Source organism: Enterobacter sp. E1, assembly GCF_016809815.1.
Classification (GTDB): Bacteria; Pseudomonadota; Gammaproteobacteria; order Enterobacterales; family Enterobacteriaceae; genus Enterobacter; species Enterobacter adelaidei.
On sequence record NZ_JAFBJM010000001.1, the window covers coordinates 1,033,425 to 1,261,924 of the forward strand.

General features: G+C 54.1%; 224 protein-coding genes, 3 tRNA genes, 1 other RNA gene, 3 pseudogenes and 1 other annotated feature (2 of these 232 cut by a window edge). Of the genes and pseudogenes, 98 read left to right on the forward strand and 133 right to left on the reverse strand.

Translation table 11 applies throughout. The features are described from left to right. From JGF26_RS05085 to JGF26_RS05120, 8 genes and pseudogenes are all read right to left on the reverse strand, one after another. Positions 1–827, reverse strand: the 5' portion of a protein-coding gene (locus JGF26_RS05085) for a hypothetical protein (protein ID WP_134707233.1). 568 nt of this gene lie to the left of the window's left edge; the window shows 827 of its 1,395 coding nt (coding positions 1–827); its start codon is at positions 825–827; its stop codon lies off the left edge, out of view. Positions 828–831: 4 nt separating this feature from the next. Beyond that, entirely contained in the window at positions 832–1,773 is a 942-nt protein-coding gene (locus tag JGF26_RS05090; protein ID WP_134707232.1) for a hypothetical protein, read from the reverse strand. Beyond that, the gene (locus tag JGF26_RS05095) at positions 1,757–2,191 is read right to left on the reverse strand and encodes a hypothetical protein (RefSeq protein WP_134707231.1); all 435 of its coding nucleotides are present in this window, start codon (positions 2,189–2,191) and stop codon (positions 1,757–1,759) included. Before JGF26_RS05095 ends, JGF26_RS05090 begins: the two co-directional genes overlap by 17 nt. Next, positions 2,188–2,616, reverse strand: a complete 429-nt coding sequence (locus tag JGF26_RS05100) for a hypothetical protein (RefSeq protein ID WP_134707230.1) — start codon at positions 2,614–2,616, stop codon at positions 2,188–2,190. The genes JGF26_RS05095 and JGF26_RS05100 overlap by 4 nt, the downstream gene beginning before the upstream one ends. Further along, positions 2,613–3,095 (reverse strand): hypothetical protein, encoded by a 483-nt coding sequence (locus JGF26_RS05105; protein ID WP_134707229.1) that lies wholly within the window; start codon positions 3,093–3,095, stop codon positions 2,613–2,615. Before JGF26_RS05105 ends, JGF26_RS05100 begins: the two co-directional genes overlap by 4 nt. Positions 3,096–3,163: 68 nt before the next feature. Next, positions 3,164–4,195, reverse strand: a complete 1,032-nt coding sequence (locus JGF26_RS05110) for a hypothetical protein (RefSeq protein ID WP_045407450.1) — start codon at positions 4,193–4,195, stop codon at positions 3,164–3,166. A gap of 16 nt (positions 4,196–4,211) precedes the next feature. Then, positions 4,212–5,072, reverse strand: a complete 861-nt coding sequence (locus tag JGF26_RS05115; RefSeq protein ID WP_134707228.1) for a hypothetical protein — start codon at positions 5,070–5,072, stop codon at positions 4,212–4,214. 15 nt (positions 5,073–5,087) lie between these two features. Next, positions 5,088–6,272 (reverse strand): annotated as a pseudogene (locus tag JGF26_RS05120) (DUF2213 domain-containing protein); the annotation flags it as partial. On the opposite strand from JGF26_RS05120, the pseudogene JGF26_RS05125 reads away from it, so the two are divergent. The 12 genes and pseudogenes from JGF26_RS05125 to JGF26_RS22340 form a co-directional block, all read left to right on the forward strand. After that, positions 6,264–6,533 (forward strand): annotated as a pseudogene (locus JGF26_RS05125) (hypothetical protein); the annotation flags it as partial. The pseudogenes JGF26_RS05120 and JGF26_RS05125 sit on opposite strands and share 9 nt — an antisense overlap. 7 nt (positions 6,534–6,540) lie before the next feature. Beyond that, positions 6,541–7,197, forward strand: coding sequence for an MT-A70 family methyltransferase (locus tag JGF26_RS05130; protein WP_134707628.1), 657 nt, complete (start codon positions 6,541–6,543; stop codon positions 7,195–7,197). Further along, a complete protein-coding gene (locus tag JGF26_RS05135; RefSeq protein ID WP_063623493.1) occupies positions 7,194–7,412 on the forward strand; it encodes a hypothetical protein in 219 nt (72 codons plus the stop codon). Before JGF26_RS05130 ends, JGF26_RS05135 begins: the two co-directional genes overlap by 4 nt. Continuing rightward, positions 7,409–7,717 carry a hypothetical protein gene (locus tag JGF26_RS05140; protein ID WP_134707226.1) on the forward strand — a complete coding sequence of 103 codons (309 nt, stop codon included), beginning with the start codon at positions 7,409–7,411 and terminating at the stop codon, positions 7,715–7,717. The genes JGF26_RS05135 and JGF26_RS05140 overlap by 4 nt, the downstream gene beginning before the upstream one ends. A gap of 269 nt (positions 7,718–7,986) precedes the next feature. After that, a complete protein-coding gene (locus tag JGF26_RS05145; protein WP_134707225.1) occupies positions 7,987–8,208 on the forward strand; it encodes a TraR/DksA family transcriptional regulator in 222 nt (73 codons plus the stop codon). Continuing rightward, positions 8,205–8,777 (forward strand): hypothetical protein, encoded by a 573-nt coding sequence (locus JGF26_RS05150; protein WP_238141944.1) that lies wholly within the window; start codon positions 8,205–8,207, stop codon positions 8,775–8,777. Before JGF26_RS05145 ends, JGF26_RS05150 begins: the two co-directional genes overlap by 4 nt. Beyond that, complete coding sequence (locus JGF26_RS05155) at positions 8,755–8,994, forward strand: DUF4222 domain-containing protein (RefSeq protein ID WP_134707224.1); 240 nt, start codon at positions 8,755–8,757, stop codon at positions 8,992–8,994. Before JGF26_RS05150 ends, JGF26_RS05155 begins: the two co-directional genes overlap by 23 nt. A 9-nt stretch (positions 8,995–9,003) precedes the next feature. Further along, a complete protein-coding gene (locus JGF26_RS05160) occupies positions 9,004–9,189 on the forward strand; it encodes a hypothetical protein (protein WP_134707223.1) in 186 nt (61 codons plus the stop codon). Positions 9,190–9,292: 103 nt separating this feature from the next. Next, positions 9,293–9,670 carry a hypothetical protein gene (locus JGF26_RS05165; RefSeq protein ID WP_134707222.1) on the forward strand — a complete coding sequence of 126 codons (378 nt, stop codon included), beginning with the start codon at positions 9,293–9,295 and terminating at the stop codon, positions 9,668–9,670. Positions 9,671–9,782: 112 nt separating this feature from the next. Then, on the forward strand, positions 9,783–9,983 hold the full coding sequence (locus JGF26_RS05170) for a hypothetical protein (protein ID WP_134707221.1): 201 nt from the start codon (positions 9,783–9,785) through the stop codon (positions 9,981–9,983). Between the two features lie 8 nt (positions 9,984–9,991). Then, a complete protein-coding gene (locus tag JGF26_RS22550; RefSeq protein WP_134707220.1) occupies positions 9,992–10,327 on the forward strand; it encodes a helix-turn-helix domain-containing protein in 336 nt (111 codons plus the stop codon). Next, the gene (locus JGF26_RS22340; protein ID WP_240739504.1) at positions 10,210–11,367 is read left to right on the forward strand and encodes a site-specific integrase; all 1,158 of its coding nucleotides are present in this window, start codon (positions 10,210–10,212) and stop codon (positions 11,365–11,367) included. The genes JGF26_RS22550 and JGF26_RS22340 overlap by 118 nt, the downstream gene beginning before the upstream one ends. Positions 11,368–11,382: 15 nt before the next feature. On the opposite strand, the gene JGF26_RS05180 is transcribed toward JGF26_RS22340, so the two are convergent. Then, positions 11,383–11,459: transfer RNA gene (locus tag JGF26_RS05180), tRNA-Arg, on the reverse strand. Between the two features lie 278 nt (positions 11,460–11,737). Between JGF26_RS05180 and JGF26_RS05185 the strand changes: the two genes are divergently transcribed. The 3 genes from JGF26_RS05185 to fimZ all read left to right on the forward strand — a co-directional run bounded on the left by JGF26_RS05185 (position 11,738) and on the right by fimZ (position 14,622). Further along, the gene (locus tag JGF26_RS05185; protein WP_134707219.1) at positions 11,738–12,436 is read left to right on the forward strand and encodes an EAL domain-containing protein; all 699 of its coding nucleotides are present in this window, start codon (positions 11,738–11,740) and stop codon (positions 12,434–12,436) included. 24 nt (positions 12,437–12,460) lie between these two features. Further along, positions 12,461–13,189 (forward strand): response regulator transcription factor, encoded by a 729-nt coding sequence (locus tag JGF26_RS05190; RefSeq protein ID WP_129323868.1) that lies wholly within the window; start codon positions 12,461–12,463, stop codon positions 13,187–13,189. 800 nt (positions 13,190–13,989) lie between these two features. Beyond that, the gene (gene fimZ, locus JGF26_RS05195) at positions 13,990–14,622 is read left to right on the forward strand and encodes a fimbria biosynthesis transcriptional regulator FimZ (RefSeq protein WP_049007446.1); all 633 of its coding nucleotides are present in this window, start codon (positions 13,990–13,992) and stop codon (positions 14,620–14,622) included. A 51-nt stretch (positions 14,623–14,673) separates the two neighbouring features. Here fimZ and sfmF read toward each other — a convergent pair whose 3' ends face one another. The 6 genes from sfmF to fimA form a co-directional block, all read right to left on the reverse strand. Next, positions 14,674–15,195: a fimbria assembly protein gene (gene sfmF / locus JGF26_RS22345; RefSeq protein ID WP_134707218.1), complete on the reverse strand. Its 522-nt coding sequence runs from the start codon at positions 15,193–15,195 to the stop codon at positions 14,674–14,676. A 9-nt stretch (positions 15,196–15,204) separates the two neighbouring features. Next, entirely contained in the window at positions 15,205–16,212 is a 1,008-nt protein-coding gene (fimH, locus tag JGF26_RS22350; RefSeq protein ID WP_128348569.1) for a type 1 fimbria D-mannose specific adhesin FimH, read from the reverse strand. Beyond that, positions 16,205–18,766 (reverse strand): fimbrial biogenesis usher protein, encoded by a 2,562-nt coding sequence (locus JGF26_RS05205; protein WP_128348570.1) that lies wholly within the window; start codon positions 18,764–18,766, stop codon positions 16,205–16,207. Before JGF26_RS05205 ends, fimH begins: the two co-directional genes overlap by 8 nt. A 14-nt stretch (positions 18,767–18,780) precedes the next feature. Next, positions 18,781–19,473 carry a type 1 fimbria chaperone FimC gene (gene fimC, locus JGF26_RS05210; protein ID WP_128348571.1) on the reverse strand — a complete coding sequence of 231 codons (693 nt, stop codon included), beginning with the start codon at positions 19,471–19,473 and terminating at the stop codon, positions 18,781–18,783. Positions 19,474–19,507: 34 nt separating this feature from the next. Next, positions 19,508–20,053 carry a type 1 fimbrial protein subunit FimI gene (fimI, locus tag JGF26_RS05215; protein ID WP_049007451.1) on the reverse strand — a complete coding sequence of 182 codons (546 nt, stop codon included), beginning with the start codon at positions 20,051–20,053 and terminating at the stop codon, positions 19,508–19,510. A 63-nt stretch (positions 20,054–20,116) separates the two neighbouring features. Continuing rightward, positions 20,117–20,668, reverse strand: a complete 552-nt coding sequence (fimA, locus tag JGF26_RS05220) for a type 1 fimbrial major subunit FimA (protein ID WP_028018406.1) — start codon at positions 20,666–20,668, stop codon at positions 20,117–20,119. Between the two features lie 310 nt (positions 20,669–20,978). On the opposite strand from fimA, the gene folD reads away from it, so the two are divergent. The 5 genes from folD (at position 20,979) to JGF26_RS05245 (ending at position 25,487) form a co-directional block, all read left to right on the forward strand. Further along, on the forward strand, positions 20,979–21,845 hold the full coding sequence (gene folD / locus JGF26_RS05225; protein WP_008499332.1) for a bifunctional methylenetetrahydrofolate dehydrogenase/methenyltetrahydrofolate cyclohydrolase FolD: 867 nt from the start codon (positions 20,979–20,981) through the stop codon (positions 21,843–21,845). A 1-nt stretch (position 21,846) separates the two neighbouring features. Next, entirely contained in the window at positions 21,847–22,059 is a 213-nt protein-coding gene (ybcJ, locus tag JGF26_RS05230; RefSeq protein WP_023310640.1) for a ribosome-associated protein YbcJ, read from the forward strand. Between the two features lie 233 nt (positions 22,060–22,292). Next, the gene (locus JGF26_RS05235; protein WP_028018405.1) at positions 22,293–23,792 is read left to right on the forward strand and encodes a PTS transporter subunit EIIC; all 1,500 of its coding nucleotides are present in this window, start codon (positions 22,293–22,295) and stop codon (positions 23,790–23,792) included. A gap of 83 nt (positions 23,793–23,875) precedes the next feature. Beyond that, positions 23,876–24,892 (forward strand): Mal regulon transcriptional regulator MalI, encoded by a 1,017-nt coding sequence (malI, locus tag JGF26_RS05240; protein WP_049007453.1) that lies wholly within the window; start codon positions 23,876–23,878, stop codon positions 24,890–24,892. 73 nt (positions 24,893–24,965) lie between these two features. Next, entirely contained in the window at positions 24,966–25,487 is a 522-nt protein-coding gene (locus JGF26_RS05245; protein ID WP_134707217.1) for a metal-dependent hydrolase, read from the forward strand. A 90-nt stretch (positions 25,488–25,577) separates the two neighbouring features. Here JGF26_RS05245 and cysS read toward each other — a convergent pair whose 3' ends face one another. Next, positions 25,578–26,963 (reverse strand): cysteine--tRNA ligase, encoded by a 1,386-nt coding sequence (cysS, locus tag JGF26_RS05250; protein ID WP_129323860.1) that lies wholly within the window; start codon positions 26,961–26,963, stop codon positions 25,578–25,580. 175 nt (positions 26,964–27,138) lie between these two features. On the opposite strand from cysS, the gene ppiB reads away from it, so the two are divergent. The 6 genes from ppiB (at position 27,139) to mnmH (ending at position 31,605) form a co-directional block, all read left to right on the forward strand. Beyond that, complete coding sequence (gene ppiB, locus JGF26_RS05255; protein WP_028017583.1) at positions 27,139–27,633, forward strand: peptidylprolyl isomerase B; 495 nt, start codon at positions 27,139–27,141, stop codon at positions 27,631–27,633. 3 nt (positions 27,634–27,636) lie between these two features. Continuing rightward, positions 27,637–28,359: a UDP-2,3-diacylglucosamine diphosphatase gene (gene lpxH, locus JGF26_RS05260; protein ID WP_134707216.1), complete on the forward strand. Its 723-nt coding sequence runs from the start codon at positions 27,637–27,639 to the stop codon at positions 28,357–28,359. A 136-nt stretch (positions 28,360–28,495) separates the two neighbouring features. Next, positions 28,496–28,705 carry a YdgH/BhsA/McbA-like domain containing protein gene (locus JGF26_RS05265; RefSeq protein WP_028017585.1) on the forward strand — a complete coding sequence of 70 codons (210 nt, stop codon included), beginning with the start codon at positions 28,496–28,498 and terminating at the stop codon, positions 28,703–28,705. 171 nt (positions 28,706–28,876) lie between these two features. After that, positions 28,877–29,386 (forward strand): 5-(carboxyamino)imidazole ribonucleotide mutase, encoded by a 510-nt coding sequence (gene purE, locus JGF26_RS05270; RefSeq protein WP_028017586.1) that lies wholly within the window; start codon positions 28,877–28,879, stop codon positions 29,384–29,386. Beyond that, on the forward strand, positions 29,383–30,450 hold the full coding sequence (gene purK / locus JGF26_RS05275; RefSeq protein WP_134707215.1) for a 5-(carboxyamino)imidazole ribonucleotide synthase: 1,068 nt from the start codon (positions 29,383–29,385) through the stop codon (positions 30,448–30,450). Before purE ends, purK begins: the two co-directional genes overlap by 4 nt. 84 nt (positions 30,451–30,534) lie before the next feature. Beyond that, complete coding sequence (mnmH, locus tag JGF26_RS05280) at positions 30,535–31,605, forward strand: tRNA 2-selenouridine(34) synthase MnmH (RefSeq protein WP_049007456.1); 1,071 nt, start codon at positions 30,535–30,537, stop codon at positions 31,603–31,605. 125 nt (positions 31,606–31,730) lie between these two features. Here mnmH and JGF26_RS05285 read toward each other — a convergent pair whose 3' ends face one another. From JGF26_RS05285 to ybbA, 3 genes are all read right to left on the reverse strand, one after another. Continuing rightward, positions 31,731–32,876, reverse strand: a complete 1,146-nt coding sequence (locus tag JGF26_RS05285) for a porin (protein WP_049007457.1) — start codon at positions 32,874–32,876, stop codon at positions 31,731–31,733. 182 nt (positions 32,877–33,058) lie between these two features. Continuing rightward, entirely contained in the window at positions 33,059–35,473 is a 2,415-nt protein-coding gene (gene ybbP / locus JGF26_RS05290; RefSeq protein WP_134707214.1) for a putative ABC transporter permease subunit YbbP, read from the reverse strand. Beyond that, positions 35,470–36,156 carry a putative ABC transporter ATP-binding protein YbbA gene (gene ybbA / locus JGF26_RS05295; protein ID WP_028017748.1) on the reverse strand — a complete coding sequence of 229 codons (687 nt, stop codon included), beginning with the start codon at positions 36,154–36,156 and terminating at the stop codon, positions 35,470–35,472. The genes ybbP and ybbA overlap by 4 nt, the downstream gene beginning before the upstream one ends. On the opposite strand from ybbA, the gene tesA reads away from it, so the two are divergent. Genes tesA through JGF26_RS05310 form a run of 3 tightly spaced genes read left to right on the forward strand, consistent with a single transcriptional unit; the run spans position 36,127 to position 38,462 of the window. Next, positions 36,127–36,750: a multifunctional acyl-CoA thioesterase I/protease I/lysophospholipase L1 gene (tesA, locus tag JGF26_RS05300; RefSeq protein ID WP_028017590.1), complete on the forward strand. Its 624-nt coding sequence runs from the start codon at positions 36,127–36,129 to the stop codon at positions 36,748–36,750. The genes ybbA and tesA overlap by 30 nt on opposite strands. Positions 36,751–36,778: 28 nt before the next feature. After that, on the forward strand, positions 36,779–37,549 hold the full coding sequence (locus JGF26_RS05305) for an SDR family oxidoreductase (RefSeq protein WP_134707213.1): 771 nt from the start codon (positions 36,779–36,781) through the stop codon (positions 37,547–37,549). Between the two features lie 58 nt (positions 37,550–37,607). Continuing rightward, on the forward strand, positions 37,608–38,462 hold the full coding sequence (locus JGF26_RS05310; protein ID WP_023293125.1) for a co-chaperone YbbN: 855 nt from the start codon (positions 37,608–37,610) through the stop codon (positions 38,460–38,462). A 51-nt stretch (positions 38,463–38,513) separates the two neighbouring features. Here the strand turns inward: JGF26_RS05310 and fetB are convergent, their stop codons facing one another. Both fetB and fetA read right to left on the reverse strand, forming a co-directional pair. After that, positions 38,514–39,296, reverse strand: a complete 783-nt coding sequence (gene fetB / locus JGF26_RS05315; protein WP_128348581.1) for an iron export ABC transporter permease subunit FetB — start codon at positions 39,294–39,296, stop codon at positions 38,514–38,516. Then, positions 39,289–39,960, reverse strand: a complete 672-nt coding sequence (gene fetA / locus JGF26_RS05320; RefSeq protein WP_049007461.1) for an iron ABC transporter ATP-binding protein FetA — start codon at positions 39,958–39,960, stop codon at positions 39,289–39,291. The genes fetB and fetA overlap by 8 nt, the downstream gene beginning before the upstream one ends. Before the next feature lie 136 nt (positions 39,961–40,096). On the opposite strand from fetA, the gene JGF26_RS05325 reads away from it, so the two are divergent. Together JGF26_RS05325 and JGF26_RS05330 are read left to right on the forward strand one after the other, a co-directional pair. Next, positions 40,097–41,011 carry an SPFH domain-containing protein gene (locus JGF26_RS05325; protein ID WP_024906863.1) on the forward strand — a complete coding sequence of 305 codons (915 nt, stop codon included), beginning with the start codon at positions 40,097–40,099 and terminating at the stop codon, positions 41,009–41,011. Continuing rightward, on the forward strand, positions 41,008–41,460 hold the full coding sequence (locus tag JGF26_RS05330; RefSeq protein ID WP_028017594.1) for an NfeD family protein: 453 nt from the start codon (positions 41,008–41,010) through the stop codon (positions 41,458–41,460). The genes JGF26_RS05325 and JGF26_RS05330 overlap by 4 nt, the downstream gene beginning before the upstream one ends. Here the strand turns inward: JGF26_RS05330 and cueR are convergent. After that, positions 41,457–41,867, reverse strand: coding sequence for a Cu(I)-responsive transcriptional regulator (gene cueR / locus JGF26_RS05335; RefSeq protein WP_028017595.1), 411 nt, complete (start codon positions 41,865–41,867; stop codon positions 41,457–41,459). The two genes, JGF26_RS05330 and cueR, sit on opposite strands and share 4 nt — an antisense overlap. Positions 41,868–41,975: 108 nt before the next feature. Between cueR and copA the strand changes: the two genes are divergently transcribed. The 3 genes from copA to ybaK all read left to right on the forward strand — a co-directional run bounded on the left by copA (position 41,976) and on the right by ybaK (position 45,998). After that, positions 41,976–44,474, forward strand: a complete 2,499-nt coding sequence (copA, locus tag JGF26_RS05340) for a copper-exporting P-type ATPase CopA (protein WP_134707212.1) — start codon at positions 41,976–41,978, stop codon at positions 44,472–44,474. Positions 44,475–44,524: 50 nt separating this feature from the next. After that, positions 44,525–45,319 (forward strand): TraB/GumN family protein, encoded by a 795-nt coding sequence (locus JGF26_RS05345; RefSeq protein WP_028017597.1) that lies wholly within the window; start codon positions 44,525–44,527, stop codon positions 45,317–45,319. 199 nt (positions 45,320–45,518) lie between these two features. Beyond that, positions 45,519–45,998 (forward strand): Cys-tRNA(Pro)/Cys-tRNA(Cys) deacylase YbaK, encoded by a 480-nt coding sequence (gene ybaK, locus JGF26_RS05350; RefSeq protein ID WP_028017598.1) that lies wholly within the window; start codon positions 45,519–45,521, stop codon positions 45,996–45,998. Between the two features lie 47 nt (positions 45,999–46,045). Here ybaK and ushA read toward each other — a convergent pair whose 3' ends face one another. Next, a complete protein-coding gene (ushA, locus tag JGF26_RS05355) occupies positions 46,046–47,698 on the reverse strand; it encodes a bifunctional UDP-sugar hydrolase/5'-nucleotidase UshA (protein ID WP_134707211.1) in 1,653 nt (550 codons plus the stop codon). Positions 47,699–47,867: 169 nt separating this feature from the next. On the opposite strand from ushA, the gene JGF26_RS05360 reads away from it, so the two are divergent. Together JGF26_RS05360 and ybaL are read left to right on the forward strand one after the other, a co-directional pair. Further along, positions 47,868–49,088, forward strand: a complete 1,221-nt coding sequence (locus tag JGF26_RS05360) for an MFS transporter (RefSeq protein WP_028017600.1) — start codon at positions 47,868–47,870, stop codon at positions 49,086–49,088. 229 nt (positions 49,089–49,317) lie between these two features. Continuing rightward, on the forward strand, positions 49,318–50,994 hold the full coding sequence (gene ybaL, locus JGF26_RS05365; RefSeq protein ID WP_134707210.1) for a YbaL family putative K(+) efflux transporter: 1,677 nt from the start codon (positions 49,318–49,320) through the stop codon (positions 50,992–50,994). 80 nt (positions 50,995–51,074) lie between these two features. Here ybaL and JGF26_RS05370 read toward each other — a convergent pair whose 3' ends face one another. From JGF26_RS05370 to JGF26_RS05410, 9 genes are all read right to left on the reverse strand, one after another. Continuing rightward, the gene (locus tag JGF26_RS05370) at positions 51,075–52,379 is read right to left on the reverse strand and encodes an inosine/guanosine kinase (protein WP_134707209.1); all 1,305 of its coding nucleotides are present in this window, start codon (positions 52,377–52,379) and stop codon (positions 51,075–51,077) included. Between the two features lie 62 nt (positions 52,380–52,441). Continuing rightward, complete coding sequence (hemH, locus tag JGF26_RS05375) at positions 52,442–53,404, reverse strand: ferrochelatase (RefSeq protein ID WP_028017603.1); 963 nt, start codon at positions 53,402–53,404, stop codon at positions 52,442–52,444. A gap of 124 nt (positions 53,405–53,528) precedes the next feature. Continuing rightward, positions 53,529–54,173, reverse strand: coding sequence for an adenylate kinase (adk, locus tag JGF26_RS05380; protein ID WP_006809841.1), 645 nt, complete (start codon positions 54,171–54,173; stop codon positions 53,529–53,531). A 194-nt stretch (positions 54,174–54,367) separates the two neighbouring features. Beyond that, positions 54,368–56,242, reverse strand: coding sequence for a molecular chaperone HtpG (htpG, locus tag JGF26_RS05385; RefSeq protein WP_134707208.1), 1,875 nt, complete (start codon positions 56,240–56,242; stop codon positions 54,368–54,370). A 110-nt stretch (positions 56,243–56,352) separates the two neighbouring features. Further along, positions 56,353–56,958, reverse strand: coding sequence for a recombination mediator RecR (gene recR / locus JGF26_RS05390; RefSeq protein ID WP_028017605.1), 606 nt, complete (start codon positions 56,956–56,958; stop codon positions 56,353–56,355). After that, positions 56,958–57,290, reverse strand: coding sequence for a YbaB/EbfC family nucleoid-associated protein (locus JGF26_RS05395; RefSeq protein ID WP_003858972.1), 333 nt, complete (start codon positions 57,288–57,290; stop codon positions 56,958–56,960). Before JGF26_RS05395 ends, recR begins: the two co-directional genes overlap by 1 nt. A 54-nt stretch (positions 57,291–57,344) precedes the next feature. Further along, a complete protein-coding gene (dnaX, locus tag JGF26_RS05400) occupies positions 57,345–59,273 on the reverse strand; it encodes a DNA polymerase III subunit gamma/tau (RefSeq protein ID WP_134707207.1) in 1,929 nt (642 codons plus the stop codon). After that, positions 57,951–58,015, reverse strand: a sequence feature (DnaX frameshifting element). (Overlaps the previous gene by 65 nt.) A gap of 88 nt (positions 59,274–59,361) precedes the next feature. Further along, positions 59,362–59,913 (reverse strand): adenine phosphoribosyltransferase, encoded by a 552-nt coding sequence (apt, locus tag JGF26_RS05405; protein ID WP_108090679.1) that lies wholly within the window; start codon positions 59,911–59,913, stop codon positions 59,362–59,364. A gap of 152 nt (positions 59,914–60,065) precedes the next feature. Further along, positions 60,066–60,443, reverse strand: a complete 378-nt coding sequence (locus tag JGF26_RS05410; protein ID WP_028017608.1) for a DUF454 family protein — start codon at positions 60,441–60,443, stop codon at positions 60,066–60,068. A 50-nt stretch (positions 60,444–60,493) separates the two neighbouring features. On the opposite strand from JGF26_RS05410, the gene priC reads away from it, so the two are divergent. Next, positions 60,494–61,021, forward strand: coding sequence for a primosomal replication protein N'' (gene priC, locus JGF26_RS05415; protein WP_129323843.1), 528 nt, complete (start codon positions 60,494–60,496; stop codon positions 61,019–61,021). 14 nt (positions 61,022–61,035) lie between these two features. Then, positions 61,036–61,194 carry a pleiotropic regulatory protein RsmS gene (gene rsmS, locus JGF26_RS05420; RefSeq protein WP_032666839.1) on the forward strand — a complete coding sequence of 53 codons (159 nt, stop codon included), beginning with the start codon at positions 61,036–61,038 and terminating at the stop codon, positions 61,192–61,194. Between the two features lie 29 nt (positions 61,195–61,223). Here rsmS and mscK read toward each other — a convergent pair whose 3' ends face one another. Both mscK and acrR read right to left on the reverse strand, forming a co-directional pair. After that, positions 61,224–64,571: a mechanosensitive channel MscK gene (gene mscK / locus JGF26_RS05425; RefSeq protein ID WP_028017610.1), complete on the reverse strand. Its 3,348-nt coding sequence runs from the start codon at positions 64,569–64,571 to the stop codon at positions 61,224–61,226. Between the two features lie 113 nt (positions 64,572–64,684). Beyond that, on the reverse strand, positions 64,685–65,338 hold the full coding sequence (gene acrR / locus JGF26_RS05430) for a multidrug efflux transporter transcriptional repressor AcrR (RefSeq protein WP_028017611.1): 654 nt from the start codon (positions 65,336–65,338) through the stop codon (positions 64,685–64,687). A gap of 141 nt (positions 65,339–65,479) precedes the next feature. Between acrR and acrA the strand changes: the two genes are divergently transcribed. The 6 genes from acrA (at position 65,480) to JGF26_RS05460 (ending at position 72,323) form a co-directional block, all read left to right on the forward strand. Beyond that, entirely contained in the window at positions 65,480–66,673 is a 1,194-nt protein-coding gene (gene acrA, locus JGF26_RS05435; protein WP_028017612.1) for a multidrug efflux RND transporter periplasmic adaptor subunit AcrA, read from the forward strand. 22 nt (positions 66,674–66,695) lie between these two features. After that, a complete protein-coding gene (gene acrB / locus JGF26_RS05440; protein ID WP_028017613.1) occupies positions 66,696–69,842 on the forward strand; it encodes a multidrug efflux RND transporter permease subunit AcrB in 3,147 nt (1,048 codons plus the stop codon). Between the two features lie 513 nt (positions 69,843–70,355). After that, a complete protein-coding gene (gene tomB, locus JGF26_RS05445; RefSeq protein ID WP_008499288.1) occupies positions 70,356–70,730 on the forward strand; it encodes an Hha toxicity modulator TomB in 375 nt (124 codons plus the stop codon). Positions 70,731–70,757: 27 nt separating this feature from the next. Further along, entirely contained in the window at positions 70,758–70,976 is a 219-nt protein-coding gene (locus JGF26_RS05450) for an HHA domain-containing protein (RefSeq protein WP_008499287.1), read from the forward strand. Between the two features lie 210 nt (positions 70,977–71,186). Then, complete coding sequence (gene maa, locus JGF26_RS05455; protein WP_028017614.1) at positions 71,187–71,738, forward strand: maltose O-acetyltransferase; 552 nt, start codon at positions 71,187–71,189, stop codon at positions 71,736–71,738. A 117-nt stretch (positions 71,739–71,855) separates the two neighbouring features. After that, positions 71,856–72,323: a YlaC family protein gene (locus tag JGF26_RS05460; protein ID WP_028017615.1), complete on the forward strand. Its 468-nt coding sequence runs from the start codon at positions 71,856–71,858 to the stop codon at positions 72,321–72,323. Here the strand turns inward: JGF26_RS05460 and JGF26_RS05465 are convergent. After that, complete coding sequence (locus JGF26_RS05465; protein ID WP_134707206.1) at positions 72,295–73,755, reverse strand: PLP-dependent aminotransferase family protein; 1,461 nt, start codon at positions 73,753–73,755, stop codon at positions 72,295–72,297. The two genes, JGF26_RS05460 and JGF26_RS05465, sit on opposite strands and share 29 nt — an antisense overlap. 101 nt (positions 73,756–73,856) lie before the next feature. On the opposite strand from JGF26_RS05465, the gene JGF26_RS05470 reads away from it, so the two are divergent. Next, positions 73,857–74,567 (forward strand): GNAT family protein, encoded by a 711-nt coding sequence (locus tag JGF26_RS05470; protein ID WP_128348591.1) that lies wholly within the window; start codon positions 73,857–73,859, stop codon positions 74,565–74,567. Here JGF26_RS05470 and ykgO read toward each other — a convergent pair. Then, positions 74,564–74,704, reverse strand: coding sequence for a type B 50S ribosomal protein L36 (gene ykgO, locus JGF26_RS05475; RefSeq protein ID WP_003859006.1), 141 nt, complete (start codon positions 74,702–74,704; stop codon positions 74,564–74,566). The two genes, JGF26_RS05470 and ykgO, sit on opposite strands and share 4 nt — an antisense overlap. 2 nt (positions 74,705–74,706) lie before the next feature. Then, positions 74,707–74,967, reverse strand: coding sequence for a type B 50S ribosomal protein L31 (locus JGF26_RS05480; RefSeq protein WP_010428154.1), 261 nt, complete (start codon positions 74,965–74,967; stop codon positions 74,707–74,709). Between the two features lie 221 nt (positions 74,968–75,188). Between JGF26_RS05480 and JGF26_RS05485 the strand changes: the two genes are divergently transcribed. Then, the gene (locus JGF26_RS05485) at positions 75,189–76,754 is read left to right on the forward strand and encodes an EAL domain-containing protein (protein ID WP_134707205.1); all 1,566 of its coding nucleotides are present in this window, start codon (positions 75,189–75,191) and stop codon (positions 76,752–76,754) included. Here the strand turns inward: JGF26_RS05485 and JGF26_RS05490 are convergent. Continuing rightward, complete coding sequence (locus tag JGF26_RS05490; RefSeq protein ID WP_028017619.1) at positions 76,747–77,019, reverse strand: metal-sensing transcriptional repressor; 273 nt, start codon at positions 77,017–77,019, stop codon at positions 76,747–76,749. The two genes, JGF26_RS05485 and JGF26_RS05490, sit on opposite strands and share 8 nt — an antisense overlap. A gap of 136 nt (positions 77,020–77,155) precedes the next feature. On the opposite strand from JGF26_RS05490, the gene JGF26_RS05495 reads away from it, so the two are divergent. Then, positions 77,156–77,971: a nickel/cobalt efflux protein RcnA gene (locus tag JGF26_RS05495; protein ID WP_134707204.1), complete on the forward strand. Its 816-nt coding sequence runs from the start codon at positions 77,156–77,158 to the stop codon at positions 77,969–77,971. A 39-nt stretch (positions 77,972–78,010) separates the two neighbouring features. Here JGF26_RS05495 and JGF26_RS05500 read toward each other — a convergent pair whose 3' ends face one another. The 3 genes from JGF26_RS05500 to JGF26_RS05510 form a co-directional block, all read right to left on the reverse strand. Next, on the reverse strand, positions 78,011–81,100 hold the full coding sequence (locus JGF26_RS05500) for a beta-galactosidase (RefSeq protein WP_134707203.1): 3,090 nt from the start codon (positions 81,098–81,100) through the stop codon (positions 78,011–78,013). A gap of 104 nt (positions 81,101–81,204) precedes the next feature. Beyond that, positions 81,205–82,275: a LacI family DNA-binding transcriptional regulator gene (locus JGF26_RS05505; protein WP_134707202.1), complete on the reverse strand. Its 1,071-nt coding sequence runs from the start codon at positions 82,273–82,275 to the stop codon at positions 81,205–81,207. Positions 82,276–82,352: 77 nt separating this feature from the next. Continuing rightward, the gene (locus JGF26_RS05510; protein ID WP_134707201.1) at positions 82,353–82,964 is read right to left on the reverse strand and encodes a hypothetical protein; all 612 of its coding nucleotides are present in this window, start codon (positions 82,962–82,964) and stop codon (positions 82,353–82,355) included. A gap of 87 nt (positions 82,965–83,051) precedes the next feature. Here JGF26_RS05510 and JGF26_RS05515 point away from each other — a divergent pair, with 87 nt between their 5' ends. Then, positions 83,052–84,473 (forward strand): PLP-dependent aminotransferase family protein, encoded by a 1,422-nt coding sequence (locus JGF26_RS05515; protein WP_134707200.1) that lies wholly within the window; start codon positions 83,052–83,054, stop codon positions 84,471–84,473. A 79-nt stretch (positions 84,474–84,552) separates the two neighbouring features. On the opposite strand, the gene JGF26_RS05520 is transcribed toward JGF26_RS05515, so the two are convergent. From JGF26_RS05520 to ffs, 3 genes are all read right to left on the reverse strand, one after another. Next, positions 84,553–84,768, reverse strand: a complete 216-nt coding sequence (locus tag JGF26_RS05520) for a hypothetical protein (protein ID WP_028017625.1) — start codon at positions 84,766–84,768, stop codon at positions 84,553–84,555. Beyond that, a complete protein-coding gene (locus JGF26_RS05525) occupies positions 84,765–85,016 on the reverse strand; it encodes a hypothetical protein (protein WP_028017626.1) in 252 nt (83 codons plus the stop codon). Before JGF26_RS05525 ends, JGF26_RS05520 begins: the two co-directional genes overlap by 4 nt. Positions 85,017–85,277: 261 nt before the next feature. Further along, an RNA gene (ffs, locus tag JGF26_RS05530) (signal recognition particle sRNA small type) lies at positions 85,278–85,374 on the reverse strand. Between the two features lie 169 nt (positions 85,375–85,543). On the opposite strand from ffs, the gene JGF26_RS05535 reads away from it, so the two are divergent. Continuing rightward, complete coding sequence (locus JGF26_RS05535; RefSeq protein WP_028017627.1) at positions 85,544–85,855, forward strand: MGMT family protein; 312 nt, start codon at positions 85,544–85,546, stop codon at positions 85,853–85,855. A 33-nt stretch (positions 85,856–85,888) separates the two neighbouring features. On the opposite strand, the gene JGF26_RS05540 is transcribed toward JGF26_RS05535, so the two are convergent. Continuing rightward, positions 85,889–86,416: a YbaY family lipoprotein gene (locus JGF26_RS05540; protein ID WP_028017628.1), complete on the reverse strand. Its 528-nt coding sequence runs from the start codon at positions 86,414–86,416 to the stop codon at positions 85,889–85,891. Positions 86,417–86,619: 203 nt separating this feature from the next. Between JGF26_RS05540 and tesB the strand changes: the two genes are divergently transcribed. Continuing rightward, a complete protein-coding gene (gene tesB, locus JGF26_RS05545; RefSeq protein ID WP_028017629.1) occupies positions 86,620–87,480 on the forward strand; it encodes an acyl-CoA thioesterase II in 861 nt (286 codons plus the stop codon). Between the two features lie 48 nt (positions 87,481–87,528). On the opposite strand, the gene amtB is transcribed toward tesB, so the two are convergent. From amtB to JGF26_RS05570, 5 genes are all read right to left on the reverse strand, one after another. Continuing rightward, a complete protein-coding gene (amtB, locus tag JGF26_RS05550) occupies positions 87,529–88,818 on the reverse strand; it encodes an ammonium transporter AmtB (RefSeq protein WP_028017630.1) in 1,290 nt (429 codons plus the stop codon). 35 nt (positions 88,819–88,853) lie between these two features. After that, complete coding sequence (gene glnK, locus JGF26_RS05555) at positions 88,854–89,192, reverse strand: P-II family nitrogen regulator (RefSeq protein WP_008503304.1); 339 nt, start codon at positions 89,190–89,192, stop codon at positions 88,854–88,856. Between the two features lie 220 nt (positions 89,193–89,412). Next, complete coding sequence (locus JGF26_RS05560) at positions 89,413–91,194, reverse strand: SmdB family multidrug efflux ABC transporter permease/ATP-binding protein (protein ID WP_134707199.1); 1,782 nt, start codon at positions 91,192–91,194, stop codon at positions 89,413–89,415. Further along, entirely contained in the window at positions 91,187–92,959 is a 1,773-nt protein-coding gene (locus JGF26_RS05565) for a SmdA family multidrug ABC transporter permease/ATP-binding protein (protein WP_028017632.1), read from the reverse strand. Before JGF26_RS05565 ends, JGF26_RS05560 begins: the two co-directional genes overlap by 8 nt. A 30-nt stretch (positions 92,960–92,989) precedes the next feature. Next, complete coding sequence (locus tag JGF26_RS05570) at positions 92,990–93,448, reverse strand: Lrp/AsnC family transcriptional regulator (protein WP_015571267.1); 459 nt, start codon at positions 93,446–93,448, stop codon at positions 92,990–92,992. A gap of 115 nt (positions 93,449–93,563) precedes the next feature. On the opposite strand from JGF26_RS05570, the gene JGF26_RS05575 reads away from it, so the two are divergent. Beyond that, on the forward strand, positions 93,564–94,610 hold the full coding sequence (locus JGF26_RS05575) for a PLP-dependent cysteine synthase family protein (protein WP_049007488.1): 1,047 nt from the start codon (positions 93,564–93,566) through the stop codon (positions 94,608–94,610). A 40-nt stretch (positions 94,611–94,650) separates the two neighbouring features. On the opposite strand, the gene cof is transcribed toward JGF26_RS05575, so the two are convergent. Continuing rightward, positions 94,651–95,469: an HMP-PP phosphatase gene (gene cof, locus JGF26_RS05580; RefSeq protein WP_114977941.1), complete on the reverse strand. Its 819-nt coding sequence runs from the start codon at positions 95,467–95,469 to the stop codon at positions 94,651–94,653. Positions 95,470–95,570: 101 nt separating this feature from the next. Between cof and JGF26_RS05585 the strand changes: the two genes are divergently transcribed. Continuing rightward, positions 95,571–97,271, forward strand: coding sequence for an SgrR family transcriptional regulator (locus JGF26_RS05585; protein WP_134707198.1), 1,701 nt, complete (start codon positions 95,571–95,573; stop codon positions 97,269–97,271). 65 nt (positions 97,272–97,336) lie between these two features. Next, the gene (gene queC, locus JGF26_RS05590; RefSeq protein WP_134707197.1) at positions 97,337–98,032 is read left to right on the forward strand and encodes a 7-cyano-7-deazaguanine synthase QueC; all 696 of its coding nucleotides are present in this window, start codon (positions 97,337–97,339) and stop codon (positions 98,030–98,032) included. Positions 98,033–98,094: 62 nt separating this feature from the next. On the opposite strand, the gene JGF26_RS05595 is transcribed toward queC, so the two are convergent. The 9 genes from JGF26_RS05595 to bolA all read right to left on the reverse strand — a co-directional run bounded on the left by JGF26_RS05595 (position 98,095) and on the right by bolA (position 108,447). Further along, complete coding sequence (locus JGF26_RS05595) at positions 98,095–98,493, reverse strand: YbgC/FadM family acyl-CoA thioesterase (protein WP_028017637.1); 399 nt, start codon at positions 98,491–98,493, stop codon at positions 98,095–98,097. Positions 98,494–98,592: 99 nt separating this feature from the next. Continuing rightward, the gene (locus tag JGF26_RS05600) at positions 98,593–98,961 is read right to left on the reverse strand and encodes a helix-hairpin-helix domain-containing protein (protein ID WP_028017638.1); all 369 of its coding nucleotides are present in this window, start codon (positions 98,959–98,961) and stop codon (positions 98,593–98,595) included. A gap of 148 nt (positions 98,962–99,109) precedes the next feature. After that, positions 99,110–100,981, reverse strand: coding sequence for a peptidylprolyl isomerase (ppiD, locus tag JGF26_RS05605; RefSeq protein WP_128348512.1), 1,872 nt, complete (start codon positions 100,979–100,981; stop codon positions 99,110–99,112). A 212-nt stretch (positions 100,982–101,193) separates the two neighbouring features. Beyond that, positions 101,194–101,466 (reverse strand): nucleoid-associated protein HU-beta, encoded by a 273-nt coding sequence (hupB, locus tag JGF26_RS05610; RefSeq protein WP_002444653.1) that lies wholly within the window; start codon positions 101,464–101,466, stop codon positions 101,194–101,196. A gap of 210 nt (positions 101,467–101,676) precedes the next feature. After that, the gene (gene lon, locus JGF26_RS05615; RefSeq protein ID WP_028017640.1) at positions 101,677–104,031 is read right to left on the reverse strand and encodes an endopeptidase La; all 2,355 of its coding nucleotides are present in this window, start codon (positions 104,029–104,031) and stop codon (positions 101,677–101,679) included. Positions 104,032–104,214: 183 nt separating this feature from the next. Beyond that, positions 104,215–105,489, reverse strand: a complete 1,275-nt coding sequence (gene clpX / locus JGF26_RS05620) for an ATP-dependent protease ATP-binding subunit ClpX (protein WP_028017641.1) — start codon at positions 105,487–105,489, stop codon at positions 104,215–104,217. Positions 105,490–105,616: 127 nt separating this feature from the next. Then, positions 105,617–106,240 (reverse strand): ATP-dependent Clp endopeptidase proteolytic subunit ClpP, encoded by a 624-nt coding sequence (gene clpP, locus JGF26_RS05625; RefSeq protein WP_020885210.1) that lies wholly within the window; start codon positions 106,238–106,240, stop codon positions 105,617–105,619. Positions 106,241–106,500: 260 nt separating this feature from the next. Further along, positions 106,501–107,799: a trigger factor gene (tig, locus tag JGF26_RS05630; protein ID WP_028017642.1), complete on the reverse strand. Its 1,299-nt coding sequence runs from the start codon at positions 107,797–107,799 to the stop codon at positions 106,501–106,503. Between the two features lie 330 nt (positions 107,800–108,129). Then, positions 108,130–108,447 carry a transcriptional regulator BolA gene (gene bolA / locus JGF26_RS05635; protein ID WP_013095855.1) on the reverse strand — a complete coding sequence of 106 codons (318 nt, stop codon included), beginning with the start codon at positions 108,445–108,447 and terminating at the stop codon, positions 108,130–108,132. A gap of 305 nt (positions 108,448–108,752) precedes the next feature. On the opposite strand from bolA, the gene JGF26_RS05640 reads away from it, so the two are divergent. The 8 genes from JGF26_RS05640 to JGF26_RS05675 all read left to right on the forward strand — a co-directional run bounded on the left by JGF26_RS05640 (position 108,753) and on the right by JGF26_RS05675 (position 117,627). Then, positions 108,753–109,331 carry a lipoprotein gene (locus JGF26_RS05640; RefSeq protein ID WP_028017643.1) on the forward strand — a complete coding sequence of 193 codons (579 nt, stop codon included), beginning with the start codon at positions 108,753–108,755 and terminating at the stop codon, positions 109,329–109,331. Positions 109,332–109,376: 45 nt separating this feature from the next. Next, positions 109,377–110,852, forward strand: a complete 1,476-nt coding sequence (gene ampG, locus JGF26_RS05645; RefSeq protein WP_028017644.1) for a muropeptide MFS transporter AmpG — start codon at positions 109,377–109,379, stop codon at positions 110,850–110,852. A 478-nt stretch (positions 110,853–111,330) separates the two neighbouring features. After that, positions 111,331–112,278, forward strand: a complete 948-nt coding sequence (gene cyoA, locus JGF26_RS05650; RefSeq protein WP_049007496.1) for a cytochrome o ubiquinol oxidase subunit II — start codon at positions 111,331–111,333, stop codon at positions 112,276–112,278. A 16-nt stretch (positions 112,279–112,294) separates the two neighbouring features. After that, positions 112,295–114,286 (forward strand): cytochrome o ubiquinol oxidase subunit I, encoded by a 1,992-nt coding sequence (gene cyoB / locus JGF26_RS05655; RefSeq protein WP_028017646.1) that lies wholly within the window; start codon positions 112,295–112,297, stop codon positions 114,284–114,286. Beyond that, entirely contained in the window at positions 114,276–114,890 is a 615-nt protein-coding gene (locus JGF26_RS05660; RefSeq protein WP_028017647.1) for a cytochrome o ubiquinol oxidase subunit III, read from the forward strand. Before cyoB ends, JGF26_RS05660 begins: the two co-directional genes overlap by 11 nt. Next, positions 114,890–115,216, forward strand: coding sequence for a cytochrome o ubiquinol oxidase subunit IV (locus JGF26_RS05665; RefSeq protein ID WP_028017648.1), 327 nt, complete (start codon positions 114,890–114,892; stop codon positions 115,214–115,216). The genes JGF26_RS05660 and JGF26_RS05665 overlap by 1 nt, the downstream gene beginning before the upstream one ends. A gap of 11 nt (positions 115,217–115,227) precedes the next feature. Then, positions 115,228–116,115 (forward strand): heme o synthase, encoded by an 888-nt coding sequence (gene cyoE, locus JGF26_RS05670; RefSeq protein WP_028017649.1) that lies wholly within the window; start codon positions 115,228–115,230, stop codon positions 116,113–116,115. Positions 116,116–116,265: 150 nt separating this feature from the next. Next, entirely contained in the window at positions 116,266–117,627 is a 1,362-nt protein-coding gene (locus JGF26_RS05675; protein WP_108090700.1) for an MFS transporter, read from the forward strand. Between the two features lie 32 nt (positions 117,628–117,659). On the opposite strand, the gene JGF26_RS05680 is transcribed toward JGF26_RS05675, so the two are convergent. Beyond that, positions 117,660–118,151 (reverse strand): YajQ family cyclic di-GMP-binding protein, encoded by a 492-nt coding sequence (locus JGF26_RS05680; RefSeq protein WP_028017651.1) that lies wholly within the window; start codon positions 118,149–118,151, stop codon positions 117,660–117,662. Between the two features lie 121 nt (positions 118,152–118,272). Here JGF26_RS05680 and panE point away from each other — a divergent pair, with 121 nt between their 5' ends. Both panE and yajL read left to right on the forward strand, forming a co-directional pair. Next, positions 118,273–119,184, forward strand: a complete 912-nt coding sequence (gene panE / locus JGF26_RS05685) for a 2-dehydropantoate 2-reductase (RefSeq protein WP_129323818.1) — start codon at positions 118,273–118,275, stop codon at positions 119,182–119,184. Further along, positions 119,147–119,740 (forward strand): protein deglycase YajL, encoded by a 594-nt coding sequence (yajL, locus tag JGF26_RS05690; protein ID WP_108090702.1) that lies wholly within the window; start codon positions 119,147–119,149, stop codon positions 119,738–119,740. The genes panE and yajL overlap by 38 nt, the downstream gene beginning before the upstream one ends. Before the next feature lie 93 nt (positions 119,741–119,833). On the opposite strand, the gene thiI is transcribed toward yajL, so the two are convergent. Further along, positions 119,834–121,282 carry a tRNA uracil 4-sulfurtransferase ThiI gene (gene thiI, locus JGF26_RS05695; protein ID WP_134707196.1) on the reverse strand — a complete coding sequence of 483 codons (1,449 nt, stop codon included), beginning with the start codon at positions 121,280–121,282 and terminating at the stop codon, positions 119,834–119,836. Positions 121,283–121,473: 191 nt separating this feature from the next. Here thiI and xseB point away from each other — a divergent pair, with 191 nt between their 5' ends. The 4 genes from xseB (at position 121,474) to JGF26_RS05715 (ending at position 125,542) form a co-directional block, all read left to right on the forward strand. Beyond that, positions 121,474–121,716 carry an exodeoxyribonuclease VII small subunit gene (gene xseB / locus JGF26_RS05700; protein WP_008503331.1) on the forward strand — a complete coding sequence of 81 codons (243 nt, stop codon included), beginning with the start codon at positions 121,474–121,476 and terminating at the stop codon, positions 121,714–121,716. Then, complete coding sequence (ispA, locus tag JGF26_RS05705; RefSeq protein ID WP_028017656.1) at positions 121,717–122,616, forward strand: (2E,6E)-farnesyl diphosphate synthase; 900 nt, start codon at positions 121,717–121,719, stop codon at positions 122,614–122,616. 24 nt (positions 122,617–122,640) lie between these two features. Further along, positions 122,641–124,503, forward strand: coding sequence for a 1-deoxy-D-xylulose-5-phosphate synthase (gene dxs, locus JGF26_RS05710; RefSeq protein WP_134707195.1), 1,863 nt, complete (start codon positions 122,641–122,643; stop codon positions 124,501–124,503). Between the two features lie 64 nt (positions 124,504–124,567). Beyond that, a complete protein-coding gene (locus JGF26_RS05715) occupies positions 124,568–125,542 on the forward strand; it encodes an aldo/keto reductase (protein WP_134707194.1) in 975 nt (324 codons plus the stop codon). A gap of 46 nt (positions 125,543–125,588) precedes the next feature. Here JGF26_RS05715 and thiL read toward each other — a convergent pair whose 3' ends face one another. The 5 genes from thiL to nrdR all read right to left on the reverse strand — a co-directional run bounded on the left by thiL (position 125,589) and on the right by nrdR (position 129,194). Then, positions 125,589–126,560, reverse strand: coding sequence for a thiamine-phosphate kinase (thiL, locus tag JGF26_RS05720; RefSeq protein ID WP_134707193.1), 972 nt, complete (start codon positions 126,558–126,560; stop codon positions 125,589–125,591). Between the two features lie 77 nt (positions 126,561–126,637). Then, positions 126,638–127,057 carry a transcription antitermination factor NusB gene (gene nusB, locus JGF26_RS05725; protein WP_006809908.1) on the reverse strand — a complete coding sequence of 140 codons (420 nt, stop codon included), beginning with the start codon at positions 127,055–127,057 and terminating at the stop codon, positions 126,638–126,640. A 21-nt stretch (positions 127,058–127,078) separates the two neighbouring features. Then, positions 127,079–127,549: a 6,7-dimethyl-8-ribityllumazine synthase gene (gene ribE, locus JGF26_RS05730; RefSeq protein ID WP_006176874.1), complete on the reverse strand. Its 471-nt coding sequence runs from the start codon at positions 127,547–127,549 to the stop codon at positions 127,079–127,081. An 87-nt stretch (positions 127,550–127,636) separates the two neighbouring features. Then, entirely contained in the window at positions 127,637–128,740 is a 1,104-nt protein-coding gene (gene ribD, locus JGF26_RS05735; RefSeq protein ID WP_134707192.1) for a bifunctional diaminohydroxyphosphoribosylaminopyrimidine deaminase/5-amino-6-(5-phosphoribosylamino)uracil reductase RibD, read from the reverse strand. Positions 128,741–128,744: 4 nt separating this feature from the next. Next, positions 128,745–129,194: a transcriptional regulator NrdR gene (gene nrdR / locus JGF26_RS05740; RefSeq protein WP_008503337.1), complete on the reverse strand. Its 450-nt coding sequence runs from the start codon at positions 129,192–129,194 to the stop codon at positions 128,745–128,747. Between the two features lie 152 nt (positions 129,195–129,346). On the opposite strand from nrdR, the gene JGF26_RS05745 reads away from it, so the two are divergent. After that, positions 129,347–129,886 (forward strand): DUF3251 domain-containing protein, encoded by a 540-nt coding sequence (locus tag JGF26_RS05745; RefSeq protein WP_028017661.1) that lies wholly within the window; start codon positions 129,347–129,349, stop codon positions 129,884–129,886. Positions 129,887–130,153: 267 nt separating this feature from the next. Beyond that, positions 130,154–131,038 (forward strand): nucleoside-specific channel-forming protein Tsx, encoded by an 885-nt coding sequence (locus tag JGF26_RS05750; RefSeq protein ID WP_028017662.1) that lies wholly within the window; start codon positions 130,154–130,156, stop codon positions 131,036–131,038. A gap of 46 nt (positions 131,039–131,084) precedes the next feature. Here JGF26_RS05750 and JGF26_RS05755 read toward each other — a convergent pair whose 3' ends face one another. From JGF26_RS05755 to queA, 7 genes are all read right to left on the reverse strand, one after another. Then, complete coding sequence (locus tag JGF26_RS05755) at positions 131,085–131,765, reverse strand: YafY family protein (RefSeq protein WP_049007503.1); 681 nt, start codon at positions 131,763–131,765, stop codon at positions 131,085–131,087. A gap of 14 nt (positions 131,766–131,779) precedes the next feature. After that, positions 131,780–132,145, reverse strand: a complete 366-nt coding sequence (locus JGF26_RS05760) for a VOC family protein (protein WP_108090709.1) — start codon at positions 132,143–132,145, stop codon at positions 131,780–131,782. Positions 132,146–132,285: 140 nt separating this feature from the next. Beyond that, entirely contained in the window at positions 132,286–133,257 is a 972-nt protein-coding gene (gene secF, locus JGF26_RS05765; RefSeq protein WP_028017665.1) for a protein translocase subunit SecF, read from the reverse strand. A gap of 10 nt (positions 133,258–133,267) precedes the next feature. Continuing rightward, complete coding sequence (secD, locus tag JGF26_RS05770) at positions 133,268–135,115, reverse strand: protein translocase subunit SecD (protein ID WP_072032696.1); 1,848 nt, start codon at positions 135,113–135,115, stop codon at positions 133,268–133,270. A gap of 27 nt (positions 135,116–135,142) precedes the next feature. Then, the gene (yajC, locus tag JGF26_RS05775; RefSeq protein ID WP_000007630.1) at positions 135,143–135,475 is read right to left on the reverse strand and encodes a preprotein translocase subunit YajC; all 333 of its coding nucleotides are present in this window, start codon (positions 135,473–135,475) and stop codon (positions 135,143–135,145) included. A 22-nt stretch (positions 135,476–135,497) separates the two neighbouring features. Next, positions 135,498–136,625 (reverse strand): tRNA guanosine(34) transglycosylase Tgt, encoded by a 1,128-nt coding sequence (gene tgt / locus JGF26_RS05780; protein WP_028017667.1) that lies wholly within the window; start codon positions 136,623–136,625, stop codon positions 135,498–135,500. A 53-nt stretch (positions 136,626–136,678) separates the two neighbouring features. Continuing rightward, positions 136,679–137,749, reverse strand: coding sequence for a tRNA preQ1(34) S-adenosylmethionine ribosyltransferase-isomerase QueA (gene queA / locus JGF26_RS05785; RefSeq protein WP_028017668.1), 1,071 nt, complete (start codon positions 137,747–137,749; stop codon positions 136,679–136,681). 92 nt (positions 137,750–137,841) lie between these two features. Here queA and acpH point away from each other — a divergent pair, with 92 nt between their 5' ends. Together acpH and JGF26_RS05795 are read left to right on the forward strand one after the other, a co-directional pair. Then, on the forward strand, positions 137,842–138,423 hold the full coding sequence (gene acpH / locus JGF26_RS05790) for an ACP phosphodiesterase (RefSeq protein WP_049007504.1): 582 nt from the start codon (positions 137,842–137,844) through the stop codon (positions 138,421–138,423). A 127-nt stretch (positions 138,424–138,550) separates the two neighbouring features. Continuing rightward, positions 138,551–139,153, forward strand: coding sequence for a peroxiredoxin (locus JGF26_RS05795; RefSeq protein WP_008503347.1), 603 nt, complete (start codon positions 138,551–138,553; stop codon positions 139,151–139,153). A gap of 45 nt (positions 139,154–139,198) precedes the next feature. On the opposite strand, the gene JGF26_RS05800 is transcribed toward JGF26_RS05795, so the two are convergent. The 8 genes from JGF26_RS05800 to phoB form a co-directional block, all read right to left on the reverse strand. Then, complete coding sequence (locus JGF26_RS05800) at positions 139,199–141,067, reverse strand: amidohydrolase (protein ID WP_134707191.1); 1,869 nt, start codon at positions 141,065–141,067, stop codon at positions 139,199–139,201. A gap of 21 nt (positions 141,068–141,088) precedes the next feature. Next, positions 141,089–141,634, reverse strand: a complete 546-nt coding sequence (locus JGF26_RS05805) for an antibiotic biosynthesis monooxygenase (protein ID WP_028017671.1) — start codon at positions 141,632–141,634, stop codon at positions 141,089–141,091. Positions 141,635–141,682: 48 nt separating this feature from the next. Next, positions 141,683–142,324 (reverse strand): hydrolase, encoded by a 642-nt coding sequence (locus JGF26_RS05810; RefSeq protein ID WP_014069092.1) that lies wholly within the window; start codon positions 142,322–142,324, stop codon positions 141,683–141,685. 200 nt (positions 142,325–142,524) lie between these two features. Further along, the gene (gene malZ / locus JGF26_RS05815; RefSeq protein ID WP_134707190.1) at positions 142,525–144,342 is read right to left on the reverse strand and encodes a maltodextrin glucosidase; all 1,818 of its coding nucleotides are present in this window, start codon (positions 144,340–144,342) and stop codon (positions 142,525–142,527) included. 131 nt (positions 144,343–144,473) lie between these two features. Beyond that, entirely contained in the window at positions 144,474–145,847 is a 1,374-nt protein-coding gene (gene proY / locus JGF26_RS05820) for a proline-specific permease ProY (RefSeq protein ID WP_028017673.1), read from the reverse strand. Between the two features lie 81 nt (positions 145,848–145,928). Beyond that, a complete protein-coding gene (brnQ, locus tag JGF26_RS05825) occupies positions 145,929–147,248 on the reverse strand; it encodes a branched-chain amino acid transporter carrier protein BrnQ (RefSeq protein ID WP_008503262.1) in 1,320 nt (439 codons plus the stop codon). Between the two features lie 409 nt (positions 147,249–147,657). Then, positions 147,658–148,953, reverse strand: coding sequence for a phosphate regulon sensor histidine kinase PhoR (gene phoR / locus JGF26_RS05830; protein WP_134707189.1), 1,296 nt, complete (start codon positions 148,951–148,953; stop codon positions 147,658–147,660). A 21-nt stretch (positions 148,954–148,974) separates the two neighbouring features. After that, on the reverse strand, positions 148,975–149,664 hold the full coding sequence (gene phoB / locus JGF26_RS05835) for a phosphate response regulator transcription factor PhoB (protein ID WP_003859122.1): 690 nt from the start codon (positions 149,662–149,664) through the stop codon (positions 148,975–148,977). Positions 149,665–149,850: 186 nt separating this feature from the next. Between phoB and sbcD the strand changes: the two genes are divergently transcribed. Continuing rightward, the gene (sbcD, locus tag JGF26_RS05840) at positions 149,851–151,056 is read left to right on the forward strand and encodes an exonuclease subunit SbcD (RefSeq protein WP_128348500.1); all 1,206 of its coding nucleotides are present in this window, start codon (positions 149,851–149,853) and stop codon (positions 151,054–151,056) included. Further along, positions 151,053–154,184 carry an exonuclease subunit SbcC gene (gene sbcC, locus JGF26_RS05845; RefSeq protein WP_134707187.1) on the forward strand — a complete coding sequence of 1,044 codons (3,132 nt, stop codon included), beginning with the start codon at positions 151,053–151,055 and terminating at the stop codon, positions 154,182–154,184. The genes sbcD and sbcC overlap by 4 nt, the downstream gene beginning before the upstream one ends. A 74-nt stretch (positions 154,185–154,258) precedes the next feature. Here sbcC and mak read toward each other — a convergent pair whose 3' ends face one another. After that, a complete protein-coding gene (gene mak, locus JGF26_RS05850) occupies positions 154,259–155,164 on the reverse strand; it encodes a fructokinase (RefSeq protein WP_108090716.1) in 906 nt (301 codons plus the stop codon). A gap of 123 nt (positions 155,165–155,287) precedes the next feature. Here mak and rdgC point away from each other — a divergent pair, with 123 nt between their 5' ends. After that, positions 155,288–156,202 (forward strand): recombination-associated protein RdgC, encoded by a 915-nt coding sequence (rdgC, locus tag JGF26_RS05855; RefSeq protein WP_028017678.1) that lies wholly within the window; start codon positions 155,288–155,290, stop codon positions 156,200–156,202. A gap of 48 nt (positions 156,203–156,250) precedes the next feature. On the opposite strand, the gene ppnP is transcribed toward rdgC, so the two are convergent. The 5 genes from ppnP to JGF26_RS05880 form a co-directional block, all read right to left on the reverse strand. After that, positions 156,251–156,538, reverse strand: coding sequence for a pyrimidine/purine nucleoside phosphorylase (gene ppnP / locus JGF26_RS05860; protein WP_008503270.1), 288 nt, complete (start codon positions 156,536–156,538; stop codon positions 156,251–156,253). Between the two features lie 71 nt (positions 156,539–156,609). Continuing rightward, the gene (locus tag JGF26_RS05865; RefSeq protein WP_028017679.1) at positions 156,610–157,287 is read right to left on the reverse strand and encodes an AroM family protein; all 678 of its coding nucleotides are present in this window, start codon (positions 157,285–157,287) and stop codon (positions 156,610–156,612) included. A 237-nt stretch (positions 157,288–157,524) separates the two neighbouring features. Then, positions 157,525–157,716 carry a protein YaiA gene (gene yaiA / locus JGF26_RS05870; protein WP_028017680.1) on the reverse strand — a complete coding sequence of 64 codons (192 nt, stop codon included), beginning with the start codon at positions 157,714–157,716 and terminating at the stop codon, positions 157,525–157,527. Positions 157,717–157,761: 45 nt separating this feature from the next. After that, on the reverse strand, positions 157,762–158,286 hold the full coding sequence (gene aroL / locus JGF26_RS05875) for a shikimate kinase AroL (RefSeq protein WP_028017681.1): 525 nt from the start codon (positions 158,284–158,286) through the stop codon (positions 157,762–157,764). A gap of 144 nt (positions 158,287–158,430) precedes the next feature. Next, a complete protein-coding gene (locus JGF26_RS05880) occupies positions 158,431–158,889 on the reverse strand; it encodes a YaiI/YqxD family protein (RefSeq protein WP_014830847.1) in 459 nt (152 codons plus the stop codon). Between the two features lie 97 nt (positions 158,890–158,986). On the opposite strand from JGF26_RS05880, the gene proC reads away from it, so the two are divergent. Further along, positions 158,987–159,796, forward strand: a complete 810-nt coding sequence (gene proC, locus JGF26_RS05885) for a pyrroline-5-carboxylate reductase (protein ID WP_028017682.1) — start codon at positions 158,987–158,989, stop codon at positions 159,794–159,796. A 16-nt stretch (positions 159,797–159,812) separates the two neighbouring features. On the opposite strand, the gene adrA is transcribed toward proC, so the two are convergent. The 5 genes from adrA to JGF26_RS05910 form a co-directional block, all read right to left on the reverse strand. Then, the gene (adrA, locus tag JGF26_RS05890) at positions 159,813–160,916 is read right to left on the reverse strand and encodes a diguanylate cyclase AdrA (RefSeq protein WP_134707186.1); all 1,104 of its coding nucleotides are present in this window, start codon (positions 160,914–160,916) and stop codon (positions 159,813–159,815) included. A 102-nt stretch (positions 160,917–161,018) separates the two neighbouring features. Continuing rightward, a complete protein-coding gene (gene psiF, locus JGF26_RS05895; RefSeq protein ID WP_028017684.1) occupies positions 161,019–161,339 on the reverse strand; it encodes a phosphate starvation-inducible protein PsiF in 321 nt (106 codons plus the stop codon). Positions 161,340–161,428: 89 nt separating this feature from the next. Next, positions 161,429–162,844: an alkaline phosphatase gene (gene phoA / locus JGF26_RS05900; protein ID WP_028017685.1), complete on the reverse strand. Its 1,416-nt coding sequence runs from the start codon at positions 162,842–162,844 to the stop codon at positions 161,429–161,431. 99 nt (positions 162,845–162,943) lie between these two features. After that, a complete protein-coding gene (iraP, locus tag JGF26_RS05905; RefSeq protein ID WP_049007514.1) occupies positions 162,944–163,204 on the reverse strand; it encodes an anti-adapter protein IraP in 261 nt (86 codons plus the stop codon). A 210-nt stretch (positions 163,205–163,414) separates the two neighbouring features. Continuing rightward, positions 163,415–164,629: a multidrug efflux MFS transporter gene (locus JGF26_RS05910; RefSeq protein WP_028017687.1), complete on the reverse strand. Its 1,215-nt coding sequence runs from the start codon at positions 164,627–164,629 to the stop codon at positions 163,415–163,417. A gap of 293 nt (positions 164,630–164,922) precedes the next feature. Here JGF26_RS05910 and ddlA point away from each other — a divergent pair, with 293 nt between their 5' ends. Then, positions 164,923–166,023 carry a D-alanine--D-alanine ligase gene (gene ddlA / locus JGF26_RS05915; protein WP_134707185.1) on the forward strand — a complete coding sequence of 367 codons (1,101 nt, stop codon included), beginning with the start codon at positions 164,923–164,925 and terminating at the stop codon, positions 166,021–166,023. Here the strand turns inward: ddlA and JGF26_RS05920 are convergent. After that, positions 166,020–166,256 (reverse strand): DUF2754 family protein, encoded by a 237-nt coding sequence (locus JGF26_RS05920; RefSeq protein WP_028017689.1) that lies wholly within the window; start codon positions 166,254–166,256, stop codon positions 166,020–166,022. The two genes, ddlA and JGF26_RS05920, sit on opposite strands and share 4 nt — an antisense overlap. Positions 166,257–166,505: 249 nt before the next feature. Between JGF26_RS05920 and JGF26_RS05925 the strand changes: the two genes are divergently transcribed. Further along, the gene (locus JGF26_RS05925; protein WP_028017690.1) at positions 166,506–166,805 is read left to right on the forward strand and encodes a DUF2755 family protein; all 300 of its coding nucleotides are present in this window, start codon (positions 166,506–166,508) and stop codon (positions 166,803–166,805) included. On the opposite strand, the gene JGF26_RS05930 is transcribed toward JGF26_RS05925, so the two are convergent. From JGF26_RS05930 to JGF26_RS05940, 3 genes are all read right to left on the reverse strand, one after another. Beyond that, entirely contained in the window at positions 166,802–167,899 is a 1,098-nt protein-coding gene (locus JGF26_RS05930) for a DUF1615 domain-containing protein (protein ID WP_108090719.1), read from the reverse strand. The two genes, JGF26_RS05925 and JGF26_RS05930, sit on opposite strands and share 4 nt — an antisense overlap. A gap of 14 nt (positions 167,900–167,913) precedes the next feature. After that, a complete protein-coding gene (gene sbmA / locus JGF26_RS05935) occupies positions 167,914–169,134 on the reverse strand; it encodes a peptide antibiotic transporter SbmA (protein ID WP_129323797.1) in 1,221 nt (406 codons plus the stop codon). A gap of 115 nt (positions 169,135–169,249) precedes the next feature. Next, the gene (locus JGF26_RS05940; protein ID WP_028017693.1) at positions 169,250–169,783 is read right to left on the reverse strand and encodes an isochorismatase family protein; all 534 of its coding nucleotides are present in this window, start codon (positions 169,781–169,783) and stop codon (positions 169,250–169,252) included. Between the two features lie 204 nt (positions 169,784–169,987). Between JGF26_RS05940 and ampH the strand changes: the two genes are divergently transcribed. The 3 genes from ampH (at position 169,988) to JGF26_RS05955 (ending at position 174,059) form a co-directional block, all read left to right on the forward strand. Next, complete coding sequence (gene ampH / locus JGF26_RS05945) at positions 169,988–171,148, forward strand: D-alanyl-D-alanine-carboxypeptidase/endopeptidase AmpH (RefSeq protein WP_028017694.1); 1,161 nt, start codon at positions 169,988–169,990, stop codon at positions 171,146–171,148. A 163-nt stretch (positions 171,149–171,311) separates the two neighbouring features. Next, positions 171,312–172,286 (forward strand): porphobilinogen synthase, encoded by a 975-nt coding sequence (gene hemB, locus JGF26_RS05950; protein ID WP_028017695.1) that lies wholly within the window; start codon positions 171,312–171,314, stop codon positions 172,284–172,286. 72 nt (positions 172,287–172,358) lie between these two features. After that, positions 172,359–174,059 (forward strand): lysophospholipid acyltransferase family protein, encoded by a 1,701-nt coding sequence (locus tag JGF26_RS05955; RefSeq protein WP_134707184.1) that lies wholly within the window; start codon positions 172,359–172,361, stop codon positions 174,057–174,059. A 105-nt stretch (positions 174,060–174,164) separates the two neighbouring features. Here JGF26_RS05955 and tauD read toward each other — a convergent pair whose 3' ends face one another. From tauD to mmuP, 6 genes are all read right to left on the reverse strand, one after another. After that, entirely contained in the window at positions 174,165–175,013 is an 849-nt protein-coding gene (tauD, locus tag JGF26_RS05960; RefSeq protein WP_108090725.1) for a taurine dioxygenase, read from the reverse strand. Next, positions 175,010–175,837 carry a taurine ABC transporter permease TauC gene (gene tauC, locus JGF26_RS05965; protein WP_108090726.1) on the reverse strand — a complete coding sequence of 276 codons (828 nt, stop codon included), beginning with the start codon at positions 175,835–175,837 and terminating at the stop codon, positions 175,010–175,012. Before tauC ends, tauD begins: the two co-directional genes overlap by 4 nt. Next, the gene (gene tauB / locus JGF26_RS05970) at positions 175,834–176,601 is read right to left on the reverse strand and encodes a taurine ABC transporter ATP-binding subunit (RefSeq protein ID WP_134707183.1); all 768 of its coding nucleotides are present in this window, start codon (positions 176,599–176,601) and stop codon (positions 175,834–175,836) included. Before tauB ends, tauC begins: the two co-directional genes overlap by 4 nt. A 10-nt stretch (positions 176,602–176,611) precedes the next feature. After that, positions 176,612–177,574, reverse strand: a complete 963-nt coding sequence (gene tauA / locus JGF26_RS05975) for a taurine ABC transporter substrate-binding protein (protein WP_134707182.1) — start codon at positions 177,572–177,574, stop codon at positions 176,612–176,614. A 178-nt stretch (positions 177,575–177,752) separates the two neighbouring features. Beyond that, positions 177,753–178,685, reverse strand: a complete 933-nt coding sequence (gene mmuM / locus JGF26_RS05980; protein ID WP_134707181.1) for a homocysteine S-methyltransferase — start codon at positions 178,683–178,685, stop codon at positions 177,753–177,755. Beyond that, positions 178,672–180,072, reverse strand: coding sequence for an S-methylmethionine permease (gene mmuP, locus JGF26_RS05985; RefSeq protein WP_128348695.1), 1,401 nt, complete (start codon positions 180,070–180,072; stop codon positions 178,672–178,674). Before mmuP ends, mmuM begins: the two co-directional genes overlap by 14 nt. Positions 180,073–180,413: 341 nt before the next feature. On the opposite strand from mmuP, the gene JGF26_RS05990 reads away from it, so the two are divergent. The 9 genes and pseudogenes from JGF26_RS05990 to JGF26_RS06030 all read left to right on the forward strand — a co-directional run bounded on the left by JGF26_RS05990 (position 180,414) and on the right by JGF26_RS06030 (position 189,616). Beyond that, the gene (locus JGF26_RS05990; protein ID WP_028017702.1) at positions 180,414–181,523 is read left to right on the forward strand and encodes an AI-2E family transporter; all 1,110 of its coding nucleotides are present in this window, start codon (positions 180,414–180,416) and stop codon (positions 181,521–181,523) included. A gap of 121 nt (positions 181,524–181,644) precedes the next feature. Next, a complete protein-coding gene (locus JGF26_RS05995; protein ID WP_134707180.1) occupies positions 181,645–183,429 on the forward strand; it encodes a diguanylate cyclase in 1,785 nt (594 codons plus the stop codon). 397 nt (positions 183,430–183,826) lie between these two features. After that, positions 183,827–184,321 carry a molybdopterin-dependent oxidoreductase gene (locus tag JGF26_RS06000; protein WP_134707179.1) on the forward strand — a complete coding sequence of 165 codons (495 nt, stop codon included), beginning with the start codon at positions 183,827–183,829 and terminating at the stop codon, positions 184,319–184,321. Positions 184,322–184,338: 17 nt separating this feature from the next. Continuing rightward, positions 184,339–186,270 carry a GGDEF domain-containing phosphodiesterase gene (locus tag JGF26_RS06005; RefSeq protein WP_134707178.1) on the forward strand — a complete coding sequence of 644 codons (1,932 nt, stop codon included), beginning with the start codon at positions 184,339–184,341 and terminating at the stop codon, positions 186,268–186,270. 551 nt (positions 186,271–186,821) lie between these two features. After that, a complete protein-coding gene (ansB, locus tag JGF26_RS06010; RefSeq protein ID WP_108090734.1) occupies positions 186,822–187,868 on the forward strand; it encodes an L-asparaginase 2 in 1,047 nt (348 codons plus the stop codon). Between the two features lie 206 nt (positions 187,869–188,074). After that, positions 188,075–188,188 (forward strand): annotated as a pseudogene (locus JGF26_RS06015) (transposase); the annotation flags it as partial. Between the two features lie 123 nt (positions 188,189–188,311). After that, positions 188,312–188,803, forward strand: a complete 492-nt coding sequence (locus JGF26_RS06020) for an Hcp family type VI secretion system effector (protein ID WP_128348689.1) — start codon at positions 188,312–188,314, stop codon at positions 188,801–188,803. A gap of 89 nt (positions 188,804–188,892) precedes the next feature. After that, a complete protein-coding gene (locus tag JGF26_RS06025) occupies positions 188,893–189,213 on the forward strand; it encodes a polymorphic toxin type 44 domain-containing protein (protein WP_238934147.1) in 321 nt (106 codons plus the stop codon). Continuing rightward, positions 189,191–189,616 (forward strand): hypothetical protein, encoded by a 426-nt coding sequence (locus tag JGF26_RS06030; RefSeq protein ID WP_128348688.1) that lies wholly within the window; start codon positions 189,191–189,193, stop codon positions 189,614–189,616. Before JGF26_RS06025 ends, JGF26_RS06030 begins: the two co-directional genes overlap by 23 nt. A 186-nt stretch (positions 189,617–189,802) precedes the next feature. On the opposite strand, the gene JGF26_RS06035 is transcribed toward JGF26_RS06030, so the two are convergent. The 3 genes from JGF26_RS06035 to proB form a co-directional block, all read right to left on the reverse strand. Beyond that, positions 189,803–189,878 (reverse strand) — tRNA-Thr (locus JGF26_RS06035). A gap of 111 nt (positions 189,879–189,989) precedes the next feature. Further along, positions 189,990–191,243 carry a glutamate-5-semialdehyde dehydrogenase gene (proA, locus tag JGF26_RS06040; protein ID WP_134707177.1) on the reverse strand — a complete coding sequence of 418 codons (1,254 nt, stop codon included), beginning with the start codon at positions 191,241–191,243 and terminating at the stop codon, positions 189,990–189,992. Positions 191,244–191,254: 11 nt separating this feature from the next. Then, entirely contained in the window at positions 191,255–192,358 is a 1,104-nt protein-coding gene (gene proB, locus JGF26_RS06045) for a glutamate 5-kinase (protein ID WP_028017715.1), read from the reverse strand. A 304-nt stretch (positions 192,359–192,662) separates the two neighbouring features. On the opposite strand from proB, the gene phoE reads away from it, so the two are divergent. Beyond that, positions 192,663–193,715: a phosphoporin PhoE gene (gene phoE / locus JGF26_RS06050; protein WP_134707176.1), complete on the forward strand. Its 1,053-nt coding sequence runs from the start codon at positions 192,663–192,665 to the stop codon at positions 193,713–193,715. A gap of 95 nt (positions 193,716–193,810) precedes the next feature. Here phoE and crl read toward each other — a convergent pair whose 3' ends face one another. The 3 genes from crl to gpt all read right to left on the reverse strand — a co-directional run bounded on the left by crl (position 193,811) and on the right by gpt (position 196,078). Continuing rightward, a complete protein-coding gene (crl, locus tag JGF26_RS06055; RefSeq protein ID WP_114977848.1) occupies positions 193,811–194,212 on the reverse strand; it encodes a sigma factor-binding protein Crl in 402 nt (133 codons plus the stop codon). 57 nt (positions 194,213–194,269) lie between these two features. Continuing rightward, a complete protein-coding gene (gene frsA / locus JGF26_RS06060) occupies positions 194,270–195,514 on the reverse strand; it encodes an esterase FrsA (RefSeq protein WP_134707175.1) in 1,245 nt (414 codons plus the stop codon). A gap of 105 nt (positions 195,515–195,619) precedes the next feature. Continuing rightward, complete coding sequence (gene gpt, locus JGF26_RS06065; protein WP_003863205.1) at positions 195,620–196,078, reverse strand: xanthine phosphoribosyltransferase; 459 nt, start codon at positions 196,076–196,078, stop codon at positions 195,620–195,622. Between the two features lie 260 nt (positions 196,079–196,338). Between gpt and pepD the strand changes: the two genes are divergently transcribed. Next, positions 196,339–197,796 (forward strand): cytosol nonspecific dipeptidase, encoded by a 1,458-nt coding sequence (gene pepD, locus JGF26_RS06070; protein WP_108090738.1) that lies wholly within the window; start codon positions 196,339–196,341, stop codon positions 197,794–197,796. Positions 197,797–197,867: 71 nt separating this feature from the next. Here pepD and dinB read toward each other — a convergent pair whose 3' ends face one another. The 8 genes from dinB to JGF26_RS06110 form a co-directional block, all read right to left on the reverse strand. Further along, complete coding sequence (dinB, locus tag JGF26_RS06075) at positions 197,868–198,926, reverse strand: DNA polymerase IV (protein WP_134707174.1); 1,059 nt, start codon at positions 198,924–198,926, stop codon at positions 197,868–197,870. A gap of 107 nt (positions 198,927–199,033) precedes the next feature. Continuing rightward, positions 199,034–199,237 (reverse strand): (Na+)-NQR maturation NqrM, encoded by a 204-nt coding sequence (nqrM, locus tag JGF26_RS06080; RefSeq protein ID WP_028017721.1) that lies wholly within the window; start codon positions 199,235–199,237, stop codon positions 199,034–199,036. Continuing rightward, positions 199,237–200,460: an NADH:ubiquinone reductase (Na(+)-transporting) subunit F gene (nqrF, locus tag JGF26_RS06085; RefSeq protein ID WP_108090740.1), complete on the reverse strand. Its 1,224-nt coding sequence runs from the start codon at positions 200,458–200,460 to the stop codon at positions 199,237–199,239. The genes nqrM and nqrF overlap by 1 nt, the downstream gene beginning before the upstream one ends. A gap of 10 nt (positions 200,461–200,470) precedes the next feature. Then, on the reverse strand, positions 200,471–201,067 hold the full coding sequence (nqrE, locus tag JGF26_RS06090; protein WP_023334613.1) for an NADH:ubiquinone reductase (Na(+)-transporting) subunit E: 597 nt from the start codon (positions 201,065–201,067) through the stop codon (positions 200,471–200,473). Positions 201,068–201,073: 6 nt separating this feature from the next. After that, positions 201,074–201,712, reverse strand: coding sequence for an NADH:ubiquinone reductase (Na(+)-transporting) subunit D (locus JGF26_RS06095; RefSeq protein WP_128348684.1), 639 nt, complete (start codon positions 201,710–201,712; stop codon positions 201,074–201,076). Beyond that, positions 201,705–202,499, reverse strand: a complete 795-nt coding sequence (locus tag JGF26_RS06100) for a Na(+)-translocating NADH-quinone reductase subunit C (RefSeq protein ID WP_028017723.1) — start codon at positions 202,497–202,499, stop codon at positions 201,705–201,707. Before JGF26_RS06100 ends, JGF26_RS06095 begins: the two co-directional genes overlap by 8 nt. Then, positions 202,492–203,727 (reverse strand): NADH:ubiquinone reductase (Na(+)-transporting) subunit B, encoded by a 1,236-nt coding sequence (locus JGF26_RS06105; RefSeq protein ID WP_128348683.1) that lies wholly within the window; start codon positions 203,725–203,727, stop codon positions 202,492–202,494. The genes JGF26_RS06100 and JGF26_RS06105 overlap by 8 nt, the downstream gene beginning before the upstream one ends. Positions 203,728–203,730: 3 nt before the next feature. After that, positions 203,731–205,074, reverse strand: a complete 1,344-nt coding sequence (locus JGF26_RS06110) for a Na(+)-translocating NADH-quinone reductase subunit A (protein ID WP_028017725.1) — start codon at positions 205,072–205,074, stop codon at positions 203,731–203,733. A gap of 298 nt (positions 205,075–205,372) precedes the next feature. Here JGF26_RS06110 and dpaA point away from each other — a divergent pair, with 298 nt between their 5' ends. Then, positions 205,373–206,113 (forward strand): peptidoglycan meso-diaminopimelic acid protein amidase, encoded by a 741-nt coding sequence (dpaA, locus tag JGF26_RS06115; RefSeq protein ID WP_028017726.1) that lies wholly within the window; start codon positions 205,373–205,375, stop codon positions 206,111–206,113. On the opposite strand, the gene JGF26_RS06120 is transcribed toward dpaA, so the two are convergent. Next, positions 206,084–206,851 (reverse strand): class II glutamine amidotransferase, encoded by a 768-nt coding sequence (locus JGF26_RS06120; protein WP_028017727.1) that lies wholly within the window; start codon positions 206,849–206,851, stop codon positions 206,084–206,086. The two genes, dpaA and JGF26_RS06120, sit on opposite strands and share 30 nt — an antisense overlap. Before the next feature lie 46 nt (positions 206,852–206,897). After that, positions 206,898–207,476 (reverse strand): D-sedoheptulose 7-phosphate isomerase, encoded by a 579-nt coding sequence (gene lpcA, locus JGF26_RS06125; RefSeq protein ID WP_028017728.1) that lies wholly within the window; start codon positions 207,474–207,476, stop codon positions 206,898–206,900. Between the two features lie 239 nt (positions 207,477–207,715). Here lpcA and fadE point away from each other — a divergent pair, with 239 nt between their 5' ends. After that, positions 207,716–210,160, forward strand: a complete 2,445-nt coding sequence (gene fadE, locus JGF26_RS06130) for an acyl-CoA dehydrogenase FadE (protein ID WP_134707173.1) — start codon at positions 207,716–207,718, stop codon at positions 210,158–210,160. A 108-nt stretch (positions 210,161–210,268) separates the two neighbouring features. After that, positions 210,269–211,039: an amidohydrolase gene (locus JGF26_RS06135; protein WP_028017730.1), complete on the forward strand. Its 771-nt coding sequence runs from the start codon at positions 210,269–210,271 to the stop codon at positions 211,037–211,039. A 51-nt stretch (positions 211,040–211,090) separates the two neighbouring features. Here JGF26_RS06135 and JGF26_RS06140 read toward each other — a convergent pair whose 3' ends face one another. The 9 genes from JGF26_RS06140 to dnaQ all read right to left on the reverse strand — a co-directional run bounded on the left by JGF26_RS06140 (position 211,091) and on the right by dnaQ (position 220,181). Next, positions 211,091–212,692, reverse strand: a complete 1,602-nt coding sequence (locus tag JGF26_RS06140; protein WP_134707626.1) for a gamma-glutamyltransferase family protein — start codon at positions 212,690–212,692, stop codon at positions 211,091–211,093. Positions 212,693–212,701: 9 nt separating this feature from the next. After that, on the reverse strand, positions 212,702–213,577 hold the full coding sequence (locus JGF26_RS06145; protein WP_134707172.1) for an ABC transporter permease: 876 nt from the start codon (positions 213,575–213,577) through the stop codon (positions 212,702–212,704). Between the two features lie 2 nt (positions 213,578–213,579). Next, positions 213,580–214,521, reverse strand: coding sequence for an ABC transporter permease (locus JGF26_RS06150; protein WP_049007176.1), 942 nt, complete (start codon positions 214,519–214,521; stop codon positions 213,580–213,582). A gap of 18 nt (positions 214,522–214,539) precedes the next feature. After that, on the reverse strand, positions 214,540–216,054 hold the full coding sequence (locus JGF26_RS06155; protein WP_203250358.1) for an ABC transporter substrate-binding protein: 1,515 nt from the start codon (positions 216,052–216,054) through the stop codon (positions 214,540–214,542). Between the two features lie 2 nt (positions 216,055–216,056). Continuing rightward, on the reverse strand, positions 216,057–217,139 hold the full coding sequence (locus JGF26_RS06160) for an oligopeptide/dipeptide ABC transporter ATP-binding protein (RefSeq protein ID WP_134707171.1): 1,083 nt from the start codon (positions 217,137–217,139) through the stop codon (positions 216,057–216,059). Continuing rightward, a complete protein-coding gene (locus JGF26_RS06165) occupies positions 217,136–218,149 on the reverse strand; it encodes an ABC transporter ATP-binding protein (protein ID WP_134707170.1) in 1,014 nt (337 codons plus the stop codon). The genes JGF26_RS06160 and JGF26_RS06165 overlap by 4 nt, the downstream gene beginning before the upstream one ends. Beyond that, positions 218,146–218,865, reverse strand: coding sequence for an FCD domain-containing protein (locus JGF26_RS06170; RefSeq protein WP_108090747.1), 720 nt, complete (start codon positions 218,863–218,865; stop codon positions 218,146–218,148). The genes JGF26_RS06165 and JGF26_RS06170 overlap by 4 nt, the downstream gene beginning before the upstream one ends. A 376-nt stretch (positions 218,866–219,241) precedes the next feature. Continuing rightward, a tRNA-Asp gene (locus JGF26_RS06175) sits at positions 219,242–219,318 on the reverse strand. Between the two features lie 131 nt (positions 219,319–219,449). Next, complete coding sequence (gene dnaQ, locus JGF26_RS06180; RefSeq protein ID WP_075204687.1) at positions 219,450–220,181, reverse strand: DNA polymerase III subunit epsilon; 732 nt, start codon at positions 220,179–220,181, stop codon at positions 219,450–219,452. 31 nt (positions 220,182–220,212) lie between these two features. On the opposite strand from dnaQ, the gene rnhA reads away from it, so the two are divergent. Next, positions 220,213–220,713, forward strand: a complete 501-nt coding sequence (rnhA, locus tag JGF26_RS06185; protein ID WP_229255534.1) for a ribonuclease HI — start codon at positions 220,213–220,215, stop codon at positions 220,711–220,713. Here the strand turns inward: rnhA and JGF26_RS06190 are convergent. Beyond that, the gene (locus JGF26_RS06190; RefSeq protein ID WP_134707169.1) at positions 220,710–221,429 is read right to left on the reverse strand and encodes a class I SAM-dependent methyltransferase; all 720 of its coding nucleotides are present in this window, start codon (positions 221,427–221,429) and stop codon (positions 220,710–220,712) included. The genes rnhA and JGF26_RS06190 overlap by 4 nt on opposite strands. 32 nt (positions 221,430–221,461) lie before the next feature. Here JGF26_RS06190 and gloB point away from each other — a divergent pair, with 32 nt between their 5' ends. Continuing rightward, on the forward strand, positions 221,462–222,220 hold the full coding sequence (gene gloB / locus JGF26_RS06195; protein WP_049005846.1) for a hydroxyacylglutathione hydrolase: 759 nt from the start codon (positions 221,462–221,464) through the stop codon (positions 222,218–222,220). 68 nt (positions 222,221–222,288) lie between these two features. Continuing rightward, complete coding sequence (gene mltD, locus JGF26_RS06200; RefSeq protein WP_028017742.1) at positions 222,289–223,653, forward strand: murein transglycosylase D; 1,365 nt, start codon at positions 222,289–222,291, stop codon at positions 223,651–223,653. Positions 223,654–223,705: 52 nt separating this feature from the next. Here the strand turns inward: mltD and JGF26_RS06205 are convergent, their stop codons facing one another. The 3 genes from JGF26_RS06205 to JGF26_RS06215 all read right to left on the reverse strand — a co-directional run bounded on the left by JGF26_RS06205 (position 223,706) and on the right by JGF26_RS06215 (position 226,667). Next, entirely contained in the window at positions 223,706–224,479 is a 774-nt protein-coding gene (locus tag JGF26_RS06205) for a class I SAM-dependent methyltransferase (RefSeq protein ID WP_134707168.1), read from the reverse strand. A 75-nt stretch (positions 224,480–224,554) separates the two neighbouring features. After that, positions 224,555–225,355 (reverse strand): endonuclease/exonuclease/phosphatase family protein, encoded by an 801-nt coding sequence (locus JGF26_RS06210; protein ID WP_028017744.1) that lies wholly within the window; start codon positions 225,353–225,355, stop codon positions 224,555–224,557. Positions 225,356–225,491: 136 nt separating this feature from the next. Then, positions 225,492–226,667: an MFS transporter gene (locus tag JGF26_RS06215; RefSeq protein ID WP_028017745.1), complete on the reverse strand. Its 1,176-nt coding sequence runs from the start codon at positions 226,665–226,667 to the stop codon at positions 225,492–225,494. A gap of 104 nt (positions 226,668–226,771) precedes the next feature. On the opposite strand from JGF26_RS06215, the gene yafC reads away from it, so the two are divergent. Next, positions 226,772–227,677: a DNA-binding transcriptional regulator YafC gene (gene yafC / locus JGF26_RS06220; RefSeq protein WP_134707167.1), complete on the forward strand. Its 906-nt coding sequence runs from the start codon at positions 226,772–226,774 to the stop codon at positions 227,675–227,677. A 31-nt stretch (positions 227,678–227,708) separates the two neighbouring features. Here yafC and dkgB read toward each other — a convergent pair whose 3' ends face one another. Further along, positions 227,709–228,500 carry the 3' portion of a 2,5-didehydrogluconate reductase DkgB gene (gene dkgB / locus JGF26_RS06225; RefSeq protein WP_128348677.1) on the reverse strand. It continues 12 nt past the right edge of the window, so 792 of the gene's 804 nt are visible here — the last part of the coding sequence; the start codon falls outside the window, past its right edge — the gene reads right to left on this strand; the stop codon is at positions 227,709–227,711.

The following is a 228,500-nucleotide window of genomic DNA, read 5'->3' on the forward strand; positions in this document are numbered from 1 at the left end:
AACCGGTACGCCATCGGAGGCACCATGTTTGACGATCCAGGGTCGTTTGCCAGAGAGGACTGGAACGGGAACGCCATGGAAAACTCGCCAACAGGGATGTTTGGCGATTCCACGCCTGCACACACAGATTTGTTCTTGGTGGCGATCCAGGCCGCGTAAGTGGCGGTCGTAGTGGTGATGAAGAAATAAACCAGTGATGCCGGGCTGGTATACAGACCTGTCAGGGTTTTAAACGTCGGCTCACCGTCCCACTCGCGCGGCACCAGATACGAGAAGAATTTCTGGTAGGTGTTGCCCAGCGAAATATCCTCATCGATGAAGTCAGCCAGCGCAGCCACAGCAGCAGAAACAGACACATCCCCCAGCTCAAGAACATATACCGCGCGGGTGGTACCTTGAGCCCAGAATGTAGTATTCATCTGGATGATTTCGTTTGCTGCAACGGTTTTTACTGTACCCATGACCGTTGCTGTGCCTGGATCTGTCGCCAGCGGATAAGTAAATGCTGTAGTCGTTGTAACGGTGCCTGTCACGGCGCGGTTATATCCAGCTGGGGTAACGCCTGAAACAACCAGTGGGATTTCGTCTCCGATGGACCAGCCATGCGCCTCTGACAGCGTAACTGTCACAACGCCGGTGGCCCACGAGATTGATGCGATAGTTTTCCCCGGGGATGTTATTGCTTTGAGATCGTCCTTGGTAGTGAGGAGTTGATATTCTCCTGCCGCCAGGGTCGTTCCGCCCATGGAGATCATCGCGCCGGATTTAAGCAGCTGAGAGGGCTTCGGTGGATTGGTCACCGATACGTTAATGTTAACAATTGCCATTTATTTATTTCTCCGGGTAAATGGACGGAATCGCTGACGTGATCAGCCTGCGCGCTACGTTCCGCATGCGCTGCTGGTAATAATTGACTTTGAACTTGATGGTTTTTCTCATGGCGATGATGTTCAGTTCGTTCTGCGTGACGCGCTCGTCCTGAACGACAGGGATATTCATCACGCCCATTTCTGCGTCATCGCCGAGCGTGTACTGCTGCACATACTTCAGGAAATCTTCCACTCCGGCATTGCGCAGCCCAGTGATGGAAATCGTCACATCCTCAGAAACCAGCTGATACTGGTTCTGCTGCTCATCGAGGTAAAAACTACCGGCGATCGGCGCAGTATTGCTGCACTTCACCGTTGCATACGGCGGTGACAGGTTCTGCGTCGACAGCATGGCCGGGAACATCGGCATGTACTGGCTCAGCGTCAGCCATACCGGCAATGAGCTCGAAACCACCACGTCAGACAGGTCGATATCATCTGCAGAGTTGATGATCTGCGAGCGCATGTAGGGGAATATTGCCTCCCCTGTGTAGTGATAGAGGTTGGCCGGTTCGTTCAGCCCGGTGCGCCGGGAGAAGGAAAACTGGAGGCCAAAGAACTCGCCGATATACAGGACATCAGATCCGATATCGTTGAACGGATCGATGTCCGCCTGCGCGGTAAACGTCACGACGTTCCGGTCATAGAGCTGCTCATCGTCCTGAATGGTTTCCGTCGTCAGGTGCAGATAACCTTTGACATCGACCGTATCGGGCTCGCTGCTGGGGTCGTCCGACAGAACAGAGGCCTTCACCCAGAACACGAAACCATCGAGGGGCAGCACCTTGCGGATATACTTCGTGAACGTGACCACCTGAAAGCGGCTCAGGTCATCAAGACCCTGCGTCAGCGTGGCGTTAAGCTCTGTTTTTGCAGTTTGCTGCAACTCATCCAGGGAAGGCATTTAGCACCCCGCTCACCCAGGCGCGCATTGCGGCCTGATAGGTTCCAGTATCGATGAATGACGGGCGCGGTGGCCCTTTTTTGTTTTTGAATCGCCGGGATATCCCCTCCAGCGCGCGGCGCGTAGGCACGCCCGGCAATCCGTTCATTTCGGTGTTGTCGAGGAAGGCGACAAACAGGTCATGGATCCGGGACATCGACTCTGCCAGAGGGTCTTTGGCTGGCGGAGCGCCGGCCATCATATTCTCAAGCGACGCGGCCATGTCCTTCGCCATCAGGTCAGCGATGTCGTTGCTGTACCTGTCGAAAAACGTCTGCATGATCTGGTACTTTTCCTCCAGATACTCAGCGACATCTCCGGTTGTGGTGTTCTCGTCCTCGTACGGGACATCAATCACCCCCAGGTGGAAAGTGATCATGACAACCCCCACAGGCTGCCGAACTGCTGGGCAATCATCAGGTACCGGCGCCCCCACGGGTCCTGCAGCATCTGCAGGTCAGCCAGCGACAGGTCTTTGAAGAAGTCCGGCACCAGGCGCTGGGCGCTGGTTGAGTTATCCCCGGCGCCAGTAATCACGCCAGCCTTGAAATTATTCAGTCCATACTCTTTCCTGAACCCGGCGAATACCGATTCCGTGCCGTAGTTGACCAGGAAAGACGCGCCCAGGTTGTACACGGCAACGGTGTACAGGTTCGGCGTGACGCACGCGATATCAGGGTTTACCCACTCAACCGCGCCGCCATACGCCAGGGTGAAAGACGGCGAGTCGTCGGGAACCTGCGCGGCGGTCACGCCCATGTCAGTTCGAACGAATTCGATGAATCCCGACAGGCTCGTTGTCATTTTTTCTTGCTCCCGGATTTTTCAGTCACGATTGTTTCGTTAACCGTTTGGGCGTCTTCGCTGTCTTCGCGACCTTTCGCCTGCTCAGCGCTGACTTCCATCTCGCCGGAATATCCGGTACCGCTTTCGCGTAGAGAGCTATCCAGAGCCGCTACGGATGCCTGGCGGCGGTCGTGAGCGCCACGGGTCAGGTGAATATCGTTATCGCGGATTGCTTTTTCGATCACCGACGCTGATACAGGCTTGTTCAGGCTGTAGCACAGGCCGACAAACGCCTGGCTCTGGTCGATTCTTGTCGAGTCAACCAGACCATAAACCTGGTGATGCTGCACCACTGCATCAACTTCATCAGTTAAGCCATCCAGCACCATCATTTGTTCGCCATGGTTAATCGGGATCTGAATAAGGCGGCCGGTCTCCAGCTTGCGATAGGCGAAAATCTGGCGCTGCTTGGTGGTGTTAGCGATATAGAGTTTCATTGGTTACCCTCGTAAAAAAGCCCCTGCTGAGTTTCCCCGGCAGAGGCTTAACCACTTCAAAGAATGGATTAGGCGCTGTACGCCATGGACAGGATGGTGATTGCTTCAGGACGAACTGCCCAGCCTGCGGTAGAACGCATTTCGGACAGAACATCGATGGCGCCACCAGCGATCGGCGTCGGGATTTCGCGCGGAGCGGCCATGTCTGTAAACATCAGCGCGTTCGCGGCAAGAGACGGAGTCAGCTTGGCGAATTCGTTGGTGTTCACAGTCGAGTTGACCATCGGCACTTCGACCTCAGGGATGGTGATCACCACCGCGTCGGTACCGCCAGCGCCAGCACCGATCAGGGTATCGTCATACACCCAGTCAACCTGGACGTTTGCGCCTTTCAGCACTTCTTTCACCGTGCCGCCGACGGTGTCAGTACCACCACCAGGACGCTGGTAAGAAGTCAACTGGACGATCTGCTGAATTTCCATGGCGCCGAGGACGCGCTGCGGCCCCAGGATAACGACGCGCTGCTGGCGACCCAGCTGCATGGTGCGGGTCAGTGCGGCCTGGACGTGGCCCAGCAGATATACCGCCATCTGGCCATGGTCATAGGTCAGCACGGTGGTGTTGCCGTTGCTGTCCGGAGGCAGAGACTCAGTAGTCGCGCCAGCGGTGTTCAGCAGGCCTTCACCGCCAGCAGGGTTCATGCCGTACAGCAGAGCAGAGCGAAGCTGCTGGAAAATACCCTGACGCATGCCCAGGCGCTGAGCTTCCGGCAGTGCAAAGTTCCAGTTACCGGCAGCGGCCATGTCATGGTGATCGTAGATCCCACGGCAGCGGAACAGGTAGGTTGGGGTGGAAATCATCTTCGCATCCAGCGCCACGCTCGGCAGCTGGTTACCATTACCGGACTGGCTGGAAGTGGTCTGGGTGCGGATGTCCAGGCGGCGCATATAGACGTACTGGTCGCCTACGCCGAGACGGACTTGCGGGTTACCGCTGGCGATGGTTTCAAACGCACCTGACGCCTGCTGGTAACCAATGATCATCTCCGGCGCGATGTACGACGGATTGACGATGGTGTAGCTGGGGGTAATTGCAGCCATTTAATTCAGCTCCCGATTAAAGTAAGACCAGCGCGCAGCTGTCGGTGTTATTCCAGGTCAGGAAACCAGTCGCGCTGTCATAGCTGACAGTCTTGGAGTTGCCTGATTCGATGGCGAGCACTTTTACCGGCAGCGTGATGTCGGAAAGCGTAACTGCGCCGATAGTGCCCTGCGTGGTTGCAGCGCCGCCTGGTGCAGTTGCCGGGGCATAGGTGAAGGTAGTTGCGTTCACGACTGAAAGCACGACCACTGTGCCGTTGTACGCCGCAGGAGCGACGCCGCTGATTTTCACGTACTGACCAGCAGTCAGGCCATGATCTGAATCGGTTACCGCTGTCGCCACGCCATTGGCATAGGTCACAGCAGTTGTCGCAATATCAGAACCGGCGAAACCGGCCGCCGCCGCGGTGGTGATCTGGTTGTTCACAAAATCCCAGGCCAGCGGAGTTTTCACTGAGGCGCCAGTGGTGCCCAGCGCTACAACCTGCGCAGATGCCTTCAGCGGAACACGCATGTTAGAGCCCAGGCGGTAGTACGAAACGCTCATGCCGGATGCGTAGAGCGGAACCGGTGACTGAGGAGTGGTCAGGCCGTTGTGAGCCTGATTGAATACAGTGAAGCCTTCCAGTTCGGCAACAGACACCGCGCGGCGGATAAACGAACCGCGAGGGCTTGAACTGGTACCAGGAAGAAGCTCAGCAACCGGCAGGCCGCCCCACAGAGGTTTGGTTTCGGTTGCAGCCACGGTGCCCGCTGCCAGATTGAAGCGGTTGGCCGGGTCATCGAGCGCCACGCCCTGAATATAACCGTCGGACTGCACACCGAAGGAGCCCAGCGCGTTCGTGGTTGCCATCGGGTTAAGAGATAAGTTAGCCATGCTTGAGAGCTCCCGTTAAGCCTGGTTGTTGAAACTGGTGACCTGACGCTTGCCGGACTGGAACGGAGCCCAGGTAGCAGCAGGATCGCCTTCGAAGGTGCTGATCTGGCGACCGGTCGCATCAGCGCGTTTAATTTCGCGCAGCATGCCGGGGCCAACAGACAGGCTTGCCGATTTCTGCGCGTCGGCGTAGATCGTCTTCTCGGCCACGCTCAGCAGGGCTGAGTCAGCGATAGAGGACAGGTCGACGGTTTTGAAGTCAGGCGAATGCTCTTGCAGCTGGATCATCAGGCGGCGGCGATATGCCAGCGGCTTTTCACCAGACAGTGGCACCGGAGCGCGCTTGCCGAAGCAGGAGAACACGCTATCAGCCTTCACCTGTGCGTCGGCGACTTCGTTACGCTCTTCATCGCTCAACTCGGTTGGGATGCGGGAGCGCAGGTCGGCGATCTGCTGACGCAGTTCAGAATCAGCTTTTTCTTTCGCCATACGTTCTGCCTCTTCCGCGTCGGCCTTCTCTTTGGCTTCAGCGTCTGCTTTTTCCTTCGCGGCTTTCTCTTCCGCGTCAGCTTTGGCTTTCGCCTCTTCGGCCTCTTTCGCCTCAGCATCAGCCTTTTCTTTCTTGGCTGCTTCTTCGGCATCGGCCTTGGCTTTCAGGTCTGCTGCTTCTGAGTCAGCCTTAGCCATGCGTGCGTCAATCGCCTTATTGATTAGCGCTACGATTTTTTCCTCGTCCATCTTTTCAGCCTCGTTTGGAATGGAATCAGATTTAACACCAGTAGGGGCAAGGAGCTTGTCCCATACGCCCTGTTCACAAATTGCAACGTGGTCGAGCAATACCGGGGAACCTTCCACCAATAGAGGCTGACCGTCGATTTTGATGATTGAGTCCTGCGCTTCGCTATACGTGACGGTTGGCGAGGTACTCAGCTGACGTGTCGCCATAATTTCGGCGGCTTCAGCGTCGTACACCCGGCCAATAGTCCAGACCTCGCCATTATCAGCAACCCAACTGTTCGTAAGGGTCCCGATAACACGCTTCGCAAATTCATCGCTATCGAGCTTGTTTTTCTCCGGGTGCAGCCAGATAAGCGGTACACCGGCAACTCGCTGGAGAAACTCTGGGGTGAGATAGTCGTCCGGGTTACGGAAGGCCATCTGTTGATCTGCAGAGCGCCAGGTAACCCCTGTTCCGGTTACCCAATTACCAAGTTGCACGGCCTCCGCATGCTGAATAAGGACCTCTTTATGCAGGTTCCATTATCGTCGGCTGACAGCACTAACGTTGCCAGGAATATCGGCATTAACAAGTCGTGGGATAAATCAGCCTACGCGCCGGCTAGCAAAGAAACACGCGCTGCGGTGCTGGTCGAACGCATTGAATCCTTCAACTCTGCAAGTTCGCTGAATTACGACGCAGAACGTGATCGGTTCACGCCGCAACTTGCTTTCGAGGTGTAATTCAATGATCGGAAAATACTCTCTTATCTATGCAGATCCTCCCTGGTCTTACGGCAACACCATCAGCAATGGTGCCGCTGCCGACCACTATTTCACCATGAAGCTAATCGACATCAAGCGCCTACCAGTCTGGGAACTTGCCGCCGAAAACTCGGTGCTGGCGATGTGGTACACCGGCACGCATAACCAGGAGGCGATAGAGCTGGCCGAAGCCTGGGGCTTTACCGTTCGCACGATGAAGGGCTTTACCTGGGTGAAGCTGAATCAGAACGCCGAGCTGCGCATCAACAAGGCGCTGGCCGAGTGTGACATCACCGACTTTTACGACTTCCTCGATTTGCTTAATGCCGAGACGCGCATGAACGGTGGCAACCACACCCGGGCCAATACCGAAGATCTGCTGATTGCCACTCGCGGCGCCGGGCTGGAGCGAAAGCACGCCGGGATTAAGCAGGTAGTCTACAGCCCGCTCGGCGCGCATAGCGAAAAGCCGTGGGAAGTTCGCCACCGGCTGGAGCTGCTTTACGGAGATGTGCCGCGGATTGAGCTTTTCAGCCGCAGCGCGGCTCCAGGCTGGCATCACTGGGGAAATCAGTGCGCTACCGCCGCGGTAGAACTGCTTCCCGGCTGCGCCATCGATGTTATGAAAACGGAGGCCGCATGACGCCAGAAACAGACAACGCCATCCGCGCCGCCTGCCGCCGCTGCACCGAAGAAATCCAGCAGGCCATGCGCAAGAAACCAAAGCCTAACTGGAACGAAACGGTTCCTCCCATCATCAACAAGCATCACAAGAAAATTGAAGCTCTGGGAGTTAGCCTTCTGGAGTTCGTCGTATACACAGGTCGGCTTAATCGCCGATTCGGAGTAGAACAATGACAACAGAATTTAAAGCCCTACCCGTCGAACGCGACCAGTACGGTTACTGGACTCACCCGCTTTACGATGAGTTTTGTGATGGCCGAGAATCCATTTCGCCCATTGAGTTCAACGCATGGCTGGAGAAGAACGGCCTCGAGTGGAAAGTGATTTACCGCGATGAGGACAACGCTGATCCAGATGTTGACGGTTATGACATTTCAGCTTGGCAGCCAGAAACACCTGCCGGCGATGGTTGGTTTGTGGGTTCAATTCACGACACGGAAGATGGCGCGGTCTGCATCTGGCTAAGGGCGAAGCCGTAATGGTGATATTTAAAACTCGGGAGCTTATGGCTCCCTTTTTATTGCTGGCGTTCACCTTCAACCGAATTAACCGACAGTTCCGGGAGCATATATGAAACGAACATCCATCGCATTAGCTGTCATGGCCGGGACCTTGGCGTCGGTGAAGTCGTGGAACATCGCAGAAATTCCCCCTTCCCTATATACCGGAAATAGCTACCCGGTTAGTGGTGGAAAGACTGGCATTGCCGCGGCACGCAGAGCCGCCAAGAAACGCAGGAGAGCACGAAATGGCTGACATCATTGATACCGCAGCAGAGATTGAAGAGCTTCAGCGTAACGCTGCCCTTTCCGCTCACCGCATCAACCGCAATGCCGTATCAGCTGAGCATTGCGCGGAGTGCGGCGAGGATATCCCGGCGCCGCGGCGCTCTGCCGTTCCCGGCTGCCAGACCTGCGCTGAGTGCCAGGTCGTCATCGAGTTGAGGAATAAACAGAGGGGGATCCAGTGAAAGAGCGAGGAATGATTTTTAACGGAGAGATGGTGCGCGCCATCCTCGATGGCGGCAAGACGCAGACGCGGCGGCCAGTGAAGGTCCCACACATTGATAGAGATGCAATGTGCGAATTATCTGGCAATGAATTGGCTGGTGAGTTATCGGCTGGAAATTACAGAAACAGCCCACACGGTAAACCAGGTGATCGTATCTGGGTGCGGGAGACTTGGGCACGCTACAACATCGACCAGGATAGCCACGATATGGCTTACCGAGCTACGCCACCTGCAGACTGGCCGGAAGAAGGAAGATGGCGTCCATCAATTCACATGCCGCGCTGGGCCAGTCGCCTAATACTGGAAATTACCGGTGTGCGAGTTGAGCGATTGCAGGCCATTACCCTTGGGGATATCTGTAAAGAAATCGGCTGTAGTCTTTACGACTTTCGCCCTGCCACTTATGGCTTTCAGGTGTGGGAAGAGCTGTGGAAGTCCATCTACGGCGAAGAAAACTGGCAGGCCAACCCCTGGGTCTGGGTAATCGAATTTAAGGTGGTGCCCAATGTTCAGGATAATCCAGCCTAATACCTGGTACGCCGATCCCCACGGCGCGCCCTGCAAAATCCTCCGCGCTACCCACGAAGTCATCCACTACATCCGCAACGGCCGCACCTGCATCTCCAGCATGGGCCGCTTTCAACACGAATTCGAACCGCTGACCAAAGCACAGGCCGAGCGGATTGCCGAAGAAATCGAAACAGCAAACCACCTGAAGAAGCTGCGTGCCCAGCGTGCGGCATGAGGAGAAATTATGGGAAAGATGACGTTCGTATTTGAGTTTGAGGATGGTAAAGAGCCGCCGGTTAGCGCTGGTATGGAGTATTTGGGTGGGAAGATTGTAGCGGCTGCTTTTCGTGATGCTCTCGAAGAGCCTGAAGTATGTGACGAGATCGCCCCTGACCCTGAATATCTGGAAAAAATCCGCAGTCAATTATGACGCAACTGATAGCCAGTTATGAGCTGGCTATTGGGTGCGAAAGCACTGCCACGCTATCCCTTTTGCCCGGCCCCGCGCCGGGCTTCTTTTTACAGGTGACAAAATGAAAAATGGTTTACTGCTACTGGCTGTCCTGGCGCTTTCAGCGTGTGATGTGAATGATGCGGATGTTGCCAGCCGTAACGTCAGCAAAGCCGCTGACAATTTCGAAGCTCAGCGTCGCTTTGTTTTTTATAACGGCATCACCGGCGAATTCATGCTGGAGATCACCGGGCTTTGCTCCAAAGACAATACCAGCACCGATCGTACCCTTGGCGTCATCTGCAAGACCGGACCAGGCGTCTACAAAAAGCACATGCTCGGCCTGTCGGATAACGTGACCTGGTTCATGGAAGATCTTAGCGGCACGAACGCCAGCGTGAACCAATATCGCGTCACCTTCAAACCTTCCGTAATCATCCCTGACATCGACATCCGCTAACCGCTTAACAGCAGGATCGCCCTATGCATTCAAACCCCATGACCTGGCTCATCGCCGCACTTATGGCGCTGGGCGCTCTCATCTCATTTCTTCACGAACCGGAAGGTGTGCAATGGCTGCTTTTATTGTGGGTGCATTAGTCCAGAAGAAGACCGGCGGGATCAGAGGAAGAATAGAAAGCCTGCTGGAGCCGGAAAACGATAAGGCCCGGGTTTATGTCGCTTGGGATGGCGGCACTTATCAGATCCATTACGAATACGAACTGCGCGCGGCCACGCCAGACCAGCCGCAGTTTTATAAAACGATGTCATAGGAGGGGAGATGGTTACAGCTGAGCCACTCACTGCGCAGAAAGCGGCAAAACTCCTGAAGGTCTCCCCGAGGACTGTCTACCGCCTCATCGACTCCGGCCAACTCGCCGGGAAGAAGATCGGGAACAAATACCGCACGACCGACGTCGCCTGTATTGCGTATTTACATGACCCGCGCGATCCTGTTTCCGCGAGCGCGGGTGAACATAAAGGAGAAATTTTATGTCAATCACCCTCAGAGGCGGCGTCTGGCACTGTCATTTCGTTACGCCGTCAGGGAAAAGAATTAGACAATCTCTTGGCACGGGGGACAAGAAACAAGCGCAGGAGCTGCACGACAAGCTGAAGGCTGAAGCGTGGCGGGTAGATAAAATCGGGGAACTGCCGACGAGGACGTTTGAGGAATGTTGCATCAGGTGGATCCGTGAGAAAGAGCATAAGCGATCCCTCGATGACGATAAGACCAAAATCGAATACTTCCTTCGGCATTTCTCCGGCCGGGATATTTCGACCATCACGGCGGACCAGGTAAACGAAGCAGTTTCGAAGATGGTCAACCGCAAGCACATCCAGGTGTGGGAGTCACGCCGGGACGCTGCTATACGTCGGGGAAAGGAGCCGCCGCCGTACACTGAAAAGCCAGTAAGCCAGGCAACAAAGAGCCAGCACCTGTCTTTTATGCGATCGCTGCTGAAAACTGCAGCTAATGACTGGGGATGGATAAAGTCGCCCCCCGTCATTAAGACCAAAAAGCCAATCAGCAAACGCATCCGCTGGCTGACCCGGGAAGAGGCAGAACGGCTTATCGCCTGCATGCCGGAGTCGATCAAGCCGGTGGTGATATTTGCGCTGGCAACCGGCCTGCGCCGCTCCAACATCATTGATCTGGAGTGGCAGCAGGTCGATATGCAGAGAAAGGTTGCATGGGTAAATCCGGAGAACGCGAAGGCGGGCAAGGCTATCGGCGTGGCTCTGAATGATACCGCATGCAGGGTGTTAAGGGATCAGATCGGGAAAAGTTCCAGGTGGGTATTCGTTCACACGAAACCATCAACGCGCCCGGACAAAACCGTCACTCCGGCTGTCCGTAAAATGCGAGTGGACGATAACAGTGCCTGGCGCATTGGTCTGGCAAAAGCAGGTATAGAGGACTTCCGTTTTCACGACCTCAGGCATACTTGGGCGAGCTGGTTAATTCAGTCCGGCGTACCGCTGTCCGTGCTGCAGGAAATGGGCGGCTGGGAGTCGATCGAAATGGTCCGTCGTTATGCTCACCTGGCGCCGAACCATTTAAGTGAACACGCGCGGAAAATAGATGCCATTTTTGGCAACCATGACACAAATACGACACAAGGAGAAAATCAGGCTGGTTTGAAACTGGCGTAAGTTCCTGTTTCTAAATGGCACGCCCTGTAGGATTCGAACCTACGACCTACGGCTTAGAAGGCCGTTGCTCTATCCAACTGAGCTAAGGGCGCACTGAGAAGAGTGAACTTCGCGGTGGTGAAACGCGAAGAATTATACGGTCAATGTCAGGTGAGTCAATGCCTTTTCCGTTTTCAGGCCCAATAACGACTAGTCGGTTGTAAATACGGCTGTTTTTTCAACATTATCATCAAATTCACCGTAAAATTATGCGCTGCGAAAAGGCTTAGTGGCATTTAAGTAACGCCTGCTGTTTTCCTGAACGTCACCTCGTCACACTAGTAAGAGGTATCCCGGCCGCCCGGAGGCTGACAGACAACAGGACAATGGAGTGACAGCGCAAAACCTGATCTATACGCCCCCCCAGCTACAGACCCTTTCTCAGGACATCGTCGGCATTAAACTTGAGCCCATTGTCGCCCTCACCTCTTTGCGTCAGATTGGCGCTGAGGTGCTTAGCATCATGTCCGAAACGCGGCACAGTGAGGCGTTTTTCCACCGTCAGTCCGCAGAAGAGTCGATAACCCTGCTTGAAGCGCAGCTTGTCACGTTAAAAAATACACCGCACTGTCATAACCTTTTTATTAATCTGCCGATAACCGTCCTGACAGAGTCAGAATCTTTTCAGCGACTTATCCGGCTGAGTGGGGCTCCGCTGAATATTGAGATCGTCGATCTCGCGGCTTTTTTAGCGCTGTCTGTTGCACAGAAACAGAGCGTCATTCAGAACCTGCAGCAACTCAGAAGGCAGGGGCACAGCATCTGGCTGGATGATATTGATGAAGTATTAATATCGTCGTTTATATCCTGTCGCCTACCGTTAAGCGGCATCAAGATTGATAAAGAAGCTTTCTGGCGCTTACGCGCCACCCCTGCGCTGAGGCAACTGGTTTCACTTTGCTTTCAGCTTGCCGGGAAAGTTCTTATCGAAGGGATTGAAACTGAGCGCGATCACACCTGGGCACTGCAGGCGGGCGCAGATCTCGGCCAGGGGTATTACTGGCCGTCCTGGACATGGCCGGAGGATTAAAAAGCCATTTCCAGGAGGGAGACCATGCGAATGACAGTGCGCCGTTACAGGCGGCGGCGTACAGGAAGTGATGCATTGGGATTTACGCACTCGCCTTTTGCTCCCCCCTTTTTCGACCGACTCGAATTTTTGAGCCAGTCCATCAGCCAGCCCCGCAAAACAGACGCCCCGTTTATCCTTCTGGTGACGGAGGATCACTTCCTGCGCACCGGTTTTCTCAACGGGCAGTTTCCCCTGAGCAGTTGCTGCGACTACGCCACGCTGGACGACGCCCTTGTCGCTCAGACGCAGTGGCCATCAGCCCGTCTGGTCGTGGATATTGAAAGCCGCTCCACGGGGCTTCTGGAGAAACTGGATCAGTTGAGACGGCATAGCCTGTTTCCTCCTTTCCTTACGCCCTGGCTGTTGGTCCGGGCCGATAATTACGACACCCGCCTCTTCTGCAAAGCGGCAGGTCCCTTTCATGTGCTCGAACGTCAGCTGAACGCCACTGCGCTCCAGCACAGCCTGCTGGATACCCGCCCCCCGCAGGGTACCGGGAAAGACTGGTTCTCGCGTAATGAATGGCCCATCCTGCAGGAGCTTTCCCGGGGCAAGACATTACGTCAGATTGCCCATATGCAGAATCGTCCCTATAGCCGCATTATCTATCGTCTTAGCTGCATCCTGCTGAAACTCGGGCTAAGCCATCGCCAGGAATTGCTGCATCTTCTTAATAACCTCTCAGACTGCACGTTTTCACTCACATCCTAACCCCTTATTTCCTAAAGCGGTTTAGGAATTTACTTACCACTTACGTTGCAAAAATGTTAATTCTTAACAATAAAATCGAAATTATAACTATTCCTAATTTATGGGCGTGAACCTTGTGAAATACCACAAATTGACGAAACAGCAGAACTTTCCTCCATCCGTTAAGTGAATGCAGAAGGCGTTAATAAGATGATAATGATGTAAAAACAAGCAGCTTGGTGACACCTTCCAGGAGTAAAAAGCGAAGCGGTCAGCATGTTCTCCTGTACAGCAGACACCGTTATCCAGGTCAACGTAAGAACTTTCAGATGAAGGTCTGACGGCCTGTGAGGGTAATTTTTAACCTCTCCATAGCGGGTTCGCCCCTTTAAAAAAGGCGTAATTCTATTAACAATTAATCAACATACAGAGATATCTGTTATTTTTTGTTATTACATAAAGACGAAAATATGCGGTAAATGAGATACCAGGACATTTCCGCTAATTTTAAAAAATTAGCTATTCAGATCCAGAAGATAATACAAACCAACACGCGGATATTAATTTACAGGGTTTTCGGAAAAAACTTACCCTGTATAATAAGATGCGTACCAAATCTGAATAAGAAAAACCTTTTTGCCAACACCAGCCAAATGAGATGACCGCGCTGAGGCATAGTTCTTTTCATTACGTAAACAAGGATGCTTTCGCTCTTTCCAGGGAAATACTTCGGTATAGGGATCTGCACATTATATCCTTCCGGCATTTCGTGAGTTTTACAAAACTCTACATAACGCTTTTAACAATCTGAGGCATTAAAAATGAAACCGGCATCCGTTATCATTATGGACGAACACCCTATTGTCAGAATGTCGATAGAAGTCCTGCTACAGAAAAATAAAAACATCACCGTCAAGCTCAAGTCTGGCGACAGCCATGAAGTCCTTGACTGTATCCGTAATCACCCTATTGATATGGTGATCCTTGACATCGAACTCACCAGTACAGATGCTTTCGCTTTACTAAAGAGAATCAGAAACTTAAATAAAAACATTAAGATTCTGTTCCTCTCGTCGAAATCAGAGTTGTTTTACTCAGGCCGTGCCATTCGAGCCGGGGCAAATGGCTTTGTCAGTAAACGAAAAGACCTGGGTGAGATCTACAATGCCGTAGATATGATCCTGATGGGCTATTCTTTTTTCCCGTCGGAAACGCTGAATTTTATAAATCACCAGGGTTCAGGGAAAGGGATCGCAGTGGATATGCCATTATCGAATCGTGAAGTCACGGTATTACGTTATCTGGCGAATGGATTATCCAATAAGGAAATAGCTGAACAGCTACTATTGAGTAACAAAACCATTAGTGCGCACAAATCCAACATTTATTCCAAGCTGGGCGTGCAAAGTATCGTGGAATTAATTGATTACGCCAAAGCGCACGAACTGCTATAACCTGAATTCACTCCCTGCAGCTTATCTGAGCTGCAGGGAGTGCGGTCAGTGCTAATTATAGTTAATCATGAAAGTGGCATCAGCGTCAGCCTGTCCGGGCTGAGGGTTATCGGCAGTGGCAATATAATTGGCATAAAACGACAGAATTGCATTCCCCTGCGCATCAACCGTGACCGGCTGGCTGGCCTGTTGAAGCGGCAGGCGCGTTTTATCCGCATCCCTGATCTCAACGGCGACATGACTTGCTGTACTGGCGTCATTCAACGCCAGCAACCCGTTATTACTTCCGTCAGCTTTGCCTGAAAACGTGATCGACGCAGCGCCCGGCGGACAGCCAGTCAGCTTCAGCGTAAACGGCATGGGCTGCGTGCGGCTCCCGGTGGAGCTCAGCTGTTTAGTCGGCCAGGTGCCCAACGTGACGGTTTTGTCGCTATCGCTCCCCTCTGCTACACAGGTGAAATCGACAATATTGCCGTAGAGTCGAATGTTAATTTCGCCCAACGCGGTTTCCGCCTGAGCTTGTGTGCAAAGCGCAAAGAGCGCCACGGTGATAAAACGGATCCCGTTTCGCATATCGGCTCCTTAGTCGTAATCCACACGCAAATATCCGCGCGAGGTAAAGCGCCCTTCCGCTGGCTTGTTGCCCGTCACGCTCACCGGCCAGACCCGGATCCCCACCTGCGCCTGCGCACTGTCGTCGAGACGGAACGGAATTTTACTCGTCAGGTTGTTGGGCGTGAGCGGCGCACCGCTCTCGTTGGCAATGATGAATCCTACATCCGGGTTATCGGACACCAGTACATTATCGGAGACCTTTTCAGCCTCGACACGCATCGTCAGCATGGCGTTCGCCTCCACGTTGGTGCATTTAATCGCGATGGTTTTGCTTTGCGATGAGACGCCCTCCGGCTTGTTACCCACGCCCGCTTTGCTGAACAAAGAGGCGCCAATGTCGCCGAAATCAAACTCAACCACATTACCGGCATTGATGGCGCAGCTCTGCGGCACCTGAATAGTTCCGCTGTAGCTGATGGTGTAGACCGGCGTGGTTAACGGATCGGAGGACGTGGTGGTGACGTAAACACGGAACATGGTGGCACGTGGGATCACCACCATATTGATAAAGCGTCGCGTCACTTTAAGGCGGAAAATAAGGCTGGAATCCTGAACACCAAACGGTTTGTTTTTTGAAACGTTCGGATGACTCCCCATCTGGATATAGTTTTTGGGTGGATAAAACGCGCCAGCAAAGCTGTCCGTGATTTTCATCGCCCCGTCAAGATAGTCATTAAGCTTCAGATACTGGTAACCATCGCTGGTCCCGGTGATCGGGTAATCTGTCACATAGCTGCGTTTGGTGGTATTACCGGTTGTGCCCTTTGGGCAGACGGCATTCACCCCTACCCACTGCGATTTCTCGCTGAGCGTCACGACCTGCCCGATCTGGTTATTCGAACTATTAAATTTATCCGTCAGGTCGTAATGCACTTCCGTCGGTACACCTTTTTCATTGACGCACACGGTCGCTAATGCGTTTGTCGCGGGCAGTAACGCCAGAAGCGACAGGGCAAAGATTTGGGTTTTAATCACAGCTGATCCCCTTAAGTGTGATCGCTTGTTGCAGGCTCTGTTCAGGCAAGCTGTAAGGTGCACGGCACTGGGACTGCGCCCCGTTGCCCCACTGGATAAGCAGTTCCCCTTCCAGCGGCAGCCCACTCAGGTAGATCTGCCCGTCATCCCCCACCATGCTTGTGACGCCACTCTGGGTTTCGCGCACCACGGCACCGAACGGCACGGGCTGGTTACCGCGTGTCACCGTCAGCAGGGCTCGCACACCAATACGTGTATCAAAGCTGGCGCGAACCAGCGCGCCTTTGGTTGGCACCACGCTGCTCACGTTGTTTTCGATATCGGTGTTGTTGCTCATGGTGTTGGTATCCAGCGCCACGCGGTTGTAGCGATAGACGGTGGCATACGGCATAACCGCGTAGCCTCGCCAGTCGGTTTTCACGCCGGTCTGGTTTTCCACACTGACGCCCGATGCTCCCGGCGCTTTGATCAGCACGTTGGTGTCGCCCAGCGGCTGACTGAAGGTCACCCCGTCGGCATGACCGACCACGCCCCCGGAGAGCTGCCAGTTGAGATCGTGCTGATCGCGTGAGTAGTTATAACCCGCGGCCAACGTGCCGTAAGTCGCCTGCCAGTTGGCACTGGCGCTACCGCTTGAGCCATTATTGCTGGTGTGTCCCTGGGTCACGCTGTAGTTCAGGTTGCGATCCTCCAGCAGCGTACCGCTGACGCCGGTTTGCCAGCTTGTATCGCCATCGCTGTTTCGGCTGGCGGATGCCGTGGCATAGGCGCGGTCTATCGCGCTGTCACGGCGATATCCCTGACGGGTAAAGAGGCTAAACGGCACGGAGACGTTAAACGACGCGATCCGGTCAGTACCTTCTATCCCGACGGATTTGTTCCACGACCAGGAAACGGAGTAGTTGATCCCCTTCACGCCCCCCGCATACCCCAGCTGATACCAGAGGTTTGTCTCGTCGGTTCCCCAGTAGCTCTGCTCGCTGCCGGAGATATATACCGATCCATAATCCCCCAGCGACTGAGACACATTGAGCTGGAAACGCCCTTTTTTATTCCACGTCAGGTTGTGATAACTCTGCACGTCCGGGACGCTGTTATCATCCTGGTTATCCGCATACTGATAACCTTCCATTGAGCGCCAGGCCACATCGTCCAGGGTGTAAAACCCTTTTGTGGAGTAGCGGTAACCCAGCAGCTGGAAGTTGGTGCCGAAGCCGTTGAGTGATTTCGCATAGAGGAAGCGCAGAGACTGTCCTTCATGTTTGCTGTCGTCCGCGAGCTGGCTGCGGGCGTGGGTAATATCGAGCGAGACCGCGCCCCAGTCACCGAGGTTTTTTCCGGCCCCGATAGCCACCGCGGTATAACGAGATGCCAGTTGGGTACCACCGTACAGCGTGTAACCATTGGCAAGACCGGTAATCAGGGTTCCCTGAGTAAAGAATGGCGTATCCTGATCGCTGTTACCGCTGCGGTAATCCCCGGCAACAAGATCGTATTTCCAGCGCCCTTCACGCTGCAGGAGCGGTACGGTGGAGTACGGCACGGTATAGCGCTGCTGGGTACCGTCTTTCTCTTCGACCGTCACTTCCAGGTCACCGCTTGAGGAGGTCGGGTTGAGATCGGTAATGGCGAACGCGCCGGGCTGGACATAGCTTTGATAGATAACATAGCCGTTCTGACGAACCACGACTTTGGCGGGCGTCCTGGCAATTCCGCGTACGGTTGGGGCATAGCCCTGCAGGCTGTCAGGGTACATGCTGTCAGATGAAAAGAGCCGCCCACCGCGAAAACCGACGCTGTCGAAGACATCATTGCCGGTATTACTGTCACCCAGCACCAGTTCACTTTTAAGCGGAATAACGGTGCGTTGCGCCCAGGTACCGATATTCTGCCACTCGCTGTGTCGCTGCCCGTTATTCTGCGTGTAACGCCATGCACCATTGTTACGTAAACGCCAGGCGCCATAGTTCAACCCGCTCTGCAGGTTCAGATAATAACTGTCGTCTTCGCTGCCCCGGTTACCGGTGAAACTGTAGTTCAACAGTGCGGCGGGAATGCCTTCATCCCATTGTTCAGGCGGAATGTAGCCACGGGCGCTGTTCTGCAACGCCACCTGCGGCAGGCTGACGTTCAGACGCTGAGAGGCAAAGTTAAATGCCGTCTCACTACCAGGAATGGCCGTGGTCAGCGGAACGCAGGTATCGCCCTGTACATTTGCCAGTTCAGGAAATGCCGCAACATTGACACCAAAGCGATCGAGCATCGCGCGCGTGATGCACGGCGATAAACCGCCCGCCACTGGCGGGGTGTTTTCGGCTTGCTCAAAACGCACGTCCTGGGTGCCGATAAACTCATCGTTACGCCAGATATCCACACGATAAACGCCGGGTGCCTGCTGGTGACCTTGTTCAAAACGCGACAAATCCGCCACGCTGGCGGTATCGTCGGACAAGAAGGCCGGGTTGAAGTAGCTTTCGCTCCAGCCAGACTGCGGCCAGAGCGCGGCCATCAGCGCCAGTGCAACCGGGCAGTAACGTCCCAGATGATTTTTCATCGCCCTGACTCTGCTCACAGGTTGACGCTACGCGCCGGTGTAATGGCACCGTAGTCATTCACGCTCTGCCAAGAGAGCGTGCCGCTCGCACCGGCTGGCAGTACCTGCTGTGCCGAGTTTTTAGGCGCAACCATCAGGTTATCCAGCGTCTTGCCACCCAGCTTCATGTTGACCAGGGTGATGTAATACGGAGACGCGTTGCTGACTTTGAGGTGGTTGCCAGTACGCTCAAAACGCAGCTGGGAGAGCGCCTCTTCCGGCTGCATCGCCAGATTGTTCGGGCGTACAAACAGTTTGATACGCGAAAGGATCGCCAGCTGCAGCACGTTATTGTTTTCCGTTTTATCCTTGTTCACTGACGGGATCGCTTTCACGTTCATGTAAAAGAGCGATTCGCGGTCGGCGGGCAGCGTCGGTCCGGCGTAAATAATACGCAGCGTGTTTTCGCTGTTTGGCTCACTCACAAACAGGGGCGGTGTGACGGCAAAGGTTTTTTCTTTTTGCCCGTTCGCATTTTCGATCCACGCGTTGATTAAATAGCGTTCTTGTTTGTTGCTGTTAGTGATCGCCAGCGACGTTTGCTTCGCATCTGCCGGATAAATAACGCGCGTGGCCCCCAGCGCAATACCGCCGGAAGCATTCGCGCAAGCAGAAACCATCATCAAAATAAACGATAAAAAAAGTCCTGGTTTAATTCGGGTATTCATCACAACCGTACCTTTAATAATGTGTTCGCAGGTGTTATGGATAAATCAACGTAAACCAGACATCCGACTGAATATTGCCTGGCATGAGATGTTCGGAAATAGCCCGATAGCGGGCGCTAAAATGAAACGCAAGTTCACTGGTATTTACCGGCAACCAGCTGACGGCCGTCGCATTTGGGATAATCTGACGTTGCTGTTCGTCAAAGAGCGCCAGCCCCACACCGCTGCTGACAGGTGTTTCACCTGGTCGCGATGTCGCCAGAAAAACCTGCGGATCTTCTGCGGGTGTTACGCCCTGAAACTGGATCCCCACGGTGCGCGAGACATCAACGCTGCAATCCAGTAGCCGCACGGTGAAGGGGACATTCACCGTGGAAAAACTGCCCACCCCGGCAAATGAATTGGTTCGATACTGTCCCATGTCGATGCGCATATTCTGGCTGTCGGGCGCCACGGCGCAGCCGCCGTTCACCAGCTCACCTCTGAGGTGAACTTTCCCGCCTTCGATCACCACAGTATGTGCCGATGCCTGGTTAGCCATCGCAAGGGTTAAAAGCAGTAGTGCTCCTGTTTTTGTCATCCTTCGTTCCTGGCATTAGCGTATGACGGCCTCGTCCCTGAGGCCTGGACATCCCTGTACGAATTATTCGTATTTCATAACGAAGGTGGCGTCAGCGTTTGCCTGGCCTGGCTCGGTGGTCGCAGCCGTTGATTTATAACGCGCGGTGAATTGCAGGGTGTTCGTTCCTTCGATCAGGTTCTGCGCAGCAGAGAAGGTTGCACCGTCTGGGGTCAGAACGCTGGATTTGCTGTCGAGGATCTCGATACCCACGCCTTTCGCGGTGTTGTCATTGTTACCGGAAGTCACTGCCAGCAGGGTTTTGTCAGTTGCATCAATCTGACCGGTGAACGCAACAGCAGCGGTTTTTGCTACCAGTGGATCGCAATCGTTCAGTTCAATGTTGAATGGGATATTAGAGGTAGTGTCGCCCACTTTAGTGAATTTCGCGGTACGGTACTGACCGAGATTAACAGTCTGCTCGGAAGAATCGGTATTTACTGAACATGCAGCATTTACCAGTTCACCTTTAAAATGCACAGTACCGCCATTTACGGAAACCGGATCTGCATGAGCGGCACCCGCGACCAGGGCCAGAGTTGCAATAACAGAAGAAGCAATGTTGCTGAGTTTCATGTCTATTCCTTTAAAATGTAAATAACCCTTCCCGCGAATAATCGGGAATAAGAAATACGTTCAATTGTTGAATTGAAAGCTTATTTCGGAGGAGACAAAGTAGCTCAGGAATCATTTTTTAAATATGTCAAAACGCTGCCATTTCTCCAGGTCACATCCTAATCCCGCCTAAGAAATTGACCATCCATCCGGAAGGGTTTTTATGCCCTACTGATGAAAACTCGCAAAGGGTGACTGACAGCGGCGCTCGCTTCTGACAAAATACAGGCAATCCCCCCTTTCAAACGTTACAGACGGAATCTTCTCTCTGATGGCAGCAAAGATTATTGACGGTAAAACGATTGCGCAGCAGGTGCGCTCTGAGGTTGCGGAAAAAGTGAAGGCGCGTAAAGCTGCCGGAAAACGCGCCCCTGGGCTGGCCGTTGTGCTGGTTGGCAGCAACCCGGCATCACAGATTTATGTCGGCAGCAAACGCAAAGCGTGTGAAGAGGTGGGCTTCGTCTCCCGCTCTTACGATTTGCCAGAAACCACCAGCGAAGCAGAACTGCTGGAACTTATTGACACTCTGAATGCCGATAAAGAGATCGACGGTATTCTGGTTCAGTTGCCGCTGCCCGCAGGCATCGACAACGTGAAGGTGCTGGAGCGTATCGCACCGGATAAAGACGTTGACGGTTTCCATCCGTACAACGTTGGCCGCCTGTGCCAGCGTGCACCGCGTCTGCGTCCATGTACGCCACGCGGTATCGTGACGCTGCTGGAGCGTTATAACATTGACACCTACGGTCTGAACGCCGTGGTCATTGGTGCCTCCAACATTGTGGGCCGCCCGATGAGCATGGAACTGCTGCTGGCCGGCTGCACCACTACCGTCACCCACCGTTTCACCAAAAATCTGCGTCACCACGTAGAGAACGCCGATCTGCTGATCGTTGCCGTCGGGAAACCGGGCTTTATTCCAGGTGAATGGATTAAAGAGGGTGCGATTGTCGTGGACGTCGGAATTAACCGTCTGGAAAACGGCAAAGTCGTCGGTGACGTAGTGTATGAAGATGCTGCGGCACGTGCCTCTTACATCACCCCAGTACCGGGCGGCGTAGGCCCGATGACGGTTGCCACATTGATTCAGAATACTTTGCAGGCATGCGAAGAGTACCATGATGTAGAGGACGCGTAAGATGGCGACATTTTCATTAGGAAAACACCCACACGTTGAGCTGTGCGATCTGCTGAAGCTGGAAGGCTGGAGCGAAAGCGGCGCGCAGGCGAAAATCGTGATCGCCGACGGGCGAGTAAAAGTCGACGGCGTGGTGGAAACGCGTAAGCGCTGCAAGATTGTCGCGGGACAGACCGTGAGCTTTGAAGGACAGAGCGTGACCGTTACGGCCTGAGCCATTTGACGCCCTCACCCCAACCCTCTCCCAGCAGGAGAGGGTTAAAAATCCCCTCACATCCATCACGGTTATTTATCGATCAACTTCAAATAATCACTATTTCCTCTGTTGAATAGTGAAAATTCAGTTGCGCGTTTTTCACACTTTGCCCACGATAAGTAGAACGTTCTACTAAAACGTTCTACTTACAATAACAGCGCCAAAAAAAGCGCTACTCGGGGGAAATCAGCATGAGTCTGATATCAGGGTTTGTTAAATCGCTGTCTAAGTTGTCTATGATTGGTCGCGCCTTGATGCTGCCAATTTCACTGCTTCCCGCTGCGGGCCTGCTGCTGGCCTTCGGCGATAAGTTCCACCTGCCGCTGATGATGAACGCAGGCGGGGTTATTTTTGATAACCTGCCGATGCTGTTCGCCATTGGCTCTGCCGTGGGTCTGGCGTCAGAATCCGGTATCGCTGCGCTGTCTGCGGCGGTATCGGTATTTGTCACGAATATCACCATTAGCACCGTGCTGAGCATCACGCCGGAAATGGCCTCTCAGGGCGGGAAATACGCCATGGTGGTCGGCATCCCGACGCTGCAAATGGGCGTCTTCGGCGGCCTGATCTGCGGTATTCTCGCGGCCTGGTGCTATAACCGCTTCCACACCATGCAGCTCCCGGAGTTCCTGGGCTTCTTCTCCGGTAAGCGCTTCGTGGCAATTGCAACGGCGTTCCTCTCGTTCCTGATGGGGCTGCTGCTGCCCTACATCTGGCAACATATCCAGGCCGGTATCGACGCGCTCTCCGTAGTGGTTAACGGCGATAATCAGGCGGCGTCGACCTTTATCTTCGGTCTGGTGGAACGCGCGCTGATCCCGCTCGGACTGCACCATATCTGGTACCCGTCTTTCTGGTATTCGTTTGGGGATTACACCACCCAGGCAGGCCAGGTGATCCACGGCGACCAAACCATCTGGTTCAAGATGCTGGAAGAAGGGGTCAAATCCTTCAGCAGCGACACCTACCAGAACGCCGGTAAGTTCATGCAGGGTGAATTCCCGCTGATGCTGTTCGCGCTGCCTGCGGCGTGCCTGGCGATGTATCACGAAGCCCATACGAAGAATAAGAAAATCGCGGCCGGTATTCTGTTCTCTGCGGCGTTGACCTGCTTCCTGACGGGGATCACCGAACCGGTTGAGTTTACCTTTATCTTCGTGGCGCCGATTCTGTACGTCTTTAACGCCATCATGGCGGGCCTGGCTTATATGACCATGTATCTGCTGCATGCGCATATCGCCAAGTCGTTCTCCGCGGGCTTTATCGACTATCTGTCATTCGGGATCCTGCCGTCGTTTAACGGTTACAAAACCAATTTCCTGAACGCCATTATCATCGGCATTCCAATGGGCCTGATTTATTACTTCACGTTCCGCTTTGTGATCCGTCGTTTCGACGTGAAAACGCCGGGCCGCACTGAAGTGACAGCCAATGCGGATGAGAAGTCAGATTCCGAACTCGCGACCGAGATCATCACCCTGCTGGGCGGAGCGCATAACATCGACTCCGTCGGCGCCTGTATCACCCGCCTGCGTCTGGAAGTGGCAAAAAGCGAGGCAGTTGATAAAGACGGCCTGAACGGACTTGGCGCGCGCGGCGTGGTCTTCGTCGGCGACAACGGTATTCAGGTGATTTTCGGTGCCAGAGCACAGTTTATCGCCCAGACCATGTCCACCATGATCGGCAAATAATAAGATGCCTGAACGACACGTCTCCTGTACGCTGGGAGACGTGTTTTATCTGGCTGATAATCGGCAAATTTCAGGGAGCGGTTTTGAAGAAAGTCAGCATTATTGATGTCGCAAAGCACGCGGGCGTTTCGGTCTCAACCGTCTCGCTGGTGTTGCGCCAGAAAGGGAAAATCTCAGAGGCAACGATCGAGAAGGTCAACGCTGCCATCAATACCCTGGGCTATGTTCATAACGTCGCCGCCGCCAACCTTCGCGCCAACACCTCCAATCTTATTGGTCTTATCCTCCGTGACTTCAGCGACAGCTTCTCCATCAAGGTGATGGCGAGCATCGTCCAGGAGCTGGAAAAACAGGGGTATATGGTGTTTCTCGGCCAGCCGCAGAATGACTATGACCATCTTGAGCGCTGCCTGCTGTCGTTTAAACAGCAGGGTGTCGCCGGTGTGATTTACCTGGCTTCTGACACCCGGACATCCACCCTGCCGGAACACATTCGTCATTGCCCACTGCCGTTGGTTGCGGTCTCTCAGTCGTTGCTGGATGAAAAATGCAACCTGGTGATGCGTGATAACCGTCAGGCGGCAAATCTGGCGGTACGTTATCTTATCGAGCGCGGCCATCGCAATATCGCCTACATTGGCGGGCGTGAGGGCTGCCTTATCCGCGAGCAGCGTCTGCTCGGTTTTCGCAGCGCGATGACGCAAAACGGGCTGGTCTGGCGCGATGAATACTCTCCGGCCTGCAGTGATGACACGCTGGCCGCGGGTTTCGCCACCCGCCAACTGCTGGAAAAAAACAACACCATCACCGCCCTGCTCTGCCACTCGCCTGATGCCATGATCGGCTCTATATCAGCGATTCATCAGGTAGGACGTACGGTGGGTAAAGACGTGTTTCTGACGCAGCAGGTCGCGCTGGTCGGTTTCGAAGATATGCTGCACGTAAACCTCACGTCACCGTCATTGACCTACGTCTCCTCCGCCAGTGAAGAGACGGGGCGTCAGGCTGCCGGGTTGATTATTCGCAAGCTGAAAGAGCCGGACTTGCAAACGCAGCGGATTACGCTTTCCGGGCAGCTTATCGCGCGCGAATCGGCGTAAAATCAGAATTTAGCACAGGTCTGTTAGCGCGAGATTACTGCTATATTTCCATGATTTGCCATGGATAATGTCAATGCCTACCGTTATTACGCACGCTGCTGTTCCGCTTTGCCTGGGCTTAGGCCTGGGAACCAGAGTTATTCCGCCTCGTCTGCTGTTCAGCGGAATTGTCCTCGCGATGTTGCCGGACGCCGACGTGCTGGCGTTTAAGTTCGGCGTTGCCTATGGCAATGTTTTCGGCCATCGCGGCTTTACTCACTCCCTGCTGTTTGCCTTTGTGGTGCCGATACTCTGCTTGCTGATCGGTCGACGATGGTTCAGAGCCAGCCTGACCCGGTGCTGGCTGTTTTTAACCGTGTCATTACTGTCGCACAGCCTGCTGGATTCCATTACCACGGGTGGAAAAGGGGTTGGCTGGCTGTGGCCGTGGTCAGACGAACGCTTCTTTGCGCCGTGGCAGGTGATTAAAGTCGCGCCGTTTGCGCTGTCACGCTATACCACGCCGTACGGGCATCAGGTGATCATTTCCGAACTGCTGTGGGTGTGGCTGCCGGGAGTCGTGCTGATGGGGATGTTGTGGTGGAAACGGCGGTAAAAGAAAGCCGGGTGGCGGCTACGCCTTACCCGGCCTACGGTCGTGATTTTGTAGGCCCGGTAAGCGTAAGCGCCACCGGGCGTTACAGACTTACTTACGGCGCCAGGTGGTTCCCTGCGGGCCATCTTCCAGAATGATGCCCATCTCGGTCAGACGGTTACGCGCCGCATCTGCCGCCGCCCAGTCTTTCGCCTGACGCGCTTCCAGACGCGCGTTGATCAACGCTTCAATTTCCGCCACTTCACCGTCGTCCGCCTGCGCACCGCTTTGCAGGAACACGTCCGGCTCCTGCTCCAGCAGGCCGAGAACGGAAGAGAGCTTACGCAGATGGGACGCCAGCGCATTCGCTGCCGCCATATCCTCTGACTTCAGGCGGTTCACTTCGCGCGCCATGTCGAACAGCACGGAGTACGCTTCTGGCGTATTGAAGTCGTCGTTCATCACCTCAACGAAGCGCGCTTCGAACGCTTCGCCGCCCGCAGCAGGAACAGACCTGTCGGTACCGCGCAGCGCGGTGTACAGACGCTCCAGCGCCGAGCGCGCCTGCTTCAGGTTCTCTTCGCTGTAGTTCAGCTGGCTGCGATAGTGACCGGACATCAGGAAGTAACGCACGGTTTCCGCATCGTAATACTTCAGCACGTCACGCACGGTGAAGAAGTTACCCAGCGATTTAGACATCTTCTCGCGGTCAACCATCACCATCCCGGAGTGCATCCAGTAATTAACGTACTCACCGCCATGCGCGCAGGTGGACTGCGCGATTTCGTTTTCGTGGTGCGGGAACATCAGATCCGAGCCGCCGCCGTGAATGTCGAAGTGCTTGCCCAGCTGTTTGCAGTTCATCGCTGAACATTCAATGTGCCAGCCAGGACGCCCTTCGCCCCACGGAGATGGCCAGCTCGGTTCACCCTCTTTGGACATCTTCCACAGCACGAAGTCCATCGGGTTGCGCTTCACGTCAACGACGTCAACGCGGGCACCGGCCTGAAGCTGATCCAGATCCTGACGGGAGAGCGCGCCGTAGGTTGGGTCCGTCGGCACGGAGAACATCACGTCGCCGTTATCCGCAACGTAGGCATGACCGCGTGCGATCAGCTTTTCGGTGATTTCAATAATTTCGTGAATATGGTGGGTCGCACGTGGCTCACTGTCCGGGCGCTGAATATTTAATGCATCAAAGTCTTTGTGCATTTCAACGATCATGCGATCCACCAGCGCCACAAAGCTCTCGCCATTTTCATTAGCGCGTTTAATGATTTTGTCGTCAATGTCGGTGATGTTGCGCACGTACTTCAGGTTGTACCCCAGAAAACGCAGGTAGCGCGAAACAACATCGAAGGCGACAAAGGTACGGCCATGGCCAATATGACAGAGATCGTAAACCGTAATACCACACACGTACATGCCGACTTCCCCGGCATGGATAGGTTTAAATTCCTCTTTTTGGCGCGTCATTGTATTAAAGATTTTTAACATCGAAGATTCCATGTAAACACGTGTGTGGGTTGTTTGTTCCCTATAATACCCATAATTCGGAATAGGATCAGCACACAATGCAAGGTGATCGCGTCCTGTGGTTATGCTATAACAAGCCCCTATATGTGACCCGAACACGGGTTGACGCACCACAATAACGGAACAGGATGCAAAAATGGTTACTTTCCACACTAATCATGGCGATATCGTAATCAAAACCTTTGATGACAAAGCGCCTGAAACAGTTAAAAACTTCCTGGACTACTGCCGCGAAGGTTTCTACAACAACACCATTTTCCACCGCGTGATCAACGGCTTTATGATCCAGGGCGGCGGTTTTGAACCTGGCATGCACCAGAAAGAGACCAAAGAAGCGATCAAAAACGAAGCGAACAACGGTCTGAAAAACACCCGTGGCACGCTGGCGATGGCCCGTACTCAGGCGCCTCACTCTGCTACTGCCCAGTTCTTCATCAACGTGGCCGACAACGACTTCCTGAACTTCTCTGGCGAAAGCCTGCAGGGTTGGGGCTACTGCGTATTCGCAGAAGTGGTTGAAGGTATGGACGTGGTTGATAAGATCAAAGCCGTCTCTACTGGCCGCAGCGGCATGCACCAGGACGTTCCTAAAGAAGACGTAGTGATTACCAGCGTGACCGTCAGCGAGTAATTGGTGGCGACACTCTTTATTGCGGATTTGCATCTGCAAACAGAAGAACCGGCGATCACCGCCGGTTTTCTGCGTTTTTTACGCGGTGAAGCAAAAAGCGCCGACGCGCTGTACATTCTGGGCGACCTGTTCGAAGCCTGGATTGGCGACGACGACCCTAACCCGCTGCACCGGGAAATGGCTGCTGCCATTAAAGCGCTGGTGGATTCCGGCGTTCCCTGCTACTTCATCCATGGCAACCGTGATTTCCTGCTCGGCAAGCGCTACGCCCGCGAAAGCGGCATGAAGCTGCTGCCGGAAGAGCAGGTGCTCGACCTCTATGGCCGCAGGGTCCTGATCATGCACGGCGACACGCTCTGCACCGACGATACCGGCTACCTGGCGTTTCGCGCCAAAGTCCACACCCCGTGGATCCAAAAAGTGTTCCTGGCCCTGCCGCTGTTTATCCGCAACCGTATCGCAGCCAGAATGCGCGCGGGCAGTAAAGCCGCCAACAGCAGTAAATCCATGACCATCATGGACGTCAACCCGCAGACAGTGGTCAACGTGATGGAAAAGCATCGCGTCCAGTGGCTGATCCACGGTCATACTCATCGCCCCGATGTACATTCCCTTATCGCCAACGGCGAACCGGCCCACCGCGTCGTACTGGGTGCCTGGCACAGTGAAGGGTCCATGGTCAAAGTCACACCAGAGAGTGTAGAGCTGATCGCTTTTCCGTTTTAACTCCTCAAATATCATTCTATTTTTTTGAATAACATTGGCAAATTGTTCCGATTTTAATCAGCCCATGGTTAGCCTAATATTTATCACATCAGGGCAACACGCCCTATCCCAGATAAATTACTTCAGGAATACGACCATGAAATCTATCAAAACTTTCGTTGCAGTTGCCGCTCTTTCTATGATCTCTTTTGGTTCTTTCGCTCAGAGCGTCAGCGCGAGTGCTTCTACCCTCGACCGCGCAGAAGCGAAAATCGCCGCTCAGGCTGCTGAACAAGGTGCGTCTTACAAAATCACCAGCGCACAGGTTAACAACCGCGTATACATGACCGCAGAACTGACCAAATAAAGACACCTGATTGATGAAAACAGACCGCCAGATAGCGGTCTGTTTTGTTATGTCCTGGCGGTCACAACGGCTCAAGTTTTAACCGCGCAACCGTTTTCCTTCCCCGTATTACATGCTATTCTCTGTGCCCTCGAAAGCAGTGTGTTTCGCACCACAGGAGTTTTAAGACGCATGTCTTCCCGCAATAATCCGGCGCGTGTCGCCATCGTGATGGGGTCCAAAAGCGACTGGGCTACCATGCAGTTCGCCGCCGAAATCTTTGAAATCCTGAATGTTCCGCACCACGTTGAAGTGGTTTCCGCACACCGTACACCGGACAAACTGTTCAGCTTCGCCGAAGGCGCTGAAGAGAACGGTTATGAGGTGATCATTGCCGGTGCGGGCGGCGCAGCACATCTGCCAGGCATGATTGCCGCTAAAACGCTGGTCCCCGTTCTGGGCGTACCGGTACAAAGCGCTGCGTTGAGCGGTGTCGATAGCCTCTATTCCATCGTGCAGATGCCGCGGGGTATTCCGGTCGGCACGCTGGCGATTGGTAAAGCGGGTGCTGCAAATGCTGCCCTGCTGGCTGCACAGATCCTGGCGACGCATGATAAAGACTTACATCAGCGTCTGGCTGACTGGCGTAAAGCACAGACCGACGAGGTGCTGGACAATCCGGACCCACGGGGTGCGGCATGAAGCAGGTTTGCGTCCTCGGTAACGGTCAGTTGGGCCGTATGCTGCGCCAGGCGGGTGAACCGCTGGGTATTTCCGTCTGGCCCGTCGGGCTGGATGCTGAACCTGAAGCGGTACCGTTCCACCAGAGCGTGATCACCGCCGAGATCGAACGCTGGCCGGAAACGGCGCTGACTCGCGAGCTGGCGCGTCATAACGCCTTTGTTAACCGCGATGTTTTCCCGATTATTGCCGACCGTCTGACGCAAAAGCAGCTGTTCGACAAGCTCGGTCTGCCGACTGCACCGTGGCAGCTCCTGTCGGATAAAAGCGAGTGGAATGATGTTTTCGCGATGCTGGGCGAACTGGCCATCGTGAAGCGCCGCGTGGGCGGTTACGATGGCCGCGGTCAGTGGCGCCTGCGTGCAGATGAAACGGCAGAACTGCCGGATGATTGCTACGGCGAGTGTATCGTTGAGCAAGGTATCAACTTTAGCGGCGAAGTGTCGCTGGTCGGCGCGCGCGGGCATGATGGCCACACTGTGTTTTATCCGCTAACGCATAACCTGCATCAGGACGGCATTCTGCGCACTAGCGTGGCGTTTCCGCAGGCCAGTGCGGAACAACAGGCACAGGCGGAAGACATGCTGTCTGCCATCATGCACGAACTGGGCTACGTCGGCGTAATGGCGATGGAGTGCTTTGTCACCCCGTCAGGTCTGCTGATCAACGAGCTTGCGCCGCGCGTGCACAACAGCGGCCACTGGACGCAAAACGGCGCGTCCATCAGCCAGTTCGAACTACACCTGCGCGCCATCACTGAGCTGCCTCTGCCGCAGCCGGTGGTGAATAGCCCGTCAGTGATGATCAACCTGATCGGCACCGATCTGAACTACGACTGGCTGAAGCTGCCGCTGGTACACCTGCACTGGTATGACAAAGAGGTTCGCCCGGGTCGTAAGGTCGGTCACCTGAACCTGAACGACAGCGACACGGGCCGTCTGAGCGCCACCCTCGAAGCCATCATCCCTCTTCTGCCGCCGGAATACGCGAGCGGAATTGTCTGGGCACAGTCTAAGATCAAGTAACACACCTGCGCCGGGGAGTTGACCTTCCCCTTCCCCGGCGTACAATCCCCGCCCATTGCTGCTGAGTTTTCTTCTGGAATAACCATGAACGATGGAACGGACTATCGCGCGATCCTCGCGTCCGATACCCCTTTAATCGACGTTCGCGCGCCGATCGAATTTGCACAGGGCGCGATGCCCGCCGCGCTCAACCTGCCCTTAATGAACGACGACGAGCGCGCCGCCGTCGGCACCTGCTATAAGCGGCAGGGCCCCGAGGCCGCGCTGGCGCTCGGCCATAGTCTGGTGAACGGCGCCACGCGTGAGGCACGGATCAACGCCTGGCGGGAGGCCAGCCTTGCCCATCCTGAGGGCTATCTCTGCTGCGCACGCGGCGGCCAGCGTTCGCACATCTCACAGGCATGGCTGAAAGAGGCGGGTGTCGACTACCCGCTGATCCGCGGCGGCTATAAAGCCCTGCGTCAGACGGCGATTCAGGTCACAACCGAGCAGTCACAAAAACCGATGGTACTTATCGGTGGCTGTACCGGCAGCGGTAAAACCCTGCTGGTTAAGCAACATGTCCAGGGCATTGATCTGGAAGGGCTGGCGCGCCATCGCGGTTCATCGTTTGGCCGCACGCTCACGCCGCAGCTTTCCCAGGCCAGCTTTGAAAATCACCTTGCGGTTGAGCTATTAAAAAAAGACGCTGCACGCTGGGTGCTGGAAGATGAAGGTCGGATGATTGGTTCCAACCACCTGCCAGAGTGCCTGCGCGACCGTATGGTTGAAGCCCCTATCGTTGTCGTCGACGACCCGTTTGATATCCGTCTTGAGCGCCTGCGAGAAGAGTATTTCGACCATATGTGGGCAGATTTTTCTGCGGCTTACGGTGATGAAGCAGGCTGGAAAGAGTACAGCGAGTATCTGCACCACGGCCTGTTCGCCATTCGCCGCCGTCTGGGGCTGCAGCGGTATGCAGAATTCACCGCGCTGTTAGATTCCGCGCTGCTGGAACAACAACGCTCTGGCAGCACTGACGCGCACTTCCGCTGGCTTGCCCCGTTGCTGAATGATTATTACGACCCGATGTACAGCTATCAGCTTGGAAAGAAAGCGGAAAAGATTGTCTATCGCGGAACGTTCGAAGAAATTGCTGAGTGGCTTGATCGCTGAAAAATAAAGCCGGGTGGCGAGGTAAAAGCAAAACGGCAACCAGGGTTGCCGTTTTTAATGTTTGTTCCCTCTCCCCGTGGGAGAGGGTCAGGGTGAGGGCATCAGGCCGCACCCTACAAAACGACTTAGAAGTCGTAACGCAGACGGACCAGGTTCATATCGCCCAGATCGTCGGTGCTGGAGGTGAACACGTGCTCGTAGTCCACGCGGAAACCATAATCCAGCTGGAAGCTGATACCCACACCGTTGTCGATGCGCTGGTAGTTACGGCCGTTCACGTACTCGATGCGATCGCCCATGAAGTAAGGCTGGATGGATTTAACCGCATACTGATTGATTGGGAATTTATACCCTGCGAAGTATTCAATACCCCACGCGTCGCCCGCAAAGTAGTCGTTAACAGACACTTTTTTGGTGGTCAGGAAGTTCTGGTACCAGCCGCCGCCAAAGGAGAAGGTCCAGTTGTCAGGTTTCCAGCTCAGCGCAGTACCGAGGATGTTCTGATCGTAGGTTTTGCTGTCGCCGTTGTCCGGGTTACGCATGTCGGCGCGGGTGTAGTTCCACGCCGTACCCCAGGTCAGATCTTTAGTCAGGTGATAATCCAGACCCAGTGAACCGCCGCCTTTACGCTTGTAGCGCAGGCCGTTGCCCGGCAGGTATTCGCTGTCTTCAAACAGGTAGGACGCATAAATGTCAGCATCGCCAACGGTTTTCTTATATTTCAGCATGTTGCGTGAACGATAAGAACCGTCGTAGTCACCGTTGATACCGTTACCTGGTGCCTGACCGATCATGTCGTAGTCCCAGATATCGGTTTTCACGCCAACCACATCATAGTAAACGCTGTTCTGTTGACCGAAGGTCAGCGTACCCCAGGTATCGCTCTTCAGACCGGTGTACAACATACGGCGAGTAGTGTTGTTCGCGCCTTCTTTGTAGTGGTTGTCCCAGTCGAACAGCGCAGGAATGTTCACGCCCAGCTCGTAGTAGCTTACCCAACTGATGTCATCAAACAGGTAGTAATCGGCTGCGAAACGGAAACGGGTACCGCCGTCGAAGCCATTACGTTTGTAGGAACCTTTGTCGCCATCGCCCGTCATCATGTTGAACTGAGGACGGATACTGCCGCCCACGGTGAAGTTCAGACGGCTCAGTGGATCGCCCGCCTGAGGATCCTGTTTAAGAACGGTGATTTCTGCCTGAGAAGCGAAGGTAGTCAATGCCACTGCCGCGCCGATCGTAACCGCCAGCGCTGATTTTTTTATAGTCATTATTTTTCCTTAATAGACACGCTGCTAAATATTTAGCGGGTGAATATTAACTGGAAATAATCAGTCTGTGTGGACGGTTTTTTAATGTTTTGTGCTACTAAATGAGTGGGTATTATCTTTTTGTGCCATTAAATTACTACGCACCGATATAAAAACCGGTGCGTAATTATCACCACATTGAATCAACTCTCAAACTGGCGGAACAGGGCTTTGCCCTTTAACAAGCGTGTACCGAGCCAGCCTCCACAGAGGGAAAGCAGTACCGCACCAAAGAGAGGCAATGTCAGCCAAAGACGCCAGTCAGGCTCCCATGGGAAGTCGAAGACCTTTGTCTGCAGGACAGCCAGCGCCGTCTCTGCACCAATGGCCGCGACCAGACCCGCCACCAGCCCCAGCAGTGCGAATTCACTCCAGAGTGTCGCCCGCAGCAGCCGCTTACCGGCCCCCAGCGTGCGGTAAACCACCAGTTCCTGATGACGCTGGCGCATCCCCACCTGTACCTGGGCCAGCAGCAACAGCACGCCACAGATCGTCACCAACACCACCATCACCTCCAGCGCGCGGCTCACCTGCTCCAGCACCTGTCCCACCTGCTTCAGGATCGCCCCGATATCCAGCAGGCTGACCGTCGGGAATTCCCGGTTAAGCTGCGTCAGCATGCCGTTGCCGTTTTCCCAGCGGAAGCTGGTCAGCCAGCTCTGCGGTTGTCCGTCCAGCGCCCCCGGCGGGAAGATGAAGAAGAAGTTGGGCCGCAGGCTTTCCCAGTCCACTTTACGCAGGCTGGTGACTTTCGCGGTAAAATCCTGCGTATCCCCGGTAAACGTGACGCTGTCTCCCAGCTTAACGCTCAGGCGCTTCGCCAGCCCCTCCTCCATCGACACCTCTCCCGCTTTCGGCGGCCAGGTGCCGGCGGTTATCGGGTTGTGGTCAGGGCGTTTCTCCTGCCAGGTAAGGTTCAGCTCGCGGTTAAGCGACTCGTCCTTGTTCCCCTCCGTTGACTGACCGTTGATCTGCGTCAGCCGTGCGCGAACGATGGGGTAGAACGACTCGGGGATAATGTGATGCTCCGACAGAAATCCCTTCAGCGGCGTGACCTGCTCAGGCGCGATATTGATCAGGAAATAGTTTGGGCTTTCCGGCGGAAGCTGGTGCTGCCAGCGATCCAGCAGATCGCCTCGCAGCACCAGCAGAAGTGCCAACAGCATAAACGACAGCGAAAACGCCGAAAGCTGGCTGAGCGTGGACCAGGGCTGATGCAGCAGACGGTTCACTGCCAGCCGCACGGGAAGCGATTTTACCGTGATTTTTTTCAGAATATTGAGCAGTATCCAGCCCAGTACGCCGCACAGCAGCGCCAGCACAACCGCCCCGGACAGTACTGCCCATAACAGGGTGCTGCCCCCCATCAGCCAGGCCAGCAGCCCAACCGCCACCGCGATTATCACAGGAAGGTAGAACTTCAGCGGCCAGACGTTTGCCACGACGTCACGGCGTAAAACACGCAGCGGCTGCGTCGCAATCAACAGCCGGTACGGACGGAGCCCCACCAGCACCGAGATTACCGTCATCGCGCCCATCGCCCACAGCCACGGCCAGAGGCTGGCCGGCGGCAATGCTGCCGGGAGCACCGGTTTCAGCATCACCATCAGCAGTTTTTCGAACAGTAGCCCCATTACCCCGCCGGTGAAGGCCGAGAAAAGCAGCAGCATCAGCCACTGGCCGACAATCAGCTTACGCAACTGCACCCTGCCCGCACCCAGCGTTTTGAGAACCGCCACCAGATCGTAACGGCTGCGGCAGTAGTGCCCCATTGCGACGGCAACTGCCGCCACTGCCAGCAATAGCGTTAACAGGGCCGAAAGCAGCAGGAACTGCTGAGAACGCTCGAGGGACTTACCGAGCGCTCCCTCGTCCTGCTCCAGCCCGTACCAGCGGTGTTCCGGTTTTAACTGCGGCAGAAGCCATTTTTCATACGCGTCAAGCTGGGCAGGCGTGCCGCCAAACTTATAGCGCCAGGTGACGCGGCTACCCGGCTGTACGGCATTGGTTTTCGCCACATCGGCGGTGTTCATCAGTAATCGCGGCGCGAGCTGGAACGGATTAAACCCGGAGTCAGGTTCCTGAACCACTTCCCCGGCAATTTTCAGCGTAGCATCACCGACATCAATGCTGTCGCCCGTTTTCAGGTTCAACAGCGCCATCAGGCGCGGCGCCAGCAGCACCGTGCCGGGTTTGGGTTTCAACCCTGGTGGGCTGGTTTGCAGTTCGCCATACATCGGGTAGATGTCATCGACGGCTTTGACGCTTGCCAGCTGCGGCGTTTCGCCCGCGAAGGTCATGGTCTGGAAGCTTATCTGCTCCCCGACCTTGAGCCCCCGCTTGCGCGCTTCATCAATCCAGCCCGGCGGAACCGCGCGTGAACTTTGTAGCGCCCTGTCTCCCGCCATAAACTCCCGGCTTTGCTGACTGAGCCCTTTCTCCATGCGGTCGCTGACGCTGCCGAGCGCCAGCACGCACGCTACCGCCAGGCTTAAGGCCAGCCAGACTATCAGCAGCGAGGGCGAGCGCCACTCGCGCCAGAACCAGCGGGCAATCATGCTTCCTCCTGAAGAACACCGTTGACCAGCCGCAGACGACGGTCACAGCGGGCGGCAAGTTGCGGGTCGTGGGTCACGAGGATCAGCGTAGTGCCATGTTCACGGTTGAGCGAAAACAGCAGGTCAGCAATCTTGTCCCCGGTTTTACGGTCAAGGTTACCGGTAGGCTCATCAGCGAACAGTACCTCCGGACGACCGTTAAACGCGCGCGCCAGCGCCACGCGCTGTTGCTCCCCGCCGGAAAGCTGTGCCGGAAGATGGTCGAGGCGTTTGCCCAACCCCAGCTGCTCCAGTAAGGCCTTTGCATGCGCGCGGCTTTCACGGCTATTTTCGCCGCGCAGAAGCGCCGGGAGTTCGACGTTTTCCAGCGCGTTCAGCGTCGGGATAAGCATAAAGGACTGAAAAACAAAACCGATGTGTCGCGCACGCAGTGCAGCGCGCGCCTCTTCATCAAGCTGATGCAGCGGTTGCCCGACAAGGTGGACCTCTCCGCTGCTTCCGTCGTCCAGACCCGCCAAAATCGCCAGCAGCGTAGACTTACCGGAACCGGATTCGCCAATCAGCGCGATGGTTTCAGCGCGTTTGACAACGAGTTCAACTCCAGTAAGGATGGAAAGCTCGTGTTCCCCCTGACCGACGGATTTCTTAAGACGATGAACTTCAACACTGTTTTCCGCTGGCATTTGCCCTTCCTGTTTTTGATTCTGATGACCTTCCGCGCGGCGGCAGCGGACACGTTACTGGTTCTCGGCGACAGCCTGAGTGCAGGCTATCGCATGGCCGCCAGCGCGGCCTGGCCTGCTTTGCTCAATGATAAATGGCAGAGCACAACGCCGGTGATCAATGCCAGCATCAGCGGCGATACCTCGCAGCAGGGCTTGTCGCGGCTGCCTGCCTTACTCAAACAGCATCAGCCGCGATGGGTGCTGGTTGAGCTTGGCGGTAATGATGGCCTGCGCGGTTTTCAGCCTCAGCAAACAGAACAGACGCTGCGCACCATTCTGCAGGACATCAAGGCGGCAAACGCCCAGCCGCTGCTGATGCAAATTCGCCTGCCCGCTAACTACGGTCGTCGGTATAATGAGGCCTTTAGCGCGATCTACCCAAAGCTTGCCAAAGAGTTTGATATTCCGCTGCTGCCATTTTTCATGGAAGAGGTCTATCTCAAACCCCAATGGATGCAAGACGATGGGATCCATCCCAATCGCGATGCTCAGCCGTTTATTGCCGACTGGATGGCAACGCGGCTGGCCCCTTTAGTTAAACATGACTCCTGATTAAGCGGAGATCCTGACAGGTAAAGTTATGCAAAAATCGGTCTTAATTACAGGATGTTCCAGTGGAATCGGCCTGGAAAGCGCGCTCGAACTGAAGCGCCAGGGGTTTCGGGTCCTGGCGGCCTGCCGCAAACCCGACGATGTCGAACGCATGAACGGGCTGGGCTTTACCGGCGTGCTGCTGGATATGGACTCGCCGGAGAGCGTTGAACGCGCCGCCGATGAAGTGATCGCGCTGACCGATAATCGTCTGTACGGGCTCTTTAACAATGCCGGCTACGGCGTGTATGGCCCGCTGGATACGCTCTCCCGCGAAACGCTGGAAAAACAGTTTTCGACCAACTTCTTCGGCGTGCATCAACTGACTATGCGCCTGCTCCCCGCCATGCTGCCGCACGGTGAAGGACGTATCGTGATGACCTCCTCGGTGATGGGCCTGATCTCCACCCCAGGCCGAGGCGCCTACGCCGCCAGCAAATATGCGCTGGAGGCCTGGTCTGACGCCCTGCGCATGGAGTTGCGTCACAGCGGCATTAAGGTCAGCCTGATTGAACCCGGCCCCATCCGCACCCGCTTTACCGAAAACGTCAACCAGACGCAGGCGGACAAACCGGTCGAAAACCCTGGCATCGCCGCACGTTTTACCCTCGGGCCGGAAGCGGTTGTCGCGAAAGTGCGCCATGCTTTTGAGAGTGAAAATCCAAAAATGCGCTATCCGGTGACGCTGGTCACCCATGCCGTAGGCTGGTTAAAACGCCTGCTGCCGGGCCGGATGATGGACAAAATTTTACACGGTTGAGTTGAAGCAACGACGCTCACCCCCATGTAAAGAACAAACCGACAAAAGAGAAAGCCGCATGTCCGTACAGAATATCGTCAATATTACTGAAGCAAACCTGCAACAGACCCTCGAACAGTCAATGACCAAACCGGTGCTGTTCTACTTCTGGTCTGAGCGAAGCCAGCACTGCCTGCAGCTGACGCCGGTACTGGAAAGCCTTGCCGCACAGTACAACGGTCAGTTCATTCTCGCCAAACTGGATTGTGACGCCGAGCCAATGGTGGCATCTCAGTTTGGTCTGCGCGCGATTCCAACCGTCTATCTTTTCCAGAACGGTCAGCCTGTTGATGGTTTCCAGGGGCCGCAGCCGGAAGAGGCTATTCGCGCTCTGCTGGATAAAGTCCTGCCGCGTGAAGAAGAGCTGAAAGCGCAGGAAGGCATGGCGCTAATGCAGGAAGGCAAATATGACGAGGCGCTGCCGCTGCTCAAAGAGGCATGGCAGTTGTCGAAGCAAAACAGCCAGATTGGTCTACTGCTGGCGGAAACGCAGATTGCACTACACCGCTCAGAAGACGCAGAAGCCGTGCTGAAGACGGTTCCACTTCAGGATCAGGACACCCGTTACCAGGGGCTGGTCGCGCAAATTGAGCTGCTGAAGCAGGCGGCAGACACCCCGGAAATTCAGCAGCTGCAACAGCAGGTAGCTGACAACCCGGCCGATGCCGCGCTGGCAAGCCAGCTGGCGCTGCAGCTGCATCAGGTAGGGCGTAACGAAGAAGCACTGGAGCTGCTGTTTAGCCATCTGCAAAAAGATCTGGCTGCCGCAGACGGCCAGGCGCGTAAGATGTTCCAGGAAATTCTGGCCGCGTTGGGCACCGGCGACGCGCTGGCGTCGAAGTATCGTCGTCAGCTGTACGCGCTGCTGTATTGATGCACTTTGCCCGGGGGCGGCTTCGCCTTACCGGGCCGACAAAAGCCGATATTACCCCGTCTTTTTCAACTGCGTCACCACCAGCTGGTGGCGCGCGTTATAGAACTTCCGGTAGGTCAGGTAACAGGCAATGATGGTTGACAGGCTCGCCGTTGAGAGCAGCATAAACGTTACCATAATCTGATACTTAATCGCTTTTACCGGATCGATACCCGCAAAAATCAGACCCGACATCATACCCGGCAGGCTCACCAGTCCCACCGTTTTGGCAGAATCCACCGTCGGGATCAGCGATGAACGGATGCTCTCACGGATCAGCCGCGCCGAGGCCATTTTAGGCGTTGCCCCCAGGCTTAACTTCTCCTGCAACTGCTGCTGTTCACTGCTGAACCGCTGGCCCAGATTGTTGTAACACAGCCCCACGGCAACCATCGCGTTTCCGGCGATCATTCCGGTAATGGGGATGACCTGCATTGGCGTAAACACAATTGAACCAGAGAGCACCAGCACTGCCAGCGTGAGCGCCGTCCCGGTCGTAATGGCAATAAACGACGAGATAAAGGCCTTATCAATGTACTTACTGCGTTTTTGCGCATTCCACGCTGCGTTAAAGCAGATAAAAAGCACCATCAGCAGCGTCAGCACGGCGTGGTTGACGTTGAAAATATACTTCAGCACATAGCCGACAATAATCAGCTGAATAACCGCCCGGCAGATACTCCACAGAATATCTTTTTCCAGCCCCAGCTTTTCCCGGTAGCTGACCACAATCGCAATCAGCACCAGCACCATCGAAAACGCCAGGGATTCATTGGTAATATTATGCTCACCCACGGTTAGCCTCCTGCATTTTCCCACCGTGCGGCTGGAGCGTAATCACGTCATCCGCATGGGTTATTTCGTTAGCGTCGTGCGTCACCCACAGCACGGCAACATTCTGCTTGCTGGCGTAATGATGAATGATGTCGTTAACGTTGCGCTTATTGGCCTCATCCAGCGCGCTGGTGATTTCGTCCAGCAACAGCACCCTGGGTAAAAATTGCAGATTACGGATCAGCGAGACGCGTTGCTTTTCTCCACCCGACAACTCACTCACGGCTTTGGTCAGCGTCTCCTGCGGCAAGCCAAAACGTTCCAGATCGGCCGATAACCGCTCAGGATCGGGCGTCTTATTGCGAATTTTCCAGGGAAAAATCAGGTTGTCATACACCGTATCGCCGAAGAGCGTGGGCGTTTGTACCGAGTATGAGACCTGCTGGCGATACGCCTCAGGAGAGAGCGTTGCAATATCCTTCCCCTCAAAAAAAATCTTGCCTGAGGTCGGGCTGAGCAGCGAGGCAATGATTTTTAGCAGCGTACTTTTCCCGCAGCCCGATGGCCCGGTGATCAAACGAAACTCCCCCGGCGAAACGGTAAAGCTGACATTATTCAGAATAGTGGTTTCACCCACACGGTAGCCTACATCCGCGATTGTTAAAATCGCGCTGTTATCCTTCATGTTATTTCCTGCCTTCATCCCAATAATTAGCAGTAGTCTACGGCGATTAGTGATTGTATGGCGACTTTCCTCGTATACTTAGGGTCAACAAACAGCCATATGGTTTCCGCCACAGCATGCAAAACAGGAGGTTTTTATGCTCATCGTTGTTCCTGTCCTTATTTTCGTTGCGCTGGTTATTGTCGGCGCTGGCGTCAAAATTGTCCCGCAGGGTTACCAGTGGACAGTCGAGCGTTTCGGACGTTACACCAACACATTACAACCTGGTTTAAGCCTGATTGTCCCTTTCATGGACAGAATTGGTCGTAAGATCAACATGATGGAACAGGTGCTGGATATTCCTTCTCAGGAAGTGATCTCTAAGGATAACGCCAATGTCACCATTGATGCCGTCTGTTTTATTCAGGTAATTGATGCGCCAAAAGCGGCCTATGAGGTGAGCAATCTGGAGCTGGCTATCGTTAACCTGACGATGACCAATATCCGTACCGTACTGGGTTCGATGGAGCTGGATGAGATGCTCTCACAGCGAGACAGCATCAATACCCGACTGCTGCACATTGTCGATGAAGCGACGAATCCGTGGGGGATCAAAGTCACCCGTATTGAGATCCGCGACGTTCGCCCGCCGGCTGAACTGATCGCCTCCATGAACGCCCAGATGAAGGCCGAGCGAACCAAACGTGCCTATATTCTTGAAGCCGAAGGGGTACGTCAGGCCGAGATCCTCAAAGCGGAAGGGGAAAAACAGTCGCAGATCCTCAAAGCCGAGGGCGATCGCCAGTCTGCGTTCCTCCAGGCGGAAGCGCGTGAACGTTCGGCCGAAGCGGAAGCTCGAGCCACCCAGATGGTGTCAGAGGCGATTGCCGCTGGTGATATCCAGGCCGTGAACTACTTTGTCGCGCAAAAATATACCGACGCGCTGAAACAGATCGGCTCAGCAAACAACAGCAAAGTGGTCATGATGCCGCTGGATGCCAGCAGTCTCATGGGCTCTATTGCCGGGATCGCTGAACTGATCAAAGACAGCGGAAACGAGCGTAAAAAATGATTGAGCTCATCGCCGCACATCCTCACGCTTTCTGGCTAAGCCTCGGGGGGTTATTGCTGGCCGCTGAGATGCTGGGCGGCAACGGCTACCTGCTCTGGAGCGGTGTCGCCGCCGTCATTACCGGGCTGCTCGTGTGGCTTCTGCCGCTCGACTGGGCGTGGCAAGGTGCGTTGTTTGCCGTACTGACACTGGTGGCTGCATGGCTGTGGTGGCGCTGGCTTAACCGACGGGTTAACGAGCAGAAACCGTTAGATGCGCACCTTAATCAGCGCGGGCAGCAGATTGTCGGCCAGCGTTTTACGCTCGACACCGCGCTGGTGAACGGGCGTGGACATATGCGCGTGGGCGACAGTTCGTGGCCTGTCGTGGCCGACGATGACCTCAGCGCCGGAACGCGGGTTGAGGTCGTTGCGGTAGAAGGAATAACTCTGCGGGTTAAAGCCTGTTAAACAGATGCCTTACGATGGCAGCAGCCAGCAAGATTATCTATGATCGGGCAATCGGCGCTGTCATCTCCCGGACATGATTCCGCCAGCGCCAGCAGCTGTTTGCGCATCGCCTGTAACTCGGTGATGTGGCGTTCAATCTCAGCCACCTTTTCCAGCGTGCGATTTTTCACATCAGCGCTGTGACGCTTCGGATCGTTAAACAGATTCACCAGCTCGCCACACTCTTCCAGATTAAAACCGACCTGTCTTGCCTGACGCAGCAGCGTCAGTTCGTCAAGATGCAGTTGCGTGTAACTGCGGTAGCCGTTTTCGCTGCGCAGCGGCGGTGTCACCAGCCCTTTCTCTTCATAAAAGCGAATCGCTTTGCTGGTTAAGCCGGTTTTTTTCGCAACATCACTGATATTCACATTTCCCCCTTGACCTTCCCCTTGATGGAAGGTTTAACCTTCATAACAGTTAGCCAAAAGCGTTATGTTGGTCAACAACTGACCAGATCATTATACGGGAGTTTTGTTATGTCTCACACTATTGACCTGACATTGGACGGCCTCTCCTGCGGCCACTGTGTCAAACGCGTTAAAGAAAGTCTGGAACAGCGTCCTGACGTTGAAAGCGCTGAAGTTACCATCGATCATGCCGCCGTAACCGGTAGCGCCAGCGCGGATGCGCTGATTGATACCATCAAGCAGGCCGGTTACGGGGCGGAGCTGAGCCACCCAAAGGCTAAACCGCTGGCAGAGTCATCATCCCCGTCGGAAGCACTGACAGCGGCCACTCCTGAGCTTCCGGTAGCTGATGATATTGATGACAGCCAACAGCTGCTGATCAACGGCATGAGCTGCGCCAGCTGCGTCTCCCGGGTACAAAACGCCTTGCAGGCCGTACCGGGCGTCGCGCAGGCACGGGTCAATCTTGCGGAGCGCACCGCGCTGGTGATGGGCAGTGCCTCCGCCGCAGATTTAGTGCAGGCCGTTGAGAAAGCAGGCTACGGCGCTGAAGCTATCGAAGATGATGCAAAACGTCGTGAACGTCAGCAGGAAACGGCGGTTGCCACCATGAAACGCTTCCGCTGGCAGGCAATAGTGGCCCTGCTGGTCGGGGTTCCGGTGATGGTGTGGGGCATGTTCGGCGACAACATGATGGTCACCGACGATAACCGCACGCTGTGGCTGGCGATCGGTTTGATCACCCTTGGGGTGATGATCGTTGCAGGCGGACATTTTTATACCAGCGCCTGGAAAAGCCTGAAGAATCGCACTGCGACGATGGATACGCTGGTTGCCCTTGGTACGGGGGCAGCATGGCTGTATTCGATGAGCGTTAACGTCTGGCCTCAGTGGTTCCCGATGGAAGCGCGACATCTTTATTATGAAGCGAGTGCGATGATTATCGGCCTGATCAACTTAGGCCATATGCTCGAAGCGCGCGCGCGTCAGCGTTCCTCAAAAGCGCTGGAAAGATTACTTGATTTAACGCCGCCAACCGCGCGGGTAGTCACAGAGGACGGTGAAAAGAACGTCCCGCTGGCCGAGGTTCAACCCGGTATGACTCTGCGCCTGACCACGGGTGACCGCGTTCCCGTTGACGGTATTATCACACAGGGTGATGCCTGGCTGGACGAAGCGATGCTCACCGGGGAACCCATTCCACAGCAGAAATCCCACGGTGACGCCGTTCATGCCGGTACGGTGGTGCAGGACGGCAGCGTGCTGTTCACCGCCAGCGCCGTCGGCAGCCACACGACGCTGTCGCGTATTATTCGCATGGTGCGCCAGGCGCAGAGCAGCAAGCCGGAGATTGGCCAGCTTGCTGATAAAATCTCAGCCATTTTTGTTCCGGTCGTGGTCGGTATTGCCCTGCTGAGTGCAGCTATCTGGTACTTTTTCGGTCCCGCGCCGCAGATTGTTTATACCCTGGTGATTGCCACCACGGTGCTGATCATCGCCTGCCCTTGCGCACTCGGTCTTGCCACACCAATGTCGATTATCTCCGGTGTCGGTCGCGCCGCCGAGTTTGGCGTGCTGGTGCGTGATGCCGATGCCCTGCAACGCGCCAGTACGCTCGACACGCTGGTGTTTGATAAAACCGGCACGCTGACCGAAGGCAAACCGCAAGTTGTGGCCGTGAATACGACAGGTATGGCAGAAAATGACGCACTGCGTCTTGCTGCCGCGCTTGAGCAAGGCTCCAGCCATCCTCTGGCTCGCGCGATTATTGAGAAAGCCGGGAATGCCAGCCTGCCGCAGGTGAGCAATTTCCGCACCCTGCGCGGACTCGGCGTCAGTGGTGAAGCAGAAGGCCACGCGCTGCTGCTGGGCAACCAGGCATTGCTCAATGAAAACGGTATTGATACTGCCGAGCTGGAAAGCGAGTTGAAGGCGCAGGCGTCCCAGGGCGCCACGCCGGTTCTGCTGGCGGTGGATGGCAAAGCCGCCGCGCTGCTGGCCGTGCGCGATCCGCTTCGCCAGGACAGTGTGGATGCCTTAAAACGCCTGCATCGCGCGGGTTATCGCCTGGTCATGCTGACCGGGGATAACCCGACCACCGCCAACGCCATTGCGAAAGAAGCCGGTATTGATGAGGTCATTGCTGGCGTACTGCCGGACGGTAAAGCTGACGCAATCAAGAAACTGCAAAGCCAGGGGCGTCAGGTGGCAATGGTCGGCGACGGCATCAACGATGCCCCTGCGCTGGCTCAGGCGGATGTCGGTATCGCCATGGGAGGCGGGAGCGATGTCGCTATTGAGACGGCAGCGATCACGCTGATGCGCCATAGCCTGATGGGCGTTGCTGATGCGCTGGCCATTTCAAAAGCCACGTTGCGCAACATGAAGCAGAACCTGCTGGGGGCATTTATCTACAACAGTTTCGGCATTCCGATTGCCGCCGGGATTTTGTGGCCACTGACTGGCACGCTGCTTAACCCCGTGGTCGCAGGTGCAGCCATGGCGCTCTCCTCCATCACCGTGGTGAGCAACGCCAACCGACTGTTGCGGTTTAAACCGAAAGATTGAACCTTGTACTCGTACGCGCTAGCATGAACCTTTCCGTTCATGGAGCGCGTATGAGTCTGTTTAATCGTATAAAAACATCGTTTCGCGCCCTATTTCCCCGCCGTTATGCCTGGCCCGGTCTTGATATCTCTCTTCCCGGCGGGCAACACCTGCACCTGGTGGGCAGCATCCATATGGGCACGCAGGATATGTCTCCCCTGCCTCCTGGTCTGATAAAACTTCTCAAGCGCGCCGATGCGCTGGTTGTTGAGGCGGACATTTCGGGCCATGAATCACCGTTTGCCGGTCTGGAGAGCACTCTCAGCCTGGCAGAACGTCTGGATGATGCTCTGCTCGCGGAACTGACGCGCGTCGCGGATGAGACGGGCGTGTCGCTCTCGATGATCGACGCTCTTCCGCTCTGGCAAATTGCCATGGTGCTTCAGGCCACGCAGGCGCAACGTCTGGGTCTGCGCGGTGATTACGGCATTGATTACCAGTTACTGAATATGGCAAGGGCACGCAGGATGCCGATCATCGAACTGGAAGGGACGGACAGCCAGATTGCGCTGTTGCGACAACTGCCTGACGACGGTCTGATGCTGCTGGATGATACCCTGACCCACTGGCACACCAACGCGCGTCTGCTGCAGACCATGATCGGCTGGTGGCTGGATGCTCCCCCCGCAGACAGTAAGCTGGCGTTACCGTCTACATTCAGCGAATCGCTGTATGATGTGCTGATGAATGCGCGTAATAAAGCCTGGCGGCAGACGCTGCATGCCTTACCTGCCGGGCATTACGTTGTCGCAGTAGGTGCATTACATTTGTACGGAGAAGGGAATTTGCCGTCACTGTTGAAATAAAAAAATGGCCAATATTTCTATTGGCCCGTCAAAGAGGAATTTCATCGTTTTTATTATGCCGAAGGAGACCTTCGGTTGAGCCGATTGTCGCTCAAAGTGACCATCACTGCCAATACTATTGCGCAAGATGGTGCTATTTTTTAGACAAACGTCAGGCGTATGCTGTGAGCATGAATTGTCTGTCGTAAGAAGGATAGCTATGACTCCCGCCGTTAAATTACTCGAAAAAAACAAAATTCCTTTCCGGATCCATACCTACGATCACGATCCGAATGAAACCAATTTTGGTGATGAAGTGGTGCGCAAACTGGGGCTGAACGCTGACCAGGTCTATAAAACGCTGCTGGTCGCCGTGAATGGCGACATGAAGCACCTCGCCGTCGCGGTTACGCCCGTCGCCGGGCAGCTTGACTTGAAGAAAGTGGCGAAAGCGCTGGGCGCGAAAAAAGTGGATATGGCAGACCCAATGGTTGCGCAACGCACCACGGGCTACCTGGTCGGCGGGATCAGCCCACTCGGGCAGAAAAAACGGCTGCCGACGCTGATAGATGCGCCTTCACAGGAGTTTGAAACCATCTTTATATCCGGCGGCAAACGCGGGCTGGATATTGAACTCGCGGCGGGCGATCTGGCGAAAATGCTGGACGCGAAATTTGCGGATATTGCACGCCGGGAGTAAGAGAAAAGCCGGGTAAGGCGCAGCCGCTACCCGGCAAAACAACCGCACTACTGCCAGCTCACCTCACCCTTCGGCTCGTATGCATTCACATCAATCGGCGAGTTTTGCTCGATGAACTGCTTCAGCACTTCCGCGTCGATAAAACCGGTGTTCACATAGCCTGGTTTGTTATCAATATGCGGATAGCCGTCACCGCCGGTGGCGTTAAAGCTTAACGTCGCCAGACGGTACGTTTTAGCCGGATCAACCGGTTCGCCTTTGATCTTCAGATCGTTAAGCTTGCCGTCTTTCGCCACAAAGCTCACGTTGGCAAACTGCGGATAGGCACCGGAATCCGGCTTCATCTGCGCCACGGCGGTCAGGTAGTCAATGACCTCTTTCCCGCTCATGTCCGCATAGACCACCACGTTACCGAACGGCTGCACCTTCAGAACGTCTTTATAGGTAATGTTTCCACCTTCGATGGAATCACGAATACCGCCGCCGCTCATTACGCCAAAATCAGCGCCGGTACGCGTCATTTGCGCTGCCAGCACCAGATGCCCCATATTGGTCTGCACGAAGCGAACTTTGCTACGATCCCCTTCCAGACGACCATTGAGCGTGCCAATCTTCACATCCAGCTGTGCCTTACCTTTATTCTGGAACGGCGTCAGCAGGGAGAGCATCTGCTGGTTTTCAGCAATCTCCGGGGTGTAAAGTACGCGCTCACTTTTCCCGTCAGGATAAGTGACTTTCTTCTTCAGGTTGACCGGGATGAGCTGGTAATGCACCAGTTTCATCTCGCCGTTACGGAACTCAAAATCCGCCCGGCCCACGTATTTGCCCCACTCATGCGCCTGCACAATCCAGATGCCGTTCTGACGGTCTGGGGCACACGGCGTGCCTGGCACGTAATCAACCTGCTTTTTATTCTCGGAGGCCATGCAGACCGGATCCTGTGAGTGACCGCCCACAATCATTGCCAGCGAGCCAGCCGGCAGGCTGCGCGCCATCTCCACGTCACCTGGCGCATTAGAGCCGTGCTCGCCATTGTCATAGTGCCCCATGTGGGTGGTGGCAATAATCACATCCGGTTTTTCGTTCTGCTGTAATTCCTGAATAACCAGCTTTGCTTCGTCTGCCGGTTTACGGAATTCGATATCGGTAAAGAACTCCGGGTTGCCAATTTTCGCCGTATCGTCAGTGGTTAGGCCAATCACCGCGATTTTCAGGTCCTGGCGCTTAAACAACGCCCAGGGTTTAAACAGGCGTTCGCCGGTACTTTTCTGGTAAATATTGGCTGAGAGGAACGGGAATTTTGCCAGTTTTTCCTGCTGGCGCAGTACCGTTAGTGGATTATCAAACTCGTGGTTGCCGACGGCCATCGCATCGTAACCAATCAGATTCATACCGCGAAAATCGGGCTCGGCATCCTGTAAATCGGATTCCGGTACCCCGGTGTTGATATCTCCCCCGGACAGCAACAGCACGCTGCCGCCCTGAGCCGCCACCTCTTTACGAATACCATCCACCAGCGTTTTTTGCGCCGCCAGACCATATTCGCCGTATTCACTGCGCCAGAAATGCCCGTGGTGATCGTTGGTATGCAGAATGGTGATTTTGTAGGTTTTATCTTTTTCGTATGCCTGCGCGGGCAGGCTTACCAGGCCCCATGCGGCGATAAGCGCCAGCGCGACGCCCCGCTTCATTAACTTCATCTTTTCTCTCCCTGACCAATAGACAAAGGCAAAAATTACAATGACTCACAATAATAGACAAATAAGTTTTCAGAATTGCGACTTTCTTCAAATGCCCCTGACAGGTATGTTAGTTGGATAATAATTACATCCTGCATTCCTAATAACTAAAGACGTGGTAATTCTCTCTATGGCAATCAGTGAATCAACCCAGCCCGTGCCGGGCGTGCCGGCGTCACCGCCGAAATCGCGCACCTCTTTTAAAGTCTTAGGTGCAATCAGTCTTTCTCATCTGCTCAACGATATGATCCAGTCGTTGATTCTGGCAATTTATCCGCTGCTGCAATCAGAGTTCTCTTTAACCTTCGTGCAGATCGGGATGATCACCCTGACCTTCCAGCTCGCGTCCTCGCTACTGCAGCCAATAGTGGGCTACTGGACGGACAAATACCCGATGCCATGGTCGCTGCCGATTGGCATGTGTTTCACCTTAAGCGGGCTGGTACTGCTGGCCATGGCTGGGAGTTTTGAAGCGGTGCTGATCGCCGCCGCACTGGTGGGCACCGGCTCGTCGGTCTTCCACCCGGAATCCTCCCGCGTGGCGCGTATGGCCTCCGGTGGTCGTCACGGCCTGGCGCAGTCACTCTTCCAGGTGGGCGGTAACTTTGGTAGCTCTCTCGGCCCGCTATTGGCCGCGGTGATTATTGCCCCTTACGGTAAAGGCAACGTGGCGTGGTTTGTGCTAGCCGCACTGCTGGCGATTATCGTACTGGCGCAGATCAGCCGCTGGTATGCCGCTCAACATCGGGTGAACAAGGGTAAACCTAAAGCGAAGGTGATTAATCCTCTACCGCGTAACAAGATTATCCTGGCGGTTTCCGTCCTGCTGGTGCTGATTTTCTCGAAATATTTCTATATGGCGAGCATCAGCAGCTATTACACCTTTTATCTGATGCAAAAATTCGGATTATCGGTACAAAATGCGCAGATCCACCTGTTTGCCTTCCTGTTTGCGGTCGCTGCCGGGACAGTGATTGGCGGGCCTGTGGGGGATAAGATTGGGCGTAAATATGTAATTTGGGGCTCTATTCTCGGCGTGGCACCGTTTACCCTTATTTTGCCGTACGCCAGCCTTGAATGGACGGGAATTTTAACCGTGATTATTGGTTTTATCCTCGCTTCCGCGTTTTCCGCCATTCTTGTCTATGCGCAAGAGCTGTTACCTGGTCGTATCGGTATGGTTTCCGGACTCTTTTTCGGGTTCGCCTTTGGCATGGGTGGGCTTGGTGCTGCGGTGTTAGGGATGGTTGCGGATCACACCAGCATCTTCCTGGTTTATAAAATCTGCGCTTTCCTGCCACTTCTTGGGATGTTGACCATATTCCTGCCTGATAACCGTCACAAAGCGTAAATTACAGGTAGCCAAAGTTTTACTTTGGCTACCTGATACCCTGATGCCATAAGGGTTTCTTCTGCCTCCCCCTGCTGAATTTATCAAAATGCGCTTTTTTTCGTGCTTATTGCTGTTTTATTCAAATTTCAACAATTATTCATAAACATAAGAGTAAAAATTGTCATAAACTATTACTCGGTTTTTTGGTTTGCGCCAAAAAGGAACACCCACAACGAAAGGAGACGGAATGCATCACGCCACACCGCTTATCACCACCATTGTTGGTGGCCTTGTGCTCGCTTTTATCCTTGGCATGATTGCCAATAAACTGCGTATTTCTCCCCTTGTCGGCTATTTGTTAGCGGGTGTCCTGGCGGGACCGTTTACGCCGGGTTTCGTTGCGGATACCAAACTGGCTCCTGAACTGGCGGAATTAGGCGTGATTCTGCTGATGTTTGGCGTCGGTTTGCATTTTTCACTGAAGGACCTGATGGCGGTAAAGTCGATCGCCATACCGGGAGCGATCGCCCAGATAGGGGTAGCGACGCTGCTGGGGATGGCGCTTTCAGCAATTCTTGGCTGGTCGCTGATGACCGGCATCGTTTTTGGGCTGTGTCTTTCCACCGCCAGTACCGTGGTGTTGCTGCGCGCACTTGAAGAGAGACAGCTGATTGACAGCCAGCGCGGACAAATTGCGATAGGCTGGCTGATTGTTGAAGACCTGGTGATGGTGTTGACGCTGGTACTGCTGCCCGCTGTCGCCGGTATGATGGAAAAAGACAACGTCGGCTTTGCCTCGCTGGCGCTGGATATGGGCATTACCATCGGTAAAGTTGTGGCGTTTATCGCCATCATGATGCTGGTAGGCCGCCGTCTGGTGCCGTGGATCATGTCCCGCAGCGCAGCGACGGGTTCACGCGAATTGTTTACCCTCTCCGTACTGGCGCTGGCACTGGGTATCGCCTTTGGTGCCGTTGAGCTGTTTGATGTCTCCTTCGCGCTGGGTGCATTCTTCGCCGGGATGGTGTTGAACGAATCCGAGCTGAGCCACCGTGCGGCGCATGACACTCTGCCGCTGCGTGATGCTTTCGCCGTACTGTTCTTCGTTTCCGTCGGGATGCTGTTTGACCCGATGGTCCTTATTCATCAGCCGCTGGCTGTGCTGGGCACGCTGGCGATTATTATCTTTGGTAAGTCGCTCGCGGCTTTCTTCCTGGTAAGGATGTTTGGCCACTCCCCGCGTACGGCGCTGACCATCGCCGCCAGTCTGGCGCAAATTGGTGAGTTTGCCTTTATTCTGGCGGGTCTGGGCATGGCGCTGAACCTGCTACCGCAAGCCGGGCAGAACCTGGTGCTGGCAGGTGCAATCCTGTCGATTATGCTGAACCCAGTCCTGTTCGCACTGCAGGAAAAATACCTCGATAAAACCGAAACGCTGGAAGAACAGACGCTGGAAGAAGCTATCGAAGAAGAGAAGCAGATCCCGGTAGATATTTGTAATCACGCCCTGCTGGTTGGTTTTGGTCGCGTAGGCAGTCTGCTCGGTGAGAAACTGATGGCGCAAGGGATCCCGCTGGTAGTGATTGAAACGTCACGCACCCGCGTCGACGAGCTGCGTGAGCGCGGTATCCGAGCGGTGCTGGGCAATGCGGCAAACGAAGAGATCATGAATCTGGCGCATCTGGACTGCGCGCGCTGGCTGCTGCTGACCATCCCAAACGGCTATGAAGCGGGTGAAATTGTGGCTTCCGCGCGCGAGAAGTGCCCGACGATTGAGATTATCGCCCGGGCACATTATGACGATGAGGTGGAGTACATTACCGAGCGCGGTGCGGATAAGGTCGTGATGGGCGAGCGCGAGATTGCTAATACGATGCTGACGCTACTGGAGAAACCGCCGGTTGAAGAAGGGGTGACGGGTTAAAAAAGCCTGCTGGCGCTACGCTTAGCAGGCCTACAAGTAGCCCCGGTAAGCGTAGCGCCACCGGGGTTTTCTTTTAGCAATCAACGATCCCAATAAGCCTCTTCCAGGCTGTCTTCCCGTTCCGGCAGCCCACGCGTTAAGCGCGGGGAATGCTGGTTAAGCACCTGATAACTCACGCGGTTAGCGTATTTGCACACCTGCGCCAGCGACGAATAGGTCAGCCAGTTGAACTTGTGCTTGCTGGAATTCGGGACGTTAGTTTTATGGTAAGCATTCGCGGTGATGTCATGGAGCAATGCGGCCAGCGCGCCATCACCTGCACCGTTGGTGTTCATGATCTTCTCTGGCCCGCCCATATACGGGGCGATGTGCGAGTAGATACGCAGCGGATTAACACAGTCTTTAAAACGCATACCACGGCTGAACTCGTACTGGTTGAACTCGGCGATCGCGCCAGGCAGCAATGGATGCTGGGTTTTGCGCTTGCTCTCTTCTTCAGTGAAGCCCGCCATGTATAACCCAACCGGCCCTGCGGTACAGAGAACCAGATCCACCCACTCCAGCGCTTTATCAGACGCCAGCAGCGGATCGCTTTCGCCCGTCAGCGCTTCCGCCTCTTCTTCGTTCATCGCCAGAATCGAGACGTGCTCTTTCAGGAACGCCTGCCACCACTCCGGATTGTCGGCAATCACGAATTTGGTGCCTAGCGTGAGAACGACGGGCACATTGTATTTCTTCGCGTACTCAATCGCTTTCATGGTCGCGTCCGGCATCGGCTCACCCGGTTTGCAGCGCACCAGATAGGAGGTCAGCACCAGCGCCGAGGCGCCTGCAATCACCTCTTCCGGGATGCTCTCGGCACGCAGTTTGTTCATGTGACCCGGGCTGATGGCAAAGGTGCGCTCGCCGGACTCACCGATCAGCGTAAAGCAGCGGCCAATCGGCCCGTCGACGCCCTGAAGGTAGTTCAGATCGGTACGGCTGGAGGTATTGCACAGATAACGGTAGGCATAGCCTCCGATTTCGATATTGCTGCACATTACGCCCAGCAGTACCGAGCGGTCATCAGCCAGTACGGAGTAGTTGTGCATGGTGTTACCGATGGTACCGCCGGCAAACTGATGGGTGATCAGGTTTTCGCGCACCAGTTCCTGGTAAAGCGCTTCGGCAACGTCGTCCTCAATCACCAGCGAGTGACCCGCGCTCAGACCGTAACGGGCGACAAACGCATCATCCACTTTCGCTTCAATGTCCACCAGCGTCTGGTCGATACCAACGACCCATGCGGCACTGGTTTCATTTTCAGGCTGGATTTGCTGCAGGAGCGGATCGCGGGCATCAACGGGAAAGTAGTGTTTGGATTTGCGTTTACCGGGAAATTTCATGGTCTGAACTGTACAAAGAATATGGGCCGGGAATGGTAGCACAAACCCGGCCCGGAGTGCGATCAGCGACTGTTTGTCACCAGAGAGACCATCATGTCGATATGCTCTGGCGAGTCGTTAAGTGCCGGAATGTATTCGTACTTCGTGCCCCCTGCTTCCAGGAAGAACTCTCTGTTTTGCACAGCAATTTCTTCGAGCGTTTCCAGGCAATCCGCCGAGAAGCCTGGCGACATCACCTGAATATGCTTCACCCCTTTCTCACCAAGCATCTTAAGCGTTTCATCGGTATATGGGGTGAGCCACGGCTCGCGACCGAAGCGTGACTGGAAGGTCATCATCACCTTCTCCGGCGGCAGGCCGAGGGCAGAAACCAGTTCGCGCGTGGTATCACGACAACGCTGCGGGTAATCATCCCCCTCGTCAGCGAAACGCTGCGGGATGCCGTGATAAGACAGCAGCAGCAGATCCGGCTCGCCGTGTTTTTCGAACGACGCACGCGCGCTGTTGGCAAGCGCCTTGATATAGAGATCGTTATCCGCGTAGTCGCGAATAAAAGTCACGCCAGGTATGCGACGGCGAGTCGCCAGAATACGCGCCAGTTCATCCCATACCGCAGCAACCGTCGAACAGGAGTACTGCGGATAGAGCGCCAGCACCACAATGTGGTCAACCCCCTGCGCCAGCAGTGATTCGACCGCGCTTTCCAGCGAAGGTTTACCGTAGCTCATACCAAGAGCAACAGGCATATCCGGCAGGCGTGCGGCCAGCGCCTTTTCCTGGCGACGGCTGTAGACCATCAGCGGAGAACCCTCTTCCATCCAGACGGACTGATAGAGCCTGGCGACGCGCGGAGAACGAATCGGCAGAATCACGCCACGGAGCAACGGCCACCACAGCAGTCTTGGGGTATCCACGACGCGCGTGTCGCTTAAAAATTGTCGCAGGTAGCGTTTTACCGCGTCTGATGTAGGTGCTTCTGGGGTGCCCAGATTGGCAAGCAGGATGCCGGTTTTCGCCTGACTCATTCACGCCTCTTAACCATTTGAATGGTTGTCAATTGTAGCGGAAATGCGTTTAAACGAAACCCATTGCTGCGATAGGAAAGATGGGAATATTTCTCACCCGGAGATCCGGGTGAGAAAGGTGCGATTAGCCGAGGATTTTTTCCAGCTCTGCACGTACGTCAGCAACGGCTTTGGTACCGTCAACTTTCGCGTATTTGGTGTTACCCGCCTGCGCTTCTTTGGTGTAGTAGCCAATCAGCGGTGCAGTCATCTGGTGGTATTCCACCAGGCGCTTACGCACGGTCTCTTCCTGATCGTCTTTACGGGTGGTCAGCTCTTCGCCGGTCACGTCGTCTTTGCCTTCAACCTTAGGTGGGTTGAATTTGATGTGGTAAACGCGGCCAGAAGCAGCGTGAACGCGACGACCCACGATACGGTCAACGATCAGCTCGTCCGGCACGTCGAACTCCAGAACGTAGTCCACGTTGATGCCCGCTTCTTTCATGGCGTCAGCCTGAGGAATGGTGCGTGGGAAGCCGTCCAGCAGGAAACCGTTACGGCAGTCTTCCTGAGCAATGCGCTCTTTGACCAGAGCGATAACCAGCTCGTCGGTCACCAGCTTGCCTGCGTCCATGATGTCTTTCGCTTGTTTACCCAGCTCGGAGCCAGATTTAACAGCGGCGCGCAGCATGTCACCGGTGGAGATTTGCGGAATACCGTATTTCTCCATGATGAACTGAGCCTGAGTTCCTTTACCCGCGCCCGGAGCGCCAAGCAGAATAATACGCATTGCGAAAATCCCCTCAAAAGTCGTTTCAATTTTTCAAAAGCGCTAAACAATACCACCAGAACGGGCATCGCTCAAGGAAGGCGGGAAGGCTGAAACGGTTAACGGGGGGAGATTATTTGGGAGGGTAGGGTCTGGTGCCCTCACCCCGGCCCTCTCCCACGGGAGAGGGAGAAGACCAGGGGAGGCGTGGTCAATTACGCCAGCAGCAGCGCATTCACACGTTTAATGAACAGGTTAGGATCTTCCAGCGTGCCGCGCTCGGCCAGCAGGGACTGATCCAGCAGCAGTTCAACCCACTCGGCAAAGCGGGCGTCGTCCTGGGTATCCGCCGCGCGTTTCACCAGAGGATGATCCGGATTAAGCTCAAAGATATATTTCACTTCCGGCATCGCCTGGCCCGCTGCTGCGAACAGTTTCGCCATCTGGGTGCCCATTTCGTCAGCGTCGGTGGTAACGATCGCCGGGGTATCAGTCAGACGATGAGTGAAACGCACCTCTTTCACACGTTCGCCCAGCAGGGTTTTCACGCGCTCAACGAATGGCTCCAGCGCCTTCTCGGCTTCTTTCGCGCTTTCATCCACTTCATCCGCCAGCTTGTCGATGGACTCATCGGCTTTGGCAACGGACTGGAACGCCTTACCGTTAAACTCGGTCAGGTAGTTCATCATCCACTCGTCGATGCGGTCAGAAAGCAGCAGCACTTCGATGCCTTTCTTGCGCAACAGCTCGAGGTGCGGGCTGCTCTTCGCCGCCGCGTAGCTGTCGGCGGTGATGTAGTAAATCTTCTCCTGCCCTTCTTTCATGCGCGAGACGTACTCTTCCAGCGACACGGTCTGCGCGGAAGAGTCGGTGTGCGTAGACGCGAAGCGCAGCAGTTTGGCGATGGCCTCCACGTTCGCGGTATCTTCCGCCGGGCCCTCTTTCAGCACCAGGCCGAACTGTTTCCAGAAGGTCTGGTATTTTTCCGCATCGTCTTTCGCCAGTTTTTCCAGCATCTGCAGCGCACGTTTGGTCAGGGCGTTGCGCAAGTTACGGGTGACGGTGCTGTCCTGCAGAATTTCGCGGGAGACGTTCAGCGGCAGATCGTTGGAATCTATCAGACCACGCACAAAACGCAGGTAGTTCGGCATGAACTGCTCGGCGTCGTCCATGATGAACACACGCTGTACGTACAGCTTCAGGCCGTGCTTGTGATCGCGGTTCCACATGTCCCACGGTGCCTGTGCCGGAATGTACAGCAGGCTGGTGTACTCCTGCTTACCTTCCACACGGTTGTGGCTCCAGGTCAGCGGGTCGGTAAAATCGTGGGCGATGTGTTTGTAGAACTCGTTGTACTCGTCGTCTTTGATTTCAGACTTGTTGCGCGTCCACAGTGCCTGCGCCTTGTTGATCTTCTCCCAGGAGACCACGGTTTCGCTGTCTTTCTCTTCCTGTTTTTCAATCTCAACCGGCAGGGCGATGTGATCGGAATATTTACTGATGATGGAGCGCACGCGCCAGTCGTTCAGGAAATCATCTTCACCTTCACGCAGGTGCAGGGTGATTTCGGTGCCGCGATCCGTCTTGGTGATGTCATCAACGGTGTATTCGCCTTCACCTTTGGACTCCCAGAACACACCATTTTCCGCGCTGTCACCTGCTGCACGGGTACGCACGGTAACTTTGTCCGCGACGATGAACGCCGAGTAGAAACCAACGCCGAACTGACCGATCAGCTGGCTGTCTTTCGCCTGGTCAGAGCCCATGGACTCCAGGAACGCTTTGGTGCCGGATTTGGCGATGGTCCCGAGATGGTCGATGACCTCATCGCGATTCATCCCGATGCCGTTATCGGCGATGGTCAGGGTACGGTTCTCTTTATTGAAAGAGACGCGCACGCGCAGCTCACCGTCGCCTTCGTACAGATCCGGGTTAGACAGTGCGCGGAAGCGCAGCTTGTCCGCCGCGTCCGAGGCGTTGGAAATCAGCTCACGCAGGAAGATTTCTTTGTTGGAATACAGGGAATGGATCATCAGGTGCAGAAGCTGTTTTACTTCTGACTGGAAACCACGGGTTTCTTGTCCTTTCATCTAAGTCGACCTCAACAATGCCATTTAATGGGGTTTTAAAACGTTGAGGGAGAGATGGGGATAAGGGGGGGAAATTTCAAGCGGAGGCCACGGACGCAGCCTCCGTTTGGTCAGAAAATAATCTTGTGGCGTCCCGCAAGAGAGTGCGACAGCGTGGTGCCATCGACCATCTCCAGCTCGCCGCCCACCGGCACGCCGTGGGCGATACGGCTGGCGTCAACGCCGTACTGCGAGCAAAGCTCGGCGATGTAGTTGGCCGTTGCCTCCCCTTCCACCGTAGGATTGGTGGCGAGGATCACTTCGTTGATCGTTTCGGACTCAAGACGCTGTTCAAGGCGGTCAAGACCGATATCGTCCGGGCCAATACCGTCCAGCGGGGAGAGATGCCCCATCAGCACGAAATAGCGGCCGGAAAACTGCCCGGTCTGCTCAATGGCGTAGATGTCCGCCGGACTCTCCACCACGCAAATCTGACCGTTTTCCTGGCGACGCGGGTTCGAACAGATGTTACACACGTCCTGCTCGGTAAAGGTACGGCAATCCGCACAGTGACCAATTTCTGACATGGCGCGGGTCAGAGCCTGCGCCAGGCGCATCCCGCCGCTGCGGTCGCGCTGCAATAGCGTAAACGCCATGCGCTGCGCCGACTTCGGGCCAACGCCCGGCAGGCAGCGCAGTGCTTCCATTAACTGCGTGAGCAGCGGACTGGTTTGCATCAGAATGGCATCTTGAAGCCAGGTGGCAGTTGCATGCCGCTGGAAACAGAGGCCATTTTCTCTTTCTGAGTTTCGTCGATACGGCGAGCGGCATCGTTAAACGCGGCTGCAACCAGATCTTCCAGCATCTCTTTGTCGTCTTCGAGCAGGCTTGGGTCGATCTCAACGCGGCGGCAGTTGTGCGCACCGTTGATGGTCACTTTGACCAGGCCGGCACCGGATTCACCCGTGACTTCCAGCTGAGCGATCTCTTCCTGCATCTTCTGCATTTTTTCCTGCATCTGCTGAGCCTGCTTCATCAGGCCACCCAGACCGCCTTTTCCACCAAACATAGGCTTCTCTCTTTTTTCACGTTTAAGGATTACAACCGTAAGTCAGACTCACGATCAAATGGGGCGAATACTCTCTTCATCCAGATCGGCGTCGAAGAACCGGCGCAGGGTCTGAATGTTGTTATCCGCGATAATTGCCTCGCGCGCCTGCGCGAGCTTCTCTTCATAAATGGCCTGACGCCACTCCAGCGGCGTTTTCACTGCCGGATTATCATCTTCAATGATAGTCAATTCAACCGGCGCCCCCTGTAATGCGGTGAGCGCCTCGGCCAGCGCCTTTTGCGCGCCTGGCGAATTCAGGTGTCGTTGACCAGGACGCAGGTGTAAACGCACCTGATTGCCGTCCTGCTCTTTCCAGGCATTCAGCGCGACCTGCTCCACCAGCTTGGGCAACTGAAGCTTACTGACCTCGGCGGCCCAGGCATCACGCGCAATTGACTCTTCGGCGAGCTTCGCAGAAAGCTCCGGCGTTTTCTCATGCTCCAGCGCCTTTTTTAGCGCTTTCGGGGTGGCGACCTCTTCCTTCACCTCTTCGATGATAGTGGTCGCCTTCCAGCGGTAAGCCTCTTCTTTCACCGGGGCTTTCTGCTCGAGCGCGGAGGGGGCAGGACGCGACTGTACGCGCTCCGTTACCGAGGCCAGTCGTTCAAGCGCGGCGTTGTTAACCGGCCGCGCTCTTGCAGGCGCTGCCGGTTCACTCTTTTTTGGTTTGGTTGCTCCCTGCGCACGCTGCAACTGGCTGCGCGCGGCAAGCACCGAACTGGTGGCGTCCGACAGCGGCACATTTTGCTGCGGCGGCGGTGTCGGCTGCAGTGGTACCTGCTGCGGTGACATCACCGCCGTCGGTGCGACCGGAGCAAAGGATTGTCGCGGCACGTCCGGTTCCGGCAACGGCATACGCGGGTGGAACGCCAGCGCGCGCAACAGCGTCATTTCAACACCCATACGCGGATCCGGCGCGAACGGTAACTCTTTGCGGCCAATCAGCAGCGTCTGGTAGTAAAGTTGAACATCAGCAGGCGGTACGGTGCGGGCAAGTTCACGCATCCGCTGTTCGATAGCCGCCATATCCGCACCAATGGCAGACGGAGAAAGCTGCAGCATCGCCACGCGGTGCAGCAGGCTGAGCATCTCGACCAGCAGCCCTTCCCATTCAATACCCCGGGCAGCGGCCGCATCGACCTGCGACATAACACGCTCGCCGTTGGCGGCAATCATCGCTTCGATAAGGGAGAGCGCCTGATCGTCATCCAGCGTGCCGAGCATGGTGCTGACCGCCTCGGTCGAGAGCTTGCCGTCACCGCTGGCTATCGCCTGATCGGTAAGACTTAACGCATCACGCAGGCTGCCGTCCGCTGCACGAGCCAACAGCTGCAGAGCACGCGGTTCGTGGACAATTTTCTCTTCGTCGAGAATATGTTCAAGCTGAGCACGGATCTGTTCAACGTCCAGCGCCTTCAGATGGAACTGCAGGCAGCGCGACAAAATGGTGACCGGCAGCTTTTGCGGATCGGTGGTCGCCAGCAGGAATTTCACATGCGCGGGCGGTTCTTCCAGCGTTTTCAGCAGGGCGTTGAAGCTGTGACGCGACAGCATATGCACTTCATCGATCAGGTAGACCTTGAAGCGCCCACGCGCCGGGGCATACTGCACGTTGTCGAGCAGATCGCGGGTATCTTCAACTTTCGTGCGTGAAGCAGCGTCGATCTCGATCAGATCGACAAAACGCCCCTGCTCAATCTCCCGGCAGTTATCGCATACGCCACACGGCGTGGCGGTGATCCCGGTTTCGCAGTTCAGACCTTTTGCCAGCAAACGGGCAATAGAGGTCTTGCCGACGCCGCGGGTGCCGGAGAAAAGATAGGCGTGATGGATGCGACCTAGCGACAAGCCGTTCGCCAGGGCCGTCAGCACATGTTCCTGACCGACAACGTCAGCAAAGGTTTGTGGTCGCCACTTACGGGCTAACACCTGATAACTCATGGGCAGGCTCTGCAACGCTGGAAGGTGAATTTATGGAGGGGAATGCTATCACAACCTCACCCATTGAGCGAGGTTGTGAAAATCGGGATCAGTGACCCGGGAATGGCACCAGGCTGTAGCTGGTAATACCCTGTTTTTCCAGGCGCTGTTCACCGCCCAGATCGAACAGGTTGATGATGAATGCCGCATCGGTCACTTCACCGCCCAGACGACGGATCAGCTTCACGGTCGCTTCGATGGTGCCGCCGGTTGCCAGCAGATCGTCAACCACCAGCACTTTGTCGCCAGGGACGATCGCATCAACGTGGATCTCCAGCTGATCGGTGCCGTATTCCAGCTCGTAGCTTTCAGCGATGGTTTCACGTGGCAGTTTGCGCGGTTTACGTACCGGAACAAAACCCACACCCAACGCCAGCGCAACCGGTGCGCCAAACAGGAAGCCACGGGCTTCGGTACCTACTACTTTGGTGATCCCGGCGTTTTTATAACGCTCAACCAGCAGTTCAATGCTGAGCGCGTACGCTTTCGGGTCTTCCAGCAAGCTGGTGACATCACGGAAAAGAATGCCAGGTTTTGGATAGTCCTGGATACTTTTGATGCTGTTTTTCAGATATTCAAGCTGCTGTGCAGTTGCGGTCATCGGTTTGTGCCTAAATGAAACAGTGTTACTCACAGCGCGCAACGAGTCGATTAAAGATAACAATTGTTTAACCTTTAACCAGGCGCACCTGTGCTCGAAAACGGTCGAATTTACTGTCTGTGCGAGATAATTGCAACAGACATTATAAGGCGTCAGTGCTTTTGTTGCTTTTCATCAACCACCGGGATTCGCCACATAAAGATGAGCAGGCATGTCAGGATCGCCAGCAACAGGATCCGTACCCACATCATTTTCACCAGCCATAATGAAATAGCGAAGGTGATGAGGATCACCGCGATCGCGCGCGGTTTAGCACCGGGCGGCATGGCCCGGTGTTTTTGCCAGTGGCGCAGATAACCGCCAAACCATGAGCGATACAGCAGCCAGTGGTGAAAACGCGGCGATGATCGGGCGAAGCACCAGGCCGCCAGCAGGATAAACGGCGTGGTCGGCAGCAAGGGTAAAACCACACCTAATGTGCCAAGCACTACCGCGAGCCAGCCAATGATGATTAAAATAGTACGCTGCATAATGCGAATCGTTATCAAACTGAACGGCTACTTTACCACTGGAGAGCGCCTTGAAAACAGCCTTGCTTCTGGAGACGCTGCAAAAACAGCTGACCACCCTGCGAGCAGAGGCTACCCCTCTGATGGGGCACGCCACGCTGAAGCCGCGCTTTGACCGGCAACTTTTTCGCACCCGAAGCACGCTCATTCAGGATTATATTGCTGAAGCCCAGGCCCATCTTGATGAGCTTCGCCACGCGGTTGAGCACAAGCAAACACAGCAGGTGGCCTGGCTTGCAGAGCATCTTGCCGGGCAAATCACCGCCCTACGCCGGGAAATTGCCACCTGGACGCTGCGCGCCTGGGACGGTGCATCTCCGGGGCTCGGCAAATGGCAGCGTAAGCGGCTGGAGAACCAGGAGTTTGAACGCCGGTTGTTTGAGATGAAGCGCGAGCGGGAAGCGCGCCTGAGCAACAGTGAAACGCTGGAAGAGCAGCAATTATTGATGCGTGAGATTAGCGCGCTGGAAGGACGCCTTGTCCGCTGCCGTCAGGCGCTGGATGAGATTGAACGCGTGATTGCACGTTTGACCCGTTAACAGGAGCCATACAAATGTCACTGGAAAATGCACCCGATGAGGTCAAGCTGGCCGTTGATTTGATTATGTTACTGGAGAATCATGAAATCCCCGCAGAGACGGTGCTTAAGGCGCTGGAGATTGTACGGCGAGACTTTGAAGGTAAGGTAAGGGCAATTCAGCCCTCACCCTAACTCCCTCTCACCGGGAGAGGGAAAATAGATTAGGCAGGAGTAGGATCATCACCCTTAATGTCGCGCTTCACTTCCGTATGCTCGTCACCTTTCTCGTTACGCAGGTGAACTTCAAGCTGGTTGAAGGCGATATTAATATCGTTCTCACGACACAGGCGATCGATAGAGCGGTTCAGCTCATCCACGGTATAACTGCGGTCACGCAGTTCACGTACGTATAACCGCAGCTCGTGATCCAGGGTGCTCGGCCCAAAGGTCGTGAAGAAGACCGATGGCGCAGGATCGTGCATCACTTTCGGATGTTCAGACGCCGCCTGCAGCAGTACCTCTTTTACCTTATCCAGATCCGAACCGTAGGCCACGCCCAGGCGGATAACTACGCGCGTCACGGTGTCTGAAAGCGACCAGTTGATCAGGCGCTCGGTCACGAACGCTTTGTTCGGGATGATCACCTCTTTGCGATCAAAGTCGGTAATGGTGGTGGCTCGAATACGGATCTTGCTGACCGTACCGGAGAACGTGCCGATGGTGACGGTATCGCCGATACGAACTGGACGTTCGAACAGGATGATCAGGCCGGATACAAAGTTACCGAATATCTCCTGCAGGCCAAAACCAAGACCTACCGAGAGCGCGGCAGCCAGCCACTGCAGTTTGTCCCACGACACGCCCAGCGAGCCAAAGACCGTCATCGCTCCGACAATAATGATAACGTAGTTGAGGATCGTGGTAATGGCATAGGACGCCCCCTGACGCAGGTTCAGGCGCGACAGTACCAGCACTTCCAGCAGGCCCGGCAGGTTGCGAATCAGCGCCCAGGCCACCATCGACGAGACCAGCGCAAAGAGCAGGCTGCCCATGGTGACGCTCTTCATGACCGCAGCACCGGCTTCGGTACCGTTGTATTGCCAGAGGGTGATACTGTCCAGATAGGCGAAGACGGTAATTAAATCAGACCAGATAGCCCAGAACATCACCGCAAACAGAGCGACCATCACCAGCATGGTGATACGCAGCGTCTGCTGGTTGACCTGCTCCAGGGCGATGGTCGGCTCCTCCTGTGGCTCCGCCCCTTCCGCGCCCTCTTTTACCTGATGTTGACGACGCGCAATGGCACGGCGATAGGCGATACGACGGGCCGCAACACTCAAACCTCGCAGAACGGTCTGATAGAGCAGGTTCCAGATGATCACCAGATAAACCGTTTCAATCCAGCGACCAGACAGACGCAGCGTGGTGTAGAAGTAGCCCGTTGCCGTGAGCACCATCAGCGCCAGCGGAATGATTGCCAGTACCGTCACGGTAGCCAGACGAATATTGTGGGACTCTTTATCACGCCAGCTATCGCGGCACATCGGCCACATCAGAATGGCAATCAGGAGCAGGTTCAACAAAATAACCAGCTGCCCCAGTACATCATCCATCAGATGCAGCGGGGAAAGTTCAGAGACAACCGACCAGAAGTGCAGCGGCAGAAGGGCCAGGCTGATACGCACAATCTGACGGCGCCAGTGGCTGGTCAACTGCGCAGGCATGTTGAAATGGCGTACTGCCACGCCGTCTTTTTCCAGTACCTTCCAGCACAGACCAAACACCAGCCAGAACAGCGCCAGTTTCTTACTGAATGCCCACAGCAGATCGCTGACGTTAAGCTGCATCGTGAGCAGAATCAGACCTACCGCCAGGATAATCAGGCACACCGGCAGGGCGCGGATGAGGTCGATCAGAATCGCTTTCGGCGTATGAAGCTGGCTATCGTTTCGCAGTTGTCCCACTTCGGACGCCAGTTTCGCCTGATACTTCTTCAGCCAGCCCAGACGCCAGCGGATCAGACCGGCAATCAGCAGCAGCGGTAATCCCGCCAGGAAGGCAATCATCACCGCAGGCCAGGCTTTCTCCCAGTTCACGGTAATTTTCATGCTCTTGATCTGCGTTTTCAGCGTCTCAGGGAAGGATTTAATCCAGTCCCAGTCCATTGGCTTGTTGCTGTTTACCCAGAAAATCTGCTGCGTCAAAATTTCCTGCAGACTTTTCGAGACGCTCACCAACTGTTGCTGGTTGATCTGCAGGTTAATGGCCATCATCAACTGGTTGCCCAGCTGTTTGTTGAGCTGGTCCAGCAGTTCGCGACGCATATCCACTACCTGAAGTAGCGCATCGTGCACTTCCGGGTTCACGTCACTGGAATGGCCTTCTTCAATTTTGGCGACGAAGGTATCGCTCTGGAAAAGGGCATCTCGCTGCTGGTTGACATCAAACTGCTCCAGACGCAAATCCGCGATGCGGTTGGTCATATCCTCCAGTTCATCGGCAGACGGGAGCGTCTGCTGCTGCTGGTAGAGAATACGCGACAGGAGGAGGCTGCCTTTCAGAACCGCAATCTGCTCTTTAATGTTGCGTTCAGCCTGCAGCGCGCGGTCCAGCCAGTTTTTTACTTTGATATTTTGCTGAACCAGCGAGTTACCGCTTTCCGTCGCCTGTATCAGACGCTGGCTGAGCTGATGGTTAGCCTCGAGCTCCTGTTTCACCAGTGGGTTCGCCTGAATACGAGCGGTTTCGTCAGGTGATACTGCCTCCTGGGCGGTTTTTTCTGTCAGCGTCAGGCGTTTACTGTTAACCGCCTCCTGCAACAGCTGCAGCTGGTGTTCCAGGCGATTAATATTCGCGGTGACGTAATCACGCTGTTTCTGAAGCGTGTCCTGCAGCACCGTATTCCCTTCCAGGCTCTTACGCTGCTGTTCGATTTGCGCGTTGAGTAATGTTTGCTGAACCAGCAGCAGGGTTTGCTGCGTCGGGCGTAAAGTGCCCTCACCCACCGTCGTGCCATTCAGGCGGTTACGGATCTGCTGCAGCTGTTGGGACGCGGCGTACATTGCGTTTTGCACGCGCTCGGGCTGAGTCTGCAGTGAGACAAGTTGGCTATTATACGTTGCGAGATCGGACTGTGCGGTTTGCAGATCGTCAAGTGATTGCGAGACGCGCGACTCCAGCTGACGTAAAGAAAGGGTCGCGAGTGTTTTACGTGTTTCATCGTCATTATCGACGTCACTCAGGGCATTCAGCGCATCCGTTGCCTTGCGCATGTTGTCAGGAGCCTGAGCCACCTTCTGACGCAGTTGCGCGGTTTCAGCTTTGACACGCTCAATTTTATCGTACGTTTCCAGCGTTTCCGTCAGATCCTGCTGGATAAGCTTCTCCTGAGGAGAGAGATCTTTCTGTTTGTTCAGGGTGTCGAGTTGCGACTGAACATCAGCGCGCGAGGGAATATCATTGCTGTTGTCGGCACGGGCCCAGGAAAGCGGTGCCGTGGCGAAGAAAAACAGCATCGCAAGGAGCAATGCAAAAACAGGATGTTGCGAGCGATTGATGGGCAGCATAGTCGTGAATGATGTCAGAAGATGACCGAAAATAGTCCGGCGTGAAGAATATCACGCTCGCCTGAAGCAGAATAGCGCGAACGTTATCCTCTGAGATAAATCCTGGAAAGGGGTCAGGCCGTTAACGAAGGCGTGTCGCTGCGCAGCGTGGGGCAGAGCTGTAGCATTTCCAGTAAAATCGCCACATAACTGCGAGCTTCCTCTCTGAGGTCAAAGGATTCCGGCGCAAAAAGCCAGTTTTCCATCAGGCCCGAAATGTAGCTGCGCATCAGAATAGCCGCCCGTCGGGTCATCAGATTGGCCGGTAACAGCTTTGCCTGCATACACACGCTCAGGTTCTGTTCGATGCGGTCATAGCTCTCCAGGCTGAGACTGCGCTGCGCCTGCTGCACCACCGCCATCTCACCCACGAACTCGCATTTATGGAAAATAATTTCCATCATTAACCTGCGACGTTCCTCAACGACTGTCGCTTCAAGGATATATACTAATATTTCTCTTAATACTGAGAGTGGATCGTCAGGGAATTTTGCCCGATACTCACTCTCTAGATCGCTAATGCTGGACTCTGAAAGCTCCCAGATTTCACTGAACAGATCTGACTTGTCTTTAAAATGCCAGTAAATCGCTCCCCGTGTGACACCAGCGGCCTGAGCAATCTGTGCCAGCGAGGTTGATGAAACACCCTGCTGAGAGAACAAACGCATCGCCACATCCAGAATGTGTTGTCGGGTTTCCAGCGCTTGTTGTTTAGTTTTTCGTGCCATAGGTGGGTGAATTTACAGGAGTCAGATTTACATACATTTGTGAATGTATGTACCATAGCATGACGATAATATAAACGCAGCAATGGGTTTTTGGACTCAGGACCATTGATCAATTTGAAATCGGACACTAGAGGTTTACATATGAACAAAAACAGAGGGTTAACGCCTCTGGCGGTCGTTCTGATGCTCTCAGGCAGCTTAGCGCTTACAGGATGTGACAATAAACAGGCTCAACAAGGAGCTCAGCAGATGCCAGAAGTTGGCGTTGTGACGCTCAAATCCGAACCTCTTCAAATCACTACAGAATTACCCGGCCGTACAAATGCATATCGCATTGCGGAAGTTCGTCCTCAGGTGAGTGGCATTATCCTGAAACGTAACTTTACCGAAGGCGGGGATGTTAAAGCGGGTGAGTCTCTGTATCAGATTGATCCGGCAACCTATCAGGCATCTTATGAAAGCGCCAAAGGCGACCTGGCGAAAGCACAAGCCGCAGCCAAAATCGCCCAGTTGACGCTGAACCGCTACCAAAAACTGCTCGGTACCAAGTACATCAGCCAACAGGATTACGATACCGCCCTGGCAGATGCCCAGCAGGCTAACGCGGCCGTAGTGGCAGCGAAAGCAGCTGTCGAAACCGCCCGCATTAACCTGGCCTATACCAAAGTGACCTCTCCGATTAGCGGTCGTATTGGCAAGTCTTCCGTGACGGAAGGGGCACTGGTGCAGAACGGTCAGGCCACTGCGCTGGCGACTGTGCAGCAGCTTGATCCAATCTACGTCGACGTGACCCAGTCGAGCAACGATTTCCTGCGTCTGAAACAGGAGCTGGCTAACGGCACCCTGAAGCAGGAAAACGGCAAAGCCAAAGTGGAACTGGTGACGAACGACGGTATCAAGTTCCCGCAGGAAGGTACGCTGGAATTCTCTGACGTGACGGTCGACCAGACCACCGGCTCCATCACCTTACGTGCGATTTTCCCGAACCCTGACAAGAATCTGCTGCCAGGTATGTTTGTTCGCGCACGTCTGGAAGAAGGGACCAACCCAACCGCCATTCTGGTTCCACAGCAGGGTGTAACCCGTACACCTCGCGGCGATGCGAGCGCACTGGTTGTCGGGGCTGATGACAAAGTCGAAACACGTAATATCACTGCTACACAGGCGATTGGCGATAAATGGCTGGTGACGGAAGGTCTGAAAGATGGCGATCGCGTGATTATTACTGGTTTGCAAAAAGTTCGTCCTGGCGCGCAGGTCAAAGCACAGGAAGTGAAATCTGACGATAAACAACAAGCTTCGGCCGCTGGCCAGTCAGAACAAACCAAGTCTTAACTTAAACAGGAGCCGTTAAGACATGCCTAATTTCTTTATCGATCGCCCCATATTTGCGTGGGTGATCGCCATAATCATCATGCTGGCTGGGGGACTTGCGATCCTGAAGCTGCCTGTTGCGCAATATCCGACCATTGCGCCACCGGCGGTGACAATTTCCGCAACCTACCCAGGGGCTGATGCGAAAACGGTGCAGGATACCGTTACTCAGGTTATCGAACAGAACATGAACGGTATTGATAACCTGATGTACATGTCCTCAAACAGTGACTCCACCGGTACGGTACAGATCACCCTGACCTTCCAGTCAGGTACTGATGCTGACATCGCGCAGGTTCAGGTGCAGAACAAACTGCAGCTGGCGATGCCACTGCTGCCGCAGGAAGTACAACAGCAGGGCGTGAGCGTCGAGAAATCGTCCAGTAGCTTCCTGATGGTTGTCGGCGTTATCAACACCAACGGCACCATGACGCAGGAGGATATTTCCGACTACGTGGGCGCCAACATGAAGGACGCCATTAGCCGTACTTCTGGTGTGGGTGACGTTCAGCTGTTCGGTTCCCAGTATGCAATGCGTATCTGGATGGACCCGAACAAACTGAACAACTTCCAGCTGACGCCGGTTGACGTCATCAGCGCCATCAAAGCCCAGAACGCCCAGGTTGCTGCCGGTCAGTTAGGTGGTACGCCACCGGTGAAAGGCCAGCAGCTTAACGCCTCGATCATCGCGCAAACGCGTCTGACCTCTGCCGATGAGTTCAGTAAGATCCTGCTGAAAGTGAATCAGGACGGTTCACAGGTTCGCCTGCGCGACGTGGCAAAAGTGGAACTGGGTGGTGAGAACTACGACATCATCGCGAAGTACAACGGCAAACCGGCTTCCGGTCTGGGTATTAAGCTGGCGACAGGCGCTAACGCCCTGGACACCGCTACAGCGATCCGCGCAGAACTGAAGAAGATGGAACCGTACTTCCCGTCAGGCCTGAAGATCGTCTACCCGTATGACACCACGCCGTTCGTTAAAATCTCGATTCACGAAGTGGTTAAAACCCTGGTAGAAGCGATCATCCTGGTATTCCTGGTAATGTATCTGTTCCTGCAAAACTTCCGCGCGACGTTGATTCCAACCATCGCCGTTCCGGTTGTATTGCTCGGTACCTTTGCCATCCTGTCGATATTCGGTTATTCGATAAACACCCTGACGATGTTCGGGATGGTGCTCGCCATCGGCCTGCTGGTGGATGACGCCATCGTGGTAGTAGAGAACGTTGAGCGTGTAATGGCGGAGGAAGGTCTGCCGCCGAAGGAAGCCACCCGTAAATCAATGGGCCAGATCCAGGGCGCGTTGGTCGGTATCGCGATGGTACTGTCGGCGGTATTTATCCCGATGGCGTTCTTCGGGGGGTCTACCGGTGCGATTTATCGTCAGTTCTCGATTACCATTGTTTCTGCAATGGCGCTGTCGGTACTGGTTGCGTTGATCCTGACACCTGCTCTGTGTGCCACCATGCTGAAGCCAATTCAGAAAGGTGGTCACGGCGAGCATAAAGGGTTCTTCGGCTGGTTTAACCGCATGTTTGATAAGAGTACGCACCACTACACCGACAGCGTGGGCAACATCCTGCGCAGTACCGGTCGTTACCTGCTGCTCTATATCATCATCGTGGTGGGCATGGCCTATCTGTTCGTTCGTCTGCCAAGCTCGTTCCTGCCAGACGAAGATCAGGGCGTGTTCCTGAGTATGGCTCAGCTTCCGGCGGGTGCGACACAAGAACGTACCCAGAAAGTACTGGATGAGATGACCGACTACTACCTCACCAAAGAGAAGGACAACGTTGAATCCGTATTTGCGGTTAACGGCTTTGGTTTTGCGGGTCGTGGTCAGAACACAGGTATTGCCTTCGTTTCTCTGAAAGACTGGTCTGAACGTCCAGGTAAGGAAAACAAGGTTGAGGCGATTACTGGCCGTGCCATGGGCACGTTCTCGAAGATCAAAGATGCGATGGTCTTTGCCTTCAACCTGCCTGCGATTGTTGAACTGGGTACGGCGACCGGTTTCGACTTCCAGCTGATTGACCAGGGTGGTCTGGGTCACGAGAAACTAACGCAGGCACGTAACCAGCTGTTTGGCGAAGTGGCAAAACACCCTGACCTGCTGGTTGGCGTACGCCCTAACGGCCTGGAAGATACGCCGCAATTCAAAATCGACATTGATCAGGAGAAAGCTCAGGCCCTGGGCGTTTCCATCAGTGACATCAATACCACTCTGGGTGCAGCCTGGGGCGGTAGCTACGTCAACGACTTCATCGACCGTGGTCGTGTGAAGAAAGTGTACGTGATGTCAGAAGCCCAATACCGTATGTTGCCGAACGATATCAACAACTGGTTCGTACGCGGCAGTAACGGCCAGATGGTACCTTTCTCCGCGTTCTCTACGTCACGCTGGGAATACGGTTCGCCGCGTCTGGAGCGCTATAACGGTCTGCCTTCCATGGAAATTCTGGGTCAGGCTGCTCCGGGTCGAAGCACCGGTGAAGCGATGGCGATGATGGAGCAACTGGCGAGCAAACTGCCGTCGGGAATTGGCTACGACTGGACCGGTATGTCCTATCAGGAACGTCTGTCCGGTAACCAGGCCCCTGCCCTGTACGCCATTTCACTGATTGTGGTCTTCCTGTGTCTGGCAGCACTGTACGAGAGCTGGTCGATTCCGTTCTCCGTCATGCTGGTGGTTCCGCTGGGGGTTATCGGTGCACTGCTTGCCGCAACCTTCCGTGGCCTGACCAACGACGTGTACTTCCAGGTAGGCCTGCTGACAACCATTGGCTTGTCGGCGAAGAACGCGATACTTATCGTGGAATTCGCCAAAGATCTGATGGAGAAAGAAGGTAAAGGCCTGATTGAGGCGACGCTGGAGGCGGTACGTATGCGTCTGCGCCCAATCCTGATGACGTCTCTGGCGTTTATCCTCGGCGTTATGCCACTGGTTATCAGCTCTGGTGCTGGCTCCGGTGCGCAGAACGCAGTAGGTACAGGTGTAATGGGTGGTATGGTCACCGCGACCGTTCTGGCCATCTTCTTCGTACCGGTGTTCTTCGTGGTGGTTCGCCGCCGCTTCAGCCGCAAGAATGAAGATGTTGAACACAGTCATTCAGTAGAGCATCACTGATACCGGTTTCACATGATAAAAAGGCCGCATTAGCGGCCTTTTTCATTTCCTGAAAAAATCATAAAATACGCTTATTGTTTTTCCATTTATTTCCTGCCATGTTTATTAGGCATATCATAATTAACCGATCGCTTAATCGGTGAATTCGGGATTTTTTTAATTTCATTTCCACGCTTAAGCTATTAGGAATATTCCTAACAACAAGTTCGGACAAACAGAACTCCGGACCAGGACGTCTTCCCATCGTTTAAGCTAAACCAATGAAACGTAAGGAAGCGAAAAAAAATTCTTTGTTAATTTAGATCAAAATGTTCACTTCCGGACAAACATTTGCGTAAACGCTCGCAGTCTGCGGTTTTATTTGTAATTTTTCGTAATAGCGCGGTGAAATCTTGAATGGAGTGGCTTATAGTTAGAGATATCAGGAACACAGCACCCGTGTGGCTAAGTATGTTGTATCCATCCCGACAATGATGTTCGGTGAGTAAGAAATCACTCAGAAGGGGATGCGCTATGGACGAGTACTCGCCAAAAAGGCATGATATCGCGCAGTTGAAATTTCTCTGCGAATCCTTGTACCATGACTGCCTTGCCAATCTTGATGAAAGCAACCATGGCTGGGTGAACGACCCAACGTCTGCCATCAATTTACAGTTGAATGAGCTTATAGAGCATATTGCAACCTTCGCACTTAATTATAAAATTAAGTACAATGAAGATAATAAGCTCATTGAGCAAATTGATGAATACCTGGATGACACCTTTATGTTGTTCAGCAGTTACGGCATTAACGCCCAGGATTTGCAAAAATGGCGTAAATCGGGAAACCGGCTATTCCGCTGTTTCGTCAACGTGAGCAGAGCTAACCCGGTTAGTCTTTCCTGTTAAAATTATTACAATTACTAAGGTGAATTTATGTCTGATAAACCACTCACAAAGATCGATTATTTGATGCGCTTACGACGCTGTCAGTCAATTGACACGCTCGAACGTGTCATTGAAAAGAATAAATACGAGCTTTCTGATAATGAACTGGCGGTATTTTATTCAGCTGCAGACCATCGTCTTGCTGAGCTGACGATGAATAAGTTGTATGACAAAATTCCTACTTCTGTATGGAAATTTGTTCGTTAATCTTTGAAGTGTGCCTGTAGAGTTCTACGCCACGTTCTGAACTGTATTCACCTATCCAGCTATGCTCCCTGTGCAAAAGCCAGGTCTCCATGTAAAACATGCGCATCAACAACAATGTTGTGACAATAGTCACATCGGTTATTAGGGAACGTTCCCATGTCGAGCGGTTAATATTACCCTGCGGTAAATACGTTCACAGAGGTTTCCAGGATGAGCATTGAAAAACAGAAGATGATTGCAGGTGAACCTTATCGCCCTGGTGATGAGACATTACGGACTGACCGCCTGCGGGCCCGCCATCTGGTTCATCGTTATAACCACACCGCACCTGATGAAAAAACAGAACGCCAGAACATTCTGGCGGAACTTCTGGGAAAAAGCGAAGGGGCTTATATTGAACCGAGCTTCCGATGCGACTACGGATATAACATTTATCTGGGTAAAGACTTTTACGCTAACTTCGACTGCGTGATGCTCGATGTGTGCCCAATTCACATTGGTGATAACTGCATGCTCGCGCCGGGAGTTCATATTTATACGGCAACCCATCCACTGGACGCCGAAGAACGTAATAGCGGCGTGGAGTTTGGCAAACCCGTGAGAATCGGTAACAATGTCTGGATTGGCGGACGTGCGGTCATTAATCCCGGCGTAACCATTGGCGATAATGTAGTGGTGGCCTCCGGCGCTGTCGTGACGAAAGACGTCCCGACCAATGTCGTCGTTGGCGGTAACCCGGCAAAAATCATCAAAAAACTGTAAGGCTGCGGGGAGTCAACTGTTATGGTCTTTTAGCGCCATACTGTTACTTTTTTCAACCAAATGGCTCCCCTAAAATTGGCAGATCCCCTGTATTGTCAACTCTCATGAAGGCAAAAAATGACCGAGATACAGCGCCTGCTCACTGCCACCATCGACGAACTCAACCTCCGCGAAAAGCGCGACAATCGCCCGCGCTTTAGCATTAGCTTTATCCGCAAACATCCCGGACTCTTTGTTGCAATGTATGCCGCCTGGCTGGCGACGCTTATTGTGATGCTGAAATCCGAAACGCTGGTGGACTCCGTCTGGCTACTCGTTGTGCTGTTTGTTGTATTTAACGCCTTTTTCTTTTTCGACGTGAATCCCCGCTACCGCTACGAAGATATCGACGTACTCGATTTTCGGGTCTGCTACAACGGCGAATGGTACAACACCCGTTACGTACCAACAGAGCTAATCGACAGCATCATGCACTCTCCGGCTGTCGAAAACGTGCAAAAAGAGAAGCTACAGAAAATGATCTCTACCAAAGGTCAGCTTTCTTTCTACGATGTCTTTACCCTTTCTCGCCCTGTTGCTGCGTAATTAAGGCCTGCAGGCGTCGGATCCCCGGCACAAACTGAGAAGCAGAGGTATTGCCGTAACCTAATACCAGACCGGTTTGCCCCTGCTTCTTCTCCAGGTAATATCCGCTCAATGCAGCGGGGGCCAGCTGAAACGCCCTCGCCTGCTCCACCAGCTTCTGGTCATCAATCCCTTCTATCGCCAGCGTCAGGTGCATTCCGCCCTCGCCAGCAAGAATGCGATGCGGAGTATGAAGCTCCCCGCTCAGCACCTCCCGTAACTGGCGGTAACGTTTACGATAGAGCCGACGCATGGCGGCAAGATGACGGGCATAATGGCCTTCTTCAATAAACAGCGCCAGAGTACGCTGTTCAGCACGGTGTCCACCGCGTAACAGTGCACCAATAGCCGGATGAGCCGCATTTCCCAGCGCCGGGGGTAACACCATGAACCCCATTCTGAGCGACGGAAACAGCGTTTTGCTGAATGTCCCCAGATAGACAACGGGGGCATTCGCTACCATTCCCAACATTGCCGGCACGGGCTCACCGGTGTAACGGAACTCACTGTCGTAATCGTCCTCAATAATCCAGGCGTTATGTTGCCGGGCAAGTTCCAGCAATGCCAGACGCCGCCGCGCACTGAGTACGCTTCCGTAAGGGAATTGATGTGAAGGCGAGGTGAAAATAAGCGAGGGGGAAGGAACATCCAGCCCTTCCCAGCACATTCCCTCGTCATCAACAGGTATTGCCGTCATCTTCAGACCGTTTTTTACAAAAGCACTTTTTGCCCCGCTATATCCGGGATTTTCCACCCACGCGACATCTCCCTGCTCGCTCAACAGCATCGTGCAAAGATTGACGCCTTCAAGCGCGCCTTCCGTTATTACAATCTGGCTGGCGTCACAGTCAATTCCGCGAGACAGGGCAAGATGACGGGCAATGGCCGCCCGCAGCGACGGTTCCCCGGCAGGTGAACCATATCCCAACAGGCTACTCCCCTCCTCCCGCAACACGCGATCGAACAATCTTCGCCACAGCGGTAGAGGAAAATAGTTGATGGCAGGCGTCCCGGGGGTGAATGCCATAACCGGTGTATCCCGGGCCACTGGCGCAGGTAACAAGGAGACCCGCTTTGCGAGCGTGATGGCAGAATCCGGCAATGCCCGGGCGACAGAACGGTGAGCTAACTGTGCCACACGCGTTCCCTGTCGGTTACGCAGTAAATATCCTTCGAGCGTGAGCTGATCCAGCGCTGCATTCACGGTGTTCCGCGAAAGAGAAAGTTGACGAGCCAGCGTCCGCGAACCCGCAAGCTGGCAGCCAGACTGTAACCTGCCGCACAGTATGGCCTCCCGCAATGTTAGATAGAGCGTACGTTGAAGCGTCTCCTCACCACGCGCTTTCAGAGCAGCATTGAGCAACGTATAAAATTCATCACCGGGTATATTCATCTCACCTCCGCCTGGTACCACCAAAACATAGCCGAGTGGTTCTTTTTATGGAACCAGTAACTCACTAGTCTGGAACTCTTTTCAACGTCACGGACATTAAGATGAAGACATTCAATCAGTTTGGTCAGCCAGTGGGTGAACCTCTTATCGACTGGCAACCTCGTCAGCACCCGTCTCGGGTCGTCCTTCAGGGGCGCTATTGTCGGCTTGAGCCTCTGCGAGTGGAGCATGCCGACGCACTGTTCAACGCTTATTCCCGGGCCGAAGATACCCGCAGCTGGACATGGCTGCTACGGGAGCCAGATGCCTCGGCTGGTGAGTTTGCCGGGTGGGTGGCGAGCGTGTGTGAATTATCCGATCCCATTCACTTTACCGTAATTAATAACCACACAGAGTCTCCTGTCGGAACACTGGCCCTGATGCGGATCGATCCTAAAAACGGTGTAGTGGAAGTGGGACACGTTCATTTCTCCCCACTGTTAAGCCGCACGCCAGAGTCAACAGAAGCGCAATATCTGCTGATGCAGTACGTGTTCGATACTCTTGGCTACCGCCGTTATGAGTGGAAATGTAACAGTCTGAACGAACCTTCGCGCAAAGCGGCACTGCGTCTTGGTTTTCAGTTTGAGGGGCGTTTTCGCCAGGCGCTGGTCACAAAAGGTCATAACCGGGATACCGACTGGTTTTCGATACTCGACAAAGAGTGGCCGGCGCTGGCGAAGGCCTTTGAAGGGTGGCTTGCCATCGACAATTTTACTGCCGATGGCAAACAGAAAAGATCCCTGGAAAGTTGGCGAGAAACACGCATCTAGCGTCTTTTTTTACGTCCCTGAACCGCCTTAAAGCGCGGGTTAGATTTGCAAATCACATATAAGCGTCCCTTGCGTTTGACTATCTGGCAATCCGGGTGACGCTGTTTCGCACTACGTAATGAGTTAAGTACCTGCATAGTTAGCCCCGCTTCGCATTAAGAAAACCACCAAAACGCTTGCGGAAGCGTGCCGCACTGCCATCCGTAGAGAACGTTTTCTGCTTGCCGGTATAGAACGGATGCGATTTTGAAGAGACCTCAATAGTGATGTAGGGATAGGTTTCACCGTCGAGTTCAATTTCGCGGTCGGTCTTTATGGTCGAGCCAACTTTAAAGTACTCATTGGCACTGGTATCGTGGAAAACCACGGTGCGATAGGCGGGATGGATATCTGGTTTCATCGTAAGCTCTTTTTGTTTTGTTATAACATAACAAAATGATATCGAAGCTCTGATGAAATAACAACCCCCCTCTATCCTGATGCTATTTTCTGATTTGCCTTAGATAAAATGAAAACCAGGCTACACACGTGCTATAACTACATCATTTCGCGGTAAAATCTTTCTCTTCAGGCAGGGAACTCTGTACCCAGGAACGGGCATATGAGGAAGGAAACGACAGCATGAAAACCCGGCATATGGTCAGTCTGGTGACTGGTGTACTTATCTTTTCTGTGTTGATCCCCATTTGCCTTAGCATCTGGCTGGCGCACCGCCAGGCGGAAGAAAAATTTGTCGATGCGCTGGACAGGTATGCCTCACGTGTACTGGTACGTACTGACATGGTTATGGCGCAGGCAAAAGAGGCGCTAAATCATTTGCAGGCCTTTAAGGGAGTCCCCTGTAGCCCTACGCATTTAATGGAAATGCGCCGGTCCGCTTTCTCGTGGCGTTATGTCCAGGAAGTTATCTATGTAGACAATCTTAAGCCCCTCTGCTCCTCCCTGGAGCAAACCAGCAAAGCGGTCTCTTTTCCCCCTCCAATGCGTATTACAGAAGATGGTTACAGCACATGGCTAACCACACAAAACGATCTCGGCTTTAACCGCTATATGGCTGTCATGGGGAAAGGCCATTACCTTGTACTGATTGATCCCGCCTCGCTTGTCGATGTAATCCCTTTCAGTCAACTCACGATCAATGCCTCCCTGGTGGGGCATAAAACACATCTCATTTTTGCCAGCAGTAACAAACTTGATCCGCATATCCGTAACATGGTTATGGGGCAGAAGGTCTCCAGCATTCAGTACAACGGGTCAATGTACATCATGAAGCCGGTGCCTGAGTTAGGGTTTACGATCGTGGCCTGGGCTGCACTCAAGCCACTGGCTGAAACCTGGCACCAGCAGCTTATTTTCTGGCTACCTTTCGGCATACTGATAAGCCTGCTTGCCGCGTTCTTCGTCTTGCGCGTATTGCGCCGTATCCAGTCGCCGCGCAATCGCCTGCTTGACGCCATTAACAGCCGCGACATTGTGATTCACTATCAACCCATTGTGGCACTCTGTAGCGGAAAAATTGTGGGTGCTGAGGCGCTGGCACGCTGGCCTCAGCCAGACGGGAGCATTCTCGCGCCAGATATTTTTGTTCCACTTGCTGAGCAAACCGGGCTCATCTCGCAGCTGACCCAGTTAGTTATCGAAAAAGTATTCGAAGATATGGGCAACTGGCTGCACCTTCACGAGGAACAGCATATCTCCATCAACCTCGCGCCTGCGGATTTGACCTCCGGCGATCTGCCACCTCTGCTGGGTCAATTACTGAATAAGTGGGCAGTCCATCCGAAACAAATCGCCCTTGAGTTAACCGAACGTGGCTTTGCCGATCCTAAAATCAGCGCGCCAGCCATCGCCGCCTTCCGTCGTTCAGGGCACTCTGTCTATATTGATGATTTTGGCACTGGCTATTCCAGCCTGAGCTATCTGCAGGATCTTGATGTCGATACGCTAAAAATTGATAAATCGTTTGTGGATGCACTGGAGTACAAAAACGTCACCCCGCACATTATTGAAATAGCGAAATCGCTGAAACTGGCGATGGTTGCGGAAGGGATTGAGACCGCAGGACAGCTCGAGTGGTTGCACCGCCACGGGGTGCAGTATGGACAGGGGTGGTACTACAGTAAGGCGCTACCAAAAGCGGAATTTATTTTTTGGGCAGAAAATAACCTCAGGTTGCATTCTACTTAAGGTAGGATTTGATCACCTGTAACACCACGCCAAGATCGGCTTCACGCTTTGCTTCTTCGGGCTCTTTCACCACGTGATCGGTTAAATGCCCTTCGATCACCTGCATCATCATGCCGTTAACCGCTCCACGGATCGCCGCCAGCTGTTGTAGCACCTCGGCGCATTCGTGATCACTGTCCAGCATTTTCTCCAGGGCGTTACTCTGCCCCTGAATTTTCTTCAGGCGAGTCAATAACATTTTCTTGTCGCGAACGGTATGTGACATCTGGTGATCCCTTCTCTTTTTTGACGTTTAAAGCATATCACGCTCTACTCCCCCTGAGTATTTTTCTACTGGGGGGTAGTATTAATCTACTGGGGGGGAGTAGTATTTGATCTCGCTTTCCATTCCGGAATCTTCGATGAACGATTTTGCTTCACTCCTGCAACAGGGCAACGCCTGGCTGTTTGTCCCCAGCGCTATCCTGCTCGGCGCGCTGCATGGCCTCGAGCCGGGCCACTCAAAAACGATGATGGCCGCCTTTATCGTGGCAATCCGCGGTACGATGAAACAGGCTGTGATGCTCGGTCTGTCGGCAACACTTTCCCACACGGCGGTGGTCTGGATCATTGCCATGGCTGGTTTATGGTTTGGTCAGGGATGGGATGCACACACGTCCGAACCCTGGTTCCAGCTGATCTCCGGGGTATTGATCATAGCAATCGCCTTGTGGATGGCCTGGCGAACCTGGAAAGAGAGTCAGCCGCACGATCATCATCACGATCACCACCATGACCATGACCATGACCACCATCATGAGCATCACCACCATGGACATCAACTGGTTGAGGAGGAGTGGCAGGACGCCCATCAACGGGCGCACGCACAGGATATTAACCGACGTTTCAACGGTCAAAACGTCACCACCGGGCAGATCGCGATGTTTGGCCTGACCGGGGGGCTTATCCCCTGCCCAGCATCAATAACTGTCCTGCTGATCTGCCTGCAGCTGAAGCATTTTGCCCTCGGCGCAACGCTGGTGTTCAGTTTCAGCATTGGCCTGGCGATCACGCTGGTGGCTTCCGGCGCAATTGCCGCCTTAAGCCTCAAGCACGCGACCAAACGCTGGCCCGGGTTTAGCGAATTCTCCCGTAAAGCGCCATGGATCTCCGCTGCGCTGATTACCATAGTAGGGATTTACATGAGCCTGCATGGCCTGAGCGGCATTCTGGCGTAAGACTGCGGCCACGCTCTGTGGCCGCATCTTCATGGTCAGTTAAGAGTTCTGCTGCCAGCTGAAGGTATAGCGAAGCTGGCGTGTCTGCAGGATGAACTCCGGCGAGACGCTGGGGCTCCAGGAGTCGTCGCCGCCCACGCCCATATGGAACGCATCGAGATTGAGCCAGCAACCCGGCTCCTCACACAACAAATGATGGTGAGTTGTCTCACGCAACTGTTGTTGGCTGTAGCGGCTCACGGAGAAATGGAACCTACCCTTTAACTGGTGCCTTCCCAGCACAACTTCACGTGTATCGCAGCGCAAACCATTCTCCGTAGGGAAAATATACGGTGTGTGCATCGCCTCCAGTGGTAGTGTCCAGCGCCCCTGCTGTGCTGCCAGCTTTCTGTCCGGGTAGTTTTCGTGTGGTCCCAGTCCAAGCCAGTGGACGTTTTCCGGCGTTTCGAGGAGATGAACGCTCAGTCCAACGCGCGCGGGCTGCGGAATATCAGACGCAATATCGACCTGAATGTCACCATGCAGCACGCCCTGATCGTCCACCCGCCAGATTTTACGACTCAGGAACAGCGCTTTGCCGCGAAACTCCAGAGCATGCAGGGTGGTCACTACCACCTCACCTGCGTGCTGCTCTGAGCCACACTGCAGAACGCGCGAAGTAAGATCGTACATACCCGCCGCTTTCCAGCGCTCAACCCAGGCATTCGGATCGATCCGCGTCGCCTCACTCACACCAATGTCATTGTCCAGCGGTGCACGGCTGAAGTTATCCGTCACAGGTGAAATCAGCGTTTCAACACCATTACGCCACCATTGCGTCAGGTTCCCAGACTGGCGGTCGAACTGCCAGCGTTGTTGCTGATGCGTGATTTCAAGCATACGATCGTTTTGCGTCAAAACAGGAGCCACACCCGCGGGAGCTGGCGGAGAGATAAACAGCGGAGCCGGAAGCGGCCACTGTTCCCATGCGCAGCGATGGTTTGCCGGCGACCACGGTGTTGCCAGCGATTGAGATACTTCAACATTCAGCCAGACTTCACCCGGTTCGGGTTTGATCTCCGGAAGATCGATTTCCACATGCTGAGTTCCTCCGGGAGCAATAGCGAGTGTGACCTCGCCCGCGTCCAGTACGTTCCCATCCCGGGTAATCGTCCATCTCAGCACCTCGTTATCGGTATGGCGGAACAGATAGTCGCTTTTTACCGCGATTACCCGCGGAGACGTATTCACCCACGTAAAAGTGAAAAACTGCTGCGCACGCTGCGCCTCATACAGCGCCGGATGTGGCGTGCGATCGGGGAACACCAGGCCATTGAGGCAGAACTGACGGTCATTCGGATTATCGCCAAAGTCCCCGCCGTACGCCCAGAACGTGTTGCCATTTTCGTCTTGCTTCACCAGGGCCTGATCGACCCAATCCCAGACAAACCCACCCTGCAGGCGAGGATGGCTGCGAAACGCCTGCCAGTATTTTGCGAACCCACCGAAGCTGTTACCCATCGCGTGGGCGTATTCGCAGAGGATCAGCGGACGCGTTTCATCCGGCATGCCGATCCATTTTTTTATTGACCATTTGGGTACAGCAGGGAAAGGCTGGTCCTGATCGACCCGGGCGTACATCGGGCAAACAATATCGGTCGCGGCTGTGTTCGCGCCGCCACCTTCATACTGTACCGGGCGCGTTGGATCCGTGGATTTCACCCAGCGATACAGTGCGTCGTGGTTTGCACCGTGCCCGGACTCATTGCCCAGCGACCAAATGATAATTGAGGGATGATTACGATCGCGCTGCACCATGCGGGTCACACGCTCGCTCATAGCAGACAACCAGCGCGGATCGTCTGCGAGGCGACTCATCGGCACCATGCCATGGGTTTCGATATTAGCTTCGTCAATGACATATAGCCCGTAGCGGTCGCATAACGTGTACCACAGCGGATGGTTTGGGTAGTGCGAGCAGCGTACAGCGTTGAAGTTGTGCTGCTTCATGATTTCGATATCGCGCCGCATCGTCGCTTCGTCCATCACCTGGCCATTTTCCGGATGATGTTCGTGCCGGTTAACCCCGCGGATCAGCAGCGCTTTACCGTTGAGTTTCAGCAGACCGTTACTGATTTCAACGCGACGGAAGCCAACATCGCAGGCTTCAATCTCCAGCACGTTGCCCTGCGCATCCCGAAGCGCGATCGTCAGGCGATACAGCTCCGGCGTTTCAGCACTCCATAACGCTGGGGCATCAACGGGAATGGCTACCGTTAAACGCTCGGCCCAACAGCCGCGCTCGTCCACAATAACAGACCCAGGGCATTGGGTTGCGCTGGCGCATTTTTCCCCCTTACGCCACAGGGTAAAGACCACCTCGCAGTCCGTAAAACCAGCGCCTGCAAGCTGGACGTCGACCTTCATCACTGCACGGTCCAGCTCTGCATTCAGGTCTGTCGCCACCTGATAATCGGCAATCTGCGTCTCAGGTTTATGCAGCAATGACACATCACGGAAAATGCCGCTCATGCGCCACATATCCTGATCTTCCAGATAACTCCCATCACACCAGCGTAAGACCATAACTGCCAGGCGGTTTTGTCCGGGGCGTAATGCCGCCGAGAGATCAAACTCGGCGGGGAGTCGGCTGTCCTGTGAATACCCCATCCACTGCCCGTTGCACCACAGATGAAACGCCGAGTTCACGCCGTCAAAGATAATCCGGGTTTGCCCGCTCTGCAGCCAGGCGTCATCCACTTCAAATGTGAGCGAATAACAACCGGTCGGGTTTTCCTGCGGAACGAAAGGTGGGTTAACAGGTATTGGATAAGTAACGTTGGTGTAGATGGGGGTGTCAAAACCCTGCATCTGCCAGTTAGACGGTACGGGCATCGTGACAGCATCCGCGCAATCTTCTGTCACCCATTTCTGGGGAACCTGCTCCGGCGCTGGAAAGTAGCTAAATTGCCATTCCCCGTTAAGGGAGCGTTTGCTGAGAGATGCGGCATCATCCCGGGCAGGTTGTTCATGATGCCAACTGTGTAACGGCGCGTGTGCGGCCAGGCGGTTCCACTGGGTTACCCCTGGGTTTTCCCAGTCCCGACGGGCCAGAATTGCGCTGAGAGTCAGCGATAGTGTGTTGGGCATATCAACCTCTTTTGCGAAGCGCTCACAATTTTGCTTAACATGCCCTGCCACTGGGTTACGGTAAAGTGTTCGATCGTGGGGTAGCGAGTCAGATCACAAAAGTCTTATTTACGGGCAAGTTGTTCAGCCCGTAGCGCCAGGCTTCTGAGCTGCTGCGCGAGATCCTCATATTCTGCCTGCTGCGGCACACGGCGCGCGCTGGAATGACGGGTCACCAGCGTAACAGGCAACTGAACCTGCCAGCACTCTTCTCCCTGAGTGGGCGCCAGCAGCCACTCCACACTTTGCTCTCCCGCCTCACGAAACGCCTGGCGAACGGTTGTCAGCGGCGGGGAAAACCAGGCGCTGTCTGCGGTATCGTCAAATCCAACCACGGATATCTGGCCGGGAATGGATATCCCCTTTTCTGCGCAGGTACGCATTACTCCGAGCGCCATTTGATCGTTCGCTACCAGAATGGCATCAGGTAATTCCACCGCCGATAACAGCAGATGTCCTTTCTCATATCCACAAGCCGCACTCCAGTCACCGTATGCCAACGCGATGGGTTCAAGGCCAGCCTCTGCCAGCGTAGCTTTCCAACCCGCCAGACGCGCCCGCGCAGAAACCGAGCTTTCCGGTCCGCTCAGCAGGGCAATGCGTTGATGCCCTAATGAAAGTAAATGCTCAACGCCCAGACGTGCCCCCTGCGCGGCATTAAACACCAGGCTGTTCACCTGCGCTGCAGGGGATACATCAATGAACAGCACCGGGACGGGTGACGCCAGCGCCCTGAGCTGTTCAGCGAGACGATCGTCAAGCGGAACATTCACCAGTAGCGCTTCCACGCGCTGCGCCAGCAACGCCTGAAGTGCGATCTGACACTGCTGCGGTTGCTCAACCATGGAAATAAGGACGCTCGCCCCCTGTTCCGACGCACGCAATTTTACCGCCGACACAATTTGTGAAGGCGCGTGCAGGGCCAGGTCGGTAGTGATGAGACCCAACGTACGGGTGCGTTTACCCGCCAGCTGCTGTGCCCGAAGGTTAGGGACATAGTGCAGCTCCGCCATCGCCTGCTGCACCTTTTCCCGCGTACGGGCAGAGACGTGTTCCGCATCGTTAATAACGCGGGACACGGTCTGATAAGAAACCCCCGCAAGGAGGGCAACATCATAGAGTGTGATTGCTTTCATGCATTCTGGCATCGCAATTTTAGAAGCTTCTATTCTGGCACAGCGATGCCGTTAAAGCATGTGAGCGCTTCGCAAAATTAAACAACCCGTTCCGGCTGAGATACTTCCTTAATGCGCGGCTTCTGGCGGAAACAGGGCAGACAGAGCTGGATAAGCGGGCCAATGGTCAGGGCATACAAGACGGTTCCCACACCAAACGTGCCGCCAAGCACGCACCCAATCAGCAGGACGGACACTTCAATTGACGTACGCACGCTGCGAATGGACCACCCCAGCCGGGCATGAATACCGGTCATCAGACCGTCGCGCGGTCCAGGCCCGAAACCGGCACCGATGTACATGCTGGTCGCAATCGCGTTCATCACGATGCCCGACACCAGGAAAGCGATTCGAACGGATAAGGAATCAAGTTCCGGAATAAGCGCCATGCTGGCGTCCGCCGCCAGACCGATACAAATCACGTTACTGATTGTGCCAAGGCCCGGCATCTGACGTAGTGGGATCCACAGCAGCAGCACCGCAGCGCCGGTCACAATGATCACCGTCCCGATAGTCATTCCCAGCTGTATCCCCACCCCAAGGTGAAAAACATCCCAGGGATCGACACCCAAATCGGAACGAATAAACATTGCGGTGGAAAGGCCATACAGTCCTAAACCGACATAGAGTTGTAGCAGGCGACGTACCATTTTTTATCTTCTCCAGTGAACCAGGCTTTCATCCTGACCTAAAATGGCACTATGATTAATGTCCAGTTTTCAAATAGTGGACTGCATATGTCATCGCGTCGCTTCGGAAGTCAGTCTCTGGTACGTCTTTTAGGCCACTGGCAGCAAACCTCATCCCGCACCCCACTCTGGCGTCAGCTTGCCGACGCGCTGCGTCTGTTGATCCTTGATGGCAGGCTGGCACTGAATACGCGGCTACCAGGCGAACGGGAACTGGCCTCTGCGCTGGATGTGAGCCGGACCACCATCAGCAGCGCCCTCGCCCATCTGCGCGAGGAGGGATACCTCGAAAGCCGCCACGGAAGCGGATCGCGCGTGATCCTCCCGGATACGCGCGCCGTTCCAACGCTTTCAGCGGCAAGCGCCGCGCTGGATCTCTCCACTGCCGCGCTCAATGCCGGGCCAGAGATCCACCAGGCTTATACCCATGCGCTCACGGCCATTACCCAGCATCTCTCGCTGACGGGTTACGATCAGCTTGGGCTGCCGTCACTGCGGGAAGCCATCGCTGCACGCTATACCACCCGTGGTCTTCCGACCAGGGCGGACGAGGTGATGGTGGTTAATGGTGCCGTCAGTGGTTTTGCGCTGGTACTGCGGATGATGACCGGGCCGGGGGATCGTGTCGTGGTCGATCATCCCACCTATCCGCTGGCGATTGCCGCCATTCAGGGGGCACAGTGTCGGCCCGTGGGGGTCTCACTGCCGGAAACCGGCTGGGATACGAATGGCTTTGCGGCAACGCTTGCCCAGACGGCGCCTCGTCTGGCGTATCTGATGCCAGACTTTCATAACCCAACCGGGCGATGTATGGATATAGCGACCCGCCAGGCACTAACCGATATCGCCGCACAGACCCGTACGGCGCTGGTGGTGGATGAGACGATGGTCGATCTCTGGTTTGACTCACCACCACCGCCACCGCTAGCCTCGTTTAACCCGCAAGCCAACGTAATCACGTTAGGTTCTGCCGGAAAAAGTTTCTGGGGAGGGCTGCGTCTCGGCTGGATCCGCGCCTCTTCACGCACCATCGCGACACTCGCTCAGACCCGAGATACCCTGGATCTGGGATCTCCGCTGCTGGAGCAACTGGCGACGCTGTGGCTGATTAACAATAGCGAGACGTTTCTCCCTGCTCGACGAAAAATGTTGGCAGAACGACGAGATCGATGTGGTGAATTGCTACGCGAACATTTCCCGGAATGGAAATTTCATGAAGCGGAAGGTGGACTCTCATACTGGATCGAACTGCCTGGTATGCAGGCTACACAGCTAGCCGCACGAGCGGAAATACTGGGGATCAACCTGGGGACCGGTACACGGTTTGGCTTATCGGGGGCGTTCGACCGCTATTTACGTATGCCTTTTTCGCTCGAACCGACAGAGCTTGAACAGGCTTTACTGAGGATTAAGCCACTCTGGCTCTCCCTGAATAAAAACGCGCCATCAGTAAAACGCAGTCTGGTGTAATATAAAAACTTGAAGTTGATCATAAAATAAAAACTGCTGACTGTAATACATGCAGTCAGCAGTTTTCACCTGTCAGGATTTAGTGCTGAGGAGGAATAGGAAAGCCTTTCAGTGAAATAACGAAGTTTTCACCGTCTTTCTTTATTTTTGCGCCGGTATCGCACCAGTCAGACGCAATACGAAAGAACTCATCACTACCGACATTCCAGCCAAGACGTACATGCTTCACGTAGCCTGAACGCAACAAATCGCAGGCCTCTTTGTAGTCACTGGCAGTAGACAGTTGTTGTTTCATTTTCTCTTCTTCAGAAGTTTACGTAGCGCTTTGATTTCTTTAGGAGTAAAAGGAGAAACACTCTCTTCTTCCGTATGCTGATTATCAATATCCTCTTCCGATACTCCCGCCTCTTCTACTGCTTCAAATGCCAGCAGCAGCAGTTTCTCTGTCGTCACGCTTAAATTCTCGTTATTCACTTCCGCATAGTGACGAAGTCTTTCTTTTAGCGCGCCATCAATTTTAACGTTTAATACCGCAGTAGCCATGTTTGTCACTTCCCTTCGGAATAAGTCTTTTATTTAATACACGAAGTTAACAATGTTATCCAGATATATATTTTTTTGAGTTATGGAAGAAAATAGACATCCAATGATAAAATGACAGTCTATTATTACAGGTTTATGACAATAATATTTCAATGCGATGAAATATATATTACACGATATAGGCGTACTAATATTGTGGACTAACCGTTTAAGGGGAAGGAGAAGCAGGGAAAATCTTGCGGAGCCACAAATGGGTGGGGGCCCTGCCAGCTACATCCCGGCACACACATCGTCTGCCCTGGCTGCTTCCTTCCGGACCTGACCTGGTGAACAGAGTAGCGTTGCGGGAGAACCAACAGAGCCCCCATTGAGAGCGTTGATAACCAACGCGCTGGCGCATTATCCCTGTGCTAACGCCCAATTGCAAGCTGCCAGGAACCGGATGCTGGTTTCTTGCGCAAACTGGCGCAGCAATCCTGACGATCTTCGTTTAACATGGCTGTCCAGTAAATCCCGCAGGTGAACGTATGGACGAACACGACTCATTTCCGCAGCGTGTATGGCAAATCGTGGCCTCTGTTCCGGAAGGCTATGTTACCACCTATGGTGATGTCGCGCGTCTGGCGGGTTCCCCGCGTGCAGCGCGGCAGGTGGGCGGTGTCCTGAAAAGACTACCGGAAGGGAGTACCCTGCCCTGGCACCGGGTGGTGAACCGTCATGGTGTCATCTCGCTGACGGGTCCGGATCTCCAGCGTCAACGTCAGGCATTACTCTCAGAAGGTGTGCAGGTGTCGGGGTCCGGGCAGATCGATTTACAGAAGTATCGCTGGGTATATTGACCCCTCTCCCGAAGGAGAGGGGCAATGCAGAAATTACATCTGCGTCGGTGGGGTTGGCAGGGAAGGCTGATTGGTCTGCGGAGCAACCGGGACTTCGGTCTGCTGCACCGGCACCAGGTTCAGGTCAACTTTGGTCCCACCGTTGTTAATCGCTTCCTGGACCGTATCGGTGATAAAGACCAGCTTACCGTTAATGGTTACCGCTGCGCTCAGCAGGATACGGGCATTAGGCTGCACGTCTGATGGGTTGTACGGCAACACGAAGCTAAACGGTGCTTGCTTACCTTCAGTACGGACGGCACGCTGCGCCAGCACTTTCGACGGCGCGTCTGCCAGAGAAGCATCAGACAGGGTTACCGTTAATACCGCATCCGGCGGTAAGGCCACTTTCTGTTTAATCCAGATGGTACCGGAAACGTTAGGCTGCTGAATGGATTGCTGAGAAAGGGTATTAATCCCGTTTGGGTCTGCTGCTGGCACTGGCACCTGGGCGCTCTTACCGGCACAGGCGGACAACGCCACCGCAATAGCTACACCACTTAGCATGGGCACGAGTTTCATTGAAGTCTCCTTATCATCAATGCACCAGCGGGATCGATCCCATCCGATGTCGTTTCAATCACATAACGTATTCAAGTGTGGCACAGATCACTGATTAATGCCTGAGATCGTCCCGTTATTCAGATTATTCTACCCATCGGACCACTTTCATTTCTGCGTTATACTCTGCCTATCTTTCGCTACGGCGTTTATTGAGGACAACTATGAGTCAGGCACTGAACAATCTGCTGACATTACTGAATCTGGAAAAAATTGAGGAAGGACTCTTTCGCGGACAGAGCGAAGATTTGGGCTTACGCCAGGTCTTCGGCGGGCAAGTCGTTGGACAAGCGCTGTACGCTGCAAAGGAGACTGTCCCGGCAGACCGTCTGGTGCATTCATTCCACAGCTACTTCTTACGCCCCGGCGATAGCGCAAAACCGATTGTTTATGACGTCGAAGTCTTGCGAGATGGCAACAGTTTCAGCGCGCGCCGCGTAGCAGCCATTCAGAACGGTAAGCCAATCTTTTACATGACCGCCTCTTTCCAGGCACCTGAAACCGGATATGAGCACCAGAAGGCGATGCCTCCGGCCCCGGTACCCGACGAGCTGAAATCTGAAACCGACATCGCCCGCGCGCTGGCGCATCTGCTTCCACCGCAGGTCAAAGAGAAGTTCCTCTGTGACAAGCCGCTTGAGATCCGTCCCGTCGAGTTCCATAACCCGATGAAAGGTCACACCGCCGAGCCGACGCGCCAGGTCTGGATCCGGGCTAACGGTAATGTGCCAGAAGACTTCCGCGTTCATCAGTATTTGCTGGGTTATGCGTCTGATTTCAACTTCCTGCCGGTGGCGCTGCAGCCGCACGGCGTCGGGTTCCTGGAAAAAGGGATGCAGGTTGCGACGATTGATCACTCCATGTGGTTCCACCGTCCTTTCAACATGAATGAGTGGTTGCTCTACAGTGTGGAAAGTACGTCGGCATCAAGCGCACGCGGGTTTGTACGTGGGGAGTTTTATACCCAGGATGGCGTGCTGGTGGCCTCGACGGTACAGGAAGGGGTGATGCGTAATAGAGGCTGAGGGAACAACCATTAAAAACGGCAACCGAAGTTGCCGTTTTGCTGTTTATTATGCGTTATACGCATTCTCGCCGTGACTGTTGACGTCCAGACCTTCGCGTTCCTGCTCTTCCGGTACGCGCAGACCGACCGTCATGTCCGCCAGTTTATAGCCAATGAAGGCCACTACAGCAGACCACACAACGGTGATAGCAATACTTTCCAGCTGTACCAGCAGCTGATGAGCCATGGTGACGCCTTCTGCGTAACCCACGCCACCGAGAGATTTCGCGGCGAAGATACCTGTCATGATACAACCGATGATGCCGCACACGCCGTGTACACCAAACACATCGCAAGGGTCATCAACGCGCAGAATACGTTTCAGTGCAGTCACGCCCCACAGACCCGCCAGACCGGACACCAGGCCGACCAGCAGCGCACCGCCTACACCTACATAACCACACGCTGGCGTGATGCCAACCAGACCGGCAATCGCCCCTGAACAGGCACCCAGCAGGGAAGGTTTACCGCGCACCGCCCACTCACCAAATACCCAGGAGAGGATTGCACCCGCCGTAGCCACTACAGTGTTCACGAAAGCCAGTGCAGCAATTTCGTTCGCGGCACTTGCCGAACCGGCGTTGAAGCCGAACCAGCCAAAGTAGAGGATCGCAGTACCCGTAAAGACCATCGGCAGGTTGTGCGGTTTGAACGCCTCTTTACCGAAGCCAACACGTTTGCCAATCAGGTAGGCCCCTACCAGACCCGCTACCGCGGCGTTGATGTGTACAACGGTACCGCCCGCGAAGTCCAGCGCACCGTGCGTTGCCAGCAGACCACCGCCCCAGACCATGTGTGCAATTGGCACATAGGAGAGCGTCAGCCAGACCACGACAAAAATCAGCACAGCAGAGAAGCGAATACGTTCAGCCAGCGCGCCCACAATCAGCCCGACAGTAATACAGGCGAACGAGCCCTGGAAAGCAACATGGATGTACTGGTAGAAGCTGCCCATCAGCGCGGTCAGCTCAATATTTTTCAGCATCACCCAGTCGAAGTTGCCAAAGAAGGCGTTGCCCGTGCCGAAGGCCAGCGAGTAACCGTAAACCACCCATAGCACGCAGACCAGTGCAAACGTCACGGCAACCTGCGTCAGCATGGAGAGAACGTTTTTGCCACGGATCAGGCCGCCGTAAAACAGCGCGATGCCCGGAATAGACATGAACAGCACCAGCGCGGTGCTGATCATCATAAAGGCGTTATCGGCTTTGTCTGCCACCGCAGGAGCAGCAGCCAGCGCCAGGCCCGGCAGCAGTGCCAGCGAACCCAGACCCGTTTTAAGTGTTGCTATCTTCATTTTCTCGATCCCTATCACTGTGTGCCAGGAGTTACTTACAGTGCCGCTTCGTCAGATTCGCCGGTACGGATGCGAATGACGCGCTGCAGTTCGGCAACGAAAATTTTGCCGTCGCCAATTTTGCCGGTGTAGGCCGCTTTGCTGATCACATCGATGACTTCATCAAGCTGGTCATCAGCAATCGCGACATCAATTTTTACTTTTGGCAGGAAGTTAACGCTGTATTCCGCCCCGCGATAAAGCTCGGCATGACCTTTCTGACGACCAAAGCCTTTCACTTCGGTGACAGTCAGTCCCTGAATACCCATTGAAGACAACGCTTCACGCACGTCTTCGAGTTTGAATGGTTTGATTACAACCGTAACCAGCTTCATAGATCCCCTCCAGTCAGAATTCGGTAATGGCCGCAGCTAACGCAGAGGATATTGCAAGGGGTGTGCCAGAAATGAAAAACAGGGTGAATCGCGGTGCAAGGAGCGTTACGCGGCCTTGATCAACAAACGGGTGAAAAAAAACGCACCATGCCGGTGCACGGTGCGTTTCAGTTTTGCACCAACAGGAATGACTGTTAGTGCGCCGCCTCATTTTGGTGCGTCAGGCGCTCAGTGACTCTTCCTCGCGCACGCTGGCAGCCAGCTCTTCGCCTGCCAGTTGCAACTGGTACATCTGCCAGTAGCGCCCTTTTGCTTCCAGCAACTCCCGGTGTGTACCGCGCTCAACGGCTTGTCCACGGTGCAGCACCAGAATAGTATCCGCCTCAACAATCGTGGAAAGGCGGTGGGCAATTACCACCAGCGTCGTATGGTCACGCACGGCGGCAAGTGCCTGCTGGATAGCTTGTTCGGTACCGGAATCAATACTGGCCGTTGCTTCGTCCAGAATCAAAATTTGCGGCGTTTCAATCAGTACCCGCGCCAGCGCCAGAAGCTGTTTTTGCCCAACAGAGAGATTGTTCCCCTGCTCACCCAGCTTCGTATTGATCCCGTCGCTGAACCCACGAGCCAGCTCTGCCAGCTGCACTTTCTCCAGCACATCCCAGACCTGTTCATGGGTATAGTCCCGACCCAGCGTCACGTTGGCGTAGAAGGTATCCGCCATCACGACCGGATCCTGCTGCACCATTGCAACGCCTTTACGTAACACATTATGGTTGAGAGACGCGAGCGGGCGTCCGTCGAGGCGAATTTCACCTTGGCTTAGCGGGTAGTAACCCATCAACAGGCTTGCGAGCGTACTCTTACCGCTGCCGGTATGCCCCACCAGCGCAACAAAGCCCCGCGACGGGACATCCAGCGTGATGTCCTGCAATACCAGCCGGTCTTCGCGATAAGCAAACGAGACGTTATCAAAGGCAATGGCCCCGCTTTGCAGCGCGCGGTCATCGTTGCCGTAGGTCTGACGTGGTCTGTCCATCAACTCGAACACTCGCTCCCCTGCCACGACGGCCTGCTGGAGCATCGACTGCTGTGTCGTAAGCTCAATCAACGGTTCGTTAAGGCGGCCAAGGTAGCTGATAAAAGCATACAGGACCCCAACCTCAATAGTTCCGTGAGTGGTCAGGCCAAACAGCATGAGCAGACCACAGAGCACCAGCGCGGAGAAGAGGCTCAACAGCGGGCGCAACAGGAAACCGTCCAGCCGCAGCGTCTGCATACGCGCCATATAGTGTGAACGACTGGCTTCGCCCATCCGCTCGCCAAAACGTGCCTGCTGGCGGAACTGCTGGATGACGCTCATGCCGTTGATCACTTCATTGAAGCCATCATTAATATCGGCCAGATAGGCTCGCACCCGACGCACAATGGGAGTGCTGTAACGTTGATAGATAATCATCACAATCAACACCGCCGGGAAGATGGTGATCGCCACCAATGCCATACGCCAGTCGAGGCTGAACATCGCCACCAGCATCGCGCCAATCAGCGCCGCGCTGCGCAGGACGGTTGCCACCACGGTGACGTACAGATCGCGGATCACCTCCGTATCGTTGGTCACGCGCGATATCACCTGCCCGACCGGCTGGGTATCAAACTCACTGAGCGGCTGGCGCAGCGCAGCGTCCATGACATCAGTACGCAACTGCTGCACGACCCCCACGGCTGCACGGTTAAACAGCAACGACTGGGCATAATGAAGCCCCGCCGCCATCAGCTGTAAGCCAACGTAAGCCACACCCAGGCCCGCCACCAGCCCCAGAGGCAGGTAGCTTTTGGCAACCATATTGTCGATGAAATAGCTAATAAGCAGTGGACCGCTGACTTCAGCAATCGCCGCAATCCAGAGCAACAGCACGGCAACAGACAGCGGTTTTCGCCACGGTGAACCGTAGGCCAGCAGACGTTTTAGCGTCGGCCACATCGAGCCAAATTTACGCATTAGCGGCCTCCGTATCCTGCTCCGGGGCATCATCCAGCGCCGCTTCAAGCTGTTGATAACGATACATGTCGCGATACCAGCCCGATTGCTCAGCCAGTTTTTCATGCTGCCCGCGCTGGGCAATGTGCCCATGCTGCAACACTAAAATTTCGCTGGCTTCCGCCAACGCCGACAAACGGTGGGCACTGATAATCACCGTACGTCCGTCGCCCCACTGGCGCAGGTTATGCAGGATCTGGTGCTCGGTACGCCCATCCACAGCGGAAAGCGCATCATCCAGAATCAGGATTTCGGCATTGAGAAGCAGCGCGCGGGCAATTGAGATTCGCTGCTTTTGTCCTCCGGACAACATGACGCCACGTTCCCCGACCTCCGTTTCGTAGCCCTGCGGCAGACGCAAAATATCATCATGTACGCTGGCTAAACGCGCCACATGTTCAATCTCTTCCTGCGTCGCCGACGGGCGTCCGAGGGCGATATTGTTTGCTACCGTGTCCGAAAATAAAAACGGCGTCTGGCTGACGACCGCCAGACGACCTCGCCAGTCGTCCAGCAGCAGTTGCGTCAGGGGAATATCATGGAAGCGAATATCGCCCTGCGTGACGTCAAAGTGGCGCTGAATCAGTGAGAGCACGGTACTTTTGCCAGAACCTGTTGGGCCACAAATGCCCAACATCTGACCAGGCTTGAGCGTAAAACTAACGTTCTCCAGTACCGGATGTTCCGTTTGCGGATAAACAAACTTACGGACGTCAACATTTATGACACCGCGCCCTTCCGGTACGGCTTGGTTGCCGTCATTCACCACCGGTGCTTCGGCCAGCATGGCACGAATACGGCTGTAGGCGGCGCTGCCGCGCTCCACGATGTTAAACATCCAGGCCAATGCCAGCATCGGCCAAATCATCAGCCCCAGGTACATCGCAAAGCTGGTCAATTGTCCCAGGGTTAACGAGCCCTGTACCACCATCCAGCTCCCCCCACCAATAGCCAGCAGGTTTGCCATACCGATCGCGACATAGATTGTCGGGTCAAAACGCGCATCAATTCGCGCGACGCGCATGTTCTTCGCCCCCGTGTCTGCGGCATCGGCTGCAAACAATGCTGATTGCCGGTCCTCCAGACCAAAGGCTTTAATCATACGGATGCTGGTCATACTCTCCTGCGTACGGTCGTTCAGTGAAGAGAACGCCGCCTGCGCCAGCTTAAAGCGCTCATGCAGTTGCTCACCAAAACGGTTGATCGCCAGTGCCATCAGCGGCATCGGCAACAATGCCAGCAGGGTGAGCTGCCAGCTGATCTGGGTCGACATCACAATCAGGACCGCGCACCCCATGACCAGAGAATCCACCAGCGTTAACACCCCTTCTCCTGCGGCGAACACCACGCGATCGACGTCGTTTGTCGCGCGTGCGATGAGATCCCCGGTGCGATGTCGCAGATAAAACTCTGGGTGTTGTCGGCTCAGCTGGCGGTAAAAATCTTCACGCAGCTCAACGGCCAGCTGATAGGAAGCGCCAAAAAGGAGCACGCGCCAGACGTAGCGCAGCAGATAGACAATGACGGCCGTCAGCACAAGCGTGCCAACCCACATCAACACCCGTGCGGTGGTGTAATGCTGTTCGGTGACGCCATCCACGACGTAGCCCACCACCTTCGGCGGGATCAGCTGCAGAATGGCAATGATAATAAGCAGGGCTACTGCACCGAGGTAGCGTTGCCACTCCCGACGAAAGTACCAGCTTAATTGGGCAAATAATCGCACGCGGTTTGTTCCTGAAGGTATTTTACGAAGTTATTCAATAGGTAGTGCTGTGGTGTATTTAATCTGTTCCATGGCGAAGCTCGAGGTGACGTCCGACAAGCCCGGCACGCTGTTCACCAGTCGTTTGTAAAAATCGTCATAGCGCTTCATGTCAGCTACCTGAACGCGCATCAGGTAATCGTACTCTCCGGCCATACGCCAGAAACCGAGCACCTCAGGCATGTCAGAAACCTGAGTGACAAAACGGCAATACCACTCGCTGCTGTGATGCTGGGTTTTAATCAGCACAAATGCCGTTAACCCAAGCCCCAGTTTTTCGGGATCTAATAACGCGACGCGTCCCAGAAGAATGCCGTCATCTTCAAGCTTCTTGAGGCGCTTCCAGCACGGTGTGGTGGTCAGATTAACGGCATCTGCCAGCGCCTGCAAAGAGAGGGTACAGTCACTTTGCAGCAATGAAAGGAGCTTACGGTCAATTTTATCTAGCATACCCACCTCACAGAGAAAATTTTTCTCCCTTCATTCTATTTTAAAGGCCAGATAGCAACAATTTTTTCTGTGCTTTTCGCTATGCTGGGCACAAAATGACAAACGGATAACTACGATGAATAGCTCCTGGGTTAAACATGCCATCAGCGAAATCAATGCCGACTATCAGCGCTCGGCGGATACACACCTGATTCGACTTTCCCTGCCGGGATTTGACGGTATTCAGCTCTATCTGAAAGATGAAAGCACCCATCCTACCGGTAGCCTGAAGCATCGCCTGGCGCGTTCACTGTTTTTATACGGTTTATGTAACGGCTGGATTAAAGAAGGTACCACCATCATTGAATCCTCATCCGGTTCAACGGCGGTGTCTGAAGCCTATTTTGCCCGCCTGCTGGGTTTACCCTTCATCGCCGTGATGCCTTCCTGCACGGCGAAACGTAAAATTGAACAGATCGAATTCTACGGCGGACGCTGCCACTTTGTGGAAAGCGCCTGTGAAATCTACGCGGCATCTGAAATGCTGGCTCGCGAGCTGAACGGCCACTACATGGATCAGTTCACCTTTGCGGAACGAGCCACCGACTGGCGCGGTAATAACAATATCGCCGACAGTATTTTCCGTCAGATGTCCCACGAGCCGCATCCCGTTCCCTCATACATTGTGATGAGCGCCGGGACGGGCGGCACCTCCGCCACCATCGGGCGTTATATCCGCTGCCAGGGCTACGACACCCAACTAATGGTGGTTGACCCGCAAAACTCCGTGTTCCTCGACTACTGGCAGAACCGCGATATCGGCCTGCGCAGCCCGGTGGGCAGTAAAATTGAAGGGATTGGCCGCCCACGCGTGGAACCGTCGTTCATCCCGGATGTGGTGGATGAGATGTTGCGCGTGCCGGATGCCGCAAGTGTCGCCACCGCGCACTGGCTGGAGACCCAGCTTGGCCGCAAAGTCGGCGCTTCTACCGGGACCAATATGTGGGGAGCCCTGCAGCTAGCGGTACGCATGCGTGAAGAGGGTCGGACAGGATCCATCGTCACCCTGCTCTGCGACAGCGGCGAGCGCTACCTTGAGACCTATTACAATGCGCAATGGGTGCAGGCAAATATCGGCGATATTGAGCCCTGGAAAGCGCAAATTGCACAGCTGGTGAAATAAAAAAAGCCAGACCGAAGTCTGGCTTGCTGGAAGGGTCTCACTATTCGGGGGAATATGGGAGGTTGTTGTTGTCCAGCCAATGCGTCAAAAAATGGGACACCGCTTCGTTACCGCAATGCCCGATAACAGGCAGATGAGGAAGTTCTGCAATTAGCTGCGGCATCGCATTCCCCATTATCAAACCGCGACCCACGCTGCCCAGCATCTCGCGGTCATTCATGGCATCGCCAAACGCCATACAATCCTGCAGTGTGAAGCCCAGGTGGTCACTCAGTACCGCCAGGGCAGAACCTTTGTTACAGCCCACGGGGAGCACTTCCAGGCAATCCACCGCCGAGAAGGTCAGGTGCGCCTTGTCACCCAGAGCCTCATTTAACTGAATGCGCAAGCGACAGAGATCGTCATGATCGCCACAAAAACAGATTTTGGTCACCGCATGGGCAGGGATCCGACGCAGATCGATAAGCTGATATTTAAAACCGCTGTAGACATGTGCATGCAACAGCTCCGGTATTTCACGCCCGGTAAACCAGCCGTTATCGTTAAAAACATGGAGGCTGGCCTGCGTATCCCAGGTACTGTGTAGCACGATATCCGCCACTTCCGGGTTAAGATCCTGACGGTGCAGAACGTCCCCTTCCACGGAATGAATGCGCGTCCCGTTGCCCGTGATCAGAAAAGCGTCCAGGGAAAACGCCCCCAGTAAATGGCGCATCTCCAGCACATGGCGACCGGTGGCAAACGTCAAAGTGACATCACGCTCGTGCAGGCGCTTCAGCGTATTCAGGGTTTTCTCCCCTAAACGGTGATCCGGCATTAACAGCGTACCGTCCATATCAAATGCAGCGAGCCGAGCCATGATTACTCCTGAAGTGTGATGCGGTTAACTTGTGCTTCAGTATTACGTGAGATATACGGAAGTAATAGTGAATAGATGATAAATATTGTTCCGGGTTTCTCATGCGCCAGCTCAACCGACTCAACCAGTATCACCGTTTGTGGCAGCCTTCCGCTGGCGCGACACAACACGTCACCATCAGCGAACTGGCCACCCGCTGTTTCTGTAGTGAAAGACATGTTCGAACGCTGCTGCGTCAGGCTCATGACGCGGGATGGCTTACCTGGCGTGCGCAGTCTGGTCGCGGAAAGCGCGGTGAACTGACGTTCCATGTCACCCCGGAGTCACTGCGCAATGCGATGATGGAAGAGGCTCTGAAGCATGGACAGCAGCACAATGCGCTTGAGCTGGCCCAGCTTGCGCCACAAGAGTTACGTTCATTGCTGCATCCGTTCTTAGGCGGACAGTGGCAAAACGATACGCCGACGCTGCGCATTCCCTATTACCGCTCACTGGATCCCCTTCATCCGGGTTTTTTACCCGGCCGGGCAGAACAGCACCTGGCAGGACAGGTTTTTTCCGGGTTAACACGCTTTCACGGCAACAGCAGTGAACCAGCTGGCGATCTTGCCCATCACTGGGAAGTGTCAGAGGACGGTTTGCGCTGGCATTTTTATATTCGCTCAACGCTACACTGGCATAACGGTGATAAGGTCGAAACCATGCAGCTTCAACAAAGCCTGATGGCACTGCTTGCCCTGCCTTCCTTGCGTAAGTTGTTCCAGAGCGTCTTACATATTGAAGTCACCCATCCCCAGTGCCTGACCTTTATCCTGCATCAACCGGACTTCTGGCTGGCGCACCGGTTGGCAACCTACTGTAGCCGGCTTGCGCATCCCGACCAGCCGATGACGGGTAGCGGCCCCTTCAGACTCAGCGTGTACGACCCCGACCTGGTGCGTCTTGAAAGCCACGAACAGTACCATCTCAGCCATCCATTGCTTAAAGCTATCGAATACTGGATAACACCGTCGCTGTTTGACTATGGGTTAGGTACCAGCTGTCGCCATCCGGTGCAGATCGCCATTGGCGAGCCGGATGAACTGGAGCGCCTGCGTCTGGTCACTAACAGCACCAGTCTGGGTTTTTGTTATCTCACCCTGAAGCAAAGCCCGCGCCTGAGTGAAATGCAGGCGCGGCGGCTCATCAATATCATCCATCTCTCAACGCTTCTGCATACGCTTCCACTGGATGAAGGGTTGATTACCCCGACAGAGGAGTTACTTCCCGGCTGGACGATCCCAAAGTGGCCTGAATTAACGAATGTACCTCTGCCGGAAAAATTAACACTGGCTTACCATTTGCCCGTCGAGTTACATACGATGGCAAGCCAACTTAAACTGTATCTTGCGCAACAGGGCTGTGAGCTTACGGTCATCTTTTACGATGCGAAAACCTGGGACGGATGCCAAAATCTTGCTGATGCTGACATCATGATGGGGGACAGACTGATTGGCGAAGCGCCGGAATATACGCTTGAGCAATGGCTGCGCTGTGACGTCTTATGGGCACACCTGCTGAACGCGCCGCAATTTGCCCATCTGCAGGCCACTCTGGACGCCGTACAAACCCAGACCGACGAACAGGCCAGACATGCCGGGCTCAAAACCATTTTCTCACAGCTCATGGAAAAAGCTGTACTAACGCCACTGTTCAACTATCAATACCAGATCAGCGCCCCGCCAGGGGTCAACGGTATTCGGCTCAACACTCGCGGCTGGTTTGATTTTACCGAAGCCTGGCTGCCCGCCCCCAAATCGTGAAGAAGCTGGTCGCCGTCGTGGTCAGGCGGTAACATAACGTTTTATCGTAACTATCGAGATGATTTATGAAACGTGCCGTCGTCGTGTTCAGCGGAGGACAAGATTCTACTACCTGCCTGGTTCAGGCCCTTCATCAGTATGATGAAGTTCACTGTGTCACTTTCGATTACGGTCAACGCCATCGCGCTGAAATCGACGTTGCGCGTGAACTGGCTCTGAAACTGGGCGCACGCGCGCACAAGGTGCTGGACGTTACGCTGTTAAATGAACTCGCCGTCAGTAGCCTCACACGCGACAGTATTCCTGTACCTGACTATGTATCTGACGCCAGCGGTATCCCAAATACCTTTGTTCCTGGCCGTAATATTCTTTTTCTGACCCTGACGGCGATTTATGCTTACCAGGTGCAAGCCGAAGCGGTGATCACCGGCGTATGTGAGACCGACTTCTCTGGCTACCCGGACTGCCGCGACGAGTTCGTGAAGGCACTAAACCACGCGGTCAATCTTGGGATGGCGAAAGAGACGCGCTTTGAAACACCACTGATGTGGCTGAATAAAGCAGAGACCTGGGCACTGGCGGACTACTGGGGCAAACTGGACCTGGTTCGCAGTGAAACCCTCACCTGCTATAACGGTATCAAAGGCGACGGTTGCGGTCAGTGCGCCGCTTGTAACCTGCGTGCCAACGGGCTTAATCACTACCTGGCCGATAAGGCCAGCGTAATGGCCGCGATGCAGAAAAAAACCGGTCTGAAATAGAGTTACTTCACCGTGCTGTCGACGAATGAGCGTCGACAGCACAGGTGAACTGGAAAAAAACCCTACACGATCATCTGCTCCAGCTTTTCACGCAACTCTCCTTCCAGCGGCAGCGCTTTCTGGGTTTTAAGATCAATACAGACAAAGGTAATGAGAGCATCAGCCACCACCTGTCCTTCGGGATCCAGCGTCACTACCTGACTTAACACGCCACTCTTCCCATTTAGCTGCTGTACCTGGCTGGTGACAGTCAGCACATCCCCCAGTACGGCAGGACGGCGGTAGTTAATATTAATATTGACGACCACGAACGCGATGTTATGCGCAGTCAGCCATTGAAAACTTTCGCTGTTTTCCAGACCGTCCCAGCGAGCCTCCTCAAGAAACTCAAGATAGCGGGCGTTATTGACATGCTGGTATACATCAAGATGGAAACCGCGAACTTTGATTTTTGTCTGCATAGCGCAATAGCCTTTAGTGTTGTTATAGGATTAGAGGTCACAACTGGTATGACCTCATTATCCTGGCAAATTTTTGCAGCAGTGCAAGAAATTGCTTATTTACAACGTCAGGTGTGAGAGATTGCGCTCAACCAGTGAGCTACCCATCCCCGGGACCTGCTTCAGGTCGTCGACCGTTTTAAAGGGGCCATACTCTTCGCGGTAGCTGACAATGGCCTGCGCCTTTTTCAGCCCTACCCCATTCATCACGCGAGCGATATCCTCTGCTGATGCTGAATTGATGCTGACTCGCGAGCCATCATTGTCAGCCGCTTTGTTACTCCCTGTTGTTTTGGCGGGAGCATTCGTTTGTGCTGGTGTCTCTGCCTGACTTTGTACGACCTGTGCTTTTGCAGCCAGCGCGCCAGCGCTCATCCCGGTGGTGGCAATAGCCAGTGTAATGAGCAGTACTTTGATTCCACATTTCATGCTGTTATCTCCTTGTTTGTTGACAGCCACACCACGATAGCCGCCCCGGAAAACAGGCACAAACGACAGATAACAGAAATGGAAAAGGCCGCGAAAGCGGCCTTTAGTTTTTGCAGAGCGTTACGAAAATCTGCGAGCAGTTACGTAATTATTGCTGCTGAGTCATCACATCGCCCAGCTTAATCTTGGCTTCTTTACGCAGGTTGCTCATCATCGCCTCGAAAGCAATCTGGGCGTTGTTCTGGGTAATCCCCTGAACCATCGCTTTCTTCTGCGCTTCTGGCATCGTGCCGGCTTTCACTTCATCCAGCGCCAGCAGAACCACATTGCCCTGCATATCCGTTGTGGTACCGAAGCTCGGTTTGTCTTTTGCTGGCAGGGAGAGACCAAACGCAGCCTGGCTGATTGGATCCTGACCGGTACGGCTCAACGTTTTCGCCTCACCGAAGCTCAGGCCAGCGGCTTTCAGCGCGTCCTGTTTGCCCGCTTTCAGATCAACCAGAATCTTCTCCGCATCCAGTTTCGCCTGTTGTTCAGCTTTGTTGTGCTTAACCTGGGCGACAATCTGATCCTTCACTTCCGTCAGCGGTTTAATCGCTTCTGGTTTGTGCTCGCTGACACGCAGAACAAATGCACGATCGCCGTCAACGGTAATGATGTCAGAGTTACTGCCAGGGGTGCCATTCTCGCCCACCAGACCACCGTTGAAGATGGCATCAGAAACCGGTTTGAAGTTCAGCTCTTCCGGCAGGTTGTCACGTCCAAACCAGCCCGTCTCAACCGCTTTCACACCAGCCGCCTGCTCTGCACCAGCCAGAGACTCGTTGTCGTTGCTGGCGGCATCGCTCACTTTCTGCTGCAGCGCGTAGTAGGCATCCAGCGCTTTCTCTTGCTTCACTTTCGCCGCGATATCATCGCGAACCTCAGTCAGTGGTTTGGTTTTCGCAGGGATAATATCGTCCAGACGCACGACCAGGAAACCAACGGAAGACTTGATTACGCCAGAAAGCTGGCCTTTGTCTTTCAGACCGGCATTTTTCAACTCATCAGGGGTCGTTGCATCTTCCAGCCAGCCCATATCACCGCCGTTTTTCGCGGAGATAATATCGGTGGATTTCGCTTTCGCGACGGTGGCGAAATCAGCACCTTTGCTCAGTTCGTCCAGAACAGCCTTAGCATCTGCTTCCGTTTTGGTCTGGATCACGCTGTAGCGGTTACGCTGCGGCTGAGTGAACTGATCCTGATGTTGATCGTAGTAAGACTGGATTTCCGCATCTGACGCAGTTTCCTGCAACGCTGCAGCATCCAGCTTGATGTAGCTCACACGGAACTGCTCCGGAGAAATAAAGGAATTCTTATTCTGCTCGTACCAGGCATTAACGTCAGCGTCGCTCACCTGCTGTTTCGCGGCCAGGGCATTCACATCAATGGTCGCTTCACGTACAACGCGCTGCTGCGACACTAATGCTGCCAGTTCATCCGTTTCACCTTTGAGCATGAAATCGGTACCCACGACGGCATTGATGAGCTGCTGGGTGGTTAGCTGGTTACGCAGCGCCTGAGCGTACTGATCGGCCGTCATCCCCATCTGGTTGACGATGCTGTTGTAACGTGCGTTGTCGAATTTGCCGTTAGACTGGAAGGCTTGTGTAGAGAAGATGGCTTTTTTCACCTGCTCATCACTGATGCCCAGACCCAGTTTTTTTGCATACTGATCCAGCAGCGCTTCGTCGATAAGACGGTTCAGTGTCTGTTGGCGCAGGGTCTTCATATACCCTTCGTTCGCCGCCAGTTCAGAGAATTGGTCGCCCAGCTGTTGCTGCATACGGTTACGTTCACCGGCAAAAGCATTCTCGAACTGACCACGGCTGATTTCCTGGCCATTCACTTTTGCGGCATAGTTCGCGCCACCGCCAATAAGGTAACTGCTCACGCCGGTCAATATGAACGACACGATAATGATACCGAAAATAATCTTGAGCACGAGACTGTTAGCAGCCGTGCGTAAGCTGTCCATCATGGTGTAACAACACTCCGCTGTAGGTGACTGGTTACCTGACGCTGACGGAAAATCCTGCCCGTCGCGCGTGAAGGCGTATTGTGACAAGAAAACGGGGCGATTGTCAGCCCACAACTCGCATAAACTCGCACAAATCAGGTCTGGACAAACAAAAAAGGCACATCAAATGATGCGCCCTTGTACTATTCAGCTTCCCTGAATCGGGAAAGCAATCAGTTTACTGCGTCTTTCAGCGCTTTACCTGCACGGAAACCCGGCACTTTAGCAGCAGCAATGGTGATCTCTTTACCGGTCTGAGGGTTGCGGCCAGTACGGGCAGCACGCTCTTTAACAGCAAAAGTACCGAAGCCTACCAGTGCAACGTCGTCCCCAGCCTGCAGAGATTCAGTAACAGAAGCAATTAATGCATCTAACGCACGTCCAGCTGCAGCCTTAGAAATATCAGCACCAGCAGCAATTTTGTCAATCAGTTGAGATTTATTCACTGTTCTCTTCCTCTCTTTATAATTTATATCGCGCCTGAATCCTTCACAACGCGACCGCGCAGCAGTTATATCAGGCCTGCCATGACCTTACAACACCCGTTGTTGATGGCTGACCTAATCAGCAATCTAAATTAGCTATACAAAAAAAGGCTGGCAAGTGCGAAATGACTTACCAGCCTTGTTTTTATTGACGCTCTTTGCGCGAGGTCACTATTTTGCGGTTACAACCTGCATTCCGGAGGGTTCATTCTGCAGTGCGAGACTAAGAACTTCCTCAATGCGTTTAACCGGATGGATCTGCAGATCGGCAATTACGTTGTCCGGAATCTCTTCCAGATCGCGTTTATTCTCGTAAGGAATCAATACCGTTTTGATCCCACCACGATGTGCAGCCAGCAGTTTTTCTTTTAATCCACCGATTGGCAGTACCTGTCCACGCAGGGTAATTTCCCCCGTCATCGCCACATCGGCACGCACCGGGTTCCCCGTCAGGCAGGAAACCAGAGCGGTACACATGGCAATACCCGCGCTTGGGCCATCTTTCGGCGTCGCGCCTTCAGGAACGTGAACGTGGATGTCGCGTTTTTCGTAGAAATCCGGGTTAATACCCAGTTTTTCCGCGCGCGCACGTACCACGGTCAATGCAGCCTGAATGGATTCCTGCATCACTTCGCCCAGAGAGCCGGTGTAGGTCAGCTTGCCTTTACCCGGTACACAGGCGGTTTCGATGGTCAGCAGATCGCCACCCACTTCCGTCCATGCCAGACCCGTCACCTGACCCACGCGGTTTTCGTTGTCCGCGCGACCATAGTCGAAACGCTGAACGCCGAGATAGGCATGCAGATTGTCGCCGTTAATCACAATGTGTTTCAGGCTCTTATCCAGCAGCAGCTGTTTGACCGCTTTACGACACAGTTTAGAGATTTCACGCTCAAGACTACGCACGCCCGCTTCACGGGTGTAGTAGCGGATGATGCCAATAATCGCGCTGTCCTCTACGGTCAGCTCGTTGGCTTTCAGCGCGTTACGCTCAATCTGTTTCGGCAGCAGGTGCTGCTTAGCGATGTTCAGCTTCTCATCTTCGGTATAGCCGGAGAGACGGATCACTTCCATACGGTCCAGCAGCGGGGCCGGAATGTTCATGGAGTTGGAGGTCGCCACGAACATCACATCGCTCAGGTCGTAGTCCACTTCCAGGTAGTGATCGCTGAACGCCACGTTCTGTTCTGGATCAAGCACTTCCAGCAGCGCAGACGCAGGATCGCCGCGCATGTCCGATGACATTTTGTCGATCTCATCGAGCAGGAACAGCGGGTTTTTAACGCCCACTTTCGCCATCTTCTGGATCAGTTTACCCGGCATAGAACCAATGTAGGTACGACGGTGACCGCGGATTTCCGCTTCATCGCGTACACCACCCAGCGCCATACGGATGTACTTACGCCCGGTCGCCTTGGCGATGGACTGACCCAGAGAGGTTTTACCCACACCAGGAGGTCCTACCAGGCACAGAATTGGGCCTTTGATTTTGTTTACACGGCTTTGTACCGCAAGGTACTCAAGAATACGATCTTTCACGCGTTCCAGGCCGTAGTGGTCGGTATCGAGGATTTCCTGGGCCTGACGCAGGTCTTTTTTGACCTTGCTGCGGGCGTTCCACGGAACCTGCACCATCCACTCAATGTAGCCGCGTACAACGGTCGCTTCAGCCGACATTGGAGACATCATTTTCAGCTTCTGCAATTCCGCTTCCGCTTTCTCTTTTGCCTCTTTTGGCATCTTCGCCGCGTCGATCTTGCGCTTCAACGCTTCGTTTTCGTCCGGCGCATCGTCCATCTCGCCCAGTTCTTTCTGAATAGCTTTCATTTGCTCATTCAGATAGTACTCACGCTGAGATTTCTCCATCTGCTTTTTCACGCGGTTGCGAATACGCTTCTCAACCTGCAGCAGATCGATTTCAGACTCCATCATCGCCATTAGATATTCCAGACGCTCGTTAACGTCGGACATTTCCAGAACGGACTGTTTGTCAGCCAGCTTCAGCGGCATATGTGCAGCGATGGTGTCCGCCAGACGGGCAGGATCGTCGATGCTGTTCAGCGACGTCAGCACTTCTGGTGGGATTTTCTTGTTCAGCTTGATATAGCCTTCAAACTGGCTGATCGCGGTGCGTACAAGCACTTCCTGCTCGCGTTCATCAAGCTGAGGCGAATCAAGGTACTCTGCCTTCGCAGAGAAATGTTCGCCATTGTCAGACAGAGTGGTAATACGCGCACGCTGCAGGCCTTCTACCAGCACCTTGACGGTGCCGTCAGGCAGCTTCAGCATCTGCAAAATAGAGGCCACGGTCCCGACGGTGAAAAGATCGTTTACACCCGGCTCATCCGTTGATGCTTCCTTCTGCGCCACCAGCATGATTTTTTTATCATGATCCATGGCAGCTTCAAGGCAACGGATAGATTTTTCCCGCCCTACAAATAAGGGTATGACCATGTGCGGATAAACCACCACATCGCGCAACGGCAATACGGGGATTTCAATGCGTTCAGAACGCTCAGGATTCATAGAGCTCTCTCTTAGTTTAGTGTCCGCCAGGTAAGCTGGTCATGTAACAGTACTTCACACAACCATTAACATGTATCCAGTATATGGGGATGTTTCCCACACATTCAACGCCATGATTACGGAAAAAGTAAAGGGGAGATAAAATCCCCCCTTTTTGATTAACTGCTTGTATGTTTTGGTGAATTATTCGCCAGACGCCTGCTGCGCTTCCGGTTTGCCGTAAATCAGTAACGGTTTGGTTTGACCGCTAATGACAGACTCGTCGATAACCACTTTTTCGACATCTTCCATCGATGGCAGATCGTACATGGTATCCAGCAGCGCCGCTTCTACGATAGAACGCAGACCACGCGCACCGGTTTTACGAATCATCGCTTTTTTAGCAATCGCATCCAGCGCTTCGTCACGGAACTCCAGATCAACACCTTCCAGATTGAAAAGCGCCTGATACTGTTTAGTCAGCGCATTTTTCGGCTCTTTCAGGATCTGGATCAGCGCCTCTTCACTCAGCTCATTGAGTGTGGCCACAACCGGCAGACGACCAATGAATTCAGGAATCAGACCGAATTTGATCAGATCTTCTGGTTCAACCTGAGATAGCAGTTCGCCTTCGTTCGGTTTTTCTGACGTCGATTTCACCGTCGCGCCAAAACCAATGCCGGAGCCGGTTTCAACACGGTGGGAGATAACTTTATCCAGACCCGCAAACGCACCACCACAGATGAACAGGATCTTGGAGGTATCAACCTGCAGGAACTCCTGCTGCGGATGTTTACGACCACCCTGTGGTGGAACGGCCGCAACAGTTCCTTCGATCAGCTTCAGCAGTGCCTGCTGTACGCCCTCGCCTGACACATCACGGGTAATGGACGGGTTATCAGATTTACGAGAGATCTTGTCGATCTCATCGATGTAAACAATCCCGCGCTGGGCTTTCTGTACGTCGTAATCGCACTTCTGCAGCAGTTTCTGGATGATGTTTTCTACATCTTCACCCACATAACCCGCTTCGGTCAGAGTGGTAGCGTCCGCCATGGTGAACGGAACATCCAGCAAACGCGCCAGAGTTTCAGCCAGCAGCGTTTTACCGGAACCGGTTGGGCCGATCAGCAAAATGTTACTTTTACCCAGTTCTACGCCATTGCTGGTATCACCATTACGCAGACGTTTGTAGTGGTTATATACCGCTACCGCCAGCACTTTCTTAGCCTGCTCCTGACCGATGACATAATCGTCAAGGTGATGACGAATTTCATGCGGAGTTGGCAGCGCGCTACGCTCACGGTGTGGCGCAACTTCTTTAATCTCTTCGCGAATGATGTCGTTACATAAATCGACACATTCGTCGCAGATATACACGGACGGCCCGGCAATCAGTTTACGCACTTCATGCTGGCTTTTGCCGCAAAAAGAGCAGTACAGCAGTTTGCCCGAACCATCTTTGCGTTTATCTGTCATGAGTCCAAACCTCTTTTTAAGTTCTTTGTGCCGCACATGACGACGCAAATGCCATTCTAAGACGCAAGCTGCTCTCAGGCAGAGTGCCGCCCTACTTTAGTATAGCGGCACACTTGCGTCGCGGGCATCAATTACGATGGGTCAATACGGAGTCGACTAAGCCGTACTCAACTGCCTCTGAAGCAGAGAGGAAGCGATCGCGCTCGGTATCGCGCTCGATCTGCTCAAGCGATTGACCTGTATGCTGCGCCATGAGTTCATTCATGCGCGCTTTTACTTTCAGAATTTCACGGGCGTGGATTTCAATATCCGTCGCCTGCCCCTGGTAACCACCCAGCGGCTGGTGAATCATCACGCGGGAATTAGGTAAGCAGAAACGCTTGCCTTTAGCCCCTGCTGTTAACAGGAACGCGCCCATAGATGCAGCCTGACCCATACAGATAGTGCTTACATCCGGCTTGATGAATTGCATGGTGTCATAAATGGACATACCTGCCGTAATCACGCCACCCGGGGAGTTAATGTACAGGTAAATGTCTTTTTCCGGGTTTTCCGCTTCCAGAAACAGCATCTGCGCCACGATCAGGTTAGCCATGTGGTCTTCCACCTGACCGGTCAGAAAGATAACGCGTTCCTTGAGCAGACGGGAATAGATATCAAAAGAACGCTCACCACGTGAGGTCTGTTCAATAACCATTGGCACCAGCGCCATATGGGGTGCAAAGTTATCTCGTTCGCCACTGTATGACATTTCCGTCTCCTGGATCAAAATTGAAAACACCTGCTGTACTGATTGTAACCTTACGGACGGATTATCAGCCAGTCTCATTCATCGTGATTACACACTTATGGGGTTCACTGTGCCCTATTTCAAGCATAACAACCTTTTGTTGTTACGCTAACACTGAAAGGGCGTTTTAGCACTCTTCCTGGGCTATTGGTGTGATAAAAAAAACCCGCTGCCACAAGGCAACGGGTTTTCTGTTCAAACTTTAAACCTTTGGGGCGAAATTACGCCTGCTGGTTCATCAGTTCGTTGAAAGAGGTCGCTTTTTCGGACACTTTAGCTTTCGCCAGTACCGCTTCAACAGCCTGCTCTTCCAGTGCGACATTGCGCATGTTGTCCATCAGCTCTTTGTTTTTACCGTAGAACTCGATAACTTCTGATGGATCTTCGTATGCAGACGCCATCTCTTCGATCAGGCCTTTCACACGCTCTTCGTCAGCTTTCAGCTCGTGGGTACGAATCACTTCGCCCAACAGCAGGCCAACAACAACGCGGCGTTTAGCTTGCTCTTCGAACAGCTCACGCGGCAGTTCCATCGCTTGCTGTTGGTTGCCACCGAAACGCTGTGCAGCCTGACGGCGCAGCACGTCGATTTCGCTGTCGATCAGGGCAGCTGGAACGTCGATGTCGTTCGCTTTCACCAGACCTTCGATCGCCTGAGATTTCACACGGTTACGCACAGCGCCGTTCAGCTCGCGCTCCATGTTTTTACGCACTTCTGTACGCAGACCCGCTACAGAACCATCTTCCACGCCGAAACGTTTGATGAATTCTTCAGTCAGTTCTGGCAGTTCGCGCTCTTCAACTTTCTTCAGATTGATAACGAACTTGGCCGCTTTACCTTTCAGGTTTTCAGCGTGGTACTCTTCAGGGAAGGTCACATCAATAGTGAACTCTTCGCCAGCTTTGTGGCCTTTGATACCGTCTTCGAAGCCTGGGATCATACGACCCTGACCCATTGCCAGTACGAAATCAGACGCTTTACCGCCTTCGAACTCTTCGCCGTCTACAGAACCGGTGAAGTCGATGGTCACACGGTCTTCCGCGTCAACAGCGCCTTCTTTCTCTTTCCAGTTCGCCTGCTGCTTACGCAGGGTGTCCAGCATGCCGTCAACATCTTCGTCAGTCACGGACACAATCGGTTTTTCAACTTCGATTGATTCCAGACCTTTCAGCTCAACTTCCGGATACACTTCGAACTCTACGGAGTAGGTGAAGTCTTCGCCCAGTTTGTATTCGCCTGGAACGTAGTTTGGCGCGCCGGCCGGATTGATTTTTTCTTTGATGATCGCATCAATAAAGTTACGGCTCATCAGTTCACCCAGCACATCCTGACGCACGGAAGCGCCATAACGCTGAGCAACAACATTCATTGGTACTTTGCCCTTACGGAAGCCGTCAATACGTACTTTTTTTGCTACGTTGACCAGCTCGCTTTTCACAGCAGTTTCGATGCTGTCAGCAGCGATAGTAATCGTTACACGGCGGCCAAGGCCTTGAGTGGTTTCAACTGAAACTTGCATCTTGTTACCTCAAAAAAATCACAGTGCTCGGTCAACTCTGAATCTGTCTGTTATACCGGGATGCTCTCTTAGTGCAGATTCACATTCCCTGTCGCCAGAATCATCCCGAAGACATTCAATAAGACGCGGCATTATAGCGGCATCACTTAGGTGAGTCGAGAACGGTTGGGGCATGTTGCTGCGGCTTTTTTCACACTTTAAGGCTATTTTTAGCCTTAAAATCGCACCATCCGCTCAAAACTCAGACAAAACAAAACGGCCCGGAGGCCGTTTTGAGGAAATCTTTAAGCAACATACTGGAAAAACTCCAGCCGTTGCAAATCCGATTTATCAGGCGATGGTGCCAGCACCGCGGCAAGGCGGCGATGCGAAAACCGTATCCTGCAAACCTTCCCATTCCTTAATGGTGTAGGTATGCAATGCCAGCGCATGTACGGTTGTGGAGAGTTCTTCCGTCAAGGTGCTGTAGATCAAGCGGTGTCGGTTCAGGAAACGTTCTCCCGTGAAGCGATCGCTAACCAGAACCACTTTAAAGTGGCTTTCAGAACCTGCCGGCACGTTATGACGATAGCTTTCGTCGACGACTTCGAGGAACACAGGGTTGAACGCTGCCCTTAATTTATCTTCTATCTGCTCACGTATCATCATGAAATTACTCCTCCGACAACGCCAGGATGTCACCCATCCCTTTAAATGTTAGCCGCTTTTACCGTTTCCATTACACCTTGACAACAAATATTTAGCTTTCGTCTGATTTTCTCATTCAAACGAATGAAGTTAACTGTGTGGCTCATACCTTTTGTCATTCACACGAGGTGAAAAAGGGTGCAAAGGTCAGTTTTCAGACAAGGCGATGAATTTACATGCGTTGACCACTTCCCCTGACCGTTGGCGATGTTATGATGGCGGCAATTTTTCTCTCTATATGCTTACGATTCGTTGAGAACCTGAAAATGTTAAAAAAACTCTTCTTTCCGTTGGTAGCCCTTTTTATGCTGGCAGGCTGTGCGACTCCGCCTACCACCATTGATGTCTCACCAAAAATTACCCTGCCTCAGCAGGACCCAAGCCTGATGGGTGTTACCGTGAGTATTAACGGTGCCGATCAGCGTCAGGATCAAGCGCTGGCAAAAGTGACCCGCGATAACCAGCAGGTAACGCTGACTGCATCCCGCGACCTGCGCTTCCTGCTGCAGGAAGTGCTGGAAAAACAGATGACTTCTCGTGGCTATATGGTTGGCCCAAGCGGTGCGGTAGATCTGCAGATCATCGTGAACAACCTTTATGCTGATGTTTCTCAGGGTAACGTTCGCTACAACATCGCCACCAAAGCGGATATCGCCATCATTGCCACCGCGAAGAATGGCAACAAGATGACCAAGAACTATCGCGCGAGCTACTCTGTAGAAGGCGCGTTCCAGGCATCGAATAAAAATATTGCTGATGCGGTTAACAGCGTGCTGACGGATACCATTTCCGACATGGCGCAGGACACCAGCATTCACGACTTCATCAAGCAGAACGCGCGTTAATCCTGCTGACTGACCCGGTTTTTAGCCGGGTCAGTTTTTAAGAACATGTCCAGTCATTACTTACGCATTTTCCAGCAACCGAAATCAGCGATTCTGCTGATCCTTGGCTTTGCCTCCGGTTTACCTCTCGCGCTCACTTCAGGCACCTTGCAGGCATGGATGACCGTCGAGAATATCGATCTCAAAACTATTGGCTTCTTCTCACTCGTCGGCCAGGCTTATGTCTTTAAGTTCCTGTGGTCGCCGGTGATGGATCGCTACACCCCACCGTTTCTCGGCCGCCGTCGCGGCTGGCTGGTTATGACGCAGGTGCTGTTGCTGCTGGCCATTGCCGCCATGGGCTTCCTGGAACCGTCAACTCAACTTCGCTGGATGGCCGCCCTTGCGGTGGTGATCGCCTTCTGTTCCGCGTCCCAGGATATTGTGTTTGATGCCTGGAAGACGGACGTGTTGCCTGCTGAAGAACGTGGAGCTGGTGCGGCCATCAGCGTGCTGGGCTATCGCCTTGGCATGCTGGTTTCCGGTGGGCTGGCATTGTGGCTGGCCGACCGCTACCTTGGTTGGCAAGGCATGTACTGGCTGATGGCCGCCCTGCTGATCCCGTGTATTATTGCCACCCTGTTCGCCCCCGAACCGAGTGATGTCATCCCGGTTCCCCGCTCTCTGGAACAGGCCGTCGCCGAACCATTACGCGATTTCTTTGGCCGCAACAACGCCTGGCTGATCCTGTTGCTTATCGTCCTCTATAAACTGGGCGATGCCTTTGCGATGAGCCTGACCACCACCTTCCTCATTCGTGGTGTGGGTTTTGATGCGGGTGAAGTGGGCGTGGTGAATAAAACGCTGGGGCTGTTTGCGACCATTGTCGGGGCACTTTATGGCGGCGTGTTGATGCAGCGCCTGACGCTGTTCCGCGCGCTACTGATCTTTGGCATCCTGCAAGGCGCATCCAACGCAGGCTACTGGCTGTTGTCAATTACCGACAAACATATGATCAGCATGGCCGCAGCGGTGTTCTTTGAAAATCTCTGCGGCGGTATGGGGACCGCGGCATTTGTCGCCCTGCTGATGACCCTGTGCAACAAGTCATTTTCCGCCACGCAGTTCGCACTGCTCTCGGCGCTCTCTGCCGTTGGCCGCGTGTACGTTGGGCCAATTGCCGGCTGGTTTGTAGAAGCCCACGGTTGGCCAACGTTTTATCTCTTCTCCGTGGTGGCTGCCGTGCCGGGTATTTTATTGTTGCTGGTCTGTCGCCAGACGCTGGAATACACCCAACGGACGGAACACTTTATGCCGCGCACTGAATATCACCGCGCTTACCGTTTCGCGTTACGTCTGTTAATGGCGGGTTGCTTCGCGCTGGTGCTCTGGCTTGTGGTGCTCATTATTAATGCCAGCACCTCTATGGCACTTCCCCTTGTAACCCTTCTGCTGGATGCCGGAGCCCTACTGGCTGTCGCCGGGATCCTGATCGGTGGTCTGCTCGATTTCATGGCTCTGCGTAAAACGCAGATGACCTGAAGAGAAATGCGAAAGGTTATTTCCCGTTGTAATCACCAAACGAAATTATAACGGTGAAATAGCCGCCAACCGCTGAAAAAAATAATTGTTGTTTTGTGCGGGATAAAATTTGGAAATTATTGGAGCCTGCTCCAAAACACTATTTTTCATTAACCGATTCAGCATCAGATAGTTTGATTTTTCGTTTTTTATATGTCTCTTTATTGATAATTAATTGTTAATTTTTTGTTTATTTTCAACAATGGTTATACCAATTGCCCCTTTTAGGGTATGCTTGGGGGTCCTTTCGTTATAAAGCCCTTGCCATGCGGCTTCGGTCATAAAAACCGACATAATTTGCAACACTTGTGACACGTGCGGCAGAACCCGGTAACACCTTCCTGACACAGTCCTAATGATGTTTACAGTAATGTAACCTTCCCGTAAAATGCCCGCACACTTTAAACGCCACCAGACTCCGTGGAATTGAGGTCGTTAAATGAGACTCGGGAAATACAATAAAAGTTTGGGATGGTTGTCATTATTCGCGGGCACTGTATTACTCAGTGGCTGCGATTCTGCACTACTAGACCCCAAAGGGCAGATTGGACTGGAACAACGTTCACTGATATTGACGGCTTTTGGCCTGATGTTGATTGTGGTTATTCCTGCCGTTTTGATGGCTGTTGGTTTCGCCTGGAAGTATCGTGCGAGCAATAAAGATGCGAAGTATAGTCCTAACTGGTCACACTCCAATAAAGTGGAAGCTGTGGTCTGGACAGTGCCTATTCTGATCATCCTGTTCCTTGCCGTGCTGACCTGGAAAACCACTCACTCCCTCGAACCTAGCAAACCGCTGGTTCATGATGAAAAACCGATTACCATCGAAGTGGTCTCCATGGACTGGAAATGGTTCTTCATCTATCCGGAACAGGGCATTGCTACCGTGAATGAAATCGCCTTCCCGGCGAACACTCCGGTTCAGTTCAAAGTGACCTCCAACTCCGTAATGAACTCCTTCTTCATCCCGCGTCTGGGTAGCCAGATTTACGCGATGGCCGGTATGCAGACTAACCTGCACCTGATTGCCAATGAAGCAGGCACCTATGATGGTATCTCCGCCAGCTATAGCGGTCCGGGCTTCTCAGGTATGAAGTTCAAAGCTATTGCGACGCCAGACCGTGCCGCTTTCGACCAGTGGGTTGAAAAAGCGAAACAGTCTCAAAACACCATGTCTGACATGGCGGCGTTCGATAAAGTGGCTGCACCTAGCGAATACAACAAGGTGGAGTACTTCTCTAACGTGAAACCTGATTTGTTCAAAGACGTTATTGGCAAATTTATGGATCACGGTAAGAGCATGAACATGTCCCAGCCAGAAGGCGAGCACAGCGCGCATGAAGGTATGGAAGGCATGGACATGAGCCACGCGGAAACCGCTCACTAAGGGGCCGAGGAAGAAAATGTTCGGAAAATTGACACTGGATGCAGTGCCATACCATGAACCCATTATCGTGGTTACGGTGGCTGCAATTATCATTGGTGGTGCGGCTTTACTGGCCTTAATCACTTACTTCGGTAAGTGGAGCTACCTGTGGAATGAGTGGCTGACTTCGGTTGACCACAAAAAACTCGGTATCATGTACTGCATCGTCGGTATCGTCATGTTAATTCGTGGCTTTGCGGATGCGATCATGATGCGTAGCCAGCAGGTGCTTGCCTCTGCGGGTGAAGCGGGCTTCCTGCCGCCTCACCACTACGATCAGATCTTTACCGCCCACGGCGTTATCATGATCTTCTTCGTGGCGATGCCGCTGGTTATCGGTCTGATGAACGTTGTCGTTCCGCTGCAAATCGGCGCGCGCGACGTTGCATTCCCGTTCCTGAACAACCTGAGCTTCTGGTTCACGGTTGTTGGCGTAATCCTGGTTAACCTGTCACTGGGTGTGGGCGAGTTTGCTCAGACCGGCTGGCTGGCTTATCCACCGCTTTCGGGAATTGAATACAGTCCTGGCGTAGGTGTCGACTACTGGATTTGGGCGATTCAGCTCTCCGGTATCGGTACAACCCTGACCGGTATTAACTTCTTCGTGACCATTATCAAGATGCGTGCCCCTGGCATGACGATGTTCAAGATGCCAGTATTTACCTGGGCATCTCTGTGCGCCAACATCCTGATTATTGCCTCCTTCCCAATTCTGACCGTCACCGTCGCGCTGCTGACCCTGGACCGCTACCTGGGCACCCATTTCTTTACCAACGATATGGGTGGCAACATGATGATGTACATCAACCTGATTTGGGCCTGGGGTCACCCGGAAGTGTACATTCTGGTTCTGCCTGTCTTCGGTGTGTTCTCCGAAATCGCAGCGACCTTCTCACGTAAGCGCCTGTTTGGTTACACCTCTCTGGTGTGGGCAACCGTGTGTATTACCGTGCTGTCGTTCATCGTTTGGCTGCACCACTTCTTCACCATGGGTGCAGGCGCGAACGTAAACGCCTTCTTCGGTATCACCACCATGATTATCGCCATCCCGACCGGGGTGAAGATCTTCAACTGGCTGTTCACCATGTATCAGGGCCGCATCGTGTTCCACTCAGCAATGCTGTGGACCATCGGCTTCATCGTGACCTTCTCCGTGGGTGGGATGACCGGCGTACTGCTGGCGGTACCGGGTGCTGACTTCGTACTGCACAACAGCCTGTTCCTGATTGCGCACTTCCATAACGTTATTATCGGTGGTGTGGTCTTCGGTTGCTTCGCTGGCGTCACTTACTGGTGGCCAAAAGCGTTCGGCTTCACGCTGAACGAGACCTGGGGCAAACGTGCGTTCTGGCTGTGGATCATCGGCTTCTTCGTAGCGTTCATGCCGCTGTATGTGCTGGGCTTCATGGGTATGACCCGTCGCCTGAGCCAGCAGATTGACCCTCAGTTCCACCCAATGCTGGTTGTTGCAGCCTGTGGTGCGGCGCTGATTGCACTGGGTATCGCATGCCAGCTGATTCAGTTCTACGTTTCTATTCGCGACCGCGATCAGAACCGTGACCTGACCGGTGACCCATGGGGTGGCCGTACGCTGGAGTGGGCGACCTCTTCTCCACCTCCGTTCTATAACTTTGCCATCGTGCCACACGTTCACGAACGTGACGCATTCTGGGAAATGAAAGAAAAAGGTGAAGCGTACAAGCAACCTGCTCATTACGAAGAGATCCATATGCCGAAAAACAGCGGCGCGGGCATTGTGATTGCCGCTTTCGCAACGGTGTTTGGTTTCGCAATGATCTGGCACATCTGGTGGTTGGCGATTGCGAGCTTCGCTGGCGTCATCATTAGCTGGATTGTGAAGAGCTTTGACGAGGACGTGGACTACTACGTACCAGTCCGTGAAGTCGAAAAACTGGAAAACCAGCATTTCGACGAGATTTCTAAAGCGGGGCTGAAAAATGGCAACTGATACTCTGGCGCACTCAACTGCCCACGCGCATGAACATGCGCACCACGATACAGGACCGACCAAAGTCTTCGGTTTCTGGATCTACCTGATGAGCGACTGCATTCTGTTCTGCTGTCTGTTCGCGACCTATGCCGTTCTCGTGAACGGCACAGCGGGCGGCCCGACTGGCAAGGACATCTTTGAACTGCCGTTCGTTCTGGTTGAAACCGCACTGCTGTTATTCAGCTCTATTACCTACGGCATGGCGGCTATCGCCATGTATAAAAACAACAAGAGCCAGGTTGTCTCCTGGCTGGCGTTGACCTGGTTGTTTGGTGCTGGATTTATCGGGATGGAAATCTATGAATTCCATCACCTGATTATGGAAGGCTTCGGGCCTGATCGTAGTGGCTTCCTGTCCGCGTTCTTCGCGCTGGTCGGTACTCACGGTCTGCACGTAACCTCAGGCCTGATCTGGATGGCGGTACTGATGTTCCAGGTATCCCGTCGCGGCCTGACCAGCACTAACCGTACCCGTATCATGTGCCTGAGCCTGTTCTGGCACTTCCTGGACGTGGTATGGATCTGTGTGTTCTCTGTTGTCTATCTGATGGGGGCGATGTAATGAGTCATTCAACCGATCATGGCGCTTCCCACGGTAGCGTAAAAACCTACATGACAGGTTTTATCCTGTCGATCATCCTGACGGTGATCCCGTTCTGGATGGTGATGAGCGGTTCTGCTTCTCACGCGGCGATTCTGGGCACCGTCCTGGTCACCGCAGTGGTTCAGATTCTGGTGCATCTGGTTTGCTTCCTGCACATGAACACCAAGTCCGATGAAGGCTGGAACATGACGGCCTTCGTCTTTACCGTGATTATCATCGCTATCCTGGTAGTCGGTTCCATCTGGATTATGTGGAACCTCAACTACAACATGATGGTTCACTAAGAGCGGCGAGTATGTTTAAGCAATACCTGCAAGTAACGAAACCAGGCATCATCTTTGGCAACCTGATCTCCGTGATCGGAGGGTTCCTGCTAGCCTCTAAAGGCAGCATTGATTACACCCTCTTTATCTACACGCTGGTCGGTGTGTCACTGGTTGTTGCGTCCGGTTGTGTATTTAACAACTACATCGACATGGATATCGACAAGAAGATGGAAAGGACCAAAAATCGGGTGCTGGTGAAAGGCCTGATCGCCCCTTCCGTCTCGCTGGTGTACGCCACCTTGCTGGGTATTGCTGGCTTTATGCTGCTGTGGTTTGGTGCTAACCCACTGGCCTGCTGGCTGGGGGTGATGGGGTTCGTGGTATATGTGGGCGTCTACAGCCTGTATATGAAACGCCACTCCGTCTACGGCACGCTGATTGGTTCTCTCTCCGGCGCTGCGCCGCCGGTGATTGGCTACTGCGCGGTCACGAACGAGTTCGACAGCGGTGCAGCTATCCTGCTGGCTATCTTTAGCCTGTGGCAGATGCCGCACTCCTATGCCATCGCGATTTTCCGCTTTAAGGATTATCAGGCAGCGAACATCCCGGTTCTGCCGGTCGTGAAAGGCATCTCCGTTGCCAAGAACCACATCACGCTGTACATCATCGCTTTTGCCGTGGCGACGCTGATGCTCTCTCTGGGCGGATACGCTGGATACAAATATCTGGCAGTAGCGGCCGCAGTGAGCGTCTGGTGGCTCGGTATGGCGCTGCGCGGTTACAAAGTGGAAGATGACAAAGTCTGGGCGCGCAAACTGTTTGTGTTCTCGATTGTGGCCATCACCTCGCTGTCCGTGATGATGTCCGTAGACTTCATGGTGCCTGAATCACACAACCTGCTGACTTACGTCTGGTAAGCCACAACAGGTGAATAAAGGGGTGCTTCGGCACCCTTTTTTTATTCACTGAATCTATTAATAACGCATGTAATATTTGTTAAATAACCCTTTATTTACCCCGCCCCTTCCCCGCACTACACTATGGCCTGCTTTTGAACTGAGGTGGTAATGAACGATTATAAAATGACGCCAGGCGAGCTACGCGCGACCTGGGGCTTAGGGACTGTCTTCTCGCTACGGATGCTTGGCATGTTTATGGTCCTGCCTGTTCTGACCACGTACGGTATGGCGCTGCAGGGAGCCAGCGAGGCGCTGATTGGACTCGCAATCGGTATCTACGGACTGGCGCAGGCGGTATTCCAGATCCCGTTTGGGCTGCTCTCTGACCGGGTTGGACGAAAACCGCTGATTGTCGGTGGTCTGCTTATTTTTGTTCTCGGGAGCGTCATTGCCGCCCTCTCCCACTCCATATGGGGCATTATTCTTGGCCGGGCCTTGCAGGGTTCCGGTGCGATAGCTGCTGCGGTGATGGCACTGCTGTCAGATTTAACCCGCGAGCAAAACCGCACCAAAGCCATGGCGTTTATCGGCGTAAGCTTTGGCGTCACCTTTGCGATTGCGATGGTGCTCGGCCCCATTATTACCCATGCACTCGGCCTGCACGCCCTGTTCTGGATGATTGCCGTGCTGGCGACAATCGGTATCGCCTTAACACTATGGGTGGTGCCAGACAGCAAAAACCACGTTCTCAACCGTGAATCTGGAATGGTAAAAGGCTGCTTCAGCAAAGTGATTGTCGAGCCTCGCCTGCTCAAGCTCAATTTTGGCATTATGTGCCTGCATATCCTGCTGATGTCGACCTTTGTCGCCCTGCCAGGCCAGCTTGCCGCGGCGGGCTTCCCGGCCGCTGAGCACTGGAAAATCTATCTGGTCACGATGCTGATTTCGTTTGTCTCCGTCGTACCGTTCATCATCTACGCCGAAGTGAAGCGCAAGATGAAGCGCGTTTTCGTGGGCTGCGTGGCGGTACTGCTGATTGCCGAGATTGTACTCTGGGGCTCCGGCCCACACTTCTGGGAACTGGTAGCGGGTGTGCAACTCTTCTTCCTGGCGTTTAACCTGATGGAAGCGTTGCTGCCGTCGCTTATCAGTAAAGAATCTCCTGCGGGTTACAAAGGCACGGCGATGGGTATTTACTCCACCAGCCAGTTTATCGGCGTGGCAATTGGCGGTTCGCTTGGCGGCTGGGTGGATGGTCTGTTTGACTCACAAACCGTGTTCCTTGCGGGCGCGCTGCTGGCCACTGTCTGGCTGTTGGTTGCCAGCACCATGAAAGAACCGCGCTACGTCAGCAGTCTGCGAGTAGAAATTCCGGATGATGTTGAGATCAACGACGCACTCAAACAGCGTCTTGAAACCACGGAGGGGGTAAGTGAAGTGCTGATCGCCCCGGAAGAGCGCAGTGCCTATGTCAAAATAGACAGTAAGGTGACCAACCGCTTTGAAGTCGAGCAGGCGCTTAAAGCCTGAAAAAATGCCCGGTCTGACCGGGCATTTTCGTCTTAATCGCGGAAGTTTTTAAACTGGAACGGTTGCCCCAGATCGCCGCCACGCACCAGCGCCATTACGGACTGCAAATCATCACGGGATTTGCCCGTTACACGAATTTCTTCGCCCTGGATCTGCGCCTGCACTTTCAGCTTGCTGTCTTTGATGAGCTTAACGATCTTCTTCTGCACCGCGCTCTCAATACCCTGCTTCAGTTTGGCTTCGACAAACCAGTTTTTACCGCTGTGCACAAACTCTTCCGGCACATCCAGAGATGTTCCTTCAATGCCGCGCTTTAACAGCTTGGCACGCAGAATGTCGAGCAGCTGATTTACCTGGAAATCAGACTCGCTCAGCACCTTAATGGTCTTATTTGCATCGTTCAGCTCAAACGTTGCCTCAACGCCACGAAAATCGAAACGTGACTCAACTTCGCGGGTTGCGTTCTCTACGCCGTTGCGAACTTCCTGGATATCAACTTCGGAAACAATATCGAAAGATGGCATCTTTTCTTCTCCCTTCACTTTTGTTGCGTTGCATAATACCCGCTACGAGGCATAACTCAACAGAAGCTTAGCTGTATAATTAAGCTGTAACACCTGGCGCAGTTGCAGGTGAGGAGGAACAATGAAAATTACAGTGCTCGGATGCGGAGCGCTTGGTCAGCTGTGGCTGACCGCGCTGTGCAAGCACGGACATGAGGTTCAGGGCTGGCTGCGCGTGCCCCAGCCCTATTGCAGTGTAAACCTGATTAGTGAAGACGGAAGCATCTTTAACGAATCTCTTACTGCGAACGATCCTGACTTCCTGGCGCAAAGTGACCTTTTACTGGTGACGCTCAAGGCATGGCAGGTTTCAGACGCCGTAAAAGCACTGGCCGCTCAGCTCCCCCCCACATCCCCTGTTCTGCTGCTGCATAACGGCATGGGGACGCTTGATGAGCTCAAAAGCATCCCGCAGCCGCTGCTGATGGCGACGACCACGCACGCTGCACGTCGCGACGGCAATATCATCGTACATGTCGCCAGTGGGGTGACGCATATCGGCCCTGCCAGGGCACAGGATGGCGACTTCAGTTATCTGGCAGACGTACTGCAGAAGGTATTGCCAGACGTGGCCTGGCATAACAATATCCGTCCTCAGCTGTGGCGCAAGCTGGCCGTAAACTGCGTGATTAACCCGCTCACGGCGCTGTGGGATTGCCCTAACGGCGAGCTAAAAAACCATCCGCAAGACGTCGCCGTCTTATGTGCGGAAGTCGCGGAGGTCATTGAGAGGGAAGGCTTGCATACCTCGGCAGAGGATTTACGCTATTATGTCGAACAGGTTATTGATAGTACTGCAGAAAATATCTCCTCGATGTTGCAGGATGTTCGGGCATTACGCCACACTGAAATCGACTACATTACCGGCTATCTGCTAAAACGCGCCCGCGCACACGGTATTGCGGTGCCGGAAAACGCCCGTCTGTATGACCTGGTTAAACGTAAGGAGAGTGAATATGAGCGCGTCGGCACTGGTCTGCCTCGCTCCTGGTAGCGAAGAGACAGAAGCGGTCACCACCATTGATTTGATGGTGCGCGGCGGTATTAAGGTGACAACCGCCAGCGTCGCCAGCGACGGTAATCTGGCAATCACCTGCTCACGCGGGGTAAAAATCCTCGCGGATGCCCCGCTGGTGCAGGTGGCCGATGGGGAATACGACATCATCGTCCTGCCTGGTGGCCTGAAGGGCGCAGAGTGTTTTCGCGACAGCCCGCTGCTGGTCGAAACCGTGCGCCAGTTTCATTTATCCGGTCGCATCGTCGCGGCCATCTGCGCCGCCGCCGGAACGGTTCTGATTCCGCACGATATTTTCCCCATCGGCAATATGACCGGCTTCCCGGGGCTTAAGGATACGATCCCGGAAGAGCACTGGGTGGATAAACGCGTCGTCTGGGACCCGCGCGTCAACCTGCTGACCAGCCAGGGGCCCGGTACCGCAATTGATTTTGGCTTAAAGATTATTGACCTGCTGGTCGGGCGTGAGAAGGCGTACGAAGTAGCGTCATCGCTGGTGATACCGGCGGGGATTTATAACTACTATGAAGAGTAGTGCATAAAAAAGCCGGGTGGCGGCTACGCCTTACCCGGCCTACAAATGCACGGTACCGTAGGCCCGGTAAGCGAAGCGCCACCGGGCGAGAAACTACGGGCGATACACCTTCACATTCCCAAAGCCCTGCTCGAGCAGATACAGCGCCTGCAGACGGCTCATCACCCCACGCTCACACCACAGCAGGTAGGTTTTGCTCTGGTCGAGGTCGCCAAATTTGGTGCTCAGCTTGTAGAACGGCAGAGACACCACTTCGACGCCTTCAACCTGCAGCGGCTTGTCATCCTGCTCATCAATGGAGCGAATATCCAGAATTGCATCGTTAGCGCCGAAACCGCTCACGGTTTCAACTTCTACGACTTCCTGTTCGGTCTGCTGGGCAATCTCGCGGATATCAATGTTGGACGCTTCCGCCACCACTTTTTCCAGGATGCTAAAATCGAAGTTCTCTTCTTCCGCTTCGATCTTCGCCTTAACCGCTTTCACCGTTGGGCTTTTTGAGATCACGCCGCAGTATTCCGGCATGGTACGGGCAAAATCTTCAGTACCGATTTCGCGCGCCAGATCGATGATGTGCTCTTTATCGTGGGAAATCAGCGGACGCAGGATCAGCGTATCTGACACGTTGTCGATCAGACGCAAGTTGGTCAGCGTCTGGCTGGAGACCTGGCCAAGCGCCTCACCGGTAACCAGCGCCTGCACGCCGTAGCGCTCAGCCACTTTGGATGCTGCACGCACCATCATACGCTTCAGCACCACGCCCATCTGACCGTCGTCGACTTTCTCAAGGATTTCGCCGACCACAGGTTCGAAGTTAATCGCGACGAAACGCACCCGGTGAGAGCTGCCAAAGCGGTTCCACAGATAATGCGCAACCTGACGAACGCCGATTTCATGCGCCGCGCCGCCCAGGTTGAAGAAGCAGTAGTGCACGCGGCAGCCGCGACGCATCAGCATATAGCTGGAGACGCCGGAATCGAAGCCACCCGAGATCAGAGACAGCACATCTTCCTGAGTACCAATTGGGAAACCGCCGATACCTTCGTAACGACCTTTCACCAGCAGCAGACGATCGTTTTCGATCTCCAGGTTAACGGTTACGTCCGGGTTGGTCAGACGCACGCGCGCAGACTCGACGTGCTGATTCAGACCGCCGCCAACGTAACGTTCCACTTCAATGGAGCTGAATTCGTGCTTGCCGCGACGCTTCACGCGCACGCAAAAGGTTTTGCCTTCGATCTGGTCGCGGTACTGCACCAGCGCTTTTTCGAAGATGTCATGCAGAGAGGTGAAAGGAACATCTTCCACTTCCAGAATATGGTGGATGCCCGGAATACGGGTCAGCGCGTCGCGGATATCCTGACGCTTGTTTTCGTCTTTCGCGCGGACTTCAACGTGGTCCCAGTGGCGCACCACGGCGAGGGTTTCGTCGTAGTGCTTTAATACGTTACGAATGTTCCCGGTGAGAATTTTAATAAAGCGCAAACGCACAGATTGGCTTTTGATGGTGATTTCAGGGAACAATTTAATGATAAACTTCATGGCGGCAATGTTTCTTAGGCAAGCTTATAAGGCTTGTAATGGAAAAATACAGCAGCCCCTATAACCGAAGGCTGCTTCCAGGCGCGCAAGTATACCACCATCGCGCCGCTCCTGTGCACATTGCGCGTTATTTGATAATTGCCCTGAGTCCGTTACCATGTCGGGGCTGAGAATATAAGAGTCAATTCACTATGCCGAAGAAGAACGACGCACCGGCCAGTTTCGAAACTGCGCTGAGTGAACTGGAGCAAATCGTTACCCGTCTTGAGAGCGGCGATCTCCCGCTGGAAGAGGCACTCAACGAATTCGAGCGTGGCGTGCAACTGGCACGTCAGGGGCAGGTCAAACTGCAGCAGGCCGAACAGCGTGTGCAGATCCTGCTGTCCGATAGCGAAGATGCTAAAACCACGCCTTTTACACCGGACGCCGAGTAAATGGATTTTGCCAACGAGCTTCAGGCATGCGTCGCGCGTGCCAACGATGCGCTGCGCCGTTTTATCGAGCCACAGCCTTTTCAGAACACTCCACTGGTTGAAGCCATGCACTATGGCGCACTCTTGGGAGGAAAGCGCCTGCGCCCATTCCTGGTCTATGCTACAGGCAATATGTTTGGTATCAGCGAAAACACGCTGGACGCCCCGGCAGCTGCCGTTGAGTGTATCCATGCCTACTCACTGATCCACGATGATTTACCGGCAATGGACGATGACGACTTACGTCGGGGTCAGCCTACCTGCCATATCAAGTTTGGCGAAGCAAATGCCATTCTGGCGGGAGATGCCCTGCAAACGCTGGCATTTTCGATTCTGAGCGATGCACCGATGGCTGAAGTGGCCGATCGCGACCGCCTGGCAATGATCTCCGAACTGGCCATGGCCAGCGGCGTGGCCGGTATGTGCGGGGGGCAGGCACTGGATCTGGACGCCGAAGGACGTCAGGTTAATCTGGAACAGCTGGAGCGTATTCATCGCCATAAAACCGGGGCATTGATTCGTTCCGCCGTTCGCCTGGGCGCGCTGAGCGCGGGTGAGCAAGGGCGCAAAGCCCTGCCGATTCTGGACAGATACGCAGAAAGTATCGGTCTGGCATTCCAGGTTCAGGATGACATTCTGGATGTGGTGGGCGATACTGCAACATTGGGTAAACGTCAGGGTGCGGACCAGCAGCTTGGCAAAAGTACCTACCCCGCCCTGCTGGGTCTTGAGCAAGCCCAACGTAAAGCCCGGGATCTGATAGAGGATGCCCGCCAGTCGCTGAATCAACTGGCCGCGCAATCACTGGATACTTCGGCACTGGAAGCGCTAGCGGACTATATAATCCAGCGTGATAAATAAACACACTATCTCGATGAGCCTTTGATGAGTTTTGATATTGCCAAATACCCGACACTGGCGTTAGTTGACTCCACCCAGGAGTTACGTCTGTTGCCGAAAGAGAGCCTGCCGAAGCTGTGCGACGAGCTGCGTCGTTACCTGCTCGACAGCGTAAGCCGCTCCAGCGGCCATTTCGCCTCCGGGCTTGGCACGGTTGAGCTGACCGTGGCGCTACACTATGTCTATAACACGCCGTTCGATCAGCTCATCTGGGACGTGGGTCACCAGGCCTATCCGCACAAAATTCTGACCGGGCGTCGCGATAAAATTGGCACCATTCGTCAGAAAGGCGGCCTGCATCCGTTCCCGTGGCGCGGTGAAAGCGAGTATGACGTGCTGAGCGTCGGCCACTCCTCCACTTCAATTTCCGCGGGTATCGGGATTGCCGTCGCTGCCGAAAAAGAGAACAAGCAGCGCCGCACCGTCTGCGTAATTGGCGACGGGGCCATCACTGCCGGTATGGCCTTTGAGGCCATGAACCACGCGGGTGATATCAAGCCAGACATGCTGGTTATTCTTAACGATAACGAAATGTCGATTTCTGAGAACGTCGGCGCGCTGAACAACCATCTGGCGCAGTTGCTCTCGGGTAAGCTTTACTCCTCGCTGCGTGAAGGCGGGAAAAAAGTCTTCTCCGGCGTACCGCCGATCAAAGAACTGCTCAAGCGTACCGAAGAACACATCAAAGGCATGGTTGTACCGGGTACCCTGTTTGAAGAGCTGGGCTTTAACTATATTGGCCCGGTTGACGGACACGACGTGCTGGGGCTGGTGTCAACGCTCAAGAACATGCGGGATCTTAAAGGCCCGCAGTTCCTGCACATCATGACCAAAAAAGGGCGTGGCTACGAGCCAGCGGAAAAAGATCCGATCACCTTCCACGCGGTACCGAAATTCGACCCGTCCAGCGGCTGTCTGCCAAAAAGCAGCGGCGGCATGCCGAGCTATTCAAAAATCTTCGGCGACTGGCTGTGCGAAACCGCGGCAAAAGACAACAAGCTGATGGCGATCACCCCGGCCATGCGTGAAGGCTCCGGCATGGTGGAGTTCTCCAGAAAATACCCTGACCAGTATTTTGACGTTGCCATTGCCGAGCAGCACGCGGTGACGTTTGCAGCGGGCCTGGCGATTGGCGGCTACAAACCGGTTGTCGCGATCTACTCCACCTTCCTGCAGCGCGCTTACGATCAGGTGATCCATGACGTTGCCATTCAGAAGCTGCCTGTGCTGTTTGCTATCGATCGTGCGGGCATCGTCGGTGCGGACGGACAGACACACCAGGGGGCTTTTGACCTGTCGTTCCTGCGCTGTATCCCGGAAATGGTCATCATGACGCCATCTGACGAGAACGAATGTCGTCAGATGCTGTTTACCGGCTACCACTATCAGGACGGCCCAAGCGCGGTTCGCTACCCGCGCGGTAATGCGGTAGGCGTTGAGCTGCAACCGCTGGAGAAGCTGGCGATAGGTAAAGGTCTGGTGAAGCGTCGCGGTGAGAAAGTGGCGATCCTGAACTTCGGCACATTGATGCCAGAGGCAGCGAAAGTGGCTGAAACGCTGAATGCCACTCTGGTGGATATGCGCTTTGTGAAACCGCTCGATGAATCCCTGATCCTGAACATGGCAGAAACCCATGACGTGCTGGTGACGCTGGAAGAAAATGCCATCATGGGCGGCGCGGGCAGCGGCGTGAACGAGGTGCTGATGGCGAATCGTAAAGCCGTTCCGGTGCTGAACCTCGGTCTGCCGGATCACTTCATTCCGCAAGGTACTCAGGACGAAGCCCGCACGGCGATTGGCCTGGATGCCGCAGGTATCGAAGCAAAAATCCGCTCCTGGCTGGGCTGATCCCTCCCCCTGTTCTGCTCCTGCTATGCTTAAACGTATTGTTTAAAACAGCAGGAGTGGAACCATGCAATACACAACATTAGGAAAAACAGACCTTAAGGTTTCCCGACTTTGCCTGGGGTGCATGACCTTTGGCGAGCCTGACCGGGGTAATCATGCCTGGACGCTGCCGGAAGAGAGTAGCCGCCCTATCATCAAACGCGCCATCGAAGGGGGCATTAACTTCTTTGACACCGCCAACAGCTACTCCGACGGCAGCAGCGAGGAGATTGTCGGCCGTGCCCTGCGCGATTTTGCCCGTCGGGAAGAAATTGTGGTCGCCACCAAGGTGTATTATCCGGTTGGCGATCTGGCTCAGGGCCTTTCTCGCACGCAGATCCTGCGTTCTATTGATGACAGTCTCAGACGCCTGAACATGGATTATGTCGATCTGCTGCAAATTCACCGCTGGGATTACAACACGCCGATCGAGGAGACGCTTGAAGCGCTCAACGACGTGGTGAAAGCGGGTAAAGCACGCTACATCGGCGCCTCATCAATGCACGCATCGCAGTTTGCACAGGCGCTCGATCTCCAGGCACTGCATGGCTGGGCGCGCTTCGTCACCATGCAGGATCACTACAATCTGATCTATCGCGAAGAAGAACGTGAGATGCTGCCGCTGTGCCATCAGGAGGGCGTGGCGGTGATCCCGTGGAGCCCGCTGGCGCGCGGTCGTCTGACCCGTCCGTGGGGGGAATCCACGGCCCGCCTGGTATCGGATGAAGTGGGAAAAAATCTGTATGAAGGAACAGAGGCCAGCGATGCGTTGATTGCAGAACGTTTAGCCGGGATTGCTGACGAAACCGGTGCAACCCGGGCCCAGGTGGCGCTGGCGTGGCTGCTGGGTAAACGCGGGGTTGCGGCACCGATTATTGGAACATCGCGGGAAGAACAGCTTGATGAACTGCTGAATGCGGTGGACATCACGCTGACGCCGGAGCAGATTGCCGAGCTGGAGACGCCATATCAACAGCATCCGGTGGTGGGGTTTAAGTAAGCCCTCACCCTGACCCTCTCCCTGAGGGAGAGGGAAAAAAGCAAACTTACGCGAAGTGATCGTATCCTTTCCAGTCCAGCGTAATGGGCGTACCGTCTCTCACAAACTTCAGCCCTTCGCTCTCCGGCATGATCTGCCCGATGCAGGTAAATTTCGCGCCGAGATGCGCTAACGCCACGTCCAGCGTTCCACGGTTGAGCTCAGGCACCGTGAAGCACAGCTCGTAATCTTCTCCACCGGAGAGCGCCCAGCGCAGCGCCTGCTCAGGATCCACATGGCGAAGCAGTGGCTCTGACAGCGGGAAGAGATCCAGGTCAACACGCGCACCCACGCCGCTGGCCTTCAGAATATGACCGAGATCTGAGATCAGCCCGTCAGAGAGATCGATAGCCGAACTTGCCCGCTCGCGCAGCGCCTGGCCGTGCAGAATACGCGGTGTTGGCCGCAAATGGCGTTTCACCAGATATGCCGCGTCGTCAGCATCCTTCACGGTTAAGCGGTCCTGGAGGATCGCCAGCCCTGCGGCACTGTCTCCTGGCGTACCGGTCACGTAGATCCAGTCACCGGGTTTTGCACCCGATCGTTTCAGCGCGCGACCGAGCGGCACATAGCCGTGGATTGCCAGCGTCATCGACAGCGGCCCGGCAGTGGTATCACCGCCAATCAACTGCATATCGTAATAGTTGAGCTGCTCAAACAACGCATCGCTAAAGGCTTCAAGCCAGGCTTCATCTACCTCTGGCAGCGTCAGAGCCAGCGTCAGCCACGCGGGATCGGCGCCCATTGCCGCCAGATCGCTCACGTTGACGGCCAGCGCTTTATACGCCAGATCGGCAGGATCGATATCCGGTAAAAAATGACGTCCGCACACTAAGGTGTCGGTGCTGATTGCCAGCGTCTGTTTTTCGGGAATATTGAGAAGTGCGCAGTCATCGCCAATGCCGGTTTCAACATCAAGACGAGAAGTTCTGACACGGTCGAAATAACGGGCAATCAGGGAGAATTCGCCGCATGCCATACGTTATGCCTCAGCAAATAAAAGAAAAAACCGGAGCCGCACTGCCCATCAGGCAATGCAGAACTCCGGTTTGCGGATCACTTTTTGTGGGGACGGATCGCAGGTGCTGCTTTATCAAGTACGCCGTTTACAAACTTGTGGCTGTCTTCAGCGCCGAAGGTTTTCGCCAGTTCGATCGCTTCGTTGATGGCCACTTTATACGGCACATCATCACGTTTAGACAGCTCAAACAGCGCAATGCGCAACACTGCTTTTTCAACCTGACCCAGCTCTTCGAGCAGACGGGACAGGTAGGGCTTCATCAGACCATCGAGATACGCGCTATTAGTCGCCACTCCCGACAGCAGTTCACGGAAGTACAGAACATCGACGTCTTTTACGTCCTGTTCTGACAGGAACTGGTATTCAACATCAGCGATGTCGTTCTGGGACAACTGCCAGGAGTAAAGTGCCTGGACGGCACATTCACGGGCGCGGCGACGAGCAGCAGGTTTCACGGAATTCCCCTTACAAAAAAATCAGGCCTTGATGGCTTTCAATACATTGATCATTTCAAGCGCGGTCAGTGCAGCTTCTGCGCCTTTGTTACCGGCTTTAGTGCCAGCACGTTCGATGGCTTGTTCAATACTTTCGGTGGTCAGCACGCCGAACGCGACAGGAATTTCAGCATCCTGCGCAACGTGAGCCAGACCATTGCTTGCACCGCCCGCAACGTATTCGAAGTGCGCAGTGCCGCCACGAATAACGGTACCCAGAGCAATCACCGCGTCGTATTTACCGGTTTTTGCCAGCGCGCCTGCTGCCAGTGGCAGTTCGTAAGCACCTGGAACCCAAACAACGGTAATGTTGTCATCTTTAACCTGGCCGATACGTTTCAGGGCGTCAATGGCACCTTCCAGCAGGCTGTCGTTGATGAAGTTGTTGAAACGCGCAATGGTGATGGCGACGCGAGCGTCCGGGGTAGCTACAGCAGCTTCAATAATGTTCATACTCTTCCTTTACGGGTTCATTTGGCCCCGCAGGGGGGCGGATTTTATCATAATACTTTGCGTACTGCTTCCCTATTTCAGGAGCAATTACGCTGTCGTTAAATGGAGGCAGACATCCGGACCCACCGGACGAATCTCGCTAAATTTGAGTTGTGGTGCATCGGCCAGTTTTTCAAGGCCGGGCAGCACAAACAGGCCACGCGCGTCGCTACCCAACAGTTTAGGCGCAACGTAAACAATCAGCTCATCCACCAGCCCGGCCTGTAAGAGCGCACCGGCGAGCGTTGGCCCCGCTTCTACCCAGATGCTGTTTACCTGTTGTTTGCCAAGTAACATCATTAACACCACGAGATCCAGATGCCCGTTATGCTCCGGCACCATGATGCTGCGCACGCCTTCCGGCCAGTCACGTGAATCTTCTTTAGTGCGCGCAATCCAGGTTTCACCGGGCTGCTGCACAATGCGGTGTTCAGGTGTGACGCGGTTCTGGCTATCTATGACAATACGCAGCGGCTGACGCAGGTTCTCCTGCGGGTAAAGCGCCTGGGTATCGGCATTCAGTTCGTTCCAGCGCACGGTCATGGCGGGATCGTCAGCCAGAACGGTTTCACTGCTGGTGAGGATAGCATGGCTTTGCGCACGCAGACGTTGCACATCGCGCCTTGCCTGCGGCGAGGTGATCCACTGGCTCTCACCGTTCGCCATTGCCGTGCGACCGTCCAGAGAGGCGCCCAGCTTAAGTTGGATATACGGGAACCCGGTGCGCATGCGCTTGAGGAAGCCTTTATTGATCGCTTCCGCGTCTTGCATCATCAGCCCATGGCTGACGTCAATCCCTTCCTGCTGCAGACGATACAAACCGCGGCCGGCGACCTGCGGGTTCGGGTCCTGCATTGACGCGACGACGCGTGAAACACCCGCCGCAATCAGTGCTTCACAGCACGGTGGCGTACGGCCGTGATGGCTGCAGGGCTCCAGCGTAACGTAGGCCGTAGCACCGCACGCCTTCTCACCGGCCATGCGCAACGCGTACACCTCAGCATGCGGCTCGCCCGCGCGATAGTGAAAACCTTCGCCCACAATCTCGCCATCTTTGACGATAACGCACCCGACATTCGGGTTGGGATGGGTGGTAAAACGCCCGCGCTGCGCCAGCTTCATGGCTCGCGCCATGTAAATCTCATCCTGCATGAGCTTAATCCTGTAAGCGGGCGATCTCTTCGCCAAACTCTTTGATATCTTCGAAACTGCGGTAGACCGAAGCGAAGCGGATATAGGCGACCTTATCGAGCTTTTTCAACTGCTCCATCACCAGGTTGCCAATCATCTTGCTTGGCACTTCACGCTCACCCAGACCACGAAGATAAGATTTAATGTGGTTTAACGCCATTTCAACGTCATCCGCGCTGACGGGACGTTTTTCCAGGGCCTTCAGCATTCCGCTGCGCAGTTTCTCTTCGTTAAACGGCTCGCGCACGTCGTTGCTTTTTACCACGCGCGGCATTACCAGCTCAGCAACCTCAAAGGTCGTGAAACGCTCGTTGCACACCAGACATTGCCGACGACGGCGTACGGATGACCCTTCGCCCACAAGACGAGAGTCGATGACTTTGGTATCCACAGCGGAGCAGAATGGGCAATGCATACGGTATCCCTGTTATCCGGTTAACTGATTTTCATTTTACCCTGATCTGGCCTGACAACAAAGGAAGAGCTTTTTGAGACAAAGGATCTATGTCTGACAGGTGGATGCTGGCTACCATAATAAGGATCCGTTATTTCAAGGAAATAAACGCAATGACAAGACGTTACCTGAAGATTTTGCTGGTGGGGAGCCTCTTCACCCTTAGCGCCTGTGCACAGCAAACCGAAGTTCGCCAGATGAAACAAAGCGTCAATACGCTCAATACGGCAATGGATAAGCTGAATAAAGAAACGGTGAAGATCACCCAACAAAACGCGCTGAACGCAAAATCCAGCAGCGGGGTGTATCTGCTGCCTGGTGCCAATACGCCTGCGCGGCTCAACAGCCAGATTGGCACGCTGAAAATGTCACTGGTGAACGTTGCGGCGAATGCAGATGGTACTCGCGCAACATTACGCATCCAGGGTGAATCCAACGATCCCCTTCCGGCCTTCACTGGCACCGTCGAGTGGGGCCAGATCCAGGGCACTACCGAAAGCTACCAGGAAGTGAATGTGAAGAACCAACTATTCACCGCCCCCGCGAGTATACTGGCGCCCAGCGATGTTGATATCCCGCTTCAGCTGAGTGGACTCACGCCAGATCAGTTAGGTTTTATCCGCATCCACGATATCCAGCCCGCCGCGCAGTAACCCCTCCTTCAGCGGAGTGCAATGTCACTCCGCTAACATTTACATTTCGTATGGATTGGCAACATTAATGATTGTCGCTACAATCCCGGCCGTTTAAAGTACGCAAACGTGAACGCAATCGATTACGTGTGTGAGAGATATGTGAAACAACACATATTTTTGTGAGCAGGGATTCCTATAATAGGCACCGCAGAAACACGAAATATTTAGAAACGCAATTCGCGCATTTTTCACTCCCGGAAGGGAATTTCAATCAGTGGCATGATTATGAAAAAAACATTACTTGCAGCCGGCACCGTGCTGGCACTTTCCTCCTCTTTCACTGTTAACGCAGCGGAAAACGATAAACCACAATATCTCTCCGACTGGTGGCACCAGAGCGTTAACGTCGTCGGCAGCTACCACACCCGTTTCGGACCACAGATCCGCAACGATACCTACCTGGAGTACGAAGCATTCGCCAAGAAAGACTGGTTTGATTTCTACGGTTACGTGGATCTGCCGGTGTTCTTCGGTGGTAATACCGATGCGAAAGGTATCTGGAACAACGGTTCCCCACTGTTCATGGAAATCGAACCGCGCTTCTCCATCGACAAACTGACCGGCACCGATCTGAGCTTCGGTCCGTTCAAAGAGTGGTACATCGCGAACAACTACATCTATGACATGGGTCGCAACGATTCTCAGGAACAAAGCACCTGGTATATGGGTCTGGGTACCGACATCGACACGGGTCTGCCGATGAGCCTGTCCATGAACATTTACGCGAAATACCAGTGGCAGAACTACGGTGCGTCCAACGAAAACGAGTGGGATGGATACCGTTTCAAAGTGAAATACTTTGTACCGCTGACGCAGCTGTGGGGCGGTAATCTGAGCTACATCGGTTTCACTAACTTTGACTGGGGTTCAGATCTGGGTGACGATAACTTCTATGACAACAACGGGAAGCATGCTCGTACCAGCAACTCTATCGCTTCCAGCCACATCCTGGCTCTGAACTACGATCACTGGCACTACTCCGTTGTTGCTCGTTACTGGCACAACGGTGGCCAGTGGAACGACGATGCCAGCCTGAACTTCGGTAAGGGTGACTTCAGCGTTCGTTCTACCGGTTGGGGTGGTTACCTGGTCGTGGGTTACAACTTCTAATCTTGTGGTAGCCGCCGGACAAAAAGCCAGCTCACGAGCTGGCTTTTTACTGCTTAACCTTCCGCAAAAAATCCGCCAGAGACCTGTCTGCACTCTCGCTAAACCGCCGCTCCGTCTGCACAATGTTAAGACACCTGTCGAGCCGGAAACAGCGGTAGTCATCGCGCCGTTCACACCAGGCCGCCAGCAGCCAGCGCTCCCCCCAGAAGAACAATCCCAACGGCTGAACCTCACGCTGTGAGAGCTGCCCGGCTTCATCACGGTAATGCAGCGCCAGCACGCGCTGGGCGGAAATTGCCTGATGAATCATGTCAAAATCGCTGCGGGAGTGGCTTTGCATGCAAAAATCCGGGGCGTAGATCCGCGTCTGCTCCGCCTTTCGACGACTCTCCTCAGGCAGAATCGCTAACACCTTCTCCTGAGCCGACTCCAGTTCGCGCGACAGCGATTCTCCTCCCCAGGTTTTGAGCAGGCGAATCGCCACCATCAGCGCCTCTGACTCCTTGTTTGTCAGCATCAGCGGCGGTAAATCAAAACCCGACATCAGCCGATAGCCGCTTCCCGCCTCGCCCTCCACCGGCACGCCGGAAAGTGACAAGTCGCGGATATCGCGGTAGACCGTCCGCTCAGACACGCCAAGCCTGTCCGCCAGATGCGCTGCCGTTGTCAGACGCCTGCCCCGCAGGATCTGCACAATCTGAAACAAACGGTCAGCGCGTCGGGTCATATTTTCGTTAACTCTCAGGCAGGTTGATGGAGACCGACGCGATTACCTTCACTGTCGGTAAACAATGCGATAGTGCCAATGCCACGAGGTAATTCCAGTGGGCCGAATACACACTCACCGCCTGCGGTAACGATACGATCGAGCGTGGCAGGCAGATTGTCAGTATGCAGGTAGATAATAGCGCCTTCGTGAGACGGCACAATGCCCTCAAATTTTGCCAGCGCTCCGCCGGTACCCGGATCCTCATGCGGGAAAACGGCCAGCTCAGCGCAGTCCATTTTCTCGCGTTTTAACGAAACCTGCATCACTGGCTCATAAAAAGTAATCGCGCGATCCATATCCGTGACCGGGATTTCAAACCAGTTAATTACACTTTTCATACATCCTCCTGACTGTTTGTTTGGGTTCGAAAAGAGTCTACGACAGGGCTCCTGACAGCATACTGTCAGGAGTGTTTGTCAGGAGCAGATAAAAAAAATCCCGGTCATCAGACCGGGATTTCGATAACGCGATAAACGTCTTACGGCAGAATTGACGGCTGATCCGCCCCTTCTTTCTCGACTTTCTGCTGGAGCAAGTGCTCGCGCTTCATGCCGAGTTTCAGTGCCAGTGCGGATGCGACGTAAATAGAAGACGCCGTACCGATAGTCACACCGATAAGCATGGTCAGCGAGAAGCCTTCCAGCACCGGACCACCGAAGAGATACAGCATCAGGATAACCATCAAGGTTGTACCGGATGTGATCAAGGTACGGTGCAGCGTCTGGGTCAACGACACGTTAAAGATTTCGTACGGCGTACCGCGACGGATCTTACGGAAGTTTTCACGAATACGGTCAGATACCACGATACTGTCGTTCAGTGAGTAACCGATAACGGACATCAGCGATGCCACGATCGTCAGGTCAATCTCAATGTGGAACAAAGACAGTACGCCCATGGTGATCACCACGTCGTGCGCCAGCGCGATAACCACACCTGCCGCCAGTCGCCACTCGAAGCGGAAACCAACGTAAATCAGGATGGAGATCAGCGCCACCATCAGCGCCATTGCACCGGTTTGGGCAAGGTCTGCACCCACGCTTGGGCCGACAAACTCAATACGCTTAACCGTCGCATTCTGGCTGGTTGTTTCGTTAATCACGCTAACAACCTTGCTGCCCAGCTCCTGGCTGCCGTTGGCATCGTGTACCGGAGGCATACGCACCATGATATCGCGGCTGCTGCCGAAGTTTTGCAGCAGCGGCTCTTCAAAGCCCGCTTTCTGCAGCGATTCGCGCATCTGGTCCATATCAATCGGTTTTTCCAGGGAAATTTCAATTACCGTACCGCCGGTAAAATCGAGACCCCAGTTAAAGCCTTTCACACCCATAATAACGATGGACAGAATCAGCAGAAAACCTGAAATGCCGAAGGCCCAGTAGTCCCAGCGCATAAAGTCCCAGACTTTACGGCCGTGGTTTAATTGTTCAACAGTATATTCCTGTGCCACAACGCACTCCTCAGATAGACAGCTTTTTGACGCGCTTGCCGCCGTACAGCAGGTTCACGATGGCACGGGTGCCGACAATAGCGGTAAACATCGACGTTGCAACACCGATACCGGTAGTAATCGCAAAGCCTTTGATCGCGCCAGTACCCACTGCATACAGGATAAGAACCTTAATCAGTGTTGTTACGTTCGCATCGAAGATGGAGCTGAACGCGCCTTTATAGCCTTCTTCAATCGCCTGCTGCACAGAGCGACCGTTGCTCAACTCTTCTTTGATACGTTCGTTGATCAGTACGTTGGCGTCGACCGCCACCGCAAGGGTCAGAACGATACCCGCAATACCCGGCATGGTCAGCGTCGCACCCGGCAGCAGGGACATGATGCCGATGATCAGCACCAGGTTAGCCAGCAGCGCGGACGTCGCAATAAGACCAAACTTCTTATAGAAGAAGATCATGAACAGGATAGAGACCACCAGACCGGCCAGACACGCTTCCAGACCCTGCTGGATGTTTTGCATACCCAGAGTAGGACCAATGGTACGTTCTTCAACAATCTGAATTGGTGCAATCAGCGCACCGGCACGCAGCAGCAGAGAGAGCTGACGCGCTTCGTTCGGGTTGCTGATACCTGTGATGCGGAAGCTGTTACCCAGACGAGACTGGATATTGGCGATGTTAATCACCTCTTCCTCTTTCACCAGCACTGCACGGCCATTGGCATCTTTCTTACCGCTGTCTTTGTACTCCACGAACAGGGTCGCCATCGGTTTACCGATGTTGTCCTTGGTGAAGTTAGACATGATGTTACCACCCGCGCTATCCAGCGAGATGTTAACCTGCGGCTGGTTGTATTCGTCCTGGCTGGAAGTGGAGTCAGTGATGTGGTCACCGGTCAGGATCACGCGTTTGTACAGCACAACAGGCTGACCTTCGCGGGTCTGTTTCACTTCGGAGTCACCCGGAATACGGCCTGCGGCGGCAGCGGACTGATCAACGTTGGAGTTAACCAGACGGAATTCCAGCGTTGCGGTCGCACCCAGAATCTCTTTCGCACGTGCGGTATCCTGGATACCTGGCAGTTCGACCACGATACGGTCAGCACCCTGGCGCTGTACCAGAGGCTCAGCCACACCCAGTTGGTTTACACGGTTACGCAGAATGTTGATGTTCTGCTGAACGGCGTATTCACGCGCTTCACTCAGACGCGCATCGGTCATCACCGCGCGCAGCTGGTTGCTGCCTGAAGAGGTGATCACCAGATCGCGGTGACGCTGAGACAGATAAGTTACAGCCTGATCGCGCGCCGCGCTGTCGCGGAACGTGATGCTCATACCGTAGTTATCTTCTTTACGTACGGTAGTGTACGCGATGCCTTTTTCACGCAGATCGCTACGCAGGCTGTCGATATTCTGTTCCTGCAGTTTGCCCAGCGCGGTATCCATATCCACTTCCATCAGGAAGTGAACGCCACCACGCAGGTCAAGACCGAGTTTCATTGGCTCTGCGTTCAGTGCAGCCAGCCAACGAGGGGTTGCAGGAGCAAGGTTAAGCGCCACGACATATTTATCACCCAGCACGCCCATCAGCGCTTCACGGGCGCGGAGCTGCGTGTCGGTGGTGTCGAAGCGAGCAAGAATTGCACCCTCTTCCAGAGCCACAGACTTAGCGGTAATTTTTTCTTCTTGTAACGTTTTCTGGACCTGGATCAGCGTTTGCTCACTGGCGGCGACACCGCGCGCGCCAGTGATTTGAACAGCCGGATCCTCACCATACAGGTTGGGAAGCGCGTACAGCAGGCCGACGAGAATCACGACGACCAGCATGATGTACTTCCACAAAGGATAACGGTTTAACACGGCAGTTCCCTTTGGGAAAAGTTGGGATTACAGCGCCTTCATAGTGCCTTTCGGCAGAACGGCAGCTACGAAGTCACGTTTGATAACCACTTCAGTGGTGTCGTTCAGCGCGATAGCAATGTAGCCGCTTTCAGCCACTTTGGTTACGCGACCAACCAGACCACCGTTGGTCAGCACTTCATCGCCTTTCGCGATGGAGTCCATCAGCTTTTTGTGCTCTTTGGTACGCTTTTGCTGTGGGCGCAGGATCATGAAGTAGAAGATCAGACCGAACACAACCAGCATCAGAATCAGAGACATCGGGCTGCCCTGCGCCGGAGCACCTGTTGCCGCTACCGCATCAGAAATAAAAAAGCTCATTCAAATTCCCTCATTATTAAAATTAATCAACGTTCAAAGGTGGAACGGTTCGACCCTGACGTTGGTAGAAATCGGTCACGAAGCTCTCTAATTTACCCTCTTCGATAGCCTTGCGTAAACCAGCCATTAAGCGCTGATAATAGCGAAGGTTATGAATGGTATTGAGACGCGCACCCAAAATCTCATTGCAACGATCGAGATGATGCAGATACGCGCGAGAATAATTGCGACAGGTATAGCAATCGCACTCGGCATCGAGCGGACTGGTGTCACTCTTATGCTTCGCGTTACGGATTTTCACCACGCCATCGGTAACAAACAGATGACCATTACGCGCGTTACGGGTTGGCATCACGCAGTCGAACATATCAATGCCGCGACGTACACCTTCAACCAGATCCTCTGGTTTACCCACACCCATCAGGTAACGGGGTTTATCTGCCGGGATTTGCGGGCAGACATGTTCCAGAATGCGATGCATGTCTTCCTTCGGCTCACCCACAGCCAAACCGCCGACAGCGTAGCCATCAAAACCTATCTCTACCAGACCTTTAACGGAGATATCACGTAAATCTTCGTAAACACTGCCCTGAATAATGCCGAACAGCGCATTTTTGTTCTCCAGGGAGTCAAAACGGTCGCGGCTACGCTTCGCCCAACGCAAAGACATCTCCATAGAACGTTTAGCGTAATCCCAGTCGGCCGGATACGGTGTACATTCGTCGAAGATCATGACGATGTCAGAACCGAGATCGTACTGAATCTCCATCGATTTTTCTGGATCGAGGAAAATAGGATCGCCGTTGATCGGGTTACGGAAGTGTACGCCCTGCTCGGTGATCTTGCGAATATCACCCAGGCTGAAGACCTGGAAACCGCCGGAGTCGGTCAGGATAGGGCCTTTCCACTGCATGAAGTCGTGCAGGTCACCGTGGAGCTTCATGATCTCCTGACCCGGACGCAGCCACAGGTGGAAGGTGTTGCCGAGGATAATCTGTGCGCCAGTGGCTTCCACTTCTTCCGGCGTCATCCCTTTTACGGTGCCGTAGGTGCCCACAGGCATAAACGCGGGGGTTTCCACCACACCGCGATCAAACACCAGGCGACCGCGACGCGCGCGGCCATCGGTGGTATCGAGTTCAAATTTCATTTTTTCTCCGACGTCAGAAAAACAGTCCAACGTTGTAAAACGGTGCCGCGGACTTATTCCCCGACACGCTCATTCAAAGCCTGCGGATTGTACGTGATAAACATCGCGTCCCCGTAGCTAAAAAAGCGATATTTTTGTTCTACCGCAGACTTGTAGGCATTCATCGTATGCTGATAACCCGCAAACGCGGACACCAGCATAATCAGCGTGGATTCAGGCAGATGGAAGTTGGTCACCAGCGCATCAATGACTTTGTACTGATAACCTGGGTAGATGAAGATCTGCGTATCGCCAAAGAACGGTTCGATAAGATCGTTCTTCGCGGCCTGTGCGGCGCTCTCAAGCGAACGCACAGAGGTAGTGCCGACGGCAATCACGCGGCTCCCTCTGCCTTTCGCCGCCAGAACAGCATCCACCACGTCCTGCGGTACTTCGGCATACTCGGAGTGCATGATGTGATCTTCGATGCTGTCCACGCGCACCGGCTGGAAGGTACCCGCGCCAACGTGCAGCGTCACGAACGCCATCTCAACGCCTTTTGCTCGCAGTTTTTCCAGCAGCGGTTCATCAAAGTGCAGACCCGCGGTCGGCGCGGCGACTGCGCCAGGTTTCTGGCTATAGACAGTCTGGTACAGCTCGCGGTCGGCCTCTTCGTCCGGACGCTCAATGTACGGCGGCAACGGCATGTGGCCGATAGCATTCAGAATGTCGAGCACAGTACGCTCGTCATCGAATTCCACCTCGAACAGCGCGTCGTGGCGCGCGGTCATGGTCGCTTTGATGCTCTCGTCATCACCGAGCAGCAGTTCTGCACCCGGCTTGGGTGCTTTAGAGGCGCGAATATGTGCCAGAATACGTTTATCATCGAGCATACGTTCGACCAGCACTTCAATCTTGCCGCCGCTGGCTTTACGCCCGAACAGGCGCGCCGGGATCACGCGGGTATTGTTAAAGACCAGCAGATCGCCAGGGTTGAGCTTGTCGAGCAAATCGGTGAAAGTACCGTGCGTCAGATCGCCCGTTGGCCCATCCAGTGACAGCAAACGACAGCTACTGCGCTCAGGCATTGGATAGTGAGCAATCAGGGATTCAGGTAGTTCAAAGGAGAAATCGGCGACGCGCATGACGTATACTCGTGACTTAAAAACAGGCGGCATAGTCTAGTGCTCACACCCTTTTGCTGCAACAACTAGCCACCCCCGGACAAATAAAACGCATGAATTTTCTCGCTCACCTGCATCTCGCCCACCTCGCTGACAGCTCCCTTTCCGGTAATTTGCTGGCCGATTTCGTACGCGGTAACCCCGCTGAAAACTATTCCCCTGAGATCGTTGACGGTATTTTTATGCATCGTCGTATCGACGTGCTGACAGATAACTTGCCGGAAGTGACGGAAGCCAAAGCGTGGTTTCGCCCCGAAACGCGCCGGGTAGCGCCGATCACGCTTGATGTGATGTGGGATCATTTCCTGTCGCGCCACTGGGCACAACTCTCGCCGGAGTTGCCATTACCGGATTTTGTGCGCTATGCCCACCAGCAGGTGTCAATCATTTTGCCCGACTCGCCGCCGCGCTTTGTGAATCTGAATAACTACCTGTGGTCAGAACGCTGGCTGGAGCGCTATCGCGAGATGGATTTCATTCAGAATGTGTTAAATGGGATGGCCAGTCGCCGACCGCGCCTGGATGCGCTGCGCGACTCCTGGTATGACCTGGATGAACATTACGATGCGCTGGAGACCCGATTCTGGCAATTCTATCCGCGCATGATGGCGCAGGCGAAAAGCAAACAGCTCTGACAGAATTCGCATTGATAGGTAAAAGCTGGCGGAACGATTGTCACCACCTCTTTGTCTTATCCTGGAACACTCTCTATACTGGCTCGCGTTGCGTTCCAAATAACCTTAGTATCTACAGGAGAATCATATGGTTCTGGTAACTCGTCCGGCTCCGGATTTTACAGCTGCAGCAGTTCTGGGCAACGGTGAAATCGTTGAAAACTTCAACTTCAAACAGCACACCAACGGTAAAGCGACCGTTCTGTTCTTCTGGCCAATGGACTTCACTTTCGTTTGCCCATCTGAGCTGATCGCGTTCGACAAACGTTACGAAGAATTCCAGAAGCGTGGCGTAGAAGTTGTTGGCGTCTCCTTCGACTCTGAATTTGTACACAACGCATGGCGTAACACCCCTGTCGACAAAGGCGGCATCGGTGCGGTGAAATACGCAATGGTTGCGGACATCAAACGCGAAATCCAGCAGGCTTACGGTATCGAACATCCGGACGCTGGCGTTGCACTGCGTGGTTCTTTCCTGATCGACGCAAACGGCATCGTGCGTCACCAGGTTGTGAACGATCTGCCGCTGGGTCGTAACATCGACGAAATGCTGCGTATGGTTGACGCGCTGCAGTTCCACGAAGAGCACGGTGAAGTATGCCCGGCTCAGTGGGAAAAAGGTAAAGAAGGTATGGCTGCCTCTCCAGACGGCGTAGCGAAATACCTGTCTGAGAACGTATCCAGCCTGTAATCGGCACGGTTTACGAAAAAGGCCCGCTTATGCGGGCCTTTTGTTTTAGAACGCGAAGCACGAACACCCTAACACGCCCCAGAATGCCTGTTCATCGGAGACAGGAATATCCGACTGGCGCGCGATACCGTGCGCATGCCCATGCACGCCACAACTCCCGATGCACTGGTGCATCTGTACCACCGCGCCCACTTTACTGGCGGCTGGCGGTGCGGAGCGATAATGTCCGGGTACCTTCACCACTGGCGACCACTCTGGCACAACCGGAATTGGCGGTGGCGACAGTGGGCTGAAATGTCCGGCGGCATACACCACCTTGCCATCCACCACGGTCAGTACCGATTCAATACCTTTGATCTCCTCTTCCGGCACGCTGAAGTAGTCTTTCGACAGCACCACCAGGTCCGCCAGTTGCCCTTCTACCAGGCGACCTTTTTTACCCTGCTCGCTGGAAAACCACGCACTGCCTGCCGTCCACAGCTCAAGAGCTACGTCACGCGGCAGACGGTTATTGTCTTCATACATCGCAAGCCCACCCACGGTACGCCCGGATACCAGCCAGTAGAGCGCCGTCCACGGGTTATAGCTCGCCACGCGGGTCGCGTCCGTACCTAACCCAACCGGCACCTCCAGTTCCAGCATTTTCGCTACCGGCGGCGTATGCTTCACCGCCTCTTTGCCATAGCGGTCGACAAAGTACTCGCCCTGGAATGCCATGCGGTGCTGGACCGCAATCCCACCGCCCAACGCCTTAACGCGTTCAATATTGCGCTCGGTAATGGTTTCTGCATGGTCGAAGAACCAGTGCAGCCCGTTGAACGGGATATCGCGGTTTACTTTCTCGAACACATCCAGCATCCGACTGATGGATTCGTCGTAAGTCGCGTGCAGGCGGAACGGCCAGCGGTTTTCCACCAGATGACGCACCACACGCTCCAGTTCGTCTTCCATTCCTTCCGGCAGATCCGGACGCGGCTGAAGGAAATCCTCGAAATCCGCCGCCGAGAAGACCAGCATCTCACCGGCCCCGTTCGCGCGATAGAAATCCGTTCCCTGACCCGGCTTGAGCATATCTGTCCAGCGCTCAAAATCGTCCAGTTCCTGTTTTGGGCGCTGGGTAAAGAGGTTGTAAGCAATGCGCACAGTCATCTGCGCTTTGGCGTGCAGCTCAGCAATTACCTCGTAATCTTCCGGGTAGTTCTGGAAACCACCCCCTGCATCAATTGCGCTGGTCAATCCCAGGTGGTTCAGCTCGCGCATAAACTGGCGCGTAGAGTTCACCTGCTGCTCAATCGGCAGTTTCGGCCCTTTCGCCAGTGTGGCGTAGAGGATCATTGCATTAGGTTTGGCGATCAGCATCCCGGTCGGGTTACCGTTGTTGTCGCGCACAATCTCGCCGCCCGGCGGGTTCGGGGTCTCTTTGGTATACCCGACAGCTTTCAAGGCTGCACGGTTGAGCAACGCGCGATCGTAGAGATGCAGCACAAATACCGGGGTGTCCGGTGCCGCCTCATTGAGTTCTTCGATGGTCGGCATTCGACGTTCAGCAAACTGAAACTCGCTCCAGCCGCCGACAACACGCACCCACTGTGGTGACGGCGTGCGGTCGGCCTGAACTTTAAGCATGCGCAACGCATCCGCCAGTGAAGGAACACCTTCCCAGCGCAGCTCCAGGTTGTAATTGAGCCCGCCGCGAATAAGGTGCAGGTGAGAATCGTTCAGGCCAGGGATTACCGTGCTTCCCTGTAAATCGACGATCTGCGTTCCCTGCGTCGCATAACTCATGATGCGATCGTGATTACCCGTAGCAAGGATCTTGCCGTTGGCGATCGCCACCGCCTCGGTAAGCGGATTTTCACGATCGAATGTATGGATCTTACCTTTAGTTAAGATCAGTGTGGCAGTTTGAGACATAACGTACTCCTTTCGGCCGAATCAGGCTTTTTTTAGCCATCCGGCAAACAGACGGGTCACGATGGGCATCCACAGCCAGACCACCAGCGCGACCACACAGGCATCGTTAATCAAATGCAGCAGCAATGAGCCTTTCAGGCCAGGAAGCAGCGCGCCAGTCACTTGTGGTACCAGATTGGTGCTGGGAAAGATCACCAGGAGCGTGATCAGAAACTGTTTCCACTGTTTTGGCTTACGTACGTGTGTCTCCGGTGGCGTAAACCAGAACGCAGGTTCCGTACGCACTTCGGTTTTGTCGCCTTCCGCCAGCAGCGGTTCAATCTCTTTCACCAGCGCATTGCGGGTATCAGACTGAGTCCACTCATAGAGGTGTTCGAGGGTGTCGAAGCGGATAATCACCGTCCACAGGTTTTGCCCTTCGGACGGGCGGATCACGTTCGCGCCCAGATGGCCGGGAAATTCCGCCGCGATGGGCATGATCCTGCCAAGCCACTGTTCGTAGTGCTCAGCCTGTCCCGGAAGTAACGTGTGAGTAATCACCAGCGTCACATGTGATGTTTGCGCCATAAAAGCTCCCTGGTCATTGATGGGCGGGAGAACCCCGCCCTGAAAGGTTTACGCTTTACGTTCTGGCGCGCCATGAACGAGGGTGTAGGCATAATCAACGCCCATGCCATAAGCCCCGCTGTGCTCGCGAACCAGGTCCATTACCGCGTCGTAAGTGCCTTTGCGTGACCAGTCGCGCTGGTACTCAAGCAGCACCTGCTGCCAGGTCACCGGTACGGCCCCGGCCTGAACCATACGGTCAATCGCTCGTTCGTGCGCATCAACGGATGTACCGCCGGACGTATCGGTTACCACGTACACTTCGAAGCCTTCGTCGAGCGCCATCAGCGCCGGGAAAGTCAGGCAAACCTCGGTCCACAGGGCTGAGATGATAAGTTTCTTACGGCCCGTTGCTTTAACTGCCGCAACAAACGCATCGTCTTCCCAGGAGTTCATCGAGGTACGTTCAATGGGTTTGACATCCGGATGAACCGCCAGCAATTCTGGCCAGATATAGCCGCTGAAGCTTTTCGTTTCGACCGACGTGTAGATAACAGGAACATCAAAAATTTTGCCGGCTTTCGCCAGTGCTACCGTATTATTCTTCAGCAATTGACGGTCAATATTAGCGACACCAAAGGACATTTGCGGTTGGTGATCGATAAAAATCAGTGCGGAATTGGATGGGTCAATCAGTTCACGAATAGACATAAAAGTACCTTTTAAACAATGGGTTAAAAGTAAACATTCGGTGTGCTATATGAGAAAGGGCCCTGACTGATAAAGCAAATTGAGTATAGCGAGAATTGACTGAGCGAATAGTAAAGATATTTGTCCCCTCTGTTGAATAAAACCGAACAACACAGGGAAATATTCTGCAACCCGTACACCGTACCGGTTGCAGACAGAGATTAATTACCGAACCAGATGGAAGCAGAAATTGCAGGTAATGAGAGTATGCCTTCCTGAAGAGTCCCTTTACCCTCCTTACATTGCCACGCCTTCACGTGCAGCAATGGGGAGTCATCCAGCACCACTTCACAGGCCTCACCCCGGTTAATCGCCACCAGCACGCGCTGCTGGTTATAAACACGGACAAACACCACCACGTTGTCGTGGGCGTACAGCACCTGGCATCCGCCATAGCGTAATGCCTGGTGCTGTTTACGTAACTTCGCCAACCGCTGATAAAGGCTGAACAGCACCTTGTCCTGTTTCGCTGGCTGCCACGGGAAGGTTTTGCGGCAGAAGGGATCATTGTTACCGTCCAACCCTACTTCATCACCGTAGTAAATACAGGGTACGCCTGGCCATGTGAAGAGCCAGGTGACCGCCAGCGGCAGACGCGCCACATCCTTGCCAAGCAGGGATTTAAAGCGCGCCGTATCGTGGCTATCCAGCTGATTAAACATTCTCAGTTGCTGCTGATGCGACAGACCAGCGCGGTAATTATCCATCCACGCCATACAGGTTTCGGCATCAATGTGATTCGGATCGTAGGAGATATCGGTATTCGCGAGGAATCCCCACAGCGGGAAGGTAAAGCCACGATAGTTCATCGCCGCATCTTCCGCATCGGCCTGCAGCCACTGGCGCGCATCGCCAAAATGTTCGCCAAATACAAATGCCTCTGGCTGAGCCACTTTTGCCGAGCGGGTAATACCCGTGACGTGTTGAATATTGTTCCGCGCCCCGCCCGCTTCGCCCAGCATGTGCACCACATCCAGGCGCCAGCCATCCATATTCCACGGTGCTTTCAGCCAGTGGCGCACAATGCTGTCTTCACCGCCGTAGATTTCATCGATCAGAGAAGGAGACTGGAAATCCAGCTTTGGCAGGCTCGGATAACCCAGCCAGTCCAGCGCTCGTCCCTCCTCATTAAAGCTATACCAGCTTCTCTGCGGTGAATCCGGGTTATGGCATGCTCCGCTCATCGACTGATTATGACGGTCAAACCACGCGTGTGAATCTCCGCTGTGGTTAAACACGCCGTCCAGAATCAGGCGCATGCCTTCATTTCTGGTGTTCTGCCGCAGGCGCAATAACGCCTCATCGCCGCCAAACTGCGCGTCAACGTGGCGATAATCTTCGGTATCGTATTTGTGTACGCTCGGAGCTTTAAACACCGGGTTGAGATACAGCGCCGTCACGCCGAGCTTTTTCAGGTACGGCAACTTTTCGCTGATACCGTCGAGATCGCCGCCGTAGAACGTCGAACCGCCCGCCTGCGCGGTTAGTGGTTCATCCCACGCTTTCAGGATAATGTCATGGCCCGCGGCATGGTGGTGATAGATCTTATCCTGGTCAGCAGTGCGTTTTTCACTGCGGGCAAAGCGGTCCGGGAAAATCTGGTAAAAGACCTGATCGTTAACCCATTGCGGTCCGTTATCCGGGTAATCAACGGCAAACTGCTCAAGACGGGCCGGAGGGAAACGGCTAAACCCCTGCGGGGTAAACCACAGCTGACGGTTGTTCCACAGCAGTTTGAAACTGTAGCGCCGGCGTGGCTGCCCGCTGCGCAAGTCGATATTTGCCCGCCAGGCTGTGATACCCGGCTGCGGCTGGCTACGCTGTTTGTGCATTTTCAGCGCGGTCTCTTCGTTATCAATTTCGGCGCGGAGCGTCACGCGTTCAGGCTGATTTTCCCCCGTCAGCCAGAGCGTAATCACAAGGTTGTCTTTGTTTTGCTTAACAAATGGGGCAACCGGAAGGTGCCAGGCGTTTAACATCACGAATCCCCTTTGATGAAATTGACGTCACCTTGCCACAGGGTGGTTAAGGTTAGCTCATCATGATGCGGTTTATTGGGGGAGGAGGATGGGGGAGGAGAAAAAATGCCCGACATCGTCGGGCATTAACATTACTGTGCTTCTGCCAGCTGACGGTCACGGCGGCATTTAAACATCCAGCCAACCAGTAGCAGGACGATCCACGCGAAGCCGACGTATAAGGAAATACGGGTATCCGGGTGGTAGCCAATCAGGGCGATGATAAAGACCAGGAAGAGCAGGCCAACCACGGTCGTTGCCACACCGCCCGGCACTTTGAACTTCAGCGCTTTCACCTCATCCGGAGACAGACGACGGCGGAATGCAATCTGTGACAGCAGGATCATAATCCACACCCACACCGTCGCGAAGGTCGCCAGCGATGCAATCACCAGGAAGACGTTCTCCGGCATGATGTAATTCAGGTAAACCGAGAACAGCAGCGCCACGGTCATCACCACCACGGTGACCCACGGCGTACCGCGGCGTGAGGTTTTGGCAAATACCTTTGGCGCACTGCCCTGCTCCGCCATGCCGTGCAGCATACGCCCCACGCCAAAGACGTCACTGTTGATCGCGGAAAGCGACGCTGTCAGCACGACAAAGTTCAGAATACTGGCAGCAAACGCAATGCCCATATGCTGGAAAGTCAGTACAAACGGGCTACCGTTAGTGCCCACCTGGTTCCACGGGTAGATGGACATGATCACGAACAGCGTACCCACATAGAACACCAGAATACGCATCGGCACCGAGTTGATGGCGCGCGGAATCGACTTCTCCGGGTCTTTCGCTTCCCCGGCGGTGATACCGATAATCTCAATACCGCCGTAGGCAAACATCACCATCTGGAGCGACATCACCATGCCGAGCCAGCCATTACTGAAGAAGCCGCCGTTGCTCCAGAGGTTATGGATACCGGTGGGCTGACCGCCGTTACCAATCCCCCAGATGATGATCCCAAAACCAGCGACAATCATGATGATAATGGTGGCGACCTTAAAGAAAGAGAACCAGAACTCCAGTTCACCGAAGACTTTCACGCTCATCAGGTTAACCGCGCAGATGATCAGCACCACGCTCAGCACCCAAATCCAGTGCGGTACCGCCGGGAACCAGACCCCCATATAGATACCAAACGCGGTCACATCGGCAATCGCCACAATCAGGATTTCAAAGCAATAGGTCCAGCCGGTAATAAACCCGGCCAGCGGACCTAAGTTTTCCTGCGCGTAACGGGAGAACGAACTGGCTGACGGATTGTGAACCGACATCTCCCCGAGGGCACGCATGATGATATAGGCCGCCACACCGCCGATGATGTAGGCCAACAGAACGCTTGGACCGGCCATTTTAATGGCATCTGCCGAGCCATAAAAAAGACCGGTACCGATAGCGGAGCCCAGCGCCATAAAGCGGATGTGGCGCGTGCTGAGTCCACGTTTAAGTTTGTTAGTGCTTTCCATTTAAATCTTGCCATTCAACACGAAAAAAACAAAAAACCACGGGGCCTTAAGCCCCGTGGTTAAACAGTTTGTTGCCGTTGATTAATGGGCGTTCGATGCGACCTGACGCCCTGCAGCACGATCCCAGATAACCGCCAGAACCAATGCAACAACGGTAGGCATCAGCCAGGCCAGGCCTTGTTCGGACAGCGGCAGACGCTGTGTCCAGGCTGGCAAAATTTCTGCGAAAGCTGATGCTTTAATCCCGTCAAGGATACCAAAAATCAGGCTGATAAACATGGCTGGCGCAATAATTCGTGAGGAGTTATTCCACCACGGGCGAGTAAAGCTCAGTACCACCAGCACGATACACGGCGGGTAGATAGCCGTCAGCACCGGAATAGAGACCTGAATCAGGTGGCTCAGACCGAGGTTGGACACCGCCATGGAGAAAATGCCGAGAATAAACACCAGAGTGCGGTAAGAGAGCGGCAGATACTGCGCAAAGAACTCAGCACAGGCGCAGGTCAGGCCAACGGCGGTCACCAGACATGCCAGGAAGATGAGCGCAGCCAGCAGCATACTGCCCGCACCGCCGAAGGTGTGCTGAACATAAGCATGCAGAATAGCCGCGCCATTCGCGTTTTGATCAACCAGCATGGCGCTATCGGAACCCAGACGGAACAGCGCCAGATAGAGCAGCGTCAGGCCCACGCCGGCCATCAGGCCAGCCCAGATGGTGTAGCGGGTCAGCAGACGTGCTTCGGTCACACCACGGGAACGCGCGGCGTTAACGATGACGATACCAAACACCATTGCGCCCAGCGTATCCATCGTCAGGTAGCCGTTCACAAAGCCGTTGGAGAATGCGGCATTTTTGTAGGCATCCATGGCGTCGCTAATCGGACCTGCCGGCCAGACAATCGCCGCAACCGCCAGCACAATCAACGCCACAATTTTCAGCGGAGCCAGGAAGTTACCTACGGTATCCAGCAGCTTGCCCGGATAGAGAGAAACCAGAATCACAATCGCGAAGTAGATCAGGCTGTAGATAAACAGCGGCATCGCGCCGTCACCGGTCAGAGGAGCAATGCCCACTTCGAAGGAAACGGTCGCCGTGCGCGGGGTCGCAAACAGTGGGCCCACTGCCAGATAGCAGACGGTTGCCAGCAGAACACCCGCCACTTTGCCGATCGGGGTGCTGAGGCTATCAACACCGCCACCCACTTTCGCCAGGGCGATAACGGTCAGTACCGGTAAACCCACAGCAGTAATCAGGAAACCAAATGCGGCAGTCCAGACGTGTTCACCCGCCTGTAAACCAACCATTGGAGGGAAAATGATGTTGCCTGCGCCAACGAACAGCGCAAATGTCATAAAGCCCAGCGCGATGATGTCACGCGATTTTAAGTGATGGGTCATAAAACCTTACTGCCTGTGGATGTGGTGTTGAAAACATTGAGCTTTTCGATTTCCCTGGTGGGAAGATACAGCCGAAAAATTGCTCAATTTCAGCGGGAAATGCTCCCGTCCTGGCGTGGAGAAGAATAGTTTTTCGATTTACCACGCAAATACAGTCGGTCTGACAGTATCTGGGGCGCAATTTAAACGCTTATAACGTTTAAAGGCAAGGTGGGATCGCAAAACCAGAACAATATGCCACCATGAAAAAACACACCAGCACAATACGCTAATTATCAGAAAAACCCATGGCTAATCATGCGAACAAAAAACAGTCAGCCGTATAAAATTCATTCGCGTTTCGTTTGACTGCAAAGCAAACGGGCCAGCAAACGCTGACCCGTGGAAAGGTAAAATGACACACCCGTTATCAGGCGATCTTTTTGGCAATTAATCGTTCCGGGATCACGAAACTAAAGCGGGTTCCCTTACCCAGGGTACTCTGAATATCGAGGCGGCTTTCATGGTGATTGACGGCATGTTTTACAATCGCCAGCCCCAGACCGCTTCCCCCTGTCTGTCGCGATCGCGCCTTATCCACGCGATAGAAGCGTTCGGTCAGACGCGGGATGTGCTCCGGAGCAATCCCCGGACCATTATCCTCGACGCTAAATTCAGCGCCCGTAGGGGTATGCTGCCAGCGCACCACGATCTCCGTCCCTTCCGGCGTATGATTCACCGCGTTATACACCAGGTTGGAAATGGCGCTGCGCAACTCATCTTCACTGCCCAAAACCTTCAGCGTATTGTCGACCTCAAAGATCAGGTGGTGCTTCTTATGGCTTAACGTTTGTGCTTCACGCTCCACCACCCGCAGCATCATGGGGACATCAATAGTGTCATTCAGCGCAAGCGTTGGCGCCGCTTCGATCTTTGAGAGCGTCAACAGCTGTTTCACCAGACCTTCCATACGGTGCGTTTGCTCGCGCATGGTGTGCAGCGCTTTTTCACGTGGCGCACCTTCAAGCGTTTGCTCCTGCATCATCTCCAGGTAACCCTGAAGTACGGTCAACGGGGTGCGTAATTCGTGGCTCACGTTCGCGAAGAAGTTGCGTCGCGCGCCTTCCAGCTGGTGCATCTGGGTGACATCGCGCGCCACCATCAGCCACTGCCGATCGCTGTAGGGCATCACGCGGATTTCCAGATGGCGACCATTATTGAGTTTCAGATTATGCGGACCGGTAAAATCACGCTTTTTTAGATACTGCGCAAACTCAGGATAACGCAGAAGGTTGAGGATATTCTGGCCATTATCATCCGGCCAGCGCAACCCCAGCAACTGTTGCGCAAGACCATTACACCAGAAGATTGTCCCTTCTTCGGTCGTCAGAATGACCGCATCCGGTAGCGACTCCGCCCCGCTGCGAAAACGCTTGATCAGGCTTCCCAGTTCGCGGCGGCGCTTTTTATTACGCATCTGCATCTGATGCAAACCGTAAAGCAGCGGTTCCCAACTGCCGCTTCCCGGTGGAGGCGTCATACTTCGGTCAACCCATAGCCACCAGGAGAGGCGTAACAGGTTCCAGAAATGCCAGATCAGCAGCCCGGTGACCGAGGCCAGCAGAAACCACGGCAGATGTCCAAGAAAGGCCCCCAGAATGAAGGCCGGAATACAACATAAGATCAGTTCAAAGACGAGCCTTTTCCATGACAGACGTTCCAGCACGCGTCACACTCCTGTCATTGTTCAGAAACGGGTAGAAAAACGATAACCCGTGCCGCGGACCGTCTGCACCATGCGATCGTGGCCGCTCAGTTCTAGCGCTTTTCGCAGGCGGCGGATATGGACGTCAACCGTCCGGTCTTCGACATACACGTTAGTTCCCCAGACGTTATTCAGCAACTGTTCGCGGCTGTAAACGCGTTCCGGGTGAGTCATAAAGAAGTGCAGGAGTTTAAATTCGGTAGGCCCCATGTCGAGTGGGTTTTCGCCCGTCATGACGCGGTGTGAGGTCGGGTCAAGGCTCAGACCTTGCATCTCAATCACCTCTTCCACTGCCATCGGTGAAATGCGGCGCATTACGGCTTTGATACGAGCAACCAGCTCTTTCGGGGAGAACGGCTTGGTAATGTAATCATCGGCACCCGTTTCAAGCCCACGCACGCGATCCTCTTCTTCACCACGTGCCGTGAGCATGACAACGGGGATATCGCGGGTCATCGCTTCACGTTTAATGTGTTTGATAAACTGCAGTCCAGAGCCGCCAGGCAACATCCAGTCGAGCAGAATCAGATCGGGCCAGGGCTCATTCAACTGGTTCACCGCGCTGTCATAATCTTCCGCTTCAACCGGCTGGAAGCCATTTTGTTCGAGCACGAAGCACACCATTTCACGAATTGGAGCTTCATCTTCTACGACCAGAATACGTCTCGCCATACTTTGCCCTGTCTTATCTTATTTAAGTTACAAGTTTGTAATGCGGCGTCATTATGCGTCAGATTTATGACAGATTTATGAAAAACCTTACCACTATAAATGGCAAACTGTTGTTTTATTACAGCGGTTATTTTCTGCCCCTGAATGTTTATAATCGCCAACATCTTTTTTCGCCACGGATCTCCTATGCGCATACTTCACACTTCGGACTGGCATCTGGGTCAAAACTTTTACAGCAAAAGCAGGGCAGCTGAGCATGAAGCGTTCCTGAACTGGCTGCTGGATACGGCCCGATCGCGCGAAGTGGATGCGATTATTGTCGCGGGTGACATTTTCGACACCGGCTCGCCGCCAAGCTATGCGCGTGAGCTGTACAACCGCTTCGTGGTAAATCTGCAGCAAACAGGCTGCCATCTGGTGATTGTCGCCGGTAATCACGACTCCGTCGCCACGCTGAATGAATCCCGCGACATCCTGGCCTTCCTGAACACTACCGTGGTGGCCAGTGCCGGGCATGCGCCGCAGATCCTGAAAAAACGTGACGGTACACCGGGGGCGGTGCTGTGCCCGGTTCCCTTCCTGCGCCCACGCGATATCGTGCAGAGCCAGGCAGGGATGTCCGGCGGGGAAAAACAGCAGCATCTGTTGCAGAGCATCACTGACTATTATCACCAACAATATACCGATGCCTGTACCTTGCGCGGCGAACAGCTCATTCCGGTGATTGCGACCGGGCATCTCACCACCGTCGGAGCCAGTAAAAGTGACGCCGTACGTGACATCTATATTGGTACGCTGGATGCGTTCCCGGCGCAAAATTTCCCGCCTGCCGACTACATTGCGCTAGGGCATATCCACCGCGCGCAGATCATCGGTGGCTGCGAACACATTCGCTATTGTGGCTCGCCCATTTCGCTGAGTTTTGATGAGACAGGTAAAGCCAAATCTGTGCATCTGGTGAGTTTTAACGGAGGTAAACTCAGCGCCGTCGAAACGCTGGAAGTCCCTGTTACCCAGCCGCTGGCGGTGCTGAAGGGTGACCTTGATGCCATCACCTCCCAGCTTGAACAGTGGCGTGGCACTGCGCTTAATCCCCCCGTCTGGCTGGATATCGAAATCACGACAGACGACTATCTGCATGATATGCAGCGAAAAATTCAGGCGCTGACGGAAGATCTTCCTGTCGAGGTTTTACTGGTACGCCGTAGTCGCGAGCAGCGCGAAAAAATCCTGCTGAGTGCTCAGCGCGAAACGCTGAGTGAACTTAAAGTCGAAGAGGTTTTTGAACGCCGACTGGCCCAGGAAGAGATGGACGATGCAAAACGCGCCCGGCTGAACGAGCTGTTCGCCCATACGCTCCACGCGCTGAATAACGAGGAAGAGAACGCATGAAAATCCTGAGCCTGCGTCTGAAAAACCTCAACTCACTCAAGGGCGAGTGGAAAATTGACTTTACCGCTGAGCCCTTTGCCAGCAACGGGCTGTTTGCCATTACCGGTGCGACCGGTGCAGGCAAGACCACCCTGCTCGACGCCATCTGTCTGGCGCTCTATCACGAAACGCCGCGTCTGCAAAAAGTGTCTCAGGCGCAAAACGATCTGATGACGCGTGATACCGCCGAGTGTCTGGCCGAGGTTGAGTTTGAAGTAAAAGGTACCGCCTACCGCGCCTTCTGGAGCCAGAACCGGGCGCGTAATCAGCCAGACGGGAACCTGCAGGCACCGCGTGTGGAACTGGCTCGCTGCGAAGATGGCAAGATTCTCGCCGACAAAGTGACAGATAAACTGGAGCAAACCGCCGCGCTCACCGGGCTGGACTATGGCCGATTTACCCGTTCAATGCTGCTTTCTCAGGGGCAGTTTGCCGCTTTCCTCAATGCCAAACCGAGCGATCGCGCAGAGCTGCTGGAAGAACTGACCGGAACCGAGATCTATGGCCAGATTTCCGCCAGGATATTTGAGAAACACAAAGCCGCCCGAAACGTACTTGAAATGCGCGAGGCACAGGCAGCGGGTGTGGTGCTGTTGAGCGAAGAGCAACAGCAGCAGTTACAGCAAAGTTTGCAGGCACTTACTGACGAAGAGAAAACACTGCTGGCACAGCAACAGCGCCAGCAGAAAGATTATCAGTGGCTTACGCGCCATGATGAGCTTCTTCGCGAGCAACAGCGCGTAAGCGTGTTACAACAGCAGGCACAGCAGGCGCTGACCGACGCCGCGCCTGACCTGGCAAAGCTCCAGCTTGCTCAACCCGCCGCTCAGCTTCGACCGCTTTGGGAGCACCAGCAAGAGCAAGCCTCGCGTCTGGCTCAAACCCAGCAGCGAATTATCGAAGTAAATACTCGCTTACAAGATAAAACCGCGCTGCGCTCGCGTATCCGTAATACCGCCATTCGTACCCATGAGCAGCTTCAGACCGAATTAACGGTTCTGACGCAGTGGCAGGCAGAACATGATCGATTCCGCTTATGGGGACAGGAAATGGCAGGCTGGCGAGCGCACTTCGCTCAGCTTGGCCGTGATAAAAATCAGCTTACTGCCCTGACCGTCCGCCTCACTGAATTACGCCATAAACGGGCCGCCCTGCCGGAAACAACCCTGACGCTGACGGCGGATGAGGTTGCAGTAGCGATGGAACAACAGGCGCAGTCACGAACGATGCGTCAACGTCTGACCTCGCTCCATGCCCGCTATCAGCCGCTACAAAAACGCCTGCATCAGAACGGTGAAAGCGTGCAGAAAGCACAGGCTGAGCAGGTAAAACTCAATGAAACACTGACGCTACGTCGCCAGCAATACAAAGAGAAAAACCAGCACTACCTGGACCTGAAGTCCCTGTGTGAACGCGAAGCGACGATTAAAGATCTGGAAAGCTATCGTTCTCAGCTTGAGGCAGGTAAACCCTGTCCACTGTGCGGCTCCAGCGAACATCCCGCCGTGGAGAAATATCAAGCACTTGAACTGACTGATAATCAGCGCCGCCGTGATGCCCTGGAAAAAGAGGTCGCCTCGCTAAAAGAGGAAGGGCTGCTGGTTCTGGGCCAGGTTAATGCCCTGACTCAACAGATCCAGCGCGAGACAGGCGAAGCGCAGACACTCTCTCAGGAAGAGCAAGCGCTCACTAAAGAGTGGCAGGAGGTTTGCGCGGCATTAAATATTTCGCTGAATATTCAGGAAGATATTGCCATCTGGATGAGCGAACAGGAGCACTATGAACGCCAGCTTTATCAGCTCAGCCAGCGTCAGACGCTGCAAAACCAGCTCAACGAAATGGAAGAGCAGGAACGCCAGTACCAGCAGCAACTGGCGACAACGCGTCAGGGGCTGGAAAGCGCCCTGGCCGCACTTTCACTCAGCGTACCTGAAGAAGGTACAGAGGCCGCCTGGCTGAACACCCGTGAAACGGAGTTCGCACAGTGGCAGGAAAAACAGACACAGCAGGGTGCGATTCAGGAACGTATAAACGCCCTGAAGCCACTGCTTGACGCACTTCCGGTCACCAACAGTGAAGAGACCGAACCCGCCATTCCTGACAACTGGCGCGCAATCCACGACGAATGCGTGTCTCTGCAGAGCCAACTGGCGGCACACCGGCAGCAGGAAACGCTGGAGCGTGAGCGCCTGCAGCAATCGCAGGTGCAATTCACCCAGGCCCTGTCAGCCAGCTGTTTTGCCGATCAAGATGCGTTCCTTGCCGCTCTGCTGGATGAGAACATGCTCCAACACCTCAATCATCTGAAGCAATCGCTGGAAAACCAGATACAGCAGGCAGCCGCCTTGTCCGGACAGGCAAACCAACAGTTGCAGGCGCACCTGGTGCTGCGGCCAGAAGGGCTCGACGCCGATGCACCAGGCCTGCAGATCCGGCTCCAGCAACTGACGCAGCAGCTTCGTGAGAACACCACGCGGCAGGGAGAGATCCGCCAGCAGCTTAAGCAGGATAGCGATAACCGCCTGCACCAACTGGCTTTAATGCAGCAAATTGAAGAGGCCAGCCGTCTGGCAGACGACTGGGGGTACCTGAATGCGCTTATCGGCTCCAGTACCGGCGACAAGTTCCGCAAGTTCGCCCAGGGGCTGACGCTGGATAATCTTGTCTGGCTTGCTAACCAGCAACTTAACCGCCTGCACGGGCGTTATTTGCTCCAGCGCAAAGCCAGCGATGCTCTGGAGCTGGAAGTGGTCGATACCTGGCAGGCGGATGCCGTGCGCGACACCCGTACGCTCTCTGGTGGCGAAAGTTTCCTGGTCAGCCTGGCGCTGGCGCTGGCACTTTCCGATCTGGTGAGTCACAAAACGCGGATCGACTCGCTGTTCCTGGATGAAGGGTTCGGCACGCTCGACAGCGAAACGCTGGATACCGCGCTGGATGCGCTCGACGCGCTGAACGCCACCGGAAAAACCATCGGTGTGATCAGCCACGTTGAGGCGATGAAAGAGCGTATTCCGGTGCAGATTAAAGTGAAAAAGATCAACGGGCTGGGATACAGCAGGCTGGATAAAGAGTATGCGGTGGAGTGAATGGGGGGCGGTGCAGTCTGGTGCCCTCACCCTGGCCCTCTCCCTGTGGGAGAGGGAATAAACACTCTTTGCTTTTATTCCGGCCACAACCATGCCGCACCGCGCACGCCGCTGGAATCACCGTGCAGCGCTTTGCGGATCGGGGTCTCACACTCGCCGCCAAACACCCACTGTTTCACCAGATTCGGGACCGTGCTGTACAGGCGGTCGACGTTGCTCATGCCGCCGCCGAGCACAATCACGTCCGGATCGAGAATATTCACCACGTGCGCCAGCGATTTCGCCAGGCGCATTTCGTAGCGGCGGAGCGCCAGTTCAGCTACCGAATCCTGTTCTTCGACCAGACGCATGATCTCGCTCCCTTTGAGCGGCTGACCACTCAGACGGTGGTAATCGGTCGCAAAACCGGTACCGGAGATAAACGTCTCAATACAACCTTGCTTGCCGCAATAGCACGGTACTTCAGCGCGGTATTTAAGCTCATCTTCATCCATCCACGGCAGTGGGTTGTGTCCCCACTCGCCCGCCGTACCGTTACCCCCGATATGGGCACGCCCGCCTAAGGCCACGCCTGCTCCGCAGCCGGTACCGATGATGACGGCAAAAACGGTATGGGCACCGGCAGCCGCGCCGTCAATCGCTTCTGAAACCGCCAGACAGTTGGCGTCGTTGGCCAGACGCACTTCGCGCTTCAGACGCGCGCTCAAATCTTTATCAAAAGGCTGACCGTTTAGCCACGTCGAGTTGGCATTTTTAACCACCCCGGTATAAGGCGAGATCGACCCGGGGATCCCCATTCCGACGGAGCCGGTTTGTCCTGTCGCCTGCTCTGCCATTTCAACCAGTCTCGCGATCGTCTCGATAGTCTGGTGATAATCATCGCGCGGCGTAGGCAGACGGTGGCGGAACAGCTGTTCCCCCTGCTCGCTCAGTGCGATGACTTCTGTTTTGGTGCCGCCCAAATCAATCCCAATACGCACAAGACTCTCCTCATTATTTTGATTATCAACAGAGTAGAAGCACGCTTCCCGATTAGCAATGCAAGCGATGCGACAATTCGTTATCATGCCCGCTGATTTAACGACAAGGCCGTGGAAATTATCATGCTGTGGTTCAAAAATTTGATGGTTTACCGTCTCAGCCGCGACGTTTCGCTGCGTGCAGAAGAGATGGAAAAACAGTTAGCCGCTTACACCTTTTCCCCTTGCGGTAGCCAGGATATGGCAAAAACCGGTTGGGTTCCGCCAATGGGTTCACAAAGCGATGCACTGACCCACGCCAGCAGCACGGGTCAAATCATCGTCTGCGCCCGTAAAGAAGAGAAAATTCTGCCAACGCCGGTGGTTAAACAGGCGCTCGAAGCGAAGATCTTCAAACTGGAAGCCGAACAGGGTCGCAAGCTGAAGAAAACCGAAAAAGATTCGCTGAAAGACGAAGTTCTGCACTCTCTGCTGCCGCGCGCCTTTAGCCGCTTCAGCCAGACCATGATGTGGATCGATACCGTTAACGGGCTGATTATGGTGGACTGCGCCAGCGCCAAAAAAGCAGAAGATACGCTGGCTCTGCTGCGCAAAAGCATCGGCTCTCTGCCGGTCGTACCGTTGGCGCTGGAAACGCCAATCGAGCTGACCCTGACCGAGTGGGTACGCAGCGGTGCTGCCGCGCAAGGTTTCCAGATCCTCGATGAGGCCGAGCTGAAAGCCCTGCTGGAAGATGGCGGCGTGATCCGCGCGAAGAAACAGGATCTGGTGAGCGACGAGATTGCCGTACACATCGAAGCGGGCAAAGTGGTGACCAAACTGGCGCTCGACTGGCAGCAGCGGATTCAGTTTATGATGTGCGATGACGGTTCAGTGAAACGTCTGAAGTTCTGCGATGAACTGCGCGATCAGAATGAAGACATCGACCGGGAAGATTACGCCCAGCGCTTTGACGCGGACTTCATCCTGATGACCGGGGAACTGGCCGCGTTGATTCAGAATCTGGTGGAAGGTCTCGGCGGCGAAGCGCAAAGATAACAGGCAAAGCGTAGGCCGGGTATGCGTTAGCGCCACCCGGCTTATTTTTTATTTCAGATAGCGGCACAGATAAGAGGTCGGTTCAGCAACCTGCAGATGGAACTCGCTGTGGCCAGGAACGTTGAAAACCTGCCCGGCTGCGTAAACTTTCCATTCCGTTTCACCCGGCAGTAAGACGTTGAGCGCACCGCTAACGACCGTCATCTCTTCCGCTTCGGCCGTACCAAAAGTGTATTCCCCTTCGGCCATGACACCGACACTGGCGCGGCCAGTGCTGCTGCTGGTAAAACCAATGGATTTCACTTTACCGGAAAAGTATTCGTTACTTTGAAGCATGAACTGGCCCTTATATTTTTAGATAAAAATTCACTATAGGGGCCATGCTCATCACCTGTCACGCAAAATCATTACGTCAGAAGCTCTGAAGCCAGGCGAGCCATCAGAACATTGGATAACAGCACCGGCACATCCAGCGCCTTCTGCAGTAAATCGCGATGATGCTGGTGGAAGCCAAGACAGTCCAGGATCAACACATCCGCCCCTCTCTCCAGCAACTCACGTCCGGCCTCAATCAGTGCGGCATCGCTATCCCAGAAAGGATTTGCCAGCGCATATAAGGGCACTTTTTCAAGCACGTGCCACTTTGCCTCCTGGTTGTCCATCAACTCTTCAATCGGGACGATGACCCCCACCTGATGACCATCAACAATTGAGGCCACCAGCGGCGGGATGATGCGCATCGGCTCCAGCAGAATCGCATTACGCGCCGTGAGACCTTTAATGGGTGCGGTACTCATCAGCAAAATAACGTCATAACCTTGATTATCGAGCACTTCTATCACCCCTTGCAGCGAGCGCTCGATTTTCTGACGCGAAACATGCGCCAGTTTACCGTCACTTAATAACGTCGCCAGGGGATCCTCCCCCGCCTCGACAGCGTAGTCCTCCATGACCTCTTCCCGACTCATCTTCCCCAGCAGGCTAAGATGCGTTATCTGTTGTTCAGAGACATGCTCGGTTAAGAGCGGTAACACTTCGCTTACAGGGACCACACCAATGGTGAGGATCGCCAACGTCGCCTTCATCTTTATCGCCTTCCATTACTACAACATCGTGCACACAGGTACAGGCTCACTACGCTGCACAGTTCATTTTTTCAACAAAACAGCACCAAGCGTAGCAGGTGATCTTCACATCGAAATGTAAAGATCGACCGTCAATATCGGAGTTACTTGTAATAACTAAATATTAACTCCTGCTTAACTTTCTCGATGAGTAAAAAGTGTGATTCAGGCACGATCCTGGAGCGTTTAGGAAAACGGTCAGGTTATATCAGGATCTTCGTAGCGCCGTTTCGCATCCAGCGCTTCCTGTTCAGTCTCGTGTTCACTGATCAGCGAGTCTGGTTTAGGGTGATCGGCACGCAGTTGATACCAGGTAACAGTATGACCCGTATGGCCTTTTTCAACGGTAATAATGCGCGCTTCACGCGGATAGGGAGGTCTGGTCGGCATAGCTCATCCTTTTTTATATGTCTGAGCTATAAGTATAGACGCCGGTTAGCTGGCACAAGCCAAACGTAGAGCAGTAATAATCTGGGTAACCACATCTTCAGGAGCCGCAGAAGCATCTACCACGTGGTGTGCTGCTTCACGGTATAGCGCATCACGTTCAGCCAGCACTTCTCTCACCTCTTCGCTAAGCGGTCTGGAGGTCAGTGCAGGACGTTGCCCCTCTTCCGGAAAGGCTTCCAGACGCCCTACCAGAGCCGAAACAGGTGCACTGAGATAGATCACAATCCCTTTTTCGCGCATAAAGTGGCGATTACATTCAGCCAGAACAATGCCCCCTCCTGTCGCGATAACCGCAGAAGGTGTGGTTACCGCTTTCAGCGCTGCCGTTTCACGTGCGCGGAAGCTGTCCCATCCTTCCTGTTCGACAATGTCCGCGATCGTTCTTCCGGCCTCTGTTTGCAACCAGTGGTCAGTATCCACAAACTGACGATCGCACGCGCGTGCCAGTTCCAGGCCAACGGTGGTTTTCCCACAGCCGCGGGGGCCAACTAAAAAGATGGGTTGGGTCATAACCAGGTGTTCCCCTTGATGCCGGATGGCCGAAGAGTGTAAAGAAATAATTGCAGAAGATGTTTCGATTACTTTACTGCAAAGCGGTACGGGATGACAACCCTGAGGAGGCCATACTGTACCACAAATTGACAATGGTTATCATTACGCGGTGCGACGCTTCACTTCCAGCAACCATTTATCCAGCTCTGCGGCAAACTGCTGACGATCGCGCTGGGATAAGCTGTCTGGCCCACCCGTCTGCACACCGCTGGCGCGGAGCGTATCCATAAAGTCACGCATAGTGAGTTTTTCCCGAATGGTCGCAGGTGAATAACGCTCCCCCCGAGGGTTCAGCGCCGCAGCCCCTTTCTCCAGCACTTCAGCAGCCAGAGGGATATCCGCCGTGATCACCAGATCTTCCGCGCTACACAGACGGACAATTTCGTTATCCGCCACGTCAAACCCGGCCGGAACCCGCAACGCGCGAATGAATCTGGAAGGAGGGACGCGAATATTCTGGTTCGCCACCAGCGTTAGCGGCATCTGAACACGCTCGGCGGCGCGGAACAAAATCTCTTTAATCACATTCGGACACGCGTCCGCATCAACCCAAATCGCCATATTGTCTCCCCTTAATGACTCTGCCGACTATTGTCGCCTGCATTTCGTTGTTAAGCTATCAATCAGAGAAAACAACGCATAATGACGGAGAGTCGTGATGGATAAGAAAATCGGGTTTATCGGCTGCGGTAACATGGGCAAAGCCATCCTGGGCGGCCTGATCGCCAGCGGGCAGGTTCTGCCGGGTCAGATTTGGGTTTATACCCCGTCACCTGATAAAGTCGCCGCGTTGCGCGATCAATACGGGATCAACGCCGCCGAAAGCGCTCAGGAAGTCGCCCAGGTCGCCGATATCGTCTTTGGCGCCGTCAAGCCGAACATCATGATCAAAGTGCTGAGCGACATCACCTCCAGCCTGAATAAAGAGACGCTGGTCGTCTCCATTGCTGCGGGCGTCACGCTGGATCAACTGGCGCGCGCGCTGGGTCATGACCGTAAAATCGTCCGGGCGATGCCTAATACCCCCTCACTGGTTAACGCTGGCATGACTTCCGTCACGCCAAACGCACTGGTGACCACAGAAGACGTGGCTGATGTCCTGAACATTTTCCGCTGCTTCGGTGAAGCGGAAGTGATTGCCGAATCCATGATCCATCCGGTTGTCGGCGTGAGCGGTTCAGCCCCTGCGTATGTCTTCATGTTCTTAGAAGCGATGGCCGACGCCGCAGTACTGGGCGGTATGCCGCGTGCGCAGGCGTATAAATTCGCAGCACAGGCAGTTATGGGTTCTGCCAAAATGGTGCTGGAAACCGGTAAACATCCTGGTGAGCTGAAAGATATGGTTTGCTCCCCTGGTGGTACCACCATCGAAGCGGTGCGGGTACTGGAAGAACGCGGATTCCGTGCTGCCGTCATCGAAGCGATGGCAAAATGCATGGAAAAATCAGAGAAACTGAGTAAATCCTGATCGTCTCAGCCGGGTGTCAGGCAGCCACTTCAGTGCGGCCACGCCCGGCATTTTTTGCCTTGTACAGCGCCACATCAGCCGCCTTGAGCCACTCCCGATAGTGCCCAAACTGTGGCCCCCAGGTGGCGATACCTACGCTTATGCGCAGGGTTTCTTCAGGTGCGCAAGGTAACGACAGTTTTTCCAGCCGTTCATGAACCCGGGACATAACGGCGATTGCGCTGTCAGCGGCTGTCCGCGACATAATCACCGCAAATTCATCTCCACCAAAACGGCCTATTGCATCGCCTGAACGTACCGAAATCTGCAGCTGACGCGTAATCGCAATGATCGCCTCATCGCCCACATCATGCCCCCAGGTATCGTTGATGTTTTTAAAGTGGTCGATATCAATCAGCAATATTGTTGCCGTACCATTATGACGTCGGCACTGCTCAAATTCGTTTCGCAACAGCATTTCCCAGTGTCGACGATTAAAGACTCCTGTCATTCCATCGCGTGTACTCATCATTTCCAGCCGCCGCTTATGTTCAGCCAGCCTGACGGCAGTGCGATGGCTTAGCCAGGCAAACAGCATGGGATAAAGCACAAACACAGGAAGCGTTAAGCCCCATTCCACCGGATCAGGATTAAAGACCACCACTCTCCCGACCGGGGGCAGCGTCAACAGTGCGGAAAGCAGGGTCAATATGATCCCCGGAATGAAGAGTCGACAGCCGCCGGAGCCCATCATATTCATCCCCACCATCATCACCAGCGCGGTTGTGGGTAACGCATTTATCCCCATCACGCCAATCCAGAGCCCGGCGATAATGGCATCCATTTTGAGATTGAAAATTTCCTGCTGATGAGGTGATGAAGCACGACAAGATAACTGCCAGGCGAGATGAGGCCAGATGAACGCCCATCCCACCAGTAAAAGCCACCAGCCACCAGCTAAAAAATGGGTGACCAGTATCCCCGCGACAGGGAAAAACATCGCCGCCAGCCCGACAGCGCGCGCCAGCCGAACTCGCCGGGCAAACTGAATGCCAGCACGGTGAGGGGCATCCAGAGAAAGGGTTAAATCCAACTCTTCGCGAATGCATTTTTTGTCGTAATAGGATTCATCATTCATCATTTTTGGGAATATTCTGAAACATTTTCCCAAATTATAGAGAGGGGGGGTGCGAGGAAAGTATGAAATTTCGGGTGAGTCGCCAGAGCCACTCACCCGTTAGAACTACGCTTTTTTCTTCAGGCAGGTGCTCATAAATTTACTGCGATCGTCACCTTTCAGAGACTGCTCAGTGGCCTTCGCATTACAGTCGCGCATTTTCTGCTGCTGTGGCGTCAGGCTTTTTTCAGCAGGTTTAGATGCGCCATTTTTAAGGCAATCGCTCATATAGGTCTTACGGGCATCCCCCTTCAGACTCTGGGACGTGGCCTGTTGGTTACAGGTGGTCATGCGTTGTTGCTGAGGCGTTAATGTTTTCTCTTCCGCGTTCGCCGATGAAATCAGGAACAGGCCAGAGAGCAGAGTAACCAGTAATGTTGTTTTCATTGCACCATCCTTTTGTAAACATTCCCTGTAAGTCTGGTCCGTGACAGGAAAAAAGTCACCCGGCAGAGACAAATTCCGCCGGGCTTTTATCATTTAAGGCCTAGTGCCGCTTTCATGGTGTAGAACAGATCGGTTTGATCGGTCAGTCCTACCACATTTGCCGCATGCGGTCCGTAGGCGGCAATACGCAGCTGAGTGCCCGTGTGCTCCATGGACTCTTCTTCAGAGTTGCCATAGCTCAGCACCATTACAGCACCATCTTTCGTGTTCAGCGCCTGCGTCAGGCCTGGCGCTTTGGTATCTGCCGGGATGATCTGGCTGGCGTGCGCATGGTCCGCGGTGACCACCACAAGAGTGTTTCCGTCTTTCTTCGCGAATTCGAGTGCCTTCTGCACCGCTTCGTCCAGGTCGACGGTTTCGCCAATCTGGCCACACGGATTCGCCGCATGATCTTGCTTGTCGATCGACGCGCCTTCCACCTGCAGGAAGAACCCTTTTTCGCTCTTGCTCAGCAGAGAGATCGCTTTATCGGTCATTGCCGCCAGCGTCGGCACGCTGTCAGTGCGTTTCGGGTTAGGAGTACAGGTCACGGCAGGCTTATCAATATTGCCGTGATAAGAGGCTTTTGGACCTTCCCAGCGCACAGGCATATTGCCATCAGAGAACAGTCCCAGCAGCGGTTTGTCTTGATTCGCCTCAGTGATTGCTGCCAGAGCGCTTGCATCGCTCACCAGTTGATAGCCACGAGCCTGTGCCTGCTCACGCAGCGTTTTACCCTGCCATTCGCCCGCCGTCGCGGTTTCTGCAAAGGTTTTCGCCCCACCGCCCAGCGTGACGTCAGCACGTGCATTCAGCAGTTGTTCAGTAATCGAGCCTTTGCCCCCTTTTTCCAGGGCGTTGGTTGGGCATTTTTCACTGGTCACCGACGGGCCATAGCACTTACGTGAAGTCACATGCGATACCAGCGCCGCCGGCGTCGCGTCCTGAAGTTCAGCGGTAGAAACGTTGCCGGTGGCCAGCCCCGCCGCTTTTGCCATTTCCAGAATGGTTTGATGATCTTTTTCGTGAATATCGACACCCAGCGCGCCATTATAGGTTTTTACCCCCGTAGACCACGCCGTAGCAGAGGCAGCCGAATCCGTTACGTAATCCGGTTTACCGGTTTTTTTATCCAGTGAGTAATGGGTATATTGTCCGGTCAGCGGCAATGCGTCGATACCTTTAAAAAATCCGCCTGCCCCCTCGGCATAATTTCGCGCCGCTGTTATTTCGGAATCACCCATTCCATCGCCAATAAGCAGAATGATATTTTTCGCCGGTTTCTCATTCAGCGAAGCGCGAATAGCGGCTGTTTGATCTTCAGATAAACGGCGTGCGCCGCCTGGCTGAGTGATATCCCCTTTTGCTGCGCGATTATCCAGCACGTGAGTATTGGACGTATCAGCATAAATAGCAGGGGTAATAAACAGGGGAAGTAATGCGATGAAAAGTGCGCTCTGTTTCAATTTATTTTCTCCATGTACAAATACATAAAAATAAAAACAGAGCGACTATAGGCATCCTGCATGACAATTCTATGACACGTCGTTATGTCCGGCGACGGTTTAGCTGCGAGGATGCCTCAAGAGCTTCTTTACGTATTGCTGGAGCAACTCTGCATCCTCAACCGGAACCTGAGTATCGGGTTTTGCCTTATCCAGCGCACCTTCGACGCTCTCTATTAATGCCTGTTGGTCAGATTTAGCCATCTGTCGTAATAGTGCGGTGACAACAATTTCCAGAGCTTCGACCTGGGCGACCAGTTCTTTTGACTCCTCTTCCTTTTGTGCAAGCTTGACCAGCAACTCAGCAATGAGATTTTTCATCGTGTTATTTCCTTATGTGATTTCCCCTGAAACTAACATCAAGAGGGAAATATGCAAAGCGGAGAAAGGTATTATCTTATGCAAAAGTGACGACATCGAAAAAAATAGGGTTTCGGAATTATCAGCGAAACGTTTTTCTATAAAAAATGCCGCATTGGGTGATAGAAAAATGCGGCAATCATAAGAATATACAATACATCGACAGAAGCATTATCTTGCCGATTTTACCTCCGCCATGTGCCTGCGGCGCCGCAGAGCAATAGCCAGCTGGATAATGTTGATCAAAACAACAATCGCCGTCGCGGCAAATACCCAACGAAAACCGGCCATCGCGGAAACAGAGGCGCCAATAAGCGGACCGGCAACATTACCCAAATACATAAACGACTGGTTATATCCAAAAATACGCCCTGTCACCTGGTCGCTGGAATATTTGACCAGCAAGGTCTGTACCGCAGGCAGCATTGCGCCATCGGCAAAGCCGAGCAAAAATCGCAGCACGCCAAGCTGAAGCGGAGAGGTCACAAACGACATCGCGAAAAAGAGCACCACGGCAAAAATCAGCGTAGCCATCAGAATTCGCGCCGTACCGATCCTATCACCCAGTTTTCCCAACCGTGGTGCAGAAATCAGTGCCGATACGCCTGGCACGGCGGCGATCATGCCGCTGAGAAAGGCGATATTATTGCTGTCTGGCTCCATCGACTTGATAAACAGCGCCAGAATCGGCCCGACCGAACCGTTACAGAGCTGGATCACCATAGTAGTAACAAACAGGCTGATCATGAGCCCAGGGTAAGGCAGAGAGGCGAAGACAGCTTTGCCACTCAGACGTTCAGATTTGCTGATAACGGGGCGACCGCCCTCTTTGATAAGAAAAAGCGTGACCAGAAAACTGACCACCAGCAGGATCGCGGTAATGATAAATACGGCGCGCAGCCCGACGTGGTCCGCCAGAAAGCCCCCCAGCAGCGGGCCGCCAATTACGCCACTAATCTGTGCGGTGGAAAGCGTACTCAGCGCCCAGCCGCTACGTTCTCGCGGCACCTGCGAGGCGACCAGCGCCATGGCATTCGGAATATACCCGGAAGTCAGCCCCATCACCGCCCGCAGGAAAAACAGTTGCCAGACGTTGGTGGCGAAGGCCTGCAGCAGAATGGCAATCGCCATCCCGAGCGAGGCGCGCAGCAGCATCAGCTTTCGGCCTTTCCGATCCGCCAGGCTGCCCCACATTGGTGACACAATCGCGGAGACCAGAAACGTGACGCTGAACGTCAGACCAGACCACATGGAGAGCGCCTCGTGCGAGGTCACACCCAACTGTGACACATACAGCGGCAGGAACGGCAGGATCTGGCTGATGGCGAGCCCGGTAAAGAAGCAACCGAACCAGACCGAGATAAGATTAACTTTCCATGATTCCATAAAGAAACAGTCTTCATTTTTAGGCGAATTCGCCTACAGATTAGCAAGTTACGCATAGTGACGTCGCACCAGAGATGCGGCCTTGATGACTTTGGTGTTTTATCTTCCCAGTCATCATATTTGTGAAATAAGTCACAAATCATCCATTTCCAGGCGGGATTTTATGCTTCAGAAGAGTTTTCCCTCTCCCACTTCCCCATCAACATTCCCCAAAACATTATGGCGGAAGGCCGCGAAACCCGCAGGGCATCGTGGTATGTTATTGGCTTTTCGTCATACTGGAAGAGAGTGAGATGGCAAAGCAGCGCGTAGGTATTGTCTTTGGGGGAAAATCAGCAGAGCACGAGGTTTCATTGCAATCGGCCAAAAATATCGTTGATGCGATTGATAAAAGCCGTTTCGAGGTGGTGCTGCTGGGTATTGATAAACAGGGCCAGTGGCATGTTAACGATGCTAGCCAGTATCTGCTTAATGCCAACGACCCAGCACATATCGCCCTTAATCCTTCGGAAATTAGCGTCGCCACTGTGCCCGGCGTCGTGAAGGGGCAACTCATCGACGCTGGCAATGCACAGTCTCTCGCTCAGATTGATGTCGTGTTCCCCATCGTTCACGGTACTCTGGGTGAAGATGGTTCCCTGCAGGGAATGTTGCGCATGGCCAACCTGCCGTTCGTCGGCTCGGACGTCCTCGGCTCTGCCGCGTGCATGGATAAAGACGTCACCAAACGCCTGCTGCGTGATGCCGGGCTGAATATAGCGCCTTTCGTGACGCTCACTCGCGCCAATCGCGACAAACACAGCTTCGCGCAAATTAGCGGAGAGCTGGGTCTGCCGCTGTTTGTGAAACCGGCAAATCAGGGCTCCTCCGTAGGCGTCAGCAAAGTCACCAGCGAAGAAGAGTTCACACAGGCTGTCCGTCTGGCGTTTGAATTCGACCATAAAGTGGTGGTTGAGCAGGGCATTAAAGGTCGTGAAATTGAGTGCGCCGTGCTGGGCAACGATTTCCCACAGGCGAGCACCTGCGGTGAAGTGGTCTTAAACAGCGACTTCTACTCCTACGACACCAAATACATTGATGACAAAGGTGCTCAGGTTGTCGTGCCTGCCAATATCGATCCCGCAATCAACGATAAGATCCGGGCGATCGCCATTAACGCCTATCAGACACTCGGCTGCAGCGGTATGGCGCGTGTGGATGTATTCCTGACGCCGGAAAACGAGGTGGTCATCAATGAAATCAACACGCTGCCGGGTTTCACGAATATCAGCATGTATCCGAAACTGTGGCAGGCGAGCGGACTGAGCTACTCTGAACTTATCACTCGCCTGATCGAGCTGGCGCTGGAGCGTCATGCCGCCGACAACGCCCTTAAAAGCTCCGTAAACGGTTAATCGGCACTCTTCGCCGTCTCCGTCTCATCCGCTGTCGTTTCTTCAGGACGACGGCGGATAATCAATCCAGCCAGCCAGAAGCTGATCACCCAGGTCACCAGCCCGACAGCATAGGTTTGCCATCCTTTTGCTTCAAATCCCAGCAGCCCCACGACGCCGTTAAGAATAAAGATCAGCCCGATAGCAAAGGCGTAGTAGTGCCAGTCACGGCGTAGTTTGGACGTGAGCTTCATAACAACTCCGGCAGGAAAAAAAAGACATCCTCTCACAGTTTTACGGCCAGGTCTGTGGCAGATACGGAAATTCTGAAACGCGACGTAATTTCACTTAAGTAATGAAATTGTGATGTGCTGCAGAAATCGACAATCCAGGAGAATTCCTGAGGGTAAATTACCACGATTCTGATATTGACAAATGCGATGACCTGTCAAACTCCCCCTGTAAGAAGCGTATTAAACAGAGTGATATTTCGGGAGGTCATCATGGCTGATTTTACATTGTCGAAACCGATTTTTGGCGGCAAACCAAAAACCTCCACGGCAGGTAATATTGCTTATGCTCTGTTTGTTCTGTTCTGCTTCTGGGCAGGCTCACAGCTGCTCAATATGCTGGTTCATGCGCCAGGGGTATATGAACACCTGATGCAGGTACAGGATAACGGACGCCCGCGAGTTGAGATTGGGTTTGGTGTCAGTACCCTGTTTGGCCTTGTTCCCTTCCTCGCCGGTTGTATGATTTTAGGCGTCGTGGCGTTAGTTTTGCGTGTTCGCCGCCGCCGTTAAAGCCCCATACAACGCGCCCGACGATCGTCCACCCGCTTTGCGAACCATGCGGTTGTCAGGTTACGCGTGATCTTCGGGCTTTCCAGTTGAATACCCGGCAGAATAGCTCTCGGTAACGTTTTTCCGCTCTTCTGCTCGGCAAGAGCAAAGACTTTCTTGTACAGATCCGTTTTCTCAAAGGCCAGGCTGTCACCCTTCTCAAGCTGACGGCGAATATCGCTGTTGCTCAGGCCAAGCGCTGTCGATAATTTCCGTACTGCCAGCTCGGTGCTTCCCGCCTCGCTGCTGCCGTAAGCGATGAGATCGCCGTCCAGCGCCAGCTTGACGCCGCTTGCGCGGCTGACCGCACTCTGGAATGCCGCATTACGGCTGGCATACCAGCCCGCGTTGAAGTCGGCAAAGCGGTACAGCGGTTCATTATAGTTCGCCGGATAGTTCAGCAGATGGTACGTGCCAAACCACAGACCGCCGCGCAGGGAGAAGACCTCCTGGCGTACCGTACCGTCGATTTTCCACGGATAGCCGTCGGTGTGCTTTTCGGCAAACGCAATGCTCACCTGCATCGGCCCACCGGTATGTACCGGGTTAAGTGAGCCAAACAGTTTCTGCCCCATTGGGACCATACTGATGAAATCATCAAAGATGGCGCTGAGCTGTTTTTCAGTTTTCACCGTATCCAGCCGTTCGCTGTAGCTTTTGCCGTTTGGCGAGGTGATTTTAAGCGCGGTATGAACAAGAAAGACCGGGATATGCATGGATTCCGCGCGGCGGTCGATCTCTTTCCAGGCAATTTTGTTCAGACCCGGCACCACCGGGTCTGACTGGTACATCGACTCCTGCTGCGCCACCGCCAGCACCGAGCAGATATTCTCCTCGGTTGGCGCGATCTTTTGGCTTTCAAAGGTTTTTGCCAGCGCCTCTGCCCAGGCATTGCGATCCTTCACGCTGGCGGGCATTTTCTGCCGCACAACGCTTGCCACATCAACCGGCTTTTCGCCCTTCTTGAGCGGAGCAGCCCCTTTTTCGGCGCATCCGACCAGGACGAGAGCAGTCAGTAAGGACAACGGTAACGCACGCGGTACGGCAAAAGACATAGCAACTCCCTGTATTAGCTAAAAGTATTGGTCACTTCCTGCAGGTCACGATCGTCCAGCTCACGTTCAAAGCTGCGCAGACGTTTGTAAATAGACATCAGCTCCACCAGCGTGGTCCAGGAGTTGATTAAGTACTGGAACGCCCCACGGACCTGACCGAAAACGTTAGTGATCTGCGTCATCAGACCGAGCGTAATCGTACCCGCAACAATGGACGGGAACAGCAAGAACAAACCGAAAACGTTATCCACCTGCAGATACAAAATGCGCGCAATGTTGAAATACATATAGTGGAAGTAGAGACGGAAATAGTTACGACGCACAGCGCTGAACAGCTCACGTACGGTCGGTGGCGATGCACGATTAGCATCATCTTCACCGTATACCAGCTCTTTACGATAAGCCGCTTCGACACGCTGATTTTTAAACTGCAGCCCTGGCAGTTTAATCCCAACCACCGCCAGCAGCCCTGTCCCCATCAGAGACCAGACGATTGCTGCAATCACCAGGCCGTACGGTAGATGGCCGACAATAGGCAGATCCGGCACATGCGCCGAGAGTGTAACCAACACGGGCAGGAAGGCAATAAGCGTCATAATGGCATTGATAAAGCTTACGCCCATGTCTTCAAGGGTGGAGGCAAAACGCATGGTGTCTTCCTGCACACGCTGCGCCGCACCTTCGATATGGCGCAGGTGCTGCCAGTGCGCCATATAGTGTTCGTTCATCGCGGTACGCCAGCGGAAAACATAGTGGCTGACGAAGAAGTTGTTCATCACACCGATGACTACAGCAATAAGAGCGATGCCAAGGAAAATGCCTACCTCGTGGTAGAACTGATTAATGGTCACTTTATGCGGTGAACTCAGCGCCGTCTGGATCAGATCATAGAACGGTGCATACCAGGCGTTGACCGCCACACCCACTTCCACAAGGAACCAGGTCACAAAAATAATCAGTGATGTGCCGAGGATTGACCAGTATTGCCAGCGGTGCGGAGAGTACACAAACCAGAACAGCGCAAACATCCCCACGCACAGCGTGTAATAGGCATAAAACAGCAGATAGCTCAGCGACCAGAAGCGCGCCGCGCTAATCGGTACATCGCCCGTCGCCCCCGTGATGCGCGTCAGCCAGGTACCGCCGCCCGCCTGCCAGAAAATAACGGCGATCAGTGCCCAAATAAATGCCGACAGGAAAAAAGGCCCCGGCTTTGGGAAAAAAGACTTAAACATAATGCTTCCTTCTTGTTGTTATGGCTTTTGCTGTGTTCAACACATCACCACACGAAAATCATGCCTGAGCCCGTCTCAAGGCTCAGGCAAAAAGGTCAGACCCGAGGGTTAATTATTAGTTCGCTTTCCAGTTTTCGAGAATTGTTTCGGTGCGTTTCACTGCGAGAGGATTCGCCGGCGCGATGAAGTTACGCCAGACGTCGTTGTGGTGGTTAATCAGGATCTGCGCATCTGCCGCCGGGCGATTGGCGGTAGTATGGGCATCTTCCGCCACGGTGATGTGATAACCCCGGCTCACACCGTTCTTGATCGTCGCATCGACACAGTAATCCGTGGCACAACCACAGATGACAAACTCTTGAATACCCTGCTCGCGTAATAGCGCCTCAAGCGGCGTGTTATAAAACGCATCGCATGCCGTCTTGGTAACATAGAGCGCATCAGCAGGCTGGTGCAGTTCAGGCAGCAATGCAAACCCATCACTTCCCTCTTCCAGCCCCCCTGCCTCGGTATGCTGGATAAAAATCACCTTGTCGGCTGCCTGCGTAAGCTGGTTGATCAGAGAGACACACTTTTCACGCTGATGACGAGGCGTTTCAAATACGCCGTTCTGCATATCGACAACCATAACCACACGCTTTTCAGACATACCGTTCTCCGTAAGATTGAGTGACACTGGTGCCTATCATAAGCCCGATGTCACAAAATGGGAGATGGCTCGTAAGTAAATTGTTCATATTTACCCATGGTTACGTTTTTCTCGCTATCGTTATGCAATTCGGGGCATTGCGCGGTTCCGATTAGTAGTATAAATACCCATTACTTTCCTCATTCACTTCATGGATGCTTTTCGTTGAAACGTTGTCTGCTCTCTTTTGCCGCGCTGTGTGCGGTGAGCTTTTCTACCGCCCAGGCAGCCCAACCGCTGACGGCGCCCGTTTTAGCTTCAGATATTGCCGATCGCTACGCGAACCTTATCTATTACGGCAGCGGTGCGACCGGGATGGCGATGGTCGTGATCGACGGCAACCAGCGCGTGTTCCGCAGCTTTGGCGAGACGCGCCCAGGAAATAACGTTCACCCGCAGCTGGATTCCGTTATCCGCATCGCATCCTTAACCAAGCTGATGACGAGTGAAATGCTGGTGAAACTGCTCGACCAGGGCGTGGTTAAGCTCGACGACCCGCTCAGCAAATACGCGCCGCCTGGCGCGCGCGTTCCGACCTACCAGGGCACGCCAATCCGGCTTGTGAACCTTGCCACCCATACCAGCGCCCTGCCGCGTGAGCAGCCTGGTGGAGCAGCGCATCGTGACGTATTTGTCTGGCCAACGCGCGACCAGCGCTGGAACTATCTGAGCACTGCCACGCTGAAGGCGGCTCCGGGTTCGCAGGCCTCGTATTCAAACCTGGCGTTTGACCTGCTGGCGGACGCCCTTTCTACGGCGTCTGGTAAACCCTACACGCAGCTGTTTGAAGAACAGATAACCCGCCCGCTGGGCATGAAAGACACCACCTTTACCCCGTCCCCGGACCAGTGCCGTCGCCTGATGGTGGCAGAGAAAGGCGCTAGCCCCTGTAATAACACGCTGGCGGCCGTGGGCAGCGGCGGGGTTTACTCCACGCCTGGCGATATGATGCGCTGGATGCAGCAGTTCCTTTCATCGGATTTCTACTCGCGCAGCAGCCAGGCCGATCGTATGCAGACCCTGATTTATCAGCGTACCCAACTGCACCGCGTTATTGGGATGGACGTGCCGGGTAAAGCCGATGCGCTCGGCCTGGGCTGGGTCTATCTGGCACCGAAAAATGGCCGTCCGGGTATTATTCAGAAAACCGGCGGCGGCGGTGGATTTATTACGTATATGGCGATGATCCCGCAGTCAAACGTAGGCGCATTTGTGGTGGTTACCCGCTCTCCGCATACGCGTTTCGTCAATATGAGTGACGGCCTTAATAATTTAGTGGCTGAACTGAGCGCCAATAAAGCTCAGGTGCTTACCGCGTCCAACTGATATTAATATTCCGTGGGCAAACGGTTGATGTTAAACCGTTTGCCCCGAACGCTCCCCTCCCGCCGTCTTGCATGACCTGACGGTAAACCGCCCACTTTAATAAACACCTCACGACGCTTTCGGGTACACTAGCCCTCTTTGTTCCACAAACATCAGGCATACCATGACCGATTTAATTGCACGCCCCCGCCGCCTGCGCAAGTCACCTGCACTGCGCGCTATGTTTGAAGAGACAACACTGACCTTAAACGATCTGGTGTTGCCGATTTTTGTCGAAGAAGAGATTGATGACTATAAGGCCATCGAAGCCATGCCTGGCGTGATGCGCATTCCGGAAAAATATCTGGCGCGTGAGATCGAACGCATCGCCAACGCCGGGATCCGCTCGGTAATGACCTTTGGCATCTCCCACCATACCGATGCCACCGGCAGCGACGCGTGGAAAGAAGATGGCCTGGTCGCTCGTATGTCCCGCATCTGCAAAGAGACAGTGCCGGAAATGGTGGTGATGTCTGACACGTGTTTCTGCGAATACACCTCTCATGGCCACTGCGGTGTGCTGTGCGATCACGGCGTGGACAACGATGCCACCCTGCTTAATCTCGGCAAACAAGCGGTCGTCGCTGCCGCTGCCGGTGCGGATTTCATCGCGCCATCCGCCGCGATGGACGGACAGGTTCAGGCGATTCGTCAGGCCCTGGATGCTGCAGGTTTTACTGACACTGCCATCATGTCCTACTCCACCAAATTTGCCTCCTCGTTCTACGGCCCGTTCCGTGAAGCAGCGGGTACGGCGCTGAAAGGCGACCGTAAAACCTATCAGATGAACCCGCTGAACCGCCGGGAAGCGATTCGTGAATCCCTGCTTGATGAAGCCCAGGGCGCAGATTGCCTGATGGTGAAACCGGCCGGTGCTTATCTCGATATCCTGCGCGACATTCGCGAGCGTACCGAGCTGCCACTGGGCGCTTATCAGGTAAGCGGTGAGTACGCGATGATCAAATTCGCCGCCCTGGCAGGTGCGATTGATGAAGAGAAAGTGGTTCTCGAAAGCCTCGGCGCGATCAAACGCGCAGGCGCGGATCTGATCTTCAGCTACTTCGCGCTGGATCTGGCCGAGAAAAAAATCCTCCGCTAATCTTCACCAAACTGCAATACAACCGACATCTGCTCCTTCTACTGTCTTCGCAAGACGGCAGGAGGAGTAATCATGTTTAGCCTCGATAGCGTTCTCGACGATCTTTGGCCTCAGGCGAGGCCAGCCCCCTGGCAAAAAAGTCTGTTAAAAAGACTGTTTTACGAAGACGAATTCCAGCAATTTGCCGCAGCACACCGCCACCTGAAAGGTCTGGATATGGTGGAGCAAGTTCTGGAGCACCTTGATATTCTCTGCACCGTTTCCGCCCGCGATCTCGAACAAATCCCCGAACATGGCCCGCTGGTCATTATTGCCAACCACCCGACGGGTACGCTTGACGGGCTGGCGCTGTTGTACGCCGTCTCCAGGGTACGACGCGATGTCAAAGTCGTGACCAACCGGATGCTGACCCACCTTGAGCCCCTCAGTTCGCTGTTTATTCCAGTGGACAATATGGGTGGCAGGACGGCGAAAACGTCCCTGGTCCAGATGGAACAGCATCTGCAAAACGCTGGCGTGCTGATTTTCTTCCCGGCGGGAGAAGTTTCGCGGCCCACGCGCAAAGGCATTCGCGATAAAAAATGGCACTCTGGCTTCATCAAACTCGCCAGCAAGCTGCGCGCCCCGCTGCTGCCGGTGCATATTCAGGCACATAACAGCCTGCTCTTTTATGCCAGCACGCTGGTCTCCCCGACGCTGTCGATGCTGTTGCTGATGCAGCAGATGTTCCGCCGCCGCCATAGCCAGCTGCCGATTAAAATCGGCCAGCAGATCGCCTGGCATCACTGGCATAGCGCCACCCTTTCGTCACGTGAGATGGCCGAGCAATGTCGTCAGCACGTGATGCGTCTTGGCAAGGGAGTGCCTGGCGTCTTTAAAACCCAGTGCGCTATCGCCCGCCCGGAAGACCGGGCCACCCTGAAACGCGCGCTGGCGCAGGCCGAATGTCTGGGCAATACCAGCGACGGTAAAACCATCTATCTTTGGCAACGTAACGGTCAGGAAGATGCCCCGCTGTTGCGCGAGCTGGGCCGCCTGCGCGAAATTGCCTTTCGCGCGGTGGAAGAAGGGAGCGGCAAACGCCGGGACACCGACCGTTATGATGATGATTATCTGCATCTGATCCTGTGGGATGATGAGGATCTGGAGATCGTCGGCGCGTATCGCTTTATGCCTACCGCCAGACAGGTTGAGCGTCGCGGTCTGGAAGGGTTGTACAGCTATAGCTTGTTCCACTACGACGACAAAATGCAGGATGTGCTGGAGCACAGTATTGAACTGGGGCGCAGCTTCATTCAGCCACGCTACTGGGGACGTCGTGGTCTGGATTATTTGTGGTCCGGCATTGGGGCGTACCTTGCACGTTATCCGCACTATCGCTACCTGTTTGGCCCGGTCTCCATTTCCGGCGGCTTACCGCCTGCCGCACGGGATTTGCTGGTGGCATTTTACCGTCTCTGGTTCCCGGCGACACATCCATTAGCCGCCTCACGTCAGCCGTATCCGGCATCGCTGCCGGATGTTCTGGCACAGTTTAGCGGCGTGGATTATGTGGATGACCTGACGAAGCTTAAATCGCTGCTCGGAAACCTCGGTTGCGGCATTCCCCCGCTCTACAAACAGTATTCCGAGCTTTGCGAACCCGGCGGCGTGCAGTTTATTGATTTTGGCAGCGACCCGGCATTTAACGACTGCGTCGACGGACTGGTGCTGGTGGATTTGTGTTACCTGAAGGCGAACCGCTATCAGCGGTATATTGAGGCGCACCTTTAAATGTGCGGTATTTTGTAGGCCGGGTAAGGCGTAGCCGCCACCCGGCAATTGTGCACCGTTTTCGCCGGGTGGCGCTGCGCTTGCCCGGCCTACGGGAGCGACGGGTTAAGGACGGTAAAACGGCTTATCGCCCAAAATCGTTGCCCGCTGCATAATCCGGCGCTGCGGCAGGTAATCCGCATTGGCGTAATGCTGAGTCACGCGGTTATCCCAGATCGCCAGATCGTTCTCCTGCCAGCGCCAGCGCACCTGAAATTCCGGTTTAGTGATATGCGCAAACAGGAAACTCAACAACGCCTCGCTCTCTTTTTCCGTCACGTCCACAATGCGCGTGGTGAACCCTTCGTTGACGAACAGCGCCTGCTTGCCCGTTACCGGGTGAGTACGCACGACCGGATGTAGCAACGGTGGATGCTTTGCAACCGCTTCCTGCCAGCGCTGATGTTCTTCTTCGCTCTTACGGTACTTGTACTCCTGGAACGATTTTTTGAAGTCATGCTCCGCCCGCAAGCCGCTCAGCAGCGTCCGGAACGGCGCGGACAACGCTTCAAAGGCCGCTATGCCGCTAGCCCACAGCGTATCGCCGCCGGTTTCCGGTAACAGCTTCGCCGCCAGGATCGCCCCGGCAGGCGGCGTCTCGATAAAGGTCACATCAGTGTGCCAGTTGTCGTTATCCGGTGGATTATCGTTGTGGGTATCCAGAACGATAATCTCCTCCACGCCTTCCGCATGCGGATAGACGGGGTGGATATGCAGGTCACCAAAACGCAGCGCCAGGGCGCGCTGCTGCTGCGGGGTTATCGCCTGTTCGCGCAGGAACACCACCTGATGGCGCAGTACTGCGTGGTACAACTGCTCGAACTGGTTATCGCTCAGCGGGCGGGTCACATCCAGCCCCGACACCTGCGCGCCAATGTACGGCCCCAGCGGGGTAATGGTCAGACGTTCACTCATTGTATTTCTCCATGCCAGGGCGTCAGGCGGCGCTGTAACGCGCGCAGCCCCAGTTCTAATCCAAAGGCAATCACGGCGATCACCGCAATTCCTGCCAGTACCACGTCAGTCGCCAGAAACTCTCCGGCAGACTGCACCATAAATCCAAGACCGCGCGTGGCTGCAATCAGCTCTGCCGCCACCAGCGTGGACCAGCCCACGCCGAGGCCGATGCGCAGTCCGGTTAAAATCTCCGGCAGCGCGCCGGGTAAAATCACGAACAACAGCACCTGCGTGCGGCTTGCTCCCAGCGACTGCGCCGCGCGGATCCGCACCTGCTGGGCGCTCTTCACTCCCGCCAGCGCCGACATGGCGACCGGGGCAAAAATCGCCAGATAAATCAGCAGAATTTTTGACGTTTCACCAATACCAAACCAGATCACCATCAGCGGCAGGTACGCCAGCGGCGGCACCGGGCGGTAAAGCTCAATCAACGGGTCGAGAATGCCGCGAACAGTCGGGCTCAACCCCATCGCAATTCCCACCGGAATACCAATGATGACCGCCGCCAGCAGCGCCACCAGAATACGGGCCAGGCTTGCGCCTAAGTGCTGCCACAGCGTGGCATCCATAAAGCCCTGCGGCCCGGCGATGGAAATAAGTTTGGCCAGAACCTGTCCCGGCGGTGGCAGAAACAGTGGGCTAATCCACTGCTGGGCAGCCACCAGCCACCACACCGCCAGTAATGCCAGCAGCGTGCCGACGCTCAGTGTGATTTGGTGCGAGAAAGGCCAGCGCAGCACCATACGCGTGCGGCGCGTTTTTTCACTGAAGACGATGCTCATGAGAACGCCTCCCGTTGTTCAAACACGCGGCTTAAGACGTATTCACGCTGTTCGATAAACAGCGGATCGGATTTGATGCTGCGCACGGGTTCTCCTGTGACGTAGCGGCGGGCAAACTCAAGCGGCAGGCGTTCCAGTACGCGCCCAGGCCCTGGCGATAACAACACCAGTTCGGTGGCCATAAATACCGCCTCTTCAATATCATGCGTGATCAGCAGCACCTGTTTGCCGGTTTCATACCACAGGCGCAGCAGCAGGGTTTGCATCTGCTCGCGGGTGAAGGCGTCGAGCGCCCCGAACGGCTCGTCCAGCAGCAATAGCTGTGGATTCGCTGCCAGCGCGCGGGCAATACCTACGCGCTGCCGCTGACCGCCGGAAAGCTGCCAGATAAAGCGTTTTTCCGCCCCTTCCAGCCCCACTTTTTTCAGCATCGTCCGTGCCGTTTCCAGCCGCTGTTCGCGACTGATGCCCGCAAGCTGTAGCCCAAACGCCACGTTTTCCTGCACGTTGCGCCAGGGAAGTAATCCTTCGTTCTGGAAGACCACGCCGCGCTCGGCGCCCGGGCCTTCCACCTTTTTGCCTTCCAGTTGAATGGTGCCATGCTGATAAGGGACAAACCCGGCGATCAGATTCAGCAGCGTGGTTTTTCCGCACCCGGACGGGCCCAGCACCACCAGCAGTTCTCTGCTGTCCAGCGTCAGGTTGATGTCCTCCAGCGCGGGCTTACCAGCGTAATCGGCATACAGATTTGTAATATTCAGCATGGCGGACTCCTTATTTCACAAAACGATCGGTCACGTACTGGCTGTAATCCGTCGCTACCGCGGGCACTTTGCCCTGCTCTTTCAGGAAGGTGGCAGTATCAACAATCGCTTTGTTTACCGGACCGGTCAGCTGCTGCACCTGCTGCGCGGGGGTCAGATAGGTATTGCCTTTCACCAGCCCCGGTACGTCCGCTTGCGGCACGCCGCTCAGGCGGGAGAGTTTTTCCAGGTTGGCGGGCTGCTTCAGCCATTCATCCGGGTTGCTGATATAGGGTTGCTGGGCGTCAATCGCGCTTTTGGCGAAGGCTTTCACCACCTCAGGGTGTTTCTCGGCGAAGTCTTTGCGCACGACCCACACGTCGAGTGTTGGTGCGCCCCACTGGCCCACTTTTTCAGAGTCGGTCAGCACGGTACCGTCTTTTTCCAGTTCGTTGACAGCCGGTGCCCAGACATACGCGCCGTCAATATCGCCTCGCTGCCAGGCCGCGATAATTGCCGGCGGCTGCAGGTTGATAATTTGTACCTGACCCGGTTTGATGCCCCAGTGCTTGAGCGCCGCCAGCAGGCTGTAGTGGGTGGTTGAAATGAATGGTACGGCAATACGCTTGCCAATCAGATCTTCCGGTTTGGTGATGTTCTTCTTCACCACCAGCGCTTCAGAGTTACCGAGCTGCGAGGCGAGCAGGAAAACCTCGATCGGCACCTGCTGGCTGGCCGCAACCGCCAGTGGGCTGGATCCGATATTGCCGATCTGCACATCGCCGGAGGCTAACGCGCGCACGACGGACGCCCCGCTGTCGAACTTGCGCCAGTCAACCTTCGCGCCGCTCTCTTTGGCAAAGGTGTTGTCCGCCTGCGCGACTTTCGCCGGTTCCGCAGAGGTTTGATACGCGACGGTGACGTCTACCGCCTGCGCCTGAAATGCCCACAGCGCCAGTGCGCCGAGAAGTGTGATTCGCGATGAAATTGCCATAGTGCCTGCTCCCCTTGTTGTTATGAGGGCAGTATTTCCGGCGCGGGAATTTTGATAAAGGAATAAAAATGAATCGCTCATAACGATTCGTTTTTAGATAAAAAGCGGGAAAGGATAGTTGATTTTGTGCGGTGTTGCTTTTTCCCTCTCCCTGTGGGAGAGGGTCAGGGTGAGGGCATCAGCGCTGCGCGTTCAGCTCAGCAATATCTTTCGGCGTGGTCCGACAGCATCCACCGATTAATTTGGCCCCTGCGTCCAGCCACTGCGGCAAATACCCTGCCAGCGTCTCGCACGCTTCACCGTGGTGGTGCCAGGTTTTGGTTACCGCGTCATAATGCTCGCCCGAGTTCGGGTAAACCACCAACGGCAGCGAGGTCAGACTCTGCAGGTGTTTCAGCGCCGCGGTGGTGTTTTCCAGGGCGATGCAGTTGATGCCCAACGCGACAATCTGCGGATAATACCCCAACTCCGCAATCACTTCCCGCAGCGGCGTACCGTCGCTCAGGTGTTCGCTGTCCCGCAGGGTAAAGGAGAACCACGCCCGGGCGCGGGGATACTCGGCCAGGAGTGCCGCCAGCGCTTTGATTTCCCCAAAAGACGGCAGCGTTTCGCAGGCCAACAGATCCGCTCCCGCATCCAGTAGCGCTTCTACGCGTGGACGGTGGAAGGTGGTGAACTCTTCTTCGCTGCGTACATAGTCGCCACGATACTCAGAGCCGTCCGCCAGATACGCACCATACGGCCCAACGGAACCGGCCACCAGCAGCGTACCCGCATGTGGGTTTTCAGCCAGATACGCTTCACGCGCCTTACGCGCCAGTTCCACGCTTTTGCCAATTAACGCCCGAGATTGCGCCTCGTCCAGACCTCGCGCTGCAAAGCCCGCAGGCGTGGCCTGATAGCTGGCGGTGATCGCCACCTGCGCGCCTGCCCGGTAGTAGTCGAGGTGAACTTCACGGATAAGATCCGGGTTTTCGACCAGCACTTTGGCAGACCAGAGGCTGTCTGCAAGATTACAACCACGAGCTTCCAACTCCGTTGCCATCGCGCCATCCAGCACCACAAATGGCTGTTTTTCGAGGATGGCGGTAAGCGGATTATTCTGCGACATGTTCAGGCTCCTGCGATGTCATATTTCGGGTCAGGTAGTAGGCACCATAACACAGGGCAACAAACGGAAGCCCGCAATAAAGGGCAATGCGCTGGCTTGGGTCAAACCACAGCCCAACACAGGCCACCACACAGAGGATAAATCCGAGCACGGGAACTAGCGGGTACCATGGCGCGCGGTACTGCAAAGCCGAGAGAGGCTGGCCGGACTGTAAATGACGACGACGGAAAACAAAGTGCGACGCACAGATGCTGATCCACACCGCCACCACCGCAAAGCCAGAAATCGCCGACAACGCCACAAACACCGTGTCCGGTGCCACCACGCTTGAGAACAGCGCCAGCACGCCGCCAAGCATAGAAACGGATAGCGCCGTCAGCGGTACGCCGTTCTTATTAACGCGAGCAAAACAGCGCGGCAGCGTTTTCTCGTTCGAAAGCGACCACAGCATGCGGCCCGAAGCATACAGCCCGGAGTTGGCCGCCGAGAGGATCGCCGTCAAAATCACAAAGTTAAAGATATCTGCCGCATAAGGAATGCCGACCTTCTCAAACACCAGCACGAACGGACTCTTTTCCACTCCCGCCTGCTGCATCGGGATCAGCGCCGCCAGTACAAATACGGTACCGATAAAGAAGATAATCAGGCGCGCAATAGTGGTACGGATAGCGACCGGAATCACCTTGTGCGGATTTTCCGTCTCTCCGGCTGCAATACCGATAAGCTCTGTGCCGGAGAAAGCAAAGTTCACCGCCACCATGGTCATCAGGATCGGCAGGCCACCGTGCGGGAACCAGCCTTCAGCCGTAATATTGGTTAATCCTGGCGCAGGCGAACCGTCCTGCATCGGGATAAAACCAAAGATTGCCGCACCGCCAAGAATAATAAAGGCGATGATGGTGATCACTTTGACCAGCGAGAACCAGAACTCGCCCTCGGCGAAAAAGCGCGTGGAGATGACGTTCAGGCCAAAAATCACCGCGCAGAACACGACACACCAGGCCCAGACGGGCACCTGCGGGAACCAGTACTGCATGCAGAACCCAGCGGCAGTAAAGCTCGACCCGAGCGCTACCGTCCAGGTCAGCCAGTAGAGCCATGCCACGGTATAACCCGTCGCCGGACCCAGATAGCGTGCGGCGTAGACGTGAAACGCGCCGGTTTCCGGCATCGCCACGGAGAGCTCGCCCAGACACTGCATCACCAGCCAGACCACCAGCGCGCCTATCAGGTACGCCAGCAGAGTGCCTGCTGCACCGGTCGTGGAAATGATGTAGCCAGTATTGAAGAATAACCCTGTCCCAATCACGCCACCCAGCGAGAGCATTATCAGGTGGCGTGTTTTCATGGTGCGCTTAAGCTGCCCATTTTCTTGTTGTGTTTGCATATTACCTTCTATACGTATGGACATCTAAACATCCAAAGAAGGTGTGTTATACCGCGATTGTTAATAAAAAGCTAGATGACCAGACGCAAACGGGCGCGCCGCGCGCTGAGTCTGGGGTGGGTGGTGAGGATCACATAAAGAATCGGACGCCAGGCCATAAGCACCTCCGCAAGCAGATACTTACAGCATGGTGCGGGAAGAGGCGATCTTCGGTCAGTCGAAAGTGGTATCCGTGAAGAGCGGATTCATACCGTAACACTGCCCGCCACCCGGCGTAATGTTGGTAATTCTCACAATCAGTTCTATAGTCGACACAGTTTCTTAGTAACCAGGACTGACTGATGCGCTTTAACGGACTGACCAAAGGTTTCTTTATTTTTATTCTTGCCCTTGTCACCTGGGCCTTCTTCGACGTGCTGTCACCCTACTTCTCCGCGATACTGTGGGCCGCGATCCTGACGGTCATTTTTAACCCGGTAAAAAACAGATTGCGCGCCGCGCTAGGGGATCGCAATGGGTTGGCCTCGCTGCTGACCATCGGCATCATCTGCCTGATTGTGTTCATCCCGTTGATGGTGATCCTCTCCTCACTCGCCATTGAGCTGAACGTGGTTTACACCAAGCTACAGGAGAACAACACGCAATTCCCGGAAGTAGTGGCAAGCATCTTCAACCACCTGCCAGACTGGGCCAGCGGTTTCCTGGCGGATCACAACCTGAACAACGCGGCACAGATTCAGAAAAAACTCTCGGATGTCGCCCTGCAGGGTGGACAGTATCTGGCCGGCAGCGCGTTTCTGATTGGCAAAGGAACATTTGGTTTTGCGATTAGTTTCGGCATCATGCTTTATCTGCTGTTCTTCCTGCTGAAAGACGGCCCGTATCTGGTGCGCCAGATCCTCGACTCCCTCCCTCTGTCGGATTTCGCCAAGCAGCACCTGTTCGCCAAATTCGTCGGCGTGTCGCGTGCCACGGTAAAAGGAACAGCGGCGGTGGCGGTGGTTCAGGGCATCCTCGGCGGGATTGCGTTTGCTATCGCGGGTATTGACGGCAGCGTGCTCTGGGGCGCGCTGATGGCGTTCCTCTCGCTGGTGCCCGCCATCGGCTCGGCGATTGTCTGGGTGCCAGCCGCCATCTTCCTGTTCGCCACGCATCAGATCTGGCAGGGGCTGTTTATTGTAGGCTTCTTCGTGATCATCGTTGGGCTGGTGGACAATATCTTGCGCCCGCTGCTGGTAGGAAAAGACACCAAAATGCCGGACTATCTGATTTTGATCTCCACTCTTGGCGGCATGGAGCTGTACGGCATTAATGGCTTTGTGATTGGCCCGCTGATCGCCGCGCTGTTTATTGCCTGCTGGAACCTCTTCTCCGGGCGCGATCACGAAGGTAACGCCGAAGAACTGGACGCCGATTTCATCGAAGAAGGAAAAAACCCTCCAGATTTGTGATGATGTGACGATAAAGACCACACCAGGCGGCGCTGTGCCGCCTTTTTTTTTCGCCTTAAATCAGACGTTTTCTATAATTTGAAAAAACGCCCTCCTATTCATGTCGTAAAAGGATCACCAGGTGCGAATCGCGACAATAACCAACTGGGCCTATGGTGCCACGGTCTGCCTGACCATCGCCTCAGGCATCATCATGCTGATGGCGTCCAATGCCGACACCGCAGAACGTCATGCTGTAGAACAACGCCAGCGTTTTGATGAGCTTACCGAAGATGTGGAGACTGACGCCTGGGCGCAGTCCGATTTGGCACGCCTGTACGTCATTAAAAAAGATCCGCAAACCTTCAGGGAATACCAACAGTCAGAGGGCTATCTGAAGAACATTGAATTCCGGCTGGAAAAATTGCGGGACAATGGTGCATCAGATGATGAGCTGTCTCTGCTGCGTGAAGGGATAAAAATGATTGATGAGCTGCAGGATGAACAGCAAACCGCGCTTTCCAGCCTGGAACGAGGAGAAGACGCTCAGGCCGTGGCCCTGCTCTATGGCACCCCGTATGAGCAGGAGCTGGAGCGCGCGCAGAACCAAATCGATCATTTTCGTCAGATCCTCGACAAACGCGTCATCGCCTCCGTTCAAGATGCGACAAAAAAATCGAAAGCGCTGCGTACGGCCTCTGAGATGATGGTTGGTCTGACCGCCCTGCTGTTCTTGTTTGTTCTCGGCTTTATCTTGAAACGCCGCGTCCTGCGCCCCGTGGTGCGTCTGAGTGATGTGGTACACCGCCTGGCCTCGCAGGATTACGCGGTTGAAACGCCGAACTTCAACCAGATTGATGAGATCGGTGATATGGCACAAGCCATCCGCATCTTCCGTGAAAACGGCCTGGCGCGACAACGTCTGGAAAAAGAGCGCGATGCCGACTGGGCCATCCGCGAACTGCTGGCGCGCATGACCCAGCGACTACAAGGGTGCGAGAACTTTAACGATGTGATTAACGTGGCGGAGCTGTTTGCACCGAATATCGCACCGGGGATAGCGGGCCAACTCTACGTGCTTGACCGCGATCCGTGGCAGATGCGCTGTGTCGCACAATGGCTTTCACCGATCGGGGAAAAGACGACGTTCCATCCGGATGAGTGCTGGGCCGTGCGTCGCGGGCAGAGCCACCCGCCGGTAAATGGTGAGCCAGATATCGCCTGTTACCACCTGCCGGAGTCACAGTCGAATAGTTCACTGTGCGTGCCGCTTATCGCCCAGGGCGAGGCGATTGGTTTGCTCTCCTTCCAGAATATCACTGCGGATAATGCCCCTTCCCGCGCGTATCTGGAACTGATGGCCGAAGCACTCGGTCTGGCGCTCGCCAACCAGCGACTACGCGACGCATTGCTGGAAAAAGCCCTGTTTGACCCGCTTACCGGTTTGCGTAATCGTCATCATCTGGAAGATACCCTGCAAACCCAAATGACGCAGGCGATGCGTAACGGTGAACCGTTAAGCTGCATGATGATCGACATCGATCACTTCAAGAGCATCAATGACCGCTTCGGCCATGAAGCGGGCGATCAGGTGATCAAAAGCGTGGCGTCGATTGTTCAGCGGGCGGCACATGACAACGGACTGGCGTTCCGCTATGGGGGTGAGGAGTTTCTGGTTCTGCTCTCCGGTGCTGGTGAAGAAGAGGCTCACACCTGCGCACAGAAGATTTACAACGGCGTGCATGAGCTGTCGCTTCGCTACGGGCTTACAGAAATTGGGCCGGTGGATGTCTCGATTGGTATTGCCAGCTATCCCCAGCATGCCCAGAGTGACAACCTGCTGCGCGCCGCGGATGTGGCCCTATACCGGGCGAAAGAGTTGGGTCGGTCACGGATTGTGAGTTTTGGGATGCTGGAGGCGGGCTGATTAAACAGGTTTTCCGGTATGAATTTTTCCCGCCAGCAACAACGTGGCTTACACGTTCTCGCCCAGCAGGATAAACGTACGGCTTCGCCACCCATTATGTTGTGTTTTTCTACGTTACCGGGCCGGGTAAAATCAGTAGTGTGAGAAAATATCAATCAATTAAAGCGATCATTTTTTAAACGCGGGAGAGTTTATTCAAGTAACATTGGTTTATCTCAACAACTTAACCGTTTTTTATGTAGAAAACACCCTGTCACCCCACAAACACAACTCATTGATTTCACTTGATTTACACGCAAAAAATGTATAAAAACAGTAGCGTCTCAACAAAATATATAAACTAGTATGATAACTAAATTATAATTCTTATACTTCTGGTAAAAAAGTGGAGGCCAAAATGCGATTAATCCTACTGCTGTTATGCTGTCTGGCACCGAGTTTGACCTGGGCTGGCGAACTGCCAAAACCAGTCGGTAAACCCATTTTAACGATTTACGGTAATATAGAAAATACCAATGATAATGGGAAAGCAGTGTTTGATCTCGCCAGCCTTGAAAAACTGGGTATGGTGAGTTTTGAGACAACATCCCCCTGGTATAATGGCCGCACTAAGTTTGAGGGTGTTCCAATGAGCAAACTCATGGATTATGTGGGGGCGAAGGGGTCAAACGTTAATGTTATTGCGCTCAATGATTACTCTACCATCATCCCGCTCAGTGACTTCAAAAAATACAACGCCATACTTGCCTTAAAGGTCAATGGCGAATATATGCGCATCCGCGATAAAGGCCCATCATTCATTGTATACCCCTATGACAGTCTTCCTGAGTTGAATAATCAGATTTATTACTCACGATCAGCATGGCAGGTTAGCAAAATGAAGATTGAGTAGTCGTTCAGGAGAACATAATGAACAGGATACTGGTTGGTATCATTTTTTCTCTTTTTATCACGACAGGATATATTGCATACCTTGTTTATGATCGACAGCAAGAGTTGCAAAAACTGACTCAATACACTGAGTCCTGGTCGGTGGCCCAACTGGTATCTGAGTATTACCGTTTTGAATCATGGCTTGGTCTATACGCAACCGATACCGATGACGTTACGATAGACCAGGTTCGCATGCGCCTTGAAATTATGCTGAGTCAGGGCGATTTAATGAAAGGGGGAGATTTAGGTCACTATATTGACAGCGATAAAACGCACCAGGAGCTCGCTTCACGCGTGGAGCAAATACTGAACTATCTGGATGGTCATCTTGAGAAAATGAGCCATTCTGAGTTACAGGCATACCTGAAAAATATGCATATGCTCGATGCGCCCCTAAGCCAGCTTTCTGCAACGGCACTAACGAAAGACATTAACACGGTTAATGAATCCAACAAGAAAATACAGATACTTTATTATATTTACTCTGCTCTTTCATTGCTCCTGGTGATATTAAGCTTTATCCTGGGATTTTTAATGATCTATCAGAACAAAAATATTCTCAAAGCACATATGCAGGTTAAAAGCCTTGCTGAAGAGCTCCAGTTATCAAAAGAAACACTGCAAATTCAGAATGCGAAGCTGGAATATGATGTCTATCATGACTCCCTCACCGGGATGAAAAACCGACTTTACTTCTGGGACGATCTCAACAAAATTAATCTTCAGGCAGATAAAAACCATATCCCTGTAACGGTAATGTTATTTGATTTAGACCGGTTCAAAGAGGTCAACGATACCTATGGCCATGATACCGGCGATTTACTGTTACGTCAGGTATCCCGCCGTCTGACTTCAATGAGTTGCGATTCAGAGACATTTTACCGCCTGGGCGGAGATGAATTTGCACTTCTGTCCAGCGGTTTAACCGAAACAGCGGCACTCTCACGAGCCAAAGAAATAAGCGATGAGATTAGTCAGCCCTATACTATTAACAACCAACTGATAAAAATTGCCACTTGTGTGGGTATCGTTTTATCAGACAATGAACGACGCTCTGATTATCTCTATAAATTTGCCGATCTGGCGCTCTATGAAGCCAAAAAAGAAGGTTCACAGCAGATAAAAGTCTTCCGTCAGTGGATGATGCAAAGATTGCAGGAAAGCAGAACCCTTGAGCATGACATGGCACTAGCACTCGATAACCATGAGTTCGTTGTATATTACCAACCTATTGTCGATTCATTCAGCAATCAAATTTACGGATATGAAGCGCTTATTCGCTGGATACACCCGGTGAAGGGGATACTGTCACCTGATTACTTTATTTCTGTCGCTGAAAAAACCGGGATGATCAATCAGATCGGGAAAATTGTGCTTGAGCTTGCCTGCCGGGAAGCTGTGTTATGGGCGATTCCGGCAAGGATCTCCGTAAACGTCTCACCTATTCAATTGGGTAATAAATCATTTACGACGATGGTGCAATCCATCCTTAAAGAGACAGGACTACCGGCTAACCGACTCGAGTTGGAGGTGACGGAATCTTCTCTTTTCAGTGACAGCAACATGCCAATCACTATCCTCAAAAAGCTCAGATCTCTGGGTGTAAAAATTTCCATCGATGATTTCGGAACGGGATATTCGTCGCTCTCAAGACTGAGTGAATTGAATTTTGATAAAATTAAAATAGACAAATCCTTTGTGAATCCTATTTCCACACAGGATGATGCGCTTAATATCGTCAAATTGATAACCGGTATGGCGAAGAGCCTCAATATGAGTGTCATCGCAGAAGGTGTTGAAACCGAAGCGCAGCTTGAACGTCTTCAGGCACTTGGCTGCGATCTCGTGCAGGGATACCTGTTCGGAAAACCTCAATCTCAAGTCGACCTAAAAATCAAAAACGGCTAAATCACATTTAGCATTTTCTCCTGCTTTACACAGCACTTTTTCATTATCCGTTAACGCTTTAGTAACGGAAAAAAAGACGCCTCGTCAGGGAACGGTGGCGTCCAGAATGAAAAAACCAGGCATCAATTCCATCAAGATATATGTGTCGAAAACGGTACGAAACCGTTTACGTACACATTATCTCACAGCAGGAGAGTGCCATCAGCTACTAAAATGGGTAATACCGATGCGGAGTCAGTCCATCACCTCTGCTCAGGTGGCCAAATTCAGTGTGGCCTGGTTTGATGAACGTCGTATTGATTGATGGGTTGAGGAATAAACGGGTATTGCTGAAAGTGCTGCTGGGAAGATGGAAACCCTTTCAGAGTGGTTGTGGCAGGTTTTTCAGAAACGTAGCAACGGCGATTTTGCTGGTGGTTCAGGTGGAAGCGACATCCACCTCTAAATTTAACAATCTAAAAAATACATTTGTCTGGTTAACTGAATGAAATCACATTATTCAACTATGAGGTTGGGATAATGCGATAAATTCACGTAACTGGAGAAATAACATGGAGTTTTTCAGGAAAACGGCACTGGCAGCACTGGTAATGGGTTTCAGCGGTGCAGCGCTCGCCTTACCGAACGTTACCATTTTAGCGACCGGCGGGACGATTGCCGGTGGCGGTGACTCCGCAACCAAATCTAACTATACGGCGGGCAAAGTTGGCGTAGAGAGTCTGGTCAAAGCCGTTCCTCAACTTAAGGATATCGCTAACGTTAAGGGTGAGCAGGTCGTCAATATCGGTTCGCAGGATATGAACGACGACGTCTGGTTAACGCTGGCGAAAAAGATCAATAACGAGTGTGACAGCACCGACGGCTTCGTAATTACCCACGGTACAGACACCATGGAAGAGACCGCTTATTTCCTCGATCTAACCGTGAAGTGCAACAAGCCAGTGGTGCTGGTTGGCGCAATGCGTCCGTCTACCGGGATGAGCGCAGACGGTCCGTTCAACCTCTATAACGCGGTGGTGACCGCGGCGGATAAAGCCTCTGCCAGCCGTGGCGTGCTGGTGGTGATGAATGACACCGTGCTTGACGGGCGCGACGTGACCAAAACCAACACCACCGATGTGGCGACCTTCAAATCCGTAAACTACGGACCGCTGGGGTACATTCATAACGGTAAAATCGACTACCAGCGAACGCCTGCGCGTAAGCATACCACCTCCACGCCGTTCGACGTTTCTAAGCTGAATGAGCTGCCGAAGGTCGGTATCGTCTATAACTACGCGAATGCTTCAGATCTGCCGGCAAAAGCGCTGGTGGATGCCGGTTATGATGGGATTGTGAGCGCGGGTGTGGGTAACGGCAACCTGTACAAAACAGTCTTCGATACGCTGGCAACCGCAGCGCATAAAGGGACTGTTGTGGTGCGTTCTTCCCGCGTACCGACGGGTTCAACCACGCAGGATGCTGAAATCGATGATGCGAAATACGGTTTCGTTGCCTCTGGTTCCCTGAACCCACAGAAGGCACGCGTACTGCTGCAACTGGCGCTGACGCAGACTAAAGATCCGAAACAGATCCAGACAATGTTTAATCAGTTTTAATCGCTGAAGGCGGCTGCGCTTACCACTTTGACTTTCAGGTCTGATAAGCGCAGCGCTATCAGGCAGTTTGCCGGATGGCTTTATCCGGCAAATGCACTTAGGAACTTATTCGGTGAGAAACAGTTCATGTAAGTATCCCTGCAAAACGTACCATTCACTTTTAGAGATCTTCCGACATACTGATTATGTCCCCGGAGGAGATTGCCATGCGTAAAGCCCGATTCACCGAACACCAGATCATTGCCGTTCTGAAGTCCGTCGAAGCCGGACGTACCGTTAAGGATGTCTGCCGTGAAGCCGGTATTTCTGAAGCCAGCTATTCTTAACTAAAGTTAAGCGTCGCTTACATTAATAACTTTGTTACATTTGATCATTTACTGCCCTTCCTGCTAAATAGGTACACTTTTCTCATGGTTTATATAACAACATGAGGAAAAAAGAAAATGGCTATACCAGCTTATCTGTGGCTTAAAGATGACGGCGGCGCAGACATTAAGGGGTCTGTAGATGTCCAAGATCGCGACGGCAGCATTGAGATCACCGGGTTTTCTCATAATCTAAGTATTCCAACTGACGGAATGACAGGAAAGATCACTGGAACCCGCAAACACTCAGCCGTGCTTGTCCAAAAAGAATTTGATAGCTCCTCCCCTTACCTCTATAAAGCCGTTGCCACTGGTCAAACGCTCAAATCTGCGGAGTTCAAATGGTACAAAATCAACGATGCAGGTCAGGAAGCGGAATACTTCAATATCCAGCTTGAGGGTGTGAAAGTTGTCGGCGTTTCACCTGTGATGCATGACACCAAAGATCCCGCCAAAGAGAAGCATAACCACCTTGAGTGTGTAGAACTTCGTTATGAAAAAATCACCTGGAAATACTGCGATGGCAACGTACAGTTTACCGATGCATGGAATGAGAGAGCGCAAGCGTGAGGTATCCAACATTAGCGGCATCACCTCATCCGCCGTTTGATGTGTCCTCTTTCACCCCACCTGGTGTGAATATCGTCAATAACATGATGATGGCTCGCTTTCACCGTGGCCCGTCAGCCCTTACATATGCTTGGTTCTATCAGCAGGTAAGAGGGCATGGCCCGTGGGATTACAAACAGCGCGGGAGACAGTTCGAGAGTTTTGGAAACTTCCATTACGGTGCTGTTGGTCACGCTGCGGGGATTCCTGACGAAGTATTACTTAGGGGCGCAGGATGGGCACAAAGTCGCGCAGGAACAACCGATCCAGCTTTTGGCGATTGGTATGGCTCAGCGCCTTACGGTGATGATCCTAACGACCAGTATTGGATAAGAGCGGGTATCGACTATGCAAAACGCACGGGTTTTTAAGAAGCGGTATCTACTTCTGATCCTGTTGGCTATTGTCGCCTTTGGGGTTTACAAGGTACTGCACTTCTCGCCACTTGAGCAAAAGGTTATCAAGAAGGTGAAAATAAGTAACCTAGCTAACCTCTACATCACGGAAGCGAGTGCAGGAGCCACCACAGGCTTTTCCTACCGTTTCTATCTGTGCGATGCAACCAAAGACGATAAAGCGTTTATGGCGGGTCTGAAGAATGATAACGAGCCTTTCATGATCACCACGGACAAAGACGCATTGAAGAAGGTCGAAAATAATGCGATCTATTTATCGGTAAAAGGGACTATCTACAGCTTTCAGAGTCCTGCGACCTACCTAGTTCGAGGTTCCGTCTACTCCGCTCCTGTTTACATGACTTCATCGCCATACTGAGAGTATAGCCAGTGTGATAACTGGCTATAACGCAAAACGATAGCTATGGCTTTAGCAATAGTGTCATTGTTGTTTGCAGTTAAAACTGTTGACCACCATTGACCTAATTCACTTACACCAGCACTTACATGTTTTTTTTAAGCAAGAAAGAGATTTGGGATTTTTCAGGTAACTACTTGATTTTTATGGTGCCGATAATAGGAGTCGAACCTACGACCTTCGCATTACGAATGCGCTGCTCTACCAACTGAGCTATATCGGCCCTGAGAGGCCGGTTACGAGAGTAACCACGGGGCAAAAGGTTAGATCTATCCGGGTGATGCGTCAATGCCCTTTTGAATCAAACGGCTATTTTTGCATCACCCGTGATTATTTACGCACGAATCGTATCGTCACCAAAGCCGATCCACTTGTAAGTGGTCAGTGCTTCAAGGCCCATCGGGCCGCGCGCGTGCAATTTCTGCGTGCTGACAGCCACTTCGGCGCCCAGCCCGAACTGACCGCCATCGGTGAAGCGCGTCGAGGCATTAACATATACCGCAGAGGAATCCACTTCGTTCACGAAGCGATCGGCATTGCGCAGGGTGCGTGTCAGGATCGCGTCAGAGTGCTGCGTACCGTGTTCACGAATGTGCGCAATCGCGTCGTCGAGATCGGCAACAATCTTCACATTCAGATCCAGAGACAGGAATTCATCGTCATACTGCTCAGCTTTTACTGGAACCGCAGTCGCCGGGCCATCTTTCAACAGCGCCAGAGCGCCGGCATCAGCGTGCAGCGTCACGCCGCTTTGCGCCATCTGTTTGCTCAGTGCTGGCAGGAAAGAATCTGCAATGCCCTGATGCACCAGCAGCGTTTCCACGGTGTTACAGGTGCTTGGACGCTGGGTTTTCGCATTGACGATAATCTTCAGCGCCGGCTCAATCTCAGCACTGTCGTCAACGACGATATGGCACACGCCAATACCACCGGTAATTACTGGAATGGTCGACTGCTCGCGGCAGAGCTTGTGCAAACCCGCCCCCCCACGTGGGATCAGCATGTCGATGTATTTATCCATGCGCAGCATTTCGTTCACCAGCGCGCGGTCCGGGCTCTCGATAGCCTGGACGGCACCCGCCGGTAAACCACACTCTTCCAGCGCCTGCTGAATGACTTTTACCGTCGCGGCGTTGGTGCGCCAGGTCTCTTTCCCACCGCGCAGAATGGCGGCGTTGCCGGTCTTCAAACACAGGGATGCGACATCAACGGTGACGTTTGGGCGAGCTTCATAAATCACGCCGATTACGCCAAGCGGCACACGGCGACGCTCAAGACGTAAACCGCTGTCGAGAAGGCCACCGTCAATCACCTGCCCAACCGGGTCGGCGAGATTGCAAACCTGACGGACATCATCAGCGATACCTTTCAGACGCGCCGGCGTCAGCGCCAGGCGGTCAAGCATGGCCTCGCTCAGACCGTTTACACGTGCCTCAGCCAGATCCTGTTCATTAGCTCGCAAAATCTCAGCGGATTGCGATTCCAGATAATCAGCGATTTTTTCCAGCACGCGATTTTTCTCGCGGCTGGAAAGGAGCGCCAGTTTGTAAGAGGCGGCTTTCGCAGCTGCGCCCATTTGTTCCAGCATGTTCTTGCTCCTTAACGAATAATCATGTCATCACGATGCACGGCAACCGGGCCATACTCATAGCCGAGGATGGCGTCGATCTGCTGCGAGTGGTGACCCGCAATGCGGCGTAAGGCATCGCTGTTATAGCGGCTTACGCCGTGGGCAATGTCGCGACCTTCGAGGTTACGGATGCGGATCACTTCACCACGGGAGAAGTTGCCTGTCACGCTTTTAATTCCTTTAGGAAGTAATGAACTCCCTCGTTCCAGAATCGCGGCAGTCGCCCCTTCATCAACGACGAGTTCGCCAGCAGGAGGCGCACCAAATATCCAGCGTTTACGGTTTTCCAGCGGGGATTCCTGCGCGTGGAAACGGGTGCCGACGGAGAGGCCTTCCATCACATCGCCAATGACGCCAGGACGGCTGCCCGCCGCAATAATGGTGTCGATACCGGCGCGGCACGCTACATCAGCGGCCTGCAGCTTGGTACCCATGCCGCCGGTTCCCAGGCCAGACACGCTGTCGCCCGCGATGGCTCGAAGCGCATCGTCAATGCCGTGTACATCGGTAATCAGTTCGGCTTCAGGGTTAGAGCGCGGGTCGGCAGTAAACAGACCCTGCTGATCGGTCAGGAGCAGTAATTTATCGGCACCGGCCAGAATCGCGGCCAGCGCTGAGAGGTTGTCGTTGTCACCCACTTTGATTTCAGCGGTGGCAACGGCATCGTTTTCGTTAATGACGGGAACAATATTATTGTCCAGCAACGCACGCAGGGTATCGCGGGCGTTCAGGAAACGCTCTCTATCTTCCATATCCGCACGCGTCAGCAGCATCTGCCCGACGTGGATACCATAAATAGAGAACAACTGTTCCCAGAGTTGAATCAGTCGGCTTTGTCCCACGGCGGCCAGCAGCTGTTTGGAGGCGATCGTCGCGGGGAGTTCGGGGTAGCCAAGGTGTTCACGCCCGGCGGCAATCGCCCCGGAGGTTACAATCACAATACGATGCCCTGCGGCATGTAACTGAGCGCACTGACGTACAAGCTCAACAATGTGGGCGCGATTTAGGCGGCGCGATCCGCCTGTTAAAACACTGGTACCGAGTTTTACCACCAGCGTCTGGCTGTCACTCATGATTCTCTGCCGTTCAACGATAAGGGAAAGTAATGTCAAACGAACGTTTTAACAGGAGTCAGCCCCGTTGCCAACTGCCATAGCACATCACGAAACACTTTATTGCTCGGGATCAGGAAGCGTAGCGGCAAAGTTTGACAATTTTATTACTGAAATAATAAATCACAGTTTTTTAAAATTATTCTTAGTTTGTCATAAAAGTTTCACTCCAGAACGATAAAACCCTTCCTGTTTTTTCACGGGACTTAAGCATGAGCTTATCGTCCAGCGAATTTTTTAGCGCGTTTATAAGACAGGATCGAAAATGAAAAAGAGCACTCTGGCATTAGTGGTTATGGGCGTCGTGGCTTCTGCATCGGTTCACGCAGCTGAAGTTTATAATAAAGATGGTAATAAACTGGACGTGTACGGCAAAGTTAAAGCCATGCACTACATCAGTGATGATGCCACCAAAGATGGTGACCAGACTTACGTGCGTTTCGGTTTTAAAGGCGAAACGCAGATCAACGATCAGCTGACAGGCTATGGCCGCTGGGAATCTGAATTTGCGGGTAACAAAGCAGAAAGTGATTCCTCACAGAAAACACGTCTGGCCTTCGCCGGTCTGAAACTGAAAAACTTCGGTTCCCTGGATTATGGTCGTAACCTGGGTGCACTGTACGACGTCGAAGCATGGACCGATATGTTCCCTGAGTTCGGCGGTGACTCTTCCGCGCAGACCGACAACTTCATGACCAAGCGTGCCACCGGCCTTGCCACGTACCGTAACACCGACTTCTTCGGTGCGATTGACGGTCTGGATATGACGCTGCAATACCAGGGTAAAAACGAAAACCGTGACGCCAAGAAGCAGAACGGTGACGGCTTTGGTACTTCTCTGACGTATGACTTCGGTGGCAGCGATTTCGCCATCAGCGGCGCCTACACCAACTCTGACCGTACCAATGCTCAGAACCTGCTGACTCGCGGCCAGGGCGACAAAGCAGAAGCGTGGGCAACCGGTCTGAAATATGATGCTAACGATATTTATCTGGCAGCAATGTATTCAGAAACTCGCAATATGACGCCAATTTCTGGTGGTTTTGCGAATAAAGCTCAGAACTTTGAAGTTGTCGCACAATATCAGTTCGACTTTGGTCTGCGTCCGTCCCTGGGTTATGTCCAGTCTAAGGGCAAAGATATCGAGGGTATTGGTGACGAAGATCTGGTGAAATACATTGATGTTGGCGCAACCTATTACTTCAACAAAAATATGTCTGCGTTTGTTGATTATAAAATCAACCAGATTGATGACAATAATAAACTGGGTGTGAGCAGCGATGACATCGTTGCCCTGGGGATGACTTACCAGTTCTGATTATGAGAAATAAAAAAACCGGCTTAATGCCGGTTTTTTTTGGTCGGGATTAATGCGGTATGATGCCCTCATCCACAAGGAGAGGGAGAAAGCCATCAGGCAGTCAGCTTCACCGCTTCGCTGGAGAAGTCATCCGCTGGCTCGAACTTGAGATCCAAAGTAGCCAGCAGCGCGCTTGCCTTGTCCTGGAACTCTTTCAGGGTATATTCCAGGCGGTCAATGACTTCCTGATCTTTAATGGAGGTGGCCTGCCATTTGCCGTCTTTATTAAACAGGCCAAACTGGTAGCTATATGTAAAGCGTTTTTCCTCTGCTTCCATTTCCATCCACCAGCCCCAGAATTCACGTTTTTCGGGTGCAGGCTTCACGTTGACGCATACAGCCAGACAGTCGAAAAAAAAGCGATTCTCTTCACACTGCTCTTCTCGAATATACGGGCCAAGAGCCATAAATTTCTTAATCAGTCTACTTTTCGGGTGTCCACTCGGTAACGTCATTGCGATCTCCTTTTGTGAAGCCACTGTTTTACCAAACCAGCAAAATTTAGCAATCTATTAACACAATCTCTGAGCGATCCAGCGCGTGATCTCTTTCAAGGCTTTGTCAAAATTCTGATAAACCGGGCTGAACGGCACCTCAAGCAATTTACCATCCGCAGATGACGAAGTGATTAAGCGGGACTCTTCTTCCGGACTAAACGGATCGTTTTTCCAGAAACCTGATAGCATCGGTGTTGGACACCGACGTCCCAGCAGACCTTGCGTTTTTAACGAGTAACGATTGAGTTCAACGCGTAGCGCTTCGTCTGATGCATCATGCATGCCAAGACGGCTGGCCAGCACATCCAGATACATTTCGGGTACGCTGCCCTGACGTTCGGGATCGCTTAGCAACGCGTGAACGACCGGGCCAAGACAGGCGACGGCTTTCAGGCGGGATGATTCAATGTAAGCCAGACGCACCGCGACGTTCGCCCCGAAACGGAAACCAAATGCGGCAACACGGGTGTGATCTACCCAGGGAATATTCTCCAGCGCTTTTAGCGCATGCTGGTGCAGTAAACTGGAATCCTGAGTCAGTTTCCACTTGGATGAGAAGCCAATTGACGGCATATCAAGCGTTAGCATCGCGATCCCTTTTGGTGCGAAGTAACGCTCATAAAGGCTGTAATAGTCGATCTGTAGTGAATCCAGCCCGCCACACATAAGGACGGTCGGGAACGGACCTTCCCCTTCAGGCATATGCAGGAATCCGGTAACGGACGCCCCGCCAGGAATGGTAAACTCCAGTTCGCGCATCCGCCCCGGCAAGCGTTGAGCAGCCTCTTCATAGGCACGATTCGCCAGCGCCTGAGCCTGCTCAGCCAGTTCATCCCCTTTTAAATGCGGATACGCGGCAATGCCATAGAGGTTTGCAGCATGCAGCCAGTGCTTGCCGCTGATCGTGGCGTCCTCTTCCTGGCTGGCTTTTTGCTGCCAGAGCATCGCCTGTTTAGACCACTCGTAGATCCAGTTACCACCGCGGTATCCCACGACGGTATCGTAGAGTTCACTGTCGGTGCGCTCGGCGTCACTCATGACGATCCGAGCCTGCACGTCGAGAATTTCACGGGGGTCTATACCCCGCCAGATCCACATCAGGCGGTTAATCATGCGATACCAGTGGGGCACGTTTTTACCGTCTAATGCAGACTGGATGGCAGGCATGGTCCCCGGATTAAAGCGGCGCACCAGCGTCGACGTTTCGGGGTGTTTGAAACGGGGTTTGAAGAGAGTCTCGGTGAGATTCGCCTGCGTCATTACGTTGCCTCCATGAATCGTCATATAGAGACTATTGTAACGCGCGCCAGACTAAAAAAAACAACGCCCGGTATCACCGGGCGTTAAAATAATGACGGTTCGGAATTAACGACCAGAGATAGGTGGTACAAAGACCACGCCCATATCCCACGGCTGTTCAATCCAGGTGTCCTGGGGAATATCAATCACATAATCGTCAACCAGAGGGCGGCCTGCAGGCTTGGCGAAAATAGTGACGAAGTGGGCTTTTGGATACATTTCGCGAATGGCCACAGCGGTACCACCGGTATCCACCAGGTCATCAATAACGATGAAACCTTCACCGTCACCTTCCGCGCGTTTCAGCACTTTCAGCTCACGCTGGTTGTCATGGTCATAGCTGGAGATGCAGACGGTATCGACATGACGAATACCCAGCTCACGAGCCAGCAGCGCCCCCGGTACCAGACCGCCGCGGCTAACGGCAATAATGCCTTTCCACTGTTCGGAAGGCATCAGACGCGCAGCCAGTTTGCGGGCGTGAATCTGCAACATGTCCCAGGTGACGACGTATTTTTCGCTCATGTGAAGTGTCCCAGCCTGTTTTTATACGGCTTAAAAAGTGTTCGAGGGGGAAATAGGTTGCGCGAGATTATAGAGATCTGACGCACTAAAAACCAGTGTTTAGCGCCCTGAGCCCGAGTTTTTACATGCTTTATGCTACCAGCCAGCGGAGAAAGTGGTATTCTCGGTTTCATCTCGCAAGTCTGACTTGTGGTAACTATTAACCTGCTAACCCTGTGACCTGCAACCCTGTTTGCAGTGCATCGACAAGGAGACTTATCGTGTCTGAACTGTCTCAATTATCTCCGCAGCCACTGTGGGATATTTTTGCCAAAATCTGTTCCATTCCACACCCTTCCTACCATGAAGAACAGCTTGCCGAACACATTATGGGTTGGGCGAAGGAAAAAGGCCTGCATGCTGAACGTGACCAGGTTGGTAACATTCTGATCCGCAAACCAGCAACTGCTGGCATGGAGAACCGCAAACCGGTTGTACTGCAGGCGCACCTGGACATGGTGCCACAGAAGAACAACGACACCGTTCACGACTTCACCAAAGACCCGATTCAACCGTACATCGACGGCGACTGGGTGAAAGCACGCGGCACCACGCTGGGCGCGGATAACGGCATTGGTATGGCCTCTGCACTGGCCGTGCTGGCGGACGACAGCGTTGAACATGGTCCGCTGGAAGTGCTGCTGACCATGACCGAAGAAGCGGGTATGGACGGTGCATTCGGTCTGCAGGCTAACTGGCTGCAGGCAGATATTCTGATCAACACCGACTCAGAAGAAGAAGGCGAGATCTACATGGGCTGCGCGGGCGGGATTGATTTCATCTCTACCCTGCCGCTGTCACGCGAAGCGATTCCTGCTGGCTTCCAGACCTTCAAGCTGACGCTGAAAGGGCTGAAAGGCGGTCACTCCGGCGGTGATATTCACTTAGGTCTCGGCAACGCCAACAAACTGCTGGCACGCTTCCTGGCTGGCCATGCGGCTGAGCTGGATCTGCGTCTGGTAGACTTCAACGGCGGTACCCTGCGTAACGCGATCCCACGTGAAGCATTCACCACCGTGGCCGTACCAGCGGTGAAAGCGGACGAGTTGAAAAAACTCTCCAGCGTGTATCTGGATATCCTGAAAAACGAACTGTCGGCGAAAGAGAAAAATCTGACCGTGGTGCTGGAACCCGTCTCCACGGATAAAGCCGCGCTGACCGCGCAGTCCCGCGACACCTTCGTTCAGTTGCTGAACGCGACGCCAAACGGCGTGATCCGCAACTCTGACGTGGCCAAAGGCGTGGTTGAAACCTCTCTGAACGTGGGCGTGGTGACCATGAGTGACGACAGCGCAGAGATCATCTGCCTGATCCGTTCACTTATCGACACAGGCAAAGAGTACGTGGTGAGCATGCTGGAATCTCTGGGCACGCTGGCCGGTGCGAAAACATCGGCTAAAGGCAGTTACCCTGGCTGGCAGCCGGATGCAAGTTCTCCGGTGATGGCACTGGTCCGTGAAACCTACCAGCGTTTGTTCAACAGCACGCCGAACATTCAGGTGATCCACGCGGGTCTGGAATGTGGTCTGTTCAAGAAACCGTATCCGAATATGGACATGGTCTCTATCGGGCCAACCATTACCGGGCCACACTCTCCGGATGAGCAGGTTCATATCGAAAGCGTGGGTCATTACTGGACGCTGCTGACTGAGCTGCTGAAAGCGATTCCTGTTAAGTAACCCCCTCCCCCAGCCCTCACCAAAAGGGAGAGGGTGAAAAACGTAGGCCCGGTAAGTACTTCCGGGCTTTTTTACAATCCCAAAACCAGCTGCCGCTCTAACTGCGGGTCCAGCAGCGTGACGTGCAATCCCACCAGCCTCACCCCTCGCCCTCCTCTTCGTTCTTCCCATGCCTTTTTCGCCGTCGCAATGAGATCCTCTTTATTCAGACGCGGCCAGACGTGTTCCTGCGTGGTCTGCTGGAAATCGTTGAATTTTAATTTGATACCCTGACGGGCAATGAGCAGATCCGGTTTCACCTTGAGCAAGCGTCGCTCCAGCTCAGGATAGAGCTGTTCCGTAATGATGGTTTCGCATTCAGACCAGTCATGAATGTCTTCAATCAGCGTTCGCTCAACCCCAACGGATTTCCGTAACCGTTCACTGTTCACATCGCGATCGTCAATCCCCTGGCTGCGCTCCCACAGCACGCGCCCAAATTTTCCAAAACGCTTAAGCAGCATAGCCAGATCGCTTCGCTGCACATCTTCACAGGTCCGTAATCCCATACTTTCCAGCTTTGCAGCAGATACTTTTCCCACACCAGGGATTTTGCCAAGTGGCAGCGTTTTTAAGAACGCAGGCACCTCTTCCGGCGTGATGACGTACTGACCGTTGGGCTTATTTAAATCGGAGGCGATCTTGGCCAGAAATTTCACCGGAGCGACTCCTGCCGACGCGGTCAGATTTAATTCTTTGAAGATGGTCTGGCGGATTTCCTGTGCCATCAGGGTTGCTGAGCCGTGGCAGTGTACGCTTTCGGTCACATCAAGATAGGCTTCGTCCAGCGACAGCGGTTCTATCCGAGAGGTGTAGCGGGAGAAGATTTCCCGAATATGAATTGAGGCCTCTTTGTAAGCGTCAAAGCGACCGGGTAAAAGAGTGAGATGAGGGCAAAGCTTCAGGGCCATTGCGGTAGGCATGGCGCTGCGCACGCCAAATTTACGCGCAGGGTAGTTGGCGGTGCTGATAACACCACGCTGAACGCGGCTGCCGCCAATGGCGATGGGAATATCCCGCAGCGCCGGGTTGTCACGCATCTCCACTGCGGCAAAAAAGCAGTCCATATCAACATGGATTATTTTGCGCATAGTAAGCCCTCACTCATTACTGGATAAGTATACAGTAAATAAATGAGGGTTGAGAAGTGTGCGTGAGAATTGTCGGGTGGCGGTTTCGCCTTACCCAACCTACCAGATTAAATGATGCGCTGCTGCTCGCGCGCCATGCGTTTTTTACGGGCATCGCACGGTTCCGGGCAATCGCACACCTTCTTCATCCCAATGGAAGAGATGCCGCCGCAGCTGCCCTGAAGGCTTTTCCGCTTAACGATCCAGCCTAACGACATGCCGAAGATGACAAGCACAAAAACCGCAAAGGTTGCCAGAAACGTCAGCATCATCAGCCTCCAAAGTCATCAAGCATGATGTTCTCATCTTCCACGCCAAGATCTTTCAGCATCTTAATGACTGCGGCGTTCATTACTGGCGGGCCACACATATAAAACTCGCAGTCTTCCGGCGCAGGATGCTGTTTGAGGTAGTTTTCATACAGCACGTTGTGGATGAACCCCGTATAGCCCGTCCAGTTATCTTCCGGCTGCGGATCGGAAAGCGCCACGTGGAAGGTAAAGTTCGGGTTTTCACGCGCCAGCTGTTCGAACTCATCGTCGTAGAACATCTCACGCAGCGAACGGGCCCCGTACCAGAAGCTGATTTTACGCTGGCTACCCAGTCGTTTGAGCTGATCAAAGATGTGCGAGCGCATCGGGGCCATGCCGGCACCGCCGCCGATAAACACCATTTCCGCGTCGGTATCTTTGGCAAAGAACTCACCGAACGGACCGGAGATCGTCACTTTGTCACCAGGCTTGAGAGACCAGATGTACGAAGACATGACACCCGGCGGTGCATCCGGCACATTCGGTGGCGGCGTGGCGATACGCACATTGAGCATGATGATGCCCTTCTCTTCCGGGTAGTTAGCCATCGAGTAGGCGCGTAGCGTTGGCTCTTTTACCTCCGATACAAAGCGGAAGAGATTGAATTTGTCCCAGTCGGCGCGGTACTCATCCGGCACGTCGAAGTCAGCATACGCCACAGCGTGTTTCGGGCACTCAATCTGAATGTATCCTCCGGCGCGGAACGGAACATCTTCCCCTTCCGGCACCCGCAGCTTCAACTCTTTGATAAACGTGGCTTTGTTATCATTAGAGATAACTTCACATTCCCATTTTTTAACGCCAAAGATCTCTTCCGGCAGCTCTATTTTCATGTTCTGACGTACGGCGACCTGGCAGGCCAGACGACAGCCCTCTTTTGCCTCACGCTTTGTGATATGCGCCAGTTCGGTTGGCAGGATATCTCCTCCACCCTCTTTCACCGTAACGCGGCACTGTCCACAGGAACCACCGCCGCCACAGGCCGAAGAGACAAAGATCCCGTTGCCGGAGAGCGTATTCAACAGTTTATCTCCGGCGGGCGTACGGATCTGGTTCTGCGGCTCGTCGTTAATATCAATCACCACGTCGCCGGCATTCACCAGCTTCGCACGTGCCACCAGAATAAGCCCTGACAACACCAGTACAATCAGCGTGAACATCGCCACGCCAAGCATAATTTCCATCAGTTAGCCCTTATAGCTGCACACCGGAGAAGGACATAAAGCCCAGCGCCATCAGCCCGGTGGTGATAAAGGTGATCCCTAAGCCACGCAGGCCTGCAGGCACGTTGGCATATTTCATTTTTTCGCGGATCCCCGCCATGGTGACAATCGCCAGCATCCAGCCAATGCCAGAACCGAAACCGTACACCACGGATTCACTGAAGTTGTAATCACGCTGAACCATAAACGAGACGCCGCCGAAGATGGCGCAGTTCACCGCGATCAACGGCAGGAAGATCCCCAGCGCGTTGTATAGCGACGGGAAATACTTATCGAGGATCATCTCAAGGATTTGCACCAGCGCCGCAATCACACCGATAAAGGTGATGAAGTTCAGGAAGCTGAGATCAACGCCTTCCACCAGCGCGCCGTCCCGCAGTACAAAGTTGTATACCAGGTTGTTGATCGGCACCGATAAGCCGAGCACCACGGTAACCGCTACGCCCAGGCCAAATGCCGTCGAGACCTTCTTGGACACGGCAAGGAACGTACACATGCCGAGGAAGAACGCGAGCGCCATGTTTTCAACAAACACCGCACGCACAAATAAACTCAGGTAATGAGCCATCGTCGGTTACTCCTTTTCCTGCTGTTCTGGTCTCAAAGTACGAATAAGCCAGATCAGCAAACCGATAATGAAAAATGCGCTGGGGGCCAGCAGGAACAGTCCATTCGGCAGATACCAGCCACCGTTCTGCACCGTGTCCAGCACCGTGATGCCAAACAGCTTACCGCTGCCAATCAGCTCTCGCAGGAACCCCACAGTCAGCAGGATCACACCGTAGCCAAGGCCGTTGCCGATGCCGTCCATAAAGCTCGCCAGCGGCGGCATTTTCATGGCGTAGGCTTCCGCACGCCCCATCACGATACAGTTGGTGATAATCAGACCAACAAACACCGACAGCTGTTTGGAGGTTTCATAGGCGAAGGCGCGCAATAGCTGATCGACCACGATCACAAGCGAGGCGATGATCGCCATCTGCACAATGATCCTCACGCTGTTGGGAATGTGGTGACGGAGCATGGAGATAAACATGCTGGAAAACGCGGTAACCAGCGTGACTGCCAACGTCATCACTACCGCTGTTTCCAGCTTGGTCGTCACCGCCAGAGCTGAACAGACACCCAGTACCTGCAGCGTGATTGGGTTATTGGCGAGCAACGGGCCAATGAGCACCTTTTTGACTTCTTTCAGTTCACCGGTATCAGCCATTGTTCAGCGCTCCTTCACGTACGTTTTTCAGGAAAGGACCAAAGCCCAGCTCGCCCATCCAGAAATCAAAACTGTGCTGCACGCCTTTTGAGGTGAGCGTGGCACCGGAAAGCCCGTCGACGGCGTAGTCGTCACCGGGACGAGCAGCCCCTTTCATTACCTTCAGCGCAGGCAGACCGTTATCGTCGAGCACTTTCTTGCCGACAAACTGTGCCCGCCAGTTAGGGTTCTCCACTTCACCGCCGAGCCCCGGCGTTTCGCCCTGGTCATAGTACGTAATGCCTTTCACAGTGCGACCATCCGTATCAAGCGCCACAAAGGCGTACATCATCGACCACAGGCCGTTGCCGTAGATGGGCACTACCACTTCCTGCACCCGTTTTTGTTCATCGCGCACGAGATAGATTTCGGCAAGATTACTGCGACGCTTGATGCCAGCCGGATCCTGTGAGGCGTCCAGCGTCAGGCTCATCTGCGGGTCTTTTAATGCCAGCGACTGGTTGTATTTCGCCGGATCTTTATCCAGCAGTTGCCCGGTTTTTAAATCCACCAGACGCGCGGTAATGCGCTCAGCAAAGACTGCAGAGACGTCGTCGGCATTCATACCTTCCTGCATCAGCCCGGCAACAGCCAGGATATTGCGCTGTTTATCCAGCGCGCGCTGCTCCTGCTGTCGCGGCTTTAACCCCACGGCAGAACCGGCCACCACAATGGAACAGACAAGGCAGAGCACCAGCACCACCAGCAGCGTTTTGCTGATGCTGTCGTTATTTTTAACTTCAGCCACGCGCCTTCCTCCGCTGAATATTGGCACGCACCACCAGATAATCGAAAAGTGGCGCAAACAGGTTGGCAAACAGAATGGCCAACATCATCCCTTCCGGATACGCCGGGTTGACCACACGAATCAGGACACACATCGCACCAATGAGCACGCCATAGCTCCATTTACCTTTATCAGTAAACGAGGCAGAGACGGGATCGGTCGCCATAAACATCATGCCGAATGCGAAGCCCCCCAACACCAGATGCCAGTACCACGGCATGGAGAACATCGGATTGGTAGTCGAACCGATCACATTGAACATCGTGGCGGTCAGCACCATGCCGATCATCACACCGGCAACAATCCGCCAGGAGGCCACGCGACCGAAAAGAATGATCGCACCACCCAGCAAAATCATCAGCGTAGAGACTTCCCCAATGGAGCCCGGTATGTTGCCAATAAAGGCATCAAACCAGGTAACAGGCTGGCCTGTCGCGTTGTTAACCAGCGTTTCGCCCCCGTGTGCCGCCCACTGAGAAAGAGGTGTCGCACCGGAGAAACCATCCGCCGCTGTCCATACCAGATCGCCTGATATTTGTGCAGGATAGGCAAAGAACAGGAACGCACGTCCCGCCAGCGCTGGGTTGAGGAAGTTACGCCCGGTCCCGCCGAAGATCTCTTTCGCAATCACCACACCAAAGCTAATCCCCAGCGCAGCCTGCCAGAGCGGTAATGTTGGCGGAACAATCAGGGCAAAAAGAATGGAAGTAACGAAGAAGCCTTCGTTGATCTCATGTTTACGGATGATGGCAAACAGCACTTCCCAGAAGCCACCCACGATAAATACCGTGATGTAGATCGGCAGGAAGAACACCGCCCCCAGCGTCATCATGCTGACCCAGCCCGCGTCTGACGCAAAGCTCACGCCCAATGACTGCGCCAGACGGTAGTGCCAGTCAGACTGGAGCACCTGCGCCAGCTGCTGAGCATCGTACAGATGATGCAGTGCAGGAATGGTCTGCAGCCCCACGTTGTACATGCCCCAGAACATGGCCGGGAAGACCGCAAACCACACCAGAATCATCATTCGCTTCAGATCGATGGCATCGCGAACGTGTGCCGCGCCTTTCGTCACCAGGCCTGGCGTGTAAAAAATGGTGGTCGTCGCTTCATACAGCGGGTAATACTTTTTGAGCTTCCCTTCGGTAAAGTGCGGCTCAATTTTTTCAAAGAGGTGTTTTAAGCCCATCGGTTATCCTTCCTGCTCAATGCGGGTTAACACCTCGCGCAATACGGGTCCGTATTCGTATTTTCCCGGACAAACATAGGTACAAAGCGCCAGATCTTCTTCGTCCAGCTCCAGGCAACCCAATGCCTGAGCGCTGTCGGTATCGCCGGCGAGCAGATCGCGCAGCAGCATGGTCGGCAGAATATCCAGCGGCATGACGCGCTCGTAGTTGCCAATGGGTACCATCGCGCGCTCTCCGCCATGCGTGCTGGTCGAGAAGTTAAAGAGTTTATGGCGCAGGAAATGGCCCAGCGTGGTCCGGGTGACGGAGTATTTTTCCGCACCGGGCAGAACCCAGCCAAACAGCTCTTTCTCGCGCCCTTCCTGCACAATGCTGACCTGCAAATGGAAACGCCCCAGATAAGCGTGCGCATTCACGGCATGGCGTCCGCTGAGAACCGAGCCGGAGATCAGGCGGTTTTCGCCCTCTTTTATTTCACCCACCAGCAGTTCATTAATGTCAGCGCCCAGCAGCGTTTTCACCAGACGCGGGTTGGCCGCTTGCGGCCCGCCGATGGCGATTACCCGTTCAGCCCTGAGTTCACCCGTGGTAAACAGCGTACCGATGGCAATAACATCCTGATAATTCAGGTGCCAGACCTGTTTCGTCAGGCTCACGGGTTCAAGAAAGTGAATATGCGTCCCGACCAGACCTGCGGGATGAGGGCCTGCAAACTCATTAAATGTCACCTGCCCCTGCGGGTGCCCACCGAGCTTACCGCCACCAGCCTGACAGACGTGGACCTTTCCTGAGGTCAGGCGGGTTAAAATAGTCAGCCCGGCATCAAAGGCTTTTCGCTGAGACAGAATAACCGGTTGCGGGTCTGCGCTGAGCGGGTTGGTGTCGATTGCCGTAACAAAAATAGCGGCCGGTTCCGTACCCGGAACAGGTGATTTGCTAAAAGGACGCGTGCGAAGCGCGGTCCATAAACCAGACGCCAGAAGCTGAGCCTGAACCGCGTCACGGCTCAGCGATGCGAGGTCTGCGGCGTCATAATGCGCAAATTCACACTGCTCATCGCCTTCAATACGGATAACCACCGACTGCAGAACGCGGCGTTCGCCGCGGTTGATCGCGACAACAGTGCCGCTTGCGGGTGCCGTGAACATGACGCCGGGATTTTTTTTGTCCTCAAAGAGCGCCTGCCCTTTAATCACGCGATCGCCCTCCTGCACCAGCATAGAAGGACGCATTCCCAGATAATCATCACCTAAAATGGCAACATGACGGACACTTGCGCCTGACGAGACGAGCTGCTCAGGCACGCCTGCAATCGGCAAATTAAGTCCTTTTTTTATTTTAAACATGTGGTTAGCAGGTTTCCATAAACAACAATCCAGTGGACGCGGAGTGTACCATTTTCACCTTCTGACGGGCAGGTAATCCGCCGTCGGGGGCGCCAAATTGCGAGCTATTGCGCAAAGTTCCTGGCGCAAACGCGATTGTGATGGTTTATAAAGTAAAACTAATTTGTAAACTCACCGCCCGGCTCTTGCGAAAATCTCTGGCGGTGCTAATGTGAGCGCTCCTAACAGAATAATCTGATTTCGGGTCTCTTTTGCCGTCCTGGCAAGTTGGTCATGGTTTTATCAAGGAACTAGTAGTATGCGTAAAATCGCATTGTTCATTGCGATGCTTCTGATTCCGTGCATGTCGTTTGCCGGGCTGCTCAGCAGTAATAGCTCAACGACGCCGATCAGCAAAGAATATAAACAGCAGTTAATGGGATCGCCGGTTTATATTCAGATCTTCAAGGAAGAGCGCACTCTCGATCTGTTTGTAAAAATGGGCGAGACTTATCAGCTGCTTGATAGCTACAAAATTTGTAACTACTCCGGCGGGCTGGGGCCAAAACAGCGTCAGGGCGATTTCAAAAGTCCGGAAGGGTTTTACAGCGTTCAGCGTAACCAGCTCAAACCTGACAGCCGCTTCTATAAAGCCATTAACATCGGCTTCCCGAATGCCTATGACCGTGCTCACGGTTATGAAGGTAAATACCTGATGATCCACGGTGCCTGCGTGTCTATCGGCTGTTATGCGATGACCGATTCCGGCATTGATGAGATTTTCCAGTTCGTGACGGGCGCGCTGGTCTTTGGGCAACCTAACGTTCAGGTCAGCATCTATCCGTTCCGCATGACCGATGCCAACATGGCACGCCACAAGTACTCTTACTACGCGGATTTCTGGAAACAGCTGAAACCTGGTTACGACTACTTTGAGCAGACCCACAAGCCACCAGTGGTCTCTATCGTAGATGGCCGTTACGTGGTCAGCAAACCGCTGAGCCACGAAGTCGTCCATCCACAGCTGGCGTCAAATTACACGGTCCCCGAGACAAAATAGCACCCACTCGCCTGGCATAATCTTTTGCCAGGTTTCGTTGCCCGTCAGCGGCTGCGTTGCAATGACAGTGACCACATCGTTCGGTGTGGTCTCCTTCTGAAAATCAATCTCCACATCCTGATCGAGCAAGGTCGCAACGCCAAACGGTGCACGACGGGTGATCCAGAACAGATTTGTCGAGCAGAACGCCATCACATAGCGCCCGTCAGAGAGCAGCATGTTAAACACGCCTTTTTCGCGTAGCTCCGACGCCAGCGTCGCGATGTATTTAAACACGGCGGCCATGTTACCAGGCGTGCGGGGATAGCGCTCCGTCAGCTTGTGCAGTAACCAGCAGAAGGCTTTTTCACTGTCGGTTTCGCCAACCGGGCGGAAATTGCCCGTCTCCAGCGATTTATAACCCGTGAGTTGCCCATTGTGTGCATAGGTCCAGTTACGGCCCCACAGTTCACGGGTAAACGGATGGGTATTTTCCAGCGCCACTTCGCCACGGTTTGCCTGGCGGATGTGGGCAATCACCGAACAGGATTTAATGGGATAGTCCTGCACCAGTTTAGCGATCGGTGAGTTAAAGCTGGGTTGTGGATCTTTGAACGTGCGACACCCTTTGCCTTCGTAGAAAGTGATGCCCCAGCCGTCTTTATGAGGCCCGGTTCCTCCACCACGCTGAACCAGCCCGGTGAAACTAAAGCAGATATCGGTTGGCACATTGGCGCTCATCCCGAGCAATTCGCACATACATCACCTCCACAACAGCGGGGGCAATTCAGCCCCCAGCGAAGTCTTACTTAACCATCTCTTTTTCGATCAGCTGGATCAGGATATGGATCACTTTGATGTGAATTTCCTGAATGCGGTCAGCATAACCGAAGTGCGGAACGCGAATTTCAATATCCGCCGTACCCGCCATTTTACCGCCATCTTTACCGGTCAGGGTGATGACTTTCATCCCTTTTTCGCGCGCGGCAGCAATCGCTTTGATCACGTTACCGGAGTTACCAGAGGTAGAGATACCCAGCAGCACGTCGCCTTCACGTCCGACCGCTTCAACATAGCGGGAGAAGACGTAGTCGTAACCAAAATCGTTGCTCACGCAGGAGATATGGCTCACATCAGAGATCGCAATCGCCGGGTAACCCGGACGGTTTTCGCGATAACGCCCGGTCAACTCTTCTGCGAAGTGCATGGCGTCGCAGTGGGAACCGCCGTTACCGCAAGAGAGCACTTTGCCCCCGGCTTTGAAACTGTCGGCCAGCAGGACCGCCGCGCGCTGAATAGCGTGAATATTGGCATCATCTTTCAGAAAGTTAGCCAGCGTTTCCGCCGCTTCGTTCAGTTCGTTACGAATAAGATCCTGGTACATGAGGATAATCCTTCAGTATTGATGAAATAACACAGTGGAGTGTACCGGATAGCGGGAAAAGCGAGAAGCTAAAGCCATACGAATCGCCCGGCGTTTTGATTTTTTGTGCCGGCTAAAACACGAACAATGTGAACCAGGTTGTAATTATTTTGTAAACACATTGCTAAAAGAATTCACATCAACTACAACCATATCATCACAAGTGGTCAGACCTCCTACAAGCAAGGGAGCTTTTCTTTATGATGATTTTGAGCATTCTCGCAACCGTTGTTCTGCTCGGTGTGTTGTTCTATCACCGTGTAAGTTTATTCCTGAGCAGCCTGATTCTTCTGGCCTGGACGGCTGCGCTTGGCGTCGCAGGTCTCTGGAATATCTGGCTTTTAGTCCCACTCGCTATCATTCTTCTGCCGTTTAACTTTGCCCCGATGCGTAAATCCATGATTTCTGCCCCGGTGTTCAAAGGTTTCCGCAAAGTGATGCCGCCAATGTCGCGTACTGAAAAAGAAGCGATTGATGCGGGCACCACCTGGTGGGAAGGCGACCTGTTCCAGGGTAACCCGGACTGGAAAAAGCTGCATAACTACCCACAGCCACGTCTGACTGCTGAAGAACAGGCCTTTATTGACGGCCCTGTGGAAGAAGCGTGCCGTATGGCAAATGATTTCGCCATCACCCATGAAATGGCCGATCTGCCGCCAGAACTGTGGGCGTACCTGAAAGAACATCGCTTCTTCGCGATGATCATCAAGAAAGAGTACGGTGGTCTGGAATTCTCCGCTTACGCTCAGGCCCGTGTCCTGCAAAAACTGGCTGGCGTCTCTGGGATCCTGGCCATCACTGTCGGCGTACCTAACTCCTTAGGCCCGGGCGAACTGCTGCAACATTACGGTACGGAAGAGCAGAAAGATCACTACCTGCCGCGCCTGGCACGCGGTCTGGAAATCCCTTGCTTCGCGCTGACCAGCCCGGAAGCGGGCTCCGATGCGGGTGCGATCCCGGATACCGGCGTGGTTTGCATGGGTGAATGGCAGGGTGAGCAGGTGCTCGGGATGCGCCTGACCTGGAACAAGCGCTACATCACGCTGGCACCTATCGCCACCGTGCTCGGTCTGGCGTTTAAACTCTCTGACCCGCAGAAACTGCTGGGTGGAGAAGAAGATCTGGGCATTACCTGTGCGCTGATCCCAACTTCTACCCCAGGCGTTGAAATTGGTCGTCGTCACTTCCCGCTGAACGTACCGTTCCAGAACGGTCCAACGCGTGGCCAGGATATCTTTGTACCGATTGATTACATCATCGGTGGCCCGAAAATGGCCGGTCAGGGCTGGCGTATGCTGGTGGAATGTCTGTCTGTAGGTCGCGGTATTACCCTGCCGTCAAACTCCACTGGTGGTCTGAAATCTGTGGCGATGGGGATTGGTGCGTACGCTCACATCCGCCGTCAGTTCAAAATCTCCATCGGCAAGATGGAAGGTATTGAAGAACCGCTGGCACGTATCGCGGGTAACGCCTATGTGATGGATGCCGCAGCTTCCCTGATTACCTACGGCATTATGCTGGGCGAGAAACCAGCTGTACTGTCCGCAATCGTGAAGTACCACTGTACTCACCGTGCGCAGCAGTCGATCATTGACGCGATGGATATCGCGGGCGGTAAAGGCATTATGCTCGGCGAAGGTAACTTCCTCGCCCGTGGTTATCAGGGCGCGCCTATCGCAATCACCGTTGAAGGGGCGAATATTCTGACCCGCAGCATGATGATCTTCGGTCAGGGTGCCATTCGCTGCCATCCATACGTGCTGGAAGAGATGGCCGCCGCGCAGAACAACGACGTAGATGCCTTCGATAAGCTGCTGTTCAAACATATTGGTCATGTGGGTAGCAATAAGATGCGCAGCTTCTGGCTCGGTCTGACGAATGGCCGTACCAGCGCTACGCCAACCGGTGATGCGACGAAACGTTACTATCAACAGTTGAACCGTCTGAGCGCCAACCTGGCTCTGCTGTCTGACGTTTCTATGGCAGTGCTGGGCGGTAGCCTGAAGCGTCGCGAACGTATCTCTGCACGTCTGGGAGACGTGCTGAGTCAGGTGTTCCTGGCCTCTGCGGTCCTGAAACGCTACGACGATGAAGGTCGTCAGGAAGCGGATCTGCCGCTGGTCCACTGGGGCGTACAGGATGCGATGTATCAGGCAGAACAGGCCATTGACGATCTGCTGGCGAACTTCCCGAACCGTTTTGTGGCCGGAGCCCTGCGCGTGGTGATCTTCCCGACCGGTCGTCATCACCAGGCACCATCCGACAAGCTGGATCACAAAGTAGCGAAGATCCTGCAGGTTCCGAGCGCAACCCGTTCACGTATCGGTCGTGGTCAGTATCTGGCTCCAACCCCGCATAACCCGGTGGGTCTGCTGGAAGAGGCGCTGTTGGACGTGATGGCTGCCGATCCGATTCATCAGAAGATCTGCAAACAGCTGGGCAAAAACCTGCCGTTTACCCGTCTGGACGAACTGGCAAAACAGGCCCTGGCGGGCGGTATCATCGATAAGGATGAAGCTGCAATCCTGGTGAAAGCTGAAGAGAGCCGTCTGCGCAGTATCAACGTGGATGATTTCGAACCGGATGAGCTGGCGACGCAGCCGGTAAAGCTACCGGAGAAACACCGCAATTCTGAAGCTGCATAAGGCGTTTCGCTTGCACAAACCCCGCCATGCGCGGGGTTTTTTATTGCCACATTTTCTCGTTATGTCGTGCTACAGTGTCAAAAAGTGGTCGTTTGAGGAGTCTGAATTGTGCCTGGTCTGAAGATTTCGATTTTGCAGCAACCGTTAGTGTGGATGGATGGCCCCGCCAACCTGCGTCACTTTGATCGTCAACTGGAAGGTATTACCGGGCGTGATGTGATTGTCCTGCCGGAGATGTTCACCACCGGCTTCGCGATGGAAGCGGCTAAACAGTCGATGCCGCAGGAAGAGGTGGTCGCCTGGATGCATGCCAAAGCGCAGCAGACTAACGCGCTGATCGCGGGCAGCGCCGCCCTGCAAACCGAGCGCGGGCCGGTGAACCGCTTCCTGCTGGTTGAGCCAGAAGGGAAAGTGCATTTTTACGACAAACGCCACCTGTTCCGTATGGCGGATGAACATCATCACTATGAAGCCGGAAACGAGCGCGTGGTGTTCGAATGGCGCGGCTGGCGAATTCTGCCGCTGGTCTGCTATGACCTGCGCTTCCCAGTCTGGTCACGCAACCGCAACGATTACGACGTAGCACTGTATGTCGCCAACTGGCCTGCGCCACGCTCCCTCCACTGGCAGTCGCTGCTGGTGGCGCGTGCGATTGAGAACCAGGCATACGTGGTGGGCTGTAACCGCGTGGGGACTGACGGCAACGGGCATCACTATCGCGGCGACAGCCGGGTGGTGAACCCGCAGGGCGAGATCATTGCCACCGCCGAGCCACATCAGGCGACGCGCATTGATGCCGAGCTGTCGCTGACGGCACTGAAGGAGTATCGGGAGAAGTTTCCGGCGTGGCAGGATGCGGATCCGTTTAGTATTGGGTGAAATTTTCCTCTCACCACCGCCCTCTCCCATTGGGAGAGGGCGGATAAAACATTAACTCACTAATGCCTGCCCGTCTTTGCGGCTTTCCGTCGCGGCAACGTAATGCCCTTCCGGCAGACGGTAAATCACCTGCGCACCGCCAAAGTTGTAATCCTGAAGCGGATCTTCTACCACGATCTGATGCCCGCGTTCGCGTAGCGCCGCAATCGTGTTGCGATCGAACGTCGACTCAACGATCACCTCTCTCCCCTGCACCACGCGCCAGCGCGGCGCGTCGATAGCTGCCTGCGGGTTTTGTCCGTGCAGCATAATGCGCAGCGCCATCTGCATGTGCCCCTGCGCCTGCATTGGTCCGCCCATCACGCCGAATGACATCAGCGGTTTTCCCTTACCGTCCATCGCAAAGCCAGGAATGATGGTGTGGAACGGACGCTTGCCGCCCGCCAGCGCGTTCGGGTGATTCGGATCCAGCGAAAAACCACAGCCGCGATTTTGCAGGCTGATCCCCGTGTCCGGCACCACAATCCCGGAGCCAAAGCCCATATAGTTAGACTGAATAAACGAAACCATCATGCCGTTGGCATCCGCTGTGCTGATGTAGACCGTCCCGCTTTGCGTCGGCGAACCATAGACGAAATCAGAGGCGTTATTCTGATCGATAAGCGCTGCACGCGATTTGAGATAGCTATCGCTCAGCAGCGCTTTGGCAGCGAATTCCATGTGCTCTTCATCCGCCACGTAGCGATCAAGATCGGCCAGCGCCAGTTTCATTGCTTCAATAGACAAGTGCAGCGCCTGAACGGAATCCGGGTGGTGTTTTTCGATACCGCACTGCTCCAGAATGCCGAGCGCAATCAGCGTGGCGATCCCCTGCCCGTTTGGCGGCAACTCCTGCACCGAACCGCCCGCAAAATCACGTGACAACAGTTTAACCCAGTCTACACGATGGTTTGCCAGATCGTCGGCGGTAAGATGTGCGCCATGTTCTTTGGCAAAGCCAGCAATTTTCTGCGCCAGCTCGCCGTGATAAAACGCTTCGCCGTTGGTTTTGGCAATCAGCTCCAGCGAGTTTGCCTGCGCCGGGTTACGGAATATTTCGCCAATGCGCGGGGCGCGTCCCTCAGGGGCAAAACACGCACTAAAGCCCGGCTGGTCTTTCAGCTTGTTGTAGCCCCGTTGCCACAGATGACCAATCAGCGGAGAGACCGGAAAACCGTTGCGCGCGTAATCAATCGCAGGCTGTGCCAGGGTGGTCAGCGGCAGCGTGCCAAAGCGTTCCGCCAGTGCGACCCAGCCGGATACCGCGCCCGGCACGGTCACTGCGTCCCAGCCAATTTCCGGCACCGCGGTTTTGCCAGCAAACAGATCGGCATGCCAGCTGGCAGGTGAGCGGCCCGATGCATTAAGGCCGTGGAGCTTTTCCCCATCCCAGACAATGGCAAAGGCATCGCTACCAATACCATTCCCTGTGGGCTCGACTACCGTCAGCGCCATCGCCGTAGCAACGGCCGCGTCGACGGCATTACCGCCCAGTTGTAACATGTGCATCCCCGCCTGTGCCGCCAGCGGCTGCGAGGTAGCAACGGCATTATGCCCCATCATCGGTGGGCGTCGTGAATCATAACCGGATGTGAAATCAAGCGCTTTGGTCATCATGACTCCTTAGTCGTGGCGCGGATCGAGCGCATCGCGCAGCCCGTCGCCGAGTAAATTAAAGCCCTGCACGGCAAGGAAAATCGCCACGCCGGGGAAAACGGACATCCACGGAGCCTGCTCCAGGAAACCTTTCGCGGTATTGAGCATCGAGCCCCAGGACGGATTTGGCGGCTGCTGTCCCAGCCCCAAAAACGACAGGCTGGCTTCGGCGATAATCGCCGAGGCAATCGCCAGCGTGGCCTGCACCAGGATCGGTGACATTACATTCGGCAGGATGTATTTGATGATGATCCAGCGGTCCGGCAGGCCAATCGCCCGCGCACCGTCGATGTACTCTTCGTTGCGGATGGCGATCACCTGCCCGCGCGTCAGGCGGGCGAAGATCGGCATCGCCGAAAGACCGATGGCGATCATGGCGTTGGTCAGGCTCGGGCCCAAAAACGCCCCCAGCGCGATCGCCATGATCAGGAACGGACAGGCCAGTAGCGCCTCGATAACGCGCGAGATCACCCCATCCCACATCTTCTGGAAGTAACCCGCCACCAGCCCCAGCGGAACGCCGATGACAACGGCAATCACCACCGACATACAGCCTGCCATCAGCGAGGTGCGTGCTCCCCAGATAATGCGGGATAAAATGTCGCGCCCCAGCTCGTCGGTGCCGAACCAGTACATCGCCGACGGTGCTTTGCGCACCGCCAGGAAGTTGGCTTTGACCGGGTCGAACGGCGCAATCCACGGCGCCAGCAGCGCGAGCAACACAAAGAAGCCCACAATCACCGCACCAATTACTGCGCTTTTATTGGCGAGGAATTTCTTCAGCACCCGGTTCTGCGCGCGCGGCAGTGCAGGCACAACGGTTTGAGTCGTCAGTTCCGCCATGGTTAACCTCGCATTTTCGGGTTGATAAGAACGTAGAGCACGTCGGCCAGCAGGTTGAGCATCAGGAAGCCAATCGCCACGATCAGCACCACGCCCTGCACCACCGCATAGTCACGGTTAAATACCGAGTCGACGATCATCTTGCCGAAGCCCGGAATGGTGAAGACCTGCTCGGTCAGCACCGCGCCGCCCAGCAGCTCGCCGAACAGCAGCGTGGTGAGGGTAATTACCGGCACCAGCGCGTTGCGAAACGCGTGCTTCAGGATCACCGCCTTAGGCAGCAGCCCCTTAGCCCGTGCGGTACGGATGTAATCTGCTTTCAGGACCGCAATCATCGAGGCGCGGGTGTGGCGCATCAGCGTCGCCGCCAGGCCGGTTCCGAGCACGGACGCGGGCAGTAGCAGCGTGCGCAGGTTCTGAAGCGGATCTTCACTGAACGGCACGTAGCCGGACGCGGGTAGCCACTGCAGGTTTACCGAGAAGACCAGAATCAGCAGGATCCCCAGCCAGAAGTGCGGGATCGAGATCCCCGAGATCGCCACAAAGTTCGCCCCGTGATCGACCCAGCTGTTTTTGTTCACCGCCGCAAGGATCCCCATGCTGATGCCAAACACCAGCGCAATGAGCATCGCCAGCAGCGACAACTCCAGCGTCACCGGCAACTTGCTGGCAATTAGCTGCGTCACCGGCTCGTGCGTGCGTAAGGAGACGCCCAGATCGCCCTGCAGTGCACGCGTCAGCCAGTTAAAATACTGCACGGGGACTGGCGCATCGAGGTTCAGCTCCGCACGCAGCTGGGCGATGACCGCCGGGTCGCGCTCCTCGCCGGCCATGGCAATCAGCGGGTCGCCGGGCAGCAGCTTTTGTAGCCCGAAGACCATCATGCTCACCAGCAGCAGGGTTGGTATAGCCAGCAGCAGACGTTTGCAAATCAGTTCCAGCATGGGTTCTCCTCAGGACGTTTATTTCGCCAGCGTCAAACCGGCCAGACGCACGATGCCGTCCGGGTACGGCTTAAAGCCCTGCACGCTTTTGTTCAGGCCAAAAATGCGCGGCTCGAAGTAGAGGTAGGCAATCGGCATATCGGTTTGCAGTTGCTTCACCACTTTCTCGTACAACGGCTGGCGTGCGGCCTGATCGGTGCTCTGACGCGCCTGAGTCAACCATTCATCTACCTGAGCATTACTGTAACGGCCGTCGTTTAAAGTGCCTTTGCTGTTAATGAAGCCAAAGATGCTGCCATCCGGATCGGGACGACCAGACCAGCCGGAGAAGCTCAGCTGATAGTCACCGCTCTGCTGGCGATCCAGCAGCGTGGCGAATTCAGTCATCTGCAGGTTCAGGTTAAAGCCCGCCTCAGCGACCATCGCCTGCAGCACCTGACCGACCTGCTGCGATGTTGGGTTGTTCGGCACCAGCAGGTTGACGGTCAGCGGCGTGGCGACGCCTGCCGCTTTCAGCAGCGCTTTGGCTTTGTCGACATCGCGCGGTGGTACCGGCAGGTTGACGTGATACGGGCTCACCGTTGAAAACGCCTGGTTGGCTGGCGAATACAGCCCTTCAAAGACCACCTGGTTTAGTGCATCGCGGTCAATTGCCTGAGAAAACGCCTCACGCACGCGGGCGTCCTTGAACGGATCGTTCGCTGGCACCTTCCCGTTATTAATGTTGAAGGTAATGCCCTGATAACCCAGACCGGTGACCTTCGCCAGCGCCAGCTTGCTGTCAGCTTCCACAGTCTTCACGTCGCTGGCGGCGATGCCTTCAGTCAGGTCGAGATCGCCCGCGCGCAGGTTCGCGAGGCGCACGGAGGCATCCGGGATCGGCAGATAGATAATTTTGTCGAAGTGGTAGGCGTCTTTGTTCCAGTAGTTGTCGAAACGCGTCAGGACGATGCGGTCCTGCGACACGCGGCTGTCGAATTTATACGGACCGGAACAGACGGGATGCGCGGCAAAATCCGGTTTTTTTGCCGCTTCGGGTGCCATCATCGCGCCCGCGCGGTCGGTGAGTTGCATCAGCAGCGCGGCGTCAGGCGTTTTCAGGTGCAGGGCAATCTGCATCGGGCCAGTGACTTCAACGGACTCCACGGAGGAAATCTCGCTTTTACGCAGGGAGCCTTTTAAGGTCAGGGCACGGTCGAGGTTGTATTTTGCGGCGGCAGCATCGAATTTCTCACCGTCGTGGAAGGTGACGCCCTCGCGCAAATTCAGGGTGAGGGTTTTACCGTCGTCGCTCCAGGCCCAGTCTTTCGCCAGACCGGGGATAACCTTCAGATTTTCATCCACATCCACCAGCCTGTCGCACAGGGAGGCAAACACGAAGCGGCCATAGTAGGTGCGCGCCAGATGCGGGTCGAGCATGTCCGGGTCAGCGCCCAGACCAATTCGCAGCACGCTTTCAGAATGGGCGGGCAGCGCCGCGCCGAGCAACATGACACTTCCCAGTACGGTCAAAAGAGAATTACGCATTGTCATTATCATGAGTTCCTTGAAGGAAGGGAGGAGTGAGATGCCGCGTGTTCAAACAGCGCGCGGCGGCGCAGAAAGGCAGTAGATGGCGGAGCAATCTGGATAACGCTGCGATCGCGATTAATGTCCTGCCAGCGATGGCAGGCCACCTGACGTCCACCGTCCAGTACCTGATTTATCGGTTCAACCTGGCGGCATTCGTCGGTGACGTACGGGCAACGGGTGTGGAACCGGCAACCAGATGGTGGGCTGGACGGGTTCGGTAAGTCCCCCTGCAGAAGCGGCGCGTCACGTTCAACGCCTGGCTGCATCTGCGGCGCAGAGGCGATAAGTGCCTGGGTATAGGGGTGTAGCGGCGCATCAAAAATTTCGTCAACAGTCGCAAGCTCAACGATTTGCCCAAGATACATCACCGCCACGCGGTCGCTCATGTGGCGGATAACGGCCAGGCCGTGGGCGACAATCACCATCGTCAGCCCCAGCTGGTGCTTCAGGCTTTCCAGCAGGTTCACCACCTGCGCCTGAACGGACACATCCAGCGCGGATACCGGCTCATCACCCAGCAGCAGCTTCGGTCCCGAGGCCAGCGCGCGCGCAATGCCGATACGCTGGCGCTGCCCGCCGGAAAACTCGTGCGGATAGCGCCCAGCCCAGGCGGCAGGCAAACCTACGGTTTTAAGAAGCTCCGCGACGCGGTACTGACGGTCCGCTTTCTTCATGTTCTGGTGCAGCCACAGCGGTTCACCGACGATCTGCTCCACCGTCATGCGCGGGTTCAGCGAGGCGAAGGGATCCTGAAAGATAATCTGCAGCTCGCGCCGGAGCTGATTCAGACGAGCACCCGAGGCATGCGTGATCTCCTCCCCCTGGTAAAACACACGCCCTTCACTGGCGGCCAGCAAACGCAGCAGCAGACGACCGAGTGTAGATTTACCGGAACCAGACTCACCCACAATCGCCAGCGTTTCCCCCGGCATAACGGAAAGTGAAACGCGATCGACTGCCGTGACAAACTTCGCCGGGGTAAACAGTTTTTTCGGGCCGGGGAAGAGCTTGCTCAAGTCACGGGCTTCAAGAATGGGCGTAGTCATGCAATTTCTCCCAGGGCAATGTGTTGCTCCAGCGGCACGCGGAAGCAGGCAACCTGATGACCCGCGCCGAGCGTATTGAGCGAAGGTTTTTCATCATGGCAGCGTGACTGCGCAAACGGGCAACGGGTAGCGAAACGGCAGCCTTTCGGCATAAATTCTGGCAGTGGCACCGAGCCTGGAATGGTGGAGAGCTGCCCCTTACGTGCCCCAAGAGAAGGAATCGACCCCATCAGGCCGATAGTGTACGGATGCTGCGGATCGGCAAAGATGGCCTCAACGCTCCCCTGCTCTACCACCTGACCGGCATACATCACCGCCACCTGCTGGGCGACTTCTGCCACCACACCTAAATCGTGAGTGATCATCAGGACCGCCGTGCCGGTCTCTTCTTTGAGGGTGTTCAGCAAGGTGAGAATTTGCGCCTGGATCGTCACGTCAAGGGCTGTGGTCGGTTCATCGGCAATCAGCAGTTTCGGGTGGTTAATCAGCGCCATCGCAATCATCACGCGCTGGCGCATTCCGCCGGAAAGCTGGTGGGGATATGCTTTCAGGCGCATCTCTGCCGCCGGGATCTGTACCTTCTCGAGGATCTGCAGCGCGACATTCATCGCCTCTGCGCGCGAGACACTCTGGTGTCGCATGACCGCTTCGCTAAGCTGGTCCCCCAGCGTAAACGCCGGATTGAGCGAGGTCATCGGCTCCTGGAAAATCATCGCCAGTTCGCTGCCACGCAGGTCAGTGTATTCCCGAGGCGAAAGCTTGCGGAGATTGTGACGGCGAAACTGCATCTCCCCGCTGACGATCTGCGCGCTGGCGGGCAGTAACCCCATTAACGCCAGTGAGGTGATACTTTTTCCGCATCCAGACTCTCCCACCAGCGCCAGCGTTTCGCCCGCTTTAATTATCAGTGAAATACCATCAAGGACGCTCACAGGCGAGCCGGCGAATTTAACGTTGAGATTATGCAGGTTCAGTACAGGCGCAGTGTCCTTAAACGGGATCGTCGTCATAGCGTGAAGTCGTCCTCAAGGTGGATAGCGTGGATCAGGGCGGTTTGCAGGCTGAGCAGGTGTTCGCGCATGGCGGCCGCGGCCTCATTAGGCTGGCGATGGATAATCGCAGACATGATCTTGTGATGGTGGTCGTTGTAGCTATCGACGCGTTCGGGGGTGCGGGCTAATTCGCGCAGATGCTGCCAGCCCGGTTCACGTCTGACGGCATCAATGGCATCAAACAGGCCGAGCATCAGGCGATTACCCGCAGCTTCCGCAATCGCCCGGTGAAAGGCGCTGTCCCACAGTTCGTTGAGATCGCGGTCATCCGGGCTGACCTTATCAATGCGTTCCAGCATGCGCTGCATCAGCGCGAGGTTTTCCCTGGTGGCACGCAGTGCCGCAAGCCGGGCTAAGCCGGGTTCGAGCTGCAGACGAGCTTCCATCACTTCCAGAAGGTTGGTTTGCTGAACCAATCCCTGAAGGGCCAGCGGTTCAACCGGGGCAGCCGGACCGATAAAAGTCCCTTTGCCCTGTTTACGCCAGATGCGCCCCTCTTCTTCCAGCACATCCAGCGCACGACGCACTTCACGTCGTCCTACGCCGAGAGTTTCCGATAGCTCACGTTCTGTGGGCAGCGGAGTGCCTGGTGTTGACTCGTGCTGGTTGATTAACCCGCGCAGTTGTTCAAGCGCGGTGCTGGAATTTGCCAGAAACCGTGACGGTTTTTCCATATTGGTTCGCTCGCTTTCATCATTACTTTATTTTTATTAACGATAAGTTATTGATATGAAATGAAGCTTATCGTGCTAATGATTAAGCAATAACCAAACCAATATTCAATTGGTTCAGGTGTTTTTTGGAAAGCGAGTGATAAGAGGATGATTTTTCGTGATTTATATTTACAAAGTGACACATTCCGACAGACGCCAGAAGAGACGACGGGAGGCTAAATGCACAGCATCAGTGCAAATAACGCACTAATGTTGTGCATATGTTAATTAATTGCACCGCTAAAATTAACTTCTTGTTAATAACAGAAGGAAGGGTAATTCGGAAAGTGGAAACGACGAAGGCCTGAATCATTTCTGATTCAGGCCTTCTGAATAGTGGCGGAACGGACGGGACTCGAACCCGCGACCCCCTGCGTGACAGGCAGGTATTCTAACCGACTGAACTACCGCTCCACTGTTCCCGTTTGGGGAACGAGGCGCATATTACGGTGTGCCTCTGATCTCGTCAACGCTTTTTCTCACGTTTTGAATCGTTTGCTGCAAAAATCGCCCAAACGATGTTTTTACAAGCATTCCGGCGCTTTTCAGGCGCGCCACATACAACTTCCACCTTTCTTCAGCACCAGATCGAGTCGGGATTCGTGATTAAGAAGCTCTTCATCACTTGCTAAAACAACCCGCAACCGACTTGCCTGGCGGACAACACGCTGAATTCCCGCCTCGCCCTGCGTCTGCTGAGATTCATTTTCCATGCTGAACTTCATTGACGTCTGTCCACCGGTCATCGTCAGATAGACATCGGCCAGGATCTGGGCATCGAGTAATGCCCCGTGCAGCGTTCGCTTGGTATTGTCTATTTCGTAGCGGGAACAGAGCGCATCAAGGCTGTTACGCTTGCCGGGGAACATTTTCCTCGCCAGCGCCAGGCTGTCTGTTACCTTACAGAAGGTGTTTGTCTTCGGGATATCACGATTAAGCTTGCTGAATTCATAATCCATAAAGCCGATATCGAACGAGGCGTTATGGATGACAAGCTCTGCGCCCCTGATGTATTCCAGGAACTCGTCAGCGACATCCGCAAAAGTCGGCTTATCCAGCAAGAACTCATCGGCAATACCGTGAACGCCGAACGCTTCGGGATCTACCAGCCGATCGGGTTTGAGGTAGACGTGGAAGTTGTTCCCCGTAAGACGACGGTTCACCACTTCAACGGCACCGATCTCGATAATCTTGTGCCCTTCGTAGTGCGCGCCGATCTGGTTCATACCGGTGGTTTCGGTATCGAGGACAATCTGGCGAGTAATTGCAGTGCTCATAGCGGTCATTTATGTCAGACTTATCGTTTAACTGAACGTTTCAATTACAGGAAGTCTACCAGAGATGCGTAAACAGGTAGAAATTTTCACCGATGGATCTTGTCTCGGCAACCCAGGGCCTGGCGGCTATGGCGCGATTATGCGCTATCGCCAGCACGAAAAAACTTTTAGCGAAGGCTATTTTCTGACCACCAACAACCGAATGGAATTGATGGCGGCCATAGTGGCACTGGAGGCGTTAAAAGAGCATTGTGACGTGGTGTTAAGCACCGATAGCCAGTACGTACGTCAGGGGATAACCCAGTGGATCCATAACTGGAAAAAACGCGGCTGGAAGACCGCTGATAAGAAGCCGGTCAAGAACGTCGATCTCTGGAAACGTCTTGATGCGGCGCTGGGCCAGCACGAGATTAAATGGGAATGGGTTAAAGGCCACGCCGGTCACCCGGAAAACGAACGCTGCGACGAACTGGCGCGTGCTGCGGCATCCAATCCCGCACATGAAGATGCGGGCTATCAGCCCGACGTTTAATCGGTTTTTTTGTATTGCCGCGTTGCACCAACAGTTTGACGGATATGCGTTTTCGTTTTGCTCTGCTTCATTGGATTAAGCGTAAGAGGGATAGTGCGCTTACGTGCAACGATGAACTGCATGCAGCCTAAAGCGGGCAAATGCGTGCTCAACAGTACACCTCCCTGCCGCGCCCAGGGGAGCACCTGAAAACCGCCGTAGCAGAGCACCTCAAAGTTTAGCAGTGAAAGCCAGTCGAGCTGGCGCATCATCGTGAACATCCGGCTGTTATAAGGTGGAGTTCTGCGTAACACGGGTACCAGCTTGCGCAGGCCCATCAAACTCAGAGGATTAAACCCGCTGAGTACCAGCCAGCCATCATCAATCAGAACACGGTCGGCTTCACGCAGCAAGCGATGGGGATCGCTACACCAGGGCAGTGTATGGGCAAGCAAACACGCATCAACGGACTTTTCCGCAAATGGCAGATGCAATGGGTCTGCTTTCACCTGAACCGGCGATCCGCCGAGCGAGACATTGACCTGATGTGAGATAGCGCAGCTTTCGGTATTGATTTCCGCGCTGAGATTGCCAATCTTAAGCAGGTGAAAGCCATACATTTTCGCAAGCCAGGGCTTCAGTTGTTGCTCTAAGGTCTCGCGATAGTATTCACCCCAGGGCAATTCCGCCCAACGCTCCGGTGCTGCGACAGTCTGAGGTATCCTTGCCGGTTTCATCAAAACACCTGCCACGTTATTAGAGGTAATGTATGAATCTTATCAGTATTCCTGCTTTTGAGGACAATTACATCTGGGTTTTGGTTGACGATGATCGTCGATGCGTCATTGTTGATCCCGGAGAAGCCGCCCCTGTATTACGTGCAATAAAAGAGAATGACTGGCAGCCAGAAGCCATTCTCTTGACGCATCATCATCACGATCACACTGGCGGCGTTCCCGAGCTGCGGGCCCATTTTCCCCATCTGGTGGTTTACGGACCGGCAGAGACACAAGATAAGGGAACAACCCGGATAGTCCAGGAAGGCGAAAAGATCCTCATACACCAGTGGGAATTTTCCGTATTTGCCACACCAGGTCACACTTTGGGACATCTGTGTTTCTACAGCAAACCTTATCTTTTTTGTGGCGACACACTGTTCTCTGGAGGCTGTGGAAGACTTTTCGAAGGCACAGCAACCCAGATGTATCAGTCCTTACAGAAAATTAATGCCCTACCCGATGACACGCTTATTTGTTGCGCACATGAATATACATTAGGAAATATGAAGTTTTCCGTTAACCTCTTACCCGAGGATCGCGCGATCCAGGATTATTATCACAAAGTGAAGGAGTTACGTGCAAAAAACCAAAACACACTCCCCGTAATTCTGAAAAATGAGCGCAAGATTAATTTATTTTTACGAACAGATGATATTGATTTAATTAACAAAATTAACCAAGAAACAAATTTGCAACAACCAGAGCAGCGTTTTGCATGGTTAAGGTCAAAGAAAGATAACTTCAGATAATTGCGGGTTGCCTTTTCAAAATTTCGCCGTTATCATCGCTCGTCTTTTAAGCAACTATTGACACACACATGAAGGCAAAAGCGATATTACTCGCCTCTGTCCTGCTTGTAGGTTGCCAGTCGCAGAACGGCAGCAACGTACAACAGCACGCACAGAGCCTTTCTGCAGCTGGTCAAGGGGAAGCAGGGAAGTTTGCAAGTTCGGCGCGATGGATGGACGATGGAACATCATTCGCGCAGGATCAAGACTTGTGGACCTCTATTGGCGACGAGCTAAAGATGGGAATTCCGGAAAACAGCCGGATTCGCGAACAGAAACAGAAGTACTTAAGAAATAAGAGCTATCTCCACGATGTAACGTTACGGGCAGAGCCGTATATGTACTGGATAGCCGGGCAAGTTAAGAAACGCAACATGCCTATGGAGCTGGTACTCCTACCCATAGTGGAGAGCGCTTTTGACCCACACGCAACGTCTGGCGCCAATGCCGCAGGCATTTGGCAGATCATTCCGAGCACCGGGCGAAACTATGGTCTGAAACAGACTCGCAGCTATGATGCGCGTCGTGATGTTGTCGCTTCAACGACAGCCGCTCTCGACATGATGCAACGTCTGAACAAGATGTTTGATGGCGACTGGCTGTTAACGGTCGCAGCGTACAATAGCGGCGAAGGTCGTGTACTGAAGGCAATGAAAGCGAATAAAGCACGGGGTAAATCCACCGATTTTTGGTCGCTCTCACTGCCACAGGAAACAAAGATTTACGTACCGAAGATGCTGGCATTGAGCGATATTCTCAAGAACAGCAAGCGTTACGGTGTACAACTGCCAACACCAGACGAAAGTCGTGCACTGGCGCGCGTTCGCCTCAGCAATCCAGTTGATATTCAACAGGTTGCAGATATGACGGGTATGTCGGTAAGTAAATTGAAAACCTTTAATGCTGGCGTTAAAGGCTCAACGCTGGGGGCAAGTGGCCCGCAGTACGTAATGGTTCCGCAGAAACATGCTGAACAGCTACGTGAGTCTTTAGCTTCTGGTGAAATCGCCGCCGTTCAGTCAACGCTGATCGCGGACGCTTCATCAGTCAACAGCCGCAGTTATAAGGTTCGTTCAGGTGATACGCTTTCGGGTATTGCATCACGTCTTGGCGTGACAGCAAGCGATCTGCAGCAGTGGAATAACCTGCGCAGTTCAGGCCTTAAAGTGGGTCAAACTCTGACGGTGGGTGCAGGTAGCAGCGCACAGCGTCTCGCCAGCAACAGCGATAGCATCACCTATCGCGTGCGTAAAGGCGATTCCCTGTCCAGTATCGCAAAACGCCACGGCGTGAACATCAAAGATGTGATGCGCTGGAATAATGATACTGACAATCTGAAACCAGGCGACCAGTTGACGCTGTTTGTGAAGAACAGCGCCACGCCAGACTCCTGAGAACACGATGGAAAGATAAAAAGGCACCGATTCCCCTCGGTGCCTTTTTTGTTTATCCCGCTTTTTGCGCTTCAGCCATGATGGTATCGCTGGTAAACGAACCATCCTCCTGTAATTCAAAGTAAGCCTTCACCTCTGCGGACGCACTCTGCTGATACAGCCGAATAGCGTGACTTAATGCCTCCGGAGTGCGCATACGGGCGATCCATGAGCTGAATTCCAGCGGTAAGCGATCGGTTATTAATGAGCGCGAAATCAATCCCGCCTCGGTAATGAGCGATAACCACTCTCCACTGGAGTAGTTTTGCACATGCGAGGTATCGCGCAGTGCTTCCACCGTCTGCAGCCAGATATTGCGCACCGGGTGTCCCGGAGACATCACATCCATAATGATAAGAACACCACCCGGCTTCAGGACACGTTTTACTTCACGTAATGCCTGGCCAACATCATGCCAGTGATGTGCGGAATAACGGCTGATAACCACCTCAAACGAAGCATCTTCAAAAGGTAAAGATTCGGCATAGCCCTGGCGCGTATCAATGTTTTCCAGCCCCTTCGCTTTCGCCGCCTCGGCAACCACCGCCAGCATCTGGCTGGATAAGTCATACGCAGTAACGTGCGCGACCTGTTGTGCAGCCGTAAAGCTGGCATGCCCTGCCCCGCAGCCTAAATCCAGTACGTGTGCCTGCGGGAACGCAGCCAGACGTTCACCGAGACGCACCAGAGCGCGGCCGGAAGCATGTACGGCGCTGCTCAGATACGCATTTGCCTGAGAGCCAAACTGTTTTTCTACGTTGTCATGATGGGAGTGTGTTGTTGTCATCGTACTGTCCTTTGTTGGTAAAAAATAAAGGGCAGCACCCGAACAGGCCTGCCCAACGGCAGACCTGACACACCATTATTTATCAGGTTTGCCGGGACTGAATTCCACTAGTAGAGGATTGTGATCGGAGGCGCGCGTCACCAGAACGGAGGCGTCATGCACGCTCAAACCGCGATAGAAGACAAAATCGAGAGGACGACCAAAGGCTTTCTTGCGTTGGTCATCGCTAAAACGAACTTCACGCAACGACATCTCGCGCGCAAAGCGATACAAGGCATTCATGCGCGGACGGCTCCAGGCATTGAAATCGCCTGCCATAATGATGGGGCCGCTGTGATGGGCAATCTGATCGCCAATTGGAAGTAACTGCTTACTGTAGACATCCACGCCCAGGCTGAAGTTTACCGCATGGATATTCACGACCATCAACATTCGGGTGTCCGGCAACGGGTAGACCGTGACCAGCGCCGATTTCGCCAGACGCAGGATAGGCTCACGTTCGCGCAGAGGACAGCAATAGACCGGATGCGCTGAAGAGAGTGTCATCACACCTGAGGGATGTTGCGGCAGGACAAACGCGGGAACCTGATCGGCGGCAAGATAGTTCGTGGTGGCAAACCGCACCAGCTCAGGGGTGGTTTGCGCCTCCTGGAGCAGAACCAGATGGGCATCTTTTCCAAAATTCTTGAGTACCGATAACCATTCCGCACGCTGCTGCTTAAAGATATTCCACACCAGTACACGGATTTTCTCATCGCTGCTTAACGGTGTACCGGCGGGTAATGCCTGGCTTATGCTCGCAAACGACCCCGGAGGCAAGATCCTCTCCGCTGGCATTCCGGCAACATAACGCATGGCATAGGTATTTTTTCGCACTTTTGGAAACAGCCTCTGTAACATGAACCAGCCCTGAAAACGGACTGGTTCTAATGTTATAGGGACTTTAGGTTACACTTTCAACGCAATTTCTGAGAAACCGCTTTCCAGTTTTGTAAGCAAGCACTTACTGATGTTACCCCAGTGCTACCCGAGTTGGTCTATCAAGGCGTCCACTCAGGCCAATCAACAGGAAGGCTACAAGCACGATCGCAGCACCAATCCATGGCGTTTGCGCCAGTCCAAAATGTTCAACCGTCTGCCCACCCACAATGGAGCCAATAGCAATGCCGATATTAAAAGCGGCAATGTTCAGGCCGGATGCCACATCCACCGCGTTGGGCGTATACAGTTCTGCTTTCTGTACCACATAAACCTGAAGGCCCGGCACGTTACCGAAGGCAAAGATCCCCATGACCAGGACAGTGGCCAGTGCGGCGTATTGCATTGATGCTGTGAACTGGAACACCAGCAGCAAAACAACCAATGCTGCAAAGATGAATTTGAGAGCGGGAACCGCACCATGTTTGTCTGCTAGTTTGCCGCCCCAGATATTACCTATTGCGACGGAGATGCCGTAGCCCAGCAAAATCCAGCTCACCGCATTCGGGGAGAAGCCTGCGAGATCCTGCATCATCGGCGCCAGGAAAGTAAAAGCAGTGAATACACCACCATAGCCCAGTGCGGTCACGGCATAAATGATCAACAGGCGCGGATGCGTCAGAACCTTTAGCTGATCGCGCAGGCTGGCGCTCGCACGACCAGGTATATTCGATGGCACCAACAGAAAACTGGCTACCAGAGCAATCACACCCAGTAAAGAAACCGCCAGGAAGGTTTCACGCCAGCCGAAGTGTTGGCCGATAAATGTCCCCAGCGGTACGCCTGTAACAAGCGCGACAGTCAGTCCACCAAACATAATCGCAATGGCTGATGCCGCTTTCTCTTTGGGTACCAGACTTGTGGCAATGGTAGAACCAATTGAGAAAAAGACACCATGAGCAAGGCCGGTCAGCAGGCGGGCAATCACCAGTGTGGTGTAATCCGGGGATTGCCAGGCCAGAACGTTACCCGCTGTGAACAACACCATTAGTGCCACCAACAGTTGCTTGCGAGGGAATCGACCGGTGAGTGCCGTCAATACAGGCGCACCGACAGCAACACCCAGTGCATAAATAGATACCAGCAGCCCGGCAGATGGCAGCGAAATCGCAAGCTGGTCGGCGATGGTAGGAACCAGTCCTACGATAACAAATTCGGTCGTGCCAATTGCAAAGGCACTGATCGTGAGGGCAAGTAGCGCCAGTGGCATAAAATACTCCGTCTCTTCAGGATTAAGATGACAGGCAGTATGCGCCAGTGCTTAAATAACAAAAATGGTCAAAATATCAATTGAATTTTGCAGGTGGTGCAACAATGAAAGCAACGTCGGAAGAGCTGACAATCTTTGTCGCCGTCGTCGAAAGCGGCAGTTTTAGCCGTGCGGCTGAACAGTTAGGGCAGGCTAACTCGGCCATCAGTCGCTCGGTGAAAAAGCTGGAGATGAAGCTTGGAGTCAGTCTGCTCAACCGTACGACGCGGCAGCTCAGCCTGACGGAAGAAGGAGAGCGCTATTTCCGCCGCGTGCAGTCCATCCTGCAAGAAATGGCCGCTGCAGAGACGGAGATTATGGAAACCCGCAGCACACCACGTGGATTGCTGCGCATTGATGCGGCCACGCCGGTTGTGCTTCACTTTCTGATGCCGCTGATCAAACCTTTCCGCGAACGCTATCCGGAGATGACGCTCTCTCTGGTCTCCTCAGAGACGTTTATCAATCTTATCGAACGGAAAGTGGATGTGGCCATCCGGGCAGGAACCCTGACAGATTCAAGCCTGCGCGCCCGCCCACTGTTTGCGAGCTACCGCAAAATTATCGCCTCACCGCGGTATATTGCAGAGCATGGAAAACCTGAGACGGTTGAAGAGTTAAAGCAGCATCTGTGCCTGGGATTTACGGAACCTGTGTCGCTGAACACCTGGCCTGTCGCCTGCCCTGATGGTCAGTTACATGAGATCACCTGCGGGTTGTCGTCTAACAGCGGGGAGACGCTGAAGCAATTGTGCCTTGAAGGTAACGGGATCGCCTGTCTGTCTGACTACATGATTGATAAAGAGATTGCGCGTGGCGAACTGGTGGAACTGATGGCAGATAAACGTCTGCCGGTCGAAATGCCGTTTAGTGCGGTGTATTACAGTGACAGAGCGGTGAGTACGCGCATTCGTGCCTTTATCGACTTCCTGAGCGAGCATATAAAAACAGCTCCCGAAGGAGCTGTGTGAGGGTTTCAGGATACAAAGGGTGGGGTCAAACTTAATCCCAGTGAGGGGCTAATCCTTCCGGGCTGACCAGGCGATCGTTGCAATCCAGTGCGGCGATCGCTTTTTTGTCTTCGTCGTCGAGCTGGAGATTCTGTGCTAACAGGTTACTGGCCAGGTTTTCACGTTTGGTTGAAGAAGGGATAACGGCATAACCTTCACCCATTGCCCACGCCAGGATGACCTGTGCTGCAGTCACATTATGTTTTGCTGCGATGCGTGCAATCACTTCATCTTTCAATGCTTTGCCATAAGCCAGCGTCATATAAGATGTAATATGAATGCCATGCTGTTTTGCCCAGTCAGCCACTTTGCGGTTTTGCAGGTAAGGTGACAGTTCAATCTGGTTAGTCGCAATATTTTCTGCACCAACGGCCGCAATTGCTTTTTCCATCAGCGGAATAGTGAAGTTAGAAATACCAATTTCACGGGTTAAACCCTGTTTTTTCGCTTCCAGCAATGCCTGCATGAATTCTTCCACTGAAACAGCATCATTCGGTGAAGGCCAGTGGATCAGAGTCAGATCGACGTAATCAGTACGCAGTTTTTTCAGACTCTCTTTCAGGCTGGGGATTAGCTTGTCTTTGCTGAGGTTTTCAATCCAGATTTTCGTGGTGATAAACAGTTCATTACGCGGTACACCACTCTCTTCGAGCGCTTGTCCAACGGCAGCTTCGTTTTCATAGATCTGTGCCGTATCAACTGCACGATAGCCCAGTTCGAGTGCGGTTTTAACTGATGCGATAACAACGTCGTCTTTCAGGCGGAAAGTGCCCAGACCAAATGC

What these genes read in the sequence shown, in the direction of transcription:
- dinB (WP_134707174.1), bottom strand. Translation starts at nt 198,926, where the DNA reads ATGCGCAAAATAATCCATGTTGATATGGACTGCTTTTTTGCCGCAGTG.
- crl (WP_114977848.1), bottom strand. Translation starts at nt 194,212, where the DNA reads ATGACGTTACCGAGTGGACACCCGAAAAGTAGACTGATTAAGAAATTT.
- ybcJ (WP_023310640.1), top strand. Translation starts at nt 21,847, where the DNA reads ATGGCGACATTTTCATTAGGAAAACACCCACACGTTGAGCTGTGCGAT.
- mltD (WP_028017742.1), top strand. Translation starts at nt 222,289, where the DNA reads ATGAAGGCAAAAGCGATATTACTCGCCTCTGTCCTGCTTGTAGGTTGC.
- sfmF (WP_134707218.1), bottom strand. Translation starts at nt 15,195, where the DNA reads ATGCGAAACGGGATCCGTTTTATCACCGTGGCGCTCTTTGCGCTTTGC.
- JGF26_RS05095 (WP_134707231.1), bottom strand. Translation starts at nt 2,191, where the DNA reads ATGATCACTTTCCACCTGGGGGTGATTGATGTCCCGTACGAGGACGAG.
- phoB (WP_003859122.1), bottom strand. Translation starts at nt 149,664, where the DNA reads ATGGCGAGACGTATTCTGGTCGTAGAAGATGAAGCTCCAATTCGTGAA.
- mmuP (WP_128348695.1), bottom strand. Translation starts at nt 180,072, where the DNA reads ATGCAAACACAACAAGAAAATGGGCAGCTTAAGCGCACCATGAAAACA.
- tig (WP_028017642.1), bottom strand. Translation starts at nt 107,799, where the DNA reads ATGCAAGTTTCAGTTGAAACCACTCAAGGCCTTGGCCGCCGTGTAACG.
- lpcA (WP_028017728.1), bottom strand. Translation starts at nt 207,476, where the DNA reads ATGTACCAGGATCTTATTCGTAACGAACTGAACGAAGCGGCGGAAACG.
- JGF26_RS05330 (WP_028017594.1), top strand. Translation starts at nt 41,008, where the DNA reads ATGATTGAGCTCATCGCCGCACATCCTCACGCTTTCTGGCTAAGCCTC.
- JGF26_RS05305 (WP_134707213.1), top strand. Translation starts at nt 36,779, where the DNA reads ATGCAAAAATCGGTCTTAATTACAGGATGTTCCAGTGGAATCGGCCTG.
- proC (WP_028017682.1), top strand. Translation starts at nt 158,987, where the DNA reads ATGGATAAGAAAATCGGGTTTATCGGCTGCGGTAACATGGGCAAAGCC.
- JGF26_RS05235 (WP_028018405.1), top strand. Translation starts at nt 22,293, where the DNA reads ATGAGTCTGATATCAGGGTTTGTTAAATCGCTGTCTAAGTTGTCTATG.
- thiL (WP_134707193.1), bottom strand. Translation starts at nt 126,560, where the DNA reads ATGGCATGCGGCGAATTCTCCCTGATTGCCCGTTATTTCGACCGTGTC.
- JGF26_RS05165 (WP_134707222.1), top strand. Translation starts at nt 9,293, where the DNA reads ATGAAAAATGGTTTACTGCTACTGGCTGTCCTGGCGCTTTCAGCGTGT.
- ppiB (WP_028017583.1), top strand. Translation starts at nt 27,139, where the DNA reads ATGGTTACTTTCCACACTAATCATGGCGATATCGTAATCAAAACCTTT.
- htpG (WP_134707208.1), bottom strand. Translation starts at nt 56,242, where the DNA reads ATGAAAGGACAAGAAACCCGTGGTTTCCAGTCAGAAGTAAAACAGCTT.
- cyoA (WP_049007496.1), top strand. Translation starts at nt 111,331, where the DNA reads ATGAGACTCGGGAAATACAATAAAAGTTTGGGATGGTTGTCATTATTC.
- ansB (WP_108090734.1), top strand. Translation starts at nt 186,822, where the DNA reads ATGGAGTTTTTCAGGAAAACGGCACTGGCAGCACTGGTAATGGGTTTC.
- JGF26_RS05285 (WP_049007457.1), bottom strand. Translation starts at nt 32,876, where the DNA reads ATGACTATAAAAAAATCAGCGCTGGCGGTTACGATCGGCGCGGCAGTG.
- dxs (WP_134707195.1), top strand. Translation starts at nt 122,641, where the DNA reads ATGAGTTTTGATATTGCCAAATACCCGACACTGGCGTTAGTTGACTCC.
- xseB (WP_008503331.1), top strand. Translation starts at nt 121,474, where the DNA reads ATGCCGAAGAAGAACGACGCACCGGCCAGTTTCGAAACTGCGCTGAGT.
- nqrE (WP_023334613.1), bottom strand. Translation starts at nt 201,067, where the DNA reads ATGGCTCATTACCTGAGTTTATTTGTGCGTGCGGTGTTTGTTGAAAAC.
- JGF26_RS05410 (WP_028017608.1), bottom strand. Translation starts at nt 60,443, where the DNA reads ATGCAGCGTACTATTTTAATCATCATTGGCTGGCTCGCGGTAGTGCTT.
- JGF26_RS05090 (WP_134707232.1), bottom strand. Translation starts at nt 1,773, where the DNA reads ATGCCTTCCCTGGATGAGTTGCAGCAAACTGCAAAAACAGAGCTTAAC.
- clpP (WP_020885210.1), bottom strand. Translation starts at nt 106,240, where the DNA reads ATGTCATACAGTGGCGAACGAGATAACTTTGCACCCCATATGGCGCTG.
- JGF26_RS05955 (WP_134707184.1), top strand. Translation starts at nt 172,359, where the DNA reads ATGTTTAGCCTCGATAGCGTTCTCGACGATCTTTGGCCTCAGGCGAGG.
- cof (WP_114977941.1), bottom strand. Translation starts at nt 95,469, where the DNA reads ATGGCTCGGCTCGCTGCATTTGATATGGACGGTACGCTGTTAATGCCG.
- JGF26_RS05750 (WP_028017662.1), top strand. Translation starts at nt 130,154, where the DNA reads ATGAAAAAAACATTACTTGCAGCCGGCACCGTGCTGGCACTTTCCTCC.
- JGF26_RS05535 (WP_028017627.1), top strand. Translation starts at nt 85,544, where the DNA reads ATGGACGAACACGACTCATTTCCGCAGCGTGTATGGCAAATCGTGGCC.
- recR (WP_028017605.1), bottom strand. Translation starts at nt 56,958, where the DNA reads ATGCAAACCAGTCCGCTGCTCACGCAGTTAATGGAAGCACTGCGCTGC.
- JGF26_RS05755 (WP_049007503.1), bottom strand. Translation starts at nt 131,765, where the DNA reads ATGACCCGACGCGCTGACCGTTTGTTTCAGATTGTGCAGATCCTGCGG.
- JGF26_RS05665 (WP_028017648.1), top strand. Translation starts at nt 114,890, where the DNA reads ATGAGTCATTCAACCGATCATGGCGCTTCCCACGGTAGCGTAAAAACC.
- ushA (WP_134707211.1), bottom strand. Translation starts at nt 47,698, where the DNA reads ATGAAGTTAATGAAGCGGGGCGTCGCGCTGGCGCTTATCGCCGCATGG.
- acpH (WP_049007504.1), top strand. Translation starts at nt 137,842, where the DNA reads ATGAATTTTCTCGCTCACCTGCATCTCGCCCACCTCGCTGACAGCTCC.
- JGF26_RS05880 (WP_014830847.1), bottom strand. Translation starts at nt 158,889, where the DNA reads ATGGCGATTTGGGTTGATGCGGACGCGTGTCCGAATGTGATTAAAGAG.
- amtB (WP_028017630.1), bottom strand. Translation starts at nt 88,818, where the DNA reads ATGAAGATAGCAACACTTAAAACGGGTCTGGGTTCGCTGGCACTGCTG.
- proY (WP_028017673.1), bottom strand. Translation starts at nt 145,847, where the DNA reads ATGGAAAGCACTAACAAACTTAAACGTGGACTCAGCACGCGCCACATC.
- JGF26_RS06215 (WP_028017745.1), bottom strand. Translation starts at nt 226,667, where the DNA reads ATGCCACTGGCGCTACTTGCCCTCACGATCAGTGCCTTTGCAATTGGC.
- mscK (WP_028017610.1), bottom strand. Translation starts at nt 64,571, where the DNA reads ATGCTGCCCATCAATCGCTCGCAACATCCTGTTTTTGCATTGCTCCTT.
- ybaK (WP_028017598.1), top strand. Translation starts at nt 45,519, where the DNA reads ATGACTCCCGCCGTTAAATTACTCGAAAAAAACAAAATTCCTTTCCGG.
- yajC (WP_000007630.1), bottom strand. Translation starts at nt 135,475, where the DNA reads ATGAGCTTTTTTATTTCTGATGCGGTAGCGGCAACAGGTGCTCCGGCG.
- mmuM (WP_134707181.1), bottom strand. Translation starts at nt 178,685, where the DNA reads ATGTCGCAGAATAATCCGCTTACCGCCATCCTCGAAAAACAGCCATTT.
- proB (WP_028017715.1), bottom strand. Translation starts at nt 192,358, where the DNA reads ATGAGTGACAGCCAGACGCTGGTGGTAAAACTCGGTACCAGTGTTTTA.
- ppnP (WP_008503270.1), bottom strand. Translation starts at nt 156,538, where the DNA reads ATGCTTCAAAGTAACGAATACTTTTCCGGTAAAGTGAAATCCATTGGT.
- tauC (WP_108090726.1), bottom strand. Translation starts at nt 175,837, where the DNA reads ATGAGCATCGTCTTCAGTGAAAAAACGCGCCGCACGCGTATGGTGCTG.
- psiF (WP_028017684.1), bottom strand. Translation starts at nt 161,339, where the DNA reads ATGAAAACAACATTACTGGTTACTCTGCTCTCTGGCCTGTTCCTGATT.
- JGF26_RS05920 (WP_028017689.1), bottom strand. Translation starts at nt 166,256, where the DNA reads ATGAAGCTCACGTCCAAACTACGCCGTGACTGGCACTACTACGCCTTT.
- fimZ (WP_049007446.1), top strand. Translation starts at nt 13,990, where the DNA reads ATGAAACCGGCATCCGTTATCATTATGGACGAACACCCTATTGTCAGA.
- JGF26_RS06190 (WP_134707169.1), bottom strand. Translation starts at nt 221,429, where the DNA reads ATGAAACCGGCAAGGATACCTCAGACTGTCGCAGCACCGGAGCGTTGG.
- fetA (WP_049007461.1), bottom strand. Translation starts at nt 39,960, where the DNA reads ATGAAGGATAACAGCGCGATTTTAACAATCGCGGATGTAGGCTACCGT.
- tauA (WP_134707182.1), bottom strand. Translation starts at nt 177,574, where the DNA reads ATGGCAATTTCATCGCGAATCACACTTCTCGGCGCACTGGCGCTGTGG.
- iraP (WP_049007514.1), bottom strand. Translation starts at nt 163,204, where the DNA reads ATGAAAAATCTCATTGCTGAGTTGCTGGTCAAGCTTGCACAAAAGGAA.
- ribD (WP_134707192.1), bottom strand. Translation starts at nt 128,740, where the DNA reads ATGCAGGATGAGATTTACATGGCGCGAGCCATGAAGCTGGCGCAGCGC.
- fimA (WP_028018406.1), bottom strand. Translation starts at nt 20,668, where the DNA reads ATGAAACTCAGCAACATTGCTTCTTCTGTTATTGCAACTCTGGCCCTG.
- JGF26_RS05715 (WP_134707194.1), top strand. Translation starts at nt 124,568, where the DNA reads ATGCAATACACAACATTAGGAAAAACAGACCTTAAGGTTTCCCGACTT.
- fimC (WP_128348571.1), bottom strand. Translation starts at nt 19,473, where the DNA reads ATGAATACCCGAATTAAACCAGGACTTTTTTTATCGTTTATTTTGATG.
- JGF26_RS05395 (WP_003858972.1), bottom strand. Translation starts at nt 57,290, where the DNA reads ATGTTTGGTGGAAAAGGCGGTCTGGGTGGCCTGATGAAGCAGGCTCAG.
- glnK (WP_008503304.1), bottom strand. Translation starts at nt 89,192, where the DNA reads ATGAAGCTGGTTACGGTTGTAATCAAACCATTCAAACTCGAAGACGTG.
- gloB (WP_049005846.1), top strand. Translation starts at nt 221,462, where the DNA reads ATGAATCTTATCAGTATTCCTGCTTTTGAGGACAATTACATCTGGGTT.
- mnmH (WP_049007456.1), top strand. Translation starts at nt 30,535, where the DNA reads ATGAACGATGGAACGGACTATCGCGCGATCCTCGCGTCCGATACCCCT.
- JGF26_RS05585 (WP_134707198.1), top strand. Translation starts at nt 95,571, where the DNA reads ATGCGCCAGCTCAACCGACTCAACCAGTATCACCGTTTGTGGCAGCCT.
- bolA (WP_013095855.1), bottom strand. Translation starts at nt 108,447, where the DNA reads ATGATGATACGTGAGCAGATAGAAGATAAATTAAGGGCAGCGTTCAAC.
- sbcC (WP_134707187.1), top strand. Translation starts at nt 151,053, where the DNA reads ATGAAAATCCTGAGCCTGCGTCTGAAAAACCTCAACTCACTCAAGGGC.
- JGF26_RS06205 (WP_134707168.1), bottom strand. Translation starts at nt 224,479, where the DNA reads ATGACAACAACACACTCCCATCATGACAACGTAGAAAAACAGTTTGGC.
- ispA (WP_028017656.1), top strand. Translation starts at nt 121,717, where the DNA reads ATGGATTTTGCCAACGAGCTTCAGGCATGCGTCGCGCGTGCCAACGAT.
- JGF26_RS05805 (WP_028017671.1), bottom strand. Translation starts at nt 141,634, where the DNA reads ATGGCGCAAACATCACATGTGACGCTGGTGATTACTCACACGTTACTT.
- JGF26_RS05540 (WP_028017628.1), bottom strand. Translation starts at nt 86,416, where the DNA reads ATGAAACTCGTGCCCATGCTAAGTGGTGTAGCTATTGCGGTGGCGTTG.
- acrR (WP_028017611.1), bottom strand. Translation starts at nt 65,338, where the DNA reads ATGGCACGAAAAACTAAACAACAAGCGCTGGAAACCCGACAACACATT.
- queA (WP_028017668.1), bottom strand. Translation starts at nt 137,749, where the DNA reads ATGCGCGTCGCCGATTTCTCCTTTGAACTACCTGAATCCCTGATTGCT.
- JGF26_RS05480 (WP_010428154.1), bottom strand. Translation starts at nt 74,967, where the DNA reads ATGAAACCAGATATCCATCCCGCCTATCGCACCGTGGTTTTCCACGAT.
- JGF26_RS06160 (WP_134707171.1), bottom strand. Translation starts at nt 217,139, where the DNA reads ATGACTACGCCCATTCTTGAAGCCCGTGACTTGAGCAAGCTCTTCCCC.
- malZ (WP_134707190.1), bottom strand. Translation starts at nt 144,342, where the DNA reads ATGTTAAACGCCTGGCACCTTCCGGTTGCCCCATTTGTTAAGCAAAAC.
- JGF26_RS06155 (WP_203250358.1), bottom strand. Translation starts at nt 216,054, where the DNA reads ATGACAATGCGTAATTCTCTTTTGACCGTACTGGGAAGTGTCATGTTG.
- JGF26_RS06105 (WP_128348683.1), bottom strand. Translation starts at nt 203,727, where the DNA reads ATGGGCTTAAAACACCTCTTTGAAAAAATTGAGCCGCACTTTACCGAA.
- sbmA (WP_129323797.1), bottom strand. Translation starts at nt 169,134, where the DNA reads ATGTTTAAGTCTTTTTTCCCAAAGCCGGGGCCTTTTTTCCTGTCGGCA.
- dpaA (WP_028017726.1), top strand. Translation starts at nt 205,373, where the DNA reads ATGCGTAAAATCGCATTGTTCATTGCGATGCTTCTGATTCCGTGCATG.
- JGF26_RS05660 (WP_028017647.1), top strand. Translation starts at nt 114,276, where the DNA reads ATGGCAACTGATACTCTGGCGCACTCAACTGCCCACGCGCATGAACAT.
- queC (WP_134707197.1), top strand. Translation starts at nt 97,337, where the DNA reads ATGAAACGTGCCGTCGTCGTGTTCAGCGGAGGACAAGATTCTACTACC.
- JGF26_RS05450 (WP_008499287.1), top strand. Translation starts at nt 70,758, where the DNA reads ATGTCTGATAAACCACTCACAAAGATCGATTATTTGATGCGCTTACGA.
- JGF26_RS05115 (WP_134707228.1), bottom strand. Translation starts at nt 5,072, where the DNA reads ATGGCTAACTTATCTCTTAACCCGATGGCAACCACGAACGCGCTGGGC.
- JGF26_RS05190 (WP_129323868.1), top strand. Translation starts at nt 12,461, where the DNA reads ATGCGAATGACAGTGCGCCGTTACAGGCGGCGGCGTACAGGAAGTGAT.
- JGF26_RS05600 (WP_028017638.1), bottom strand. Translation starts at nt 98,961, where the DNA reads ATGAAATGTGGAATCAAAGTACTGCTCATTACACTGGCTATTGCCACC.
- JGF26_RS06165 (WP_134707170.1), bottom strand. Translation starts at nt 218,149, where the DNA reads ATGACGACGATCCCGTTTAAGGACACTGCGCCTGTACTGAACCTGCAT.
- JGF26_RS05170 (WP_134707221.1), top strand. Translation starts at nt 9,783, where the DNA reads ATGGCTGCTTTTATTGTGGGTGCATTAGTCCAGAAGAAGACCGGCGGG.
- JGF26_RS05925 (WP_028017690.1), top strand. Translation starts at nt 166,506, where the DNA reads ATGGCTGATTTTACATTGTCGAAACCGATTTTTGGCGGCAAACCAAAA.
- rdgC (WP_028017678.1), top strand. Translation starts at nt 155,288, where the DNA reads ATGCTGTGGTTCAAAAATTTGATGGTTTACCGTCTCAGCCGCGACGTT.
- JGF26_RS05265 (WP_028017585.1), top strand. Translation starts at nt 28,496, where the DNA reads ATGAAATCTATCAAAACTTTCGTTGCAGTTGCCGCTCTTTCTATGATC.
- JGF26_RS05345 (WP_028017597.1), top strand. Translation starts at nt 44,525, where the DNA reads ATGAGTCTGTTTAATCGTATAAAAACATCGTTTCGCGCCCTATTTCCC.
- JGF26_RS05485 (WP_134707205.1), top strand. Translation starts at nt 75,189, where the DNA reads ATGAAAACCCGGCATATGGTCAGTCTGGTGACTGGTGTACTTATCTTT.
- JGF26_RS06095 (WP_128348684.1), bottom strand. Translation starts at nt 201,712, where the DNA reads ATGGCTGATACCGGTGAACTGAAAGAAGTCAAAAAGGTGCTCATTGGC.
- JGF26_RS06025 (WP_238934147.1), top strand. Translation starts at nt 188,893, where the DNA reads ATGGCTCGCTTTCACCGTGGCCCGTCAGCCCTTACATATGCTTGGTTC.
- JGF26_RS05675 (WP_108090700.1), top strand. Translation starts at nt 116,266, where the DNA reads ATGAACGATTATAAAATGACGCCAGGCGAGCTACGCGCGACCTGGGGC.
- hemH (WP_028017603.1), bottom strand. Translation starts at nt 53,404, where the DNA reads ATGAGTCAGGCGAAAACCGGCATCCTGCTTGCCAATCTGGGCACCCCA.
- JGF26_RS05310 (WP_023293125.1), top strand. Translation starts at nt 37,608, where the DNA reads ATGTCCGTACAGAATATCGTCAATATTACTGAAGCAAACCTGCAACAG.
- ybbP (WP_134707214.1), bottom strand. Translation starts at nt 35,473, where the DNA reads ATGATTGCCCGCTGGTTCTGGCGCGAGTGGCGCTCGCCCTCGCTGCTG.
- JGF26_RS06020 (WP_128348689.1), top strand. Translation starts at nt 188,312, where the DNA reads ATGGCTATACCAGCTTATCTGTGGCTTAAAGATGACGGCGGCGCAGAC.
- JGF26_RS05140 (WP_134707226.1), top strand. Translation starts at nt 7,409, where the DNA reads ATGACAACAGAATTTAAAGCCCTACCCGTCGAACGCGACCAGTACGGT.
- lon (WP_028017640.1), bottom strand. Translation starts at nt 104,031, where the DNA reads ATGAATCCTGAGCGTTCTGAACGCATTGAAATCCCCGTATTGCCGTTG.
- yaiA (WP_028017680.1), bottom strand. Translation starts at nt 157,716, where the DNA reads ATGCCGACCAGACCTCCCTATCCGCGTGAAGCGCGCATTATTACCGTT.
- JGF26_RS05795 (WP_008503347.1), top strand. Translation starts at nt 138,551, where the DNA reads ATGGTTCTGGTAACTCGTCCGGCTCCGGATTTTACAGCTGCAGCAGTT.
- ybaL (WP_134707210.1), top strand. Translation starts at nt 49,318, where the DNA reads ATGCATCACGCCACACCGCTTATCACCACCATTGTTGGTGGCCTTGTG.
- JGF26_RS05560 (WP_134707199.1), bottom strand. Translation starts at nt 91,194, where the DNA reads ATGCGTAAATTTGGCTCGATGTGGCCGACGCTAAAACGTCTGCTGGCC.
- ybbA (WP_028017748.1), bottom strand. Translation starts at nt 36,156, where the DNA reads ATGCCAGCGGAAAACAGTGTTGAAGTTCATCGTCTTAAGAAATCCGTC.
- JGF26_RS05470 (WP_128348591.1), top strand. Translation starts at nt 73,857, where the DNA reads ATGAAGACATTCAATCAGTTTGGTCAGCCAGTGGGTGAACCTCTTATC.
- acrA (WP_028017612.1), top strand. Translation starts at nt 65,480, where the DNA reads ATGAACAAAAACAGAGGGTTAACGCCTCTGGCGGTCGTTCTGATGCTC.
- panE (WP_129323818.1), top strand. Translation starts at nt 118,273, where the DNA reads ATGAAAATTACAGTGCTCGGATGCGGAGCGCTTGGTCAGCTGTGGCTG.
- JGF26_RS05100 (WP_134707230.1), bottom strand. Translation starts at nt 2,616, where the DNA reads ATGACAACGAGCCTGTCGGGATTCATCGAATTCGTTCGAACTGACATG.
- JGF26_RS05680 (WP_028017651.1), bottom strand. Translation starts at nt 118,151, where the DNA reads ATGCCATCTTTCGATATTGTTTCCGAAGTTGATATCCAGGAAGTTCGC.
- JGF26_RS06140 (WP_134707626.1), bottom strand. Translation starts at nt 212,692, where the DNA reads ATGACCAAAGCGCTTGATTTCACATCCGGTTATGATTCACGACGCCCA.
- JGF26_RS06110 (WP_028017725.1), bottom strand. Translation starts at nt 205,074, where the DNA reads ATGTTTAAAATAAAAAAAGGACTTAATTTGCCGATTGCAGGCGTGCCT.
- JGF26_RS05520 (WP_028017625.1), bottom strand. Translation starts at nt 84,768, where the DNA reads ATGAAACAACAACTGTCTACTGCCAGTGACTACAAAGAGGCCTGCGAT.
- tgt (WP_028017667.1), bottom strand. Translation starts at nt 136,625, where the DNA reads ATGAAATTTGAACTCGATACCACCGATGGCCGCGCGCGTCGCGGTCGC.
- JGF26_RS05205 (WP_128348570.1), bottom strand. Translation starts at nt 18,766, where the DNA reads ATGAAAAATCATCTGGGACGTTACTGCCCGGTTGCACTGGCGCTGATG.
- tesB (WP_028017629.1), top strand. Translation starts at nt 86,620, where the DNA reads ATGAGTCAGGCACTGAACAATCTGCTGACATTACTGAATCTGGAAAAA.
- nrdR (WP_008503337.1), bottom strand. Translation starts at nt 129,194, where the DNA reads ATGCATTGCCCATTCTGCTCCGCTGTGGATACCAAAGTCATCGACTCT.
- yafC (WP_134707167.1), top strand. Translation starts at nt 226,772, where the DNA reads ATGAAAGCAACGTCGGAAGAGCTGACAATCTTTGTCGCCGTCGTCGAA.
- JGF26_RS05570 (WP_015571267.1), bottom strand. Translation starts at nt 93,448, where the DNA reads ATGCTAGATAAAATTGACCGTAAGCTCCTTTCATTGCTGCAAAGTGAC.
- JGF26_RS05595 (WP_028017637.1), bottom strand. Translation starts at nt 98,493, where the DNA reads ATGCAGACAAAAATCAAAGTTCGCGGTTTCCATCTTGATGTATACCAG.
- JGF26_RS05525 (WP_028017626.1), bottom strand. Translation starts at nt 85,016, where the DNA reads ATGGCTACTGCGGTATTAAACGTTAAAATTGATGGCGCGCTAAAAGAA.
- thiI (WP_134707196.1), bottom strand. Translation starts at nt 121,282, where the DNA reads ATGAAGTTTATCATTAAATTGTTCCCTGAAATCACCATCAAAAGCCAA.
- maa (WP_028017614.1), top strand. Translation starts at nt 71,187, where the DNA reads ATGAGCATTGAAAAACAGAAGATGATTGCAGGTGAACCTTATCGCCCT.
- frsA (WP_134707175.1), bottom strand. Translation starts at nt 195,514, where the DNA reads ATGACGCAGGCGAATCTCACCGAGACTCTCTTCAAACCCCGTTTCAAA.
- cysS (WP_129323860.1), bottom strand. Translation starts at nt 26,963, where the DNA reads ATGTTAAAAATCTTTAATACAATGACGCGCCAAAAAGAGGAATTTAAA.
- JGF26_RS06120 (WP_028017727.1), bottom strand. Translation starts at nt 206,851, where the DNA reads ATGTGCGAATTGCTCGGGATGAGCGCCAATGTGCCAACCGATATCTGC.
- JGF26_RS05460 (WP_028017615.1), top strand. Translation starts at nt 71,856, where the DNA reads ATGACCGAGATACAGCGCCTGCTCACTGCCACCATCGACGAACTCAAC.
- apt (WP_108090679.1), bottom strand. Translation starts at nt 59,913, where the DNA reads ATGACCGCAACTGCACAGCAGCTTGAATATCTGAAAAACAGCATCAAA.
- JGF26_RS06145 (WP_134707172.1), bottom strand. Translation starts at nt 213,577, where the DNA reads ATGGCGGAACTGACGACTCAAACCGTTGTGCCTGCACTGCCGCGCGCG.
- JGF26_RS05515 (WP_134707200.1), top strand. Translation starts at nt 83,052, where the DNA reads ATGTCATCGCGTCGCTTCGGAAGTCAGTCTCTGGTACGTCTTTTAGGC.
- acrB (WP_028017613.1), top strand. Translation starts at nt 66,696, where the DNA reads ATGCCTAATTTCTTTATCGATCGCCCCATATTTGCGTGGGTGATCGCC.
- dnaX (WP_134707207.1), bottom strand. Translation starts at nt 59,273, where the DNA reads ATGAGTTATCAGGTGTTAGCCCGTAAGTGGCGACCACAAACCTTTGCT.
- yajL (WP_108090702.1), top strand. Translation starts at nt 119,147, where the DNA reads ATGAGCGCGTCGGCACTGGTCTGCCTCGCTCCTGGTAGCGAAGAGACA.
- dnaQ (WP_075204687.1), bottom strand. Translation starts at nt 220,181, where the DNA reads ATGAGCACTGCAATTACTCGCCAGATTGTCCTCGATACCGAAACCACC.
- JGF26_RS05575 (WP_049007488.1), top strand. Translation starts at nt 93,564, where the DNA reads ATGAATAGCTCCTGGGTTAAACATGCCATCAGCGAAATCAATGCCGAC.
- JGF26_RS05110 (WP_045407450.1), bottom strand. Translation starts at nt 4,195, where the DNA reads ATGGCTGCAATTACCCCCAGCTACACCATCGTCAATCCGTCGTACATC.
- purK (WP_134707215.1), top strand. Translation starts at nt 29,383, where the DNA reads ATGAAGCAGGTTTGCGTCCTCGGTAACGGTCAGTTGGGCCGTATGCTG.
- sbcD (WP_128348500.1), top strand. Translation starts at nt 149,851, where the DNA reads ATGCGCATACTTCACACTTCGGACTGGCATCTGGGTCAAAACTTTTAC.
- purE (WP_028017586.1), top strand. Translation starts at nt 28,877, where the DNA reads ATGTCTTCCCGCAATAATCCGGCGCGTGTCGCCATCGTGATGGGGTCC.
- ddlA (WP_134707185.1), top strand. Translation starts at nt 164,923, where the DNA reads ATGGCAAAGCAGCGCGTAGGTATTGTCTTTGGGGGAAAATCAGCAGAG.
- JGF26_RS05640 (WP_028017643.1), top strand. Translation starts at nt 108,753, where the DNA reads ATGTTAAAAAAACTCTTCTTTCCGTTGGTAGCCCTTTTTATGCTGGCA.
- JGF26_RS05745 (WP_028017661.1), top strand. Translation starts at nt 129,347, where the DNA reads ATGACAAGACGTTACCTGAAGATTTTGCTGGTGGGGAGCCTCTTCACC.
- hemB (WP_028017695.1), top strand. Translation starts at nt 171,312, where the DNA reads ATGACCGATTTAATTGCACGCCCCCGCCGCCTGCGCAAGTCACCTGCA.
- ribE (WP_006176874.1), bottom strand. Translation starts at nt 127,549, where the DNA reads ATGAACATTATTGAAGCTGCTGTAGCTACCCCGGACGCTCGCGTCGCC.
- JGF26_RS05135 (WP_063623493.1), top strand. Translation starts at nt 7,194, where the DNA reads ATGACGCCAGAAACAGACAACGCCATCCGCGCCGCCTGCCGCCGCTGC.
- adk (WP_006809841.1), bottom strand. Translation starts at nt 54,173, where the DNA reads ATGCGTATTATTCTGCTTGGCGCTCCGGGCGCGGGTAAAGGAACTCAG.
- JGF26_RS05105 (WP_134707229.1), bottom strand. Translation starts at nt 3,095, where the DNA reads ATGAAACTCTATATCGCTAACACCACCAAGCAGCGCCAGATTTTCGCC.
- tesA (WP_028017590.1), top strand. Translation starts at nt 36,127, where the DNA reads ATGAACTTCAACACTGTTTTCCGCTGGCATTTGCCCTTCCTGTTTTTG.
- ppiD (WP_128348512.1), bottom strand. Translation starts at nt 100,981, where the DNA reads ATGATGGACAGCTTACGCACGGCTGCTAACAGTCTCGTGCTCAAGATT.
- JGF26_RS05500 (WP_134707203.1), bottom strand. Translation starts at nt 81,100, where the DNA reads ATGCCCAACACACTATCGCTGACTCTCAGCGCAATTCTGGCCCGTCGG.
- phoE (WP_134707176.1), top strand. Translation starts at nt 192,663, where the DNA reads ATGAAAAAGAGCACTCTGGCATTAGTGGTTATGGGCGTCGTGGCTTCT.
- JGF26_RS05990 (WP_028017702.1), top strand. Translation starts at nt 180,414, where the DNA reads ATGCGCTTTAACGGACTGACCAAAGGTTTCTTTATTTTTATTCTTGCC.
- JGF26_RS05495 (WP_134707204.1), top strand. Translation starts at nt 77,156, where the DNA reads ATGAACGATTTTGCTTCACTCCTGCAACAGGGCAACGCCTGGCTGTTT.
- JGF26_RS05490 (WP_028017619.1), bottom strand. Translation starts at nt 77,019, where the DNA reads ATGTCACATACCGTTCGCGACAAGAAAATGTTATTGACTCGCCTGAAG.
- JGF26_RS06005 (WP_134707178.1), top strand. Translation starts at nt 184,339, where the DNA reads ATGAACAGGATACTGGTTGGTATCATTTTTTCTCTTTTTATCACGACA.
- JGF26_RS05505 (WP_134707202.1), bottom strand. Translation starts at nt 82,275, where the DNA reads ATGAAAGCAATCACACTCTATGATGTTGCCCTCCTTGCGGGGGTTTCT.
- proA (WP_134707177.1), bottom strand. Translation starts at nt 191,243, where the DNA reads ATGCTGGAACAAATGGGCGCAGCTGCGAAAGCCGCCTCTTACAAACTG.
- ykgO (WP_003859006.1), bottom strand. Translation starts at nt 74,704, where the DNA reads ATGCAGGTACTTAACTCATTACGTAGTGCGAAACAGCGTCACCCGGAT.
- ampG (WP_028017644.1), top strand. Translation starts at nt 109,377, where the DNA reads ATGTCCAGTCATTACTTACGCATTTTCCAGCAACCGAAATCAGCGATT.
- nqrF (WP_108090740.1), bottom strand. Translation starts at nt 200,460, where the DNA reads ATGGAAATTATGCTTGGCGTGGCGATGTTCACGCTGATTGTACTGGTG.
- rsmS (WP_032666839.1), top strand. Translation starts at nt 61,036, where the DNA reads ATGTCACTGGAAAATGCACCCGATGAGGTCAAGCTGGCCGTTGATTTG.
- JGF26_RS05465 (WP_134707206.1), bottom strand. Translation starts at nt 73,755, where the DNA reads ATGAATATACCCGGTGATGAATTTTATACGTTGCTCAATGCTGCTCTG.
- JGF26_RS05760 (WP_108090709.1), bottom strand. Translation starts at nt 132,145, where the DNA reads ATGAAAAGTGTAATTAACTGGTTTGAAATCCCGGTCACGGATATGGAT.
- JGF26_RS05810 (WP_014069092.1), bottom strand. Translation starts at nt 142,324, where the DNA reads ATGTCTATTCGTGAACTGATTGACCCATCCAATTCCGCACTGATTTTT.
- tauD (WP_108090725.1), bottom strand. Translation starts at nt 175,013, where the DNA reads ATGAGTGAACGTCTGACCATTACCCCGCTGGGGCCGTACATTGGCGCG.
- tomB (WP_008499288.1), top strand. Translation starts at nt 70,356, where the DNA reads ATGGACGAGTACTCGCCAAAAAGGCATGATATCGCGCAGTTGAAATTT.
- JGF26_RS06000 (WP_134707179.1), top strand. Translation starts at nt 183,827, where the DNA reads ATGCGATTAATCCTACTGCTGTTATGCTGTCTGGCACCGAGTTTGACC.
- cyoE (WP_028017649.1), top strand. Translation starts at nt 115,228, where the DNA reads ATGTTTAAGCAATACCTGCAAGTAACGAAACCAGGCATCATCTTTGGC.
- JGF26_RS06030 (WP_128348688.1), top strand. Translation starts at nt 189,191, where the DNA reads ATGCAAAACGCACGGGTTTTTAAGAAGCGGTATCTACTTCTGATCCTG.
- JGF26_RS05800 (WP_134707191.1), bottom strand. Translation starts at nt 141,067, where the DNA reads ATGTCTCAAACTGCCACACTGATCTTAACTAAAGGTAAGATCCATACA.
- folD (WP_008499332.1), top strand. Translation starts at nt 20,979, where the DNA reads ATGGCAGCAAAGATTATTGACGGTAAAACGATTGCGCAGCAGGTGCGC.
- clpX (WP_028017641.1), bottom strand. Translation starts at nt 105,489, where the DNA reads ATGACAGATAAACGCAAAGATGGTTCGGGCAAACTGCTGTACTGCTCT.
- JGF26_RS05360 (WP_028017600.1), top strand. Translation starts at nt 47,868, where the DNA reads ATGGCAATCAGTGAATCAACCCAGCCCGTGCCGGGCGTGCCGGCGTCA.
- JGF26_RS06170 (WP_108090747.1), bottom strand. Translation starts at nt 218,865, where the DNA reads ATGGAAAAACCGTCACGGTTTCTGGCAAATTCCAGCACCGCGCTTGAA.
- nqrM (WP_028017721.1), bottom strand. Translation starts at nt 199,237, where the DNA reads ATGATGCTGACGTTTCTGGCAACCTTTGCGGTTTTTGTGCTTGTCATC.
- JGF26_RS05510 (WP_134707201.1), bottom strand. Translation starts at nt 82,964, where the DNA reads ATGGTACGTCGCCTGCTACAACTCTATGTCGGTTTAGGACTGTATGGC.
- JGF26_RS05245 (WP_134707217.1), top strand. Translation starts at nt 24,966, where the DNA reads ATGCCTACCGTTATTACGCACGCTGCTGTTCCGCTTTGCCTGGGCTTA.
- JGF26_RS22550 (WP_134707220.1), top strand. Translation starts at nt 9,992, where the DNA reads ATGGTTACAGCTGAGCCACTCACTGCGCAGAAAGCGGCAAAACTCCTG.
- JGF26_RS05325 (WP_024906863.1), top strand. Translation starts at nt 40,097, where the DNA reads ATGCTCATCGTTGTTCCTGTCCTTATTTTCGTTGCGCTGGTTATTGTC.
- JGF26_RS05145 (WP_134707225.1), top strand. Translation starts at nt 7,987, where the DNA reads ATGGCTGACATCATTGATACCGCAGCAGAGATTGAAGAGCTTCAGCGT.
- cyoB (WP_028017646.1), top strand. Translation starts at nt 112,295, where the DNA reads ATGTTCGGAAAATTGACACTGGATGCAGTGCCATACCATGAACCCATT.
- JGF26_RS05370 (WP_134707209.1), bottom strand. Translation starts at nt 52,379, where the DNA reads ATGAAATTTCCCGGTAAACGCAAATCCAAACACTACTTTCCCGTTGAT.
- JGF26_RS05910 (WP_028017687.1), bottom strand. Translation starts at nt 164,629, where the DNA reads ATGGAATCATGGAAAGTTAATCTTATCTCGGTCTGGTTCGGTTGCTTC.
- fimI (WP_049007451.1), bottom strand. Translation starts at nt 20,053, where the DNA reads ATGACAAAAACAGGAGCACTACTGCTTTTAACCCTTGCGATGGCTAAC.
- aroL (WP_028017681.1), bottom strand. Translation starts at nt 158,286, where the DNA reads ATGACCCAACCCATCTTTTTAGTTGGCCCCCGCGGCTGTGGGAAAACC.
- fadE (WP_134707173.1), top strand. Translation starts at nt 207,716, where the DNA reads ATGATGATTTTGAGCATTCTCGCAACCGTTGTTCTGCTCGGTGTGTTG.
- copA (WP_134707212.1), top strand. Translation starts at nt 41,976, where the DNA reads ATGTCTCACACTATTGACCTGACATTGGACGGCCTCTCCTGCGGCCAC.
- JGF26_RS05865 (WP_028017679.1), bottom strand. Translation starts at nt 157,287, where the DNA reads ATGAAGGCGACGTTGGCGATCCTCACCATTGGTGTGGTCCCTGTAAGC.
- JGF26_RS06150 (WP_049007176.1), bottom strand. Translation starts at nt 214,521, where the DNA reads ATGCTGGAACTGATTTGCAAACGTCTGCTGCTGGCTATACCAACCCTG.
- tauB (WP_134707183.1), bottom strand. Translation starts at nt 176,601, where the DNA reads ATGCTGAATATTACAAATCTGTATGCCGATTACGCTGGTAAGCCCGCG.
- gpt (WP_003863205.1), bottom strand. Translation starts at nt 196,078, where the DNA reads ATGAGCGAAAAATACGTCGTCACCTGGGACATGTTGCAGATTCACGCC.
- JGF26_RS05930 (WP_108090719.1), bottom strand. Translation starts at nt 167,899, where the DNA reads ATGTCTTTTGCCGTACCGCGTGCGTTACCGTTGTCCTTACTGACTGCT.
- JGF26_RS05940 (WP_028017693.1), bottom strand. Translation starts at nt 169,783, where the DNA reads ATGTCTGAAAAGCGTGTGGTTATGGTTGTCGATATGCAGAACGGCGTA.
- JGF26_RS05160 (WP_134707223.1), top strand. Translation starts at nt 9,004, where the DNA reads ATGGGAAAGATGACGTTCGTATTTGAGTTTGAGGATGGTAAAGAGCCG.
- adrA (WP_134707186.1), bottom strand. Translation starts at nt 160,916, where the DNA reads ATGATGAATGATGAATCCTATTACGACAAAAAATGCATTCGCGAAGAG.
- brnQ (WP_008503262.1), bottom strand. Translation starts at nt 147,248, where the DNA reads ATGACCCATCACTTAAAATCGCGTGACATCATCGCGCTGGGCTTTATG.
- JGF26_RS05155 (WP_134707224.1), top strand. Translation starts at nt 8,755, where the DNA reads ATGTTCAGGATAATCCAGCCTAATACCTGGTACGCCGATCCCCACGGC.